The following is a 205423-nucleotide window of genomic DNA, read 5'->3' as shown; positions in this document are numbered from 1 at the left end:
GAGCTGGATTCGAACCAGCGAAGGCTGAGCCGTCAGATTTACAGTCTGATCCCTTTGGCCGCTCGGGAACCCCTCCAATGCAACGGCGCTGATAATAGCAAAATGTGCCTTTAAGTAAAGAAAAAAGCTAAAGAAAATTTAAATAAAGCCGATAAATATTCATTACTCATTCTAATCGGCTAAAGTCTATGCAAATCGATGATTTGTTAATCACAGAGCGGCAATTAAGTACTCGGTTAAACCAAAGTGTACATGCAGACCGCCGTGGTGAATTTTCATTGCTGCTGGCAATGCTTTCACAAGATGCTTTAGATTTTAGTCAATTTCATTTACCCAAAACTGATACTGAAGATACAACCGCAGATGAAGCGCAGTTAAGAGATCAATTAGGGGCAGGACCAAAGCAACCATTAGCGCCCAGTGAATTTAATATGCTAATAGGCCAACTTAATGCACATCGCTTGAGCTTGGTAGGTGAAAATAAAGGTATGGCCGATATAAAACTAAACCAGTGTTTAAACCCCGAGCCTTTTTCGATTAGAGATGACGTAAATCACATACCCCTGACCATTATAGATAATTGTGAACTTGCTGTGCGCAGGCGAATACAAAAAAACGAAATTGAAATAGATAATCCGAAGATGGATGTAGCAGGCTTTTATAATGTATTAACAGACGTAAATCAGCGAGAACCATTACATTTGACGATGGCATAATTTACGTTGCCATAAATAATTTCCAACCATTATCGCCATCATTGATAAGATTTTATGGTGACACCAAAGCCCAATTGACTAAAATTTGATTTAATGTAAAAAAAGCATCCAAAAATTAAATGCAATTGCTATAATGGCTACAAATGGTATGACATGAATGCCGTTATCATTAAACCAAGGTAATTAGGAACGTAATGAAGAAAACATTCACGCTAAATCACGAGAAAATCAAATACCCTCGTATGGTTGATGCTGCGAAGCATGAAGTGAAAAAATATTTGAAAAGAGAGCGCAACAAAACTCTACCAGAAGATGCAGATTATTGGGCGTTTGACTGTAAGTTCGGTAAAACGGCCGAAGATGCTCAAGTGGTTCATGTGGCTGAAATCAGCAACTGCATTAGCGATATTGAAAAGCAAGAATTAACGTCTTTCTACTTAGAAATATTAGCGAGACCTGCACAGCGCCAACAGTTAGACCTTGATAACGACGAGTAATAATTAGTTTTGTGCATATCAAACTATTTAAATGGGCCCATTGGCCCATTTTTTATGCCTATAGATTACATTCAACCTTTATGCTTTTAAACCAATGCAAAACATTACATATCGTTTTAAGACGTTAACTTTTTTATTGTTAGTAATACTACTTTTAACACCAGTATAAGCCACTCAATGAATGGAATTAGTATTAAACCTTACGAGTTATAAAGGGAGTTATATTTATAAATATTGCTAAGGCTTTACATTAAATGGTTGTGTTTGAATAGCTATTAAGTGAGGTGCCCAGTGCACTTCACTTAAAAGAGGATTTTTATGCGCTATGGCATTTTTTATATTTTTTGTTACTACCACATGGGCAATCATCATTTCTGCCCACTTTGATATCAGCTACTGGAAATATAATACCATCGAGGTATCGCCACTGGTCTTGCTCTTTAATAAATTGAGACCGCTCGTGTAATTCACAGTAAAGATTTTGATAAAAGTAGTTTGCCTTGAACTCAACAACTCCTCTATCTCCATCATTGTTTGTATCAATAACAGATAAGCTTATAAATCGACAACTAGTTGCAAACTCTTTAATTTCTTTGACAGGGTTTTCTGCTTGTTTCTCACTCGCATAAGTTTGGTATATATATTTAGCATTTTTTTGTGCGTAAGCTGTAAATCGAGAGCGCATTAACTGCTCGGGTGTGTCTGCTTGTTTATCACCTAATAATAGTGGTTCACAGCAGTTTTTGTAATTCTGTTGACTACCACACAGGCAAGCGTTGTTATCTAATGAGTTCATAAAATTAATAAAAAAATTTAAAACGTTAGTTTAACAAGCTTGCTTTAAAGAAGGTACATCAATAACGTTAGAATTTTTAGTAAAACAATACAACTTCGTTGTTGTCTTATTTAAATCAAGAGATAAATCAGCTAACAGTTGGTTGTTCAACATGTCTGTCCACGTAATTACTGCTGCAAAATTACCGTTATAAAGTGCGCTGCGTAATACATACTCTAAATTCACTAGATGTTTTTGTCTAATAACCAATAGTTTACTTGTATCTATTGAGCATGAATCAAGTAAAGCCTTGCTAGGAACATGATCCGGTGCGATTAGCAAAGTCCATGCACTTAAGCTGTTGTATTGGTGTAACACCTTTAAAAGCTCAAATGTCGCAGAAATCTCATCTTCAATTTGAATAACATTTACACAATCAGATAGTTCGTCTTGCTGGTAGCTCTTTACTGTTCTTACGGTTATAGGCTGTAACATGATATCTCGCTCACTGGGTTTATATACAGTACATGTATACAGTAGTTTATACAGTGTTATGGCGCAAGTGTTTTTTTGCTATTTTTTTATACAAATTCAGAGTTTATTTTAAAAAATAGTAGAGATAATATTTATCTTATTGATATTTATTGTTTTTTATTTTATCGAAATGCCCGTGTGTGAGTGTTTTTCGTACAGGGTGAAAGGTTTTGTTCATGGGTTTTTAAATATAAAGTATAGAACAGTACTGTATACAGTATCTTGAGGGGCTCAGTTTTGGAGGCTCTGGCTAAGGTGCGGAGGGAATTAAATGGGCATACTGTAACTGATGAATTTGTTCATACAGACTTGCGGCATAACATTGGGCATCTTTAAAACGTTTTGTTTCTATATATTTTCTTAAATCGGCAAGCGCAATCGTAGCAGGCTCATGACCTTGGCTGCTCGACAAACTTAGCCATGCAACTCCATGAAATACGCTTTGTGGAACGCCTTGGCCTTTTACAAAAAATAAGCCTAAATAAAATTGCCCACGATGATCACCAGACATTGCCGATAAACGCATCCATTTTGCAGCGAGGGCAGGCTGGCTATTTTTTAAATAATAGAGTGCCTTATTAAGCGTAGTTTGTTGAGAGCTATCACTTTCAGGAGGCGAACTAGTATCACTTGGTTGTGTCACAAAAGACAAAATGTTGTCTAATTGCTGTTCTAAATCCTGACCGGTTGGTGTTGTTTTTATCATATGCTGTCATTCGGTATAGTTAATTACTTCAATAGTTTAGTATATCGCAAGGTAAAATGTCCTGAAAAATATACTTTTTATGATAAAATCTTGCTACTTTTTATTGTTGTAAGTTCATTATGCTCGAAGCTTTATTTAAAATTAACGAAAATGGGTCCACGGTTCGCCGAGAATGCGTTGCGGGGATGACTACTTTTATCACTATGGTTTACATTGTATTTGTGAATCCGGCCATGTTAGCAGAAGCAGGAATGGATCAAGGGGCTGCTTTTGTTGCTACTTGTATAGCTGCTGCAATCGGTTGTTTTATTATGGGGTTGTGGGCCAATTATCCATTAGCGTTAGCGCCTGGTATGGGGTTAAACGCCTTTTTTACTTACGGCGTTGTATTAGGTATGGGATACACGTGGCAAGCTGCGTTGGGCGCAGTATTTATGTCGGGCTGTATCTTTTTATTGTTAAGTTTATTTAAGGTTAGAGAATGGATAATAAATGCCATTCCTTTAGTGTTAAAGCGGGCTATTGCGACAGGTATTGGTGCGTTTTTGGCCTTAATTGCCCTTAAAAATGCTGGGATTATTGTGGCAAGTCCTGCTACATTTGTGCAGTTGGGAGACATAACATCTCCGGGACCGCTACTGGCTATATTCAGTTTTTTTATTATTGCGGCATTGTTATATCGTGATTTTAAAAGTGGGGTTTTGATCAGCATATTATTGGTCACTGCTATCTCACTTGGTTTAGGTTTAGTTGAATACCAAGGAATTATCGCAGCCCCTCCTTCAATCCTACCTACTTTTATGCAATTGGATTTTGCTGCAGCTTTAGAACTTTCAATGCTTAGCGTTATTTTTGCATTTTTGTTTGTCGATTTATTTGATACGTCGGGCACGCTTGTTGCTGTAACTCAAAAGGCTGGTCTTGCAGATGAAAAAGGAAACATGCCACGTTTAGGGCGTGCCCTCAGTGCTGATAGCTCAGCCACTATTGCAGGTGCAATGTTAGGTACTTCAACGACTACATCTTATATAGAGTCAGTTGCGGGTGTATCTGTTGGCGGGCGTACAGGCTTAACTGCAGTTGTAGTTGGCTGCTGCTTTTTACTTATGATGTTTTTTGCGCCGTTAGCTAATATGGTACCGGCTTATGCAACAGCGGGCGCAATTTTGTATGTTGCTGTGCTGATGCTACAAAACCTTAAGTTTGTAGATTGGGACGATATGACAGACGCAATTCCCGTCGCCGTTGTACTGTTGATGACTCCGCTTACGTTTTCAATTGCCCATGGTATTGCACTTGGTTTTGTTTCATACACGGCGGTTAAGCTACTTTGTGGTAAACGCAGCGACATAACAATCAGCGTGTGGATATTAACCGCCTTATTTATCGTTAAATTCGCGTTTTTATCGTAAGTATTAAATTTCTGTTTTGATAGATAACTATCAGTGATGTTTAGTTATGTATTTCTGTTGAAGTGTTCAACTTTCGGTTATAAAAGTTAATATAAAATGATAAAAGCCCATACAATGTATGGGCTTTTTATATTATTCAGTGGAAAGCAGCTGTTACCATTTCTTTTTTGGGGCAAACAGCACATCTAAATCGTCTTGTTCTTGCTCGTTTTTCTTTTTTAGAGCGCTTGCGTTAGACGCTTTTAGCTCAACGCTAATTTCCTCAAGGTAACGTTCTACTTCTTGACGTTTGGCATTTACATATTCGTCTGAATAAGGCACTGCACTAAGCGTTGCATAGGCTTTTTCAAAATATTGTCTAGCAGAGCCAACCATACTAGCAGAACGTGCCGAAATACCTCGTTTAATTTGGCTTTCAATATTTATTTTGAGTTGTAGCTTTTCAAGCTGTTTGTCTTCACCAGTAAAAACCTGGCTATTAATACGCCCTTTGCTGTGTTCAGAGCGTAGTATTACACGTAGTTTTTTTATGCCCTGAATTAACGCAACCAGTTGTTTATCGTTGCTTGGTAACGCCATTGAGTCGCTGTTAGTTCCTTGAACAGGATTAGAAAGGTGCTGTTTCATTTCCTCTAAACGGCTTTTTAATGCTTTTGAAGTTGGAGAATGAGTAACCATTGTTTTTAGTGCTTCAGCAATTCGGCTTTGTAATACTCTAATAACGTTTTCAGATAACGGAATATTAGCCTGATTCATCAATGCTTCTTCAGTTTCTTCTATGATCGCCTTTTGTTTAGTGAGTTCTTTTCGGCGCTCATTTTCTTGTTTTTCTTTGTGTTGCTGAACAGCACTTACCCAAAGTGCAATCACAACCAAAGCAACTATAAGGACAATTATAATAGACACGATCATGGTGTAATTCTCGGATTCATAACCTAATTTTTTAATCTTACATTAAATATAAGCTATCGGGGTAGTTTTGCGCGAATTAACTTTAAATTAGGTAAATTAACTGTTGTTAAATATGCGGACTATGAGATTAATTCGTCTAATCATGGCTACCTCAAGTATATTTATTATGCTAGCCTTGAGCACCACTTCGATAAATGCACGCTATATGCTTAATCAACGCTTCCAGTAAAACTGATTTAGCTTTATAGAATTTGCCTTTATTTATAATAAATTACAACGTTAAAAATGCAGCCATGAAATTACAACAACTCAGATACATCGTAGAAGTACAAAATCACAAATTAAATGTTTCAGCCACCGCTGAGAGTTTATTTACCTCACAGCCTGGTATTTCTAAACAAGTGCGTATGTTAGAAGATGAGTTAGGTGTTCAAATTTTTGGGCGAAGTGGCAAGCATTTAACGCATGTAACCAGTGCTGGTGAAGATATTATAAATATCTCGCGTGAGATACTTTCAAAGGTAGAGGGTATAAAAGCCGTCGCAAACGAACACACATTACCAGATCAAGGTAAACTCAATATAGCAACAACGCATACACAGGCACGTTATGCTTTACCAAGTGTTATTCAAGGGTTTATGAAAAAATACCCTGCAGTATCACTTCATATGCATCAAGGCACACCGCAACAAATATCTGATGCTGCGGCAAGGGGCGATGCCGATTTTGCCATTGCAACTGAAGCGCTTCATTTATATTCAGATTTAGTTATGCTGCCTTGTTATCATTGGAACCGAAGTATTGTTGTTGCTAAAGATCATCCTTTAGCTAAAAAAGCTAATAGTTTAACGGTAGCAGATATTGCCGAATACCCGCTAATTACGTATGTATTTGGTTTTACGGGGCGTTCTGAATTAGACAAAGCATTTAGCGCCCATGGGTTAGAACCGCATATTGTATTCACCGCGACTGATGCGGATGTAATTAAAACCTATGTACGTTTGGGGCTCGGCGTTGGGGTAGTGGCTTCAATGGCAATTGATGAAATTACTGATACTGATTTAGTGTGTATTGATGCAAGTCATTTATTTGAAGCAAGCACCACTAAAATTGGTTTTAGAAAGGGCAGCTTTTTACGTACTTATATGTATGACTTTATCGAACGCTTTGCACCGCACTTAACTAAAGAACGCGTTGAGCGTGCAAGTTTATTGCGCAATCAAGATGATGTAGATAAGTTATTTGAAGATATAGAGCTACCTGTAAAGTAGCGCTGAGTCTGAAAACAAAAAAACCGGCTATTTTTAAATAGCCGGTTTTTTTGTTTAGGGGTGGCCTAACACTCAATAATGTTAACGGCTAAACCCCCTCGTGCAGTTTCTTTGTATTTTGTTTTCATATCATTACCTGTTTCAAGCATGGTTTTTATTACTTTATCAAGTGATACCTTTTGCTCGCCACTACCACGAATGGCCAATCGAGACGCATTGATAGCTTTTATCGCTCCCATCGCATTGCGTTCAATACAAGGAACTTGCACTAAGCCGCCGACGGGGTCACATGTCAAACCCAGATTATGCTCCATGCCTATTTCTGCTGCGTTTTCAACTTGTACAACATTACCGCCCACAATTTCAGTCAATGCTCCGGCGGCCATTGAACAAGCAACCCCCACTTCACCTTGGCAACCCACTTCGGCGCCAGAAATAGACGCATTCTTTTTATATAAAATACCAATTGCAGCGGCTGTTAGTAAGTAACGCGTGGCAATGTCACGATCTACTTCTTTTACAAATGTGTGATAATACATAAGCACAGCGGGTAGGATGCCAGCAGCACCATTAGTGGGGGCTGTTACCACTCGTCCACCGGCGGCATTTTCTTCATTAACGGCAAGTGCAAATAAGTCGACCCAATCCATTGCTCTGAGTGGATCGTTGCTCACTTCGATATTCAGTTTTAAGTATAGGCTGGGGGCACGTCGTTTTACTTTTAAACCGCCAGGTAAAATTCCTTCAGTACGCATTCCGCGCTCAATACATGCTTTCATTACTTGCCAAATATGAAATAACTCATCTTTTATAGCGCCTTCGGTTCGAAGTGTGCGTTCGTTTTTCATCATTAAGCTTGACACACTTAGGCCAGAATCTTTACACATTTCAAGTAGTTCTTTTGCGCTACTAAAAGGGTAGGGTGCTGGGTTTTCTTCTCTAATATCGAGCGCTGCTTGTTTTTCGTTTTCAAATTCTTCGTCGGTAACAATAAACCCGCCACCGATAGAGTAGTAGACTTTGCTGTAAAGCTTTTCACCATTATTTGAAGCAATAATCTCCATTGCATTAGAATGCTTTGGGAGCGTTTTACGACGATGAAACACAATAGCACCTTGCTTAGGAAAGTTGGCTTTGTGTGTTTGGTTTAAATAAATAACTTGTTCTTGTTCGATAGTTAATAAAATATCATCGACTAAATCGGCATCGATTGTTTCTGGGTCATAGCCTGCTAAGCCAAGTACAACCGCTTTGCCAGAACCATGGCCTATACCTGTTTGCCCTAATGATCCATATAGCTCTACTTTTATATCGGTAACACTTTTTAATAGCTGTTTTTCATGGAGTTCATTAACAAATAAGCGTGATGCGCGCATTGGGCCGACGGTGTGTGATGACGAAGGGCCAATACCAATGCTAAACATATCAAATGCACTGATCATAGTGTGTGTCTCTTATTAATTTACTCAGCCCGAGGCTGCTCTTTGAACGGTCGAGCATAATAACGCGGAATTGTTAGCATGTAACTATTATTAACGAAGATTTAAACTGGTAAGGCGAGTTGTTTTGTAAAGTTTTTTATAATGCTAGCGGTTGCTCCCCATAGTAACCCGTGGGGGGTAACAAATCCTTGCAGGATAATTTCTTTACCAAAACGTTGAAATGGCAAAGGTTGCCAGTTAGCTTCATTACTTAACTCACCTACAGAAAGTAAAAAGCTGGCTTGCACTTCATTATGATCATTAATCCACTGCGTATTTTTATTCAAAACACATACGTAGGGACGAATACTAAACCCAGTCAAAGTAGCGTACTCTGGTAAATTGCCAAGGATATTGACATCTTTTTGCGCAATGTTTAATTCTTCTTTCAATTCACGTAGTGCTGTTGTGCGAAGAGTTTTGTCATTCGCTTCAAACTTACCACCGGGTAAGCAAATCTCACCTGGGTGATGATGTAGATAGGTAGGGCGCTTACACAGTAAAATATGTGCATGCCCGGCTACATCAATAATAGGCAGCATAACAGCACTTGCACGTTTATTTCGAGCATCTTTTATTTGATTTGGCGCAGCTGTTGGGCTTAATTGAAAACGTGTTTTAATGAAGTCGCTATTCAAGATCACCTACTCTCTAATAAAGGTAGAATTTTATTTACTTTATCGTATGTCTCTTGGTATTCCAATTCGACTTTAGAATCAGCCACGATTCCGCCGCCTGCCCAACAGTATATATGCTGCTCATAACAAACTAAGGTACGAATAGTAATACTGGTATCCATATTACCGCAGGCACTTAAGTAACCAATAGAGCCACAGTAAACACTGCGTTGGTGGGGTTCTAGCTCCTCTATAATTTCCATAGCGCGTATTTTGGGTGCCCCTGTAATGGATCCCCCAGGAAAAGCGGCTTCGAGTTGATCAACGGCTGTTTTATTCATATCAAGTTCGGCGGTTACTGTACTTACTAAATGATGAACGGCCGGAAAACTTTCAATTGCAAATAAAGAAGGCACTTTTACACTGCCAGGTTTGGCAACTTTACCTAAGTCGTTACGAAGTAAATCTACAATCATCACGTTTTCTGCGCGGTCTTTGGGTGAGTTTGCAAGTTTTAACGCTTGTGCATTATCTTCGTGAGCGTCTGCTTTACGTGCAAGTGTCCCTTTTATTGGTTTAGTTTCTACAATATTGTCTTGAATTGATATAAAACGTTCAGGCGAAATAGACAAAATAGCGCCTGCAGGATGATTAATAAAGCTTGAAAAAGGCGCTTTATTAGCCTCGCGCAATTTAACATACGCTGACCAAGGGTTACCGCTATATTGGGCTTTAAAGCGCTGCGCTAAATTAATTTGATAGCAATCACCGCTTTTTAAATAGTTTTCAATTACTGCAAACTTTTTGGTGTATTGGGCTTGGCTCATATTAGAAAGCCAATCAGACGTTAACTCAAACTTTGCATCATTAGGAGTCGATGCTAGATAGTGTTCGTAAAGCGAAAGTCTCTCAACATCAGGTTGTGAAACATAAAACCAAGTATTTTGCTGTCTATCAAAAATAAGGGCATCTAAATAAAGGCCAACAGCCATTTGCGGTAAGTTTATATCTTGCTCTGCTATGGTTGGCATTTTTTCAATTGTACGACCCAAGTCGTAGCCAAAATAACCTAGCCAGCCGCCGTTAAACGGCAAATCAAAAGGAGCTTTTGTGTCACTCAGTGTGCGCAAATGGATATTCATTATTTCAAAGCAGGTTAGCTCACTTGGTTCACCATTGAAGAACGTTTTGTTGTCGCTCACTTCAAGCAATTGTGCTGGTTCTATAGCAATTATGTCATAGCGACTATTTACATGGTCGCTATCAGCTGAATCGAGGAGTATGGCATGAGGCAGGTGAGAAAAATGCGAAAATACATCAATACAGTTTTGTGTTATTGATAATTTTACACAATTATTTTTATTGTTTAGCATTTACTACCCCTATAAGAACTGGCTCCAAACGGGCTGGGAGGGTATCATAAGTCAAATTTTTTTGGCAGCGTTTAGTATAAAATCAACGTTGTAATTAAAACAGTACAAACCGCCGTCACCGGTTTGGTATAGATTACGCTTAAGCGTAAAGCTAACTTAAGGAACCATTATGAGTACAATCCGTCAGCAAGACTTTATTGATAGCATTGAAGATGCATTGCAATATATTTCGTTCTACCACCCACTTGATTTTGTTCAAGCCTTAGAAAAAGCTTATAACAAAGAACAAAGCAAAGCTGCCAAAGATGCCATCGCCCAAATTTTAATCAACTCGCGCATGTCGGCTGAAGGCAAGCGTCCGCTTTGTCAAGATACAGGTATTATTACGTGTTTTGTAAAAGTGGGTATGGATGTTAAGTGGGATAAAACAGACTTAACAGTTCAACAAATGGTTGATGAAGGTACTCGTCGTGCGTATTTGAATCCAGATAACCCGCTTCGTGCTTCTATTGTTGCAGATCCTGCTGGTACTCGTAAAAACACAAAAGATAATACACCTTCAGTTGTTCACATCGACTTGGTTGCTGGTGGCGAAGTAGAGGTCATGGTTGCAGCAAAAGGCGGCGGCTCTGAAAACAAAAGTAAAATGGTTATGCTAAATCCATCAGACGATGTAGCAGCATGGGTTGAAAAAACATTGCCTACAATGGGTGCCGGTTGGTGCCCGCCAGGCATGCTGGGTATAGGTATTGGTGGCACAGCAGAAAAAGCAGCCGTAATGGCTAAAGAGTCATTGATGGATCCTGTTGATATACACGAGCTTATGGAGCGTGGAGCAGAAACGACAGAAGAAAAGCTGCGCCTAGAAATATTCGAACGTGCAAATAAACTGGGTATTGGTGCACAAGGTTTAGGTGGTTTAACAACGGTTGTTGACATAAAAATTAAAACCGCGCCAACGCATGCTGCATCAAAACCTGTGGTTATGATCCCTAACTGTGCTGCAACGCGTCATGTGCACTTTACTTTAGATGGGTCGGGTCCTGCTGACTTAAAAGCGCCAAAGCTTGAAGATTGGCCTGAAGTCACGTTTGAAGTAGGCGAGGGCACACGTCGTGTTAATTTAGATACGCTGACGAAAGATGATGTTCAAGAGTGGAAAATGGGCGAAACCGTTTTGCTGTCAGGTACTATTTTAACGGGCCGAGATGCAGCACACAAACGCTTGCAAGATATGATCAATTCAGGTGAAGGTTTACCTGAAGGTGTAGATTTTGATAATAAATTTATTTACTACGTAGGCCCAGTTGATGCTGTGGGTGACGAAGCAGTAGGCCCTGCTGGCCCAACTACAGCAACACGTATGGATAAATTTACCGATATGATGCTAGAAAAAACCGGCATTGTTGGCATGATTGGTAAAGCAGAGCGCGGTCCTGCAACGGTAGAATCAATCAAGGAGCATAAATCAGTTTACCTTATGGCAGTAGGTGGTGCAGCGTACTTAGTATCTAAAGCGATTAAAAAAGCGCGTGTAGTTGCGTTTGAAGATTTAGGAATGGAAGCTATTTACGAGTTTGAAGTAGAAGATATGCCTGTCACGGTTGCTGTAGATAGCGACGGTGCAAATGCGCATACGCAAGGTCCAGCAATTTGGAAAGCTAAAATTGCTGAACTGGATAGCAAGTTAAAGTAGTTGTTATCATAGATTTCAAAGCGAGCCATGTGCTCGCTTTTTTATTTTAAATCAACCGGTAATGACTAAAAACAGATCTTACCAGTTGTGTGTTAACTGTTTAGCTAAATTAAAAACAATGTATAACAATAGTTTACGTGTTAATAACGGGTGTATTAAAAACTTTACGAATAAATTCATGGTGACGCGAACGTAAACGTAAAGGGAAGGGTGTGATGCTTTTTTAGTTTTAACATGTGGTTTTATAATTTATTTTGAATTTTTTAGTTGTTAATTTGTTATATTTTAACTATTTAATTCAAGCGCTTGGTGTTTGTTAGCTTTATCATCTTGATATGTGGCGAACACCATCTTGAAGTGATAAAGTCTCGACAATTTCCAGCGCGTACACCCTCTCACGGGTTAATTTTTCGGAGTATTTTTAGTGGCTGTGTTTAATCAAGTTGAATTTGATAATCATGAACAAGTAGTTTTTTGTTCGGACAAAGAGTCAGGTTTAAAAGCAATTATTGCTGTGCATAGTACCAAGTTGGGCCCTGCCGTTGGTGGATGTAGAATGTGGGATTACGCTGAAGATGAAGACGCAGTTTATGATGTTTTGCGCTTATCAAAAGGCATGACATACAAAAATGCAGTGGCGCGACTTCCTTTTGGTGGGGGCAAATCTGTAATTATTGGTAACGCCAAAGAAATTAAATCAGAACAACTTTTTCGTGCTTTTGGTCGCCAATTAGAGCGTTTAAATGGTAGTTATTACTCAGCAGAAGACGTCAATATTACGTGTGCCGACGTTGCTTTAATGAACAAAGAAACAAATTACGTACTTGGTCTTGAAGGCAAAAGCGGAAATCCATCTCCCTTTACTGCATACGGCACTTTTTTGGGTATTAAAGCTGCGCTACAGCATCAACGCGGTCACCAAGATTTCTCGGGTATAAAAGTAGCAGTACAAGGTTTAGGGGCTGTTGCTTACGGCTTGTGTAAGCACTTAGCCAATGCAGGTGCGCAGTTGTTTGTAACCGATATAAATCAGGTTGCAATTGATCGTGTTGTTAACGATTTTGGCGCAACAGCTGTTGGTATTGATGACATTTATGACTTAGACGTAGACGTTTATGCGCCCTGTGCATTAGGCGCAACTATAAACGATGACACTATACCGCGTATTAAAGCAACCATTATTGCTGGTTGTGCCAACAATCAGTTAGCCCAATCTCGTCATGGTGAAATTATACGTGAAAAAGGCATTTTGTATGCGCCAGATTACGTTATAAACGCAGGTGGTATTATTAATGTTTATTACGAAACTGCGCCAGAAGGTTATACTGTTGAGGCTTCTAATAAACACGTTGAGGGTATTTTTAATACACTAACAGAAATTTTTGCACGCAGCGAAAAAGAGCAAAAGTCGACACACTTAATAGCAGATGAACTCGCTCAAGAAATTATAGAAAAAGGACTTTAAATTTAATCCTGCAAAAAAAGAGGGACGCAACTGCGTCCTTCTTTTTGTTATTAATGCTATTTTTATGAAACAACGGTACACTTTATTTTTAATTAAGTGTGGTACGTATAATGACGTTAACTTCGAATATGCAGCCTATAGACCTTGATAGCTGGCCTCGTAAACAACACTTTGAGTTATTCAAAAACTTCACCCAGCCTTACTTTAATGTGTGTGTTCAACTAGATGCAAAAACACTCTTTAGCTATTGTAAAGCGCAGCGCATTTCATTTTTTCAGGCTTATGTTTATTGCACATTAAAAGCATGCCATGCGTACGAACCGATAATGTTGCGCATTATTAAACAAACACCCTGGTTACTTACGAGCACTCGCGCAAGTGTTGTAGAGCTTGATGAGGAAGAGTGTTTTATATTTAGTTACTTTGACTACATGGACTCTTTTAAAGAGTTTTCAGCCCATAGCGAAAAAGTAAGCAAACAAGCTAAGTCAAACCCGCTATTTAGCGACGCATTTGCAAACACAGAAGGGCAGGCTGATTTAATTCATATATCTGTTTTACCTTGGCTAAATTTTAGCGCTTTTTCACATGCATTTAGCGAAGGGCAAAGTTTAGGGATCCCTAAGTTTGTATTTGGCCAGTACAATAAACACAGTGGCACGATGCCACTTGCTATTGATGTGCATCATTCTCTAATGGACGGCCTGCACGTCGCTCGCTTTATTAAAATATTACAAACTGAAATTGATAGTTTTAAGTGTCTTTAGGGTTGGTAATATAAGCGCTAAGAATCGTTAAATTTATTATGTCTGTTGAAAACCCATAGCATTGGACCTATTTATAGAAACATAAGCAGGCTTAAGGTGTTGCCATGATAAATGGATTGTTAATTAGCGTTTTGGTGTTGTTTGTGGTGATATTTTGGCAATGGCCTTCTATTCAAGCCTACCTTTGGCGCAATAAGTATCAACGTATGGGTTTAAGCTCTCAGCAAAAAGATATTTTACTGCGCTGTATGCCTATCTACCGAAAAATGACCGATGCTGACAGAGCCAAACTTGAGCGACATATTGTTTGGTTTTTAAATGAAAAACGTTTTGTTGGCTGCGATGGATTAAAACTCACACCTGCGATGAAACTTATTGTAGCTGCTGATGCCTGTGTGCTCGTGCTCAATAAGCCGTGGCCACTTTATACCAATGTAAAAGAAATATTATTGTACCCAAGTGCTTACTACGCACCACAAACCACGCGTGATAGTGCCGGTTTAGTTAGCTATCATAATACGGTGAGGCAAGGTGAATCTTGGCCAGGAGGTACGCTAGTATTAAGCTGGCATGATGTACTTGAAGGAAGCCGTTTACCCAGTGATGGGCACAACTTAGTGTTTCATGAATTCGCTCATCAGTTAGATCAGGAAACAGGTAAAACAACCGGTACGCCACTTTTAAAAAGCTCGGCTGATTATAAAGAGTGGGGCAGAGTATTTAGTCGTGCCTTTACGCAGTTAAAAAGTCATGTAGCGTATAGCATGCCTCATGTTATTCATAGCTATGGCGCCACAAACGAGGCCGAATTTTTTGCTGTGATCACCGAAACTTTTATCGAAAAACCCGCAGAGTTGCGACGCTACGATCCAGAAATTTATAGACTGCTGGTTAACTACTACCAATTTGATCCTATTTCTTGGCATTAAACGTAATAAACTGCGCTTTATCAAATAACGCTGGTAACTTTTGGTTGTTTTTGTTGCAATCGGTTAAAACACACAGCAACAATAATAAGTGAGAAAGTTATGAAGAAATTGCTGCATACGGCGTTGGCTTTGTCAGTGTCATTAGCCCTTGGGCAAGTACATGCTGAATCGACCGATAAAAAAGATGAAAAAAAATGGCAAGTAGATTCTCCTAAAGGGCAATTTGTTGACGCTAAAATTAGCGTAGAGCAAGGCACATGGATGAATATTGATATCAGCCCAGATGGAAAAACCATTGTGTTTGATTTACTTGGTGATATATACACAATGCCAATGAGTGGCGGTACTGCTAAACAATTAACTTCAGATATAGCATGGCAAATGCAGCCTCGCTTTAGTCCCGACGGTAAACACATTGCGTTTACTTCAGATCAAGGTGGCGGCGACAATATTTGGGTTATGGATTTAAACGGTGAAAACCAAAGTGCAGTAACTAACGAAACGTTTAGACTATTAAACAGCCCAGCATGGAGCCCCGATGGTGATTTTTTAGTTGCCCGTAAACACTTTACGGCAAGTCGTTCTCTCGGTGCTGGTGAAGTATGGCTATACCATAAAGCGGGTGGTAAAGGCATTCAACTCACTAAGCGCGAGAACGATCAAAAAGACTTAGGTGAGCCAATGTTTTCACCTGATGGGCGTTATGTGTATTTTTCTCATGATGCTACACCGGGTAAAACATTTCACTATTCAAAAGATTCTGTAGCGGGTATTTATAAAATTAAACGCTATGACCGAGAAGCAGGTGAAATAGAAACAATTATTGACGGTATGGGCGGCGCAATTAGACCAACCCCGTCACCTGACGGAAAAACGCTTGCTTATATTAAGCGGGACGACTTTCAAACTAGTTTGTATCTTTATGATTTAACTACAGGTGAGCATACTCAGCTTTACAATAAGCTCGAGCGCGATATGCAAGAAACATGGGCAATTCACGGTGTTTATCCAACCATTGCCTGGACACCCGATAATAAAGAATTGGTATTTTGGGCAGGCGGTAAAATTCAATCCATTGACGTGACAAACAAATCAGTCAGCCCAATTGCATTTAAAGTAGAAACCACTAAAAAAATTCAACCAGCACTTCGTTTTACTCAAAATTTAGACACTGATGAATTTGACGTAAAAATGCTGCGTAATGTACAAGTAAGCCCCGACGGTGAGACCGCTATTTTCGAAGCGTTAGGTTATATTTATAAACGCGATTTAGAATCTGGAAAAATTAAGCGCTTAACAAAACAAACGGATCATTTCGAATTATTTCCGCAGTATTCTCGCGATGGTAAAAAAATAGTTTACACCACGTGGAACGATGAAAAGCAAGGCCAAGTTCGTGTTGTATCTTCTCGCAGTGGTCGAGGCGACACGATTACACAAGAGCCTGGCAAGTATCTAGAGCCAACGTTTAGCCCTAATGGTAATAAGGTTGTTTATCGCAAAGCCAGCGGTGGCAGTATTTTAAATCCTAAATGGTCATTAAACCCGGGTGTTTACAGTGTTAGCGCAAAAGGGGGCAAAAGTGAATTAATTTCAAAAAGTGGATACCAACCACAATTTGGAGCTAATAATGAGCGTGTTTATTTAATGAGCCCATGGCCAAAGCCTTCGTTAAGTGTTGTTGAGTTAGAAAGTAAAAAAGTATCAAAACTTTATGAATCTGAGCATGCCACTGAATTTAGAGTGTCGCCAGATGGGCAATACCTCGCTTTTGCTGAGCGATTTAAAGTGTATGTAACCCCATTAGTTGAAAGCGGAAAAGCTATAAATATTGGGCCTAAAGACAGTAAATTCCCGATAGAGCAGTTATCTGTTCGTGCTGGTGAAAGTATTAGCTGGAGTACCGATAGCAGCAAACTTTATTGGTCATTAGGCCCTGAGCTTTACCATGCGAGTTTAAATGGTGTGTTTGCGATTAACAGTAAAAGCGATGCTGATTTTAAAGTAAAGAGTGGCGAAAACATCGGTTTTAGTAAAAAAATGAATAAGCCAAAAGGCATGTTCGCTTTAACTGGCGGTAAAATTATTACTATGGATGGTGACAAAGTCATTGAAAATGGTGTAATAATTACTGATGGCAAGCATATAAAAGCCGTAGGCTCAGCCTCTGAGATAAACATACCTAAAGATGCTGAAGTAGTTGATGTTACTGGCAAAACTATTATGCCGGGTATTGTTGATGCCCATGCTCATGGTTCTCAAGGTAGCAGTGAGATAATTCCTCAGCAAAACTGGAAGAACTTTGCAGGTTTAGCCTTAGGTGTTACCACTATTCACGACCCTTCAAACGACACCACTGAAATATTTACTGCCAGTGAAATGCAAAAAGCAGGGATGATTGTTGGTCCGCGTATTTTTTCTACGGGTACTATTTTGTATGGGGCGAATATGCCGGGTTATACCTCGCATATTGATTCTTTAGAAGATGCTAAATTTCACTTAGAACGTTTAAAGAAAGTAGGTGCGTTTAGTGTTAAATCATACAATCAACCCCGTCGTGAGCAGCGACAACAAGTAGTTGAAGCAGGCCGTGAACTTGAAATGATGGTCGTGCCAGAAGGCGGCTCGTTATTACAGCACAATTTGAGTATGGTTGTTGATGGACACACAGGTATTGAACATTCAATTCCTGTAGAAAACATATACGATGATATTAAACAACTATGGTCGCAAAGTGATGTGGGCTATACACCAACGCTTGTTGTTGCCTATGGTGGCATATGGGGTGAAAACTATTGGTATGATAAAACTGACGTGTGGAACCATCCACGTTTAAGTAAATTTGTACCTAAAAATCAGCTGTTACCGCGTTCTATGCGTCGTGTTAAAGCACCCGATCACCACTACAATCATTTTAACAACGCACGTGTGTCGGCTGAGCTACAAGACTTAGGTGTATTAGTTAACTTGGGTGCTCACGGCCAACGTGAAGGGTTAGGTGCACACTGGGAGATGTGGATGTTTGCCCAAGGCGGTATGACGCCTCTTGAGGCCATACGCGCATCAACACTCGATCCAGCTAAATATTTAGGCCTGAATAAAGACATAGGTTCACTTGAAGTAGGTAAACTGGCTGACTTAATGGTAATTGATGGCGATCCGTTAATTGATATTCGCAGCTCTGATAAAGTCGAGTATACAATGATTAATGGCCGTTTATTTAATGCAGAAACGATGAATGAAGTCGGTAAAAAAGCACGCCAACCGCTTTATTTTGAAAAGTAACAACTCAAATTAACTTTGTTGAAAAGCGGCTTTAATGCCGCTTTTTTATTTTATGTATTATACCAATCTGTAATAATATTTTATCATTTTGCGGTGCTAAACGTGTCGCTACCTGCGTGAAAATTCTCATTTAAAGCAAGTGAATAGCAAATTTCGCCTTGCTATTAACACGTTTTTCCAGCCTCAAAATAGTTCATTTAATTAAGCGAATTGGTATTGCAAAGAGCAGGCATAAAAAAACCGCTTAACGCGGTTTCTTTTAAAATCATTAATGTTGATTAAACAACACCGCGCGGTAGGCGACAGTCATGATCTTTACGCGCTAGGATTACAATCCACAATTCTTCAGCGGTGTAACCTTCTTCACTTTGTGTAACAACAGTGAACGGCGCTTTTTTCTGAGCAGTAACAGGCGCAGCTTTTTTGGTTTTAGTTTTTTTAGCGGGCGCTTTGTCAGCAGCTGCCGGTGTGGCTTTACCACTGCTTAATTCTTTAGTTAGCTCAGCTACGTCAGCTAGGCGCAAGTTTTTTCCGCCATCGATGCTGTACCAGCCTGGTTTAGTTGTAATTTCAGGTTTTTTACCATTGGCAGCTTCATACGCTGCTTCAAAGGCAGATAGTACTTCTGTTTTGTCTAGTTTGCTCATCAGAGACCCTATACGTTGTGAACACAGATAAAGAGAAGGTATTTATACCTATTTTGAATCAGTTTTTCAATTTTTTGCGATTTTCCTTCCATTTTTAAGCAATAAACGCCAAAATTTGCACAAAATTCAGTGCAAAGTAAGGTTACACATATGCAACGTCAAGAATTTAACCAGTTATTAAATGATATTTTAAAGCCTCATAGTATTAAAGATTTTTGCCCAAATGGGCTACAAGTCGAGGGTAAAAATGAAATTAAAAAAATTGTTACCGGAGTGACAGCAAGCCAAGCTTTAATTGACGCTGCAATTGATGAACAAGCAGACGCTGTTTTGGTTCATCATGGTTATTTTTGGAAAGGTGAGTCTCAGCCTATTACCGGAATGAAAAAGCGAAGAATAGGCGCTTTATTGGCTAACGACATTAATTTATTTGCGTATCATCTTCCTTTAGATATTCACCCAGAGATTGGTAATAACGCGCAACTTGCAAAATTATTAGATATTGAAATACAAACAGGCCTTGAACCTGTGGCTAACAGTGTTGCAATGAAAGGATACCTTAAAACACCACTCAACGGAGATGAATTTGCAGCTAAAATAGCTAAGGTGCTTAACCGAGCACCACTGACTAGCTTAGTTCGCACAAGTAAAATACACACCATTGCGCTGTGTACTGGTGGTGGCCAAGGTTATATTGATTTAGCTGCTGAGCAAGGTATTGATGCATATTTAACAGGTGAAGCGTCAGAGCAAACTATTCATAGTTCACGAGAACAAAATATTGATTTTTTTGCAGCAGGGCATCATGCAACTGAGCGCTACGGTATCAAAGCACTGGGAGAGCTGCTTGCCAAGGAGTACGGTTTTGAAGTGAGTTTTATTGATATTGATAACCCTGTGTAAACTAAAACAAGAATGGTTCAATAGTTTGCTAGTGCTGTTCTAGCAAACTCTATCTATTTTTTTAAAACTGGTGTGAGTAGAGCCTCGACGCTGTTTCGGCTTTACACATACGTTATTTGAACATCGGCCAATTAAATGGCTCTGTTATAAGTTAAGCTGTTTTACTCCTAATAACGATCTTTTAAATTACCCAATTCGTTATATATCACTGGTTTTATAAAAAATGACTTTATAAGGATAATAATGGAAGGGGTTTTGGCTCTACTCGAGCAGTACGGCTTATTTGTTTATCTGTTACTCTTTGGCTATTGTGCATTGAAAAGTGGCTGGCTGCCTTTATTTGCAGGCTACGCTGCTCACACAGGTGCGCTTGATATTAATTTAGTTATTGTAGCTACTTTTATGGGCGGCTACGTGGGTGATGAAATACGGTTTGCCCTAGCAAGAGCCTACGGTACTTCATGGCTAGAAAAACCAAACAAAATAGGTCAGCTATTTAAAACAGCAAGCGCGCTCGCAAATCGTTATGGCCTGGCTTACATATTTTTATACCGATACCCCAAAGGTTTGCGCACAATAGGGGCACTCCCGATAGGGTTAACCAACATATCTTGGCGCCTATTTAGCACCTTAAATGCCTGTTCAGCTTTTTTATGGGTCACTATTTTAGTCGGTGGAGGGTATACTTTTGGAGCAGCTTTTGAGTCTTTAGGTGTAGAGAACTTAACTGCGCTGAGTATATTACTGCTAGGCGTGTTTTTAGTCGTATTTTATCGGCTTTGGACTAAACACTCATTAGTAAGCACTGCAAAAGTGAAATAACGTTAGTGTTTGAAAATAAATCTAGCTAAGACGTTACTCACATAATTACTGTATTGATATTTGAGTTTGCTTCTCTCAAACGGCAAGCATTAAGCGCAAGCCAGTCAAACTTTCGCGTTAAAAGCTGCCCGATAGCACGGTATTTAAAGTGCTTCAGGGTCTAACCATCGACGTACTGCTATCCACGCAGTTCCTATCATTTCATGGCAGTATTGCGTTACAGCTAGTAATGCTTGAGCATTTGGAACAAACTGTTTATGAAGAGGAAACGCGGCAAAATTGTGAAAGTCAGTTGCTGCAGGAATGCTTGTTACACCTTGTACTGAAAACAAGTTTTGGGCTCTGGGCATATGCAATACCGAAGTTACTAACGCTACTTTAAAATCAACTAATTTTGGCGCAAGCAGCGCAGCTTCTTGTGCTGTGTCCATGGCATATGGATTTTGTATAAGCCTATTTTTATCGATGCCTAAGTCAATGGCAGTTTGATACATTAAACTGCTGTTAGTAATATTCTCATAACCGCCGCCAGAAACAATAAGCTGCGATTTTGGGTAGTGTTTGGCCAATTTGACCCCTTCAACCAGACGGGTAAGTGCGCAATTACCTAATTGATTATTGGCACTTAATGCAGGATTGGGATTTATATCGCAGCCCAGCACAACAATCTTGTCTAATTCTGGATGTTTTGATGGGTGAAAAGAAAGAGTTGCTGGCTCGTTGTTTTTTAAAATCAGGTTAGCAACAAACGGTGTACTTATTGCCAACAATGTTGAAAGACCTAAACATGCAATTACTAGAGAAAATTTGCGGCCTTTGAATGCTGAAAACAAAGCGAGAAGTGTAAAAAGACCAAGCAAAGGGAGTGGCATAAGCAAGCTACCAACTAACTTTTTTAAAGCGAACATAATGAGCAACATAAAAGCAATAATTAAAGTAATGTTACTCACTAATGAATGATTTATCGACCGTTATTTAGTTTGCATGTATTTAAAAAGTGACGATATACGGGGTTGTCTTTCATGTCTTTTTTCATTGCTAAGTACATTGGGCGAGTTAAACCAAGTGCACCCAGTGGAATCGATTTTATCAGTCCTTGGCTTTCGTATGGTGTAACCAACCAATCAGGTAATGCTGCTACTCCCATTCCAGCGCTCACTAGCTGAAAAATTAATAAGCCTTGATCAACATTTTTAAGTGTGCCGTCAAAGCGGGCGTTTTGAATAAAGTGCTTAAATATATCTTGGCGCTCACGCGGAATAGGGTATGAAATAATGGTTTCGCTTTTTAAATCAAGTGCGGTTACATACGCTTTTTTAGCTAAATCGTGATCAGGTGCAACAATTAACTTTAACTTAAAGTCGAATAAATGAGCATACTCTAGCTTATCGGGTTCACGGATGTCTGATGTTAGCACTAAGTCTAATTCATCGTTCAGTAAATCTGGAATAGCGTCGTAACTAAAACCACGTTCATAATCAATTTTTATATCTGGCCAAAAGTTATTAAAATCTTTGATTGTTGGAAGTAGCCAGTGAAAACACGCATGGCATTCAACGCTTAGTCGTAATTGTGAAATTGGCTGATTTAAACTTTCTTTTAAACGGCACTTTGTGGCTTCAATTTTAGGTAATATCTCATGGGCTAATTCAAGCAATAACATTCCTTGTGGGGTAAACCGAACAGGTTGTGTTTTACGTTCGAACAGTTGACAGTCTAGCTTGTTTTCCAAATCTTTAATTTGATGCGACAGCGCAGACTGAGTTAAAAATAATTCTCTCGCGGTATTAACTAAAGACCCTGTTTCTTTGAGAGTTGCAATAGTTTTTAAATGTTTTATGCCAATCATCTTTAAAAATTCTCATGAAAAAATTGAGCGGTACTTATTGTTATTTAATACTACGCCTATATAAAAAACGTTTCAACGTCTAGACGTCCAAAGGCTGCTAATAATTATACTTTCTTTAATTAAAAATTTTACTTTTAGCGTAAACTGCTAGATTAAAGCTGGTTTTTTATTGTTTGTATTAATTTACTTCATGATGAAAAGTTAATGTGTCTGTTTTAAAAAATTTTTAGCTGCTTTAGGTCTGTTAATCTTTCAAGGTTGAATTTGCAGCAGCCTGTATGGTACTTGGCAAGGCAGAGCCTATGTAGTGTGGTTGTTTTCCATAAATTAGCGTTAACGTAGTATTAATGCCAAACAGGTTCAGCCTAAAGCGCTCTGCCTAAAGTTTATTTACGCTTTTTTGCTTAGATGGCTGAAGGAAAGGGGGCGTGAACAGGACGCGAAAGCTTTGCTTAGCTTTTACTTATCCTTAAATAAATGTAAGCCAATAAAATAACGCAGGGGCAAGTTATCGAGCCCGCTAGGTTTCAAACCCCAAAGGTCCTCTAGCTTGAACAAGCTTTAATACATAAAGACCTACATCACCTAGCTGCTAGGCTTAATATCTATCGGTGATATTATGTATTGAGGCTAAAGTGGTTTATTAATTAGTAATATAGCTTCATGTGCGGTAACTGGCTTTGATTTTAAGTAACCTTGTCCGTATTCACAGTGCGTAGCTTGTAAAGTTTCTAACTGTCCAATAGTCTCAATGCCTTCAGCAACAACTTCAAGTTTTAACGACTTAGCGAGTGACAAAATAGCCTCAACCAGAGGGTTTGTTGAATCTTGTACGTGGTCAATAAAGCTTTTATCTATCTTCAGAATATGAATTGGCAGCTGATGTAAGTAGCCTAGTGCAGAGTAACCTGTTCCAAAATCATCAAGACACAGTTTTACTTTAAGCGGCGAGAGCCCTTCAATGATTTGTGTGGCAAGCTCTAAGTTTTCTATTAATCCAGACTCTGTTATTTCTAAGCACAAAGACCCTAATGGCAACTGGTATTTGTTATAAATAGCATGGATTTGAGCTACAAAATCTAGGCTTGCAAAATGACGCGATGATACATTCACAGTGACTTTTAAAAAACGGTGTCCTTGTTGATGCCATTTTGAAATATGCTGTGCGGCTAAATCGAGTAGATGTAAATCGAGGTTAATTATTTGGCCTGTTTTTTCTGCGATAGGAATAAAGTCATTGGGAGAAACAAATCCTTTTTTAGGATGGTGCCAACGAACAAGTGCCTCAAAGCCAATAACGTGGCTTTCTAAAATAGTAAAAATGGGCTGAAAATAGAGCTCAAATTCATTTTGTTCAATACCAAGTTGTAAATCATTTTCGATGTCGGCGTGGGTTTTGAGTTTTTTTCTCATTGTATTGTTGAAAAATTTAACTTGCCCACGCCCTGTTGATTTAGCCTCGTACATAGCAGCATCTGCTTGTTGCAATAAGAGGTAGGCTTTATCGTCAACGTTATCGGTATAGGCAATCCCTATACTGGTTGAGGCTTGCAATAAATGGCCATCAACATTTATTGGTTGAGAGAGCGCTTCTTGTATACGGTTGAGCGCTTCTTTGACTTGATTACGATGAGTTATGTTTTCCATTAAAATAGCAAACTCGTCGCCACCCAAACGTGAGAAAGTATCAGTGTTGCGAACGGTGCCTTTTATCAATTCACAAATTTTAATTAAAAAATGGTCGCCAACTTCGTGGCCGAGCGCGTCATTAATGCTTTTAAATCGATCAAAGTCTAAATAAAGTAGGGCATGAACAGTGCCTTTTTTTACACGCGTTAAGCGTAAAATTGCATGCTTAATTCTTTCTATCAGTAAAGAGCGATTAGCAAGCCCTGTTAATCCATCATGTAAAGCTTTGTGTTCAAGCTCCTGCCTAGCCAACTGTCTATCAATTGCCATGCTTATTTGCCTACTCACGTAGGTAAGCAGTGAACTATCGTGTTCATTATAATGATGTGCTTCATGGTAACTTTGCACAACAATTACCCCACTCATACGTTCATTGGCTTTAAATGGTACGCCTAACCAGGATTCAGCCTGGCGACCAATTAATTTGAAATTACCTTGCTCGATATGATCAATGTAGTCTTGTTTTGTTAACAACATGGCTTGATCTGTTTGCAATAGAAAGTAAGACGCGGTGTCTTTAAGCTGCTCTTTGGAGATTTTTTGATGTGTGTTTGTTTGTATTCCGGCTTCAACAATGTAAACAATATCGAGAATGTCGATTTGCTTATCGTATAGCCCAATAAAAAAGTTATCGGCTCGTAATAAGCTATTAATAATAGTGTGTAAAGATTCAAAAAATGTATCTAAGTCACTGGCTTTATAGGTTAAGTTAGCTATTTGAAGAAGACTGTTTTCAAGCTTTTGTGCATCGTTCAATTGTTCTACAGTCGATTGAAGGCTGTTGACCATGTTGACTTGGTTTATTTTAGCGCTTAAAAGATGTGCCACTGTTGTTAATATTTCGAGGTGCGCATTAGTAAAATAGTTCATAGCCGGGTGTTCACAATCAATAACACCTAGAATACGGTCTTTATGTACTAGAGGCACGCAAAGCTCTGATTGAGCAGGGCGTTCGTCTGCAATATAGCGGCTATCTTTTGTGACATCGCCCAGAATTATTGCCTTTTTTGTGGTTGCTACAAACCCTGATATACCTTCATTAAAATTGATTACTTTACGTTGGGCTTTGTATTTGTATCTTTGGCGATCGACTCCCATAGACGCAACAAGGCTTAGCTTAGACGCAGAGTCATCAGCGAGGTAAATAACACAATCAACAAATCCAAGACGATTCACGACTTGAGTCGTTACATATTCAAATAGCTCATCTAATGTGTCGAGTTGTAATAGGCTTGATGAAAACTGATTTATGATACTGAGTTGATCTGTTTTTAATTCAAGCGCTTTAGAGGTATCGATATCGTTCGACATAGGTAAATTATTTATTCTTTTTATACACACATAACTACGTTAACCTAATATTAACGCTTCTACAAAATAAAACGATAAACGTTTTAACAAAGCTGTAAATAATATGGGGCAAATCAGTCATTGATTATTTTTAATAAAATCTTTACTCGAAAAGATCATATGCCTATGATCACATAAATTCAGCTGTGGAATGAAGTAATGACCAGTAATAATACAACCCCTGTAACAACGTTAACAATTACCCGACCTGACGATTGGCATGTGCATTTACGCGATGGTGATCAGCTTAAAGATACGGTGCGAGATATTAGCCGCTATATGGGGCGTGCTATTATAATGCCAAATTTGGTTCCTCCAGCAACCTGTACTGATACTGCTTTAGCGTACAGAGACCGTATAATGGCAGCTAAGCCACAAGGGAACTTCGAACCATTGATGGTTTTATATCTTACAGATAAAACAACACCTGAAGAAATAATTAAAGCTAAGGCATCAGGCAAAGTCTTTGCTGCTAAACTTTATCCTGCTGGCGCGACAACCAATTCTGATTCTGGCGTAACTTCTGTCAAAAATATATATTCAGTGCTTAGTGCTATGCAAGATGTTGGTATGCTTTTACTTGTTCACGGTGAAGTAACTGATTCATCAATTGATATTTTTGACAGAGAGAAAGTATTTTTAGAAACCATTTTAGGGGATGTAGTTAACGACTTTCCAGAGCTTAAAATTGTACTGGAGCACATAACAACGAAAGATGCGGTTGATTTTGTGAATAATGCGCCGAGTAATGTAGCGGCAACGATTACTGCACACCATTTATTGTACAACCGTAATCACATGTTAGCAGGGGGAATCCGTCCTCATTATTACTGTTTGCCAATATTAAAACGTAACATTCATCAACAGGCACTTATGGCTGCAGCTATTAGTGGCAGTAAAAAGTTCTTTTTAGGTACTGACTCAGCGCCTCATTATAAAGACAAGAAAGAAGCTGCGTGCGGTTGTGCGGGAGCTTACACGGCTCATGCTGCTATTGAGCTTTACGCAGAAGCTTTTGAAGAAGCAGGTGCTTTAGATAAGCTTGAGGGTTTTGCAAGCCACTTCGGCCCAGACTTTTATGGTTTAGCGCGCAATAGCGATACAATTACATTGCAAAAGTCGCCTTGGACTGTGCCTGCAAGTTATACGCTTGGTGATTCTGAAGTAGTACCGATAAAAGCTGAATCTGTAATTGATTGGGCTGTTTTAAAGTAAAATTATGCACTTGAAATAAGAGCCGCTTTCTACAGCGGCTTTTTTGTATGTAAATATTTAGGCTCAAGGCTTGTATAAAAAGCTGCAAATTGGCTTGTTACTTAATAATTATTTCTTGTTTGTTTTAGTATGAACAGTAATTAGCCTGTAAAGGGTTAGCAATTGCTGTATTTTTATTAGGGTTTTGTAATAAATATTACAATAATATTTTATTTTTATTTATTTTAATCAAAGTCTTATCTGTTTTTACTCACAGGGTAAGTTTTTTTAGAAATTATTTTCAATTAATAGAGCGAAAAAAAATAGAATGTGTTAATCTTACCTTGCTTTGAGTTTTTATGAATTGAATTTACGGATATTGTGCTGCGTTTAAGGTTACCAGTTAGGTTATTACTTGTTCCTGTACTATACCTCTATTTTTATGAGCATTGACTCAAGGAGGCTATTGCCACAATAACGTGGCAGAATTTTTAATTATTGACTTACAGGAAAATTTAGTATGTCGGTTTCTGGTAAAGTAAAGTTTTTCAACGAAGCTAAAGGCTTTGGTTTCATTGAACAAGAAAACGGTCCTGACGTGTTTGTACACTTCAGCGCAATCTCTGGTTCTGGTTTTCGCACTCTTAGCGAAGGTCAAGCAGTGACATTCAGCATCAAACAAGGTCAAAAAGGCCCTGAAGCTGAGAACGTTGAAGCAGCATAATTTTAATTATGTGAACTCATGTTCATCTTGGTGAAGCAGGTCTCTGTTTCACCATCATCCCTTAAAACGCTCTCATACTAAAAAAGCTCAATACCTCCAATCATTAATAGCGCTCATTTCTTATATCTAAACTCCAAAAGACCATTATATGTCTTAATTTTGTTAGAAACCTGATTTCAATTTAAATATGCTAAACAGTATTTATGCATTATTAATTTTGTGCTTCCTATAAAGCTCTAATATTTTCGTAACTCTTCTAGGTTAACTTGTAAGTTTTAAAGTATTAATATTTACAAAACTCAGCTTCAAACTAGATTATATGGTTAATCGTCAAAACTTTGAGTTTGGATAGTGAGCTAATAAGTAATATACAGTCAACATAGATAAAGACTCGGTTTAAGCTTCATGAAAATAATTAACTAAAGAAAGTCTGTTTTAATTTTGATTTAGCCGAAGCCATTAATGAGATTTTATTTCGTCCATCAGTTTAGAACGCTGCTTATAGTTTTTGAGTGCGAAAAAACCTTCACAATTTCGATATTGAATTCCCTCTATTAGCTTTACAACTTTCAATATGTGTAACGTTTGATTTTTGTGCGTTAAACCGTTCTTTTTCTGAGTTAAAGTGCTAAAAAATGATAAAAAAACGTCAAATAGAGCCTCTAAAAGAGTTTTTTTTTAAATGTTTTTATTTTTTTTTTACATATATCTAGTTTGAACTAAATGTTGCATTTATGTTGTTTGTTTAGAGGTCTATCCAGTCAAACATCAACCTTATTGGGGTTTGCTAGGAGTGTTGATAATACAGTTGGTTGCAATAATGTTAACATTTTATTGGTGCTACTTTAATGTGGTCCATCGGTAGGTGATTTATTTGCTAATTACCTCCAACATCAAGTTGACAGCGCTTATTGCATTTAGCATTATTGAAAGGTTGATATCTATTAAAAGATATCAGGGTTGTTCTCTTCGGAGGATAATTAAATTATAAAAGTAACATTACTTAATTGGTTGGGAACTATGTCTGTTAAAATCAGAAAGAGTCTTGTAGCAACTGCGTTGGTTGGCGCTTTTGCATTTGCAAGCAGCAATGTGATTGCAGATCCTTTGAATGACGTGCAAAAAGCAGGTCAAACAATTCAAAAGGCTGCTGTTAAGTCTCAAACTAAAATTGACAATGTATACGGTCAAACTCAAGAGCTAATCGCTGAGTACCGTAGCATCGTTGATGAGACTGAACTTATGAAAGTGTACAACGATCACGTAGCACGTTTGGTCGCTGACCAAAATGCATCGATTGAATCGTTCGATCGTCAAATCGCGACTATCGATAACACTAAACAAAACGTTGTGCCTTTGATGTATCGCATGATCGATACGCTTGAGCAATTCATCAAAGCGGACGTTCCATTCAATCTTGAAACGCGCCTAGGCCGTGTTGAAAGACTTCGTGACATTATGGCATCAGCTTCTGTTACTACGTCTGAAAAATTCCGTCAGGTTCTTGAAGCTTACACAGTTGAAACAGCATACAGCTCTGCAGTAACTGCTTCTCAAGGTACGCTGGAAATTGATGGCAAAAACATCAACGTAGATATCGGTCGTTTAGGTCGTATTACTTATGTTGCTCAGTCTTTTGACTTGAAACATGCTTGGGTATGGGATAACAACACTAAACAGTGGAAAGAATTAGGTGAAGAATACCTAAAACCTGTTAAAGAAGTGATCCGCATGGCACGTAAGCAAGCGACACTAGAACTTGTTAAACTACCAATCTTTGGCGCGGAGTAATCAATAATGAAGAAACTATTTAAAGGTTTTGCTGTTGCAGCAGTACTATCTGTTTCTGCAGGTACCGCGCTTAACGCACACGCAAACACTGACGCTTTAGACAAAATTCTTGAGCAAGTTAAGCAAGAGCGTATCTCTGAAGGTAAAATCAACAAGCAACGTGAGCAAGAGTTCTTATCAGAGCGTGCTGACAAGCAATCTTTACTTAATAAAGCGAAAAGCCAACTAGCTGCTGAAAAAGCACGTGGTGACTCTTTAGCTAAGCAATATGCACAAAACGAAAATACTTTAGCGGAAAAAGAGCAAGCTCTACAAAACGCGCAAGGTACGTTAGGTGAGATGTTTGGTGTTGTACGTCGTGCAGCGCAAGACGCAATTGGTTCAATTGAAGCATCTTTAGTAAGTGCTGAAAAACCAGGCCGTGCTGAAGTACTTCGTTCACTAGCAGCCGCTAAAGAACTTCCAACAGTTCGTGAGTTAGAAGAGCTTTGGATTTCACTTCAAACAGAAATGACAGAGTCAGCAAAAGTTTCTACTTTTGAATCTGAAGTTGCTGGTCTTGACGGAAACACTGCGGTTAAGAAAATCACTCGTATTGGTAACTTTAACTTAGTTGCTGACGAAGGTTACTTAATCTATTCACCAGAAACAAAGTCTATCCAGCCTTTAGGTAAACAACCTGATAGCTACATTCTAGATGGCATTTCTAACCTAGAAGCAACGTCTTCTGATAGCTACGCGGGCGTTTACATTGACCCTACACGCGGTGCTATCTTGCGTATTAATACGCAGAAGAAAACGTTAATGGAATACTACGAGCAAGGTGCTGAAGTTGGTTACATCATCACTGTATTACTTGCTGTAGGCCTATTAATCTTCTTAGTTCGTTTCATTGACTTAGCGCTTACTACTTCTAAGATCAAATCACAACTTAAGAACTTGTCTACACCGAATACAAACAATCCTCTGGGTCGTATTCTTAAAGTGTATCATGACAACAAGTCTCAAGATGTTGAAAACCTTGAACTTAAACTTGATGAAGCGATTCTACGTGAAACTCCACGTGTTGAAGCTGGTATCAACATCATCAAGATCCTTGCTGCTATCGCACCATTACTAGGTCTACTAGGTACAGTAATCGGTATGATTTTAACGTTCCAAACAATCACATTGTTCGGTACGGGCGATCCGAAGATCATGGCTGGTAACATCTCTCTAGCACTTGTAACTACAGCGCTAGGTCTAATTGCAGCACTACCACTTATCCTACTGCACTCTATTGTTGCAGGTCGTAGTAAGTCGGTATTACATATCCTTGATGAGCAAAGCGCTGGTATCATCGCTACTCACGCGGAGAAGGAGAAAGCCTAATGCTAGTCCTGATGGAGATATGGGAATCTATCAGGGATTTTGTTGGCACAGGCGGCCAGGTTTTATACGTGGTCGCGATAGCACTCTTTCTGATGTGGGTTTTAATGATTGAGCGCTATTGGTTCTTACTTGCAGAGTTTCCTCGTTTAACGAAGGATATTGTTGCAAAGTGGGATGCCCGCCAAGACACTACGTCTTGGTACGCACACAGAATCCGTGAAGCATGGATTTCTGAAGCGTCTGAAAAATTAGATCAGCGTATGTTGTTGATTAAAACATTAGTAGCTGTTTGTCCTTTAATAGGCTTACTTGGAACTGTAACGGGTATGATCGCGGTTTTTGAAACCATGGCAACTCAAGGTACTGGTAATGCACGTTTAATGGCATCAGGTATTTCAATGGCAACAATCCCAACAATGGCTGGAATGGTTGCGGCACTATCTGGAGTTTTCTTTAGCTCACGCCTTGAGGCAAGAGCGAGAATGGTGAAAGCCAAACTTGTAGATAGCATGCCTCATCACTAGAGAGAGAATTAAATATGGCACGTAAACAACGTTTTCGTGAAGAAGAAGAAGCAGCGGTAGATATGACACCAATGCTTGACATCGTATTTATCATGCTTATTTTCTTTATCGTAACTACATCGTTCGTTAAAGAGGCTGGTATCGAGGTCAATAAACCTAAAGCTGCCCAAGCTACGAAGCAAAAAAATGCTAACATTTTTATTGCTATACGTAGTGATGGCGCAATCTGGATTGATAAGCAGCAAGTTGACGTTGAACGTGTTTCAGCGAAGATTGAAAGCTTATTAGCAGAACAACCTACTGACGTTGTAATTTTGCAAGCTGATAAAGAAGCAAAACATGGCACAGTGGTTAAAGTTATGGACCAGATTAAAGCGACGGGCGATAACCTAAGAATTTCAATAGCTGGAGATCAGTAATGATTCGTTTTCTGTTTTCACTGATTGCAGGTGGGGCAGTTACTTTCGGCTTGTTCTACTTCATGGCTTACCTCATCTCTGGTGGGGCTGACCGTAATACGGAACAAAAAGAGCAGATCATAGTCGAAATAATGACGAATCCGCCTGAATCTAAGGTGCAGGAGAGGAAGCGTGTACCGCCTCCGCCTCCGCCACCGCCAAAGCAGCCGCCTAAACCGCAGCCGCCACAGCCGGATACTAATCCTAACCCAGGTGCAATGTCATTTAACATGCCAAGCATCGACGTAGGAAGTTCTGCTGGTGGACTAAGTGGTCCGGGTGCATTTGGACGAGATGGTGATGCGACACCTATCGTTCGTATTGAACCAAAATATCCAACGCAAGCAGCGCGTGATGGTAAAGAAGGTTGGGTACAACTTTCGTTCACAATTGATGAGTTAGGCGGGGTTATTGATGTTGATGTAATCGACGCAGAGCCTAAACGTATCTTTGACCGTGAAGCTAAACGTGCACTTCGTAAGTGGAAATACCGTCCGAAAATCATTGACGGTAAGCCACAAAAACAAGTTGGTTTACAAGTTCAACTAGACTTTAAACTTAACCAAGGCTAAGGAGGCGAGTAATGAGAAATTTATCTAAAGTAACTGCTCTTGCAATTCTTATGTCTGTGTCAGGTGCAACTTTAAGTTCATCTGTATTAGCGGCGCCAGATTACGCGAAAATTGAAGAGCGTAAGAAAGCAAAAACTAAGATCATGGGCGAGCGTACTGGTAAAAAAGTAATTAAAGCGTTTGACTTGTATAACGAAGAAAAAGTTGACGAAGCGATTGTATTGCTGAGAGAGATTGACCCTTCAGATGAGTTTGATAAAGCGACTGTAAATCGTTACTTAGGTAGCATGTACGCGCAGAAAGAAAACTACGCTGATGCAATCAAATACAGCAAGCTAGCAGTAGCGCCTGATATTTTGAACTTTGCAGACCACGAACAAACACTTAAGTTATTAGGTGATTTGTACGCGGGTACTGAAAAATACAAAGAAGCAAAAAAAGCATACACAGCATGGATGGACTTCACAGGTGAGGAAGATCCAACTGTATATACTCGTATTGCGCAAGCTAACTTTCAGTTAGAGCAATTCAGTGATGTTTTTGAGCCTGCTAACAAAGCAATAGCGCTTCAAAAAGAGCCTAACAAAGGCCCTTACCAGCTTAAACTTGGTGCATACTTTGAAACTAAAGATTATGCAAATATGGTTAAAGTGGGTGAAGAAATTGTTAAAGTTTGGCCTGATGATAAAAAAGCTTGGGTTGGTTTAGGTAAATACTACCTACAAACCGAAGAATATCAAAAAGGCCTTGCAACAATGGAAGTGGCTTTCAAAAACGGTTACTTTGAAAACGAAGTTGAATATAAAGTACTTGCTAACTTTTATTCTTTAAATGAAATTCCTTACAAAGCGGCTGTAACGCTTGAAAAGGCAATTAAAGAAGAAAAAGTTAAACGTACTAAGCAAAATGTCAACGCGGTTGCAAGTAACTATCATCGCTCTAAAGATATAGAGAAAGCTGCTAAGTATTATGAAGAAGCTGCTAAATTTGATGACGACGCTGAGCTTTACCGCAAAGCAGGTTCATTACTTTTACAATCTGAGAAGTTTAGTGCTGCCGTTGTTCGCTTGAACAAGGCGTTAGAGCTTGGCTCTGACAAAAAAGGGACTATATATTCAGATTTAGCTGAAGCGTATTACTACCAAGGCAAGTATAAGCAAGCTTATGCTGCTATTGTTAAAGCTATGGATGACCCACGCACACGTAAGTTTGCAAAAGGTTGGTCTACCTACATTAAAGATAAAGCCGCTCGCAACGGTGTTAAAATTTAATTTTAGCTAACATTAGCAACTTTTAAAAAGCCCCTCTGGGGCTTTTTTTATTAGGATTACTATGTATAAAACGTTTTTTTTATCATTATTATTGTGTGCGTTTCTGATTGGCTGTACTGATAAGAGTGATAGTTTTAGTTCTTTTGATGAGGCACGAAGCGCCTTAAAGTCTTTAAATACTGCGTTGGTATTAGAAGAGGGAACAAATAATAAAAAATTTACAGATGAAAATATCGTTTATTCGAACGAATATCTTGATAACCGTCATGCTATTTATCAGCAATTGATGACGATGAAGTTAACACCTAATCAAATTACTCAAGTTAATTATTTGGTTATTGCAGAGCGGTTTCCTGAGCGGTTTTTTCCTTGGCCAGCCCAAGTAAATGTTTTAAATAATATGAGCTTATTTAAACACTCCACTAGCACTGTTGAGCAGACTATAAAGTGGCTTAAATTTACCCAAGCTAAGTTAGAAATTGCTAAGCAAAGTAATTTAAAACTAAATAAGTTAGAGTATGCTTTACTACAGGAATATGTAGCGCAAGCTATTGAAAACAAGGCTACACAAGGGGCAATTAAAAGCCACATCAGGGCCTTTTCTAACTATTTGGCCAACTATAAGCCTCGAGGAAGTGTTGGTTTAAGAGGGCTTTCTAATGGTTCAGAGTGGTATCAGAGTAAACTCAATTATTATGGTAGTGCAGTTAATTCACCTCTAGAGTGGGTTGTTATTATTAACGAAAAACTTAAAGTTCTGGAAAGTGCAGTTATTAATGCCAAATTTGCACAAAATCATATTAAATCGTTTGTAGTGCAGTATTTATCTGAAGAGCCATTGATTAATGGACTTGACTGGCAAGCACATTACTTAGATTTGCCCGCTATGGCTAGCAAAGCAAAATTGTCTAATAAGGATAAGTTGCTCATGCTTGCAATGATGGAAACAGATATAGGTATTCATTACCACGCATGGACGATTGCTCAGGCTAAAGTTAATTTATCAAAGCGTCTTAAAGTGCCAGAACAGACCGCGCAATACTTAGTTGAAGATATTATTCTTTATCCAGGTCAATCGTTTAGTTTTTGTGGACAGGTTTGTCATTAATCTAGGATTTTTTATCTGCCGAGACTTTTGGTAAGGCAAAGCCTTGGGTGAAGATACCTATCATTTAATAGGTAATTACGCAGCGTATATTTTAAACATGGGTTGCTTCTTTTTTTTAGCCCGTCCTAGGGCAGCTTATTATTAGTTGCCTTAAGTACAATTCGTTAACTGGCATGAGTAGGGTACAGAGGTTTTACTTTGCCTATAGGCCAATAAATTTCGTACCCCGTTTAAACAAATTTTAACCTCAAAAGCTCAGCAGGCACCAACTAAAGAGGGTTATAGCTTATGACTTTCAATAATTAGTTCGATGTCCTTTTAATGTCGCACGTTGTACAACGTTGTGTTGCTGGGTCTTCTTGAAGCAACGCCGTTGCGATTTTTTCTTCACAATCACAACAGTAGCCATACTGACCTATATCAATTTGACTCACTGCGGCCTCTAGCATAGTCATACGGTTAATTAAGTTAGCATACTCAGGACCGAGCTTCTTTGCAGCAAGGTCTAACCATTCATTATTTGCTGTATGTTTTAATGTTGTGATCAAGCCTTGATGGGCCGGATGGGGCGATTTAGAAAGCATAACAAGTATGTTTGATTTAACTTGTGTTAGTTCATCATATAAGCGCTTTTGGTGGTTCATTATCAGTATAACCCTTTTACATTAACTGCTCGTTATACTGATATTATCTAATTGCTTTTAATTAACTGTCATGATTTGAATCAAGTTGTGGTGCTTTTGCATATTTTTTTAAAACTGCAGATACGTCTTCTTTGGTTTTTAACCTACGAATTTCATCAAACAATGTTATTGCCTGCGGGTATTGACGCTTTAAATAACCTAGCCATTGTTTAGTTCTAGATGCAAAATATTTTTCATCTTTAGCTGGATCATGATGAATAGCTGAGTGTATTAAGTGATAGAGAACATGCTCCCATTCTAAACCCGTATAGTGCTCATTGTTGACATACGCTTTTATTTTTTTTGCTAAATCAGGGTGAGATAGTGCGCCCCTGCCAAGCATTAAGTCACTGCAACCGCTTCTTTTTTGGCATAGCATTGCGTCTTCAACTTGCCATATTTCACCATTTGCAACAACAGCAATATTTTTTCCTTTTATTATAGGCGGTATCTTTTCCCAATATGCTGGCGGGTTGTATCCATCGCGTTTTGTTCTGGCATGAATCGCAACGCTATTAGCACCAGCACTTACAACCGCATCAATAATTTCTTGGCTGTTACTGTCGTCATCAAATCCTAAACGTATCTTTGCACTCACTTCATGTTTTGAATCTACCGCATCTCTAACTGCTTTAATTATGGTATACATATGCTCGGGATCTTTAAGCAAAACGGCACCACCGCGGCTGCGATTAACTGTTTTCGCAGGACATCCAAAATTAAGGTCAACACCATGAGAACCCAAATCAATCGCCCTGACTGCGTTTTCAGCTAATGGATTCGCCTCTTGGCCAAGCAATTGTATACGCACTGGGGTGCCTGCTCGGGTATAGCCATTATTATTTAGTTCTGGGCAGTATCGATAAAATACTTTTTCAGGTAAGCGTGCTTGAACCACTCTTACAAATTCGGTCACGCATAAATCAAACCCACCGAGGTCAGTTAACAATTGGCGCATTTTAAAATCTACAACACCTTCCATAGGTGCTAAAACAAGTTTCATAAAGCGATTATATTTTAAAAATAAGGTGCTTAGTTTACCTGTAAATTGCATATTGATAAATCTGTAATTGTTACTCATAGTTAAAGCGAGAACGCATGATGCAAATTTTTTCGATTAAATAAAATAAAAATGAAAGTTTTTATTTCATCACAGGTCTACTTAAACATACACGCAATTTAAAACGATATTTACATTGCGATGATTTACACACATTGAGTATAGAGAGCAAATATAATGAATACAGTAAAAAATAATACAATCGCATTAACATTAGGTGCAGTAGTCGTGGGTTCTGCGAGTTTTGTATCTGCCGATGTACAAGCAAACCCGTTTGAATTTCAGCAACTTGTTTCTGGTTACCAATTAGATGCTGCCGAAGGAAAGTGCGGTGAAGGCAAATGTGGCGGTGACGCAAAAGGTAAAAAAGAAGGTAAGTGCGGCGAAGGTAAATGTGGCGGCGACGCAAAAGGTAAAAAAGAAGGCAAGTGCGGCGAAGGCAAATGTGGCGGCGACGCAAAAGGTAAAAAAGAAGGCAAGTGCGGCGAAGGTAAATGTGGTGGCGACGCAAAAGGTAAAAAAGAGGGCAAGTGTGGCGAAGGTAAATGTGGTGGCCGTTAATTTCTTAATTTAATTAAGTTATGCTAAAGGGCCAATGGCCCTTTTTTGTTAATAGTAGAGGCACTTATGACACAAATGCATAGTACTGAATTTGGAATGGTCGGCTTAGGTTTGCGCCGCGAAATGCTAGATGAGTTATTAGAATACGTTCCAAAGCAAATTGATTTTCTGGAAGTTGCACCTGAAAACTGGCTAAAACTGGGCGGCCGATTTAAAAAGCAGTTTAAAACATTAACCGATGCTAATAATTTTGTGTGTCATGGCTTGTCTTTGTCAATTGGTTCGCCAGAGCCGCTTGATATTGAGTTTATTAAATCGTTAAAAGTTTTTTTTGATCAGCACAATATTAAAATGTTTAGTGAGCATTTGAGTTATTGTTCTGGACAAGGCCATATGTATGACCTAATGCCTATTCCTTTTACCGAAGAGGCAATTGCGCACGTTGTGCCCCGAATTAAGCAAGTACAAGACATGCTTGAACGACCTATTGCGATGGAAAATGTATCTTATTACGGTGCGCCAGGCCAAGAGTTAACTGAACTTGAATTTACTAATGAAATTTTAGAGCAAGCAGATTGCAAATTGTTGCTTGATGTAAATAATATATATGTTAACTCGATAAATCATGGTTATGACGCAAATACTTTTTTAGCCGGCTTACCTACAAAGCGAATAGCTTACGGGCATGTCGCGGGGCATTATAATGAGGCTGATGACTTAATTGTCGATACCCATGGTGCTGATGTGATTGATCCCGTATGGGAGCTGCTCGATAAAGCGTATAGCGTTCATGGTGTATTTGCGACTCTCCTCGAGCGTGACTTTAATATTCCTTCAATGCATGTATTAACTAAAGAGCTTGATATTATTTATCAATTACAACAAAAGCATTTGAATTATGGGCGTTCAAAAAAACATGCTTAAAGCGAATTTTAATTAAGCAGTGGGTACTCAGCTATGAGCTTTACAGATGTACAAAATGAATTTATGGCGCACATACGTGAGCCAAAAAAAAATAAAAAGCCAACTGATATTGAAGATAGACGTATGGCTATATATCGCGACCTGTTCTTTAATAATATTGAAGGATTCATTTCTTCTGGATATCCGGTCTTAAAAACTCTCTACAGTGACAAACAGTGGAAAAAGCTGGTCAGGCAGTTTTTCAGTGAATATGATTGTCAATCACCCTATTTTTTAGATATTGCAGGGGAGTTTATTCATTACTTATCCGGTAATTATAAAATGAAAAACTATGATCCTGCTTTTATGTTAGAGCTTGCGCATTATGAATGGATAGAGCTTGACGTCTCAATAGCAAACGAAGACCCTAACGAGAAAAAACTACAACAAACAGCTTTAACTAAAAGTCCATTATTTTTATCAAGCTTAGCGAGAAATTTGAGTTACCAATTTCCAGTGCAAACTATTAGCGCTCAAGTCTGGCCAAAAGCGCCATCGGTTGTACCTAACTATTTTGTTGTTTATAGAGATGAAGAAGACGATGTACAATTTTTAGCAACCAATGCAATGACGGCTTTATTACTCTCTATCATTGAAAGCGTTGAAGGCATTACATTTGATAACCTGTGTCAACAGGTCATTAATCAGGCACCTCAGTTTAACGAAGAGCAAATAACACAAGGGGCACTTGTGACAATCAATGCGCTGATTGAACGTGGTGTAATCGTGACAAAAAATCAAGATTAAGGCCTTTATTGATGTTTTTACATCGTCTATCATGGCAGCCTTATTTATCGTGCTTAATAAAAGGTTGTACCATGTCAGATGATAAAGACTTTAAAGATCCGTTTAACGCTACTTACTTTATTGCTTTTCTAGCGGTATTTGCAGGTATTGGTTGTTTAAATGCAATTTTAGGTTGGATCACTAGCTTAACCTAAAACGTATTTATAGCTTAAGGCTGTTGTCAACATCAGCCTTAATGCTTTGCCTCTCTATCCTCTATAACCCTTCAATTTTTTGTTAAAGTCACAGCAAACTCGCAATTAAAGTTCACTTAAGGTTATAATCACCTGCTTTGTAATATCAACCATTGAGCAGCAAAACTTATGACTCAAGTAACACCAGCAATTATTAAAAACAGCATTACCACAATTGCTGATTATCCAAAAGCGGGCATTATGTTTCGCGATGTAACTACATTAATGGCAAATCCTGAAGCGTTTAAAGCCACTATTGATGCGTTCATAACCGAATATAAAGACCAAGGTTTTACAAAAATTATTGGCACAGAATCTCGTGGCTTTATTTTTGGAGCGCCTTTATCTTATGCTTTAGGTATTCCTTTTATTCCTGTGCGTAAGCCTGGCAAATTACCGCGTGAAGTTATTCGCCAAGATTACTTGTTAGAATACGGTGAAGACACGCTAGAACTTCATGTTGATGCAATTGTACCCGGTGACAAAGTGCTTCTTGTTGATGATCTTTTAGCAACAGGCGGAACAATTGAAGCGACCGCTAAACTAGTTAATAAACTAGGTGGTGAAGCGACTGATGCTGCATTTGTTGTATCACTGCCTGAATTAGGTGGCGAACAACGCATTGAGAAAATGGGTATCAAAATCTTAAAGTTGGTTGAATTCGAAGGCGAATAATCGATGAGTTATCAGGTTCTAGCGAGAAAATGGCGTCCACAAACCTTTCATGAATTGGTTGGGCAGTCTCATGTTAAACAAGCGCTTGTAAACGCGCTGACACAAAATAGACTGCATCACGCGTATTTATTCACTGGAACCCGAGGTGTTGGTAAAACAACTATTGCGCGTATTTTTGCAAAAAGCTTAAATTGCGACGAAGGTATTTCGGCATCTCCTTGTGGACAATGTAGCAGCTGTACAGATATTGAAGCAGGGCGCTACATTGACTTACTAGAAATTGATGCTGCCTCTCGTACTAAAGTAGAAGATACGCGTGAAATACTTGATAATGTTCAATACGCACCTACGCGTGGGCGTTATAAAGTATACCTAATAGATGAAGTTCACATGCTTTCAAAGCATAGTTTTAATGCGCTTTTAAAAACGCTCGAAGAACCGCCAGAGCATGTGAAGTTTTTACTTGCAACAACCGATCCCCAAAAGTTACCCGTCACTATTTTATCGCGATGTCTACAGTTTAATTTAAACGCTTTGTCGCAAAGTGAAATTAAAACACAGCTCCAACACGTATTAACGCAAGAGCAACTCAGCTTTGATAACGATGCACTTAGCATTATTGCAAAAGCTGCTGATGGCAGTATGCGCGATGCACTTAGCTTAACCGATCAAGCTATAGCACAAACGAATGGTGATATTAATAACCAAGCGGTTCAAGCAATGCTTGGTTTAATGGATACACACTACAGCCAAAGTTTATTAGCGGCATTGCTGAGCCAAGATGGCGCAGCGCTCATGAGCGAAATAGCCAATGTGGCGAGCAAAAATCCAAATTATATAGCGTTACTTGATGATTTAATTTCATTAACGCATTTAATTCAGCTTACCCAATTAGTGCCTCAAGCCGCTGGGCTTGATGAAACCAATGCTGATTACATAAAACACGTCGCAGAGCACACCAGTGCAAAGCAAGTTCAGGTTTATTACCAGTTACTGTTAAATGGTAAAAAAGATTTACAATGGGCCCCTGAGCCACGTTTAGGTTTTGAAATGATCTTACTGAGGTTGCTTGCATTTCAACCTGCAGGAAACGACACTCAGCAGAGCGTGATAAATACGCCTCAATCATCGGTAAGTGATACTGAAAGCCGAGCTAATGCACTGCGTGATATTTTAAGTAAAAAAAAACCTGAAAACAGCAATAACCCTGCTGAACACAGTGACACAAGTAATATTCAGCAATCAGCCGAAAAATCGCTTGTAACTATCGATCAGCAAGCGGAAGTGACACCGAGTGTCATCGACAGGCCTGTTGATTCTGAGCAAGTAGAGCATGTACAGGTTAAAACTGAAGAGGCTCAAACTGAAGCGAGCCAAAACACGCCTAAAGAGCAATTAAGCGACGATCAAGCACAGCGTAACAGCGAAAATGAAGCTTACATGCAGCACAGTGATGTGGAGCAAACATTATCTGCACAATTTGATGACGTAATGAGCAGCGCGCTAGACCAAGGCTTTAATCCTCACATTCACAGTGATCAGCAGGTAAACGAATCACCTCAAAGCGCATCGCAACAGGTTGAATCGCAAAGCGAACAATCATCTACCGATTCATCTTCACTGCATGATAAAGAGTCTCAGGCACAATCAGCCATTGCGCGAATCTTACGTGACAGAAATATATCAGGTTCAGGGCGGTTATCGGGACATAACATAGCCCAGCCGCCAGTTCCCAAAAAACCAGAAATTGACACTAGGGAGCAAAGTAATAGGCCGGTTAGTTCGCCAATTGCACAGCAAAGCGAAGCCACTAATAAAGATAGACAAAGCCATTTTGATAATACAGAACAACAAATCCCTGCGCCTCCAACGGGATCTGCTAACCCACCGCCGTGGGATAACTACAATATAGGCGAGCATGAAAAAAAGCCTGAGCTCCCTGTTAGCGGGAGCCAAATACAACGCCCAAGTGTAGTCGCTGCAAACGCACAGAAAGTTGATTTTAAAGCTAAGCATCAAACAATCACTGAAAATTTAGCGCCTGAATTATTGGAACAAATTAATCCTCAAAGTGTGCCAACTCCAGCTCCGCAAGAGGAAAGTATTCCAGTCCCCGACGATTTTCAAAGTCCTATAAGTGAAATAAAGTTTGCTCATCAGCAAGATGAGTGGGCTTATTTAATAAAACGCATGGGGCTGGGCGGACGAATGCGCCAATTTGCGCTGCATTCAATTTTTACAAAGCAGGGAAGTAATTTACATATAGATGTTGATGAGTCGCAAAAACATCTCGATACTCCCATGCTTCGTCAAAAACTTGATGCCGCACTATCGAGTATTTACGATCACAATGTATCGCTGAGTATAAACTTTGCTCAAGGAGTTATCGATTCGCCTTACTTAATTCAGCAAAAAATAGATGCAGGGCGTCATCAGCAAGCAATTGATGTGATCACTAGCGACGAAAATATAGTACAATTTCAACAACTATTTAGTGCCGAAATTGACGAAAACAGTATTCAGGCATTGTAATTCTATACAATCGCCCTTATCTTCATGACAATTAAAGATTAAAAGAAAGAGAGAAAATTATGTTTAAAGGTGGAATGGGTAACATGATGAAGCAAGCGCAGCAAATGCAAGAGCGCATGCAAAAAGCCCAAGACGAAATTGCAACAATGGAAGTTGTTGGTGAAGCGGGTGCAGGCTTAGTTAAAGTAACCATGCTTGGTAACCACAATGTTCGTCGCGTTGAGCTTGATGAAAGCCTAATGGAAGACGACAAAGACATGATTGAAGACTTACTTGCAGCAGCGTGTAATGATGCTGTGCGCCGTGTGGCTGAAGAAACACAAGAGCGTATGAGCAAAGTAACTGGCGGTATGCAATTACCACCAGGTATGAAAATGCCGTTCTAAATAATAATGCAACTTTCAGATAGTTTAAACCAGCTTATTGAAGCATTACGTTGCCAGCCAGGTATTGGCCCTAAGTCTGCACAACGCATTGCATTTCACTTGCTTGAACGTGATCGTAAAGGCGGTGCGCAATTGGGTAACGCATTAACAAAAGCGATGACAGCCATAGGTCATTGCCAGTCTTGCCGTACCTTTTGTGAGCAACCACAATGTGATATTTGTCTAAGCACAAAACGCCAAGACAGTGGTATTTTGTGTGTCGTCGAGTCGCCTACTGATGTGCTTGCCATTGAGCAAACCGGTCAGTACTTAGGTTTATATTTTGTGCTTATGGGGCATTTATCACCGATTGATGGCATTGGTCCTAAAGAAATAGGCTTGGATGTTTTAGAGCAAAAACTTTCTCAAGGTGGTATTAACGAGGTAATATTAGCAACTAACCCAAGTGTTGAAGGCGAGACTACAGCCCACTACATTGCTCAGCTTTGCCACAAAAATAATGTGGGTGCCTCGCGAATAGCGCACGGTATTCCGGTTGGAGGCGAACTTGATTTAGTTGATGGTAGAACCCTAATGCATGCATTTAGTGGTCGCCGCGTGGTTACACAAGAATAGTTCATTAAAGCGACTGTTTGAAAAGATATGTAAAAGCCTACGTAATTAATTTATGTAGGCTTTTTTGTTTTTAAGGTAAGCTAGCTAAAAATAGTATGCAGTTAATTTGACGGCTAAGTAATCAAAGCCCTTTTTGAGATAGGTTTATTTAGAGTTAAAACGTAAGGATCACAATGAAAACGCATTCAACAAATCAAAGCGGTTTACTCAATAGTAAACGGTTTTTACCTCTGTTTATTACTCAGTTTTTCTCTGCCGTTAACGACAATGTATATAAACAATCGGTCCTTATTTTATTAGTTTTTCAAGCCGCCACGCTTGCCGATGGCGCGCTCTATTCTAACATTGCTGCCGGGCTATTTATTTTACCGTTTTTTTTATTTTCGGGTATGGCAGGGCAGCTTGCTGAAAAAACAGAGAAATCAAAATTAATCAGATGTGTAAAACTGTGCGAAATACCGATTATGGTTGTGGGTGCACTATCAATTTATACCCAGTCCATATGGCTTATGCTCACAACCATATTTTTTATGGGGTTTCAAAGTACGTTCTTTGGCCCCTTAAAATACTCTATTTTACCTCAGCACGTTGGACCAGAGGAGTTAACAAAAGCGAATGGCTTAGTTGAATCGGGCACCTTTGTTGCTATTTTACTAGGGACAATTTTTGGCACTTATTACATTACGCAAAACGTAGGCCCTGCAATTATTAGTATTGCTGTACTTGTGCTCGCTGTAATGGGGTATTTAAGTAGCCGCTTTATTCCTATGAGTGCAGCCAATGAACCTAATTTAGCGTTTACTTACAATATATATGCTTCTACAAAAAATGTGTTTTCAGCCCTTAATTCACAAACAGAGTCTGTGGGTAAATCAGTATTAGGAATAAGCTGGTTTTGGCTAATTGGCGCCATAGTGTTAACCACATTGCCAAACTATGTTAAGCACGTTATGGGTGGGAATGAATTGGTGGTTACGAGTGCGCTGGTAGTGTTTTCGTTAAGTATCGCTGTAGGTTCTTTATTATGTGAAAAGCTGTCGCGTTCGCGAATAGAATTAGGCATTGTGCCTTTCGGCGCCATTTTAATTACTCTATTTTTATACTTACTTAGCCAAGAGCCCGACATTATAAGTTATGGCATGCAAAGCGATGAATTATTAACTTTAAAACAAGTAATAAATACCGGCGATATGCAGTGGCACTTTGTTTGGATGGCAGGCATTGGAATAGCATCAGGCTTTTACACTGTTCCCTTATATGCATTGATACAGCAAAGAACAGAAGAAGCCTGTCGGTCTCGGGTTATTGCAGCTAATAATGTACTTAACGCGTTGTTTATGGTGTGTAGTGCGATTTTAAGTATTGTGACATTGTCTATTTTACAGTGGAGTATTTCGGAGCTACTGCTTTTACTTGCGGGGTTAAATTTACTGATCTCAGTGTATATTTATACCAAAGTACCTGAGTTTTTCTTGCGCTTTATTATCTATATTTTAGCTATTTGTATGTATCGCGTGAAAACCAGAGGCGAAATAAACATTCCAGAGCAAGGTGCAGCGGTTATTGTTGCAAACCATGTCAGCTTTGTTGATTGGATGTTTATTTTAGCCGCATCACCAAGGCCAATTCGTTTTATGGTTTTTGCGCCCATTTATTATTCTCCTGCGTTGCATTGGTTATTTAAAATGGCCAAAGCAATTCCCATTGACAGTGAAAAAGCAAACCCTGAAGCCTTTAAGAAAGCGTTTGACGATGTTGCAGAGGCACTTGAACGCGGCGAGCTTGTGGGTATTTTTCCTGAGGGTAAACTAACCGATGATGGTGGCATTGATATGTTTAGAAGAGGCATAGAGCGAATAATTGAGCGAACACCTGTTGCTGTTGTGCCTGTGCATTTAGGTGGGTTATGGGGCAGTATGTTTAGCCGTAAAACTAAGTGGCAATTACCCCGCTTGAAGTGGTCGTTAGTATCGGTGTCAGTTGGCGAGCCTGTTTCAGCAAATAAAGTAAAAGCTGATAACCTGCGCGAACGTGTACTTGATTTAAAACAACTTCATTCTAAAAATAACGATTAATAGGCATGAATAGTAGCCAAACAAACCCTATTATCGACAATTTTATAGCGCCAAAATGTATAGATACGTTTAGTATTTTGTATGAAGATGACGATATTTTAGTTATTAATAAGCCCAGTGGGTTACTGAGTTTATCAGGGAAAAATCCAGTAAACTGGGATTCAGTACATTATCGCTTAGTAAATGGACAAAAAGGGTTAACGCCGCCCTTTTTAAACGCTAAATTAGTTCATCGATTAGATCTAGGCACATCGGGAATAATGCTTGTAAGTCTTAACGATTTGGCGTCAAAGCGCTTAAATAAACAGTTTCAACTACGTAATGTAGAAAAGCATTATGTGGCAATGCTAGAGGGATGTATTAGCGCTGATGAAGGGCAAATTGATGCCCCTATAGCTAAAGATAAACAACTATTTCCGCGTGTAAAAATCTGCAAGCTAGAGGGGAAGCCTGCTGTTACCGAGTTTAAGGTTATAGAGCGCCTTACTAACCCTGTTAGAACTTATGTACGCTTTTCTCCTTTGACTGGGCGTACTCATCAGCTACGCATACATAGTCATTTTATAGGCCACCCTATTTTAGGGTGCGACCTGTATAAGAATGCACAAAGTGAAAAGCTATCAAAACGTCTACAGTTGCATGCAAGCGATCTGTTTTTTGAACATCCCACTACAAATCAAGCAATTCACATCCATTGCCCAAGCCCATTTTAGTGTGAATTAACATTACATTTTTATTTTTTAATTTTTTCCCTTGAAGTTCTATTAGCTCCCCCCATATTAAGTGCATAACGCAGACACTTTGCTAATTGGAGATATATAAATGAATGCAGCACAAAAAGAAACATTAGGCTTTCAAACAGAAGTAAAACAACTATTAAACTTAATGATTCATTCTCTTTATTCAAATAAAGAGATCTTTTTACGTGAGCTTGTATCAAACGCATCAGATGCAGCCGACAAGTTACGTTTTTTAGCGCTTTCAAATGGTGATCTTTACCAAGGCGATGCAGACCTACGCGTTCGTATTAGTGCAGATAAAGAGGCCAATACCGTCACTATTTCAGATAACGGCATCGGTATGACCCGTGAAGAAGTTATCAACTCTTTAGGTACTATTGCAAAATCGGGCACCGCTGAGTTTTTCAAAAACTTAACGGGCGATCAAAGTAAAGATTCACAACTTATTGGTCAGTTTGGTGTTGGTTTTTATTCTGCATTTATTGTTGCTGATTTAGTGACTGTTCGCACACGCAAAGCTGGCGAAACAACTGCTTATGAGTGGGAGTCACAAGGTGAAGGCGAGTACACGCTGCAAGAAATTGAAAAAGAAGGCCGTGGTACCGAAATTATTTTACACCTTCGTGATGACGAAAAAGAATTTGCTGACGAATTCCGCCTACGTGGTATTGTGACTAAATACTCGGATCATATTTCTACGCCTGTACAAATGTACAAAGCAGAAGTACCAGAATCTGAAGGCGAAGATGGCGAAAAAATTCCAGCAGTACCGGGTGAGTGGGAAAGCATTAACCGCGCAACCGCATTATGGACACGTGATAAGTCTGAGCTTTCTGATGAAGAATACAAAGAGTTTTATAAGCATGTAAGCCATGATTGGGAAGATCCACTTAGCTGGGCACATAATAAAGTTGAAGGTAAAACAGAGTACACCAGCCTTTTATATATCCCTAAAAAAGCACCTTTCGACTTATGGAACCGTGAACGCCAAAGTGGTTTAAAACTTTACGTACAACGTGTATTCGTAATGGATGATGCTGAGCAGTTTATGCCAAGCTACTTACGTTTTGTAAAAGGATTATTAGACTCAAACGATTTACCATTGAACGTATCGCGTGAAATTTTACAAGATAACAAAGTAACGCAAGCGATTCGTAAAGGGTGTACCTCGCGTATTATTAAAATGCTTGAGCGTATGGCGAAAAACAAAGCTGACGATTACCAAGTATTTTGGAATGAGTTTGGCCAGGTAATGAAGGAAGGTCCAGCGGAAGACGCAGCAAATAAAGAAGCGATTTGTAAGCTACTTCGTTTTTCTTCAACTCATACTGATTCGCAAACGCAAGATGTGTCGCTTGAACAATATGTTGAGCGTATGAACGAAGGCCAAGAAAAAATATACTACGTGGTAGCTGATACCTTTACAGCCGCTAAAAATTCGCCGCATTTAGAGATTTTCCGCAAAAAAGGCATCGAAGTATTATTGCTAAGTGACCGTGTTGACGAGTGGATGATGAGCCACCTAACTGAGTTTGCAGATAAGCAACTACAGTCAATCACACGTGGTGACTTAGACTTGGGTAAGCTTGATGATGAAGAGACTAAGAAAGCCCAAGAAGAGTCTGAAAAAGAGATGGCAGGCTTAGTAGAGCGCATTAAAACAGCGTTAGGTGAAGATGTTAAAGACGTGCGCTTTACGCATCGTTTAACCGATTCTCCAGCCTGTGTTGTAAGTGATGACAACGACATGAGCTCGCAAATGCAAAAGTTAATGGAGTCTGTTGGCCAAGCAGCACCAGAGGCTAAACCTGTGTTTGAATTAAACCCAGAGCACCAACTTGTTAAGCATTTAAATGACGAGCAGGATGAAGATAAATTTGCACAATGGTCACATGTATTATTAGACCAGGCATTACTTGCAGAGCGCGGAACATTAAAAGACCCAACAGGATTTGTTACACGCCTAAATAAATTAATGTTAGAGCTAAGCAAATAAAAGTATAAATTGTGTACATATTTAAAAAGGAAGCCTAGGCTTCCTTTTTTTATACGCTACAAAGTAGGCAATTAGTATAAGTTGCTTGAGTATCAGCGGCGCTTATGGAAGAATTCAGGCTTTAAAATAAACTCTCATACTAGGGGACAATGATATGCGCATTATTCTTTTGGGCGCGCCGGGTGCAGGTAAAGGCACTCAAGCTCAGTTTTTAATGGACAAGTACGGTATTCCACAAATTTCGACTGGCGATATGCTACGTGCTGCTATTAAAGAAGGCACTCCACTTGGCTTAGAAGCAAAAAAAGTAATGGACGCAGGTCAGCTAATTTCTGACGATATCATTATTGGTTTAGTGAAAGAGCGTATTACTAAAGCTGATTGCGAAAAAGGTTTTTTACTAGATGGTTTCCCACGTACTATTCCACAAGCAGATGCAATGAAAGAAAATGGCGTAGTGGTCGATCACGTTATTGAATTTGATGTAGCTGATGAAATTATTGTAGAACGTATGGGCGGACGTCGTGTTCACCCTGGTTCAGGTCGTGTTTACCATGTTGTTTACAACCCACCAAAGGTGGAAGGTAAAGATGATGAGACGGGCGAAGAATTAATTGTTCGCGCCGACGACACTGAAGAAACAGTGCGTAAACGTCTAGGTATTTACCACGAGCAAACGATGCCATTGGTTGATTACTACCAAGCAGAAGCTGCATCGGGTAACACCCAGTACCACAAACTAGACGGTACACAAGCCGTTGAAGCAGTAAGCCAACAATTAGGTGAGCTGTTAGGCTAAGCCTAATAACAAAAAAACCGCCAGTTGGCGGTTTTTTATTTAGACACTTATAAAGTTTTAAGTTTTTCTATTACGCTGTCGTATTCGGGCTCGGTAGATAGGTTATTCACCAATTGCTTATAAACCACTTTATGGCTCTTATCGAGTATAAAAATAGAGCGCGTTAGAAGCCCCATATCTTTTATAATCACACCATATTTTTGGCCAAAATCACGCCATACCGAATCAGATAATGTGATAACTTTATCTATGTTCTCTGCTTTACAAAATCGTTTTTGGGCAAACGGTAAATCAGCACTGATAGTCAATATTTCAATACTTGGAAATTGCAGCGCCACTTTTTCGTTAAAATGCTTTGTTTGTAAACTGCACACGCCGGTATCTAAACTTGGTACTACACTAATTAGTAAAGCTTGCCCTTTATAATCGTTAAGTGTTACTGGCGTAAAATTACCATCAACTACTTTAAAGTCAGGAGCGTTATCCCCTATAACTACGCCTTTGCCCATTAAAGTAATTGGTTTACCTTGGACCGATACTTTACCTGCATCGAGGATATTTTCTGGGTAATCGGCTGCAAAAGCAACGGAGCAAAATGCACTCAGCACAAACACGAGCGAACGAAACATAAGGTATTTCCTTTTAAATTAACGCAATGGGTGACAGTGTATTATACTGCGTATAAGTAACCAAGAGATTATACGTTCTTGCTCAGTAAGAATTAATTATGAGATTTTAAATTGTAAACGGCTGAAACTTTGATTAACATATAGTTACAAAAAATATCTTAAATAATAAAAATAAAAAGCCACTATCATTTTTTGATGTTAATACTTGGTTTAAAAATAGAGAGATAGTATGCCAACATCAGTATTAGTATGTGATGATTCCAAATTAGCGAGGCGTCAATTAGCTCGCTCATTGCCGGAAGATTGGGACATAAAAGTTGAGTTTGCAATTAACGGTGTTGATTGTATAAAGCAAATAAAAGCTGTTGAACCAGAAATTCTATTCCTTGATCTTAATATGCCTGAAATGGACGGGTATGAAGTGTTAATGGCAATGAAAGAGTTAGGGTTAAATGTGCTCACCGTTGTTGTGTCTGGAGACATACAACCTAACGCTCATCAGCGTGTACTAGACTTGGGCGCTATCGATTTTATTCAAAAACCTTGCTCACCAGAAAAGCTTGCCGAAATAATAGAGCATCATGGAATTAAAGATAAGGCCATGCGTGAGCGCTTATCTCACTCATTAGGCGAGCAAGTTGACCCTGATGTTAGAGATATTTACCAAGAACTTACAAACGTTGCTATGGGGCAAGCAGGCGACTTGCTTGCAAGATTACTCAATGTGTTTGTTGAATTACCCATTCCAAATGTCAATATTTTAGAGGTGAGCGAACTTGATATGGCGCTTCGCTCCATTGATAATAACGCCTCTACATCTGGTGTGTGCCAAGGCTTTATTGGCGGTGGTGTATCGGGAGAGGCGCTTTTATTATTAAATGATTCCAGTTTTAAAGAAATTGCGTCTTTGATGAACTACGACGGTGTGCTTAACGATAACGTAGAGCTTGAGTTACTGATGGACATTAGTAACATTTTAATTGGTGCTATTTTAACTGGGCTTTCAAAACAACTCGACATGTCGTTTAGTCAAGGCCACCCAATTGTTTTAGGCCAACACAGAGATGTTTCTGAACTTGTAAAAGCAAACAAGTCTCGCTGGCAGCGAACACTTGCAATTGAGATTAGCTACGGCATTGAAAATCACGATATAAACTGTGATTTAATGTTGTTATTCACCGAAGACTCACTCAAAACTTTGAAATACAAAGTTGCTTACCTATTAGAAGATTAAGTTATGGCTGCTGATTTAGATATGAATGAGATCCATTGGTTAATGGATATGTTTAATACCGTTGATGTGGGTTTGGTCGTTCTTGATAGAGATTACAAAGTATGTGTGTGGAATGGCTTTATGGAAAACCATTCAGGCCTGTTGCCAAGTGCGGTAAAGCATAAAGATTTATTTGATTTGTTTCCTGCAATAGATGAGAAGTGGTTCAGAAGTAAGTCTGAATCTGTATTCGTTTTAAAAAATCGCTCATTTACTATTTGGGAGCAACAGCCTTACATATTTAGATTTAAAAATTACAGGCCTATTACCGGCAAAGCCGAATATATGTATCAAAATGCCACATTTATACCATTGACTAATATTCGTGCTGAAGTGAGTCACTTGTGTATTATTTTGTACGACGTAACCGATATTGCTGTAAATAAAAAAGAATTAGAAGATTTAAACGCACGTTTAGAACAAGTAAGCCAAACAGATAGCCTTACTCAATTGTATAACCGTGGTCATTGGGAATCGACGCTTAAACAGGAGTTTTTGCGGATTAAGCGCAATGGTGGTTCTAGCGCTTTACTGATGTTTGATATAGACAGGTTTAAAGTCGTTAATGATGAATATGGCCATACCTGTGGTGACGAAGCATTGCGCCACTTGTCAAAGTTATTAAAAACAACATTGCGAGAAACAGATATTGCAGGAAGGTACGGTGGTGAGGAGTTTGTTGTAACCTTACTTGATACTGACGAGAAGGGGGCCGAGATTTTCGCTGAACGCTTAAGGGTATTAATTGAGCAAAGTCCTGTTTTATACAAACAACTTGAAGTGAAAGTGACCGTGAGTATTGGTTTTGCTTGTTTTAGTAATGAGTTCAAGGACCATGAGCGCTGGATAGAAGCTGCAGATAAAGCCATGTATCAATCTAAAAAGAATGGGCGAAATAAAGTCACCGCCTATGCTGATATGAAAAATGACGCTTAAGCGTCATTTTTTATTAATTATTTTTAGTCTGCCGCCTTGATTTTAATTACTCGGTTGTATGGCGAGAGTCGTCTTTAGGGCATTGCCCAACTGTTGTTACTTGTTCATTATTGTCGAGTTGTTCAAGTTTTACTTTAAATCCCCATAATCTATAAAGATGCTTAAGTACTTCCTCATGTGTATTTGCTAAAGGTATATTATTGTGCGGCACATACCTAAGCGTTAACGAGCGATCTCCTCTGATATCAACATCGTACACTTGAATGTTAGGTTCGTGATTACTTAAATTATATTGAGCTGAAAGCGCTTCTCTTACAGCTTTGTAGCCACTGTCGTTATGAATTGCACCTATTTCTAAATGCGGAGCGCTTGCGTTATCAATAAGTGTAAATAGCTTAAAGTCGCGAATTAATTTAGGGGATAAAAACTGGCTTATAAAGCTTTCATCCTTAAAGTTTTGCATAGCAAAATGCAGGGTATCAAGCCAATTACTTCCAGCGTATTCAGGAAACCACCTTTTATCCTCCTCAGTAGGTTGTTCGCATAGTCGCCTTATATCAACCATCATATTAAAACCCAAGGCATACGGGTTTATCCCCGAGTAATACTGACTATTGTAAGGTGGTTGGTAAACAACATTTGTGTGGCTTTGTAAAAATTCCAGCATAAATGAATCAGTAAGTTTACCTTCATCATATAGGTGATTTAAAATGGTGTAATGCCAAAAGGTGGCCCAGCCTTCATTCATTACTTGTGTTTGTTTTTGGGGGTAAAAGTATTGTGATATTTTACGAACTATACGAATAACTTCACGTTGCCAAGGCTCTAAAAGAGGGGCATTTTTTTCTATAAAGTACAAAATATTTTCTTGTGGCTCTTTGGGAAAGTGGCGTTCTTTCTTTTTAGCTTCTTGATGGTTTTCGGGGATTGTTCGCCATAATTCGTTCACTTGAGATTGCAAATAAGCCTCGCGTTCCTCTTGGCGCTTTTGCTCTTCAAATAACGAAATTTGTTGCGGGCGCTTATAACGATCAACACCATAGTTCATAAGTGCATGGCATGAGTCTAGTAAGGTTTCTACTGCCGTCACACCGTATTTCTCTTCGCAGCGGCTGATGTAATTTTTAGAGAATACAAGGTAATCAATGATAGAGCTGGCATCGGTCCATGTTTTAAATAAATAATTACCTTTAAAAAAAGAGTTGTGGCCATAACATGCATGCGCCATAACCAGTGCTTGCATAGGTAACGTATTTTCTTCCATTAAATATGCAATACAGGGGTCTGAATTAATCACTATTTCATACGCCAAGCCCATTTGCCCGCGTTTATAGTTTTGCTCTGTTTGGATGAATTTTTTCCCGTAAGACCAATGATTGTAGCCAATAGGCATCCCAACGCTTGAGTATGCATCCATCATTTGTTCGGCGGTGATCACTTCTATCTGATTAGGGTAAGTGTCTAACCGGTATTGATCTGCAACGCGGGCTATTTCTGTTTGATACTCAGTTAACAAATCAAAAGTCCAATCAGGGCCGTCACTCATTCGTTTAGTATTCATATTAATACCTCGCTTAGTTATGCAGCGCCTTCTTGTTGCCGACCTTTTTTAAATAGCTCCCTAAATATAGGGTAAATGTCTTCAACACTTTGAATGTGCTGTATGGCAAAGTTGGAGTGTGTTTGCGTAATATTTAGATATTCTCGCCATAGACTTTGATGAGCACGCGTTGTGATTTCAATGTAGGCAAAATAGCGAACAGCGCCTAAAAGGCTATTACGTAATATTTGCCCGCAATGCGGAGTATCGTCAGCCCAGTTATCACCGTCAGATGCTTGTGCTGCATATATATTCCATTCGTCTGCGTTGTATCGCTCTTTAATTATGTTATCCATTAATTTAAGTGCGCTGGATACGATAGTTCCGCCAGTTTCTTGAGAGTAAAAAAACGTTTGTTCATCTACTTCAGTGGCTTGCGTATGATGACGAATATAAACCACCTCAATGTCTTTATAGCTGCGAGTTAAAAATTGATACAACAAAATGTAAAACCGTTTTGCCATGTCTTTCGTGGCTTGGTCCATAGAACCCGACACATCCATAATACAAAACATAACTGCTTTACTGGTGGGATGAGGGCGCTTCTCGTAATTTCTAAATCGCAAGTCGTAGTTATCAATAAATGGCACAGCTTTAATTTGCTGTTTAAGTAGGCTTATTTCTTTTTGTAAAAGTGCAACAGCTGCTTTATCGCTATGTTGTTCATGTATTAATATTTTTAACTGGGCTTCTAACTCGGCTAAGCGGCGCTTTTTACCTGCGCTCATAGCAACACGTCTAGCAAGTGAACCCTGTAGCGAACGTACAATATCAATATTACTTGGCATGCCTTCACTGCAAAAACCGGCACGGTGGGTTTTCATTTGTACAAGTTTATCAAGTTGATTTTCTTGAAGGTTGGGTAGTTCTAAGTTTTCAAAAAGTAGATCGAGGTATTCATCTTTTGAAATAGAGAATACAAATTCGTCTTGACCTTCACCAGAGTCGCTTGCCTCTCCTTGACCTGAACCATCACCCTGACCGCCTTTGGGGCGCTCTATTTTATCACCAGTTGCAAATTGATCGTTACCCGGGTGAACTTGTTTTTTATTACCGCCTTTACCTTGGTGAAAGCTTGGCTCACTAATATCACGTTGCGGAATAGAAATACTTTCACCCGATGTAGAGTCGGTAACACTGCGATTATTTATTGCATCGGACACTGCTTCTTTTATCTGTTTTTTATAACGCCTGATAAAGCGCTGACGATTCACGGTACTTTTATTTTTACCGTTTAAACGCCTGTCTATAAAATGCGCCATATTTACCTCCTAAAACCACAACTATGAAGGTTATTGCGATTTTCTAACACGTAGATACCACTCAGATAACAACCTGACTTGCTTTTGCGTATAGCCTTTCTCGACCATCCGATTAACAAAGTCTTCGTGCTTTTGCTGATCTTCAGCGGAGGTCTTAGTGTTAAACGAAATCACAGGCAATAGATCTTCTGTGTTCGAAAACATTTTTTTCTCAATCACAGTGCGTAATTTTTCATAGCTCGTCCAGAGCGGGTTTTTACCATTGTTGTGAGCCCGTGCGCGAAGTACAAAATTGACTATTTCGTTACGAAAATCTTTAGGATTAGAAATGCCAGCTGGTTTTTCAATTTTTTCAAGCTCAGCATTAAGCGCAGCTCGGTCAAATAATTGGCCTGTATCGGGGTCACGATACTCTTGGTCTTGAATCCAAAAGTCGGCATAAATAACATAGCGATCAAATATATTTTGCCCGTATTCTGAGTACGATTCTAAATACGCGGTTTGTAGCTCTTTACCAATAAATTCAACATACTGAGGAATTAAATAGCCTTTTAAAAAGCTCAGGTAACGTTCTTCAACATCGCTACTAAATTGTTCACGTTCTATTTGTTGCTCAAGTACATAAAATAAATGAACGGGGTTTGCGGCCACTTCAGTGTTATCAAAATTAAATACTCGAGATAAAATTTTAAATGCAAAGCGAGTAGAAAGACCTGTCATGCCTTCATCCACCCCAGCGTAGTCGCGATACTCTTGATACGACTTTGCCTTTGGATCTGTGTCTTTGAGTGTTTCACCATCGTACACTCGCATTTTTGAATAAATGCTTGAGTTTTCTGGCTCTTTTAACCGCGAGAGAGTTGTAAATTGTGCTAAAGCTTTAAGGGTACCCGGCGCGCAAGGGGCGCTATGAAGTTCACTATGCTGAAGAAGTTTGTCGTAAATTTTAATTTCTTCAGTGACACGCAAACAATAAGGTACCTTGACTATGTACACACGGTCTAAAAAGGCTTCATTATTTTTGTTATTTTTAAAAGTTTGCCATTCGGATTCGTTTGAATGCGCGAGGATCATGCCATTAAAGGGGAGAGCGCTAATACCTTCAGTCCCATTGTAATTACCTTCTTGTGTGGCAGTTAGTAGTGGATGGAGCACTTTGATAGGGGCTTTAAACATTTCTACAAATTCCATCAAGCCTTGATTTGCCATACAAAGTGAACCTGAATACGCATAAGCATCGGGGTCATTTTGAGCAAAATGTTCAAGCTGACGTATATCTACTTTGCCGACTAATGCGGATATGTCTTGGTTGTTTTCATCGCCTGGTTCTGTTTTAGCAATACCTATTTGATTAAGAATTGAGGGGTAGCGTTTTACCACTTTAAATTTACTTATATCGCCGTTAAACTCTTTGAGCCGTTTACCTGCCCATGGTGACATAATTGTTTTTAAATAACGCGGCTTAATTCCGTATTCTTGCTCTAGTACATTTGCGTCTTCAATGGGATCAAATAGAGATAGTGGATGATCGTTTACCGGCGAGCCTTTAATTGAATAGATTGGTACTTGTTGCATGAGGTACTTTAGTTTTTCAGCAATAGATGATTTACCACCACCTACAGGACCTAACAGGTAAAGAACCTGTTTACACTCTTCGAGCCCTTGGGCTGCATGTTTTAAATAAGAAACAATTTGTTCAATGGCATCCTCCATACCATAAAAATCGGTAAAGGCAGGGTAGCGTGCAACTACTCTATTAGAAAATAACCGACTGAGGCGTGCATCCGTTGCGGTATCGACCATGTCAGGTTCACCAATGGCCATTAAAAGGCGTTCTGGTGCACTGGCGTAGGCAGACTTATCGGTTTTACATATTTCAAGAAACTCGGCGATACTGTACTCTTCTTCTTGTGCCGCTTCGTAACGTGCTTGGTAATGCTCAAAAATCGTCATAATAACCTCCGAAACCCGCTGTAAAAGGTGCTTACATTTTAAAGTCTAGTCGCGAAAGTGTATGTTTGTGTAATAAAAATAAAAATTTAAGTGAAAAAAGATCATGTTGGAGAAGGTTATTATGTCAAATTACAGAGTGTAAAAGTACAAATAACAGGCACAAAAAAAGACGCTGAAGCGTAATGCCGATCAGTTAAGAAATATTTTAATGATCGGTTGACCGATCTTTTATAGATGTAAGAATCCGATGAGCATTTGCCATCGGATTTTTTTATGAATATTAAAACAGCTTTAGACACCGCATTTAATGCCAGTACCCAATTTCATTCGTTTGAAATGCTCTCGTCATTTCTACAGCCATCTATTATTGATGAGGCTTTTGTTGAAGCGGGAGTCGCCACCGTCAGAAAGCGTCGCTTACCTCTTGAATCTGTGATGTGGTGTGTCATGGGGATGAGTCTTTTTAGGCAAGAGTCAGTGTGGAATATTGCGACTAAGATGGATATTGCACTACCAGGTAAAACACCGCTTGTTGCACCCAGTGCGATGGTTCAGGCGCGACAGCGCCTAGGAACCGAAGCTGTCGAACAATCCTTTAAGAAGATGGCTAAGCATTGGTATCAAAAAAATAAATTCGAAACATGGAATGGACTAAATTTGCTCGGTGTCGATGGGGTTGTGTGGAGAACGGCTGATACCGCTCAAAACCGTGAAAAGTATGGCTCTGGTAGTACTCAGTATGGCGATACGGCATTTCCTCAAATCCGCATGGTGTGCCAAATGGAGCTGACAAGCCACCAACTCATTAATAGTGCGTTTGATAAGTACAAATCGAATGAAATGGTGCTAGCAGAGCAGCTAATTAATGATACGCCGAATCATTCACTGACCCTGTTTGACCGTGGTTTTTATTCCTTAGGCTTGCTGCATCAATGGCAAAAAGCGGGAGAGGAAAGACACTGGATGAGACCGGCAAGAAAAGGACTCCAATTTGATGTAATAAAAAGTTATAGCCGTGCAGATAAACAGGTAAGGCTGAGAGCCACTCCACAAGCGAGAAAGAAGTTCCCCGAGCTGCCGGACGAGATTGAGGCGCGACTAATTACGAAAAAAGTTAAAGGGAAAGGGTGCCGAATTCTTACATCGCTTACCGATGTAATGCGTTACCCCAGTGACGAAATTGTAGACTTATACAGCCATCGCTGGGAAATTGAGTTAGGGTATCGTGAAATGAAACAAACACTACTGAACAGTGAATACACGCTTAGAAGCAAACGCCCAGACATGGTTGAGCAAGAATTATGGGGGTTACTGCTTGCTTACAACTTGATAAGAGTGGCTATGACCGAAGCGGCTACACGTAAAGGTATCTGGCCAAATCAGCTAAGCTTCAGCGGGTGCTCAAGCGCGGTTGTGGCCTTCTTACTTACAACGGGACTTACAAGCTCAGGAAAACTCCCTGTGCTGTATGAAAATCTCATCAATCAGCTAACTTATTACGAGCTTACGACGAGGCGGGAAGACAGGTTCTACCCTCGGAGGGTCAAACCCAAACCAAGCAAATACCCCACAAAAAAGAAAAATACCAGTCAGCTTAACTGACTGGCATTACGCTGAAGCGCCTTTTTTAAATTAGTGATAAGTACTAATTAAGCGAAGTTTGCGTTTGCAAATTCCCAGTTAACTAGTGACCAGAAACCTTTAAGGTAATCTGGACGCACGTTACGGTAATCAATGTAGTATGCGTGTTCCCATAAATCCACTGTAAGAACAGGTGTAACGCCTTCGTCAGTTAATGGTGTCGCAGCGTTAGATGTATTAACGATGTCTAATGAACCATCAGCAAGCTTTACTAACCAAGTCCAGCTTGAACCGAAGTTGTTTACTGCTTTGTCGTTTAATGCATCTTTAAACGCATCAAAAGAACCCCATTTAGCGTTAATTGCATCTGCAACTGCGCCAGTAGGCTCGCCGCCGCCATTTGGAGATAAGCTGTTCCAGTAAAACGTGTGGTTCCAGATTTGCGCTGCGTTGTTAAATACACCGCCTTCTGATGAACATACGATTTCTTCTAGAGATTTGTTTTCAAACTCTGTACCAGGGATCAAACCATTAAGCTTTACAACGTAAGTGTTATGGTGCTTACCGTGGTGAAACTCTAATGTTTCTTTTGAAATATGTGGCTCAAGTGCGTCGATTGCATATGGTAGTGACGGTAGTTCAAATGCCATTTTTTATCTCCATCTTTTTTAGTTGATAGTCCATTTGGTAATACGTAATGCCTGTTGAAACAGACCACTTACCTATACCAAGCGGGAATATAGTGTTACTATAATTGTTGAGTATTTTACTCAAGTTTAAGCAAACAGCAATGCTATTGCGAAAGACTATTTCAATTGTGGCTTTATTTGCCCATTTTAAGTTATATATTTATGGTCACGATGAGTTATTTTCAAGACCTAAGTATATTTAGCTATCGTTACTTTGAGGTTGTAGATGGAAACCATTGATAAAATTAAACAGCAAATTTCAGAAAACCCAATTATCCTTTTCATGAAAGGGTCACCTAAGTTACCAAATTGTGGTTTTTCTTCACAAGCTTCACAAGCACTTATGTCGTGTGGCGAACCGTTTGCATACGTTGATATTTTACTAAACCCAGATATTCGTGCTGAACTTCCTGCGTACGCAAATTGGCCTACATTTCCACAACTTTGGGTTGAAGGTGAGCTAATTGGTGGGTGTGACATCATCATCGAAATGTTTCAACGTGGTGAATTACAACCGTTAATCACAGAAACAGCGGCTAAGTACAAAGAAGCTGACGCTGAGTAATCTTACTTTGCGAGTGCTATTTTTATAGTGCTGTGATGATAAAAGCCACGTTAAGTGGCTTTGTTGTTTTTAGCTGTTTTTAACAACATCAATTATGTGCATGGCAAGGTAATTTGCACGTTTAGGCCACCACCTAATTTATTATGTAAGCTTATTTGTCCCTTATGTGCTTCAGCAATCTCTCTGCATAACGCTAACCCTAAACCACTTCCTGTACTTTTTGTTGAATAAAAAGGTACGAGTGCATTAGCCATGACCTGCTCACTCATCCCTTTTCCGCCATCGCTTATATCTACTATGCAAGCATTATTAAAAAACGCTACAGATATATTTACTTTAGACGGATCCGAGCCTGACTCGTGTGCATTTTTGAGTAAGTTGATAAGCAATTGCTCAAGTTGTGCCTGATCTGCATGTAATATGCTCTGAGTGGTGTTTACTGTGTAGCTAAACTGCCATTGCCTATTAAGATCTCTTAATGTGTTTTGCCAATTTATTGCTGATTTTTGTGGTGTAGGTAGCTTTGCAAATTTGCCATAGCCTTGAACAAATTCAGTTAAGTGGCTTATTCTCTCATCGATTGTTGAAAACACTCTTGCAAGACGCGGCTCATCTACGCGGCTAGCTAAAAGCTGAGCGCTATGCAGCATCGATGACATAGGGCCAAGTGAATTATTAAGCTCGTGGCTTATTATTCGAATAACTTTTTTCCATACTGCTACTTCCTGGCGGCTGAGCTCACGGGTAAGTTGTTTAAATATGTATAAGTGATGTTTTTGGTTATTAAGTAAAAACTCGCCAGTAGATAAATGCCAAGTTTGAGAATCGTGATTGTCTACTTCAATATTAAATAAACCATCTACGCCTTGCTCAATAGCATTAGCAAGCTGAATAGGCGCATCAGACAATAATTGTTGAAGCTGCGTGCCTTCCAATTGTGTTGTGCTATTAAATAACGTACGGCTGATTAAGTTACTAAATACAACAATACTGTTATCGTTAACGAGTAAAAGGGCTTGTGGAGAGCTTTGTAATACCTTGTCTAGCATTAACTCTCGTTGATAAATCCACTGTTTTTCTTGGCGAAGTTGTTTTGCAGTTTGATTATAAAGCTGACATAGCTTTCCTAACTCATCGTTGTTTTTATAAGCTAATAAACTTGAAAGCTCACCATCCTTAAAATTAAGCAAGCCAGTTTCTAACGATTGCAACCCTAACTTAATGGGCTTTGTTAAGGCTCTAGCAAGTAATAAACTTGTAAGCATAGCTGCTATGACTAACAACACAGAGTAATAAAGCGGGGGTTGTGCAATTATTGTAATGCTCATAACAGGTAAAACGCTGCATATAATGCATATGCCTACCACTTTGTGAGTTAATGATAAGCGACTAATAAAATTAAACATTAGTAATCAATACCCATTTTTTGTAAGCGCCTATATAGTGCTTGGCGGCTTAAACCAAACTCTCGTGCTACTTTGGCAATAACACCCTGATTAGCGCGTATTGATTGTTCAATTTCGAGTTTTGAAGGCTCTTTTTTTTCGTCATTAATTTTTATTGGCAGTGATGGTGTTAGGCCAAAGTCTTCAGCGCTAAGCAAGCCATCAGGCTTTATAACACCCACACGTTTACAGGCGTTTTCAAGTTCTCTCACATTACCTGGCCATTGATATTGATTAAGCGCCTGCTCTGCATCAATGCTTAGCTCTCTATGTGGTAAAAAATGATTGATGAGTGGGGCAATATCATCAATACGTTCACAAAGCGCAGGTACGTTTAACTCAATAACATTAAGACGATAGTACAAATCTTCTCTAAAACGACCTTCGGTTATTGCGTGCAATAAATTTTCGTTGGTGGCAGATATAACACGAACCGTAACTTTGCGCGTTTGTGTAGAGCCTAATCGTTCAAATTCACCTGTTTGTAATACTCTCAACAACTTCATTTGCCCAGAAAGTGGCAAGTTGCCAATTTCATCTAAAAATAATGTTCCACCATCGGCCGCTTCAAAGCGACCTATACGTTGCTTGGTTATACCTGTGTAGGCACCGGCTTCTGCGCCAAATAATTCAGCCTCTAAAAGTTCTTGGGGTAGGGCGCCAGCATTTACTTTAATGAAAGGCTGATTTATTAGTGAAGAGTTTTTTTGAATTATAGTCGCAATGCATTCTTTTCCGCTGCCATTAGGGCCTGTTATGAGTGCAGAGATATCAGATTTAGCCACTTGTAATGCCATTGTGACTAATCGCTCCATTGCGGTACTTTTAAAAATAAGGCCTGCTAAGTTAGCCGTATTATATTTATCATCCCGCTCTTTCTGTAGGCGGTTGTGCGTGGCCACAAGTTGCTTAGTGCGCCCCAGCTCTATTAAATTATTAATGCATGTAAGAAGCTTGTGGTCATCCCATGGCTTTGGAAGGTAATCGGCAGCGCCTGCTTTAACAAGTTCAATAGCCGTTGAAAGTTCAGTCCAGGCGGTTATTAATATAATAGGGAGGTGTGGGTTTTCTTCACGCAACGCATAAAACAAAGTTTTACCTTCTTCGCCGGAGGTAGTATCGCTGGTAAAATTCATATCTTGAATAACGAGAGCAATGCGTTGGTATTGCACAATTTGAATGGCTTCAAAGGGCGTTGATGCGGTAACTACATTAAAGTCATGTATCTCTAGTAGTAATGATAATGCCTCTAAAACGGCCGGATTATCATCAACAATAAGTATTTTTTCCATGTGAATTTAATCGCTGTTTATTATTATTTAAATATTGAAAATGCTACACCGTGTTTGGTCAGTGTAGCATAGGTTGGGAGCTGTACTATATGGTTCGGGTTGCGATACTGGGCGAAATATTTGCAGCGCGTTTAGCTGGGCCTAATACAGCCAAAAGACTCATTATAAAAACCATAATGGCAGTAGCTGCAACATAGCCTAAGGGTAACGCAGCAATTGAAAAGTGTTGCATTAGCAATTGCCCAAGTACGAGGGCAGCAATTACGCCTAAAACTAATCCAGCAATGCAAATCAAGGCATTTTCAACTAAAAAGTAATTGATAATAGCAGATTTACGAGCGCCTAAAGCACGACGGGTTCCAATTTGCTTGGTGCGCTTACTTATGTTGAACAAGGTTAAGCCAAATATTCCTAAAGCGGTGACAAGTAAAAGGATAGTTATAAGCACAACTAACATACGCATCATTAATGTGTCTTCAGCCATATATTGCGCTTTATCTTGGTCTAGCCCACGAATTCGGATAATTACACGTTTGTTATAATTTTTAAGCATTTCGTCTTCAATCTGTTTGGCTATTTCTGCACGGTCATTAGAAGCAGTACGAACTAAAAAGTTGCCAGATATATTGGGGTTAATGTAAGGAATTAATGCGATATTATTTGGGCGGCTGTCTTTTAACCAAGGCCCTTTTGCATGCTTAATTACACCAACAACTTTCAGTGGAATATCACCAAGGAAAATTGTTTTTCCTAGGCCATTTTCACCAGGAAAAAGCTCATTTAGTAATGCTTGGGTCACAATAGTTACATTAGCGCGTTGATCATTATCGTTGGTTACGACAATGTCGTCTTGGGTAAAATTTCGTCCTGCAACCAGCTCAACACCAAGTGTGTTAATTGCATGATCATCAGTAAAAAAGTAAGCCGTCCTTGCTGAAAGTCCAGGTTCTGGCGCTGAGTTAACACTGAAGTCAGAAGAGCTACCACTACCTGATAACGGTATATTATTAATATACACGGCGTCTTTAACACCGGGTATAGCTCTAAGCATGGTTTCATCCAATTCAAATTGCTGGTGGCTTTGAACATCTTTACCAAAATGCATGACATGAAAAGCAAGTATTTCGTCTTCTGGGTAGCCAGTTTCTTGGTTAAGGTAGGTTACTCTGTCTTGAATAATAAAGGCTGCGTTACTAACAATTGCAGTGGTAATCGCTATTTGGATGAGTAGCAAAAGTGCACCCACTTTAGATCGACACAGCGCATGAAAAATAGGTTTAATTTCTAATATCATTGCGTTCGTCCTTATTGGCTTTTTAGATAAATTGCAGGGTTGGTTTTACATACCAGCCAAGCAGGGTAAAGCCCGGCAATTACACAGGTACTGATAGCAATAACAGGGGCGCTCAGTAACATACTTAAATCCATCGTCGCTAAGCTTTCGTAATAACGGTAGCTCTGACGAACACCTAATAAACCTAACTGAGCAAATACAATCCCCAGTAGCCCGCCCAAAAGCCCTAACATAGCGACTTCAACAATATGTTGCATAAAAATCTGACGTTTATTAGCACCAAGTGCACGACGCACACCAACCTCCGGCGCTCGACGTAAAAATTTGGCAAGTAGTAAGCCAAGAATATTAGCCAAACACACAGCTAAAAACATAAAACTGAGTGCCACTAAAATTTTGTTATCTTCACTAACCACATTATTGTAAGCCATCCATTGGTTAACATCTCGAATGCTGAAGGCGAGCTCTTTGCGATCAAATCGACCAAGCTTTTGCTGATCTTGCATATAAGCTAATAAATAATTTTCGTAATCATTTTTTTGTTGCTCGGTAGTTAACTCAACCCAGAATTGAATCCAGACCATTTCTGACTGTAACTTGGCAGTAAAGCTTCGAACATCTTCATGCTTCCAACCATTAGTATTGCCCCAATTACCCAGTTGTTTTGCTTCAAGAAGGCCAAATGGCATAAAAAGTTGTTCGGGATCGTTAAATGCGCCATTATTTAAATCGTAATATTTAATGGTTAGTGGCCAGTTTTTTGTAACACCAATTACTTCGTAACTTGCATCGTCAAGATAGATAATCTGACCTACTGAATTTTTACCAGCAAATAACTTATCGTTTAACTCCTCGCTAATTACAACAACGGGCGCTGCATCGTCTTCTTGCTGCTGTGACCACTTGTTACCATAAATAAATTCGAGGTCAAACATATTAAAAAACTCAGGAGTAGTAAGTCTTGCACTTTGGCTAAACGGTTTTACTTTGTCTGAATCTATGTATACAGAAAAACCACTTCGTACCATTTTTAAACGTTGAGCACCTAATTGAGACTGATAAAGATTTGCAGCATCTTGATACGTCAGTTGAAGAGGGAGGTTATCGGACGTCCACCATGTACTCCCATCATCCATTATTTGTAATTGCACACTGAAAAGCTGGCTGCTTTTATGTGGAATTGGATCGGCCGACATCATGTGGTAAACGCTCAAACTAGTCATGGTGATGCCAATACCAATTGCTATAGCAAGTACCATTAAAGAGCTTACAAGTGGTGTGCGCTTAAAGCTACGCCAACTTAGGTCAATATAATGAACAAGCATGAATTATACTCCTTGTGCTACATTTATTGGCTGTGCACCTTGGTACAAAGTAAAGTCGGCTAGTTGTCCATCAACTACTTGAATGTTGCGCGGTGCACGGCGGGCTAATTCGCTATCATGTGTCACCATTATAATAGTGGCGCCATCGCGATTTATTTGCTCAAGTAACTCCATAACTTGGCGAGCCATCAGGCTGTCTAAGTTACCGGTGGGCTCATCGGCAAGTAAAAAACGAGGTTTTCCGGCAAGTGCGCGGGCTATTGCCACTCGTTGTTGCTGGCCGCCCGATAATTGCTGGGGTAGGTGTTTAGCGCGAGAGGCTAAGCCTACTTGTTCTAAACATTGCTCTATTGTGCGTTTACGTTCTTTTGCTTTAATACCTCTATAGCGAAGAGGTACCTCAATATTTTCATATAAATTTAAATCTGGTATTAAATTAAAACCCTGAAAAATAAAACCAATTTTTTGATTTCGACAATCAGCACGTTGGTTGTCGTTTAAACTGCCAACATTGACACCATCCAAAATATAGTCACCTTCACTAAATGGTTCTAACATCCCTGCAATATTTAAAAAGGTTGTTTTCCCAGAGCCGCTCGGGCCTGTGACAGCTATAAATTCACCTTCATTTACATTTAAGTTAAAGTCCCTCAATGCGTGAGTTTGAACCATTTCAGTTTGGTATACTTTACTTATATTTTTCATTTGTAACATGATTTTTTCCTTAACTTGGCGCTGGTTGGGAGCGTTTTTAATTTAGTAAAAGCGTATCTGCTTGATTAAATTGGTTGTAGCTAGAAATTATTATTTCGTCATTTTCATTTAAGCCGGTTAAAACCTCTACAGCATTAATGCTGGTGGCACCTACGGTTATAGGTACACGCCTTGCAACGTTGTCGTCTATTTTATAAGCAACAATGCCACCTTGTTGCATAAAGGCTCCTCGCTGCACTTGCAGCACATTTTGGCGATTGTCGAGCAAAATGCGAGCAGTCAAACGTTGATTTTGACGAATATTATTGCTGTTGCCTGCAAAACGAACCCGTGTGGTTACTTCACGATTATTAACTTCAGGCGATATAGCTGATAGCACGCCCATTATTGTTTCGTTTCCTAATTTAAGCTCTACGTCCATCCCTAACCCTAGTTCGTTTGCATAACTTTCTGGCACCTGTAATTGCGCTTCAAAATGACTTAAATCAACCAGTGTCATTAAAGGCTGACTTTGTGTAACCGCTGCTTTTTGTTGCACAAGCAAATTACCAACAATACCTGTAACTGTTGCTCTAATTGACAGCTCACTTACTTTTCTATGTAAATCATCAACAATAAGCTGCTGGCGTTCTACATCACTTTTAGCGGCTTGCAATTCAAATGCGAGTGTATCTTTAGCAAGCGCTACTTCTTGTTGTGCGTGTTTATAAGTAAGTTGTGCTCGTGATAAGTCATCTATTGCTTTTTCAAGGTCTATTTGACTAATTAAATGCTTTTTAATTGATAGCTTTGCGCGGCGATTTTCTCTTTGTGCTGCGTTTAATTCTACACTGGCCATATCGAGTGTTTTTGTAAGAGTTAAAGTATCTCTTCTTGATTGTAAGTGTTGCCTCTTAAGTTCACCTTCTAATCGTTGCAGAACAGATTGTTGTTGTTTTAATTCATTAGTAAGTTCAGGGCTATGAAGTAAAGCGAGCTCGTCGCCTTTGGTAACGGTATCGCCGGCTTTAACGTGCAAGCTAACAAAGCCTCGCTCTGGGCTGTAAATACTTGGCGCGTTGGCGGCAACGATTTTTCCACTTGCGGCTACGTCACGGACAAGCGTTTTAATTTCTACTTTTGCTATTTGCACCCTTTCTCTACTAAATGAGCTGGTTGCATCAGAGCCTGACATAACGCCATAAACAGCAGAAATAATAAGTAATAACGCAGCGATAATTAAAAGAAGACGTTTTTTATAGTTTGCAGGTTTATTAACTTGTATGTCTTGAGCACTGGTGTCTTTAATCATTATTGAACCTTAGCTAAATGAATTTATATTTTTTTCAAACATGACATAAAGTGATGCTGCAAAAATAGCGGCCATAGGCGAGAGTAAAAACAAGCTTAAAGTGAACATAATTCTTCCAAATAATAATGACTAAATTACACTATACGATTAGCATGCCAAAAGTTAAGTTATTGATATTAAATAGCTTGATAATTTATTTTTTAAAATGATACGTCCGCGGACACTTTATGTGTCCGCTGCGGACACCTTAAAAGCAATATATAAAGAGTAAGTAATTTGTTACGGGTACTTGGTAACCAATAACGTAGGCGCTTCAGTGAAATCAAAAATGTAAGCGTGTTTAAAGGTAAGCTTCTCAGGCGATTAAATAGAAGGATGAGATTCAAGTCTTGCCTGATAAAGTTTTCTTCTGTTTGCGAATAATTAATCAAGGTATTTAGTCATTAAATGATAATTATTAAGCTGAATGAGTAATAAAGAACATAATTCTGCCTTTATTTACCCCTTTTATAATACGTTAATGAAAGGGGATAATATTATTTGCATAATCCGAGCACTTTATTAAAACCCTTTACTTGAATATTTATTCACTAATGCTGAGGTTTACGTTTACGTAAACTGTGTTTTTATTTATGGCTATTTTTACAAAATGTTAAACTTGACACCAGTGTCATGAAAAAATAACGGTGAAAACACCGCTAAATGTTAATAAAAATGATAAAAAAGAAATCTTGCTATGAAGTGAGAAATATTCAAGAATGTGAATATGTATTCAAATTACTGTTGACTCTATTTAATATAGAGGCTAGTTTTGACCGGCTGTTAGCAAATCGTCGAGCAGTTCATTAACGCTAACAGTGCAGCAAGGGGAGGGGTCTATGTTATACGACTCGAAATTAGAGAAAGAAAATTGTGGCTTTGGCTTAATTGCCCAAGTTAATGGTCAGGCTAGTCACCGGCTTATTCGTACTGCTATTACAGGGTTGGATCGTATGCAACACCGCGGCGGTATATCTGCTGATGGTAAAACAGGCGATGGCTGTGGTTTACTTTTGCAAAAGCCAGATAGTTTTTTCCGTGCTATTGCAAGTGAGCATAATTGGCACCTTGGTAAAAACTATGCAGTTGGCATGATCTTTTTAAATTCAGATCCTGTTTTAGCACAAACTGCAAAGCAAGTTCTTAGCGAAGAATTAGAAAAAGAAACGCTAAATATTCTAGGTTGGCGCGAAGTGCCTACCGATCCATCAATGCTAGGTCCAATTGCGGTGCAACAGCTACCTGGTTTTGAACAAATTTTTGTAAGCGCGCCCGAAGGTTGGCGTTCAAAAGACTTAGAGCGTCGCTTATACGTAGCGCGCCGTCGTGCTGAAAAACGTTTAGCAGACGATGAATCATTTTATATTGCAAGTTTATCCGGGTTAGTGACTATCTATAAAGGCCTTATGATGCCTGCTGATTTGCCTAATTTTTATTTAGACTTAGCTGACATCCGTATGACCAGCGCAATCTGTGTTTTTCATCAGCGCTTTTCAACAAACACACAGCCTCGTTGGCCACTAGCTCAACCTTTTCGCTATTTAGCGCATAATGGTGAAATTAACACCATCGAAGGTAATCGTCAGTGGGCTCGTGCTCGTTCGTACAAATTTTCGTCGCCACTTATTCCAGATTTACAAAGCGCGGCGCCATTTGTTAATGAAACTGGCTCAGATTCGTCAAGCCTCGATAACATGTTAGAGCTATTTTTAGCGGGTGGCATGGATTTATTCCGTGCAATGCGCATGCTTGTGCCACCGGCATGGCAAAAAAACCGTGCCATGGACGACGATTTACGTGCTTTTTATGATTTTAACTCCATGCATATGGAACCCTGGGATGGCCCAGCGGGTATTGTTATGTCAGATGGTCGTTTTGCAGCCTGTAACTTAGACCGAAATGGTCTGCGTCCTGCGCGTTATGTAATCACACAAGATGGTTTTATTACCCTGGCTTCTGAAGTAGGTATTTGGGATTACACAGCCGATGAAGTGGTTGAAAAAGGCCGGGTTGGTCCAGGTGAATTACTCGTCATAGATACCAAGTTGGGTAAAATTTGGCATTCAGATGAAATAGATCAAGATTTAAAGTCTCGCCATCCTTATAAGTCGTGGCTTGAAGAAAATGTTAAGCGTTTAACCCCTTTTGAAGAGTTAAAAGAGCAAGATGCAGGCAACCGTTCATTTGACGACGAAACGTTAGCTAAATATCAAAAAATGTTTGGTTACACCAACGAAGAGTTGGATAGCGTTATTCGTGTAATGGGTGAAAACGGGCAAGAAGCAACCGGTTCTATGGGTGATGACACGCCTTTTGCAGTATTGAGCGAAGGGCATCGTTCACTTTATGATTATTTTCGTCAAAAATTTGCACAAGTCACTAATCCGCCAATTGATCCCCTGCGCGAAAATCATGTGATGTCTTTGGCTACGTGTATTGGTAGCGAGCAAAATGTGTTTAACGAAACAACAGGCCACGCTAAGCGCTTACAGTTTGATACTCCAATTTTGATGTATGCAGACATGCAGCAGCTACTTAACGCAGATGAAGCGCACTACAGCTATTGTAAAATTGATATTACTTACACTGTTGAGGAAGGCTTAGAAAACGCAGTTAAACGCATTTGCGATAAAGCAAAAGAAAAAGCAGCTGCCGGCTCAATCATGCTTATTTTAACTGACCGTAATTTTGATGATGTAAACCTACCTATCCCTGCTGCTATGGCCGTAGGTGCTGTACAAAAGTGTTTAGTTGATAACAACTTACGTTGTGAATCAAACATCATAATTGAAACAGGAAGTGTAAGAGACCCGCATCAGTTCGCTGTGCTGCTTGGTTTTGGGGCAACCGCTATTTACCCATACCTAGCGTATGAGTCGTTAGTTGCGATGAGCGACAGCAAAGTCATTGATAAATCTTATTGCGAGGTAACCCTTGCTTATCGTAAAGCGGTAAACAAAGGTTTATACAAAATAATGTCTAAAATGGGTATTAGTACAGTCGCTTCTTACCGTTGCTCAATGTTATTTGAGGCAGTGGGTTTATCTGATGCGGTTGTTGATATGTGTTTTAAAGGTGTGGCTAGCCGCATCAAAGGTGCATGTTTTACAGACTTTGATGACGACCAACAAAGCCTACATAAGCTAGCACTAAGCAAGCGTAAGTTACTTAGTCACGGCGGTTTATTTAAATATGTACATGGTGGTGAATACCATGCCTATAACCCAGATGTAATTCAAACGCTGCAAGTAGCAGTTCGCTCTGGTGAATATAAAGATTACAACGAGTATGCAAAGCTTGTTAACAATCGCCCGATTTCAACTTTGCGCGACATGCTGGCACTTAAATTACCAGAAAATGGGATTAGCATTGATGATGTAGAGCCTGCAGAAGCACTTTACAAACGCTTTGATTCAGCTGCAATGAGTATTGGTGCGTTATCGCCTGAGGCTCATGAAGCGCTAGCAATTGCAATGAATCGCTTAGGTGGCTGTTCAAATTCAGGTGAAGGTGGTGAAGATAAACTTCGTTACGGAACAGAGAAAAATTCACGTATTAAGCAAGTGGCTTCAGGTCGATTTGGTGTTACACCGCATTATTTACGTAGCGCAGATGTAATACAAATAAAAGTCGCGCAAGGTGCAAAACCTGGTGAAGGTGGACAACTTCCAGGTGAAAAAGTAACACCTTACATTGCTAAACTTCGCTATTCGGTACCTGGCGTGACGTTAATATCACCGCCACCACATCACGATATTTACTCAATTGAAGATTTAGCTCAGCTAATTTTTGATTTAAAACAAGTTAATCCAAAAGCACTTGTATCAGTAAAACTCGTTTCGGAACCTGGTGTTGGCACTATCGCAACGGGTGTAGCTAAAGCGTATGCCGATTTAATTACTATATCGGGCTATGACGGTGGCACAGGCGCAAGCCCGCTTACATCTGTAAAATATGCAGGCAGCCCATGGGAATTAGGCCTAGCTGAAACCCAGCAAGCTCTTGTTGAAAATGGTCTTCGCCATCGCATTCGTTTACAAACTGATGGTGGTTTAAAAACAGGTTTAGATATTATTAAAGCCGCTATTTTGGGTGCTGAAAGCTTTGGTTTTGGTACAGGGCCTATGGTGGCGTTAGGGTGTAAATACTTACGTATTTGTCATTTAAATAACTGCGCGACCGGTGTAGCAACGCAAGACGAAACACTTCGTCAAAAGCATTACCACGGCTTACCTGAAATGGCGATGAACTACTTTAAGTTTATTGCACAAGAAGCGCGTGAAATTATGGCAAGCTTAGGGGTTGCAAACTTAACTGATTTAATTGGTCGTCTTGATTTACTTGAAGCAATTGAAGGCAAGACAGCTAAACAGAAAAAGATAGATTTATCTGCTGTTATTGCACAGCCAAATAATCCAACAGGCGAAACACTGTTTTGTAGCGCACCCAATAGTTCACACTATCTAGGTGAGCTGAACGAGAGCCTATTAGGAAAGGCGCAAGAAGCGATAGATGCTTCAAGTGGGATTTCATTAGTAAGCCGAATTTGTAATACAGACAGATCAGTTGGCGCAATGTTATCAGGCTATATTGCTGATAAACACGGTAACCAAGGTATGGCCGCCGATCCTGTTGCCATTGAGCTACATGGCACGGCGGGTCAATCGTTTGGTGTTTGGAATGCAGGTGGCCTTGAAATGACCCTCGTTGGTGACGCTAATGACTACGTTGGTAAAGGCATGGCTGGTGGTAAGCTGGTAGTACGTCCACCTGTGGGCTCATCATTTGAAAGTCATAAAGCAACGATCATTGGTAACACGTGTCTATACGGTGCAACGGGTGGTAAATTGTTTGCTGCAGGGTGCGCAGGCGAGCGCTTCGCAGTACGCAACTCAGGCGTTCAAGCCGTGGTTGAAGGCGTTGGAGATAACGGCTGTGAATACATGACCGGTGGTGTAGTGTGTGTGCTTGGTAATGTTGGCGTTAACTTTGGGGCAGGGATGACGGGTGGTTTTGCATATGTGTTAGATGAGCGTAACGACTTTGAAAAACGCATAAACCCAGAGCTTGTCGAAGTTGTGACATTAGAAGCATTAACGTCACACCAAGAGCATTTACGTGGCTTAATCGCTGAGCATTTAGAGCTAACTGGCTCATGCAGAGCGGAAAGCATCTTAGCTAATTTTGAGCTCTACTTACCTATGTTTAAATTAGTAAAACCTAAATCAAGTGACGTAAAAAGTTTACTCGGGCACCGCGCTCGCAGTAGTGCCGAATTACGTGTTCAGGCGCAATAAGGGGGCAGTATGAGCGAAAATGTATATCAATTTATAGACGTGCAGCGTGTAGACCCACGCAAAAAACCAATTTCGTCACGTAAAAAATCATTTGTAGAAATTTACGAACCCTTTTCAGAAAATCAGGTTAACTCTCAAGCGGATCGTTGCTTGGATTGTGGTAACCCATACTGTGAATGGAAATGTCCGGTACATAACTACATTCCACAGTGGCTAAAATTAATACGCACAGGGCGTATATTAGAAGCCGCAGAGCTTTCTCATCGAACAAATAGCTTACCTGAAGTGTGTGGGCGAGTTTGTCCGCAAGACCGCTTGTGTGAAGGCTCATGTACGCTTGATGAAGAGTTTGGTGCCGTAACGATAGGTAATATTGAAAAATATATTACCGATACGGCGTTTAAAATGGGTTGGAAGCCAGACATGTCTTACGTGACATGGACGGATAAAAAAGTGGCTATTATTGGTGCAGGCCCAGCGGGTTTAGGTTGTGCAGATATTTTAGTTCGAAATGGTGTTAAACCTGTCGTGTTCGATCGTCACCCAGAAATTGGTGGACTACTCACATTTGGTATTCCATCTTTCAAACTTGAAAAAGAAGTAATGCAAAAACGCCGTGAGATTTTCACTGAAATGGGCGTAGAGTTTAAGCTGAATGTTGAAGTAGGTGTTGATATCACTATGGATGATATTTTAGCTGACTATGATGCAGTATTTTTGGGCGTGGGTACGTATCAAAGCATGCGCGCAGGGCTTGAAAATGAAGATGCATCGGGTGTTCACGATGCGTTGCCGTTTTTAATCGGTAATACTAATCGTGTTATGGGCTACGATGAAACGAATCAAGCCTATATTGATATGGCAAACCAGAAGGTAGTTGTATTAGGTGGTGGCGATACTGCCATGGACTGTGTGAGAACCTCTATACGACAGGGTGCCGCAAAGGTAACGTGTGCGTACCGCCGTGATGAAGAAAATATGCCGGGCTCTAAGCGTGAAGTTAAAAATGCCAAAGAGGAAGGGGTTATATTTACATATAATGTCCAACCTAAAGGTATTGTTCTAGACGATAATGGCCATGTTGCAGGCGTAAAAATGGTTAAAACTAAACTGGGTGAGCCTGATGGGAATGGTCGTAGCCGCGCAGAAGAGGTAGCCGGTTCAGAGCATATAATTGACGCAACGCAAGTGATCATGGCGTTTGGTTTTAAGCCACACAAAATGGACTGGTTAGAAAAGTATGATGTAGAAATAAATCACTGGGGCGGTATTAATGCACCAGAGCAAGGCGAATTCACACATCAAACAACTAACCCTAAAATATTTGCCGGAGGCGATATAGTGCGTGGTTCGGATTTAGTAGTAACGGCTATTTTTGAAGGACGCAATGCAGCTGAAGGCATTATGGATTATTTAAAAGTTTAACTTAATTAGCCCAGTAATCCATCATCCAAAAGCAAGCCATGTGGCTTGCTTTTTTGTGCCTTTAACTAATTAATATCAATCCGCAATAATACTTAATCATTTTGCGGGGCTAAAGGTGTTGCTAATTGCGTTAAAAAATCTTATTTACGACTGCATGGATGCAGAAGGTAGAGCTATGCAGGAACAAGCGCTGAGAACAGATAAATAGCGAATTTATTGTCGAGTATCAACACTTTTCCCTAGCCTCTAAATAGATCACTTAATTAAGCAAATTGGTATAAGTATCACTTATTTTTAACTTTAACTATTTTAGTTATCGATAATAATTTGGTTGTGTGAACAAAATATACTAATGCGTAGTTTTAAAATTCATAAAGTTATAATTCGCTTAAAAGGTACCAGTATTAATTTTTCATGAGTAATACTTTAATCTTGATTTAACTGCTGAAAAAGGAGAGTATTGAATGTTACTAAGAAAAATTAGTAGCAGCCTTGCTGAAAATTAATTCAATAATAAAAGAAAAATCGCGCTTACTATGCATGAATATTCAAACAAACCAGAAAGAAAACTGATAGTTAGGTTTTTTTCATCAATAGGCTTTATTGCTACTTTTGTGATGGCTTGCATAGCCTATTCCAACAGCGATTATTTCTTATTTTTTACCTTACTGTGTTCCTCATTTATTTATGCGTGGGCATTGAGTATTTATAAATCGGTAGAAAAATCAGCCAGTGCAATACTTTATAACTTATATGCATTGATGATTTACCTGGTTTTAACTGGAGGCGCGCAGGGAACTGGCCCTATTTGGATTTTTATCGTTTCGCCAGTTACGTTTTCAATTAGAGGTTTAAGACGCGGTATTTTTGATATTTTATTATTTTTACTCGCTGTAGTTTTGGCCTTTTATTGCGCTCATACTTTCAGCTTTTATGACTACCAACCGAGTCAGTTCCCTTATCGAATTTTGTTCTCATTTATTATTGTTGCAATGTTGAGTGGTTTTTATGAAAACTCAAGGGAAAAATATAATCAAAAAATATTAGCACTAAGTAAAAAAAATGAATTGTTAGCGACGATTGATCCTCTAACGGGTTTACCTAACCGGCGCTACACCATGAATAAGTTAAAAGAATTTAAATTAGCTCTCACCAAAGAGCAAACACCGTTTGTACTTATTTTGTGCGATGTAGACAACTTTAAAAAAGTTAACGATGAATACGGGCATAGCTTTGGTGATGAAGCCCTTATTCACCTAGCAAATATTTTAAACCAACATATTCCAAATAATGCCGTAGCATCTCGCTGGGGCGGGGAAGAATTTTTGATTGCCATTCCGCATGTATTTAATGCAAAGGGTGAAGAAATCGCAAATAAAATTCATGCTGCGTTAAAACAATTTCCGGTTGATACATCTTCTCAGAGCTTGAGCTTGACGATAAGTATGGGGGTTGTTCAATCCCGTGAAAGTGATTCTATAGATATCGATATCAAGCGCGCAGATGAATTGCTTTATAAAGCAAAAGAGCAAGGTAAAAACAGAACTTGCTCCGAGTAGCTTTATTGCTATTCCATTGAGAATGAATCAAGCGTTGGCTTTACCTTAGCAATTCGCCTTTTTAAACTCATATAACAAAATACATTACACAGTATTTGAGCCAGCAAAACACATGTACAACTAACAATGAAATTATTTAAGTTATCATTTTGGTTACTAGTTAAATTGTAAATGCTTAAAGTTATTTGAGTAAGCAAGGTAATATTTAAAAAAACCATCAAGTGTTGTTTAAATTGTGTGTGTTTATAGCGGCTAAATAGGGTTAGCACTATACTAATTAAAACTAGCAGCCAGCTTATAATCATAAAAGTTAAAGCAGAATCACTTAACATAAAACGCCTTATTTAAAATTGAAATCATGTTATGCAGTTAATTAGCTTTAATTTAAACATGCGCTTTTATTAACTCTTTTGCGTTCGCTTTTGCTGTTTTACTTATATTGTCACCGCCAAGTAATCTTGCTATTTCGTCGACCCTACCGTCTTTTGTTAGTGCCAACATGTTGGTAAATGTTTCACCTTTAGCAATTTCTTTTGCTACAAAAAATTGCTGATGTGCACTACTTGCAACCTGCGGTAAATGGGTTACACAAATCACCTGAGTAGACTTACCAAGTTGCCTTAATAGTTTGCCAACTGCAGAGGCAGTAGGCCCAGAAATGCCTACGTCTACCTCATCAAATATTAATGTTGGTGTTGTTACTTTTTGGGCAATAATCACCTGAATAGCTAGGCTAATACGTGAAAGCTCACCACCAGATGCTACCTTAGCTAGAGGTTGAAGGGGCTGTCCAGGGTTGGTCGACACTAAAAACGAAACACTATCATGGCCCAAAATGTTGGGTGCTCGTTCTGGCTCTTCAATAAGTGAAATCTCAAATACACCATTTTCCATGGATAGATTTGCCATGCTTTCACTTATTAAGGTGTTTAAGGTGTTAGCATACCCTCTGCGACTAATACTTAGCGCTTCACTTGCTTGCTTGTAGTTAAGTAATGCATCGTTTATTTCAGAGTCAAGTTGCTCCAACCGCGAACTATTATTACTAATAGACTCTAGCTCTTGTGAAATTGACTGATGAAATTCAACTAATGCCTGCGGTTTTATATGGTGCTTGCGGGCTAAATCCATTGCGCCACTTAACCTGTTTTCTATTTCAGTTAAACGCGCAGGGTCTAAATCAACCTGTTCTGTATAGTTACGGATTTCTCTGCTAGCTTCTTCAACCTGAACAGCCGCTTCTTCTAACATTGTAGCGACACTGGCTAAGTTTTCATCATATTGCGCTAAATCTGCAAATTGCTGTGCACTGTGCTGTAATACAGAACACGCACTTTGCTCTTCGCCTTCATACAGGTATTGGAGCTCTTTTTGACATGACTCTAAAATTGTTTGGCTGTTACTTAACTTGTAATGCTCAGCCTCAACTTGTTCAAACTCACCTGCTTGTAAGTTAAAGTCGTCAAGCTCTGCCACTTGGTATTCTAGCAGTTGCTTTTGTGCTGCTTGTTGCTGTTGTTGCTGTTCTAAATGTTTAAATTCTTTTTGAAGGCTAGCAAATTGTTTATAACTTTCACTAACTTTGGTAACCAGCGCCTGGTGGCCAGCATATGCATCAAGAAGATGTAATTGATGTTCTGCTTTTAAAAGGTGTTGATGGGCGTGTTGTCCATGTATAGAGATTAAGTACTGACCAAGTTCTTTAAGCTGAGATGCAGTCACTGAGCTTCCGTTAATATAACTTTTGCTCCTGCCGTTCTTGCATACAACACGTCTGAGTAAGCAATCGTTATCAGTACTAGTGAGAAAGTGTTGTTCCAAAAATGCTTGAGCTAGCGGGAGTGCGCTTATATCAAATTGAGCGCATACCTCGGCTTTGTCTGCAGAAGGTCTTACCGCAGAGGCCTCAGCACGCTCTCCAAGACATAATGAAAGTGCATCAATAGCAATAGACTTACCAGCGCCTGTTTCACCGGTAATGGCAGTCATGCCATTTTGCCACTCAGTGCTTAAGTTACTAACTATCGCAAAATTTTTAATTTCTAAACCAACTAACATACTGTTTATCCATCCAGTCAATTAACTGGTAATTTATACAGTGTTTAGCTTTTTTGCAAATTAATTTTTGATTATTTAGGCCATATTAGCATGTTGATTGAGCTGGTTGTTCGAGTCTTGACTTTCTGGGGTGTATTCATTTTCTGTATTATCAAGGGGTTGTGGTGTGTCATTCGTTTTTATTAATTCGATAAGGTTTGGTAATGCCTCTGAGTAAAACGTTTTGTTATACGAAATACCTTGCTGCGGAAGTTCAGACACAAAGTACTGGATGTTTTCCTCCAAACTTTGGCCATTGCCAATTTGGTTAGCTTTGGTTAATTCGTTAGATAGTGTATTGATTAATAGGTCAGATACATCTTCAAGGGTTTGTAAATTCTCGTCCGTGTGTTTTTGAACGACAAAAAAGTTAGACACTATTGCTTGAATTCGCGGTGCGTATTTAGGACGAAGAATTTTCACCTCTACTAATTCATTTAATTTTGACTTTAGGCGTCCGCCAACTTGCGACACTCGTTCATTAAATTGTTTTTTTTGAGCTTCGATTGCTTTGCGTCGATTGCTTTCTATTTTTAAGTAGGTTGCTAAAAGGGTAATTAACAGTAGCAAAGCAAAAAATACGACATATGTCATTGCTATTTGTTCCTAAAAATTGGTGTATTGTTGTTATAAGCTGCATTTTGCGCTAAAGATAAACCTTTAGCAATAAAATTAGTATAAACGGCTGCCCCAATTTAATTTTGTACGTAAAACGTTGTAGTAAGAGTAGTTTTTTGGATGAATTAACCGCAATTTTTTATCCGCTTTTTTTATTACCACTTCGTCACCGGGTAAAACGGCGAGCACAACGTGGCTGTCGCAACTGACTTGCAAACTGTCTGTATTGTCTAAGCTAAGTTTTAGCCTTACTTCGTTATCGGCGTCGACAACTAAAGGTCGACTTGATAGCGTGTGTGGAAACATAGGTACTAAAGATATTGCATTTAATTCAGGCGTTAATATTGGACCGCCACCAGAAAGCGAGTAAGCAGTTGAGCCCGTTGGTGTAGATACAATTAACCCATCAGAGCGCTGAGAGAATACAAAGTCGCTATTAATAAATGCCTCAAACTCAATCATGTGGGCCACTTTATCGGCATGCAATACAGCTTCGTTTACCGCTAAATTTGCACTTTTCAATTCATTGTGGCGATAGACTTCTACTTCCAATAAAAAGCGGTTTTCTTCTATAAACTGGCCACTCAGAACATGTTCGAGGCTAGCTTCAAAGCCTTCAGGATCTAAGTCGGTTAAAAAGCCGAGGTTTCCTCGGTTAACGCCAATTACAGCAATGTTGAAACGAGCAAGTACACGCGCTGCTCCCAACATATTACCATCACCACCCACAACGATTGCAAGGTCAGCGTGTTCGCCCAAATCGACTAGTTTGACAAGGTTTTCTTTGGGCACATCGACTAATTGCCCACCAGTTCGCTTTTCAACAATAACTTCAAAACCAAGTGCCAGTAAAAATGTATGCAAGCGCTGCAGCGTTGCAGCAGCTTTCGGATGATTTGGTTTGCCAATAAGGCCAATAGTTTTGAAAGGAGAATCCATAGTCTGCACACAATAAGTTTTAATAATTGTAGAGTAACTCAAAAGCAAAGTGTTTGAAAATACAGATTTTCACTAAATGAGTTTGATTCAATTTAGTTTAATTTTTTTTGTTTTATATTGCTTAACAAAAGCACGTATGACTTGAAATAACATTAAATGCCCCGATATTAGTTTCATGCAACAAGATGTAGATAACATGAAACTAAACCCGCGCGATCAGCAAATATTCTCAGCTGTAATGAACATGTACTGTAATGGTGAGGGGTTGCCCGTTCCATCAACAAAAATTGCTAAGCTAAAAAGCATGGCTGTGTGTTCAGCAACCGTTCGTAATGCAATGGCCCGTCTTGAAAAAGTGGGTTTATTGTATTCACCTCATACTTCTGCAGGACGTGTCCCTACAGATGAAGGGTTTAATTATTGGTTTGATGAGTTTTTTCCGTTATCAGATATTGCTAACTACTGGCAGCCAGAACAAGCCCAGCTAGTTGAATTAGCACATGGCTTGAGTCAAAAATACCAAGTGTGTTGTTGTGTTGGTTTACCGCAAGTGAGCTCACAGCATGTATTTAGAGTCGAGGTACTTGATTTTGATTCTACTGATTGGCTTATTTTACTGATCGATCGAGCAGGGCAAAGTCATAATATTTGTATTGATAAGCCACATGATGCCTCAGATACGGTTCGGTACCAATTTGCAACATGGTTAAATACAGTGTTTAGCCAACAAACATTGATGGAAGGCTTGTACAGAATGCAAGCAATGGCAAACACCGCGCCTAAAAACTGTCACGACTCGCTCACTCAGTGGACACGACAGCTAAGTCAAAAATTAGGCTCAGACAACAGTATCGTTGTAGGTGAAAACTACCTCTATAAAAAAATAAATTGTGAAAAGAGTTTAAATATTGGGGTGTCGTTTTTGAACTTTGTTGAAGACGCGCTGGCATTTAAAAATGGTGTATCGGTGATCAGCGGTAAGAAGCTTCCGTTTAGTGAGTGTAATGATTTAATAACCATCAGCGTCCCGTACTTTCAAAATCAAGAATACCAAAGCCGCTTTTGTATCATTTGCCCAAAATCAGCGCAAATAGAACAAATAATCCAAGAATTTAAATTAATTGAGACATCAAACTCTTGAATCTTTTTATTCAATCCCCATAATTACCGCAGTTGAAAAGAATTGGAGCACGTATTTTATGTCTGAGCAGACACAAAACCCAGAGCAAGAAGTAGAACTAAACGAAGAAGTAGCTCAAATGGAAGCTGACGTTGAAGCAGCGGTAGAAGCTGCAGAGCAACACGAAGCAGATCAAGAGCAAAGCCCTGAAGCTGAAATTGCGATGCTTTACGCAGAGCTAGAAGCTGCTAAGCAAACTATTGCAGATCAAAAAGACGGTGTTATACGTGCCGCTGCCGACGTTGATAACATTCGACGTCGTGCTGCACAAGATGTAGAAAAAGCACACAAATTTGCATTAGAAAAGTTTGCAAACGAATTACTACCTGTAATTGATAACCTTGAGCGCGCTATTGAGTTTTCTGATAAAGAAAACGAAACGTTAAAGCCGCTGCTTGAAGGTATTGATATGACGGTTAAAAGCTTTAACGATGCTGTTGCTAAATTTGGCGTTGAAATTGTTAACCCACAAGGCGAGCAATTTAACCCAGAGTTCCATCAAGCAATGTCAATTCAGCCAAGCAACGATGTAACACCTAATACTGTATTGGCAGTAATGCAAAAAGGCTACACATTAAATGGACGTTTATTACGCCCAGCTATGGTAATGGTTTCAAAAGCAGGTGATGCTTAATTTAGCTCTTTATAAAATTTAAAAAATGCCTCAAATTGAGGCATTTTTTTTGTCTTTTTTATAATGAATTATCTGCACTAATATAGTCAGTAGCACGGCGCTAAACATGAGGCTAGAAAATGGCACCGAGCTTTGAGCATGCATAACAGCAAGAATAGGACCCACCAAGGCACCGCTGCCAAACCTAAGCGTACCAATCACGGCAGTCGCTGTGCCGGTGTTTTTTTCAAATTTCATGAGTATTAACGAATCGGCATTACTGGCAGTTACGCCTAAACTCATCATTAATGGTGCGATTGCAGCGACTATATAGTAAAGCGATAAATGCAAAATACTAAAAGTTAAAAGGCATAGCCCTGATATAAAACCGCACACCAAGCCAATATATAACATTTTGCGTGAACCGATACGGGGCACAATGCGTGTATTTAAAAAGTTACCAAACATCAATGCCATTACGTTAAAGGCAAATAGTACCCCAAACACTTGCTCCGACACTTTGTATAAGTCTAAATAAATAAAAGGCACTGAGGTTAAAAAGCAAAAAAAGCCAAACGAGACAAACATTGAGCTTAAAATATCTGCGCGTGCATCGGTATTACTCAAAACAGTTTTATAACTGTCAAAAAACAGTGCTAAGCCTTTCTTTTCGCTGGTATGAATAGGTATATCAATTAAATATATTTGCACAAACACAAGGATTATAAAGCTATAAGCCGCTAATACTAAAAATATGGTAGACCAAACCGAAAATCCTAAAATAAATGAGCCCACAGATGGTGCTATTAATGGTGCAACCATCATGATCATCGATACATACGACATACCTTTTGCCGTGTTTTGCTGATAAATATGCCTTATTATCCCTGGCACAACCACCGTAGCTGCAGCGCCAGTAAAGGCTTGTACTGCTCTTAGTGCCCAAAAAGTATGGATCTCTGTTGTAAATGCTAACGCGGTAGAGGTTAACCCAAATAACGTTAAACCAATTTTAGCCAGTTTTCGACGGCCAATTTGATCCGCTATTGGGCCAAAAAACAACATGCCTAACGAGTAACCTGCTAAATAAATGCTGAGCGATATTTGTACGTTTGGCATACTTGTTTGTAAATTATTCGCAATGACCAACATTGCGGGTAAGTACATATCAATTGCAAGGGGCGTAATAGCAACAATACTGGCTAATAAAGGCAATAAAATACGGGTATTAAAAGACGTAGACGAGGCGCCCATACATAAACTCAAGGTAACTAAAACAAGGGCTATAGTGTAGCAGGGCATTGTATATGTATAAACTTAGTTTAGCTGGTAGGTTACTTACTTCATCGCAAAGCACTTCACTTAAACCAATGATTTTAAACTGGCACTGTGTTTGCTATCCTAATTGCAGTATAAATGACTTAAGGTAATACAATGAAAAAATTGGTATTGGCACTAATAGCAACGGCTGTTTTAGCTGGGTGTAAAACATCGCCAACAGGGCGTACTCAAATAGCGCTTTATTCAGATCAGCAAATGAGTGAAATGGGTACGGCGAGTTTTGCTGACATGAAAAAAAATCAGCCAATTAATAAAGATCCAAAAACCAATACATATGTAAATTGTATTGCTAATAAAGTAATTGCCGTTCTACCTAATGAGTATGCGTCTCAAAACTGGGAAGTGGTCGTGTTTGAAGATGACTCAGCAAATGCCTTTGCTTTGCCTGGCGGTTATATTGGTGTCCACACTGGGTTGCTTAAAATAGCGACTAATCAAGATCAAGTAGCTACCGTTTTAGGGCATGAAGTAGGGCACGTAATTGCAGAACACTCTAATGAACGTGTGTCACAAAGTTCATTGTTAAGCACGGGAATGCAATTGGGGAGTGTTGCGCTAGAAATGGGTAACGTGCAATACCGCAATGAAATTATGCAAGGGCTGGGCTTGGGCGCTCAATATGGTGTGGTTTTACCGTTTAGCCGCTCACATGAATCAGAGGCCGACACCATAGGTTTAGAACTTATGGCGCAAGCAGGGTTTAATCCTAAAGAGTCTGTAACGCTTTGGCAAAATATGAGCCAAGCGGGAAGTGGTGCAACGCCGGAATTTTTGTCTACTCACCCAGCACCAACGAGCCGTATTGCAAATTTGCAGTCGCAAATGACAAAAGCATTAAGTAAGCAAAATAGTGCAAACTCTCAAGGGAAAAGGCCACAGTGTACACTTTAGTTAAGTTAATAACTGTATGAAGTAGTGGATTATAGTGTTGATGCGCTAATAAAATAAAACCCCTGAAAGTATGTTACTTTCAGGGGTTTTATTTTATCGGTTATATGCAGTTATTCAGCGGCGAGTGCTTCTTTAAATACAGTTTTAAAGCGCTCAAAATCTTCTATCTGCGGCAAGTGCCCTAAATTATCAAGCTCATATAATTTAGCATTAGGAATAAGCGATGCGGCGTTCTTGCCTAACTCATCGTAACGGCCAAGCTCATAGGTCACACCGTCTTTCTTCCAATTACGGCCAGGTCCTGTTCTATCGCGGGTGCCAATAATCAACTTAACTGGCATAGTAAGGTCTTTAAATTCTGTAATTACCGGTTGGGTGAAAATCATATCGTACGTTTTAGCGTTAACCCACGCTATTTGCTCTTTATCGGGTCCTTGTATTTGCCCTGTAATAAAGTGTGTTAATGCTGAATATGTGGCGTTCCACTTACCATTATAATAATTTTTTTGCTGATATTTTTTTACACCTTCGGGTGTTTTGTTAAGCTCATTTTTATAGAAAAAGTTGGTATCTTTATATTCAACATAGTGCAAGTAGTTTTCAAGCCCTATTGGATTAAGCAAAATCAGCTTGGTTGTTGTGTTGGGATACATTAATGCAAAGCGACTTGCCAACATACCGCCCATAGAGTGCCCAAGAACTATCGAACTTTGTATGTTTAGTGAGCTCATTAATGCTTGCGTATGGTGTGCAAGTGCTGCAAAAGAGTACTGATAATCAGTGGGTTTAGATGATTTACCAAAGCCAATTTGATCAGGGATTAACACGCCAAAGCCTAGTGATTGTAAGTACTGCGCTGTAGTCGTCCAATAATCGGCATTAAAGTTTTTACCGTGCATAAGCGTTACTATAGGCATATTTTCTTTGGCAGGCTTTAGGTAAATATACGCCATTTTAAGAGACTGCTTTTGTGATTCAATATTAAAGTAATTAACCTCAAAGTCATACTGATAACTGCTTAAAAGTGCATCGTAAGAAAGAGACTCTGTATTTACTTCATTACTTGCAAACGTATTATTCGTTAATGCTAATAAGGCTGCAAAACCCATAACTTTAATTGGCGACATTTTGTTACTGCGTTAAAGGACAAGCGCTAGGTTTAAAAGAAGTACGACATTAGCTAAGTATTGAAAGGAGTACAATTAAATAGTTTTATAGTATAGAAAAAGGAGCGCTTAATAGAGCTCCTTTTTATGCAATTTTAACGCAGTGTGATTGCTTAAAATGTCCACTCTACATGAATTTGCGGAACGGTTTCTGTCACTTCAGTACCTAGCTTGTTGTGCCAGTATTGAAGCTCCATGCCTAGTAATAGTGTGTTTTCTTGCATTTTAAGGGCATGACCCATGTCCCACACTAAAATAGGTTGCGCGAGTATCCATGCTTCTACATCGTTACCAAATTCATCTTCTCGTTCAGCAATATACTCGGCGTGGCCTTTAAAGCTAAATTTTTGTGAGCCAACGGTAAAAGGGTACTCAAAAGCTACATCAAACATCCAGCTATTTGTTTCTATGGGGGCACCGCCTTTAGCGACACCTTCACTGTCGTCAATGTAAGCTGTTACAATTGTTTGAAAAAAGTTAAACCCAGGTACATCCCAGCTTAACTTAACGCCCGGTAAATATTTCATTACTTTAGCATCGCCAGCTACGTTAATTCCGCCGGTAAGGCCAACATCTAATAACGCACCAGTGCCAATTTTTTTACCGCTGATCGCCGATAAGCTGACGGTTGAATACCACTCGCCGTAAAAATCACTGTCTTGATAGCCGTCAGTTGTATTGTCTTTACTGTAATCGATAAAAAAGAAGTTATCGCCGTAATCGTAACCTGATGCATGCTGAACAGAGTAAACAGTCGTATCAGACTTTTGCTCAGTAAAAGGGTTTTTTTGCTCACCATTGTTAATGTGTAATGCTGTGCTGCTCCAATTAGCGGCAAAAGCAGAAGACGATAACGCAATAGATGTAAGGGAAACAAAGGGAAGTAATTTATTTAATTTCATAATCTGTATTTAACTATAATTTTAGTGACACGCGAAGGCGCGCATTATAGCAAACGTGATTAATATGTAGAGTAATATGTTGCAGCTTGTTTTTAAGCTGCAACAGGGGGAGGCTTTTAAGCTTTATTACGACGTAAACAAATTATTGCAATAGCGGTAAATGCTAAAATGAAACAGTAATAAGACGATGTAGAGACTTCCCATGGGCTAATTTTAAACGTAGCGCCAAGTAATAGTGCTTGTGCTCCGTAAGGTAATGACCCTTGAGTTACACAGGCAAAAATATCAAGTAGGCTTGCAGAGCGTTTGCCACTAATTTGGCCATCGTCAGCTAACTTTTTAGCAATAGGTCCCGCTACAATAATTGAAACGGTATTATTGGCAATACAAACGTTACTTGTCATCACAAGGGCTGCAATACCAAGTTGGTCAGCTACTTTGCGGTGCCATTTTGCAATAACTTTGGTAATGGCTTGAATTTTTTGGGCAATAAAATCAAGTCCACCATTGATGCGAATAAACTCAGAAAGACCACCAATAAACATAGAGAGTAAAAATATCTCCTGCATGTCGGTAAAGCCTTGATAAATGTCTTTTACAAAGCTCGAGCCTTCGTAGCTACCGGTAAAGCCCATTAATGCAGCAAATATAATGCCGCTAAATAACACAACAAATACATTTAATCCTGCCACAGCTAAAACCAAAATAAAGGCATAAGGGAGTACTAACCAAATGTCGTAATCTTGTGTCTCAACCACTTGTGCTGCTGGAGTAAGGTAAAATAATAAACCTATAGTAAGAACCGCAGCGGGTACCGCTATTTTGAGGTTTTCTTTAAATTTATCTTTCATTTCACAACCTTGAGTACGCGTAGCTGCAATTGTGGTGTCTGAAATAATTGACAAGTTATCGCCAAACATAGCACCAGATACAATAGTACCGGCCATAAGCGCAGGGTCTATACCTGTTTTAATCGATACCGCATAAGCAATTGGGCCAATTGCACCAATAGTACCCATTGATGTGCCCATGGCAGTCGATACAACTGCGGCTATTAAAAATAAGCCAGGGAGTAGTAAAGCGGGCGGTATTAGTGATAAACCGGCATTAACGACTGCGTCAACACCACCTGTTGCACTTGCTACCGCGGAAAATGCACCAGCAAGCAGGTAAATTAAACACATAGTAATAATGTTGTTATGCCCAGCCCCTTTTATAAAGGTTTCGACACACTGATTGACAGAGCCTTTATTAAGTATAAAGGCAAGCATAATGGCGGGTAATATTGCCACCGGTGCTGGAAGTTGATAAAAAGCATAATCAACCCCTTGAGATTGCAGGTATAAACCTGAACCTAAAAATAGGGCTACAAACGTTAATAGGGGTAGTAAAGAAAGTATTGCTTTATTTTTATTAAATGATGGCTGCATCATAATCCTCGAAACCAATTAATTACCACAGCCAAAAATTCCTCTTTTAGCTGAATTTAGCAAGTCTAACTAGGTTGTTAAAAGCTAACAAATAGTAGAGCAATGCAGCGCCCGCAAGCCAAAGACCAAATCGACGCGAAAGAGAAGTTTAAATGTATAGATGGCTAAAGTAAACTGGTATTGTTATTATTCTTTTATTAAATGCTTGACTGACTATTACATGACTTTTAGATAAAATCTACTAAGTAAGTTACTTTCAGTGATTGATGTTAATTCAGCAATATATACACTCAACATATATAAAACGATCGGTTTACGGTTTAAACAAAAATAGATTAAGGCATAGTGATGATTCGAATAGGTGTTTTTGGTGCTAACGGCAGAATGGGTTTAGCTTTATTGGAAGCCGCAACTATAAAAGAGCAAACACAACTAACAGGTGCCTATGTTCGCAGTGGGTCATCGCTAATTGGAGTTAATGTAAACCAAGTAAATAGTGCTGCCGATAAAAACGTCTGTTTTAGCGACGAAAACACACTCGAAAGTGTTGATGTTTTAATTGATTTTACCCTGCCAGAGGGTATGCGTAACCACTTAAAGCATGCAGTTGAACAATCCCTTCCATTAGTTATTGGAACTACAGGCTTAACGACCGATGACATGGCATTATTAGAAAATGCTGCTAAACATATACCTATTGTGTTTGCCCGTAACTACAGTGTTGGCGTAAATGTGTTATTGAATTTAGTTAAAACGGCAGCCACAAAGTTTGGTGACGATTTAGATATTGAAATATTTGAAGCGCATCACCGTCATAAAATCGATGCGCCATCGGGCACCGCACTGGCAATTGGTGAGTCAATTGCAGATGCAAAAGGGTGGAACCACGAAGAGGTTGCTGTGTATGATCGAAGCCAAGTTGAAACTGAAAAATCTCAAAACGAAATTGGTTATTCAGTCCTAAGAGGAGGCGACATAGTAGGTGAACATACCGCATACTTTGCCACAATGGGGGAAAGGCTTGAATTAACGCACAAAGCAAGTTCAAGAATGACCTTTGCACTAGGTGCTGTAAGAGCTGCGGGCTGGTTGCAAAATAAACCACCAGGACTTTATGACATGCAAGATGTGCTCGATTTAAAGTAGTTTAGTATCTATTTTGGGTGTTTGGGTCTAATTTTAGCTAAAAGCACTTATTTATTATGATTTACCAAATAATGTTAGACCTAAAACACAACATCATGTAGTATACAGCCAATTTGCCAAAAATTACTAAATGCGTGTTTCCAATTATACCCAAGTGGCTAGTAAAATCAGGGGTTCAGTGGGAATGATAAGAGTTTTAGGCAAGAAAAAATGTTGAAGATTTAGTGGTTATATCGGCCTCATTTAAGACTGCGTAAAACAATTTAATCTCATACAAAATCTGGTTTTTACGATCCCTCTGGGTATTGGCGGGGTGTTAGGCAATTTGCTTACTCCCGTTTTTTACTGTTAGGAGGTTTAACTTGACTAAATCCGCTCTGTTAGTCCTAGAAGACGGCACAGTGTTTCGCGGTACTGCAATCGGCGCTGACGGCATGTCAGTCGGTGAAGTGGTATTCAATACGTCTATGACTGGTTATCAAGAAATTTTGACTGACCCTTCGTACGCGGAACAAATCGTAACTTTGACGTACCCACATATCGGTAATACGGGTACCAACAGCGAAGACGAAGAAGCGAATCAAATTTGGGCTAAAGGCCTAGTGATCCGTGATTTGCCACTGCTAGCAAGTAACTTTCGTAACGAGCAATCGTTAGACGATTACTTGAAAGAACGTAATATCTTAGGTATTGCGGACATCGACACCCGAAAGCTAACACGCATTTTGCGCGATAAAGGCGCTCAAAATGGCTGTATTATTGCAGGTGACGAACTAGACGAACAAAAAGCGCTTCAAGCTGCGCAAGCCTTCCCAGGCTTAAAAGGCATGGATTTAGCAAAAGTTGTCTCAACCAAGGAAAATTTTGAGTGGCGCGAATCAAGCTGGGCATTAGGCGAGGGATTTAAAACCTTAGATACCGCCGATGAAAAGTTTCATGTTGTAGCCTACGACTTCGGTGTTAAGCGTAATATATTACGTATGCTTGTTGACCGTGGTTGTAAACTTACCGTAGTACCTGCACAAACCAGTGCTGCTGATGTACTTGCATTAAACCCCGATGGTATTTTCTTATCTAATGGCCCTGGCGATCCTGAGCCGTGTACCTATGCTATTGATGCTATCAAATCATTTTTAGAAACCGACACGCCTATTTTTGGTATTTGTTTGGGTCATCAATTATTAGCGCTTGCGTCGGGTGCTAAAACAGAAAAAATGAAATTTGGCCACCATGGTGGTAACCACCCAGTTAAAGATCTTGACCGCGATGTTGTGATGATTACCGCACAAAATCATGGTTTTGCTGCTCAAGAATCAAGCTTGCCAAGCACGCTTCGTGCAACACACAAGTCATTGTTTGACGGCACGCTGCAAGGTATTCATCGTACAGATAAGCCCGCATTTAGTTTTCAGGGTCACCCTGAGGCAAGTCCAGGTCCGCACGATGCAGCCCCATTATTTGATCACTTCATCGATTTGATGCAAGCGCGTAAACACTAATTTAACTGGAGTAATAATGCCAAAACGTACCGATATAAAAAGCATTCTTATCTTAGGCGCAGGCCCAATTGTTATTGGTCAAGCTTGTGAATTTGACTACTCTGGTGCACAAGCGTGTAAAGCACTCAGAGAAGAAGGCTATAGAGTTATACTCGTTAACTCAAACCCAGCAACGATTATGACCGACCCAGAAATGGCGGATGCAACATACATCGAACCAATTCATTGGGAAGTAGTAGAAAAAATCATCGAAAAAGAAAAGCCAGATGCAGTACTCCCTACAATGGGTGGTCAAACAGCATTAAACTGTGCACTTGATTTAGACAAGCACGGTGTATTGGCCAAGCATGGCGTTGAGCTAATTGGTGCAACGGCTGATGCAATAGACAAAGCCGAAAACCGTGAACGCTTTGACACTGCAATGAAAAACATTGGTCTTGAATGTCCTCGTGCTGAAATTGCTCATTCAATGGAAGAAGCTAAAGATACAATGACCCGTATCGGCTTACCGTGTATCATTCGTCCTTCTTTCACCATGGGTGGCACCGGTGGCGGTGTTGCTTACAACATGGAAGAGTTTGAAGAAATATGTGAGCGCGGTTTAGACTTATCGCCTACTAACGAATTACTAATTGATGAATCACTGATTGGTTGGAAAGAGTACGAAACAGAAGTTGTTCGTGATAAAAAAGACAACTGTATCATTGTGTGTACTATTGAAAACTTTGACCCTATGGGTGTGCATACAGGCGACTCAATCACAGTTGCGCCAGCACAAACATTAACCGACAAAGAATACCAAATTATGCGTAATGCCTCTATGGCAGTACTGCGTGAAATTGGTGTTGAAACCGGTGGTTCTAACGTACAGTTTGGTATAAATCCAAAAGACGGCCGTATGGTCATCATTGAAATGAACCCACGTGTATCACGCTCATCTGCACTAGCCTCTAAAGCAACGGGTTTCCCAATTGCTAAAATTGCAGCAAAACTGGCTGTAGGTTACACGCTTGACGAACTTCAAAATGATATTACGGGTGGAAAAACGCCAGCGTCTTTTGAACCGTCAATCGATTACGTTGTTACCAAAATACCTCGTTTTAACTTTGAAAAATTTGCCGGTGCTAACGACCGTTTAACCACGCAAATGAAATCAGTGGGCGAAGTAATGGCGATTGGTCGTAACCAACAAGAGTCATTACATAAAGCATTACGTGGCCTTGAAGTAGGCGCAACAGGTTTTAACCCAATAGTTGCCCTTGACGACCCGAAAGCGAAAGAAAAAATCATCCGTGAATTACGTGAGCCAGGTGCTGAGCGTATTTGGTACATTGCCGATGCAATGCGCCACGGTATGAGCGTTGAAGATGTTTATGAGCTAACTAAAGTTAACCGCTGGTTCTTAGTTCAAATTGAAGACATTTTAAAAGACGAAGCAAAAATCGCTGAAGGCGGAATGGCTGGTCTTAATGCAGATTTTTTACGCAAGCTTAAACGTAAAGGGTTTGCTGATCCACGCATTGCTGAAATTGCAGGTGTATCTGAAGCCGAAATTCGTAAAAAACGTCATCAACTAAACATTGTGCCAGTGTACAAGCGTGTAGATACGTGTGCAGCAGAATTTAGCTCAGACACCGCTTACATGTATTCATCGTACGATGAAGAATGTGAAGCAAACCCAACAGACAAAGACAAAATCATGGTTATTGGTGGCGGTCCTAACCGTATCGGCCAAGGTATTGAATTTGATTACTGTTGTGTACATGCAGCGCTTGCACTTCGTGACGACGGTTACGAGACAATCATGGTTAACTGTAACCCTGAAACGGTTTCTACCGATTACGATACGTCTGATCGACTTTACTTTGAACCAATTACCCTTGAAGACGTACTTGAAATTGTACGTGTTGAAAAACCAAAGGGTGTTATTGTTCAGTACGGTGGGCAAACACCACTTAAATTAGCGCGTGAGCTTGAGGCGAATGGTGTGCCAGTGATTGGTACTTCGCCAGATGCAATTGATCGTGCAGAAGACCGTGAGCGTTTTCAGCAACTTGTTGAGCGTTTAGATTTACTGCAGCCAGAAAACGCAACGGTTACATCGACTGAAGAAGCTATTTTAAAATCAGCTGAAATTGGTTTCCCGCTGGTTGTTCGCCCATCATACGTATTAGGTGGCCGTGCAATGGAAATTGTATACGATGAAGACGATTTACGTCGTTACATGACTGAAGCGGTTCAAGCCTCAAACGAGGCGCCTGTTCTGTTAGACCATTTCCTAGATAACGCTATAGAAGTTGACGTTGATGCAATTTGTGACGGCGAGCAAGTAATCATTGGCGGTATTATGGAACACATTGAGCAAGCCGGTGTCCACTCTGGTGACTCTGCCTGTTCATTACCAGCGCATTCTTTATCTCAAGAAGTGCAAGACGTTATGCGCAAGCAAGTAACCGATATGGCACTTGAACTAGGTGTTGTGGGCTTGATGAATACACAGTTTGCAGTAAAAGATGGCAAAGTGTATTTAATTGAAGTTAACCCTCGTGCTGCACGTACGGTGCCATTTGTATCTAAAGCCACCGGCGTTGCGCTTGCAAAAGTAGCTGCACGTTGTATGGCGGGTCAATCTTTAGCAAGCCAAGGCATTACTAAAGAAATTATCCCACCTTATTACAGCGTTAAAGAAGTGGTTTTACCATTTGCTAAGTTCCAAGGTGTAGACCCTATACGTGGCCCAGAAATGCGCTCAACAGGTGAAGTAATGGGTGTTGGTGATACTTTCGCCGAAGCATTCGCAAAAGCACAATTAGGTGCAAGCAATACTTTACCACGCGGTGGTCGCGCGTTATTATCTGTTCGTAATAGCGATAAGCCACGTATTGTTGAATTAGCTAAAATCATGACTGAGTTAGGTTTTGAATTAGATGCAACAGGTGGTACAGCCAAAGCGCTTGAAGAAGCGGGTATTAACGTTCGTCGCGTAAACAAAGTTTACGAAGGTCGTCCACATATTCTTGATTACATTAAGAATAAAGAATACAGCTATATCGTTAATACCACCGAAGGTCGCCAAGCGATCGAAGATTCGAAGGTGTTACGTCGTGGTGCATTGCAAAATAAAACCAACTATACGACTACCTTGAACGCGGCATTCGCTAACTGTACTGCTAATAAAGCAGATGACCGCAGTAAAGTGGCGTCAGTTCAAGAGCTACACCTGCGATTGAACTAAGGAAATGTACCAAGGCCTAATTAGGCCTTGGTGTTAAGTGAGAAAATATGCAAACAATTCCGATGACAGTTCGTGGCGCAGATTTACTGCGTAAAGAGCTTAACGAATTAAAAACTGTTACCCGTCCTAAAATCATTGCTGATATCGCTGATGCGCGTGAACACGGTGACTTAAAAGAAAACGCTGAGTACCACGCTGCGCGTGAGCAACAGGGTTTTTGTGAAGGTCGCATTCAAGAAATTGAAGCTAAACTTTCAAATGTTCAAATAATCGACGTAACTAAAATGCCTAACACAGGTAAGGTTATTTTTGGTACCACAGTAACTATTGTAAATGTAGAAACTGATGCCGAAGTTAAATACCAAATAGTGGGCGATGATGAGGCAGATATTAAAAATAACTTAATTTCTGTTAACTCACCTATAGCTCGTGGTTTGATTGGTAAACAAATGGATGATGCAGTCACCATTAAAACACCAAAGGGCGACGTTGAATACGAAATCATTGAAGTTGAGTACCTTTAATATATCCTCACTTTAGCGTTACATAAAAACCGATGTTAATACGTCGGTTTTTTTATGCCTTTAATAATCTCGACTTTGTCTACTTTATTGGGTACGTTAGGTTGACTACATCCTAATAATTGAGAGTACTGATGTCCTTAATTAATTTTCCTGAGCCACTTAAGCCTAATGATAATATTGCAATTTGTGCGTTTTCGTCAGGAGTTGATAAACACTTTCAAACACGATTAGATACGGTGCTAAATGGTTTAAAAGCGCAAGGGTATAAAGTCATCGAAGGTGACAGTGTAAGGCAAAATATCAGCGCTAAAGAGCGAGCTTTAGAGCTAATGCAATTTCTTATTGACGATAATATTGCTGCAATAATGCCACCCTGGGGTGGAGAGCTCGCCCTAGACGTTTTGCAATATATTGACTTTAACATAGTGAAAACGGCTAAACCCAAGTGGTTAGTGGGGTTCTCTGATGTTAGTACATTAGCGTGTGTGCTCACTTCTCGTTGTGGTTGGGCAACTCTTCATACTGCTAACTTAATGCAGCTACATCCACATGAAACTGAGTACAATTGTATAAATATTTTTCACACTTTAGGGCTCACTAAGGGCGAGCAATTTGAACAAGTCCCTTCAACATCATACCAAAATAAATTAATTGATTATGCAAGCGAACCGAATGCGTTGTTCGAACTTACTGAGCCTTCGCAATGGCAATGTTTAAATTACAAAGATGCACGTAAATTAGAAATAACGGGCCGACTTTTTGGTGGTTGTTTAGATACGCTCAGCTTACTGCTTGGCTCTCCATACCTTGATTTACATCGTTTTAAACAAGAGTATGCACCCGAAGGCCTTGTGCTCTTCCTTGAAAATGCAGAGTTAAGCCCAACAGCCGTAGCACGTAGTCTCATTGCATTAAAACTAAATGGCGTACTCACTGATGTAAACGGTATTATACTTGGCCGCAGTGCCGTTATTAATAGCCCACACAAGCAGATTGATTATTACCAAGCAATTCAATTAGCACTTGGTAAATGTATATTCCCAGTTCTGTTTGATGCCGATATAGGGCATATAGCACCTAACCTTAACTTAATTAATGGGGCACGCTGTACAATTAATGCAGAGATAAATGAAGGCAAAGTGATTGAGGCATCGCTAAGCACTAAGCTGTGTTAATTATAACGTCGCTCTTATGGATGGCTAATTATATAAAAAGTAATGGATAAATTAAGCTCTATAATTTACCTTAATTAATCATTAGTTTTTATACGTATTGTGTATTTGAAAAGGAATCGTTAAGTTGAAAATTAAGGACGCTCATTATAAAAACGGCTTTGCTTTTATTGCCGTTGTTATGTTTATCGCATTTTTTATAATTTGGTATGTAAACAAAGAAGTTGAAGCTGCTTTTTTGCTTTTATTTTTTGCATGCTTATCGTTTAGGTATCGATTTACCGATGAATATAAAGCTAAACATTCCCCACATAATCTTATCAAGAGAAGCGCCGACACAATAAAAATCTCAAAGCCAAAGTGGAGTCACTTTAAGTTTTTATCAGGTCAAGAGTCGATCGAAGTTAAGCGAATTTCTATTGTTAATCTAAGTGATAATTGGTTATCAATAATTATTGACGGAAACGGTAAAGGTTACGATTTTCAGCTTTTAGGCTCAAAAGAAGAAATAGATCAACAATTCAACTCACTGCTAAATTCAGATGAAAAAGAGAACATTGATTTCAACTATGTCTAATTTATTGAGCGATGTGTACAGCCGAGCGGGCGAAGCAATACCCGAGCGATGCTTTCGCCTTTACTCGCATTAATGCAGTCGCAAAGGGTTAACTACCCTAGAGCAATCTAAATGGCGCCGCATGTTTGGCTATTATGCTGCATTATTACTTATTTATGATAATTAACAACATAGATCCTGCCTTAGTTAAACCCCAGATAAATTGCTCTAACTTAAATCGCTAAAAATCTATGCGCACTAGTTTTAGTGGGCTTGGGTAACGTTTATTTGATGACGATTGCCCAGAAAAATGAGAATCTAATTAAAGTCGCTTTCAAAAATAAGTTAATAAGCCCTGCTGCACCTAAATAACAACAGGATAACAATGAAAATAGATAATATTAGAGTGTTTGTTCCGTGTAAAAACTATCAACAATCGTGTGCATTTTATCAGGCGCTAGGCTTTAATGTTGAGCCGGCGTCAGCTGATTTAAGTATTGCAACATCAGGTGAATGCAGTTTGTTTTTACAACGTTACTACAACCAAGAATTTGCTGAAAATTTAATGCTGCAAGTGTGCGTATTAAACATAAGCCAAGCTTTTAACACTATTAGTAAATTAACTCACTTTGACATTCGCTTTGAAGGGATAAAACAAGAGCCGTGGGGTAAAGTGATTTATTTATGGGGACCTTCGGGCGAGCTTTTGCACATAACTGAATTTAATTAAAAAGGAATAATAATGAAAAAAAATACATTTTTTGTCATGTTGATGGTTTTTTTACTGACCTCATGTAGTGCGCTTGTTAGTAATCACTCAAATAAAAATACGCGTTCTAGCAGTTTGGTTGACTTTCTATATCCAAACAAGGATAGCCGTGCTGCGTATAAACCAGAAATTCCGGTGTTGAAATTACCCGTTACAGTGGGTATTTCATTTGTGCCGTCGAAAGAGTGGCGAGCAAACGGTATTGAAAGTCAAAATGAGGTAGCGTTGCTCGAAAAAGTAAAAAAGTCGTTTTTACAATATGATTACATTGACCGCATAGAAGTGATTCCAAGTACATACCTCAAAGGTGGGGAAGGGTTTTCAGCACTTGAACAAGTAGGCCGACTATACGATGTAGATGTAATGGCATTGGTTTCTTACGATCAAGTAACACAAACCTATGAAAATAACGCCGCATTATTGTATTGGACCATTGTAGGTATGTATGTGATCCCAGGTAATGAAAATACTATTCAAACCTTTGTCGACACAGCTGTTTTTGATATAAAAAGTAAAAAAATGCTTTTTAGAGCACCCGGTATCAGCAAGCTTGAAAAAAGAACTACCGCTATTGGTATTGACGAAACGCTCAATGAAAAGTCACTTGAGGGGTTTAATTTAGCGGTTATAGATATGAGCCTAAATTTAGATGCAGAATTAGCCCGCTTTAAAACACGGGTAAAAGAAGAAAAAATTGCAAAAATAGAAAATAAAGATGGCTCGAGCAGCGCAGGGGCGTTTAGTGTGTTTTTTATGTTTTTAACATCGCTACTTGTTTTAAAGCGCAGGAACATAAACAGCTAAATATCTACGCAACTAAGTCGTTAAATACTTAAATTTAAAACGCCGCATTATTCAATTTTTGCGGCGCTTTTTATGGTATTTAGCTTAATTTTTCATTAAAAAACGCTAAGGTACGCTGCCAAGCAAGTTCTGCTTTTTGCTCATCATAGCGCCCAGTAGAGTCGTTATGAAAACCATGATTAGCACCTTCGTACATGTGCATAGTGTACTCAACATTGTTAGCTTTTAGGCTTTTTTCATAATCAGGCCATGTAGCGTTAACACGTTTATCAAGCTCACCTAGTTGAATCATTAAAGGCGCTTTTATATTTTTGTGCAGTGACTCACTGGCAGCAGTGCCATAAAAAGGCACGCCAGCGCTGAGTAAATCACTGTCAACGGCTGCTAGGTAATTAACAATATAACCTCCAAAACAAAAGCCTACGGCGCCTAATTTACCGTTGCTGCTAGGGTGCGCTTTTAAAAACTGAGCGGCGGCGACAAAGTCGTTTTGAATTTTAGCTCTGTCCATGGTTCGTTGCATTGCACGGCCTTCATCGTCATTGCCCGGGTAACCACCAAGCGGGAAGAGTGCATCGGGTGCAAAGGCAATAAACCCTTTTTTGGCTAAGCGCCTTGCTACATCTTTTATGTAAGGGTTTAAACCACGGTTTTCGTGAATAACTAAAACAACAGGAAGCTTACCCTCAATTTTGCTGGGAACGGCTAAGTAACCTTTGCCTTTACCATACCCATTTGGCGAATCAAATTCTTCGTAGGTGGCTTTAATATCGTCATCGTTAAACGAGACTTGCTCTGCAAGTGCGTATTTAGGTAAAAGTGCGCTGGTGAGCACACTCATTGAAATCCCAAGTGCTGCAAGGCCACCAAGTTTTTTCATAAATGTGCGACGATCCATTAAACCGTGGGCATATTCGTCGTACCAATCAAACGCTTCTTGAGGAATGTGTTCAGAGTGGGGTAAATTCATGGTTTCCCTTAATTGTTATGATTTTTGAATATTAAAATACATTAACGTATCTGGAACAAAAAACGTGCAATAATTTTATATATAATTACTTTTAGCACTATTTATTTGCTATTAGCAGAGAGAGCATGATCAATTCCCATCATAAAATCTAATCCTACAAAGGCGAACGCCACAACAATTGCACCCAATAGCATTAAATTACGATTGTTTTTTCTGTATCCAACAATAGTTAGTACTGCAAATATGATAAATAAAATAAGTTGAAGTGTAGCCATGGTTAATCCCTTAAAAAAAGCAAACTGTGAGATAAAATACCAGTTAAAATGGAGAGTTAGCAAATAATTAAAGGTTATTTTTAAACTATAAATAAAAAGCTCGGCATTGTGCCGAGCTTTTTTGGTTGGGGGTTTACTTAATTAGCTATTGGTTGTTGTTGGTTGGCCATCGACAATAGGGTGTTTACCACGCCACTTACGAATCATTCGTTTTGTGTCCTCAAGCGCGACATACTGACACGGTATAAGAATAAGCGTAATCACGGTGGCAAATAGCACACCAAAGGCAAGCGATACTGCCATAGGTATTACAATTTGTGCCTGCAAACTCGTTTCCATAATAATCGGTAACACGCCAATAAAGGTGGTTACTGAAGTAAGCAATATAGCTCTAAAACGACGCGCACCCGCTTGCATAACAGCTTCTTTTATAGGTACGCCTTCAGCACGCGCCTTATTTACAAAATCAACCATAACAAGGGAGTCGTTTACTACAATACCGGCTACGGCAATGATGCCAAACATTGAAAGGCCGCTCATGGTCATTCCTAGTACCATGTGTCCGAACATTGCCCCGACCACACCAAATGGGATGACCGACATAATAATCAACGGTTGTGAGTATGAGCGAAGCGGAATGGCTAATAATGCAAATATAATCATTAGTGAAATTGCAAAGTCGCGCAACTGTTCATCAGCGCTTTCCATTTCCTCTTGCACTCGACCAGCTACATTACTGGTAACACCTGGGTAATTTTGTAAAAGGGTTGGTAAATACTCGTCAGTGATTTCTTTTACAATGGCAAAAGGTTCAACTTTATCAGTATTAATGGCTGCCCATACATTGACTGTTCTGTTTGCGTTTTCACGACGAATTCTGTTTACACCATCTACAATGCTGATTTGTGCCACTTCACTTAACGGCACCTCAACACCTGTTGGCGTGATGATGCGAGTGCTGTGTATGTTACTGATAGAGTTACGTTCGTTTTCAGGGTAGCGGATCATCACTCTGATCTCTTCCCCTTCACGTAAAATACGCTGTGCCTCTAATCCGTAGTAACTAAAGCTAACTTGCGATGCCACATCTGCAAGGGTTAATCCCATGCTGTATGCAAGTGGTTTTAAATCAAGTTGTACTTCGTCGGTAGCGCTTTGTAGTGAGTCGTTAACATCGCCTACACCTTCCATGCTTTGTAATTTAGTTTTTAATAACGCGGCAACTTCTTTTAGTTTGTCGGTATCTTTGCCTTGCAGTCTAAAACTTACGTCGCCGTCATCTCGTCCGCCGCCAAATAAGTTGTCTTCAATAGTTAGCGTTTTAACGCCCGGCAGTGGTGGCATTTTTTCACGCCATAATGAGCTAAGAGTGAAGGTATCAATAGGGCGTTTATCAGGTTCAATAAGAACAGCCATTAATTGTGCCGTTGTACGGCCACGAAGGCTTATCGAAAGGTCACGAATCATTTTTTGACCGTATTGTGCTTCAAGTTCTTCATCTACACTAAGAAGTACGGCTTCAATTTTTTTAGCAGTTTCAAGTGTTGCTTGCTCTGACGATTCAAGATTCATTTCTACAACCACACGCGGAAAGTCATGTTGTATTTTAGGGTTTGGTACAAATTTAACTAAACCGCCTGCAAACATGCCTGCGCTCATAATTAAAATACATATAAACCCAACAATGACGGTATAGCGGTAATGAATACAGTGCCCTATAAACGGCGTGTAGTAGTTTTGAACAAACGATTTAAGGCCTTTATCAACAACCATACGCACTTTGTGCAATGGGTTTTTAGGGTTAGGTTTACGTGGGTTCATTGCGGCAATATGAGCCGGTAATATTAGTTTTGATTCAATTAACGAAAAAATCAAACACAAAATAATAACGACACCAATCGCTTTAGAAAACGCAGCACCAGGGCCTGATGCCATAGCTTGAGGTAAAAAAGCAGCAATGGTGGTGAGTACGCCAAATGTAGCGGGCATTGCAACACGTTTAACACCGCGGATTACGTTATCGAGAGAGTGGCCATGTTTTTCTATTTCAGCACTGGCCGATTCACCCACGACAATTGCGTCGTCCACCACAATACCGAGTACAATAATAAAGGCAAACAGCGACACCATGTTGATGGTGATGTCTAAAAAGCCTATCGGCATGAACAAAAAGGCACCCAAAAAAGACACCGGTAACCCCATCATTACCCAAAATGCTAATCTAAGCGGTAAAAACAATGCCAATACCAGCATAACTAAAACACCACCCCATACCATGTTATCGATCATCATATCGAGACGACCTTGCAGGTAGTAGGTTAAATCAACCATAGGGGAAAGTTTTACGCCTTGTGGTAATTTAGATTCTTTTTCGGCCATGTATTTTTTAAGTACCTTGGCAACGTCGGTAATGTCTTGATCTTTAGATGCTGCAATATCAAACATTAACGAGTTTTTACCATTGTACTTTGAATATAATAAGCCTTCTTCAAAACCATCGTTAATAGTGGCTACATCGCCTAAATATATTTGTGCGCCATCAGCAAGGGTAATTAAAGGTAACTGTTCAAATTCATTGCCTTTGTATGCTTGTTTTTCAACACGCATAGAAATATACCCGTTGTCTGAACGAATTTGCCCTGCCGACATATTAGTTGAGAAGTTTCTTACAGCGTTTGATACATCTCTAAAAGTAAGTCCGTATTCACGCAGTTTGTCTGGGCTAATCTCAATGCCTATCTCATAATTTAAGCCGCTAAAAAAGCTGACTAAATTCACGCCTGGTAAAGCAAGTAGTTCATCTTCTATATCTCGGCCGAGTTCTTTTAGTTGTGCATAGGTCATATCTCCATATAGCGCAATGAACATTACTTCTTGTTGAAACTTATCACGCTGAATTATTGGCCTTTCCATACCCGCAGGAAACGAGTTAATAGAATCTACTTGGGCTTTTATTTCGTCTAAGGCTTCTTGAAGGTCGTATTTTTCTTCAATTTCAATCCATGCCTGTGCATAACCACGATTAGAGTAAGTTATAAAGCGTTTAATACCCTCTAACCCCTCTAGGTTTTCTTCAATTTTTATTGTAATGCCTTCTTCAACCTCTTGCGGTGCGGCGCCAGGGTAAACGGCTTGAACACTTACCCAGTTACTTTCAAATTGCGGAAATGCTTGCTTACGAATTGTTAAGGCTGTTAATAAACCGCCAACCAGAATAAAAATCATGATTAAATTTGCTGCAACAGGGTTGCGAGCAAACCAGGCAATTAAGCCCTTTTCAGAGGTACTCATAAGGTGTCCTCTTTAAGCGCAAGCTGTGTTACTTCGCCTTGTTCGTCATTTTCATCTGTTTTAACAGCCATTCCTTCGCTTGGGTATTCTAGTGCTGAGGTAATCAACTGTTCGCCAAGTTGTAATCCTTGGTCGGCTATTACCATGCCATCTTGTTCACGTACAATATTCAGTGTTTTAAAGCTTAAGGTATTGTTCGCGTTTAATATGGCAATTTGTTTATCTTTAACAAGGTGATGCGGGACAATAATTGCGTTATCAAGGGGGCGCCCTTCAATGGTTGCATTAATGTATGAACCAAAACGCAGTGGTTTAGTATTATCTGCGTATGGTGTGGGCAGTTGCGCAACTAAATAACTCATACGGCTTACTTGATCTATAACGCCTTCGCTACGCACAACTTCGGCTTTCCATGACGTTTGCTTGCCAGCAAATTCTGCATTAAGGGTCACGGTGGCACCAATGCCGCCATTGGCCAGGTATTGCATTTCGCTATCGGCTACAGGTAAACGCACTTCTGCAATCGATGTTGCACTTAATGCGCCAAAGCTACTGCCCGGGTTTACTACAGAGCCTAAGCTTATTGTACGTGCATTAATAATGGCGTCGTACGGGGCTTTTATATAAGTGCGTTCTAGGTTGCGCTTTGCACGTTTAACACTGGCTTGTGCAGAGCGGTAACGCGCTAGCTTTTCGGCTAATTGTGGTTTACGTAAATAAAGCTCTGAAGCAATAGAGTCACTTGAGTCTGATTTAATACGTTCCCATTCAGCTTTTGCTACATGTGCTTGGGCGCGTTCTATTTCAAGGGCTGAGCTTGCTTGAGCAAGGCCTGCTTGCGCTTCAATAAGGTCTGCTTCGTAATCATTTGGATCAATTCGTGCTAATATGTCGCCTTGTTTTACAAATACACCTTCAACAAATTCATCTGCTACGGAAATAACTTGGCCACTGACTTGTGCAATTAGCTCGGTACGGTCTTTAGGTTTTACAACCCCGTACGATTTTACGTCGAGTGTTATTGCGTCAATGTTGACTGTTTGTGCAGCAACCAGTGGGCGAGTATCTTGCTCTGGTTTTTCTTCAGGCGGCGTTTTCATATTTGAAAAGCCAATTGCCAGTGCAATCCCGGCAGCTAAAACTGCGATTGGAAGAACAATTTGTTTTTTAGTAGCCACAAGGCATTCCTTCATAAAAGTGGTGATAGGGCAATAATACGCAATAAAGTGTTTACAAGGCGTTTGAAGATGTAACAAAGCATTACATATGTGTATTACAAAAAAATATTTGGCTCTAAAAATGAGTCTGTATTGTTAAATATGTGGTTAATTTAAATAGAGGGTGTTATGAAAACAGAGCCAATGGCGTGTCGATTAGGCTGCGGAGCATGTTGTATTGCGCCAAGTATTAGCTCGCCAATACCGGGTATGCCAAATGGCAAAAAGGCCGGAGAACGTTGTATTCAGCTAGATGAGAACAATTTATGTAAGTTATTTGGCGATGACTCTAGACCAAAAGTATGCAGTGATTTTACTGCCACAGTGGATGTGTGTGGGTCAACTAATGCAGAGGCTCTAGCGCTTATTACAGAGCTTGAACAATTAACCTAGCTGGTGTGTTCAATACACACATAGTTACATTTATCTAAAAATATATTGCGCGATTCCGTGATTGCTAGAAGCAAAAAAGTGAAATAATTCACAAAGAGGGTAAGAGGCGCTGCGCTTTTAGAGGGAAGATTAATTTAAAGCATTGGCTGATTTACGTTTATCTCATTTACTCCTCATTCATTCCTCTTTGTGCAATATTTTTTGCCTAAAAGTTGTTTTTATAAACCAACACAGCGTTTACAAACTAAGGTAAACATTAAGTTTGTAAACGCTGAATTTAATGTCTACCAACTATACGTTGCACATAAGGTATATTGCTCACCGCGCCCAGGTGTGCCGGGTATTTCTTCAAACGACTCATCCCATAAGTTATCTGCCGCTAAGGTGATAAATAAATTACTCAACTGTGGCGGCGTTATTTTAAGCGTTAGCTGGGTAAATAACGCGTTGTCATTGTCGTTTCTAAGTGCATTTTTGTGTTGTGTACGCCATTCGTTATCTATTCTAAATTCTAAAATATCAGTTGGGTTGTACACGGCGCCAAGTGTTAAACGGTGATCAGGAAAGTTTAACGCGTAAAAGCTGGCATCGATATCGGCTGCGCCGTAGTTTTCTGATTTATGTAAATACGTGTAGCTTGCTATAAGTTTTGCTGTATCAAAGTGCTTAGTCGCTAAAAATTCAACCCCTGCTGTATCAATATCAACTGGGTTTGCAAAGCGCGCTGAAGTTGAATCAAAATTAAAGGTCCAATCGGTTAAGTTATTATCTTTTCGATAAAAAATAGCCGAGTTTAACTGCCAGCTTTGTTCTTCAAGTAATAAACCTAGCTCCAAGTTTGATGTGGTTTCGCGCTCAAGGTTGTAGTTACTTCTAAATAACCCGCCTGAATCACTGCCGCCAATGGCTGTGTAGCCTGCAACTTGACTCGCCTGCGCGTATGATAAGTAAAGAGTTTGCGCTGTGCCGTCACTATTTGGGGTGTTTAAGGTTATGTCACCAATAGCTGATACTTCAGCATCATCACGATTTGTATCGTCATAGGCTGCGCCTAAACGAAATGTAAGTTGTTTATTATCCTCAAGCGCCATTTTGTATTCAGGCAATACGCTTGATTTATAATACTTACGAGAGGTAAAGTTGTTTTCAAGTGTTGTTGATTCAATCGAGCCATAAAATAAATCGGTTTGGCTATGCTCGCTTACTAATTGCGCGCGTGCTGAGGCGCGCGTGCTGAGGCGCGCGTGCTGAGGCGCGCGAAAAGTCACGATCGCCATTATCAATAGTGCCATCACTTTGCGAATGAGAATACTCACCTTCAGAGCCCTGGGTATAGTTAGCTAAGCTATCAAGTTGTGTGTTTTTAGCAGCATATATACCTCTGGACTAAAGCTTAATATATTTTTATGAATATCGAGTTATTTATTCAACTCAAACAAAATATTTTTTTCAATATAGTGTTATTGATAAGCAATAAAGAAATCGCAAATGAAGTTGCAAATGATAATTATTGTTGATAACATTTTAGTTGTTTATTGCTTTAAAGTCATAGGGCTTTAACTTTCATAATAAAGGAACTATTGAAATGAAAAATGTATTGTATTGTATTGATTCTATGTATTAATTCTAATTTTAGTGTGTCTGCTAAAAGTGCAGGAGACGTAAAGCTATTAGTCAATCCGGAAAAAACAATTGGGCTGATTCTATATGAACTTAGTGATGATGCACAAGAATGGCATATAGCCGTTGAGCAAAGGGAGTTTGCTATCAGTTTGATTTCGTTAGATGTTAGTTATATTAAAAGAGGGCTTCGATTTATATTAAGTTCTACAGGTAATTACTCAGTGACTTATAAAGGTACTGTTTTGCATGATGAAGCATGTAACTTTATTCGAGCTGACCCTGTTGAAGCGTACGGTTATTTTTTATTTGAAGCATGTTAGTAAAGGTTTAGTAATGAAAATCAATAAATTGAAATTTTTCTTTACTCTAGTCTTGCTAGTGGTGGTGATAGGGCTACTTGTTATTTTTGAAAATACAACTCTCAATAAAGCAACACATGTAAAACTATCGATATCTCCAACACCGACAGAAAAATATGTGCCTACTGACCCCTTATTTCATGATTCAGCCGAGGACAGTTTACAACAGGATGAGCCATTAATTTTAGATCAGTTATCAGAGGTTGAGCAATTAATTGAGGGGCTTGATGGTTTAACATCAAATGAGATAGTTGTAAAACTATTAGGGACCGATGCGTATATAGAGCACTCTACAGAAATTTTATTGATGTTAATAAAAAATGGCACTCTAGGGGTTAACGAATCTCTTAAAGGAAATGAAAACAGATCGGCTTATTATACACCTTTGTTTGTGGCGTTATCATCACTAGACGAAGTAAGACCTGAACAATTTAATGAGTTTATGGATCTTGGCGCTGTAATTGATACCAGTAATGCTTGGCTTAGTAAGTTGGGAAGTATAAGAGATAAAGATAATATACAAAGGTGGGTAAATGAATCAGGAATAGGCTCAGAGCATTATAAAAAATTAGTAGAACTGGGGCTAACTTTTGGTTCACCACAATTGGTGAGTTATATAAAAGAAAGCGACCCAGGCGGTTTAACGTATGCTTTTCCTGCTGAATTAGTCGCTAATAGGGCAACTGTCGTAAATAAGTATGTTGCTGAAGAATTCGATGTAAAAGAATACCAGAAAAATAATCAATATGTTTCTGAATACAAAATCGTACTTGGAGCAATTGGCTATGGTAATAAAATGTTAAATATAACGCGGGCTCTTAAACTGCAATCTGGGCTCACACAGGCTGAAATACAAGAGCTGGATAAATCAATTGCAGGAATACAAGCAAAAATAAATCGTTTGCAAGCATTAAAGAAAACCTTTCACTAATTTGAGATAATGGTCTTCTCCCTTTGATTATGTTTTACCACTTTAATCATGGCATATAGCTGCCGCATCGGGAGTAAGCTAATCTTAGATTATACAGCCAAGCCCAGAGTGTTCTGGGCTTGTTACGTTTAATAAAATGAGTGTTTTAATCCCTTTTCGGTTAGATGTGCTACCAACTATACGTTGCGCTTAACGTATATTGCTCACCGCGTCCTGGTGTGCCGGGTATTTCTTCAAACGATTCATCCCATACATTGTCTGCAGCTAACGTAATAAATAAATTATTGATTACGGTTGGCGTAATTTTTAGCGACAATTGCGTAAATAACGCAGTGTCTTTACCATTGCGTAGTGCGTTTTCGTGCTGTTTACGCCACTCGTTATCAACCCTCATTTCTATTAGGTCGTTTGGTGTCCAAATTGCACCTAAGGTCACACGGTGATCTGGAAAGTTTAAGGCGTAAAAGCTGGCGTCGATATCTGCATCACCATAGTTTTCTGACTTATTTAAGTAGGTGTAGCTTGCAATGAGCTCGGTTGTATCAAAGTACTTGGTCGCAAAAAACTCAACGCCGGTGGCGTCTATGTCAACCGGATTAGCAAAGCGGGCAGAGCTATAGTCAAAACTAAAAGTCCAATCGGTTAGGTTGTTATCTTCACGGTAGAAAACCGCTGAATTAAGTTGCCAGGTTTGTTCTTGCATTAAATAACCAAGCTCTATGTTTTTAGTCGTTTCGCGCTCAAGGTTGTAATTACTTCTAAATAACCCGCCTTGCTCACTGCCGCCAATGGCGGTGTAGCCTGCAACTTGGCTTGCTTGTGCGTAGGATACGTAAAGTGTTTGTTCAGAGCCGTCACTGTTTTGAGTATTTAGTGAAATATCGCCAATGAGCGATAACTCAGAGTCATCTCGGTTTGTGTCGTCAAAAGCCGCACCGAGACGAAGAGTTAATAACTGATTTTGTTTAAGGTCGATTTTATACTCAGGTAATACGCTCAGTTTGTAATAAGTGCGAGAAGTGAAATTATTTTCAAGGGTTGTCGACTCTATTTCGTCTTCAATGTACTGCGCTGAATAATTTACTGCAAACGCGGTGTTTTGTGCATGGCTTCCTGATATTGCAATCGATTTCACTTTAGTTTCATGAAAGGCTTCAAAGGCGCTTGGATTCTCACGAGAAAATATATAATGGTCGTTGTGTTTTCTGTAATAGGCCGACACCTCAAAATGGCTATTGTCTGCGTAATTTTGCTGGTGGTTAAGCATGAGTAAGCGGGTTTCTAGTTCTTCTGTTTCGTTTACGCCAAATGGTGTATACATGTTTGGCCAGCCAAAAAACTTGTCTTGTGAGCCATACATTAAATCGGTTTGCGAATCCGCACCTATTAACTGTATGCGCGCAGAGGCGCGGTTAAAATCGTGATCGCCGTTTTCTATTGAACCGTCACTTTGTGAATGAGAATATTCGCCCTCAAAGCCCAGTTGCCAATTTTTAGCATCATCAATTTCTGTGCTTATTCCTGCGTAAATACTGTGTAAGTTAAAGTTGTTTGTACCTGTACCAACAGATACATTGCCGCCAGTTGTGATAGGTTTAAAACCAAACGAAATCGATCCCACTGAGCTGTTCATACCGTTTAAGGCATTGTCGGCTCCGGTTAAAATGTAGGGACCCGTTAGCATTTGCGGTGCAATAGGAAGCTCCGCAACGTAATGACCTGTTTGAGGATCTAGTAGGGTAGTACTGCCGACTCTAAACCCAGTGTTTTCGAAAATACCGCCACGAATTGTTACATCAGCTTGCGCTTCTGCCATATTGCGTGACTGTAAATCAACGCGTGGGTCGTATTCTAAATTAGATACGGGAGAGTCAAAGGTGCCAACAGGTAATTTATTTGCCGTGGCCGATGCCTCAACAATTATTTGTTCTATTTCTGTTTCACTGTTGGTTGAAGCTTGCGCATAAGTAAAAGGTGTAACGCTGCACAGCAGTGCAGAAAATATAAAATGCTCAGTGCGATTCATGGTGTATCTCATAATGTGTTAGGGCACTTATAAAAACTATATAAAGCGGGTGGGCTAGCTTAATTTAGTCAGTGCGATTTTGTGCGCAATTGTACAGTAATTATAAAAATCTGCATTTGATAATCATTTTGTATAATTAACGCGTTACAATACACATGTATTTTTAATTAACTTTATTGAGTTAGATAAACAATGACGGTTCAGCAACACAATACACTTTATTTTGCCGGCGGCTGCTTATGGGGCGTGCAAGAGTTTATGAAGCATTTACCGGGCATTATAACAACCCAAGCAGGGCGTGCTAATGGCGCAAGTAATAGCACACAAGGGGCATACGATGGCTATACTGAGTGTGTAAAAGTAATGTTTGACTCAAGTGTTTCACTCAATCAACTGTTTGACTATTTTTTTGAAATTATTGACCCTTACAGTTTTAATAAGCAAGGGGTAGACGAAGGCCCTAAATACCGTACAGGCATTTACAGCAAAAACCAAAATCATCTAGATGCGGCAATTAATTATATAAATAAGCGCAGCGATGCCGAAAAAATTGTAGTAGAGGTAGAGCAGTTAACTAATTACGTTCCAAGCGATCCAGAGCATCAAGACCGCTTAACTAACCACCCCGATGATTATTGCCATATACCATTAAATTTATTGTATAAGTATAAATTGTAAATTTAACGCGGTGTTTTTGTAGATGTGCAGCTTGCTAACGTGACGAGCGCTGCTCGTAATTTAAGGTGGAATATAGCGCTATAAATATAAGTAATTAGAAGCTATCGCTTCTCGCGCAAGCAAGCTTAGCAACTACAGGTAAAGTTTAATCTGATATTTTGTAGACATGCAGCTTGCTGACGTGACGAGCGCTGCTCGTAATTACTTTAGTTTGTAAGCCCAAAAATTAACACCCACAAAAAAGCTCACATACTGTGAGCTTTTTAAAAACTAACTTTAAAATTACTGCTGCTTTTGCGGCGGGAAGTTGCTTAAAATATTTGCGACTGTTTTTTTAATTGACGCTTCGCGTTGCTCTGGCGATTGTTTTTTCTTTAAACGGCCTTCTTTAGCACCGCGCCAAATTAACTGATTAGATGCGCTGTCTACAATATCGATAACCAATGTGCCCACTTCGTATTCACGCGCTGTTGTATCACGTTGAAAACCAGTACCCCAGTAACCCCAACGGTTACTGTAGCCCGTGTTAAACGTATCTACTTCTAATTCTTTATCTACCGACGCATGGTAGTTAACTAGTACGTCAGCTTGAGCTGGGTCTACTAATGTCATACCAAGCGTGTTTGTAAGCTCATTATTTACCGCAGTACGTACACGTTTTTCCATTAAGCCATTAATTTGATAATTTGTAGTGTCTTTAGTTAAGCTCGCGTTTTCTACCCACGCAAATGTTTTAAAATTACTAAAGTTAGCAGATCTATCGTAATCCCAATCAGGGGTATGTGTACAGGCAGTAAGTAGTGCTAGTGCTGCAACAATAAGTATATTTTTCATTACGTTTGCTCCAATAAAATGCGTTACCTTAAAATAACACACATCATTGAAATGTGTATTATTAAAAGGCCCTAAAAATTAGTTTAGTTTGATGAATATGAATGACTAATTAATGTTAATTCGTCATTCAAAAAAGTTAATGTTCTACTTCTATCCAATCTTTTTCATCTACCCAGTTTTGTGCGCCATCTTTTACTGAACGAATCGGCACAATGTAGTCACAACTTATTTGTGGCTTAACCGAGGCAAATATAGGCACAAAGCCAAAGCTTAATGCGGTTTCTATAATTGCTTTTTGGTTTTGCGGGTCGATATCGGCCGCTTCATCTATGTAAATGGGTATACGGTAAAGATTTTGTTCTTGATCGCTTAATAAGTAACGAATAAACAACATGCCACATAATAACTTAATGGTTATACGTGTTCCGTTTGAACCAGCTGAGTCTATTTTTTCAAAGTGTTCGGTTTCACCTGCGCGGTTTACCACTTCAAAACGAATGTCGAACAAATCAGTTAAGGTTAGGCCTGCTTTGTCTGAGGCAAGTTTTATTAAATGATCTTTTGCTTCGTTTACTGCGCTTTCGCTGTAAGGTTCTTGGCTTAGTAAATCAAGGGTGTCGCCTTGCTCAAACTGATGCGACGTGCTGATAATGGTATCAATACTATCAACCAGCATTTTGCGCGGTATTACGTTAATTTTAAACGCTTGCAGGTTTGAAATGCGGTGCTGGCTTATACCTTTATTAAAGCTATTCATTTCGCGGCGAAGGCGGTCTAAATCTTCTCGCAAGCCTTTAATGGTTGCGGCTACTTCGGTCAGTGCTACGCGGCCTTGACGCTCAACGGCATCGCGTTCGTTATCAAGGTTGTGAAATGCGCTAATGAGTTTTTGGTATTTAGTAAATTCGTCGTTTTCGTTATCGAACTTAGTAATGCCCGCGTTATATACATGCAGATAGGTATTACGCACGTTTATGTCAAAATTGCGCAGCTCTTGGCAGTCTTTATTAAAGTGATGTACTAAATCGCTTAAGTTATCAAAGTCGACTGTTATATCAATCATGTACGGGGTTACTTTACCGCTGTATAAATCGAGTGTGTGATCAATTCGCTCGCTTTTAACTTGGCGTAGGCGCTCGGTTTGGCGATTAATTTGCTCTTGCTTTGATTTAATTAACGAGCGTCTGTCTGCAATTGAGCCACTATTTTTTTGTATGTCTTGCAGGTAGTCGTCAACTTGTTCGCGCTCTGCTAATAATTGCTCTTTTAGCATGGCTTGCGCTTCAACCGACTGCTGCATTACCTCAAATTGCTCTAAGCGTTTTAGGGCGCTCTCTGCGCTCATTAGCTCATCGTAGAGTGCGTCTTTTTCTTTTTGTTTATCGGCAACATTAGCAGCCACTTCGCGCTGTTGTTTAAACTCTTTTAATGCGTGTTCAAGTGCACTTAACTGCGCTGTTAATTGTTCTTTGTTTTCGCCGCTTTGCATGTGTACTGGCGAGAGTTTTTTAAGTTTAATACTTGCACCTGGAAGCGTTAGCACACCGCCTTTAACGTTTTCACTTAATAACGATAAAAACTCCCCAAAGGCGTCTTCATCGTCAATGGTTATATCGCCATTACTGGTGGTTGCAAACGAGAGTAGGTCGGGATTTAAAATGCGCGATATTTCTTCTACTTCTTTAAGTGATAGGTCTTCGCGCATACGGGTAAACAAATTAAACTCAAGGTTTTTAAGCTGCAGTTTTAAACTTTTGATTTGTTTTTGCGTTTCGCTAATGCGGTAATCAAGGGTGTGCAGGCTTTGGCCTTGAGCGCTGGTTATAGAGTGCGAAAGCGACTCGTAATCGTGCTTAAGCTGGCTAAGACTAGTTTTAATTGTGGCTTTATTTACCAGTTCAAACTCGCTTTTAAGGGCGCTGTAATCTAAAAACCATTGTTCAATTTGAGTTTGTTTGCGTTCTATATCGCGCGATTGCTGTACGTATAGGCTTTGCTTTTGTTCAAACTCGTGTTTTTCGTGTTCTATGTCTTCAAGTGCAATACTGAGTTCATTTAATTGATCTTCTTGATAGGTATCAAAGTCAATTAGGGCTTGGTCAATTTTAGGTGCGTAGGCTGCTAACTTACCTTTAAGTACGGTCTGATTTTCAAGCATTGATTCAAGTGCGCTTATTGGCTCTTGCATTGATTCAAGGGCTTTTAATTCACGTTTAGCGCGGTTTACTTTATCAAACGAGCGACGCCATACTTCGTAAAAATCGACCTTAGAGTTAGACATATGGCGTTCAAACACACGCAGCATAAAGCGTTTAACATCGCTTGCGCCTAATTTGTGTAAGTTAAGAATACGCCTAAAAATTTCTTTATAAATAGCTGAGTCTTGCACATTATTAAGCGGGATCATTTTTAAGTTAATGTCGCCATCAAACGGGGTTGCGCCGCCGGTAAGTAGGGCGTTTAGCTCTTGTGCTTTTAGCTCAATAGGGTTGTAATTAAGCGACTTTAAATGATTAAACAGCTTGGTAAACTTAATTATAGTATTACCTTGTGTGTACTGTTCTAAATCAAGTTTGCCCTGATAACAAAAGTACTGGTGTGCGTAACCGGCTATTTTACCAAGTCCTGCTACACCAATAACAACCGAGCCATGAGGGAGGTTAGCTTCTAGTAAAATGTACGACTGATCTGATGAAAAATAAAACTTACGGGTTTCATCTAAATCATGTCCGTCCCATTCTGTAAGGCGTAAATCGTTGATAAGCGGAAATTGCAGGGCGTTAATAACCGAGCTTTTACCGGTATTGTTTGGCGCACAAATAGAGCTGCTTTTATCAAGCGGAATCACACACTTTGCATAGCCTGCGGTATTAAGTAGGGCGAGTTTACTCAGTCCGTATAAGTTTTTCATTCCTCGTCCTCCGTAATGTAGGTTTCTTCGTTTACTTCCATTAATGCATCAATGTAGCGGTGAATTGGCGCTTGTAGCATAAAGCCGCCTTCTACTTCGCGGGCGAGGCCTAAACGTACCATGCGCAGGTAAACGTCTTTACGTAAATCTGAGCCCGAAAATATCTCCAGCTGATCAAACAAGTGCTTGTTAATTTGCACTAGTGTTTGCATCAGTTCTAAATCGTTTACTTCATCAAACAGGGCGCGCATTGGGTCTTTACCCGTGTTGGCGTAGTGTTCAATTAAAATGTAAATAGTAAGCGCAACAGCACGGGATATTTTCCCCATGTTTGGTGTACTTTCGTCGCTGGCAAAATAGTAAAAGCCACGGCTATCGTGTTTTAGGTCATGACCTAATGCGGTAAATAGTGCGCTGTAAGATTCAATGTGTTGGTCAAGTTCTTGCCACATTACGTTGTCTTGTTCACAAATGTGGTAACCCGCAGTTAATTTTTTATTAATGGCTTGCAGGTGTGTTAGTTCGTCTAGGTTTATATGTGTCATGGTAATTACTTATCTGCCTTAGTATTAGGCTGAACGGCTAAATCTGGTGCCTGAGAATTAAATGGATAAAGTGAAAAGTGCTGTCCGGCAATTTTAACACGCGCTTTTTCATCGCTTTGGCTAATGTTAATGTCGCTATCGCTGATTAGTTTTTGATATAAAAATAGCATTTCGTCGGCGTCTAGCTCGGGATAGCTTTCATCTAAAAATTGCAGCAATGGCTGAGGCTTTTTACGTTTTTTGTTAAAGCGTTTTGCAAAGCTTGTTTTTACATCATTGTACTCAGGTATATTAGGCGTTATAAAAGCCGGCACGTCTTGTTGCTCTGGGAGCTGGTATTCTTCGTGTTCAAATTCCACCAAGCTTGCCATATAGGCAACTATATGGCGCTGCTGGCCAAGCGAATAGCGCTGAGAGTCGCTTACAAAGTTTGGCTGTACAGCACTTAGCATATTGTCTACGCCATTTTTACGTACAAGGCCGAGCACTTTTGCTGCCTGGCGAGTAACTAAGTTATTACGGCGCAGCTCTTCGCGCAGTGGCATGAGCATATCGGCGCTTTTACGTAAGCTTTCACGCCCTATTAAGTGCATTTCGAGTATGCGAGTTCGTAATTGCTCTAGCATGCGTTTGTCGGTATATGCTTTACCTGAGCGCTCAATGTATTCTATTTGCTTACTAATTTGTTGCTCTATTATTGTAAAGCAGGCATGAAAATCGCCCCTAATATCGACCATTTCAAGCATTGGCTCTATGTATTCGTCAAAGGCCTCTATTACTGCCTTATAGCGTTTTTGCAGTGATTGCACGCCATGGTCAGATTTAGCGTGTTCGACTATATTTAATATGGCGTTTTCGTTGTGTGAAAAAAGCTTCATTATTTTACGTACCCGATCATCCATAATGCGGCTATAGCGGCGTAAATCGTCAAAGTCTTCAACGTTTCCTGCGTTATCTAATTTATTACCTAAGCGGGCTAAATCATCAACTAATACGCTAATTTCTTGCGCTAAACCTAAGTGCTCTTCTTGGAGTAAAAAAGTAGCAAAATCAGCAATGGCACGGTTAATTTCAAGCTGCGACGATTTAGCGAGTGGAATTAAAATATCTTGATTGAGCAAGCGATTGGTTTCTTTGTATATGCGCTCGTTTGACCACGTGGACTGTTTTTGTTTTATGGCATTTTGCACGTCTTTTAGGCTAAAGTCGGCCATTTTAAAACGTTTAAATAATAACTCTAAAACCCCCCAATGTTCGCTAAGGGTATTTAGTCGCTTTTTAGCTGGGATCATAAGGCGTTACAACATCCTAGTAATTTATTATTGAGAATTTAGAAGCGTCTCATTATTACGTATTCTAATTAATCTAGCCTGTATATAGTATTCGTTTTTAAGACTATTTAATAATAGTTTTTGCATAGCCGCAGTGCTAACATTCGCGCCGAAAATAGGCACGTTGAGAGGGACTTTACGTGTGTTCTTTAAAACAATATCAAAGGTTATTTAATACCCATGGTTTCCACGATTATTCTAACCCTGATAGCGATCGGATTCTTATTGATCGTTATAGAAGATATCATCCATGTAAATAAAGCTAAAACCACGCTTTTTTTTGGCACGCTTTGCTGGATCCTCCTGTTTATTTTCCCCCTGCATGGGCAAAGCCCAGAGCAAGTGCAAGAACTCCTTAACGAAAATATTTTAGAGATAGCATCGCTGTGGTTGTTTTTAATGGCCGCCATGACCTTTGTTGCTTATTTAAACTCAAAAGGGTTTATCGAAAATATTGTGCACAGAGTGATGCCAACAAGTATTAGCGAACGCAAGCTGATGTTTTTGGTTGGGGTATTTGCGTTTTTGTTTTCGTCGGTTTCAGACAACGTAACAGCCACGTTAATATCGCTCGCTGTAGTTATGTCGTTAAAACTGCCGCCTAAAAAACTCATAAAATATGCCACGCTCATTGTATTTGGTGTTAACTCCGGCGGTGTATCGTTAATTACCGGTGACGTTACCACCTTAATGATATTTTTAGATGGAAAAGTAACCATTGCTAATTTATTACTGCTTATTGCACCTGCATTTATCAGTGTTATGTTGTTAGCTGCAATGTTAAGTATTGGCATGAAAGGGGAAGTGATCTTTTCTAAGTCAGGGAAAAAACGCATAGAAAAAACCGATATCACTATCGCAGTTATTTTTGTATCTACAGTTATCAGCATACTCGCGTTGAGTGTGATTTACAGTGTACCGCCTTTATTAACTTTCTTATGTGGTTTATCAATTATGTTTTTAGTGGCGCAATTTTTAATGCGCAAAAAAGACATAAACAAAAATATTATCGACTACGTACGCGACATAGAATACGACACCTTACTATTTTTCGTCGGGGTTTTATTATTGGTAGGCGCATTAAAAGAGATAGGCATGCTAAGTAAGTTTACCGATCTATATACGGTTATGGCTCCACAGTACGCTAACTACTTAATGGGTATTTTATCGGCTGGGGTAGATAACGTGCCACTTACCGCTGCTTTACTAAAAGCCAATATAGTAATGAGTCAGCAAGATTGGTTATCGTTTACTTATGCAACCGGTGTTGGCGGGTCAATGCTTATTATTGGATCGGCTGCGGGTATTATTGCCATGAGTAAAGTAAAAGAGCTAACATTTATGAGTTACTTACGTTTATCGCTGTATTTGTTAGTAAGTTATACCGTTGGCTACGCGGGCGCGTATTACATGGGCGGATTTGTTTAAGTTTTGCTTAACTAACCATTAAAACGCTTGACAGCTAGACGGCTAAACGTTAACTTTCAACCCCCGCTTAACAGTGGGGTTTTGTTTTATTAGCCATTGGCTAATACAACATTCAGAAGAGGTGCGATACTTAGGTATTTAATGGTAGGTGACGAACGCCCATAACCATTAAAGAGGGAAGTACTCGCCGAGAAAACCAACGTTACGTCGATGTTGTTTTTCGGTTTATGGGGCTGAATCCTCAAAACTGTCACCAATCTAGGTGGAGAGCTTCTGGCAGTGGATTTACCTTCATGCATTCACTTGCCAAGTTCTTCTTGTTTTATCGCGGTTTGGATACCGCAAAAGGAGACTAAATGACTACCCAATCAGTGCCGCAAACAGTATCGGGCGTTAAATCAGATTATATCGTTGCCAAGTTTGGTGGAACCAGTGTGGCTAATTTTGATGCGATGAATCGTTGTAGCGAAATTATTGTTGCCGACAAAAGTGTTCGTATTGTTGCTGTGAGCGCCAGTGCCGGCGTAACTAACTACTTAGTTGCACTGTGTAAAAGTGATATTACTAGCGAACAACGCCAAGAAAATATTGACGGTGTACTTGCTATTCAACAAGCCATTTTAGATGAATTATCACTTGATGCCGATTTAGCCTTAGGCTTTAACGAAACATTAAAAGCATTTCAAGCACTCGCTCAGCAACAACTGACTACTGCACAACAACACGATGAACTGTTGAGCTTTGGTGAGCGTTTATCGTCGTATTTATTTGCGCAAGTGCTGCGTTTAAAAGGCTTGAATGCCGATCGGTTTGATGTACGCCAAGTCCTTAAAACAGACAGCCAGTTTGGAAAAGCAACACCCAATGTAAGCGCAACAGCACAAGCTGCAAAAGAATATTTAATTCCTCTATTAGATGAACAAGTTATTGTAACGCAAGGTTTTGTTGGTAGTGACGAATTTGACCAAACAACAACCCTTGGCCGTGGTGGGTCTGACTACAGTGCCGCTTTACTTGCAGAGGCAATAAACGCTAAAAGTGTACATATTTGGACGGATGTAGTGGGGATTTTTAGCACCGACCCGCGTTTATGTGTAAAGGCGTCGCCTATTGCCCGTTTGAGCTTTGATGAAGCCGCTGAAATGGCTACCTTTGGAGCTAAGGTATTGCACCCAGCGACTATTTTGCCAGCCAGTCGTAGTCATATTAATGTATTTGTTGGTTCAAGCCGCGAACCTGAACGCGGTGGCACGTGGATAGAGCGTGAAAAATCGCAGCAACCAGGTATACGCGCTGTAACGCAACGTAAAAACCAAATTTTGCTTACCCTTAAAAGCCCTGAAATGTTACTGGCTAGCGGCTTTTTAGCCCGTGTATTTACTATTTTAAGCGAGTTTAATATATCGGTTGATTTAGTAACCACCTCTGAAATCAGTGTGGCAATAACGCTTGATAACGCGCCTAACGCATCACGCCCAGAGCTAGACCAAGCGTGTTTAGATAAGCTTGCTGAATTTTGCCATGTATCGGTTGAGAACAACTTAACGCTGGTGGCGCTTATTGGTTCAGAAATTCAACTTCGCCAACACGAAATGAACTTAATGCAGGTATTAAGCGACTTTAATATTCGATTAATTTGTCACGGTGCAAGTAAGCACAACTTATGCTTTTTAGTTGAGCAAAGTGAATCTGACAACGTGGTTCAGGCAATCCATAGCCGGTTATTAGAGGCTTAAATAGTAAGCGACTGTTTGGTTAATAAAAAGCATTGCCAGTCGGTGCTTTTTTTATGCACTAAGGTTAAATCAAAAGTTTCTGTTTGCGTGCTAACAACTTGGCTGCTTGAAGCAAGGTTTGCTAACGCAAGTTCGGTAAACACATTGGGACTAAGTAATTTTGCAATAGGGCGGCTAGTTGCTTTAGCTAATGATTCTTTCAATGTCCATATTCTAAAAAAGGTGTTGGCCTGGCTTTGCGTATTAGGTTGCGATGTAATTAACGTCACTTCGTCTGAGTGGTAAAAATGTTTGGCTAGTTTTTCAAATGGGCGCGTTAGGCTTATTTTTTCAAGGTCGAAGCCAAAAGTGTTATTTTTTGAATTTAAAGCAACCCCAACAAAACCATGAGAATGCGATATGCACGTATTAATAACGCAATTGTTAATATGTAACTCTAACTTAGCCGAAGTGTGGTTAAAGTTTGTAGTAATTGTGTTTAGCGCCACATTTGCAAATTCAGGGAAGGCGGTTTTCACAAGCATTTTTAAAAGTAAGCGGCTTGCTAAATATTCTTGTTTAGCTGTTGGGTTTTTACGGCGATTAATAACGCTTAATTCAAACTCGCTAAGTAAACGAGGTAAGTCGTAATCAGCTACATTAAGTGTATTGGCGTTAAATAACAAAACGGTATTTGCGCTTTGGGGTAAATTGGCAAAATTAGTTGGCGTGATAGTTAATGCGTTATTAAAAAAATGTGCGGTCATATAGGCCCATAAATAAGAAAGTCGTTGTTATTGTGAGCAATTAACGCGACTAATAAAGCCTGAATACAATTTTATTACTCAGCCGGCATTAAATATGGTTTAATTCACAACAATCAAAATAATAACAGATTTGTAGATGTATGGCACAAATGCGTGATGGGTTTCAAAGCCGACTTGGTTTTGTTTTAGCCGCTGCTGGCGCGGCAGTGGGTTTGGGTAATATTTGGGGTTTTCCTACACAAGCTGCTAACCATGGCGGTGGTGCGTTTTTACTCGTCTATTTTTTGGTCATCTTTTTATTGGCACTTCCGGCGCTTTATACTGAGCTTTATTTAGGTCATAACGCACAAGCAAACCCGGTAAAAGCACTGGGTGACGCGTGGCAAGATAGTAATCGTAAAATAGGTGCAGCTGCGGGCTATATTGGCCTTGCGGGTGCCGTAGTGATGCTGAGCTTTTATTCAATTGTGGCAGGCTGGATGCTGTCGTACGCAATTGAGCCTGTGACAACCTTTGTTGGTTTACACAGTGTAAGCGAGTTTTTGCACAGTGACTCAGTCGCGCGTAATTTTGTGTTTACACCATTAATGCTTATTTTAACGGCCTGCATTATTTTAAAAGGGGTTAAATCGGGTATTGAAACGTGGTCGCGCCGACTCATGCCAATGCTATTAGTGATACTTGTGGCGCTTATTGCTTACATAGCCACTTTGGATGGTGCAAGCGAAGGTTTTGCAGCCTATTTAATGCCTAATTTTAGCCAAATACTCGATCCAAATTTAATTATAGCGGCTATGGGGCAAGCATTTTTTTCGCTCTCTTTGGGTGTGGGTTGTATGATGATTTACGGCTCGTATTTACAACCTGATGCTAATTTACCAAAGCTCACTGCAAGTGTTGCATTACTTGACACGAGCGTTGCGTTTTTAGCTGGCTTACTCATTATTCCGGCTATTTATGTTGCACAACATAACGGCGTTGAGGTATTTAGTGGCGGTAAATTAATTGGTGAAGGACAGCTTATATTTGCCATTTTACCAGAGCTATTTAATACCATGGGAGAAATAGGGTTACTGGTTGGTTTATTGTTTTTTGTATTAATGTCGATAGCCTCAGTGACGTCTACTATTTCATCAACTGAAATTCCAGTTGCATTTTTAGTGGAAAACCACAACGTTAACCGCACTAAAGCTACGTGGTTAGTGAGCTTAGTGGTATTAATATGTGCAAGTGCAATTATATTAAACTTCGATTGGTTATTTGGTTTAGTTATTATGCTGTTTACGCAATATCAGCTCCCGCTGATGGGGTTGTTTTACTTCATAACGGTTGGTTGGATGTTCAAACGGGGTAATAAGTTACACCAAGCTAGCACGGGCGCGCATTTTTGGTTTGCCCAGTATATCCGCTTTGTTTGCCCAATATTAATGACCTTGGTATTTGCAAACGTCGCCTTTGGTTAATGACTTAATGCAGTGAAACTAAAAAGCCTCCGTCGGGGGCTTTTTGCATTTTAAAATGCTGGTCGTGATGCTTAAAATATTGATACAACTTATTCACGCCAAGCTGCTTTTTTGTAATGTTGAATATTCGATGGAGATAGGTACCCACATCCACTGTTTCGGAGAGTCCAGTTTTTGCGTGTTGTGTGTTTTCAACGGCTTCTTTTACAAGTGCTAAATGGTAAGTATCAGCAGAGGCAATACTTTTACTTTTTACTTTAGGTATTGTATTTTTTTTACCTAAAATATAAAAGTCATCAAAATAGTGTTTAGCACTGGCTGTATTATTACCAAACCCGATTACCTTTTTACCATTTCGTCTTAAAAAGTGTACTAAAGCCGCAAAGTCAGAATCAGAAGAGGCTATTGCAAAAGTGTCAATCGGGGAGACATACAAAGACTCCATAACTCCAACAGTTAACGCAATATCGGCCGCATTACTTTTAGCTTTTACGAGTTTTTCTTGGTACACCATTTCTATTGCATGGCGCGAACAAATATTTACCCAAGGTTTTAGTTGTACTGCTCCAAAGTTGCCGTACGCTTTTTTAACCTCAATATGTTCAAATTTAGCCATTATTTGATCTATAAATTTATGGCTTATATTTTCTGCATCTATGAATAACGCTGTTTTTTCCATTTAAGCACCTGCTAAAAGCCATCAAATTTAATTAATAGATACCATCGCGCAGCATATTTTGGCAAGTGTAAATGGCTATAAATGTTAAATAACCTGAGTTCAGGTTAATTATTAAAAACTGCGTTGCTTAGCGGTTTATTTAGTTCTACCTCAAGGGCATTGGTAATAGTAGTGTTTGCTATTTCGGTGAGTGCTTCTTGAGTAAAAAAGCCCTGATGCCCGGTGATCAACACATTTTTAAAACCGACTAAACGGGAAAATATATCGTCTTGGTTAATTTCGTCGCTGTGGTTTTTGAAAAACAGTTCGGATTCTTGTTCGTAAACATCAAGCCCTAAGTAGCCAAGCTTTTGTGTTTTAAGTGCTTGTATGCACGCTTTACTGTTTAATAATGCACCGCGTGAAGTGTTGATAAGCATAACGCCAGGCTTCATTTTATCAAAAGCACGCTCATCGATTAAGTGATGTGTTTGCTCGTTGAGTGGGCAATGCAGTGAAATAATATCGCTTTGGGTTAGTAACGTGTTTAGGTCGGTAATGGTGTAGTTACCCGGCATTGCATTTGGGTCACAGACCAACACCTTTGCGCCAAACCCATTGAGTATATTACAAAGTGCTAAGCCAATTTTTCCGCACCCAATAATACCTACTGTTTTGTTGTGTAAGTTAAAACCAAGTAACCCGTTTAAATCAAAGTTGTCTTCGCGCACGCGGTTGTAGGCTTTGTGTGTTTTTCGACTCAGTGTAAGCATAAGCGCAATACAGTGTTCAGCAACGGCCTCGGGGCTATATGCAGGTACACGTAATACATTGATGTTATGTGCTTTGGCCGCACCTAAATCAACATTATTAAAACCAGCACAGCGCAGTAATATGGTATTTATACCTTGTGCTGCTAATAGTTTTATAACCTCAGCGTTAACTGTGTCGTTTACAAACACACATACTGCAGTGAAGTTGTTTGCTAAAACCGCAGTTTGCTCGTTAAGCGATTGATCAAAATAGGTCATTGCTAAGCTACTATGAGGTGCAATACTGTGTTCAAAAAAAGGTTTTTCATACTTTTGCGCGCTAAAAAAAGCAATGTTCATGATGAGGCTCCAGCAATTTGGTGCGTTTAAAATAGTGAATCTGCTTAAATTAAACTACGTTACTGCCATGTGCTCAAGTAGCGATTGCTTTTTTATTATTTAATTTAACTGCTTGCAGCAGGTTTGTTTCAATAACGTGTTTGAGTGTGTCGGGCTTTGTACGCGGTGCATAACGAGCAACTAGTTGCCCTTGTGAGTTAATTAAAAATTTTGTGAAATTCCATTTAACTGCCCGGTTTTGTGAAATACCGCGTGTATGGCATTTTAAATAGCCAAATAAAGGGTGGGCGTCTGGGCCATTGACCATGACTTTGCCAAATACTTCAAACGATACGCCAAACTGCATTTGGTAAAAATCTTTTATAGCTAAATTATCAAGCGGTTCGTTCTGTCCAAACTGATTACATGGGAATGCAAGTACCGTAAAGCCACGGTGCTTGTACTCTTGGTAAAGCTTTTCGAGGGCATTTAATTGCATTGAAAAACTACATTTACTGGCCGTATTGACAATGAGTACGGTTTTGCCTTTTAACTGGCTTAAAGAAAAATTATCACTGTTATAAAGTGGTGCATTAAATTGATAAATACTATCCATAGGTTACCTACTTAATTTCCAATTGGTGGAAATTTTACAAAGACTTTCATTCGCTTTTTTGTTGGTCGGTTGACATAATCGGGACCTAGTTTCTAAGTTAGCAGTTAAATAGGTCATTTTTATGTCAATGAAAGTCGCATTTATAGGTTTAGGCGTAATGGGTTACCCCATGGCGGGGCATTTAGCCAATAATGGTCATAGCGTATGTGTATTTAATCGTACACAATCCAAGGCGCAAAGTTGGACTGAACAATACAAAGGAAGCTTTGCACACACCCCACGCGAAGCGGCTCAAGGCGCTGATATTGTATTTATGTGTGTTGGTAACGATGATGATTTACGTTCTGTGGTTTATGGCGACGACGGTGTTTTAGCGGGTATGTTACCGCACACTATATTGGTTGATCACACAACAACCTCTGCGGAAGTAGCCCGTGAAGTGGCTGCAAAAGCGGCGCTGCAAAATATCGACTTTATTGATGCCCCCGTATCTGGCGGCCAAGCTGGCGCTGAAAATGGCATTTTAACGGTCATGGCTGGTGGTAATGAAGCCGTATTTGCAAAAGTACAGCCTGTAATGGCGGCGTTTAGCCGTTTTAGCCAATTGTTAGGCGGTGTAGGCTCGGGCCAGCTTTGTAAAATGGTTAATCAAATTTGTATTGCAGGTGTTGTACAGGGTTTAGCTGAAGGCTTACATTTTGCCAAGCAAGCGGGGCTTGATGGCGAAAAAGTTATAGAAACCATTTCTAAAGGGGCTGCCGGTTCGTGGCAAATGGAAAACCGTTACAAAACAATGTGGGCAGGCGAATACGAGTTTGGTTTTGCGGTAGATTGGATGCGCAAAGATTTAGGGATAGCGCTTGATGAAGCTAAAAACAACGGCGCAACATTGCCAATGACGGCAACGGTCGACCAATATTACGCCGACGTACAAGCACTTGGCGGCGGCCGATACGACACTTCAAGCTTACTTGCTCGTATAGAAGCGCTGCATAAAAAATAACTCTGTAGACGCGAAGCTTGCTTGCGTGACGGGCAAAGCCCGTAAAGTGATTTATTCACAAAGAGGATAAGAGGCGCTTCGCTATAGAGGCAGTAATAGTTCTAAAAAGATTGTTGTTGGTCTTTTTGTTTTCTCATTTACTCCTCATTCACTTCTCTTTGTGGATTATGTTTTATTTTAGCAATTAAAAGCTGCGCTTTTCACGTGGGCAAGCTTTTCGTCTAACGCGCTGATATAGATGTGGTTTTATTTGTTGACGCGAAGCTTGCTTGCGTGACGGATAAAGCTCGTAAAGTGATGAATTCACAAAGAGGAAAAGAGGCGCTGCGCTTTTAGAGTTATTGATTAGCCTAAAGCTATTTTGGCTTATGTTTTCTTATTTACTCCTCATTATCTTCTCTTTGTGGATTGTGTTTTATTTGAGCAATTAAAAGCTGCGCTTTTCACGTGAGCAAGCTCTACGTCTACCACCAAGGTGTAGATATGTGTTTTACTTGTAGACGCGAAGCTTGCTTGCGTGATGGGCGAAGCCCGTAAAGTGATTTATTCACAAAGAGGAAAAGAGGCGCTTCGCTATCGAGGCAGTAATAGTTCTAAAAAGATTGTTGTTGTCTTTTTGTTTTCTCATTTACTCCTCATTCACTTCTCTTTGTGAAATATATTTTTCTTTTTTTTCCGTGGTACAGATATTTACAAACAAAAAACGCGACACTTTATTGCTAAAGAGTCGCGTTTTTATATGCACTATACAAATAAACTTAAAACAAATTACATGCTCTGCGCGTAGTTATAAAGCGCCTTTAAAATGGTTAGGTTCTTTTCGCTGTCGTCGTGTTCATGGGCCAAGTTTTCAAGGGTGATCATAAAATCTTGTGCGCTAATTGAGGGTTGATCTTCTCCGTGCATTAACTTGTTTTGGCAATACTGGCGCCATTGATCAAGCTCTTGCTGATTTAGTGTTTCCGGCCAATTTCGTGCGCGGTATCTAAACAGTAATGTATTGAACTTTTTATCTTCAAAATCTAAATTTAAGCCTGCTAGTTCATCTGGCCTAGCATCGCGAATAATCGCAAATTTAGCTTTGTCGGCATGGCTTGTAAAGCCATCGTAAAGTAAGTAATCAACGTTAGTAGTTGCGCTGTAATCGCCTTGTTCGTTAAACACTTCAGTTACTTTATCGCGAAGCTCGGTATTGGCTTTTAAAACAGCTAAATTAGCAAGGCACTGCTCGCGGTCAATTCCTAAACGGGCTGCGTTTTCAGGCAATAACGTTTTAGCAGGCGCTAAAATAGGGCACTTGTTTAAATGCACCAGCTTTAAACCAACAGGTAAATCGCCCTCGGCTAAATCAACGCGTTTGGTGTATAGTCGTTTACGTAATTCTTCTACGTTTAAATCAAGCAACACTTGCGGGCTTTGGGTTAAATCAAAACAAATAACGGCGTTTTTATTTACCGGATGAAAGCTCATAGGTGCCACCCACGTTGTACAGCCTTGCGTTGCAGGAATACGTGATGAGGTATGCACCAGCGGCGTCATGTTAAATACATCAACTAAATCGCCAAGCGCTTTTTTATTTCGTAGCCCAAAAAAGAAGTTATAAAGCTTTGGCTGTTTTTCTTTTATTAGCTTAGCCAGTGCGATAGTGGCTGTAACATCGCTTAGCGCATCGTGCGCAGCTGCGTGTTCAATACCGTTGGCTACCGTTAAATGTTCTAACTTAAAGCTTGGGCTACCGTCTTCTTTTAGCGGCCATTCAATGCCCTCAGGGCGTAGCGCATAGCAAGCACGTACTAAATCAATAATATCCCAGCGGCTATTATTGTTTTTATATTCACGCTCGTACGGGTCGTAAAAGTTACGGTAAAAGCTGTAACGGCTTACTTCGTCATCAAACCGAATACTGTTATAACCAGCCACACAGGTGTTTGGCACACTAAATTCGGCATGAATCTTTGCTATAAACTCAGCTTCAACCAAGCCTTTTTTCATCGCCACTTGTGGCGTAATCCCCGTAATTAAACATGCCTCAGGGTGGGGTAAGTAATCCGCTTGCGGCTTACAATATTCAATAAGCGGCTCGCCAATTATATTTAAATCAAGATCGGTACGAATACCCGCAAATTGGCTCGGCTTATCTTTTTGAGGGCTTGCCCCCCAAGTCTCATAATCGTGCCAGTAAATAGTTGCTTGATTTTGCTCTTGATATGCCATGGTAAAACCCTGAGTAGTTAACTTTAAAATGCACAAATATGCGCCAAGTTACTAAATTTATGAATTATTTAGATTATGGCATATGGGCGAGAGAGTTTATAGTTTTGGAAGAGAAATGATGTGTTAGTTAGGTTTATTTAAAGAGTGAAATTGACGTTCGATAATTAATCGAAAGATCTAAAGCCACCTCAATATGAAATATACTTAAAGTTAATTTTATATAACAAGGGCAAGGGGATTTGAAGCTCCTCTACCTAAGAAAGAGCATTACGACTTTAAAAACACTTGGACAGTACCGCCTAAAAATCCAAACCCAATAAAGCAGTACGCAGGCCAATAACAACCAAGATGAAAAGCATATTAGGTACACTCGCAATAGCCTATGGTCAAAGCAGGTATTTAATACCAGGTAGTAATCCGCATAAACTAATGACCACCCACAGCATTAACCGCTATTGCTGTAGAATGTTGAATCACCTGTCTGAAAAAGGCAAAACGCCCAAGTTCCTACCACATGATGCCCGCCGAACAATAGCAACTTTGCTTAGTGAAAATGGTGTACCACCGCACGTAACCAAAAAATGCTAGGCCACAAAATGCGAGAAGTAATGGCCGTATATAACAAACATGATTGAATAAAGAACAGGTAGAAGGGTATAAGCTTTATTGCCAGTTAATAGATAAAGCTATTAGGATAGAATTAAAAATTCCCAAATAATAAAATATATGTTAAGAATAATTAATTAAACTACACTCTGTAGGTAATTTTATGAAGAATATAAAGGCTTTAGTAAAAAAATTAGAAGAGTTAGGATTGAGTGAGGAGCGAAAGTCAGATCTAATTTCTAAATATATACATGCAGATAAAAAGTTAGAATTTAGAATGAATCAGTACTTTAAAATAAACAACCCTCCTAAAGCCAAAGTTCAAAAAGTGAGTCCAAATCGCCAGGAGTTAATTAATCAGCCTAAATCGATAAAGCATGTCGCTGCAGTTTACAAGCCAGCTCCTATTGAAAAAAGTAGAGAATGTTTTGGTGGTTATGCTAGAAACTTTGATAACAGAGGAAGGCCAAGCGTTGATCCTAGTCATAATATTGACAAAGATTTAGATAATGAATTCTTAAATAATTAATTATAATAAATACGATAACTTAATACTATCAATCTGATGGATTTTGAGTATTCGAACATTTCGCCTGGAATGTTTGTATTTTTTTTACATTTTGAATATGCATTTTTCTTTGGCTATTAGGGCAAAGAGCTACTGTATTGGCTATGGTGTCTTTACCACCTTTAGCAAGCCAAATAATATGATGAGTTTCTAGATATGGTTCACCCGATATGTTTTTAAAATGTGCCGGTTGATTATATAGCTGACACAAACCTTTCACCAATCTTTTTGCATGCTCAGCAATCCAAGAAATACGTTCGTGTTGCTGGATAATCACCGTTTGTAATTGTTATTAAAAGCCCGCAAATGTGGGCTTTCTTAGAAATTAGCGAACATTTAAGCACAAACTAATATTTCCAATGTTTATTCTGGAAGGTGGATTAATTCTATTTCAGAAAAATACATTCGTTGAATATCCAAGTAAATTTTATTTATTTCATTCTTGAACTTTTCAAAGTCGTTAATAATATCCTTCATTTGGTAAGTAGCTAAGAAAATTGAAATGTCTTTAATTTCTTTTCTATGGAATCTAATTACACTAGCCGTAACAAGCATTTTTTCTTTTGCTTGATCTGATTCCAAGTAAAGGGCTTTATAATCTTCTTTATGTTGTTTGAGTTCATTCTGCTTGTTTTCTAAATCTATTTGATACAACTCTGGAGTTGGATATTTATACTTCGTTTTCCTTAAATCCTCAATTTCACTTTTAATATCGAATTCAATTTTTACTGGTTCAACCATATTAGTTTTTAATAGAAAGCACTGATAGAAAGCTTTTGTAAACTCAGCATGGTTTTCTAAGTCTTTTTGTTTTAACCATTGGTTTTTAGTTTTAAAGGCAATAAGAAGAATACCTATTGTACAAAGAGCGACAATCCAATCCGTTAATGGTTGATCTTTAAAACTAACTTGAGGAGCCATCATTCCTGTTATAAGACCAGCAATGTATACAAGAGAAATAACCTTAAAGTAAAACCAGTTACTGCGGTTAATGAAAAAGTCTTTTATTTTATTCATATTTAACACCACGCAATCTAGCTTTAATCCTTAGTACCTTAAAATAGCTGTACATAACAGTTCCTTGTTTATAAAGACTTTCCCGTAAATATAACTTTTCCTACCAACGTGCAATTACCATTAATTGGAATTAGCTTTTCAGGCCAGTTGGGGTTTGTGGCTTTTAGGAATTTATGGCCACCTTCGATGATGAGCAACTTAAATGTAGCTTGGTTGTCGTTTGGGGTTTATTAAGTACGAACCGAAAAAATATTTTGCTTCAAGGTCTACAAAACCCATATCAGCCTCATCAAACTTCGGCTTCATGCTCATTCCTTTTAAACTCACAGCTCTAATTTTCTTTGTACCTAATATTACTAGGAACTATACATAAAAATGCTTAATATTGTAAGAATATTTCAATGACATTTCCTATTTATAACAATGAAATTATTAATAAAAGTTATTATTTATTACTCATTTTTTGTATCTACTAGTGCTTTAGCTGGGCTAGCTAAGGTTCAAATAAATGGCTTTGATGTAGAGTACGAATTAGTAGGTGAAGGTAAATATACTATTTTACTTGAAGCGGGCGGCTCTGCTGGTTTAAGTGATTGGGATCCTGTGTTTGAGTCACTTACCAAGCACGCGAAAGTTATACGGTATTCTCGTATTGGTAATGGTGGCTCTGCGCAAATAAAGAAAAACTACAGCTCTGAAGAATATGCAGCTGAGGCTGTGTTATTACTTAAAGCACTGAAAATAAAAGAGCCTGTTGTGTATGTTGCGCACTCTTATGGGGCTTATATCGCGCGTGTATTTGCTGCAACATACCCTAAAAATATCAAAGCATTGATGTTAATTGAGCCTGCATCAGAGCATGATGTAGATATTATGCGCGCGATTGATTTACCACGCGCTGAAAAAGAAATTGCAGTAATAAAGCTTGATGACATGAAAAATGGCATGTCGAATCAGTATTTAGATTTTTGGACAAAACGCCCGCTACCTGATTACCCTCAAATTGCTGATATACCCGTGACTGTTATCGCCTCAGTTAAAAAGTATAAAAACCCATCTATATTATTTTTTACTGACAAAGCGCGTGAAATGTGGGGTGACTTACACTCAAAATGGGCTAATGCATTTCCTCAAGGTGAAATAGTAATAACAAATAAAAGCTATCACTACCCGCAAAAAGATGAGCCAGAAATGGTTGTAACCCAAATAGTTAAGTTACTTGAACGCACTCAATAAGTTTAAATTTTTGGTTGTTTTGATAGATGTCAATCTGCGAAATTAATGGTCGGCATTCGACTAAAGTCTATAGGTTAATTATCTTCACTTATTGGTTTTGTTTTTATCGTTTGTCGGTTTGATGGTAATTCTCTAAAGTTAAGTTGTCAGCAACAAGCACGACTTAACCAAACAGGACTACGACCATGAAAACTTTTATCAAAACTATCGCTCTTAGCTCTTTACTTACTTGTTCAGCTGCTGCAATGGCTGATCAAAGTGATTACAAATTAATGGTTATTGAAACTGCAACAGCGCCACAGCCACTTGAGCAATCATTTAATAGCTGTGCACTTAATGTTAAGTCTAAAAATTATGCACAAGCTGAAGAAGTTTGTACTAAAGCAATTGCGCTTTTAAAGTATGCAGACGCACCACGTTTTAAAGTACGCCAGCTTACATCATTCGCATTAAGTAACCGTGGTGTAGCGCGTTTAAAATCAAATAACGAAACAGCTGCTTTAGCCGATTTGTACGAAGCTAACCAAATGTCTAACAGCACTATGGTATCGCACAACTTAAATCGCGCTAAAGAAGAGCTTTCTTTATAAGCTGCTTTAGCAAGCGGCAAGTTTAAAAAAAGCCCCAGCTAGGTTTAACCTGCTGGGGCTTTTTTGTATTGGTATCATTATAGTTTTTGTTGTTTTAATCCTATTTTTATAACCACAGCGTTATTTTTAGTCATAGTTTATAAAATGTAATTTATTAAATAATCGAGATATTTTTTTAAGGTTATTAGACTAAAGTCTATAGGTTAATTTTATTCACTTATTGAGTTTGTTTTTATCGTTTGTGAGGTTTGAGCTTTTACTCTAAAGTTCAGTTGTCGGCAACAAGCACGACTCACTTAATTAGGAAAGGCAAACCATGAAACGTACACTTTTAAAAACCATCGCTCTTGGCTCATTATTAACTTGCTCTGCAGCTGTAATGGCTGATTCAAGTGACTACAAATTAATGGTTATTGAAACTGCAACTGCGCCGCAGCCACTTGAGCAATCATTTAATAGCTGCGCACTTAATGTTAAGTCAAAAAACTACGCACAGGCTGAAGCAATTTGTACTAAAGCTATCGCACTTTTAAAAGATGCTGATGCACCTCGATTTAAAGTACGCCAGTTGACTTCATTCGCGTTAAGCAACCGCGGTATAGCGCGTTTAAAAGCTAACAACGAAACAGCTGGTCTTGCTGATTTATACGAAGCTAAATCAATGTCTAATAGCACAATGGTGTCGCATAATTTAACACGTGCTAAAGAAGAGCTTTCTTTATAATAAGTATTACCATAGTGAAAAAGCCGATGTTAGAGTAATCTTGCATCGGCTTTTTTGTGTTCTTTGCTTTTTAAAATGCTCATCATCTATTCATAATTGCGGATTAATAATACATTTAATTGTTTAACTCAAAAATAAGCCCTATTTTGAAACCCATAAAAATATTACTGCTCACCTTAGTCATTATTATATTAACCCTAGTACTCGCCGTGTTTGCTTTGCCTGAAAAAATAGCTAATCCCGTATTAGGAGCAACACACAACGATTGGAATCATGCTACTTTTTGGTATGAGCTATGGGGTAAGTCGGGGGTTCATAAAGGTATTGATATATTTGGTAAGAAAAATACGCATGTTGTTGCACCCGTTAACGGGCTTGTTGTGTTTAGTGGCGAGCTCAAAAGAGGCGGTAAGGTGGTTGTTATACTTGGGCCTAAATGGCGAATTCATTATTTAGCACATTTAAATAGCTACACTGTAAGTAAAGGTGACATTGTCAAGCTAAATGAAAATATTGGCTTACTGGGTAGCACAGGAAATGCAGTCGGTAAGCCACCTCATGTTCATTATTCAATTGTGTCTTTATTTCCACTGCCTTGGCTTGCAACAAATGAAAGCCAAGGTTGGAAAAGAATGTTTTATATCAACCCACATACAAAACTGGTTAACCGTTAATGGTCAGTGGCAAGTCACCGCGCTAAATGTTAGCTATTGAATAGCGACGGCAAGCTGGTGGTAAAGGCCAATACCTACTATTACATTGAACGGAAAAGTAACACCCAGCGAGCTAAGCATGGCAAGGCCTATATCTGCTTTGGGAATAGCGGCTTTTATTGCAGCAGGGGCTGCAATGTATGAGGCACTGGCTACTAAGCTACCCAATATAACCACTGACCCAAGTTCTAATCCTAATAAAGTACCTACACCTACACCTAGTGTGCCCAAACATAACGGTGTAATGATAGCAAAAGTGGCTAATTTCCAATGTTGCCATGGGAAAGGGCGAAGTGTTTGTGCAGCTACTAATCCCATTTCTAGTAAAAATAAGGCAAGGACTACTTTAAAACTGCTTGTTAATAAGCTGGTAACTTGGCTGCCTTGTGATGTGCCGTACATCATGCCAATAATTACACCACCGACCAATAAAATAACACTTTTGTTAGTAAGGGTTTCGTGCCAGAGCGCTTTTAATGAGAGTGAACTTGTTTGGCCAGGGTCTTTATCAAGCTTGCGGTAAAGTAATAAGCCAACAATGATAGCGGGAAGTTCCAGCATGACTAAATAGAGTGTTACTTCAGCGCCTACGGCTAAATTTGCAGATTCGGCATACGCTAACGCAACCGCAAAAGTACCGGCACTTACCGAGCCATAATGCGCTGCAATACTGGCGCTATTGGCCACCGATAATTTAATAACGTATTTTAAAATGGGATATAACAGTAGCGGAATAAGTGCGCCTAAAAGCATAACTGTGCCCATTTCTGGTAGTAGCTGCCAACTTAAATTACCATGAAGTACCATGCCGCCTTTTAAACCAATAGTTAGCATGAGTAATAAGCTTAGCGTTTCGTACGTTGCTTTAGGAATGGTTAAATCAGAGCGTAATATTCCTGCTACTAATCCTAAAATAAAAAACATAACAACTATATCAGGCACACCTTTTTCCTTTTAAATATGAAATTAAGTAGCGCTATTGTATTTAAAACTTTGTATAGTAAATAATAAAATAAATACCAGTTAGGTATAGGTAATTATCTATAGGTGGGCGTTGTGGATTTACGACATATTTCATTTAGGTTGCTCGAAGTATTTATGAGCGTAGTAAAAACAGGTTCAATTAGTGAAACCGCGAGGCGCTTGCACTTAACTCAGCCCACTGTTTCGCTGCAAATAAAGCGCTTACAAGAAACCATAGGCGAGCCATTAATACATATGCAGCAACAAAAACTGCATGTAACAGAGGCTGGGTTAGCGCTTTTTAAAACCTGCCAGCAAGTATTTGGGCATTTTGAAGACTACCAAGACTTCTTAACAGAGCTCAATGGCGGAGAGCGCGGCAGGTGTAAAATAGCCATGGTCAACACCGCGCAGTACATTTTGCCCAAATTGTTGGGGCCTTATAGTAATTTGCACCCGCATGTAGAGCTTCCTCTTGAGATAGGCAACCGTGCAGAAGTGCTTGATCGATTTGAGCGAGGTGAAGACGATATTTATGTTTTCAGCCATCCTCCATCGCTTGAACATGCGCAAGCTGCACGTTTTTTACATAATCCGCTTGAGTTTATTGTGCCGGTTAATCATCCTCTTGCCAGTGAAAAGTCATTAAAGCTTAGAGATTTAATGCAATACCGATTTTTATTACGCGAAAATGGCTCGGCAACACGCATGTTATTTGAAAGCGAGCTACAAAGTCGTGGTTTAGTACTCAGCGATTCTGTACAAATGGCCAGTAATGAAGCAATTAGAGTTGCGGTATCGTCGGGCATGGGAATCGCTGTTTTATCTCGTCACGTGCTTGCAAAAGACGATGCAAACTTTAAGGTATTAACTGTTACCGACACTCATTTGGCAAGCCATTGGTATTTTGTTATGCGAACCGACAGGCATATATCGCATGCGGCGCGAAACTTTTTAAAATTTGCACAGCAGCATTTAGAGCAATATCTTGGCTCACAATGGGTGAGAAACGAGTTAGATAAATTACGGATTTAAAATGAGCGCAATAACACAAAAACAAATCAACATTATTGAAAAGGGGCCATGGTTTGCTAGCCGGTGTGAGCACTTAAAACAGTTTTTGTTAGCTAATGGCAAATGCATAAGCCTTAATGCGCATGAGTCATTATTTTTACGTGGTGACCCTCACAACGGAATATACGTTGTTTTAAGTGGCATTATGCGAATAAGTGGCGTAAATAGTAATGGAAAAGAGGCCGTATTGAGTTTCATTGATGCGTCACTATGGTTTGGTGAAGTAACATTATTTGATAAAGGCTTAAGAACCCATGACGTTTACGCGCAAACTAATGCAGAGCTATATTTCGTTCCACAACGCTCACTGGAGCAGTTATTAGGTAAACACCCTGAGTATTGGCAGGAGTTTGGTTTACTATTGGCACAAAAATTACGCCTTATGTTTTCTTCAATGGAAGATCATGCATTGCACAGTGCAGAGCAAAAGGTATGTAACAGATTATTAATGCTGGGTGAGCAAACCAATTTTTCAGCGCCATTGGCATTGTCTCAACAACAATTAGCGGATATGACCTATTTAACACGGCAAACCATAAATCAAATACTACAAAAGCTGGTTAAAATAAATGCCATAAGTTTGGGGTATCAGTGCATTACTGTGTTGGATATACGTAAACTACAGGCGCTTGCTAGTTAACTTGAGCGATGAACAATAAGCCTATATAAGCCGTTTTTTTAGCGCTGACTGCGTTGAATTAAAAATTACTAGCCAGATAAAAACACATTCAAAATGGTTTAACCAGAGTGTTGGTTGCTTAGCTTTACCTTACCTAAATACCAAATAGGTCGCTGAAAATTCAACCATAAAAGATCAATAAACCCTAGCTTTAGACTAGTTTATTTGTGCTCTTTGTTGGAACTAAAATTGCTACAAGTAATACTTTGCGGCAATAGATTTAAGCTAGTGATGATAATTCCCTTTATAAATCAACATGGTAGCTATGTGAGTGACACTAATACGGCATTAAAAAGTAACCGTGCGGCAATTGATGTCCCTATTCAACAGACCACCAAAGAAGAGAAATCGTTAAATGGGCCAAAGGTTACTAATAACTTTTTACAAAATGCCCAAGAGGCATTGGTATACCAGCGTTTAGGTATCGATAAAGACAAAATAGCCGAGATAAAAGCATTAATAGAAGCGTTATCTGAGCAGTTACAAAAGCAAGGCGCTGACAGCGATTCAATTAATAAAAAAATGAATGAACTTCAAAAAATGCTTGAACAGGAGTATCAAAAAGGGCGCGAAAGAATGGATAGTCAACCAGAGTGGAAAAAGGGACGTATTATTTCAGCGTTGGTTTAGTTTTGTAAGTGTCGGGTAGGTGACATTGTTACTACGCTTTTATTTGTTATGTTCAGTTTTTAGTTAAAACTTTATAGAGGAATACACAATGCAAACACTTCAACAACAATTGGGCAAGTATGGTTTATACCACCGCTCTAAACGCAATGTTTTAACTCATTTTTTTGGTATTCCGCTTATTGTATTTGCGGTGCTGTGCTTATTAGCGCGTATTCAGTTACCCCTGGGCAGCTTACTTATTGATGGTGCACAGCTTTTTGTTTTTGCAAGCGTGGTGTATTACTTAATGTTAAGTGTGTCGCTTGGCTTAATAATGGGCGTTTTGTTTACTTTATTACTTTTAGCGGCGCAGCCAATCGCGGCTATGGCTTTTTGGCCTTGGTTAAGCATTGGCGTGGGGGTATTTGTTTTTGGTTGGGTGCTGCAGTTTATTGGGCATTATTATGAAGGTAAAAAGCCTGCGTTTGTTGATGATTTAATAGGTTTAATTATTGGCCCATTGTACGTAACCGTTGAATTATTATTTTTAATGGGATTTTACAAACAGCTTGAAAACGAAGTGAATGCGATAGCTGGACCAACAAAAGCGTAATAAAGTAAAGAGGTGCAAATGGATTTTAATAATAAAACAGTGTGGATCACCGGCGCATCGTCAGGTATTGGTAAAGAGCTTGCCGTTCAATTTGCAAAGTTAGGCGCACGCGTTATTTTATCTGCCCGCAATGTTGAAAAGCTCACTGAGATAAAAGCAACACTTGAAGCTGATGGACATTTAATTATACCGCTTGATTTAGCAAACCCAGAGCAAGTGCTTAGCTCGGTGAATTCACAAATTGATGACATACCCGCCATAGATATTTTAATAAATAATGGCGGGGTATCTCAGCGGAGTTTATTTTTAGAAAACGACTTTAATGTATACCGCCAGCTGATGGAGGTTAATTATTTTGGTTTAATAGCACTGACAAAAGCAATATTACCCTCAATGGTTGCCAGAAAAAGCGGTTCAATAGTGGCTATTAGTAGTGTGGCAGGAAAAGTTGGCTCAAAGTTTAGAACGGGTTATTCAGGCTCAAAATATGCAGTTGTAGGATTTATGGATTGCCTGCGGGCGGAAGTGGCTGAACACAATATTCATTGCTTAACTATTTGCCCAGGTTCGATAAAAACAGCGATTGCACATAACTCGTTAAACGAGCATGGCGTCGCACAAAATAAACCTGAAGAATCAATTGAAAACGGCATGGCAGTATCTGATGCTGCTGCAAAAATGATAAAAGCAATTGCCAACAAAAAAGACGAAGTTATTGTAGGGCAAGGGTTAAGTGGTTGGGCGCCAACAATAAAACGGTTTTTCCCTACTTTATTTAATCGGTTAACGGCTAAAACTAACTACAGATAAAAGTACTGTTTACTATTAATTGAGCCAATAACAGGTGGTAGTTTTGTTAATATTGAAAAGGTAGACTGTATTAAAATTAAATAAATAAGGAAAGGATACTCGTGAAATTTGCATGGCTTAGCCTTTTTTTTGGTGTATTAATTTGGTCTGGCATTAACCCTAAAGATCAATTTACTTGGCTGCTTGAAGTTATCCCCGCAGTGATTGGATTAGCACTTATAGCAAGCACGTACAAATACTTTAAATTAACCTCTTTATTGTACTTTTTTATTTTAGTGCATTGTATTGTGCTGATGGTGGGTGGTCATTATACCTACGCAGAAGTACCTTTATTTGATAATTTATTTGGCAGCGAGCGAAATAACTATGACAAAGTAGGGCACTTTTTTCAAGGGTTTGTGCCTGCTTTGCTAGCGCGCGAAATACTGCTACGAAAGCAGGTTGTGAATGGCCGAGGTTGGTTAACTTTATTTGTTATATCTGTCAGTTTGGCGTTTAGTGCGTTTTACGAATTAATAGAATGGTGGGTGGCAGTACTGACCGGTGAAAACGCTGAGGCTTTTTTAGAGACGCAAGGGTATGTGTGGGATACACAGTCTGATATGGCATTAGCGTTATTTGGCGCTATTTGTTCGTTACTGTTGCTTTCAAAACTGCACGATACACAGTTAAAGTATGTAAAAAACTATTAAATACTTCACTGGATAGTTAAAAATGACTCAACAACCTCACAACTACTCAATTAGTACAGACAAGTCTAAGCTGAACTTTAACGTTATTTATAACTTTATTGCTAATAGCTACTGGGCAAAAGGCATACCTAAAAGTGTGATGCAAAAAGCGATTGATAACTCAATGTGCTTTGGCGTTTACAGCGCTCATAACGAGCAAGTTGGTTTTGCACGGGTAGTTACCGACAACGCTACTTTTGCCTACTTGGCAGATGTATTTATTATCCCGCACCTACAAGGGCGTGGCCTCAGCAAGTTACTTATTAAAACAATAGTAGAACACCCTGAGCTACAAGGCCTCAGGCGCTTTTTATTAGCCACTTCTGATGCGCATGGCTTATATGCGCAATATGGGTTTAAACCAGTTGAAAACCCCGCACTGCTAATGCAAATTAATCCTGCAAATGTGTATGATGAAGATAATAGTGAGGCTAATTAAGCGGGGGGAAGAGCAATGTTTATTTTAACCTCCTTATAGGCCCCAAACTCTTAAGGCTGCTGTATGAATTTCATTTAAAAGTAATACGCCTGCAATACTACCAAAGAGCACCCACTTTTTAGATTTTTCAACTTCCTTGGAGCGTCTGTAAGTAACGTAGCCAATAAAGGTTACTAGTACAATAACGGCTATTAATGATAATTGATTCTCTTGGTTAAACCAAAAGTTCCCCTCAATTATATGATGAGAGAAAAATGAAATAAACCAAAGCGTGAACAAAACAGTAAGACCAATTACATAATTAATAATCTTAAATGTATTAATTGAAGTACCACAAACAGGACAAACATAATTTTGTTGCCTAGCGTTGGGCGTTTTAATCCTTGCGGTAATTGTTGAATTACATTTTTTACAAACTAACAGAGACATAAACTCGATTCTATTTAGGGCTTATAACAAGACTGTAGAATAACTCCAACAGCTAAACTAAATTTAAAAAAGTTGCTGTAATTAACTCTAAGTTTTTTTAACGCATTAGGTAATGCTATTTGGAACCCATAAAACAGGCTGATTTTCTTAAAAATGAGTAATTCTAGAGCTTCAACGCCCGCATAAGCAGCTATTAATAATGGGCTAAAATTATTGAGCGCTGCGACAATAGCCCATTGTTAATTGTCCGAGCGAGTTTACGAGCCTTGGTGCTCTTGCTAAGGCTACTTTGCCAAATATTCTAATATCTCTTGGTTTGGATTTTTAGATAGAGTAGCAAAACTTAAGGAATTAATACTTCCATACTTTTTGGCTGCATCGTGGCTTAATTTGGTATCTTTGCTTGCCCCAAGATCCAACAATTTTTTAACTGCAATAGGATCAGAGTACAAAATTGCAGCATGTAAAGCTGTAAAACCGATACTATCTCTTTGCTCAATGTCAGCCCCACAATTAACCATTGTGCTCAGAACATAATGAAATTTTGTATTTAAAATCTCGCGGCCTGCTACAACTGCACCTAATAGTGAATTAGGCTCAGCATCATTTTCTGGAATGTCAGGACAAGACTCTAACCATAACTCACTTAATGAGCCTTTTATTGTGTCTTTCTGGCCAATGTAATGAAGGTGATATCCGAATTCTTGATTAAGGAATGAGTAAATGAGAACACCCAAAACACTTACAGGGAACAAGACAATAATGATGAGTTTTTTCACTGCACTTTCCTTGTTTAACAGCTTATTTATGCGAAATTCGACAAGGCAGATTTGTACGCATTTTTAGCCCCAGGGCTTAAATAAATGTCCATACCTTGGAACAGTTCAAATAGCTCAGCACCATATTTAAGTTTGAACTCTTCACTGCTAGAAACAAGCTCTAGCTCGTTAGCTACGGTTAACTCGCAAAACAATTTCACCATTGCATTGTCTAGTGTGAATGTTGAACCAGTAAACCTGTCTTTAAATTGGATTTCTAGCACTTTGCCAAATTGAGGGAATACATAGTCTCGGTCGCATGAGCAATACAAATAAACCAATGCTTCTTCATCATTACCAATAATCCGCGCTATTTCTTGGCGCTGGCTTAACGACACCATATTTTCATCGAAACCCGCTGTTCCATATGCGGCATGGAAGAGGCCTGCGATTTTAAGTAATTCGCTACTACCCCAGTTAATTAGAACTTTCTCAGTACCTTTTAGGTGTGCTTCCAATGAGCCATTGAGGTGGTGAAAATCACCCGCACCAAGCTCTTGCAGCATTCCAAATTTATCCATAAATATCAATTTCCTTTAGGCCGCATAACGAGACTGTAGAATAACTCCAACAGCCAATTTCAATTAAAAAACGAGCTCCTGTAATTAACTCTAAGCGCTTTTAAAGCATTAGGTAATGCATTTGGAACCCATAAAACACGCCGATTTTCTTTAAAAAGAGTAATTCTACATCCTCAACACCCGCTTAAGCGGCGAAAATTGCTTTTCATTTTTGTCCGCTTGATGCGTTTCTTATATGCAACATTTGCCACGGAACTTGATTGTCTTTTCTGTGAAATAAAGAGCCGTCATGGTACTGAATCCAACCGAGGTCATAGTAAAAATCAGTATCATCATAACGCCCAAGTACAAACCATTGGTCCATTCTTAAAATCACTCCCTGAGTATGCTTCACTACTTTAATCAACTCTATTTCAGTTTCCACAGGTAACGCAGTTACATGCTCATAAATAGGGCATTGGTCAAAGCCATTATTTTGTATTAGTTCGCTTCCCAAATCGCTATTACGCTCATTAAAGCATAAAAATAGGTCTTTTGTTGTCGTTGCTTGGCCCAAAAACTGCGGAACGTATGACTTCTTGGTCACATCAATTGTGGTCGTGCAAGCAGTTAAAAATAAAATGGTAAATAACAGAAGATGTTTCATTGCACATAACAACTTTATCAAAGGACACTTTCCTCTTTTTATGAGGAATGTATGTCCTCTTATTTATATTTAATATTAATAACAAATCCTGTAACACATTGCGAGTATTAAACTTTAAGTCGGATATAGTTGACCATAGCACTTTTAACAACAGGCAGAAAAGGGGAAAGTGTCCTCACTTTCTGACTTAGGAGAAAAAACGCCTTCGCTTTAGTAAATGCAGTCATTAAAAATTTAAAATGAAAACTAAAGGCCTTTTAAAATTATTTTACTGCCACTAAAAGGACGGCAGCGATAATATAAGTAACCGTTTTAAATACAATTATTCGTGTAAGGCAATTATAAAGGTAGATTTTTTGCTGGTGGAAGCTGTAAAAAGGAGGCTATGAATTATTTACTAAACGCGTCTACTTGCTTGTGAAGCGGGCAAACACGTTTAGTACGAATTTATTTTGATTTTTTAGCCTCAAGCGCTTCTATTTCATTCCAGATTTTTTCGGCTTCTTCGCTTAGCATGGCGTAGCTTTTTATGTCGCCTTTACGCTGAGCTTGCATGCCTTGCTCTAATTTGGCGTCGTACTCTTTACGTAATTTTTTTGTTGGGTCTGATTTGAATATCGAAAACATGGGACTCGCTTAATTTTATAAAAGTGATTGCATTACCATACGCTACAAAGCGATAAAAAGTTCTTTTAGCAGTAAGGCGTTTACCTTATTAAATTAAAACAAGGTAAACGAATTATTTGCTATGCTGCGGTTACTAAACGGCTTTATAGCTCAGGCTCTAGGCGTTTAATACCTTGGCCATCTAGGCCTAAATAAATATAACCATCAGCACCTTGGGCTAAACTTCTTACGCGGCCAATGCCTTCTAATATTTTTTCTTGGCTTTTTAACGTGTTTTTTTCAAGCGTAAGTGCGCTTAAAAACGAAAACTTCATCGACGATAAAAGCACTTTACCTTTTAATTTAGGGTACTTGTCGCTGGTGACAAATAGCATGTCTGATGGCGCAATAGATGGTGTCCATTGTGATGTTGGCGATTGCATGCCTTCCTTTGTTTGCAGGTCTGTAAATGACGTGCCGCTATAATTTACGCCATAGCTAACTACCGGCCATCCGTAGTTTAATCCTGGTTTTATTAAATTAAGCTCGTCACCGCCTCGGGGGCCATGTTCGTGAGCCCAAAGTACATTATTTTTTGTATCAAACCACATGCCTTGCGGGTTTCGATGTCCGTAAGACCATACGGCATGTTTAGCATCGGCTTGTTTAACAAAGGGGTTATCAGTTGGAATACGGCCATCTTGATGAAGGCGATAAATTTTACCTCCATCGCGAGTAAGATCTTGCGGGTTGATGTCGCGAGAACCACGATCTCCTATCGAAAAATAAACATAGCCTTGTTTATCAAACACAATACGGCTGCCGTAGTGTTGGCCTTTTGTACTATTATGCTCACCTTTGTATAAAAAATGTGGCTCTAATAGCTTAGTATGGTCATCACTTAATTTTGCGCGCATTAATGCAGTGTTACTACCACTGCCTTTGCCTTCAGCGCTTGAGTAAGTAAGGTAAAGCCATTGGTTGTTTTTATCATCGGTATGCAGTGCTAAATCAAGTAAACCGCCTTGGCCGTTAGCATCTATATCGGGCAATCCTTTTACTTGAGTAAGCGTTGAGGTGTTTTTACGTAATAAAAATAGTTTTCCACTTCGCTCGGTAATTAATAAATCACCGTTTGGTAATGCCTCTATTGCCCAAGGAATAGTCACACCCTCAGCAACGCTTATTGTTTTTACATTTAGTGGCAAACTCGACAGCGCTTTAAAATCTACTGCATTGACTGGCATAGCAGGAAGCGCTAATAAAGCAGCCGTTAGCGCGGCGCTTTTAACAGAATATGTATATTTTTTTGATTTTATGTTGACCATGATATTTCCAAAATTAATCAAATTAGAGTTCCGTTAGCACGAGCAGTAAAAATTTGCTAAGTGTTGCGACAAGTGAAAAATGCCATTACTTTTATCTAGTTACCTATGTTAGCCGCGAACTTTTAAAATGAGTAAGCTCAATTAGTAAAGTCTATTTTTACTTTTAAAGTAAGTTTACAAATACGTTTATTAATTTTGATTAGTTTGTTTTTCATTCGAATTTTTTTAACTAAATTGTGGAATAAATACTCTAATAGGGTTGAAAACTTAAATTTTCAGCGTACACTTGTGCGCTGAAGTTTGAGCTTACACTTGTATGCTCAAATAATTAAGGTTCTGATTTGTGCTAACCCTCCAGTTTGTACAAACCATTGAGCAATAGACCAATATAGAGATTTTATTAGAATGTTGACGCAGGCATTAAATCAATTTTCAACGTGGTTTTTACACCATCAAACGTTTGCAGGCTACATAGAGCCAATAATGCAAGTGTTCAAACCTGCTTGGCGTGCAGGGCAATTTAGAGCACAACTGATTAGTTCAGAATCATTGAATGGTGAATTTTTGAGTTTGCAGCTAAAACCAAGCAGGCAATGGCCTGCGCATACCGCAGGGCAACACATTAGCTTAACCATTGAAATGAATGGACGATTATTAACGCGCGTTTTTACAGTTGCTTCAGGTGTTAAATATTTCAACGAAACGGGATTTATACGTTTGTTAATTAAAACAAGCAAACAAGGACGATTTACCGGGCTATTAAACAACAAAGCTAAAGCGGGTACATGGTGCAATATATCGGCTGCATCGGGTGAGTTTGTATTTAAAAATACACATACTCCCGCCACATTGATAGCTGGTGGGTCTGGTATAACGCCGATGCTAGCAATGCTTGACGATTACTTAGCGCAAACAACCAAAGCAGTAAATTTGGTGTATTACGCAAAATTAGGCGAGCACCAATGTGTTGATGAGTTGCGCGAATTGGCCACACAATTTAGTCATTTTTCATTTTTATTGTTAACACGTGAGCAGTCGAGCGACATTACCAGCAATATTAAACAGTGGGACAATCCCGATATATATTGCTGTGGGCCACTAGGTTTTATGCAAACAGTGCAAGAGTTTGCTAAAAAACATGATCTTAATTACTACCAAGAAGCGTTTGGCTTAGCGTTACCCCAAGTAAACAATGAAGATCAGTTTACTGTAAAAGTGAACAGCCAAGCTCACATTGTTGAAGGCAATGATGTACTTCTTAGCCAGTTTGAAGCTAAAAAATTACCGGTAAAACGTGGCTGCGGAATTGGTATTTGCCATCAGTGCCAATGTATTAAAAAATCAGGAATTGTACGTAATTTAAAAACAGGTGAAATGTCAGACAACGGCGAGCAATTAATCCAGCTTTGTATAAGCCAACCTGTGAGTGACTTGGAGTTACAATTATGAAAAATATAAACTTTGACCAGCTTGCAAGCGATTTAGATACCATAAAAATGAATACGCTTGCCAAAGTAGGGCAAAAAGATGCTGACTACATTCGCTCTGTCGTTCGAAAGCAAAGGCTATGTGAGTGGAGCGGGCGAATATTATTAATGCTTGGATTTATTCAGCCTTTACTATGGGTTGCAGGTGTTTTGTTACTGGCCTTGGCTAAAATACTCGATAATATGGAAATTGGCCATAATGTTATGCATGGGCAATACGACTGGATGAACGACAAACAGCTTAATTCTCAGCAATATGAATGGGATATAGCCTGCGATGGTCAAAGTTGGCATCGGGTTCACAATTTTGAGCACCATACATACACTAACATTATTGGCAAAGACCGTGATTTTGGTTATGGACTGCTGCGCTTAAGTGATGATTTCAAATGGCGCTTTAAAAATGTGTGGCAGTTTTTTACTTATATAAATTTAAGTGTGATGTTTCAGTGGGGCGTGTCGTACCATGAACTAGCAGCAGAGCGCGTTTTTATGGGTAAAAAGAAAGAAAACCGTGAAGGACAGGTGTCGCATACCACATTAAAACAGCGCTTTTTTAGCAAAGGCGCTAGGCAGTTAATTAAAGATTATGCGATATTTCCGTTATTAGCAGGGCCTTTATTTTTGTGGGTGATAGCGGGTAATTTATTAGCAAATTTACTGCGTAATTTATGGACATCGACAATTATATTTTGCGGCCACTTTACTGAAGACACCGAAACGTTTAAAGAGCAAGACTGTATAAATGAAACACAAGGCCAGTGGTATTATCGTCAAGTATTGGGCTCGTCTAATATTAAAGGAGCAAATTGGTTTCATATTTTAACAGGGCATTTGAGTTGCCAAATTGAGCACCATTTATTTCCAGATATGCCGTCGTCACGTTATCAAGAAGTGGCACCTCAGGTACAAGCGGTTATGCAAAAACACGGCATTGATTACCATACTGGCGGATTTTTTAAACAATATGGCTCGGTGTTAAAGCGAATTATTAGATACTCGTTTAAATAGCGATAGGGCTGCGTAAAGCGCTTTAAAAATTTAAAACATAAACCGGCCTGTGTTAGCGCACATGCCGGTTTTTTGCTGTTATGATTAATTAACATACAGTGAGTGTTGTTTTTTCTTATTGTTAATTAAAAATCCGTTACTTTAGCTATGGTTAAATGATGCATGATTGTCATACAATGGAGAAAAATAGACCACACAAGAGAGATTAAAATGGCCGCATTTGGTACTGTGTTTATGCCGCAGATGATTCAAGCTCGTTTTTCAGATAATCAATGGAGCGAAACCTCGGTTGTTCCATGCGATAAGCTTGAGTTTCATGCTGGTGCACACGTTCTTCATTATTCAAGCACCTGTTTTGAGGGCTTAAAAGCATTTCGTCATGACGATGGGTCTGTTTATATTTTTAGAATGGATGCAAACATAGCCCGTATGCAGCAAAGTTCTGCACTTTTAAGCTTACCAAGTTTTGATGGCGATATGCTTAAAACGATGATTATTGATATTGTGCGCCAATATGCAGATGAAACTCCATTACCGCCTGGGTCTATGTATATTCGTCCAACACATATTGGCACAGAAGCGGCAATTGGTAAGGCGGCAGCACCTTCAATGAGCTCGTTGTTATACACTTTACTTTCGCCCGTTGGTGATTATTTTGCCGGTGGTGCAACGGCACTACGTGTTTTACTTGAAGAAGATGGTATGCGCTGTGCACCTCATATGGGCATGGTTAAAAGTGGCGGTAACTACGCCAGTGCGCTTGGTCCAATTAGCGCAGCTCGCAAGCAGTATCAATCAGACCAAATATTATTTTGCCCAGGTGGGGACGTACAAGAAACCGGTGCTGCCAACTTTATTTTGATTGATGGCAACGAAATTATAACCAAAGCGCTCGACTCCACTTTTTTACACGGCGTAACGCGTAATAGCATTTTAACGATTGCTAAAGATTTAGGCATGACGGTTAGCGAACGTAATTTTACAGTCACTGAGCTTTTAGAGCGTGCTGCAAAGCCAGGTACAGAGGCTGCGCTTTCTGGTACTGCCGCGGTATTAACGGCTGTGGGTACTTTTATTCATAACGATAAAGAATACAAAGTGGGCACAGGGGAGCCTGGGCCAACAACCGCGCGCCTGCGCCAAGCATTGAACGACATTCAATGGGGTAAATCAGAAGATACACATGGTTGGTTAACTAAAGTGGTTTAGCGTTTAATACTCTATTAAGCGAATTGATATAAAGTAACCACAAAGCCACCTAATTAAGGTGGCTTTTTGGTGCTGGTAACGTTATTAAAATTTTATTTTTCCGGTTAATATATCTTTAAACATAACCCAGTCTCCCCACAAACTATAAAATGGGTGTTTAAACGTGGCTGGGCGGTTTTTTTCAAAAAAGAAATGTCCCACCCATGCAAAGCCATAACCAATTACGGGTAATAGCCACAATAACGCATATTTTTGACTTAATAATGCGCTAATAATGACCAAAAGTACCAATAGGCTACCTACAAAATGCAAACGGCGGCAGGTTACGTTGCGATGCTCTTTTAAGTAATAAGGGTAAAAAGCTTTAAAACTGTTGAAACTAGGCTCATTTTTTTCCATAAATCACGCTTTATTTTTATTGTATGTTTTTACTATTAAAGCGTAAGTTTACACTTGTTTACAGCGATAAATGGCACTTAACGCATCTTAATAGACATAAGCTTAAAAAACTCATAAGTTATTACTACTACTTAATAAATAAAAAGAATACACATTATGTTATTTAAACGTACCCTTGCCTGTGCTGTATTGTTAGCACTGAGTGGCTGTTCAGAGCCCACCCATACGTCGGATCAAAAAGAAGTAAAATTATCTATGAATAAAGCTAACTCAGTGGTGTATCCCGAGACCAAAACAGGGGATGTAGTTGATACCTATTTTGGAGAAAACGTTGCCGATCCTTACCGTTGGTTAGAAGATGATATGAGTGCAGAGACTGCTGATTGGGTCAACGCTCAAAATACGGCTACTTTTTCATACTTAGAACAAATTCCTTACAGAAATAAGCTCAAGGAACGCCTTGAAAAACTGATGAATTACGAAAAGATAGGTGCGCCATTTGAAGAGGGCGGTTACACCTACTTTTACAAAAACGACGGCTTGCAAAATCAGTTTGTTTTATACCGTAGCAAAGGTGATGATGCCCCTGAGGTATTTTTAGATCCTAATAAATTTAGTGACGATGGCACAACGTCTATGTCGGGTTTGTCGTTTTCTGAAGATGGCAGTTTATTAGCGTATCAAGTATCTGAAGGTGGTAGTGATTGGCGTAAAATTATCGTTATTAATACAACGACTAAAGAGCAAGTAGAGCAAGCTTTAGTTGATGTGAAATTTAGTGGTATTGATTGGCTAGGTAATGAAGGATTTTACTACTCTAGCTACGACAAGCCAAAAGGCAGTGAGCTGTCGGCTAAAACAGATCAACATAAAGTGTATTACCATGCTTTAGGTACATCACAGAATGACGACCGCGTTGTATTTGGTGACAGCGAGGCGCAAAAGCATCGTTACGTTGGCGCCGATGTGACACATGATGGCAAATACTTGCTAATTTCGGCCAGTGTTTCAACGTCTGGAAACAAGCTGTTTATAAAAGACTTAAGTAAAGAAAACAGTGATTTTATTACTGTTGTAGGTAACGCAGACTCAGATACTTCTGTGATTGATAACGACGGCGATACGCTCTACTTAGTTACAAATTTAAACGCACCAAACAAAAAAGTGGTTACGGTTAATGCAAATAATCCGGTGCCTGAAAATTGGGTCGATTTTATTCCAGAGACCGATAACGTACTTAACCTAAGCAAAGGCGGGAATACCTTTTTTGCTAATTACATGGTGGATGCAATTTCGCAGGTTAAGCAATACAACAAGCAAGGTGATTTAATCCGTGAAATTAGTTTACCAGGCGTAGGGAGTGCACGTGGTTTTCGCGGTAAAAAAGATCAAACAACGCTTTATTACTCGTTTACTAACTATAAAACCCCAGGGACTACTTTTTCGTTTGATGTAAGCACTGGCGAGTCAAAGGTCTATCGTGAATCGGCAATCGATTTCAATAGTAATGATTACACCTCTGAGCAAGTTTTCTATACCTCAAAAGATGGTACTAAAGTGCCGATGATCATCACTTATAAAACGGGTATAAAACTAGACGGTTCAAACCCGACTATTTTATACGGTTACGGTGGTTTTAATGTAAGTTTGACGCCAAGTTTTAGTCCCGTTAACGCGCTGTGGCTGGAGCAAGGTGGAGTGTATGCCGTTGCAAATATTCGCGGTGGTGGTGAATATGGAAAAGATTGGCACAATGCCGGTACAAAAATGCAAAAGCAAAATGTGTTTGATGACTTTATTGCAGCAGCAGAGTACTTACAAGATAAAAAGTACACGTCTAAAAAACGTTTAGCACTGCGCGGTGGTTCAAACGGTGGTTTATTAGTCGGTGCGGTTATGACACAGCGCCCTGATTTATTTCAAGTTGCATTACCGGCCGTAGGCGTACTTGATATGCTTCGTTACCATACATTTACAGCGGGCGCTGGTTGGGCATACGATTACGGTACTAGTGAGCAAAATAAAGAAATGTTTGAATATATTAAAGCTTACTCGCCACTTCACAATGTTAAAGCAGGCGTTGAATATCCAGCCACTATGGTAACAACCGGTGATCATGATGATCGTGTGGTGCCATCACACTCATTTAAATTTGCCGCTGAATTACAAGCTAAGCAGGCCGGTGACAACCCTACGCTGATCCGCATTGAAACTAATGCAGGCCATGGTGCAGGTACACCAACCAGTAAGGTTATAGATTTATACGCAGATATGTTTGGTTTTACGTTATATAACATGGGCGTTAAAGAGTTATAAAACGCGCATACGTTTAAAAATAAATAAGCCGAGTAAATTTACTCGGCTTATTTGTTTATGTTGGGCTCCTCAACAGACCTAATGCTTGACTACTGCACTGGCAAAAATAATCGCTGATAGGTTTTATATGCGTATTCATCACTCATGCCACTTAAGTAGTCACAAATAATGCGCATACCTTGGTTGTGCTTTTGCGCTTCAATATACTGTGCTTGCGTGGTTTCGGGTAATAAACGAAGCGGATCGCTTGCAAACGCTGTAAACAATTCAATGAGTAAGTTTTGCCCTTTAAACTCAATTTGTTGCATTTCAGGGTCGCGAATTAAGCGTTGAAATACAAAGTGCTTGAGTATTTGTAGCACGTTTTCATACTCTGGGTGCAGCTTGGCAGTGTATTTTAAAATAGGGCATTCAAATGCCTCGTGTTGTATGTCCAAATGAATATGAATGATGAAGGTGTTCACCAGCTCACCTATGGCGTCTTTTCGTTCAAAATCATTTTTTGAGAAAAGTCGAGATGTTAACGTTTCAAGTAAGCTATTTAGCCAGTCAAAATTAAGCGCTTGCAAGTGAGGTAATGCATGTGTTTGCCAGTCATCTAATGTTAAAACATGAGTTGCAATGGCGTCTTCTAAATCGTGCACGGCGTAAGCTATGTCGTCGGCATGTTCCATTATGGCGCTGTCGAGTGATTTATATAGCGTTTTGGCACGGTGTTTATCTATTGTTGCGTGGGTGTTTAATAGTGTTTTGTCGTTTTGGCTTAATGGTTCAACAATCCAGTTAAATATGTGTGCGTCGTCTTGGTATAACCCTTTTGCTGGGCGCCAATCATCGGCTTTAATAAACGCACGTGTGTTATGAGTATCAGGTATGGTGTGCCACAACTCGTTTATAAACGCTGGGTATTTAATAAACCCCAGTAATGTTCGGCGTGTAAGGTTCATACCATACCCATTACTGTAAGGCTCTAGCTTGGCAACAATGCGTAAGGTTTGTGCATTTCCCTCAAAGCCACCATGGTTTCGCATCATATAATTGAGGGCAATTTCACCCCCATGGCCAAAGGGTGGGTGGCCAATATCGTGAGCTAGGCAAAGTGTTTCGAGTAAACCGGTTGATGGGAAATGGCTAAAATCACTGTGCTGTGCTTTTAAATGCCTTAAAATACCTGTGCCAATTTGTGACACCTCTAACGAGTGGGTAAGGCGGGTACGATAAAAATCGTTTAGGCCAATCCCCATAATTTGTGTTTTAGCTTGTAAGCGCCTAAACGCAGCGGCATGAATGATTCTTGAGCGGTCAACCTGCCAAGGTGAACGGTTGTCGTTAGGTCTGTGTTTATATTGCTCTATTATTCTACTTTGCCAAACTTTGTCCATACTGCTAAACCACTATTTAACCTGTTTAGTGCTTAGTATACCCATGCACTTATAAATTGCGAATGAACATATTTTTGTAATTCGCGTTTATATAGTGGCTTAGGTATAATGAAGGTTCGTATGTGTGTGTAGTTACCATACATAAATAGTTGTTTGAATGAGACAATACATGCTTAAGATTATCTCTCAGTTTTTGTTAGCCATCCTTTTTATATGGGCGCTTGCGTACCCGTTTGTACAAAGCGATGAAACCGATAGCGTAGATCAAATCACCAGTGAACAAGCTAAAAAAGTGAAGAAAAAAGAAAAGCCGTTACACAATGTCACGTTGCCTAAATTTTCTGAATTTACCGATGTAAAAGAGAAAAAACGCGCATTTTTTGATTTTATTCGCCCTCATGTTGAGGCTGAAAATAAAAAAATATTACAACAACGTGCCAAGCTAGAAATAGCCCGTATGATGCTTGAAAACAACCTATCGCTTGAAGAGAAACAAAACAAAGATATTGTAAAAATCCTTAAACAATATGGCTTACCTGAAACGGTTAACACACTTGTACTAACTCAGGCTTTGCGACGTGTTGATATTATTCCTAAAGAAATGGCATTAATGCAAGCTGCAAATGAGTCAGCTTGGGGGACCTCTCGCTTTGCGCGAATTGGTCTGAATTTTTTTGGTCAGTGGTGTTACTCAAAAGGTTGCGGCATGGTGCCAAAGCGTCGTAACACTGGCGCAGCACACGAAGTCGCTGCATTTCAATCGGTGCGTGCTGCGGTAAGCTCTTATTTCAGAAATATAAATACTCACGGCGCTTACAAAGAGTTACGAGGCATACGTGAAAACCTGCGCCGTGAAAAAAAACCAGTATTAGCAACCAAGTTAACCCATGGTTTAATGTCTTACTCTGAGCGAGGTGAGGCATATATAGAAGAATTAAATACGATGATCAGACAAAACAGAGCTTACTTTGATGAATAAATACATGACAGGTTGTTTTTACGCGAGTTTACTTTTTTTGTTGGGCTTTAGTGCATTTAGCGCCAATGCCAGAGAGTTTGTAATGTCGTACGATGGTTTTTATGACCGTTTAAAAGTAGTTAATAAAGGGGATTTTCAATATGCTCGCGTTAACTTTTATATAAGCGATATTGAAACTAACGAGGCATGTGCAATAAAAAACGGAACCATTTTAACAGAAAATAACGAGTACCCACTTAACTTTACGGACAGTGCGCAGCTGTTGCTACCTTTTGATAAACAACTTGATTCAGATAAAGCCGTTATTGTTATAGAGCCACAAAACCCTGAACATGATTGTCAGTTAAAGCTTCAAATAGAAGCTAACGAGTTTAACGATTTAGCCTTTTCAAAACATGCGCTTTATACCATTAATGATGAGTTGGATGAATTGCTAACTGATTTGTCTGGTTTTTTTGTTAGTAAATTAATGTGGTTTTTATTACCTGAACAAAAGGGCGTGGCTGTTACCTTTAAAAATCCACTAAACATTAATGATGAAAACGTGACGTGTGAGGGATCGATTTGTTACTTTGATGTTGACGATAATTGGGAAGAGGATGAGCAGTCATTCGGTGATATTAGTAATGTACTAAAAGTAACCCCATGGATTGCAAAGTAACAGTAAACAATGCAATGAAATATTAAAAAAGCGGCATTAGCCGCTTTTTTAAATTTTAAGAGGAGCAGAGGAGTCGCGCTGCATTAGCGTAGGCTCAAAAAAACGGTTTATTTCGATATTTTTGGTTTGGTATACATCTTTTAGAACAAGCTTTGCAGCCATTTCACCCATTTTAGCAACCGGGTTATCAATTGTTGTTAGTGTAGGGTAGAGGTAGTTTGCAAATATTACATTATCAAAACCAACAATTGATAAATCGTTAGGCAAATGGTAGCCGTGTTCACGTGCATACTTCATCGCACCCGACGCCATTTCGTCGTTGGCACATACTAAGGCGGTAAAACTTAGGTTTTTATTCATCAGATGCTCAAGCGCTGAGCTTCCACCGGTTTCGTTAAAGTCACCTTCAAAAAAGAGCGATGGGTCAAAAGTGATATTGGCTTCTTCAAGGGCTTGTTTATGGCCTGCCAAACGATTTGCAGCATCAGCTTTAAACTGAGGGCCTGCAATATAAGCAATTTCGGTATGGCCTTGTTCTAGTACTGATTTAGTTGCTAAATATCCGCCTAGCTTGTTATCTAGGCTAATGCAGTTGTTTTTGAGTTCTTGCACGTAGCGGCTCATTAAATAAACCGGTGTTGTGCCTTTACTGAGCGATATTAAGTAGTCGTCAGTCACTGCTTCAACATGCAAAATTATGGCGTCGCAGCGTCTGCTAATTAAAAAGTCGATGCCTTCTTTTTCTTTGTCTTCTTCACTGTGGCCGGTTGTGATAATAACGTGTTTACCGGCAGCTCTTAGCTCAGACTCAATCCCCGCCATCATTTGAGCGAAGAAAGGACCGTGTAATTCAGATACTAAAATACCCACACTATTAGTGCAATTTGATGCCAAGGATTGGGCTATTGAGTTAGGTTTGTAACCCAATGTTTGCATTGCATCGAGTACTTTTTTAGTTGTTTTATCGCTTACTTTTGTATTTTTGTTCATTACCCGAGAAACGGTAGCTAACGATACACCTGCAAGCTCTGATACTTGATAAATTGTTGCCATGTTACTTATTGACTCGCTTTCACCCTTAACTTATTCAGCTAAATCATACCTTAGTGTTGTTCACTGTAGTTAGCTTTGATTGAATATTTTCGACAACCTGATTGGTTAACGTGTATTTTCTCATTGTATAAGCTACAAAGAGTGACCCAAGGGCTGGTAGCACAGTAAACGACAGTAAAATTCCTTGCTGAGTACTTATTGTTTGTGTGACATCAGCCTGATAACTGTAAAACGATAGTAACCAACCAGCAATAGCCCCACCAACAGCTACACCCATCTTAATAAAAAATATAACACCCGAGTAGACGAGGCCTGTAATTCGTAAACCCGTTACCTTGTGGCCATAATCAATGGTGTCAGCCATTTTTGCCCAAAGGAGTGGGGTTGCCATGTCTAAAAAGAACTTCCATAAAATAAAAGCAGCAAACGCCAAAACGAGTTGATCGCTACTAATAAAGTAACTAAATCCACAAATAGCTGCAGCGATAAGTTGTAAACTTATGTAGGCCTTTATTTTGCAAAAACGCGCCGCTAATGGCTGTGCAACAGCGCAACCTACCATACTGGCAACCACACCTAGGGTCATGAATAGGGTAATTAAATCTTCTCTGCCTAGGTAGTATTTTACGTAATAAACCGCCAAAGTTAGCCTAAGCACTTGACCGGTTAGTAAGAAAAATGCAGCGATGCACAAGGTACGCCATTGATCGTTTTTTATGAGCGCTTGAATGCTTTTAGCAAAAGGAATGTTTTGTTCCTTGGGTTGCTGAATACGTTCTTTGGTACCTAAAAAGCAAAGTAAAAATAGCACAAGGCCTAAAACACTCATGGCGGTCATGGTTAACTGATAACCTTTAGCGCTGTCGCCCTGGCCAAAGTATTCAACCATTGGCATGGTGCACCCAGCGACAATTACACCCCCGAGCATACCAAATACAAAACGGTACGATTGAATAGTGACACGCTCTTTTGCGTCTGCGGTTAACACCCCGCCTAGTGCACAATACGGGATGTTGATAGCCGTGTAAGCGACCATCAAAAGTGTGTAGGTACTGAAGGCGTATATTATTTTGTCAGTGCCTTCTAAGTCTGGTGTAGTAAACGCTAAGATACTAATAATGGCAAAAGGTAACGCAAGCCATAATAGGTAAGGGCGAAAATGCCCCCAGCGAGTATGTGTTTTGTCAGCTAGGTTGCCCATTAAGGGATCGGTTACCGCGTCAAAAATGCGAACAGCTAAAAACATAGTGCCTACAACAGCGGGGGATAAGCCCACCACGTCAGTGTAGTAAAGCATTAGGAACATCATAACCGTTTGGAAAATAATGTTGCTAGCGGTGTCGCCTAATCCGTAGGCTATTTTTTCTTTTACACTAACCATGGTTGCTTTATCTCGCTTTATGTTTTTTTAATTGCGTTAATAAATACGTTTTATTATCTATTTGAGATTAATGCTTTGTAGGCTAGGCCACTATTTTTTATAGTACGTTGCTGTGTGCTGTAATCTACGTAAACAATGCCAAATCTTTTTAAGTAGCCTTCCGCCCATTCAAAATTATCCATTAGACTCCAGGCAAAATAGCCGTCAATTCTTACACCTTGTTCTGTAGCATTGTGAACAGCGTTTAAGTGACTGTTGTAGTAGTCTAATCGATCTACATCATTGATTTCACCATTATTATAACTGTCGGGCATCGCTGCGCCATTTTCAGTAATAAAAATAGGCGGTAGGGTATAGGTATTGTTAAGTGTGACCAATAACTCCGTAAACGACTTAGGGTAAATTTCCCAGCCCATATCGGTTAGCGGGCCAGTAGGCTCAATTGGCTCATATATTTCAGTAGGGTGCGCTTTATAAAATTGACGGGTATAAAAGTTAATACCTAAATAATCAATTGATTGCGAAATAATTGCCATGTCACCATCGTGAATATCTGGCAGATGTTCACAAGGTAATTGTTCAATAATTTCTGGGTATGTACCATCCATGATGGGTTTCATGTACCACTGGTTTAAATAGTCATCTGCAAACGCTGTTGCAGCAATGTCATCAGCGTCTTCAGAGATGCTATAACAGGGAGTAAAATTAAGCACGATACCGTTTAAAGTCGTCGGTGAGTTTTGCTTTAGCACGGTCATGGCAAGCCCATGTGCTAGTAACAAATGGTGAGCGGCTTTGCGCCCGTATTGTTTACCCACTTTACCTGGCGCATGAATGCCAATTTCGTAACCTAAGAAAGCACTGCAAAAGGGCTCGTTTAAGGTAGCGTATGAATGGACTCGGTCACCGAATGCAAAGGTAATTAAATCAACATAGTGAGCAAACGCATAAGCTGTTTCTCGATTTAACCAACCCCCTTCGTCTTCAAGGTGCTGAGGTAAATCCCAGTGGTATAACGTGACAAACGCTTTGATATTGCGCTTTTTTAGTTCATCTAATATGTCAGTGTAAAACTTTACGCCTTCAGGGTTAAGCTCACCACTTTTTGTAATAACACGAGGCCAAGAAATAGAAAGTCTGTAAGCATCGACTCCTAATGATTGGATTAAATCAATGTCTTGTTTCCAATTATTGTAATGATCACATGCAACATGCCCATTTGAGTTATCAGCAATTTTACCTGGAGTATCACAAAAGGTATCCCAGATACATGGCAGGCGGTGTTTTGACCCCCCTTCTATTTGGAAAGACGCTGTTGCTACCCCGTAAATAAACTCTTTTGTTAATAGAGGTGAACAAGTTGGTAAAGATATTTTAGTCATTAGTTACAAACCTTTTAAAACCTTAATTGCACTTTTCGCGCCGATATTTAGTGCCCCGTAGCTGACTCTGGACTTGATAAAAAAATAAAAATTGTTGAATTATGTTACATGTTCGTATTTAATTAACTGTGAAAGCGCTTACATTTTTAAGATTAATGTTAATTAACCTTCAGGTCAACTCTTTAATAGCATGGCTTAGCCGCCAATTTATTAATAATCCATAGAAGGTTAACGATAATAATAAATTGCGGAGAGCACATGGCTAGTTCAGCACCACTGACATCACACACACAATCGCAAAACACAGGCGGTAATAATTATGGGTTTGCACTCACATCGTTAACAACACTATTTTTTATGTGGGGTTTTATTACCTGCCTAAATGATATTTTAATCCCGCACTTAAAAGCGGTATTCGATTTAACATATGTGCAGGCTATGCTTGTACAGTTTTGTTTTTTTGGCGCTTACTTTTTAGTATCTATTCCCAGCGGTCACATAGTTAAAAAGCTAGGTTACAAGCAGGGTATTGTTGTTGGATTACTTATCGCTGCAGTAGGTTGTGTATTATTCTACCCTGCGGCTCAAATGCACAATTATCTTGTATTTTTATTAGCGCTATTTGTGCTAGCAAGCGGAATTACGTTATTGCAAGTATCTGCCAATCCGTATGTAAGCTTGTTGGGACCTGAAAAAACAGCGTCTTCTCGTCTAACATTAACGCAAGCATTTAATGCGCTTGGTACTACTGTTGCGCCATCATTTGGGGCATTACTTATACTAGGCTCTGCCTCAGATGCTTTTTTAACACCTGCGCAAAATGCAGAGTCGGTTCAACTTCCTTACTTAATCCTTGCTGCAATGTTAATTGCGTTAGCGGGTATTTTTGCATGGCTCAAACTACCAGACATCATGAGCGAGCAAAAAGAAGCGGCTGAAAACTCAGATACTATTGAAGGAAGTGCTTGGCAATATCGCCACCTTGTATTGGGTGCGGTAGGCATATTTATGTATGTTGGCGCAGAGGTTGCTATTGGCAGCTTTCTGGTGAGTTTTTTAGCACAAGAGAATATAGCTGGATTAAAAGAGCATGTAGCAGCGCATTACATCACTTATTATTTTGGTGGTGCCATGGTGGGACGTTTCATTGGTGCCGCCGTTATGCAAAAACTACCTGCAGGCAAAGTGCTTGGCTTTAACGGCACAATGGCTATTATTTTAGTGATTATTGCTATGAGCACATCGGGACAATTAGCCATGTGGTCAATTTTATTAGTTGGTTTATTTAATTCAATTATGTTTCCTACTATTTTTAGCTTAGCGCTAAATGGCTTAGGTAAACACACTGCTCAAGGGTCTGGTATTTTATGTTTAGCAATTGTAGGTGGTGCTATTGTTCCGCTAGTACAAGGTGCATTTGCAGATTACATGGGTGTTCAACTTTCGTATTTTTTACCGGTTTTATGTTACATATTCATCGTATTTTATGGCTTAAGCGGTAGTAAACCCGTTCAAGCTAAGGAGACTTTATAATGAACACACGTTTTACGCTTAATAAAATTGCATTAGCAACACTTATTGCATCAGTAACAACTATAACGACATGTTCTAATGATAATGGTACAGAGGTTAATACCAATAAAGAGCAGACAAGTGCAGAGCAAATATGGCCAAAGCTTAATATAGCTGTAAAAAAAGAGGCTGAGATTGAATCGCAAATAGCCAGCTATCTAAAATCAATGACGCTAGAGCAAAAAGTTGCGCAAATGATTCAGCCTGAAATACGTGATATTACCGTAGAAGACATGCGTAAATATGGTTTTGGCTCTTACCTAAACGGTGGGGGGGCTTTTCCAAATGGTGATAAACATGCTACACCACAAGATTGGGTAGCGCTTGCTGAAAAAATGTATCAGGCGTCTGTTGATGACTCTTTAGATGGCAGCAAAATTCCGACGATGTGGGGCACCGATGCAGTGCACGGTCATAATAACGTGATTGGTGCTACGTTATTTCCCCATAATATTGGCCTCGGAGCGGCGAATAACCCAGAACTTATTGAAAAAATAGCCTCAGTAACTGCGGTAGAAGTAATGGCTACCGGTATTGATTGGGTATTTGCGCCAACAGTTGCAGTTGTTCGAGATGATCGTTGGGGCAGAACCTATGAAGGGTATTCTGAAGATCCCGCTATAGTGCGTGAATACTCAGCAGCTATTGTAAATGGCTTGCAAGGTAAAGCCGATGAAGACTTTTTAAGTGATAAACGTGTCATTAGTACTGTTAAACACTTTTTAGGTGATGGCGGCACTGTTGATGGTGACGATCAAGGTAACAACATCGACAGTGAACAATCGTTATTTGACATACACGCCCAAGGTTACGTAGGTGGTTTATCGGCTGGTAGTCAGTCAGTCATGGCGTCATTTAACAGTTGGAACGGCGTTAAAAATCACGGTAATAAATATTTACTAACCGATGTATTAAAAACACGTATGGGATTTGACGGTTTTGTAGTTGGTGATTGGAATGGTCACGGACAAATCAAAGGCTGTAGTAACGAAAGCTGCCCACAAGCTATTAATGCCGGACTAGATATATTTATGGTGCCAACTGGCGCTTGGAAACCACTATACGAAAATACCATTGCCCAAGTTAACTCTGGTGAGATTAGCATGGCACGTATTGACGACGCTGTAGCACGTGTACTGCGCGTTAAGCTGCGTGCGGGCTTATTTGACAAACCAAGCCCAGCTAACCGCTTATATTCAGGAAAAACAGAATTAATTGGCGCACAACAACACCGTGAAGTAGCACGACAAGCAGTTCGTGAGTCACTGGTATTGCTTAAAAATAAAAATGACTTATTGCCGCTTGCGCCAAATCAACATGTACTGATCACCGGCGACGGTGCGGATAATATCGGTAAACAGTCTGGTGGGTGGAGTATTACTTGGCAGGGGACTAACAATAAAAATGCTGATTTTCCGGGAGCTACATCAATTTATAAAGGCTTAGAAGCGCAAGTTACGGCAGCTGGTGGTAAAGTAACTCTCAGTGATGATGGCGCGTTTGAGCAGCGCCCAGATGTAGCCATTGTTGTATTTGGTGAAGAGCCTTACGCGGAAGGCCATGGTGACAGAGATAACCTTGAATTTGAGCGCGGCAATAAAAAATCGTTAGCGTTGCTCAAATCATTAAAAGCACAAGGAATAAAAGTTGTTTCTGTGTTTATATCTGGTCGCCCAATGTGGGTAAATAGTGAACTTAATGCATCTGATGCGTTTGTAGCCGCATGGTTACCTGGTACTGAAGGTGGCGGTGTTGCTGATGTACTACTAAAAGGAGCCGACGGCAGTATTAAACACAATTTTAAAGGCAAGCTGTCTTTTTCATGGCCTAAAACGGCAGTTCAAACAACTGTAAATAAGGGAGACGATGATTACTCGCCATTACTACCTTATGGCTTTGGTTTAACCTATGGTGATAAAAATGTACTTGCCGATAATTTAGATGAAAACTCGCAATTAGATAATTCATCACTAACGAGTATGGATATTTTAGTGGGAGCACCGGTAGCACCATGGCGTTTATTGCTCAAATCAGGTGATGAACTGTTAGATGTGTCGAGCAGCACCCATGAATTTGGCGCTATAAAATATCGAACAGAAGATAAGGTTGTGCAAGAAGATGCTCGCCAGTTTAACTTTAACGGAAGCGAAAAAGCGAGTGCTGAAATAGTAACGAGTTTTGCTGAAGATACCATTACTTATGTTGAAGCAAATGGTGTTATTAGTTTTGATATAAAGCTTAATCAACCGCTTGGCAATGAACTTTCACTTGCGATGTGTTCGGGTGAATGTGGTGAGAGTATTAACCTCTCTAACGTGGTAGATACTAGTTTACTAAGCAAATGGCAGTCAGTATCGATTGACCTTAAATGCTTTGCTGATAAAGGCGTAAACTTTGCAAGCTTAACAAGTCCATTTAGTTTGCACAGTTCCGGTGAAGCGTCAGTATCGGTATCAGATATTCAATTTGTACCAAACAAAGCAGATGAAGCAACGCTTAAATGTGAATAAGAGTGTGCCAAATTAATTAGAAATAAATTGTTGTGTGTAGTAAAGCCCTTCATCGAAGGGCTTTTTTATGATTCAAATACACCAATAAATATACTTTTATTGGTAATTAACCTTGTAAAAGTAGGCTTTTTTCATCGTAGGTAACTACTTTGTCGCGGCCTGTTTCTTTAGCTAGGTACAGTCTTTTATCGGCGGTGGCTAATAATTCTTTTATAGTCAGCTCATCGTTTATGGCGCTACTTACGCCTGCACTCACCGATAAATTTATATCGTGTCCCTCGTAATAAAATGGATAACAGCTTATGCTTTCGCGTAGTTCTTCAGCATTATTTCTGGCATCACTTAATGAGCAGTCTGGTAACAGTATGGCAAACTCTTCGCCACCGATTCGGGCTGATATTTCTTCATTCAAAAATTGTGATTTCACATGCTGCGCTATCCACTTTATGGCCTGATCGCCAGCTTCGTGCCCATAGGTGTCGTTAACGCGTTTGAAAAAATCAATATCGAGCAAAATAAGTGACACGCTTTTGTTTTGGTAAAGTGGCAAACTTAACGCGTTTTTTCCTTTTGTAAAAAAACCACGGCGGTTAAATAGCTGACTTAACACGTCGGTATTAGCAATGCTGGCAAGCGTATGTTCTGTATTAGATGCTAATAAATAAGGGAGTAACAATGCACTGCAAGTGGCCAAAATTAAATGACTACTTAAAATGAGCTCTAAAGGTTCTAAGTAGGTTGTAGCGCTTACGCTCAAAATAGGTAAGGCAAGCAGTGCTGTTTGAACAAACATAAGTAAACTATGGATTAAAAAGCAGGTAATTAAGGCTTTTTTTTGCAAGGTTGCAACAAAGTCCATAGTACTAATGGTGTAAGCAGAAAATAAATATAAGCCGGCAATAATAAAGCTAGTTAACATTTGAGCTGCAGAGTATGGGTAAACCGACAATAAAACCACCGCAGTAAATAACAGAAGGTAGTAAATTGGGCGTAAGTTTAATGATTTGCTGTATTTGTATTTATGCAGTCCAAGAATAATTAAAAATGGGCTGAGTATTATAAAAATATTCGCTAAATAGCCAGTAATAAAGGGAAAGTTAATTACTAGTTTCAAACAAGCCAATAATTCAGCAAATGAAAATGCGATGCACGCAAAACCAAAAATTAAAAAAGAAGATTGTTTTTTATAACTGTGGACTGATAAAAAAAATAACCCTATTAGTAAGTTAAGTACAAAAGAGAGACCAATAACGGTGGGCAGGTGTAGCATTGTTTTTCTCTTTTTAATTGGGTAAGTATACTAAAGTAGGCTTAAGTATTAGGTATTAAGTTTAAAAGGTCAACATGGGTAAATAGTAGTAGTTACCCATGTTGTTATTGGACTGAGTATACGTTGAGGATAATTAACACCAGCTAAACCAAATTATCTAAGGCCGATTTAACGGTTTCATAATGAAAACGATAGTTATGCTTTTGCGCTTTAGTGGGTAGGACAAATTGCCCCGTAGTAAGTAAATCAGACATTTCGCCCATTAATACCTTTAAAACAAATGCAGGCATGGGCATAAAAGCGGGGCGAGATAACGCATTACCCAAGCGTTTACTAAATTCTGCATTGCTAACTGGGTTTGGTGCAACGGCATTAATTGGGCCCGAAATTTCAGGGTGTTTCATTATGTATAAAATAAGTTGTGTCATGTCGTCTATATGAATCCACGACATGCCTTGCTCGCCATCACCTATTGGTCCACCTAAGCACAATTTAAATGCAGGGAGCATTTTACTCAACGCACCGCCTTTTTTAGCTAACACAATGCCGGTTCGTAATAGGCACACTCGTGTTTTTTCAGACTGTGTTTTTAATGCTACGTTTTCCCAATCTTTACACAGTTGATGGCTAAATTCGTCGTGGGGATCAGTAAAGGTTTCATCAATACGCTTATTGCTTTGTCTGCCGTAATAGCCAATAGCGCTGCCTGATATGAACGTATGAGGTGGAGTGGTACTTGTTGCAATAGCATGGCTAATTTGCTGCGTTATATTAATGCGGCTATCGCGTATGATTTGTTTTTGTTTATCGCTCCAACGTTTATTAACTATGGGCTCACCTGCTAAATTAATAACAACATCTACGGTATTAAAATCAACATCGCTTATGTTAGTGACAGCCTTAACTTTATGACCCAATAAAACATATGCTTTTGTGGTATTGCGGCTTAGTAAAGTAACCGTGTTGTGGTGCTCTAAAAAAGGGCATAAATGCTGGCCAATTAGCCCAGTGGCACCTGTAACAAAAATATGCATGTTGAATCCTTAAATTATAATTGTAGCAAGTGTTTTAAATTATGCTCACTAGCACTTAGCTTTCGAACTTTATACGAACGACTAAGGGTTATGATCACTTCGTAATTATTTCATTTCATTAGGTTTTGCCTTACACTGTGTGAATATAAATAATAAAAGGATTAATAAATTGGCTGGTTTGACAGGTGTAAATAAAAGCTTAATTGTTTTTGCTGCTTTAGTGGTGGTATTAGCAGGAATAAAAGCTGCAAGCGTAATTATTATTCCGTTTATATTAGCTGCATTCATTGCCATTATATGTAATCCACTGATTAAATTTTTTGCACGTTACAAAATCCCAAAAGGCATAGCAGTGATGCTTGTAGTACTCATTATTGTTGGTCTGGGAGTCAGTTTAGGTGGCTTAGTTGGTCAATCAATTAACGATTTTTCTCAGCAGCTACCTGAATATAAAGCGCAACTTAAAGAAGAGTTTATCTGGCTGGTCGACCTAGCCTCGCAATACAATATTTTAATTAATAAAGAACAACTTATTTCGATGTTCGATCCAGGTAAAATGGTTGATGTTGCAACGAACATGCTGACAGGACTTGGTGGAGTAATGGCAAACATGTTTTTGATAATCTTAACGGTTATTTTTATGCTGTTTGAAGGCCCACTTCTTAGTAACAAAATACATATGGCTCTTGAAGATCCCGACAGTAAAATGAAGCAAATTGACCGCTTTTTAGAATCTATCAATTCTTACTTGGCTATAAAAACACTCGTTAGTTTAGCTACCGGTATTATTGTATCTATTTATTTGTGGGTGCTTAATGTTGACTACTTTATATTGTGGGGCGTTTTAGCATTTATGTTTAATTACATTCCGAATATTGGGTCAATTATTGCTGCTGTGCCTGCAGTTTTACTTGCTTTAATAACTCAAGGACCTCTAATTGCAGGTATGGTAGCGGCGGGCTATTTAACAATAAACACGGTGATGGGTAACATTGTAGAGCCCAAATTTTTAGGTAAAGGACTTGGCCTATCAACCCTTGTTGTATTTTTATCTTTAATATTTTGGGGGTGGCTACTTGGTACTGTGGGTATGCTTTTGTCTGTCCCATTAACCATGATTGTTAAAATAGGTCTTGAAACCAGCATAGAGGGCAAGTGGGTCGCCACATTATTGGGCAGTGGTGAAGATAACGCGATACGTTAACTTCTGTCATTTATTACCACTATGCCCCATTTAAAATTCTATATAGCACTTAATGCGTCATCAACAGCGTTAAGTGCTCCCTCTAAATAACCGGCTTCTTTGTTTGCAAATTCACTTCCGACTAAATGAATATTTAACTCATTTAGCTCAGGTGTTAATTCACTACAATTAAACTCTGGGTGTTGCGAAGGTTGTGTTTTATCGTCGTTATTGGCAACAAATTCATCCTCAGCCCAATCTTTTATAAAACATTGTGTAGGGCTTTTAGCCGCCTCGCCGTAAAAATAGGTTAGTTGGCTAATACAGGCTTCTACTAATTGTGTTTTGGTAACTTTACTGCGAGTTGAATAAGGTATGCCGATAAAGCCAAATAAAGCAGCATGCTTGTTGTTATCTGCACTTGCGTCATGGATTTCAACCATAGGTCCTACTCGGCTAAAACATTGCCCAGATAGATTGCGTTCTCGCCAAAAAGCGTGATCAAAAGTGGCCACAAATTTAGCCTGTCCCGCCATCCAAGTAGGCGTTGTATTCAAACGATTAATGAGCCTTTGACTTGCCCAGAGCTCGGGCGTTAAATGTTGAGTGATCATGCGTGGAGGCAGGGCAGTGATCACAGTTTTTGCGTTGTAGTGCACTGTTTGGCCATTATTATTTATTTTTAAATGCCAGCCTTTATGTGTTTTTGTGAGTTCAGTGACTGAGTGATTTAACAACACCGATTTTGCGGGTAATTGTTTGTAAAGTTTATTTATCAGCGTGGTCATGCCGTGTTTCAGCCTAAACAGTTGCATATCGCCAGCGCCTGGAATTTGTTGAGCAGTTTGATTTGGTGCTTGGTATAGCACGTCGCCTTGGTTGTACTGTTCATACAGTGTTAAATTGAGTGATTTAGCTAATGACTGAATTTTAGGTTGGTGAGGGAAAATCCAGGTAGGGCCAAGGTCAAAGCCCGTATTGCTAGCGCTCAATGAGCCTTCGGAATAAATCCGGCCACCCAACTGGGCTTTGGCTTCAACTAATAAAAACGCAATATTACGTTGATGCAATTTAGTGGCGGCGTAAAGCCCTGCAAGCCCGCCTCCAATAATTAGTATAGGTTTAGTCATAAGCTACTCATTAATTGGATCAATCTACTGGTAGGTAGTTTGTTTTGTAGCTTAAATAATGTCAAGCGTGTAATTATAACTTCATTGTTAATTAAATTTGCGTTAAAGAGGTTGCTTTAATGATTCAGTAAATTGGTTAACTAACTGAATTTCACAGTGTTTGTAGCTTATAGCGGCTGCTTTTGCGTTAGGAAGTTGTAATATGTATCGCCATTGGCAGGCGCTTTCAATGTACTTTTCGTTGTTTTTTATACTACGCATAAATAGTTGGAGTACCTGCGTATTGCCTGTGGCTTCTTCAGATTGTACTAGTTCATATTTACGCTTTTGTACCCATGTTCCTTGTTCTTGTTTGGCTTTATCTAATTGGGTATCAAGACATTGGATGTAGCGCTTCGACTCATTCATCGTTGGCTTGTCGGGTAATTGGCAAGCATCGTTAGCATTCACATTGACGCTTATTAAAAGTATCAAAAGAGCAAATAAAGTTGTAGGGGTACTATTTTTTGTCATTGTAATTAAACTCTAATATAAATTGTGCTCCGCCTAATTTATCAGCTTCGGTTATGGTCAAAGTACCATGGTACGAAGTGACTAAATCTGACACGATGGCCATTCCAACGCCATGCCCATTTTGATAAGTATCCAGGCGTGTGCCGCGTTTAAGTAATGATTCACGCTTATCCTCTGGAACACCTGGGCCATCATCACTTATACCTATACATAACGTTTTACTTTGCACTACTTGGACGGTCACTTGCGAACGACAGGCTTTACAAGCATTGTCTATTAAATTGCCTAACAGCTCCATTAAATCAGTTTGGTCACCTAAAAAGTAGTCTTTATCAGAGACTATACAATCAAAAATAATGTCTTTGTCGCGATACACTTTAGCCATTGCACTGAGTATTGAGTCAATAACAGGTTTTATGGGTGTTTGTTTCTTCCATGTGTCAGACGCGCCAGTGGCGGCTCGTTTTAATTGATGTTCGATCATCACATTTATACGGTCTAACTGTTCTTGGGCGTCTGCATCATTTGCAAGCGGGCTTGATTTAAGCACGGCAAGCGGCGTTTTAAGAGCATGCGCTAAATCGCTGAGCGATGCTCTGTAGCGTTCTTTTTGTCGTTGCTGGGATTCAAGTAACAGGTTTAAATCGGCTTTTATAGTTTGTAATTCTATTGGGTAAAGCCCTTTGATTTCTTGAATATCGCCAGACTCAATGGCTTTTATTTCTTTATCTAAGCGCTGAAGTGGGCGTGCACTCCAAATAAAACCAACCGCCATTAAAGCTGTAATGGCTATCCCCATTACAAACATCCACTCAACTAAGGTTTGTTTAAAACCGTCCATTAAACGAAGTAGAGCGTCGTTGCGTTTTACTAAAATAAAGCGAGCTTGCTCAGACTGGTCAATATTATTTAAAATAACCGTTAAGCTTAGCTGCCAATAAACAGTATTTTTATATTCAACACGCCTAAAATCGGCGGCACCCGCTTTTGTTTCTATTTGCTGGGGGACAAAGTCTACATTAACCGCTGACTCTGAATGCCAAATTGACTCATCATCTCGGTAAATCATCGCGTAAGTATCAGAGTTTAATCTGTTAAGCTCGGGCGCTAATATGGTGCTTGGCATAATTATGCCATGCTCAGTGAAGTCTACTTCAGAAATGAGAGAGTAGAGTTGTGCTTCTAGCGTTTTTTCTGTGGCCTCGACGAGAGATGCGTAATACGCTTTACCAATTGAGTAAAATAAAATTGGTAGTGCCACCAATAAAACAAAGACAAGGATAAATCCTTGCCTTATTTTTAGTGATACTTGCGGTCCTACCACTGGCTTTTAAGCCTGTAACCACGGCCACGCAACGTTTCAACTGGGTTTAATACACCCTCTGGATCTAACTTTTTACGCAGACGTAATACAAATACTTCAATTACGTTTGAGTCAAGATCGAAGTCTTGATCGTAAATATGTTCGGTAAGTTCAGACTTAGAAATCACTTTTTGTGGGTTAACCATAAGGTATTCAAGTACTTTGTACTCGTATGCCGTTAAGCTTAGCTCTTTGTCGTCTACCCATACTTGTTGCGAACGCGTATGAATTTTTATAGGGCCTGCTGTCATTTCTGGATTGGCTTTACCGGCACTGCGACGAATAAGTGCATTACAACGCGCAATTAATTCCTCAACATGAAAAGGCTTTGTTAGATAGTCGTCTGCACCGGCGTCTAGGCCTTCAACTTTATCTTGCCAACGGTCGCGTGCTGTTAAAATTAAAATTGGAATTGTTACACCTTGCGCACGGGCTTTATTAATTAACTCGATACCGTCTATTTTGGGTAAGCCTAAATCAACAACAGCCATATCTAAAGGGTATTCAGTGATGTGGAATAAACCCGCTTCACCATCGTGGCATAAGTCTACGCTGTAACGCTCTTTTTCTAGTGCATTACGTAAGTTGTCTGCTAAATGTAGATCGTCTTCAATAACTAAGATTCGCATTTTTAATCCTTTTTCACTTCGCCGGTTTTTTTATTTATATGTAAATCAACGACGTGGCCGTCAGATTTGAGTATTCGCACGGTATAAAACTCTGGTTTTTCAGTTATTTTTAGCGTTTTACCGCCTATGGTTTCTTTTGCAAGTATTACTGCTTTCTTTTTATCCACCGGTTGGTCAACCTTTTTAGTGGGCGTAGCCGAAGCTTGACTGCTGGCAGCAAAGCTAACACAAGCAATAAAAATGAGGCTTAATAGTACGCGCATAACAGAAACTCCTAGACCAGATAACCCTAGTTTAATTAACTAAGTTACTAAAATTCAAGTAAAAACGTTAAATCCGTAATTACATTGGTAATTTTAATTAAAAACGTGTGAACAAATCCTGAATTACAGGTTAGCTCGTAACAGCACGCTGTTATTTATGCTGGAAACACTTTTTTAAATGGTTTAACAATTGTATTGACGTATACGCCCCCTGAAACATAAGGATCATCAGTTGCCCATTCGCGTGCAGCTTCTAATGAATCAAATTCTGCAATAATAACTGAGCCTGTAAAACCAGCATCCTGAGGGTCTTCATTATCAATAGCGGGGAAAGGGCCTGCAGTAAGTAGTCGGTTTTGTGCATCAAGCTCTTTTAGACGTTCTAAGTGCGCTGGGCGAGCTGCTTTTCTTAATTCAAGACTGTTTTCAACGTCAGTTGAATAAATCATGTACAACATAATGGATTCTCGTAAAAGTTGTTAAATTTTATTATGTAAATACTACCACAGCGTCGAAAATTGGCGAATCAAAAGCGTATACACTTAGGTTTACAGTTGGATTTTATTTTTAACGTTATTTGCTTGAAAACCGCTGTGTAACACTGGTAGAGTCGCTCAGATACTCAAAATAATAAAAAGGTTTTATACATGAGCGATAATAGAGAGCGATTTAGCTCCCGTCTCGGATTTATACTGGCAGCTGCTGGTTCAGCTGTTGGTATTGGTAATTTAGTGGGTTTTCCAGTTTCTGCGACTAAAAATGGTGGCGGCGCATTTTTATTAATTTATGCTCTATTTGTCGTTTTTATTTGTTTACCGGTTATGATGGCTGAAATGGCCATGGGCCGTAACGCTCAAAAAGATCCACTTGGCTCATACACTTTACTAGCAAATAACGATAAAAAATGGAAGTTTGCAGGCTTTTTAGCCGTATTAACACCCTTTATGATTGCCGTTTTTTATATGGTAATTACAGTTTGGATTTTTGGATACCTAATACAAGCAGGTATGGGTAACTTAGATGCATTAGCTGACCCAAGCCACTTTGGCACGTTTATAAATAGCTATACCGTATTCGCTTATATGGCAGTAGTGGTTGTTATTGTTAACCTTATTTTACTAGGCGGCGTTAAACAAGGCATAGAGAAAGCAGCCAAAGTATTAATGCCTGCACTTTTAGTCATGTTACTTGCGTTGGTTGCATACGTTTTAACGCTTGATAACGCATTGGCAGGTGTTGAGTATTACGTTATTCCTGATTTTTCAAAAATGAGTGCAAGCGTACTCAATGGCGCATTGAGCCAAGCGTTTTTCTCTTTATCGTTGGGTATGGGTATTTTAATGACTTATGCGTCTTATATCTCGAAGAAAGACGATATTGTAAGCAGTGCAAAAATGGTGGCAATAACAGACTCATTGGTTGCGTTTGTTGCAGGCCTTATGGTTTTACCCGCTATATTTAGTTTTGACCCAAACACAAATCCAGAATCTTTATCAGACTCGTCGGTATCAATGATTTTTGTTTTCCTACCTAAAATATTATTAGCATTACAAAATGATATTGGTTATGTAGGGGCATCGGCTGTAGCGTTTGCATTCTTTTTGTTAGTATTTTTTGCAGCAATCACTTCATTGGTTTCTATTGTAGAGGTGCCTACTGCATCATTAAGTGATCGTAAAGGTATCAGCCGTAAGAAAGCATTGGGTATTTTAACCCTCAGCACAGGCGTGTTAACAATTATATGCACAATGTCGTTTGGTATGGTTGATAGTTTAACGTCGTTTACCAGCTATGGCGGTGCCAGTAAGAGCTTTTTTGATATTGTAATTGATGTATTTTACGACACTATATTACCTTTAAATGGCTTAATGGTGTGTTTGTTTGTAATGTACCGCTGGAAAAAGGCGCGTTTAACTCAGGAACTTAGCCTAGGCTCACCTAGCTACGAAGGTAGCATGATGGAAAAGTACGTTAATTTTTCTCTTTCAACGTTTATCCCGTTTATTTTAGCCGTGATATTTATAAACACGGTTGCGACTAAATTCTTTGGTTTAAAGTTATTTGGCTTTTAAAATGTAAAGTACAAAAATTAGCCGCGCTCGTCGCGGCTTTTTTTTGCCTAGCATTTAGCTTAAAGCACCTGAGTCTAGATAACTCCCAACACCCAGAGTAAACATCCATATTCCCCATAGGCTATGCTCAATAACACACACAAACGTTGAGCGGCTTTGTGCATAAGTATACGAAAATAACAATCCACCTAAAAAAGCCAAGCCTACTGCAATCAAGTTAGCATAAACAATATGTGCTAATGCAAACACGGTGGCACTGACAATTATACGCAAACCTTTGTTAGGCATAATGTGTTTATAACGATGAAAAAAGTAGGTTCTAAATATTAGCTCTTGAGGAATAACCGATAATACAGGGTATAGCAGTAATAAAAGTAGCCAATCATTAAAAGAGTTACGAGGCAGGGAAAACCAGTTTTCTTGATGGATGATCCCGTAAAACATACCTGAGAAAAGGGCGCCTAAAAAAAAGAAGCTAAACAGACGCTTTTTTACAGCAGAGAACTGTCCAAGGCTGGTAAGCCTAAAACGCTTAAAGTGAGGATCGCTTAATAAAAGCATACCGCACACGCTCATTAAAATAATAAGGGCAGGGAAAAGCCAATTGGCTAAATAATGACGTAAGCTAAAGCCTAGTATTGGTAGTAGGATAAATATAAGGGTAAATTCAAGCCAACGGTATTGATTAGCGTTCAAGGTCGTCTCAGGTTGTTTTTTTTACAAACTAACAAGCTAAGACGACACTTTTATGACGAGAACTATTTTACGGCTTCGTCATCATCGGGAAGGTATTTATAAAGCGTAATAATTGTGGCAAAAATACTAACGAAAGTAATGGCCATTAAGCCAAATACCTTAAAATTCACCCAAAAATCGAGTGAAAAGTTATACGCTATATAAATATTTAGCGCAGCAATACCGGCGGTAATAGCGACCCACATTAAGTTTAATTTATCCCACAATGGTTCGGGTACAGTTATTTTTTGATTCGTGTCGTTGGCGTTTTCTAAAATGGCACTTAGGGCTTTTTTCACTAAGTTTTTATTTAAAATATAACGACTTACAAGCAGCATAATGCTAAAACCAGCGTATATAATCGTGGCTTTCCATTTTACAAATTGCTCATCGTGAAAAACCAGCGTTAAGGTGCCAAATACGGCAGCAATAGAAAAAAATATCCACTGGCGGGTCGGCACTTTCCCATGCTTGTAATAGCTAAATATGACTTGAATAAGAGACGTTGCAATTAATAAAGCCGTTGCCCAGTAAATATCTACAAGCTTAAACACTGCAAAAAACAGTATGAGTGGAATGTATTCAATTAGTGCGTGCATATACTACCTAAATTATACAAAAATAAATTAAAGCGTTTTTACCACATAACACTTGGTAACTACAAGGTTGACTTAAAGCCCTGTAAGCCTTAGCCTGCGTGGCTTTATTTATTCATCATTATATTCCCACGCTAAACGCATTCATTGTTTACGTGTATTTAGGAGCCTTAAATGAACAAAACTCAACTTATCGTCGAAATGGCAAAACACAGTGAACTCACTAAAAAAGATACAAAAGCTGCTCTTTCAAGCATCCAAAAAGTGATTACTAAATCGCTCTCTGAAGGCGATCAGGTACAAATTAATGGATTTGGTACCTTTGCACTTAGCTATTATCCGGCGCGAACGGGTCGCAATCCGCAAACAGGTGAAACAATTGAAATCGAAGGGGCTAACAAGGCCGTTTTTAAACCAGCAAAAGCACTCAAAGATCGCCTTTAATACATCACGTTTACCTATCTTTTATTTTGCCATTTACACAAAGCTCCATTTAAAACGCCATGTAGATTATTCATAAATTATAAATAATTTACATGGCTCTCTATCATAAATTAATATTTTTAATAAGTTTCAGTAAGTTAAAGCTGGCATCCGATGTGCTTACTATACAGTGAGCTAAACACTTAATTATTTAATAAGGAGAGCCAAATGAATAAATTACAATCGCGCACGCCACTTGAAGGTAAAAAAATTGCAATTCTAGCCACTGATGGCTTTGAACAAAGTGAGCTGCTTTCTCCGCGTGATGCATTATTGAATGCTGGAGCCAAAATAGAGATAGTCTCTATTAAAGAGGGTCAAATTACTGGGTGGAATGAAGATAAATGGGGCGAAAAAGTCTCAGTAGATAAACTCGTAACAAATACTAACTCTGCTGATTACGATGCGTTAATGTTACCCGGTGGGTTATTTAACCCCGATAGCCTTCGCCAAGATAAACATGCAAAAGCCTTCATAGATGGTTTTTTTTGTGCAGAAAAAAACAAACCGGTTGCCGCAATTTGTCATGCTCCCTGGTTATTGGCAGAAATAAATAAGTTACGTGACCGTACGGTAACCTCATTTCCAAGTATTAAAAGCGACTTAATGAATGCAGGTGCCAATTGGGTAGATGAAGAAGTGTGCGTAGATAGAGGGTTGGTTACCAGCCGCAGCCCCGAAGATTTAGATGCTTTTAATGCTAAATTTATTGAAGAAGTTCTCGAAGGTAAACACCAAGCTCATTAAGCTTTCTAAGTATGAGTTTAAAATAAAAAAAGGGCATTTTTAATGCCCTTTTTTAATGCGTAAATTTAAACTTATTATAATGCGGTTGCGGCTTTCATTTCGCTGACAAATGCTTTTAACTGCGCAGTCATTGCGTTTAAATCATTAAGGTTTGCTTCAATAATTTTTACTACCGCTGAACCAGAAATAGCGCCAGCTGCACCTGCATTTAATGCTGATTTAACATCTTCTGGCGTTGAAATACCAAAGCCTAGTAGTGCAGGAGCTGCATGATACTCTTTTAATTTATTTACAATATTACCTGCAGGCATTTGTGCTTTAGTATCTGTACCAGTTACACCTGCACGTGAAAGTAAATAGGTATAGCCGCGGCCATATGAAGCACATTGGCGAAGCGTGTCGTCGTTTGCATTAGGCGTGGCAATAAATATTGGGTCTACGCCATTGTCCATTGCAGCCTTTCTAAACATTTTAGACTCATGCAAAGGGACATCAGCGACTAAAATAGAGTCTACCCCTACGGCTTTTGCATCTTTGTAAAACGCTTCTAAGCCACGCTTAAACACTAGGTTAGAATAAAGTAACAGGCCTATTGGTATATCGGCGTTGTATTCACGAATTTCTTTAATAATGTCAAAGCAGTCTTGGGTGTTAATATTCACATCAAGCGCACGAATATTAGCGGCTTGAATAACCGGGCCATCAGCTATTGGATCTGAAAAAGGGATACCTAGTTCTAGTCCATCAGCGCCACCATCAATTAAGCTTTTAATGATGGCAATACTCTGCTCTTTACCTGGGTCGCCAATAGTGACGAAAGGAACAAACGCCCCTTGTTTTTTTTCATTCAATGCAGAAAACATAGCGCCATAACGGTCCGTCTTAATTTGGCTCATAGCTGGCCTCCTTCAGATAATACTTTGTGTACGTGTGCTAAATCTTTATCGCCACGACCACTTAAATTAATAACAATAACACTGTCTTGCGTCTGCTCTTCTGCATATTTGAGCGCATAAGCTAATGCATGGCTTGATTCAAGAGCAGGAATAATACCTTCGTTTTTAGCTAATGACTGAAATGCATCAAGTGCTTCGGTATCACTAATTCCTACATATTGTGCACGGCCAGTTTCATGTAAAAATGCATGTTGTGGGCCTACCGCTGGGTAATCAAGACCGGCTGATACAGAGTATGACTCTTCAATTTGGCCATCATCATTTTGCATAATGTAGGTGTATGTACCGTGCAGTATACCTTTAGTGCCTTTACAAATAGTGGCGCCGTGTTCATGAGTGTCTAGGCCTTTACCCGCAGGTTCAACACCAATAAGCTTTACACTTGGCTCGTCGATAAAGTCGGTAAACATACCAATAGCGTTAGAGCCACCACCAACGCAGGCAATAACAGCGTCTGGTAAGCGACCTTCAGCGTCAAGCACTTGTTGCTTGGCTTCTTCACCAATTACTTTTTGGTATTCGCGAACAATAGTTGGGAATGGGTGAGGGCCTGCAGCAGTTCCTAATAGGTAATGCGCTTCTTGGTAGTTAGCTGACCAGTCACGTAATGCCTCGTTAACGGCATCTTTTAATGTGCCAGAACCCGCTGTAACAGGAATGACTTCTGCGCCCATTAATTTCATTCTAAATACATTAGGTTGTTGACGTTCAACGTCTTTTGCACCCATGTAAATACGGCATTTTAAACCTAGCAGTGCACACGCTAAAGCGGTAGCAACACCATGTTGACCTGCGCCGGTTTCAGCAATGACTTCTTTTTTACCCATGCGTTTTGTTAGTAATGCTTGGCCGAGTACTTGGTTTGTTTTATGAGCACCGCCATGAAGTAAATCTTCACGCTTTAAGTAAAGTTTAACCTTTGGATTTTTAACTAAATTACGCGTTAAAGTAAGAGGAGTAGGGCGACCTGCATACTCATTTAATAATTTACTAAGTTCTGCCTGGAACTCAGGATCTTTTTGCGCTTTGTTAAATTCGTTTTCTAACTGCTTAAGCGCAGGGACAAGCAACTCGGGTACAAACATACCGCCAAACTCGCCAAAATAAGCTGGATTTTGCATTTTAACCTCAATAATTTCTGATACTTGTAAAAGCATGATGTAATTTGTTTGGGCACTTTTTACCTGGAGCGTCTTCAACTCCAGAATTTAAATCAAGGCCTAAAGCGCCTTGAAAAAGCGCATCTTTTATATTGTCTGGATTTAAGCCACCAGCAAGCATAAATGGCGTTGTTGCATCGCGAAGTACTGACCAATCAAATACCTTACCTGTGCCACCAGCTTGTGTATCGCTGTGAGTGTCATACAAGTGTCGGTCAACGCCATTGACTGGAGTTGGTAGCGCATCTTTAATTGCTTGTGCTTTCCAAATTTCACAGTTGTTTGGTAACTGTGTACGCAATGATTTAATGTAATCGTCACTTTCTTTGCCATGTAATTGAACTGCCGCTAACTTTAACACACTTGCAACGTGAGCAACCTTCTCTGTTGGTTCATCAACAAAAACACCTACAAATTTTAGTGGTGCCGATTGCGTTATGGCTTGGGCGCAATCTAAATCAACACAGCGTGGAGATTTAGGGTGAAAAATTAAACCGCCATATATGGCGCCAGCATTATACGCTGCTTGCGCATCCTGACTGCGAGTAAGCCCACACACTTTATTTTCACCAAAAATAACACGGCGACATGCTTGCTCTAAATCAGCTTCGGCCATCAGCGAGCTGCCAATTAAAAAGCCATCGCACAGCGGAGCTAAGCGTTTAACGTCTTGATGGGTATAGATACCTGACTCAGAGATAACGACTTTATCTTCAGGTATTAATTTACGCAGTCTCTCGGTAGTTGCTAAATCGGTACTTAAATCACGTAAATCACGATTATTAATACCAATAATTTTAGCATTTAGGGCAAGTGCTCGGTGTACTTCTTCTTCATTACTTACTTCTGTAAGCACGGCCATATTGAGTGAATCAGCCACTGTGTGAAGTGCAGTATATTCTTCATCATTAAGTACTGAAAGCATAAGTAAAATTGCATCGCCACCATAAATGCGGGCCATGTAAACTTGATACTCATCTATGAAAAAGTCTTTACAAATAAGAGGCTGTTCAACTTGGCTGCGTACAAACTCAAGGTAATCAAAGCTACCTTGAAAGTATTTAGTGTCGGTGAGCACGCTCATGCAACTTGCATATTTTTTGTATGCTGCAGTGATTTCGGTTAAATCAAAAGGTTCTCTTATTAAACCTTTTGAAGGGGATGCTTTTTTACACTCTAAAATAAATTGAATCCCCGGTGCTGCCAATGCGCTATAAAAATCGCGACTGGTAGGCACAGCCTGATTTTTGAAGCTTTCAAGCGGACGTGTGGCTTTTCGTTCGATTAATTCTAGTTTTTTATCAGCAACAATTTTGTCTAATACATTAGCCATGACTTACCTCAATAATTGCATTTAACGTGTCCATGGCTTTGCCTGAACTTAAAAGTGAGTGTACTGCCTGAGCGCCTTCTTTAAGCGAATCGGCTTTTCCTGTTAGGTATAAAAGTGCAGCAACATTGACCACAATAGCGGCATTATGAGCGTCAGTGCCTTTGCCTTGTAAAATAGCAACACTTGCATCAGCGTTATATTGTGGGCCTTCACCTGCTAGTTGTTCAAGTGAATAGTTTGCAAGGTCAAAGTTGCTTGGGTTGAGCGTGTACTGGGTTATGTCACCGTTGTTTAATTCAACAACATGCGTTGACCCGTGAAGAGCAATTTCGTCAGTGCCTGAACCATGCACGACCATTGCGCGTTTAGTGCCTAATGTTTTAAGCGTTTGTGCCATAGGCATACATAGCGACTCGTCGTAAACACCTAGTAATTGCACATCAGGTGCCGCTGGGTTAGCAAGAGGGCCTAAAATATTAAAAATTGTTCGTGTTTTGAGTGCAGTACGTACGCCCATCGCATGACGAACACCGCTGTGATAATGAGGCGCAAACAAAAACGTAAAATGTGTTTGCTCAAGGCATTTTGCTGCTTGTTCTGGGCTCATATCTATATTAATACCGAGCGCTTTGAGTAAGTCGGCAGAGCCTGAGTTACTCGACACACTGCGGTTGCCGTGTTTTACCACGTTGATACCTGCTGCAGCTGCAACAATAGCGGCGGTGGTACTGATATTAATTGTGTTTGACCCATCGCCACCGGTGCCGCAGCTATCTGCAAGTTGTGTACAGGTGGTATTAAACGCGACTGCGTTTTCACGCATGGATGCTGCAGCTCCGGCTATTTCATCACTAACTTCACCTTTCATTTTAAGACTGATTAGTAATGCTGTTAGCTCGATATCGCTCATATTACCTTGCATAATTTCATCAAATAGTGCTTTTGATTGGCTGTAGTTGAGTGATTGCTTTGTAATTAACTGCTCAATAGCGCTTTGAACATTAAGGGAAGTGGGTAATTGTGTACTCATAATGTCCTCTTTATTTATTAGTTGTTAAGTAGGCAACACTTTGTTGCAGCAACAAGGCACCATTAGGCGTTAGTATTGATTCAGGGTGAAACTGGTAACCCAACGCACTGTCACCATGGTGATAAATAGCCATTGGAATGTCTTGATATTGTGCTATTACGTCTATGCTATCGGGCACCTTCGTGGCCATTAATGAGTGGTAACGTGCTACCGGCATTGTTTCGCCCATATTTTCAAAAACAGGATGTGCGTTTAATTCAATGATTGACGACTTACCATGTACGGTTTCACCTGCGTGACCGATTACTCCGCCATAACTTTGTGTTAAAGCTTGTTGCCCTAAGCAAATACCAAGCATTGGAAAATGGCCTTTACACAGCTGAATAAGATCCATCAAGCAGCCTGCATCGCTGGGTGTGCCTGGACCTGGTGAAAGCACAAGTAAAACTTGGCCTTGCTCTTGGCTCATTTTATTAAAGATAATGTCGGCACTTATGTTATTTCTGTATACAACAAGTTCACCGCCTAACATGGTTAGTTCGTCTACTAGGTTGTAACTAAACGAGTCAAAGTTATCTAAAAAGTAAATTTTGATTGGCTGTGATGCACTCATGTTATACCGCCTCGTAAGTTGATTTTATGGCGGTAATGACCGCTTGCGCTTTGGCACGTGTTTCGTTAGCTTCAGATTGCGGGTCTGAATCAAATACAACCCCAGCCCCAGCTTGAACATAGGCCATGCTGTTTTTAACAAAAGCAGAGCGAATAACAATACAGCTGTCCATTGCGCCATCACCGGTTAAATAACCCACTGCGCCTCCGTAACTGCCACGTCGTTTTCCCTCTGTTTGGCGAACAAGTTCTGCGGCACGTACTTTGGGTGCGCCTACCAATGTACCCATGTTCATACATGCTTGGTAAGCATGCAGTGCATCTAGTTCTGGTTTTAATGTGCCAACAACACGTGAAACCAAATGCATAACCTGCGAATAACGGTCTACTTTTAAGAGCTCTTTTGCATGACGAGTACCTGCAACACTAATGCGCGCTACATCGTTACGGGCTAAGTCAACAAGCATTAGGTGTTCTGCTCGTTCTTTTTGATCATTTCTAAGTTCAAGCTCAATACGACTATCCAAGTCAGGATTTATTTGCCCATTAGCAAACTTACCACGAGGGCGAGTCCCTGCAATTGGATATACTTCTACCTGTTGGTTATTAACATTATATTTAAGTGCCGATTCGGGCGATGCACCAAATAAAGCAAACTCTTCGTCGCGCATGTAAAACATGTAAGGGCTTGGGTTTTGCTGTTTTAATTGGCTGTACGCATGTAAAGCGTTAGGGCAAGGCAGAGAAAAAGTTCGAGAGGGAACAACCTGAAAAATATCACCGTCAACAATGTTCTTTTTTAGTTTTACAACTTGTTCGCAGTAAGTCTCGTCACTTATGTCTACTTTAACGTCGCATTCCCCTTTGTTTAATGGGGCGCTGTACTGGGCTGCGTTATCGCAAAGACTGTTTAATCGCTCCAGTTGTTTACCTACTTCAAAACAGTTTGCGTGAACGTCTGGGCCGTTAAACACATTACCAATCAGTTCTGTGGTTTGTTTTTGATGATCAATTACAACGAGTGTTTCAGCTAAATAAAATACATAGTCAGGGCAGCTGTTTTCGCCATCGGGCACATCACTTAACTGTTCAAAGTTTGCAACCATGTCGTAGGCAAATACACCGCCTAAAAATAAAGAGAATGGATTGTTAGTGGTGCTTTTGATTGAGTTTATACAGGTTCGTAGGGCACTAAATGCGTTATCCGCTACTAATTTACTGGCTTCATCAATGTCGTTATGTGTACTTAAGTAATTTAGGGTTAGGCTTGTATCGTTTAGCTCAGCTTTACAGTTTTTAACATTAGCTTGTAAGTAACTTAACAGCTGCTGCCCATTGTTTGAATGGGCTGTAATTATGACTGTTTTGCCTTGGCAAACGATGCGTAATGCACAATCGACTAAAATTAAACTTTTTACACTGTCTTTAGAATCAATTTCAGCTGATTCAAGTAGCAGTGAGTTGGGTTTATCAAGCGCTGCGTATAATGCAAGTGGACTACTAATGTAATCGCGTGTTTGCGTAATACTGGTTACTTCACCCGGTGTAGTTGTTATATGACTAAAAATCAAACCTCATTCCCTCAAAAAATTAAACCCCGCAATGCTGTGCAATGCGGGGTTTGAATAACGTATCTAAATTACAAACAGATCATTACCGTCCCGCTATACCAGGCGCCACCACCAATGATGTGTAAGAGTAAGACCGTTATTCATGTTTTTCTGCCTCAAATTTATTATGTATTTATTAAAATTTAGTTATAAAAAAACCCGCATATTTGCGGGTTTTGAAATTTTGTCAGACACGACAATTCATCACCCGATAATTACGAGTGCCACCACCAGATTGTGTTTAGGTTTGAATTGTTCATAGTATTTAATTCTTGATGTGTCTTAAAGTGGCTACAGTAAAACGTATCTTGTGCTTTTGTGTCAAGTGTTTATTAAAAACAATTTAGTGAAAAAACTTGTTATACTTGCATAAACACCTTCAAACCTTAATTTTAAGCAGTTTTCTTTTGATAAAATATGATTTACATAGTCACACCACACATTCAGACGGGCATTTAACGGTTGAAGAATTATTAAACCGTGCAGTAGATAAAAACATTGATGTGTTTGCTATTACCGATCATGACACTGTGGCAGCTATTAAGCCGGCTCAATCATTTATTAAGTCAGAGAATCTTCCGCTGTCATTAATTACAGGCACAGAAATATCGACGAAATGGGAAAGTTTTGAAATTCATATTGTAGGCTTAAACATAAATGTCGATAACGAAGAGCTCGATACCTTATTATCAGCACAGCAACAAAAGCGCGAAGAGCGGGCAACACAAATAGGCTTTCGTTTAGAGAAAAATGGCTTTGAAGGCATTTATGACCAAGCTAAAGAGCTTGCTGTGAATGGACAAATTACACGCGCTCATTTTGCACGTGCATTAATGCAGCGTGGAGTAGCTAAAAATTTCCCTGGGGTATTTAAAAAGTATTTAGGGCGAGGTAAAACAGGATACGTACCAAGTTGTTGGTGCGATATGCAAACTGCTATTAACGCAATACATGCAGCAGGGGGCGTTGCAGTGCTTGCCCACCCAAGTAGCTATCGAATGTCTAATAAGTGGTTGCGTAAACTGTTAATTGAATTTAAAAACGCAGGTGGCGATGCAATGGAGGTAGCACAACCTCAGCAAGCACCCAGCGAGCGCCAGTTTTTGGGCGAACTTAGCCGAGAGTACGAACTATTATGTTCGCAAGGCTCTGATTTTCATTTTCCAACAAGCTATTTAGAGCTTGGTAAAAATTTATACTTACCTAAAGATTGCCAAGGTGTTTGGCAAGCTTGGGAAGGACCAGAAGGGGCATTAACATGAGTCAATTATTTCATATTCACCCAGATAACCCACAAGCAAGACTAATAACTCAGGCTGTTGATATCATAAAGCAAGGGGGCGTTGTTGTTTATCCTACAGATTCGGGCTATGCGATTGGCTGTAATATTGGTAATAAGCAAGCCAAAGAGCGTATAGAGCGTATTCGTGGAATTGATAAGAACGACAATTTTACGCTTGTATGCCGTGATTTATCAGAGTTATCAACTTATGCTCGTGTTGATAATCAATTATTTAGGTTAATTAAAAATAATACGCCGGGCCCTTACACCTTTATTTTCAAAGGCACAAAGGAAGTTCCTAAGCGTTTATTAAACGATAAGAAAAAAACGATTGGTATACGTGTTATTGAGCACCCAATAGCATGTGCTCTTTTAGCTGAGTTAGGCGAGCCACTCATGTCGTGTTCGCTTATTTTACCAGGGCAAGAATTTACAGAATCGGATCCTGACGAAATTTTAGATAGGCTTGATAAACACGTCGATCTTATTATTCACGGTGGATACCTACCAGAGCAAGCAACAACGGTAATTGATTTGTCTGAAGACGATGTAAAAATACTGCGTGTTGGCTGTGGTGATGTGAGCCCGTTTGAGTAAATAAACGTGACATCAACAACTAAATACCCACCAGTAATTGACGAGCCAGTGCAGCAAAATCTGCCACTGGCTTTTTTGCATGGCAAAGCCGTTGTTGATAAACCTGAAGACTTATATATTCCACCTGACGCACTCGAAGTTATTTTAGAAACCTTTGAGGGGCCACTTGATTTACTTCTTTATTTAATAAAAAAACATAAGCTTGATGTACTTGAGCTCTCAATATTCAGTATTACAGAGCAATATGTTAGCTATGTTGAAATGATGAGCGAGTTTCAATTAGAGCTCGCCGGTGAATATTTAGTCATGGCGGCATTATTAGCACAAATAAAATCACGCCTGCTACTTCCTGTCCATGAAGAGCTCGAAGAAGAGGAAGATCCGCGTGCCGAACTTATTAAACGCTTACAAGAATACGAGCAATTTAAAAAAGCAGCTGAAAACCTAGATGACATTCCTCGTGTTGGGCGTGATATTTTTGTTGCCCGTGCCGTCATGCCTATTAACGACGATACAAACCAAAACCTACCCGAAATAGAGCTTAAAGATTTAATGCTTGCCCTGAGTGAAGTTATGGCAAGAGCTAAAACCTTTGAACATCATCAAATAACAGCAGAAGTTTTGTCAACCCGTGAGCGCATGAGCCAAATATTACACCAACTCTCCAAGGCAAATAGCGCAATAGTATTTAATGAACTTTTTAAAGTATCAGAAGGTCGCAGCGGTGTTGTTGTAAGCTTTATAGCTATGCTTGAGCTAATAAAAGAAGGACTAATTACTTGTCTGCAAGTTAACGCAGAAAGTTTAATCTACGTCAGTCTTAGTGATTAGTCGCTGCTAATAAACACTTTAATTACCCTTTAATTTCCTCAGTTTAATTTACGCCAATTACTTTTGTGCATATATGCACAGAAGCTGTTTGTTTACGCTATTTTACTAAATGACAATCTTCTATATCTTGTACGTATTAAAACACAGGATATTAATTATGGTTAAAAATACGCCGCTATCTTATGGATTCGTTGCCATTACTTTGCACTGGTTAATGGCGCTTACTGTTATAGGCTTATTTGGCTTGGGTTTATACATGGTCGAACTTACCTATTATGACAGCTGGTATAAAGGCTCCCTAGATTTACATAAAAGTATAGGTATTACGCTTGCAGCCGTTTTGGTTTTTAGGATTTTATGGCGCGTTTTATCTGTTAATCCAAAACCTTTAGGAACAAATTCGAAAATAAACCAACTGGCACACACGACTCATGTAGTTATGTACATATTATTGGCTGTTATTGTGGTAGCGGGGTACTTAATTTCAACAGCAGACGGACGACCGATTGAAGTATTTATGCTGTTTAATGTATCCGCTCTTGATTTTGTTTTTGATGATCAAGCTGATATTGCAGGAAAAGTTCATTACTACGGTGCATGTATATTAATTGGGTTTGTTATTTTACATGCGCTGGGTGCGTTAAAGCACCATTTTATAGATAAAGATAAAACGTTAACAAGAATGATTACCCCATTGAAGGAAGATTAATATGAAAAAATTACTAATAAATACGGCCGTATCTGCGGCTCTCGTTTTATCAGCATCGGCTGTAAATGCTGCTGAATATATTATTGATACAAAAGGGGCACACGCTTTTGTGAACTTTAAAATAAAGCATTTAGGATACAGCTGGTTACATGGGCGTTTTAATACGTTTGACGGCGAATTTAATTACGATGCAGAAAAACCTAATGCGTCACAAATAATGGTAAATATAGATACAACGAGCCTTGATTCTAATCATGCAGAACGTGATAAACACTTACGTGGTAAAGATTTTTTAAATGTTGATAAATACCCAACTGCTACGTTTAAAAGTACTAACATCACGTTTAATGATGCTAATTCAGGCAAAGTAACCGGTGATTTTACATTGCATGGTGTAACAAAAAGTATCACCTTTGAAATAGACAAAATCGGTGAAGGCCAAGACCCATGGGGTGGTTACCGTGTAGGCTTTGAAGGCGAAACAAGCCTTAAATTAAGTGACTATGGTATTAATTATAATTTAGGGCCTGCGTCAACTCATGTTGATATAGGGTTATTTATTGAAGGTATTCGTAAATAAGCTGGGCTGTCACTAAATAATTAACCTTTAAAGCGCCGCATTAAGTGGCGCTTTTTGGTTTAATTCATTCTTGTTTTTAGCAATGGCTTTAAATGCTCGGGCAACCACTTTGATAGTGCATGAATGTATTCATCTGTTTGTTTTATTACCTTAAGATGTTTATTTAGCAAAGCAATATTTTTAATACCTTGTTCGGTTTTAGTGCAACCAATATAGCCATAACTTAACGCAGGTGCTTCAGTTAACGGCCTCTGGGTTAAGTTATTTTGAAAGTTCATTGATTTAGCTAAATAAAAATGTTCACTTGGGTAGCCAAGTAAAATATCAATGCGTTTTAAATTAAGCATATAGGTAAGACTAGCTAAGCTATCTCGGGTAGGACGAATAACAATATCAACATCGGGCGTTGAATTGATTATACGATCAATAGCTTCCCCATAAGAGCGACTTAAAGAAACGCCTAATGTTAGCTTTTTCTCTTGCAGTAAATCATACAAAGAGACCTCAGTGTTGTTTTTAAGCGATAGCGCACTCGCTAGTTTCTTATGAAGTGCAACAGAGGGAGACAAACCCACTGTAGAACTCTCTTGAGTAAACACCATTTGCTGCTTTCTGTTTTCGTTTTTGTAAAGAGAGAGCACACACGCGTCATTAGTTTTATCTGAGAGTGTTTGAATTAACTTGCTAGCAGGCACTACAACACGGTTAAATTCAACATGTGGTAGTTGGTCTTCGAGTAATTTAATGATTGTTTCGTCGCGGCCTTGGCCCTGATATTTACCATTTAAAATATAGTAGGGCGCAAAATCGTTGGTTAACCAGTTAATTGTTTGAGCATGGCACAATGAAGTTAGAAAAAAATAAGGTAAAAGAGTTAAAAATACACGTAACATTACAGCAACCAACGAATGTAATTGAGTTAGTGTTTTAACACCTAAGTATTAAAAAGTAAAATGCCAGCAACAAGGCTGGCATTATATTCTCAATAATCACGCGTTAATCCACGATGAAAACTGTGTTTAGCTGGCTTTTAACCATTTCACAAACTGACGTGCATCACTTGCTTTTTGAAATAATGCATTTTTTAAACCTTGCGTATCACTAAAGATAACACGATGTTTGTTTACTGAAATTGATTGCACAGGATGTGCAATTTGGATCATAGATCCGTTATATTTATAAGACATAATAAAACTCACTTTATTCTTGTAATTTATTCTGCGCTATTTTTATAGCAAACTGCAGTCAATAAATTAACGATGTTGTGTTTAGCTTCATTACAGTGTTGACGATCTTTATGACACTTTTACGATGATAGTAAAATTCATCTCGGTATTATTTAAGGGGTACTCGCCGTACAATAACTTAGCTTTCAAATATACGTTGTGCGGGGCTTACTGGATCAGGGTAAATAGGTTAACCGCGGTGGTTTCTTAAACCAGAGAGGGAATTTAACCTAAATAATAATTACGCGCAAGTTATTTGTATAAATATATAAAACATAGATTTTATCAACTGGTTAAATACGTTGATTTACGACTAAAAGGAATAGTATGCATTACATAATAGTCAGTGATATTTACGGAAAAACGCCCGCTTTACAGGACTTTTGTAAAGCATTAAACACGAAGTTTACCCTTGTTGAACCCTATGGTGGGAAAGAGCAAGCTATTGAAAGTGAAGAAAATAACTATAAAAATTTTATAAAGGAGTGTGGTCATAACGCGTATACAACAATGTTGCATAAAAAATTTGATAGACTCACATCACCTACAGTTTGTATCGCCTTTAGTGCGGGGGCTAGCGCTGCGTGGCGAGCTCAGTTATTAACAGGCAATCCACATCTTAAAAAAGTGGTTGGCTTTTATCCATCGCAAATACGAAACTACTTAAATTTAAAAGCCAATGTGCCATGTGAATTTATTTTTCCTTACCATGAAACACACTTTGATGTTACAGCTGTTATTAATGAGCTTAATGAAAAGCAAAACGTAATTTGCCAACCAACAGGTTATTGCCATGGATTTATGAACAAGCGTTCTTTAAATTATAACGAGCAAGCTTACCAACACTTTTACAACTATTTAAAGTCTAATGAGTTTTCATAATTCTGGGTGAGGTGTGTTTTAATTTAAAAAGTAAAACATTTTAAAGTGTATTAATTAATTTTTTTGTTATGTTTGGAAAGTCAGAACGGTTTTTATATTCTGCGTATAAAGAAGCAAAAATACTACTCCGTGAGAGTTTATCAAGATCTTTGATAAACGTTTTAGCACTTGAACGTGCTGTTCTACAGCATAGTTGATAGGCTTTTATTATCTCAGCTAGGGTTTGACCTTGCTGTTGAAGTGCTAAATCGGCTTCAACAAAAAACGCAGCGCCTGTCCAATACACACGTTGTTGAGCACCTTGGTTCCACATATCAGCAGAGAGTTCACTTAAGGGCTGCGATTTGGTTTTACTTTGTAGTCTAGCTCTATCAAAACCAGCATTTAATCGTTGAACAAATTGCGCTTGGGTTGCTACACCGCTGTCACGCATAATTACGTTTTGCATGTAACTGGCAAACCCTTCACTTAACCAAAATGCAGAATAGGGAAAAAGCGGCAAATATAAATGCGATAGCTCGTGATATAGGGTCCAGTCTTTAGTAAATGCATTTAGACTAGCATACCTGTCTATGTGTAGTTCAAGTCCATCGGGGTTGCTTCGCTTTACCGTTGCCCATGGTACAGGCTCAAATGCAAAATATTGAGGCTTTAAATAAATAGGCAAGGTAGTTTGCTTTAAAGGCCCAAGCGTATTTTCAGTTTTTTTTACACTCTGATCAATCCAAGTAGAGACAACTTGTTGGCCATTTTTAGATAGCGAGTTAAGCTGGTGTATATCAACCTCAAGGGCATAGGTGTTTAAAGAGCTTATAAATAACAACGTCCACATTAACTTCATTAAAATACCTCATTATATTTAAAAACTAATACGAACCGTACACGCTATAAGACCAACGTTTCGTCTACATTAGCACACCGTATTTGTTATTTTTTAAACTGATACCAACTATAAAAAGGCAATTAAAGACACATCCCAATTAACATGGTTTAATCGACCATATACATTGATTTATAGGCTTTAGTAATGCCATACCAACATATAAACATGCCCAAGCAAGGGCAACATATAACGGTAGATGAGCAAGGGCAGTGGGTTATTCCTTCAGAGCCTGTTATTGCCTATATTAATGGAGATGGTGTAGGGCAAGATGTCATGCCTGTTATGAGAAATATTGTAGATTGTGCTATTACACACTGTTACCAAAACAAACGAAAAATACATTGGATGCAAGTGTTTAACGGTGAGCAGGCTGCCAAGCTTTACGATGGTGATTGGTTTCCACAAGAAACAATACAAGCGGTAAGAGCATGTAAAATAGCAATAAAAGGTCCGTTAACAACCCCCTTAGGCGGAGGGTTTAGGTCTTTAAATGTTGCCTTGCGCCAAGAAATGGATTTATTTGTAAACATGCGTACCATCAAAGGAATGAGTGCTTTGCCTTCTCCATTAAAAAATCCCTTTTCAACTAATATTACCGTGCTTCGTGACAGTAGCGAAGATGTATATTCTGGCATTGAGTGGCAAGCTGGCAGCATTGAAAGTGAAAAAATGCTCGACTTTTTATGTGAAGAAATGGGGGTTACACGTCTTAGATTTTCACAAGACTGCGGGATAGGTATAAAAAATATATCCAAAGAGGGCTCTGAACGATTAACACGTTTTGCTCTTAATTTTGCCCTTAATAACAATCGAGACTCTTTAACTTTTGTTCATAAAGGCAATGTACTTAAGTTTACAGATGGTGCATTTAAACGCTGGGGCTTTGCGCTAGCCAAAAAAGAATTTAATGCTATTGAGCACGAAAATGGCCGATGGCTAAAAATTGTTCGTGATAGTCAAGCACCCTTAATAATTAAAGAAGTCATTGCCGATAACATGCTACAACAATGTTTAATGAACCCTGAGCAGTTTGATGTAGTGGCAACAACAAATCAAAATGGGGACTTTTTAGCCGATATGCTCAGTGCTCAAGTGGGTGGTGTGGGTATTATGCCAGCGGCAAATATGAATAATGATGTGGCTTTTTTTGAGCCTACTCATGGCACATTTGAACGCATTGCAGGGCAAAATAAAGCGAATCCAAGTAGTAGTATTTTGAGTGCAGTACTTATGCTTAAATTTATGAAGTGGGATGAAGCGGCGTTAACTATTGAAAATGCATTAGAAAAAACGTTAGCAAGCGGGCATGTTACTTTTGATCTAGCCCAGCAGGGCAGTGATACTTCAACAATTCATAACTCGACAACCTTAAGCTGCACAGACTTTGCAAATAAGGTTATCGAGCACTTTTAAACACATTCATTATTAAGCTGCTGACGCAGTATTAACAGTGTGCACGCATGGGCGATTAGTTAACTGTGCGGCACGGTGGTAAATGTTGTGTGCATTGGGTTCATCGCATTGTGTACCACTAAGCGTATCCATTAAAGCAACAACAATGATTGCAGGAACCTGGCAACAATACTCATCAAGTACCGCTTCAGTTGTTTGCGCATCTACATGACAATGCGGATGATTTTGCAGTTGGTACGCGTTTAGCAATGTTTGTACTTCAAGTACATCGTTTGGTTGGTGTTTAGTTTTACGACATGTACATCCAAACTCATCAACTAATGTCGCCAGTGTTTGGTATACATCTGTTGTTTGTAATGTTGCCTTAGAGCATAACTGCTCTTCAATGAACTGATGTAAGTTAGCATCAATAAATAATCCGTCTTGGCGTGTGAAAGAAGCTGTTGTCATAATAATTACTCTTAGTTTGTTGGCTTAACTTCACTCTAGCGCTAAGTGTATTATTAATGAAATTGTTGTTTTCAATAACTGACATTGATTCAATCAATATTAAGCTCGTTATACCTATTTTTCGCCTTAAATTTAAGGGCTTCTTCCTTTATTTAATTTGGTGCAAAAAATAAATAAATGCACAAAAGTGGTACGAATGTTAACTGAGGGACTATAAAGTTTTTAAGTAAGCTATTGAATTAAATTTAAATAAAAAATTTGGTATTAGCTTTGCTACATGGTGAACAGTAAGGTTACTCCCCTTGCTAAGACTTATACGACTCCAAAGCAAAACATCGAGACACTCACTATATTAAAGAGAGAGTCTCGATGTTTTATTTATTGCTAAATTAGTTTTTAAACGTTGTATTTTTAATTTACCCTAATATTCCGTCATTTTCAGTTTTAGCGCATAGATTTACAGAGTGTTGCATGAGCTGTAGCTACCCGTAATTAGGTAAGTAGAGAACAATTTCACACAAATGTGGCTTCACGGGTTGAAATTTATTTACTGGCTCATTTGATTTCTAGTATGTATACAGTGTTATTATCTATCTGCTACTGTTTTAGCAAACTCAAGTAGTTCACGGCGCAACCATTGATGTGCTGGCGCATGATGAAGCAGTGGGCTCCATATCATTTTTACCTCAATAGGTACTATTTGAAACGGAGGCGGACTTATTACCAAGTTAGTATGTGTTGTTAATAACTTAGCTTGCCTACGCGGTAATGTAGCTATCAGTTGTTCTGATTGGCAAAGTAAGCTGGCAATCATATAGTGGCGGGTAAATACCCTAATTTTACGTGTTTGCTCTAATTGCCAGAGCGCTTCATCTACCCAACCTAATTTTTGTTTACCTGACTTGTTAGTTACAGCAGCTTCGGGCCCCCAGCCAGCACGATTTACCCAAATATGCTCTTTTTGAAGGTAATCATCGAGTGTGGCGTTTTGTAAAAAAGTATTCTTGGGATGTGTTAAACAGCAGTAGTTATCGCGCCATACAGTAGCTTGGTGAAACGACCGGGGTAATCCATTAAAGCGGTTAATAGCAAGATCTATAGTGCCTTTTTCCATATCTTGCAGGTTGACATCGCTTGGGCTTAAAACGTCAAAATTAATACCCGGATTTTTATTTAATTGAGCGGTAATAAATGGCGCTATTAACGTTGATTCTAAATAGTCGTTTGCCATTATTCTAAAGGTTATTTCAGCCGTTGCGGGGTTGAATTGCTCACTTGGTTGAGTGATTGCCTCAGCCATTTTTAATAGGGCTTCTATTTCAGGTTTTAGTAAAAGTGCTTTAGCTGTTGGAGTCATCGAGCCGGCGGCGCGAACAAGGAGCGGATCTTCAAATAAATCACGCAATCGTTTTAGTGCATTACTCATGGCAGGTTGTGTTAACGCTAATTTATTGGCGGCTTTAGACACACTTTTTTCATCTATTAACACGTTTAAATAGACGAGAAGGTTGAGATCGACGTTACGTATATTCATTAGATCAATCTTATTTATTTGCTGTATTAATTATCTAAATTAAAGCCTGCTTGCTAAGGTGTAAACCATTAATAAAAAATAACCGCCATAACGGGTAAAAATATAAGTGTTATCAGCATGCCAAATACATTAATCGATGATTCAAATAATGCTCTTCAAAAGGTGATTGCAACAAAGCTAGCTCGTGCTGTATTTGCAGGGTTTGATGCTATGTTTGCTGAGTTTTTAAATATTACACTTGGCGCACAAAGTCGGTTTGAGCAACGCCAGTTCCATGATGTACAACGTGCAATGCGTGATCGGCTACAAGTTTACGAGCGCCAGGTAAAAAACGTGAGCGAAGCGGTTAAAGTGATTGCTTATCAAGAACTAGACTGCCCGCAAACATGGCAGTTAGCTAAAAATATTTACGGAGATATGGTCGAGTGCCATGAGAATAAACCCATTGCACATACATTTTTTAATTCTACATTCGGTGCTATTTGGGACGATAAAAAAATTCGTACAGTGCATTTATTTGTATTAAAAGCCAAATACCGCAGTGAGCCTCGTTCATTTGAAAGTTTAGTGAGTAGAATCTCGCTTAAAAATGGGTTTGATACTGCAATTTCACAGCTTATTACTAAGCAAATGTTTAGAGTTCCATTTAGCCAATTAAATGCAGATTTAGAGCGTTTGCAGCAAACTCTAATGCAAGGTGCTAGGCATCAATGTAAGCAGGTATATGAACTTATAAATTTAAACGACGGGTTTATTGAATACGCAAACTCGTTATTTTTTAGAAACAAAGCGTGTTATTTAATTGGCCGTTGTATAGCGAAAAATGGCGATAACATGCCGTTTGCTATTGCCATTTTAAACACCGAAAAAGGCCTAAAAATAGATGCGGTAATGATGGGGGCCGATCAACTAAGTTTATTATTTGGCTTTGCCCGTACTTATTTTATGGTAGATACCGACCAACCTGCGCGTTATGTTGATTACCTCAGTGTACTTATGCCACATAAAAAGCGGTTTGAATTATTTAATGCGATTGGCTTTATTAAGCACGCCAAAACTGAGTTTTACCGATATAAGGTGGATACCACCAAAAATAGCCCCACAAGTTTTAAATATGTCAATGCACCCGGTACGCCTGGCATGGTTATGCTGGTATTTACCATTGAAGGCTCAGATTACGTCTATAAAGTAATAAAAGATAAATTCAGTGCACCCAAAACCGCAACTAAGGCACAAGTAAAAGAAAAGTATAACTTTGTTAAACAAGCCGACCGGGTAGGGCGATTGGTAGACACCCACGAATTTAGGTATTTGGCGTTTGATTTAAGCCGTTTTAGCAAAGAACTATTAACGCAGATGAAAACACACATCGGCAGCAGTTTAGTTATATCGGGCAAGGCACTTATTTTAAAGCATGTGTATGTTGAACGAAAAATGACCCCTCTTAATTTATATATTAACCACTGCGATGAAATGGCATTAGAGCAAGTGATGCTCGATTATGGAAAAGCGATTAAAGATTTAGCCGGGGCGAATATATTTCCAGGTGACATGCTGATGAAAAACTTCGGTGTTACGCGTTGGGGACGCGTTGTGTTTTACGACTTTGATGAGATTTGCCCATTAACTCAGTGTAATTTTAGAGATGTCCCTCAATCACAAAATGCACTAGAAGAGCTTAGCAGTCATTCTTATTTTGATATTGATGAAAACGATATATTTCCAAGCCAATTTAAGGTTTTTTTTAGCGCAAATACCCATGCGTTTGAGTACTTTAACACCCACCACAGTGATTTATTCACAACTGCTTTTTGGCAACAGTGTCAACAGCAAATACAAAACGGCTTTTTACCTGATGTTTACCCGTATAAGCAAAGTTGGCGGTTTAAACCGGAATAATTACCCCCATATTTATAGTATGACTTAGTTAAAGCACAGGAGTGGTAATGAAATATATTTCCCATGAAGGTGGAGACCTTGCCTTTAGTGGTACCCGTAAACCGCAGCTAAAAAATCATGAAGTACTTGTTAAAGTGGCTGCAATTGGTGTGAATCGTGCTGACTGTATGCAACGCCAAGGTAAATACCCAGCCCCAAAAGGTGATAGCCCAATTTTAGGGTTAGAGTGCGCAGGCACTGTTGTTGAGGTTGGTAGCAAAGTGGATAAAATATGGTTAAATAAACGCATTTTTACACTGTGTGCAGGTGGTGCTTATAGCGAATATGTTGCCGTAGATGCCAAACAACTAATGGAGCTACCTGAAGACCTTACTATGGTTGAAGGCGCAGCCATAAGCGAAGTGTATTTAACTGCGTTTGGTGCATTATTTGAGCTTGGCAAATTACAATACGGGCAAACGGTATTAATCCATGCCGGGGCCAGTGGAGTAGGTGGTGCCGCAATTCAAATGGCAAAAAGTGCAGGGGCCACGGTTGTTATAACTGCAGGTTCAGATGAAAAATGCCAGCACGCCAAGGCACTAGGAGCCGATTATACAATTAACTACAAAACCACTGACTTTGTAGATTACATGCAAAGCCATAATTTAACCGCGAATGTAATTGTTGATCCTGTAGCAGGGCGTTATTTAAATAAAAATGCTTCAATTGCAGCCATGGACTGTCAAATAATTATGCTTGCCTTTTTAGACGGACGTTTTGCTGAGGTTGATTTTGCAGCGCTTTTGCGCAAAAGGATTTCGTTTCATGCATCAACCCTTCGTAACCGCAGTATTGAGTTTAAACGCCAACTAAGAGATGACCTAGTTGCACGCTTTTACAACGATATAGCATCTAAAAACTATAACTTTAACGTATACAGAACTCTGCCCTGGACACAGGCTGCAGAGGCGCATGCAATATTAGAGCGCAACGAAAATGCGGGAAAAGTCGTATTGCTTGTAGAATAACGCTTTATTTTACACGTTATGCCCATATAATTTAATCATGCACACGTTATTATAAAACCAAGGTTAAAAATGAATCCAATAATTGCAATTTTAAAAGAACACAATGTAAGCGATGAGAAAGTGAAAGCGTTATTTGAGGCGTTTACACAAAACCCAATGATGGCTATGGCACTTGTACAAGAGCTAGGTATTCCACCTGAAAAACTTCAGCAATTGATGGCCGTTGTTATGACCCAGCCCCATTTAATTAAAGAAGCGACTGAAGAATTAGGTTTAGACTTTGAAAAAGTAAAAGAAGCAAAAGATAAGCTCAATCAACAATAATTGTGTGATATTTTTAGTTAAAGAAGCACCAGCACCTGCTGATGCTTCTTTTTTTATTTAAACTTTAGTGCTTATTCTTTTGGAAGAAGTACCGTGTCAATGACATGAATGACGCCATTACTTGCTTTAACATCTGGCATAACAACGTGTGCGTTGTTTATCATCACGCCCATGTCTGTTTTGACCATTACTGACTGGCCCTGCAGTGTTTTAGCACTGTCTAGTTTAACCACATCTTTTGCCATCACTTTACCAGCGACGACATGGTAGGTTAGCACTGCGGTTAGTTTGTCTTTGTTATCAGGCTTTAGTAGCATTTCAACGGTGCCGTCAGGTAATTTTGAAAAAGCGGCATCGGTTGGAGCAAAAATAGTGAATGGTCCTTTGCCTTTGAGGGTATCAACTAATCCGGCTGCTTTGACTGCTGCAACAAGCGTTGTGAAAGAGCCATTTTCAACTGCTACATCAACCACGTCTTTCTTCATGCCATGATGATTGGCCTGCGCGGTCAATGAAAAACCCATGCTTGCGACGGTGATTAAAACTGCGGTGGTTATCTTCTTAAACATGTTAGCTTCCTTTACGTTAATATTTTATAAATTCCTAAGATGCTACGCTGTTGTAAATTTAATCGATCAAAAAGCATTTATTGGTCAAACATTTTTTGTTACATCCTTTTTTGAACTGCTAAAGCGGTGTTAGGTCATAACGTTATTCGATCAGTTAAAGGGAGTAGTTATGAAGGTGCTTTATAAATTTTGGAAAAATAATCGTTCACTCATTGTATTTATTGCCTTAATGAGTGTATTTAGAAGCGCTGTAGCCGATTGGTACGAAGTACCTACGAGCTCGATGAAACCTACAATTGCGCAAGGAGATAGAATTTTAACCGACAAAATGGCATACGACTTACGAGTGCCTTTTACACATATTTCTCTTCTTAAATTGAACGAACCACAAACCGGGGACATTGTTGTATTCGACTCACAAGCAGCAGGTAACCGATTAATTAAACGTGTGATTGGTGTACCCGGTGATACCGTTTCTTTGGTAAATAACGAATTAATTATTAATGGCAAAAAACTTAATTACGAACATGCACAAAATAATATCGATTCGGTTGATAAAATAGAGATGTTAAACGCTAAGGAGCACATTATTAGGGTGGCAAATGTACCATCCCAATTAGCTGACTTTAAAATGATCACCATTCCAGATGATTACTATTTGGCAATGGGGGATAACCGTGACAATAGCGCAGATTCGCGCGTAATTGGTTTAATCCCTCGTGGTGAATTACTCGGGAAAGCAAATAAGGTTATTGTGTCGCTTGATTACGATAATTATTATTTACCAAGGAAAGATCGTGTACTGCTCTCATTAAACTAAATTCATTTTGACTTTGTTTTAGCACAGTATTAAGTGTCTGCTTTAATTTAAGTTTAAACCATACCGCTTAATTACGGCTGAATCAAAGCCCTTTACCCAGTGGGGATGCTAGCTAAATAGTCATGAACTAATTGTATAAGAGCGTGCTTATCGTCTTGGTTTTTAATTACTTTTGAAAAGTCACTACTGATGGCTACGGCGCAAGCACCTGCATTAAACCACTGATTAAGGTTATCTAAATTTATACCACCAACAGGCATTAAATTGGCGCTATCAAATGGCCCTTTTAATGCCTTAAAATAGCCAATTCCCATACTGCCTGCTGGAAATACCTTAATAATATCCGCGTTATATTCAATCGCGTTAGCAATATCTGTGGGCGTTAAAGCTCCCATTAAAACGGGCAAATTATGTTGGTGGGCAAGTAACACTATATGCTTATTGGTATTTGGGGTGACTATAAACTGTGCGCCGGCATTAATTGCTTTTTTGGCAAGTTCAATATTTGTAATAGTGCCTGCACCTACCAAAATATGTTGGTGACGCGCACGCGCACTCTTTATTTCTTGCTCAAACCCCGGTGTATTTGAGGTTATTTCAAGCACCTTTATGCCCGCTTCAACTAGGGAGTCTAAAAGTGGGGCCACATCGGCTTGCTGTTTTAAGCGGATAATAGCGACTATTTTTTGCTCTAGAATTTTGCTGCAAATTGCCGTTTGTTGTTGAGTGACCGTACTGGGCATTGTGTTACTTTTTTACTATTAATTGACAGATGGTACAAAAAATCGATAAGAGTCGCAAACGGAGTATCAATAATACAAAAAAACCGCTGTAAATCAGCGGTTTTTTTATTCATAAGTGTAAGTTTACATTACACGCATACCTGGCTCTGAGCCGTCGTCAGGGTTAAGAATATAGATTTCTTTGCCGCCGGGTCCTGCTGCTAATACCATGCCTTCAGACATACCAAAGCGCATTTTACGAGGCTTAAGGTTTGCTACCATAACAGTTAGTTTACCTTCGATATCTTCAGGTGCGTAAGCTGATTTAATACCAGCAAACACTTGGCGCGTTTCGCCGCCTAAATCAAGTGTTAGCTTAAGTAGTTTATCTGCGCCTTCAACGTGCTCTGCCTTTGCAATTTTAGCTACGCGTAAGTCTACTTTTGCAAAGTCATCAAATTCAATCTCTTCGCTTATAGGCTCTTTTGCAAGTGGACTATTTGGATCAATTGTAGTTTGTGGCGCTAGGCTTTCTTTTGATTCTTCAACCATTTTGTTTACTTTGTCCATTTCTACGCGTTGCATTAACGGTTTAAATTTATTAATAGAGTGGTTTACTAGTGGTGTTTGCACTGCATTCCAAGCTAAGTCATCGTTTAAAAACGCTTCTACGTTTTCGGCCATGGCTGGTAGTACTGGCTTTAAGTAGGTAATTAAAACACGGAACAAGTTAAGACCAAGCGAACATACATCATGCGCTTCTTGTTGCTTAGTTTCGTCTTTAATGAGTACCCAAGGTGCTGCGCCATCAATAAATTGGTTCGCTTTGTCAGCCAAAGCCATGATTTCACGAATAGCACGGCTGTATTCACGGTTTTCATAATGAGCAGTAATGCTTGGAGCCGCTGCTTGAAACTCTTCAAGTAACTCTGGCTGCATAATAGTGCTACTTAGCTTGCCATCAAACTTTTTAGTAATAAAGCCAGCACAGCGACTCGCTATGTTTACTACTTTACCAACTAGGTCTGAATTTACACGTTGTGCAAAATCTTCTAGGTTTAAATCAAGATCAATAATGCCGCTGTTTAATTTAGCTGCGTAGTAATAACGAAGATACTCTGGGTTTAGGTTATCTAGATAAGTACGTGCTTTAATAAACGTACCCTTAGACTTAGACATTTTTTCGCCATTGACAGTAACAAAACCGTGTGCAAATACGTTGGTCGGCTTTCTAAAGTTAGCGCCTTCTAGCATTGCTGGCCAAAATAAACTGTGGAAATAAATAATATCTTTGCCAATAAAGTGGTAAAGCTCAGCGTCTGAGCCTTCAGCCCAAAATGCGTCAAAATCAATACCTTTTTTATCACACAGGTTTTTAAAACTGGCCATGTATCCAATGGGCGCGTCTAGCCATACGTAGAAGTATTTACCCGGTGCGTTTGGAATTTCGAAACCAAAATAAGGTGCGTCGCGGCTAATATCCCATTGTTGTAAACCGTCAGTAAACCATTCATCTAGTTTGTTAGCCATCTCTTGTTGAATAGTACCTGAGTGCAACCACTCTTTAAGCATGCCTTCGAATGCTGGTAGGTCAAAAAAGTAATGCTCTGAATCTTTTAAAATAGGCTCAGCACCCGACATAACTGAACGCGGGTTAATGAGCTCTGTTGGGCTGTAAGTTGCGCCACACGAATCACAGCTGTCGCCATTTTGGTTTTCAGACTTACACGTGGGGCAAGTGCCTGTTACAAAACGGTCGGGTAAAAATATCCCTTTTTCTGGATCAAATAGTTGTGAAATAGTGTGCTTTTTAATATGGCCCGCCTCATTTAAACGGTTATAAATTAGCTCACTAAACTCTTTATTTTCTTGGCTGTGCGTGCTGTGGTAATTATCAAACTTAATGTTGAAGTCGGCAAAGTCGCGCTGGCGTTCAATGCTCACATTTTTTACCATTTCTTCAGGTGTGATCCCTTGCTTTTGCGCATTTAGCATTATTGGTGTGCCGTGGGCATCGTCTGCGCAAACGTAATAGGTTTCATGCCCTTGTAGTTTTTGAAAACGTGACCAAATATCAGTTTGAATATATTCCAATAAATGACCTAAGTGTGTTGGGCCATTTGCATAAGGTAATGCGCTGGTAATCAGGATCTTTCGCTGTGCCATAATCATTCCGAATTGAGGATAAGCTACCGTTTTTACTATTCAAACGGCTGTTATCATTAATTTATCTATAAGTAGGTGGCTGTGCGCGCACACTGCTCATGGATTTTTATTAATTGACTGGTGTTAATGACCTGAATGTTACATAATTCCGAGGCACTTTTCATCAAAGAAACGCTATTTAATTGCTATGTTTGGACTGTCAAAACTTTTCTCTTCTAAATCGGTGCAAAAACAACCGATTATTGCCGCTTTAGCGGCTTATCGTAGTGCGGCTTTTGCCGTAGGAATTGACGAAAAATTTATTGACTCAATTTCTGAAAACGACGATAAATCACTACAAATCACTCTTAGCTTGCCTTTTGCCGCGCAATCAGAAATGCCCCTTGTTGAACTACATATGAGTGATGCACTCAATATTGCAGTATCGATAAAGTCAAAGGTCGATATTAAAGAGCCTGCAAAGTTTAAAGGGATTAAACATATTGTACTTATTGCCTCAGGTAAAGGTGGGGTAGGTAAATCGACTACAGCTGTTAATTTAGCGGGTGCATTAAAAGCTGAGGGAGCAAAAGTAGGTATTTTAGATGCTGATATTTATGGTCCTTCTATACCTATGTTATTGGGTCTTGTTGGTGCTGAGCCAAAAACAAAAGATAACAAACAATTACAACCGTTTGATGCCAATGGCATTAAAGCCCAATCTATTGGTTTTTTAGTGCCAAGCGATGATGCAACAGTATGGCGAGGTCCAATGGCATCCGGTGCACTCAGCCAATTACTGAACGAAACTGACTGGGGAGAGCTTGATTATTTAATTGTAGATATGCCTCCTGGTACAGGTGATATACAACTTACTATGAGCCAAAAAGTGCCTGCCAGTGGGACTGTAATTGTGACTACACCCCAAGATTTAGCGCTAGCAGATGCGCAAAAGGGTATTGCTATGTTTAATAAAGTGAACGTACCCGTACTTGGTTTAATAGAAAACATGAGCCATTACATTTGTAGCCATTGCGGTGAGGCAAACCATGTATTTGGCAAAGAAGGCGCACAAAAATTGGCGCATAAGCATGGCGTTCCCGTTTTAAGCCACATTCCCCTAGCTATAGATATAAGAGAGTACTCTGAGCAGGGAAAACTTATTGCTAACGATAACAATGCGGCAATAAGCAAAACATACAGCGCAGCAGCTAGGCTAATAGCCAGCACGCTATATTATCAACAGCATCACAATAGTATTGAAATTGTGATTTCGGAAGATTAAAAAGCATGAGACTTTCAGACACACATATAAAAGAACACTTACAAGATGGCCGTATTGTAATAGAGCCTGCTCCAAGCAGTGAGATGATATCGGGTGTGACAGCTGATTTGCGCCTTGGTAATAAGTTTAGAACGTTTAATGCCCACAATGCGGCTTATGTAGATTTGAGTGGCCCAAAGGATCAGTTAAATAAGGCCATGGAATCAATTATGAGTGAAGAGATTGAGCTTGCTGATGGAGAAGCCTTTTTTTTACACCCGGGCGAACTTGCATTGGCCATTACTCATGAAAAAGTAACCTTACCTGCTGACATCGTAGGTTGGTTAGATGGGCGTTCATCGCTTGCTCGTTTGGGTTTAATGGTGCATGTAACCGCACACAGAATCGACCCAGGCTGGAGTGGTAATATTGTATTAGAGTTTTACAACTCAGGAAAGCTCCCTTTAGCATTGCGCCCAATGATGAAAATTGGTGCCATGAGTTTCGAAATGCTCTCAGGGCCTTGTGAAAACCCTTACAATATTCGTAAAGATGCTAAATACAAAGATCAAAGTAGTGCAGTAGCGAGTCGCATAAGCGACGATAACAGCTAAATTTAATCGTGTGTATTATGAAGCGCATAACCTAATAGTTCAAAATAATGGTTAAGCGCCTTACCCGCTTTGGCGATGTGATGCGTTGGTGGGTATATTAAATTACTTGTTTGTAAGCCGCCCACTAAAAAACTATTTTTTATGTGGGGGGTTGCAGATATACAGGCTTCAAAACATCGAGCGGCAATTTCTTCAGGCATACTCATATAATTCATATTATGTGCCTGGTCGTGTTTAATACATGCTTGCACAAACTCATTGGCATTTTCGCCATTTTCATCTAAAAATACTTCTTTATAAAAACTGTTCAGCGCGTCATTAAGTGGGTGCGATAAATTTGGCGTGTTAGAAAGCCAAAGTTTTGATGCAAAGCCATAGCGTGGCTTTGCTTTAAATAAATGCTCACTAATGTGATGATCAAACGCGTGAAACCACTCATGGGCCAATGCTCCGCCGCCGGCATTTTTTGCAAGCGCCAGTGTTTGACTGCCAGCATTATAATGAGCTTGAACTCCTTTTTGGCCACCGTGGCCAAATGCAAAGTTTAACTTGCCGCGTAGGCCAATGGCTTTAGGTGGTAGGTGCAGTATTTGCGCAAGGTCGGCTAGGCCATCATAAATTAAATTAGCACTAATAAAATGCTCTTCTTTAGTGACCCATTTACCAACCACCATTGATCTGAACCCAAATGTGGTTCTTATATCGCTAAAATCAACTTGGTCATCAAAGCGATAATCAGGGCCTTGGCGAGTAAATCCTCGTTTTAATCTATTTGGGTAATGTCTCATCTGTTTTATGAAAAACTAAATTTAAGTTAAGTAACGTGCTTTTACGTGCTCGGGCATATGTTGGGTCTGTTTATTTATTAATTCTTCTAGTAGTGCAAATAAAGGCTCTGGGTTTAATTGCTCAATGAGGGTTAAGCTATGTGCAACGGCTTCAAGCGTTGAAAGGCTGTCGGCACGAGGCGCTTTACGAATAGTGTAACGATTTTTAGGTACTTGTTTAAAACTGATGGTTTTAAACTGGCTAAGTATGGGAGTGAGCTGCAAAATTTTATAAGCTTTATTCCATGTACCATCGATAACAATCAAATGGGTAATATAGTTGTTAGTTGTGAAGCTTGGCTCATCTAAGTAGGTGGCGTCATCGTTAGGGTAAAGCAGACCTGTTGATTCTTTTGGCAGGTTATTTAAAGCCTTAAAGTCATGGCTGTTTTCACCTTTTATTATTAAGCAATTAGTTAAACTTAACTTAAGTAGTTTTGCGGTGTTTTTGGCTGTTTTTTCTTCGCTAGGGTGTTGCAGAATAACAACTTTAACTTTATTAGGTATGATTTTGACAGCGCTGCATACGCAGGTGTTGAGAGCAAAATTACAATGATTACAAAGAGTGCGTGCCATTTTAAAAACTTTCATAACGTTATTAACCCATTAATTATACATTTGTACGGGCAATTAAGTTGGTTTTTTTTGTTTATCAATATAAAGTAGTTATTACAATCAGAATACTTATGGATAGTTTGAGGACTTAAATTATGGCAGACATTACCATAGACACATCAGCATTAGAAAACATGAAATCGTTACTCGGAGAGCAGTTTGCTGATACGCTCGACTTTTGCTGTGCAGAGTTTGAGCGTTTAGGTTCAGAAGTTGTGGCAACAATTGGCAAAGATAAAGAAGCCGCGATTCGTCATTCTCATAGTTTAAAATCAAATGCAGCACAGTTTGGAGCCTCGAGTCTTGCTGAGGTTTCGCGCACTATTGAGCTAAGTTTAGTTGATGACGATTTAGACAAAGCAATGGACGCATGTGCAAGCTTAATGCCGCAGGTAGAGGGTTCTCAATCTGAATTTAAACAGTGGCTAGATGCTCAATAACAAACGTGAATTAATTTCAGTTTTAAGCTGTTAAATTTGCTGGTGTTTTATATTTACTCGGTTAGTCTAACAGGTTACCGGGGGCTTTTATCATTAAGATAAATTAGACCTTGCTAATATCAAATTAACTTACAAAGGTCATCAGGCGCCAGCGAGTAGAGGTAAAATGTCAGATATAAAAAAGAGTCATAAATTAGAAGGCGTGTGTTATGACATTCGTGGTCCTGTTTTAGCTCAAGCTAAGAAAATGGAAGACGATGGTCAAAAAGTCTTAAAATTAAACATTGGTAATCCTGCTGCTTTTGGCTTTGATATGCCCGAAGATATGCATCGCGATATCATCCGTAACTTGTATTCAGCCCAAGGTTACTGTGACTCTAAAGGACTTTACTCAGCCCGAGTGGCTATCTATCAGCATTATCAACAACGTGGATTGAACAATTTAGATGTAGACAACATTTACATTGGTAATGGAGTGAGTGAGCTAATCCAAATGATCACCCAAGCCTTACTTAATAACGATGATGAAGTGCTCATCCCTGCGCCTGATTATCCGTTGTGGACTGCGTCTGTTAAGTTAGCGGGTGGCAACCCTGTTCATTATTTGTGTGATGAAGAGCAAGATTGGTTTCCTGATATAGATGACATAAAAAGTAAAATCACCTCTAAAACTAAAGCCTTGGTGTTAATTAACCCTAACAATCCGACCGGTGCGGTATACAGTGATGACCTGCTTAAGCAATTAATAGATGTTGCTCGAGAGCATAAATTACTCCTGTTAAGTGACGAAATTTACGAAAAGATTTTATACGATGGCATTACCCACACTTCAATTGCTTCATTGTGTGATGATGTGCCTATGATTACTTTTAATGGTTTAGCTAAAACTTATCGTGCTGCTGGGCTAAGAATGGGCTGGATGGTTTTAAGTGGCAAAACTTCAGCCATGGACGATTTAAGTAAAGGGCTAGATATACTTTCGTCAATGCGTTTATGTGCCAACGTGCCTGCTCAATATGCTATTCAGCAGGCATTGGGTGGTGTGCAATCAATTGATAACTTAATTAACCCGGGCGGGCGTTTGTACGAACAACGTGACATTGCATGGCGTGGTTTAAATGCAATTGAAGGCATTAGCTGCAAAAAGCCAAAAGGGGCTTTATATGCTTTTGCTAAAGTAGATACTGCCCATTTTAAAGTGAAAAACGATGAGCAAATGATGTTTGATTTGCTAAAAGCCGAAAAAATATTGTTAGTGCATGGGCGGGCGTTTAATTGGCCAGAGCCTGACCATTTTAGGCTGGTTTTTTTACCCAATAAAGATGACTTAACTGACGCAATGCAAAAAATGCAACGTTTCTTTAAAGATTATCGCCAGTTATAAAAACTTTATAAAAAAACGAGCCTGTTGGCTCGTTTTTGTTTTTAAAGGCGAGTTATTAATATGCTTTATCTACTCTTACAGTATTATCGCCTAAATAAACTAACCTCACGTTATCACCTCTGTGAAATCGCATACCTTGGTCTAGGTCTTGAACCACCATAAATTGATCGCCATTTTCTACCTGAATGAGTAATTCAACTAACTGAGTTTGTATATAATAGCTACCTTGCTGACTATTGTTAGCAACGCTTCCACCAATAACGGAACCTAAAATTGTGGCTACAGCACGACCGCTGCCACCACCAAACTGATTACCAATAACACCACCAACAAGGGCGCCGCCAAACGTTTTCCAGCCATTCTTTTTGTCTTGTATGAGTTCTTGCTCGGTGATATTTCGTACTGATTTGATGTCACCAAATAGAACTTTTTGAACTGCCACGGCTTTATTTCGCTCGTATTTAGCAAAAGAGGGCGCACTTAATGTAAGTAAAACGCACATAATTACAGCAATTGCTTTCATAACTTACTCCTGTCGGCTTACCACCCAAACGTTGATTTTTCTTTAGTTTTACGAATCTCAGTTTCGTCTGCCCACTCGATTAGGCCGCTTTTCATATCCATTAGGCGCATTGTAAATTTATAATATACATCTGATTTATCAGCATTTGTTTTTACTATGCTTGATAGGTTGCCATACAACATGTACTGCGCACCAATTTGTTGTCCAAAAGCGACCGCTGTTGCAGGATTAACTAATGCATCTTCATTTTGAAAGGTAAGCTGTTCACGAACAGCTTCTACGCGTGTCATGTCAACAAAACGGAATTTACCGCTGCGTAGCATTTGTGTTGAAATAGAATCAGTGATTGATTCTGTATCAATATGTTCACTGGTTTTGTTTTTTATGCGCTCAACAAATACAACCGGACGGTTGTTTTGGGTCATGCTTCCTACCACTGGCGAACTGAGTAGTGAGTCGGTCATTTGGCTGGCAACTTTTTGTAAATCAGTAGAACCAAAATTAATATCCGTTGTTTCAACTGCTTGAGCGTCACCATAACTGACTACAGCTTTGTTTGCACAGCCGCTTAAGATCAATGCGCTGAGCCCGACTAATGCGTAGGTGGATGCTGTTTTAAATGCGGTGTTCATAGTACTTTCCTTTAATCTTAATCTTAATCTTTAAATTCTTGAGACTGAGTTGATACTTTTCTGACTGCTAGTGAAAATGTCACTGCATCAGAGCTTGGCGCTAGGCCAGGTAATTGTGTTTTAGCAAAACCAAATAAAGTTAATGGTTGCCAGGGTGAATGATTTCCTTTAATTACAAATCCGTCTTTATCAAACCATTTAAATTGATACTGTAAATATTGTGATTTTTTATATTGGCTCGAGAGGGTAACCACCACATCAGTTAACTGATTTGTTTGACGCGTTTTAACGTCGGTAATGGCAAGTTTTTCACCTAAGTCAGGGTTATCCACTCTAAGTTGATCATTAAAATTTCCTTTAGTTTGTTCAACCGATATACCTGATGTTACAGGCTGTGTTGCACAAGCACTTAGCAGTAATACGGCACACATTGGCACTATGTATTTCATGGTAACTCCTAGAGTTGAACTACATGGTAGTTAAAATAGTTGTTAATAGAGGTTAGGTAAATTAAGGTTAACCCTTGCTTACTAACGGTAAAATTAATTGGCGGTTGATTGCCAATATTTAATGAATGTTCACCTGCTGTGAGACTTTTACGTGCCACAGCAATTTGATTTGGTAATGTAAGCCAACTTCGGGTGTCGGCTTGCTCTGACGCTAAATTGTATATATTAGCTAATATATTTCCTACATCACCAGCACTACGCGCAAGCTCAGCGCGGACTTTTTCTTTCGTTATAAGCCGTAATACTTGGCGTGTAATTTTGCCTGGTATTTCTTGTTCAAGCGTTTTGGCAGCAAGGGCTTCTAAATATACTAACGGTGATAATGCGACGTTTTGCCCAGCAATACTCACATTTTGTATCGAGCTAATGTAAGCACTATCTTTATATACCGGCATTGCAAGACTATAAAAACGAACATCACCTCGACTTGTATCAATCGGTAGTCTTAATTTAAATTCGGTTTGTTTAGGTACCAAACCTTGCTCAAGTAATACAACTACTTCACCATGGGAAGACTTTAAAGTGGTGGGTTCGCCAAAGCGTTGTTTAAATTCGTCAAACTCTTGCTGAAACCCTTGTTTTTTAGCTAGGCGAATTACATCCTGCTGTAAGTATTTATTATTTGGTTGTATCGCTAACGCTTTTTTGTAGTCTATATAGGCGTCGTCAAATTGTTTTGCACTTTGATAAAGTAAAGCGGATAAGTAAAATGTGTAGGCGTTTTGAAAGCCATTTTTTACGTCTCTTGTTACATTATCCATGCTTGGGTAGTGCTGCTGTGCTTCGTTTTCTTCTGAATCAATTTCTGACTGATTACTGATAAGCTCATCTGCCTGCACTTTATTTGCACGGCGTACTTCTACTAATGCGCCTTCAATATCATTTTTATAAACGTAGTTAAGCGCTTTATAGCTATGAAGCATACTCATTTCATACGCTGGTGGAACATAGGTAATTGCCGAGTCATTCGTAAATAACGCATTACTTTGTTCAAGCCCGGCACTTAGCTGAATTTTTGCTGCCTGACGTTTAGTTTGCATTTGGGCATATACATTTTCGAATTTGCTTTGAGCGTCGTCAGCTGAATCAGCAAGGTCGTTGATACGCGCTTGTTCAAGTTGGTTAAGCAAATAACTACTGTGCATAGAGGTATTGTTAGCAATTAAGGTTTTAGCTTGCTCTAAGTTATTATTTTCAATTGCATTTCGCACAGGCGTCATTTGTGTGGCGTAATCATTAAATAGGTCATTAAAACCCATCGAGTTACAGCCACTCAAAATAAAACAAACGCTAAAAATTATACTTCTGCGCACACAGCACTCCTTTTAATCTACCAATGTAGGTTAACACACTCTTTTTGAGCAAGAGTGTGAAACATTGTAAAAAAACGTAGAGCTATTTAATCCTCAAAGTAAATAAGCATTTTTTATATGAATAAGGCGTGAATTTAGTGATGTGTGAAAGATACAGCGAAAAGTTAAGGTCTTAATGAGTTGAAAATTTTTGCACACTTTGCCTTATGCTGTATAAATAACTTACTGTTATAGCAGTTTAAGTTATTTAACTACTCACCTTTAAAAAAGATTAATTATTAACCTGATTTAGGTTAAAAAGGATTATTTTGAAAGCAGCTGTTTATACATTGATTGCTTTAATAGCATTTGCCGCCAATTCATTATTTTGCCGAATGGCATTAGCTGAAGGGGATATAGATCCCTACAACTTTACCATCATTCGTTTGTTAAGCGGTGCAGCGTGTTTAGGTATCATCATGAGTGTCACCACTTATAACCAAAAACGTAAAGGGTTATTTAATGATGCAATTTTGAGTGATACTGGCAGTTGGCGAAGTAGCATTAGTTTACTGGTTTATGCTGTATGTTTTTCGGTGGCCTACGTTGAGCTAGATACCGGCACAGGGGCACTTATTTTATTTTCAGCGGTACAACTTACTATGATTGGTTGGGGTATCTACAACAAAGAGCAATTGAGCGGTGTGCAGTGGGCTGCTTTTTTTGTAGCTGTAGCAGGTTTTGTATATTTAATGTTGCCCTCAGCCGCAGTGCCTTCTCTGATAGGAGCAGGATTAATGGCTTTAAGTGGTGTAGCTTGGGGCATATATAGTATTCGTGGTAAGGTCTGTGTTTCACCACTTCGTACTACAGGATTTAACTTTGTAAGAAGTTTGGTAGCGCTCCCCATTTTATTGCTTGTTAGTATGAGTTATTTTAATTTGCTGACAATACAAGGTGTTATACTTGCTTGCGCCTCTGGCGCAATAGCATCTGGCATTGGTTATAGTATTTGGTACGTTGCAATGCCATTACTTAAAAGCACTCAAGCTGCGGTTGTACAATTGTGTGTGCCCATAATTGCAGCGGTTGCTGGCGTTATCTTTTTGCAAGAGCAATTAACACTTGAATTTATTAGTGCAAGTTTACTTATTTTAACTGCGGTACTGGTATTTATTTTAAATAAAAAGAAGGAGTAGCTCCTTCTTTTTATGGTGGACTTACGTTAGTCACAAAGCGCTTATAAAGTGCAGGTAAGTGCGCTAATAAGGCATTTTTACCAAGTAGATCACTGTTTTTAATACATGCATGTAAAGCACTTTCAGTTAGTTGGGTCACTAGTAATTGCGATTGCTTAATGTGACTAATATGCCAAAGTTCAGGCGCTACTCCGTTTAAGTCTTCGCGATAAGGCCGATAAAATCCAAATTCTTGGAGGTGTGAGCTTAGCCAATCACTTAACGGTGCAAAGGGGCCACTTTGTTCATATTCATGAGGTGATAATTGCAGTTGATAATCATGAGTAACGGCACTTTTATCATATACATCAAAGTCAGTACCTAAATGATGCCTACTTGCGCCAGGCAGTGCTGAATAACGCATAATGGCGATACATTTTTCAATATCGCTTAATTGCGTTAAATCAACAACGTCTTGTTGCGAATTATAAACAGGTTTTTGTCCTGAAAATTTGTTATTCCAGATTAGCGCCTGGCGTTCAAAATCTCTGAAACTTGATGCAATAGTTAAATCAAACCCGGCTTGTTTAGCTGCGTTTTGTAACGCGAAAAAATCTTCAATAATAGCGCTATGTAAACGATGGCTTTGGATGTTAGTTAGATGTGCATCACTTTGGCCTGTGATACACGCTATTGTGGGTAATTGTAAATCAGTCATTAGGTTAACAATTGCTCAAGGATTTGCTCGTAAATGTCGGTGAGTTTAATTAAGTCATCTGTACTTACGCATTCATCAACTTTGTGAATGGTGGCATTACGAGGCCCAAGCTCTATAACTTTAGCACCCGTTTGTGCAATAAAGCGCCCATCAGATGTACCTCCCGTCGTTTCTAGATTGGTTGGTAACCCTGTTACAGACTTAATTGCGTTAACCGTTGCATCGACTAGAGGGCCGTGTTCAGTGATGAATGGAAGGCCATTCACAATCCAGCTTAACTCGTAGTTTAATTTGTGTTTTTGTACTATGTCTATTACACGCTGTTGTAATTGTTGATGTGTGACTTCGGTGCTAAATCTAAAATTAAATTGCACGTCTAGCTCACCAGGGATCACATTACCTGCGCCGGTGCCTCCATTAATATTTGATATTTGAAAGCTGGTTGCCGGAAAAAACTCATTTCCATTGTCCCACTGGGTTTGGCTAAGTTCGGTTAATGCTTCAGTGGCCAAGTGAATCGGATTTTGAGCTAAATGAGGGTAGGCAACGTGTCCTTGAATACCTTTAACTTTTAAAAACCCGGTAAGCGAGCCGCGTCGGCCATTTTTAACTACATCACCTAATACATCCCGAGATGAGGGTTCGCCAACCAAACACATATCAATCTTTTCACCGCGAGCTTCAAGTGTATCAATAACTCGGGTGGTCCCATTTATAAATGGACCTTCTTCATCAGAGGTGATCAAAAAAGAAATTGATCCTTTGTGGTTGGGGTGCTTAGTTACAAAGCGCTCAGTAGCAATAAGCATGGCAGCCAGGGAGCCTTTCATGTCGGCAGCTCCCCGACCATGCAATAAACCATTTTCGACCAATCCAGAAAATGGTGGGTGCTGCCAGTTTTTTGCGGGTCCAGTAGGCACTACATCTGTGTGCCCAGCAAAACAAAAGTGCGGTGACTGGTCGCCTTTGCGAGCCCAAGTATTTAATGTATCAGTAAAAAATAGTGACTCTATATTAAAGCCTATCGCTTCAAGCCGTTCATTCATCATTTGTTGACAGCCAGCATCCTCTGGAGTGACAGATTCACGCTGTATCAAAGCTTGTGCAAGTGCAATTACTTCATTCATTATTTAAAAATCTCATCGTATTGCGCGGCTTTAAAGCCTAAATGAAAGTCAGTGCCATTCACTAATACTGGTCGCTTTATCATGGCGGGCTGTTCAACTAATAATTCAATGGCATTTTGCTTAGTTAAATTTTGCTTTTGTTCGTCACTGAGTGCTCTGTATGTAGTTCCACGTTTATTAACTAGTTGTTCCCAATCTAATTTATCAGCAAATTCCGCGACCATTTGTGTATTAACCCCTTCTTTACGGTAATCGTGAAAGGTAAACTCAATATTATTATCTGTAAGGTATTTTTTAGCTTTTTTAATTGTGTCGCAGTTACTAATTCCGTAAAGAGTGATCATAAGTTACTTCTTTTTAATGATAGTTAATAGAGTGTCTTCGCCTGCCTTTACTTGCAGGTGTGAATGATGAAATGTACCTAGGTTGTGACCATTAAGTAAAATTAAACTTCCCAGCAGGGGGGAGTCTAATTCTCT

General features: G+C 39.3%; 192 protein-coding genes, 1 pseudogene and 1 riboswitch (1 of these 194 running past the window's edge). Of the genes and pseudogenes, 98 read left to right on the top strand and 95 right to left on the bottom strand.

Going from position 1 to position 205423, the window contains the following annotated elements:
- The first annotated feature begins 188 nt into the window (after positions 1–188).
- Both KZZ04_RS04085 and KZZ04_RS04080 read left to right on the top strand, forming a co-directional pair.
- On the top strand, positions 189–716 hold the full coding sequence (locus KZZ04_RS04085) for a VC2046/SO_2500 family protein (protein ID WP_219421901.1): 528 nt from the start codon (positions 189–191) through the stop codon (positions 714–716).
- A 194-nt stretch (positions 717–910) separates the two neighbouring features.
- Positions 911–1213 carry a DUF6172 family protein gene (locus KZZ04_RS04080; RefSeq protein WP_058404273.1) on the top strand — a complete coding sequence of 101 codons (303 nt, stop codon included), beginning with the start codon at positions 911–913 and terminating at the stop codon, positions 1211–1213.
- A 316-nt stretch (positions 1214–1529) separates the two neighbouring features.
- On the opposite strand, the gene KZZ04_RS04075 is transcribed toward KZZ04_RS04080, so the two are convergent.
- From KZZ04_RS04075 to KZZ04_RS04065, 3 genes are all read right to left on the bottom strand, one after another.
- A complete protein-coding gene (locus KZZ04_RS04075; RefSeq protein WP_219421899.1) occupies positions 1530–2009 on the bottom strand; it encodes a YchJ family protein in 480 nt (159 codons plus the stop codon).
- Positions 2010–2039: 30 nt separating this feature from the next.
- Positions 2040–2483 carry a SulA-like leucine-rich domain-containing protein gene (locus KZZ04_RS04070; RefSeq protein ID WP_058404275.1) on the bottom strand — a complete coding sequence of 148 codons (444 nt, stop codon included), beginning with the start codon at positions 2481–2483 and terminating at the stop codon, positions 2040–2042.
- 289 nt (positions 2484–2772) lie between these two features.
- Positions 2773–3228, bottom strand: coding sequence for a tetratricopeptide repeat protein (locus KZZ04_RS04065; RefSeq protein WP_219421897.1), 456 nt, complete (start codon positions 3226–3228; stop codon positions 2773–2775).
- 119 nt (positions 3229–3347) lie between these two features.
- Between KZZ04_RS04065 and KZZ04_RS04060 the strand changes: the two genes are divergently transcribed.
- Complete coding sequence (locus KZZ04_RS04060) at positions 3348–4640, top strand: NCS2 family permease (protein WP_219421895.1); 1293 nt, start codon at positions 3348–3350, stop codon at positions 4638–4640.
- 153 nt (positions 4641–4793) lie between these two features.
- Here KZZ04_RS04060 and KZZ04_RS04055 read toward each other — a convergent pair whose 3' ends face one another.
- Entirely contained in the window at positions 4794–5552 is a 759-nt protein-coding gene (locus tag KZZ04_RS04055; protein ID WP_058404277.1) for a hypothetical protein, read from the bottom strand.
- A gap of 293 nt (positions 5553–5845) precedes the next feature.
- Here KZZ04_RS04055 and cysB point away from each other — a divergent pair, with 293 nt between their 5' ends.
- Positions 5846–6823: an HTH-type transcriptional regulator CysB gene (gene cysB / locus KZZ04_RS04050; RefSeq protein ID WP_006792362.1), complete on the top strand. Its 978-nt coding sequence runs from the start codon at positions 5846–5848 to the stop codon at positions 6821–6823.
- A 65-nt stretch (positions 6824–6888) separates the two neighbouring features.
- On the opposite strand, the gene KZZ04_RS04045 is transcribed toward cysB, so the two are convergent.
- The 3 genes from KZZ04_RS04045 to pabB form a co-directional block, all read right to left on the bottom strand.
- Positions 6889–8265 carry an L-serine ammonia-lyase gene (locus KZZ04_RS04045; RefSeq protein WP_058404278.1) on the bottom strand — a complete coding sequence of 459 codons (1377 nt, stop codon included), beginning with the start codon at positions 8263–8265 and terminating at the stop codon, positions 6889–6891.
- Between the two features lie 101 nt (positions 8266–8366).
- Positions 8367–8942 carry a CoA pyrophosphatase gene (locus KZZ04_RS04040; protein WP_138530873.1) on the bottom strand — a complete coding sequence of 192 codons (576 nt, stop codon included), beginning with the start codon at positions 8940–8942 and terminating at the stop codon, positions 8367–8369.
- A 2-nt stretch (positions 8943–8944) separates the two neighbouring features.
- Positions 8945–10294, bottom strand: coding sequence for an aminodeoxychorismate synthase component I (gene pabB, locus KZZ04_RS04035; RefSeq protein WP_219421893.1), 1350 nt, complete (start codon positions 10292–10294; stop codon positions 8945–8947).
- A gap of 169 nt (positions 10295–10463) precedes the next feature.
- Between pabB and KZZ04_RS04030 the strand changes: the two genes are divergently transcribed.
- The 5 genes from KZZ04_RS04030 to KZZ04_RS04010 all read left to right on the top strand — a co-directional run bounded on the left by KZZ04_RS04030 (position 10464) and on the right by KZZ04_RS04010 (position 18436).
- On the top strand, positions 10464–11990 hold the full coding sequence (locus tag KZZ04_RS04030) for a fumarate hydratase (RefSeq protein WP_219421892.1): 1527 nt from the start codon (positions 10464–10466) through the stop codon (positions 11988–11990).
- Positions 11991–12414: 424 nt separating this feature from the next.
- Positions 12415–13455 (top strand): Glu/Leu/Phe/Val dehydrogenase, encoded by a 1041-nt coding sequence (locus KZZ04_RS04025; RefSeq protein WP_058404282.1) that lies wholly within the window; start codon positions 12415–12417, stop codon positions 13453–13455.
- 128 nt (positions 13456–13583) lie between these two features.
- Positions 13584–14222 (top strand): CatA-like O-acetyltransferase, encoded by a 639-nt coding sequence (locus KZZ04_RS04020; protein WP_138530875.1) that lies wholly within the window; start codon positions 13584–13586, stop codon positions 14220–14222.
- Between the two features lie 104 nt (positions 14223–14326).
- A complete protein-coding gene (locus KZZ04_RS04015) occupies positions 14327–15151 on the top strand; it encodes a M90 family metallopeptidase (RefSeq protein WP_138530860.1) in 825 nt (274 codons plus the stop codon).
- A 99-nt stretch (positions 15152–15250) separates the two neighbouring features.
- Entirely contained in the window at positions 15251–18436 is a 3186-nt protein-coding gene (locus KZZ04_RS04010) for an amidohydrolase family protein (protein ID WP_138530862.1), read from the top strand.
- A gap of 278 nt (positions 18437–18714) precedes the next feature.
- On the opposite strand, the gene KZZ04_RS04005 is transcribed toward KZZ04_RS04010, so the two are convergent.
- Positions 18715–19083 carry a hypothetical protein gene (locus tag KZZ04_RS04005; protein ID WP_058404286.1) on the bottom strand — a complete coding sequence of 123 codons (369 nt, stop codon included), beginning with the start codon at positions 19081–19083 and terminating at the stop codon, positions 18715–18717.
- Between the two features lie 150 nt (positions 19084–19233).
- Here KZZ04_RS04005 and KZZ04_RS04000 point away from each other — a divergent pair, with 150 nt between their 5' ends.
- Together KZZ04_RS04000 and KZZ04_RS03995 are read left to right on the top strand one after the other, a co-directional pair.
- A complete protein-coding gene (locus tag KZZ04_RS04000) occupies positions 19234–19986 on the top strand; it encodes a Nif3-like dinuclear metal center hexameric protein (protein ID WP_138530866.1) in 753 nt (250 codons plus the stop codon).
- A 243-nt stretch (positions 19987–20229) separates the two neighbouring features.
- Entirely contained in the window at positions 20230–20808 is a 579-nt protein-coding gene (locus KZZ04_RS03995) for a DedA family protein (protein ID WP_219421890.1), read from the top strand.
- Positions 20809–20951: 143 nt separating this feature from the next.
- Here the strand turns inward: KZZ04_RS03995 and KZZ04_RS03990 are convergent, their stop codons facing one another.
- The 3 genes from KZZ04_RS03990 to KZZ04_RS03980 form a co-directional block, all read right to left on the bottom strand.
- Positions 20952–21716, bottom strand: a complete 765-nt coding sequence (locus tag KZZ04_RS03990; RefSeq protein WP_257903534.1) for a YdcF family protein — start codon at positions 21714–21716, stop codon at positions 20952–20954.
- A 53-nt stretch (positions 21717–21769) separates the two neighbouring features.
- Positions 21770–22657 carry a LysR substrate-binding domain-containing protein gene (locus KZZ04_RS03985; protein WP_058404289.1) on the bottom strand — a complete coding sequence of 296 codons (888 nt, stop codon included), beginning with the start codon at positions 22655–22657 and terminating at the stop codon, positions 21770–21772.
- Between the two features lie 630 nt (positions 22658–23287).
- The gene (locus KZZ04_RS03980; RefSeq protein WP_219421889.1) at positions 23288–25657 is read right to left on the bottom strand and encodes an EAL domain-containing protein; all 2370 of its coding nucleotides are present in this window, start codon (positions 25655–25657) and stop codon (positions 23288–23290) included.
- Positions 25658–25855: 198 nt separating this feature from the next.
- On the opposite strand from KZZ04_RS03980, the gene pyrC reads away from it, so the two are divergent.
- The 9 genes from pyrC (at position 25856) to KZZ04_RS03935 (ending at position 34709) form a co-directional block, all read left to right on the top strand.
- A complete protein-coding gene (gene pyrC / locus KZZ04_RS03975; protein ID WP_058404291.1) occupies positions 25856–26911 on the top strand; it encodes a dihydroorotase in 1056 nt (351 codons plus the stop codon).
- Between the two features lie 499 nt (positions 26912–27410).
- Positions 27411–27614: a cold-shock protein gene (locus KZZ04_RS03970; RefSeq protein WP_006792379.1), complete on the top strand. Its 204-nt coding sequence runs from the start codon at positions 27411–27413 to the stop codon at positions 27612–27614.
- A gap of 1020 nt (positions 27615–28634) precedes the next feature.
- Entirely contained in the window at positions 28635–29405 is a 771-nt protein-coding gene (locus tag KZZ04_RS03965; RefSeq protein ID WP_058404292.1) for a DUF3450 domain-containing protein, read from the top strand.
- Positions 29406–29411: 6 nt separating this feature from the next.
- Positions 29412–30776 (top strand): MotA/TolQ/ExbB proton channel family protein, encoded by a 1365-nt coding sequence (locus KZZ04_RS03960; RefSeq protein ID WP_006792382.1) that lies wholly within the window; start codon positions 29412–29414, stop codon positions 30774–30776.
- Complete coding sequence (locus KZZ04_RS03955) at positions 30776–31300, top strand: MotA/TolQ/ExbB proton channel family protein (RefSeq protein ID WP_004588135.1); 525 nt, start codon at positions 30776–30778, stop codon at positions 31298–31300. Before KZZ04_RS03960 ends, KZZ04_RS03955 begins: the two co-directional genes overlap by 1 nt.
- Before the next feature lie 14 nt (positions 31301–31314).
- Positions 31315–31719, top strand: coding sequence for a biopolymer transporter ExbD (locus KZZ04_RS03950; protein WP_006792384.1), 405 nt, complete (start codon positions 31315–31317; stop codon positions 31717–31719).
- Entirely contained in the window at positions 31719–32330 is a 612-nt protein-coding gene (locus KZZ04_RS03945) for an energy transducer TonB (protein ID WP_010557583.1), read from the top strand. Before KZZ04_RS03950 ends, KZZ04_RS03945 begins: the two co-directional genes overlap by 1 nt.
- 11 nt (positions 32331–32341) lie before the next feature.
- Entirely contained in the window at positions 32342–33601 is a 1260-nt protein-coding gene (locus tag KZZ04_RS03940; protein ID WP_006792386.1) for a tetratricopeptide repeat protein, read from the top strand.
- A 61-nt stretch (positions 33602–33662) separates the two neighbouring features.
- Positions 33663–34709 (top strand): hypothetical protein, encoded by a 1047-nt coding sequence (locus KZZ04_RS03935; protein ID WP_058404293.1) that lies wholly within the window; start codon positions 33663–33665, stop codon positions 34707–34709.
- Positions 34710–35011: 302 nt separating this feature from the next.
- On the opposite strand, the gene KZZ04_RS03930 is transcribed toward KZZ04_RS03935, so the two are convergent.
- Both KZZ04_RS03930 and KZZ04_RS03925 read right to left on the bottom strand, forming a co-directional pair.
- Positions 35012–35353 (bottom strand): TraR/DksA C4-type zinc finger protein, encoded by a 342-nt coding sequence (locus KZZ04_RS03930; RefSeq protein ID WP_219421888.1) that lies wholly within the window; start codon positions 35351–35353, stop codon positions 35012–35014.
- Between the two features lie 61 nt (positions 35354–35414).
- Complete coding sequence (locus KZZ04_RS03925; protein ID WP_219421886.1) at positions 35415–36395, bottom strand: tRNA-dihydrouridine synthase; 981 nt, start codon at positions 36393–36395, stop codon at positions 35415–35417.
- Between the two features lie 234 nt (positions 36396–36629).
- Here KZZ04_RS03925 and KZZ04_RS03920 point away from each other — a divergent pair, with 234 nt between their 5' ends.
- The 12 genes from KZZ04_RS03920 to adk all read left to right on the top strand — a co-directional run bounded on the left by KZZ04_RS03920 (position 36630) and on the right by adk (position 48774).
- On the top strand, positions 36630–37013 hold the full coding sequence (locus KZZ04_RS03920) for a hypothetical protein (protein ID WP_219421884.1): 384 nt from the start codon (positions 36630–36632) through the stop codon (positions 37011–37013).
- Between the two features lie 96 nt (positions 37014–37109).
- Positions 37110–37937 (top strand): DUF692 domain-containing protein, encoded by an 828-nt coding sequence (locus KZZ04_RS03915; RefSeq protein WP_219421909.1) that lies wholly within the window; start codon positions 37110–37112, stop codon positions 37935–37937.
- A 33-nt stretch (positions 37938–37970) separates the two neighbouring features.
- Positions 37971–38723 carry a DUF2063 domain-containing protein gene (locus tag KZZ04_RS03910; protein WP_219421882.1) on the top strand — a complete coding sequence of 251 codons (753 nt, stop codon included), beginning with the start codon at positions 37971–37973 and terminating at the stop codon, positions 38721–38723.
- 71 nt (positions 38724–38794) lie between these two features.
- Positions 38795–38917 carry a hypothetical protein gene (locus tag KZZ04_RS21165; protein ID WP_008132255.1) on the top strand — a complete coding sequence of 41 codons (123 nt, stop codon included), beginning with the start codon at positions 38795–38797 and terminating at the stop codon, positions 38915–38917.
- Between the two features lie 168 nt (positions 38918–39085).
- Entirely contained in the window at positions 39086–39631 is a 546-nt protein-coding gene (apt, locus tag KZZ04_RS03905; RefSeq protein ID WP_058404298.1) for an adenine phosphoribosyltransferase, read from the top strand.
- Positions 39632–39634: 3 nt separating this feature from the next.
- A complete protein-coding gene (gene dnaX, locus KZZ04_RS03900) occupies positions 39635–42163 on the top strand; it encodes a DNA polymerase III subunit gamma/tau (RefSeq protein WP_058404299.1) in 2529 nt (842 codons plus the stop codon).
- A gap of 59 nt (positions 42164–42222) precedes the next feature.
- Positions 42223–42549 (top strand): YbaB/EbfC family nucleoid-associated protein, encoded by a 327-nt coding sequence (locus KZZ04_RS03895; RefSeq protein ID WP_006792396.1) that lies wholly within the window; start codon positions 42223–42225, stop codon positions 42547–42549.
- A 6-nt stretch (positions 42550–42555) separates the two neighbouring features.
- Positions 42556–43164, top strand: a complete 609-nt coding sequence (gene recR / locus KZZ04_RS03890) for a recombination mediator RecR (protein WP_058404300.1) — start codon at positions 42556–42558, stop codon at positions 43162–43164.
- A 173-nt stretch (positions 43165–43337) separates the two neighbouring features.
- Positions 43338–45239, top strand: a complete 1902-nt coding sequence (locus tag KZZ04_RS03885; RefSeq protein ID WP_219421881.1) for an MFS transporter — start codon at positions 43338–43340, stop codon at positions 45237–45239.
- Between the two features lie 5 nt (positions 45240–45244).
- Complete coding sequence (locus KZZ04_RS03880; protein ID WP_058404302.1) at positions 45245–45952, top strand: RluA family pseudouridine synthase; 708 nt, start codon at positions 45245–45247, stop codon at positions 45950–45952.
- Positions 45953–46061: 109 nt separating this feature from the next.
- Positions 46062–47975, top strand: coding sequence for a molecular chaperone HtpG (htpG, locus tag KZZ04_RS03875; protein ID WP_219421880.1), 1914 nt, complete (start codon positions 46062–46064; stop codon positions 47973–47975).
- 154 nt (positions 47976–48129) lie between these two features.
- The gene (gene adk / locus KZZ04_RS03870) at positions 48130–48774 is read left to right on the top strand and encodes an adenylate kinase (protein WP_219421878.1); all 645 of its coding nucleotides are present in this window, start codon (positions 48130–48132) and stop codon (positions 48772–48774) included.
- 47 nt (positions 48775–48821) lie between these two features.
- On the opposite strand, the gene tpx is transcribed toward adk, so the two are convergent.
- On the bottom strand, positions 48822–49403 hold the full coding sequence (gene tpx / locus KZZ04_RS03865; protein WP_219421877.1) for a thiol peroxidase: 582 nt from the start codon (positions 49401–49403) through the stop codon (positions 48822–48824).
- 229 nt (positions 49404–49632) lie between these two features.
- Here tpx and KZZ04_RS03860 point away from each other — a divergent pair, with 229 nt between their 5' ends.
- Positions 49633–50637 carry a response regulator gene (locus tag KZZ04_RS03860; protein ID WP_058551725.1) on the top strand — a complete coding sequence of 335 codons (1005 nt, stop codon included), beginning with the start codon at positions 49633–49635 and terminating at the stop codon, positions 50635–50637.
- Positions 50638–50640: 3 nt separating this feature from the next.
- A complete protein-coding gene (locus tag KZZ04_RS03855) occupies positions 50641–51612 on the top strand; it encodes a diguanylate cyclase (RefSeq protein WP_058404307.1) in 972 nt (323 codons plus the stop codon).
- Between the two features lie 46 nt (positions 51613–51658).
- Here the strand turns inward: KZZ04_RS03855 and KZZ04_RS03850 are convergent, their stop codons facing one another.
- From KZZ04_RS03850 to KZZ04_RS03840, 3 genes are read right to left on the bottom strand one after another with little or no spacing between them, the layout of a single operon-like run.
- Complete coding sequence (locus KZZ04_RS03850; RefSeq protein ID WP_219421876.1) at positions 51659–53173, bottom strand: SpoVR family protein; 1515 nt, start codon at positions 53171–53173, stop codon at positions 51659–51661.
- A gap of 17 nt (positions 53174–53190) precedes the next feature.
- Positions 53191–54474, bottom strand: a complete 1284-nt coding sequence (locus KZZ04_RS03845; protein ID WP_219421875.1) for a YeaH/YhbH family protein — start codon at positions 54472–54474, stop codon at positions 53191–53193.
- A 30-nt stretch (positions 54475–54504) separates the two neighbouring features.
- Entirely contained in the window at positions 54505–56427 is a 1923-nt protein-coding gene (locus KZZ04_RS03840) for a PrkA family serine protein kinase (protein WP_219421873.1), read from the bottom strand.
- Between the two features lie 273 nt (positions 56428–56700).
- Between KZZ04_RS03840 and KZZ04_RS03835 the strand changes: the two genes are divergently transcribed.
- Positions 56701–58029 carry an IS4 family transposase gene (locus tag KZZ04_RS03835; RefSeq protein ID WP_219421872.1) on the top strand — a complete coding sequence of 443 codons (1329 nt, stop codon included), beginning with the start codon at positions 56701–56703 and terminating at the stop codon, positions 58027–58029.
- Positions 58030–58076: 47 nt separating this feature from the next.
- Here KZZ04_RS03835 and KZZ04_RS03830 read toward each other — a convergent pair whose 3' ends face one another.
- Positions 58077–58658, bottom strand: coding sequence for a superoxide dismutase (locus KZZ04_RS03830; RefSeq protein ID WP_058404311.1), 582 nt, complete (start codon positions 58656–58658; stop codon positions 58077–58079).
- Between the two features lie 265 nt (positions 58659–58923).
- On the opposite strand from KZZ04_RS03830, the gene KZZ04_RS03825 reads away from it, so the two are divergent.
- On the top strand, positions 58924–59262 hold the full coding sequence (locus tag KZZ04_RS03825) for a Grx4 family monothiol glutaredoxin (protein WP_006792409.1): 339 nt from the start codon (positions 58924–58926) through the stop codon (positions 59260–59262).
- A 92-nt stretch (positions 59263–59354) separates the two neighbouring features.
- On the opposite strand, the gene KZZ04_RS03820 is transcribed toward KZZ04_RS03825, so the two are convergent.
- The 6 genes from KZZ04_RS03820 to KZZ04_RS03795 all read right to left on the bottom strand — a co-directional run bounded on the left by KZZ04_RS03820 (position 59355) and on the right by KZZ04_RS03795 (position 66623).
- Positions 59355–60668: a PAS domain-containing sensor histidine kinase gene (locus KZZ04_RS03820; RefSeq protein ID WP_219421869.1), complete on the bottom strand. Its 1314-nt coding sequence runs from the start codon at positions 60666–60668 to the stop codon at positions 59355–59357.
- Positions 60668–61999: a sigma-54 dependent transcriptional regulator gene (locus KZZ04_RS03815; RefSeq protein WP_058404313.1), complete on the bottom strand. Its 1332-nt coding sequence runs from the start codon at positions 61997–61999 to the stop codon at positions 60668–60670. The genes KZZ04_RS03820 and KZZ04_RS03815 overlap by 1 nt, the downstream gene beginning before the upstream one ends.
- 85 nt (positions 62000–62084) lie before the next feature.
- Positions 62085–63293 carry an ABC transporter permease gene (locus KZZ04_RS03810; protein ID WP_082653605.1) on the bottom strand — a complete coding sequence of 403 codons (1209 nt, stop codon included), beginning with the start codon at positions 63291–63293 and terminating at the stop codon, positions 62085–62087.
- An 11-nt stretch (positions 63294–63304) separates the two neighbouring features.
- The gene (locus tag KZZ04_RS03805) at positions 63305–64618 is read right to left on the bottom strand and encodes an ABC transporter permease (RefSeq protein WP_058404314.1); all 1314 of its coding nucleotides are present in this window, start codon (positions 64616–64618) and stop codon (positions 63305–63307) included.
- Between the two features lie 3 nt (positions 64619–64621).
- On the bottom strand, positions 64622–65332 hold the full coding sequence (locus KZZ04_RS03800; protein ID WP_138527919.1) for an ABC transporter ATP-binding protein: 711 nt from the start codon (positions 65330–65332) through the stop codon (positions 64622–64624).
- A 37-nt stretch (positions 65333–65369) separates the two neighbouring features.
- Positions 65370–66623, bottom strand: a complete 1254-nt coding sequence (locus tag KZZ04_RS03795) for an efflux RND transporter periplasmic adaptor subunit (RefSeq protein ID WP_058404315.1) — start codon at positions 66621–66623, stop codon at positions 65370–65372.
- A gap of 878 nt (positions 66624–67501) precedes the next feature.
- Between KZZ04_RS03795 and gltB the strand changes: the two genes are divergently transcribed.
- From gltB to KZZ04_RS03780, 3 genes are all read left to right on the top strand, one after another.
- Entirely contained in the window at positions 67502–71959 is a 4458-nt protein-coding gene (gene gltB, locus KZZ04_RS03790) for a glutamate synthase large subunit (RefSeq protein ID WP_219421868.1), read from the top strand.
- 9 nt (positions 71960–71968) lie between these two features.
- The gene (locus KZZ04_RS03785; RefSeq protein WP_219421867.1) at positions 71969–73384 is read left to right on the top strand and encodes an FAD-dependent oxidoreductase; all 1416 of its coding nucleotides are present in this window, start codon (positions 71969–71971) and stop codon (positions 73382–73384) included.
- A 536-nt stretch (positions 73385–73920) separates the two neighbouring features.
- Positions 73921–74943, top strand: coding sequence for a GGDEF domain-containing protein (locus tag KZZ04_RS03780; RefSeq protein ID WP_368735882.1), 1023 nt, complete (start codon positions 73921–73923; stop codon positions 74941–74943).
- Positions 74944–75327: 384 nt separating this feature from the next.
- On the opposite strand, the gene recN is transcribed toward KZZ04_RS03780, so the two are convergent.
- From recN to nadK, 3 genes are all read right to left on the bottom strand, one after another.
- Positions 75328–77001, bottom strand: coding sequence for a DNA repair protein RecN (gene recN, locus KZZ04_RS03775; protein WP_219421865.1), 1674 nt, complete (start codon positions 76999–77001; stop codon positions 75328–75330).
- Between the two features lie 75 nt (positions 77002–77076).
- Positions 77077–77634: a hypothetical protein gene (locus tag KZZ04_RS03770; protein WP_219421864.1), complete on the bottom strand. Its 558-nt coding sequence runs from the start codon at positions 77632–77634 to the stop codon at positions 77077–77079.
- Between the two features lie 78 nt (positions 77635–77712).
- Positions 77713–78597, bottom strand: a complete 885-nt coding sequence (gene nadK, locus KZZ04_RS03765) for an NAD(+) kinase (RefSeq protein WP_058404321.1) — start codon at positions 78595–78597, stop codon at positions 77713–77715.
- Positions 78598–78772: 175 nt separating this feature from the next.
- Between nadK and KZZ04_RS03760 the strand changes: the two genes are divergently transcribed.
- Together KZZ04_RS03760 and grpE are read left to right on the top strand one after the other, a co-directional pair.
- Positions 78773–79738, top strand: coding sequence for an HrcA family transcriptional regulator (locus KZZ04_RS03760; protein WP_058404322.1), 966 nt, complete (start codon positions 78773–78775; stop codon positions 79736–79738).
- 58 nt (positions 79739–79796) lie between these two features.
- The gene (gene grpE, locus KZZ04_RS03755; RefSeq protein ID WP_219421863.1) at positions 79797–80411 is read left to right on the top strand and encodes a nucleotide exchange factor GrpE; all 615 of its coding nucleotides are present in this window, start codon (positions 79797–79799) and stop codon (positions 80409–80411) included.
- A gap of 30 nt (positions 80412–80441) precedes the next feature.
- On the opposite strand, the gene KZZ04_RS03750 is transcribed toward grpE, so the two are convergent.
- Complete coding sequence (locus KZZ04_RS03750; RefSeq protein ID WP_219421861.1) at positions 80442–81644, bottom strand: multidrug effflux MFS transporter; 1203 nt, start codon at positions 81642–81644, stop codon at positions 80442–80444.
- Between the two features lie 180 nt (positions 81645–81824).
- Here KZZ04_RS03750 and KZZ04_RS03745 point away from each other — a divergent pair, with 180 nt between their 5' ends.
- A complete protein-coding gene (locus KZZ04_RS03745; RefSeq protein ID WP_058404325.1) occupies positions 81825–82622 on the top strand; it encodes a M48 family metallopeptidase in 798 nt (265 codons plus the stop codon).
- Positions 82623–82732: 110 nt separating this feature from the next.
- Here KZZ04_RS03745 and KZZ04_RS03740 read toward each other — a convergent pair whose 3' ends face one another.
- The 3 genes from KZZ04_RS03740 to KZZ04_RS03730 all read right to left on the bottom strand — a co-directional run bounded on the left by KZZ04_RS03740 (position 82733) and on the right by KZZ04_RS03730 (position 86120).
- Positions 82733–83749: an alpha/beta fold hydrolase gene (locus KZZ04_RS03740; RefSeq protein ID WP_138527915.1), complete on the bottom strand. Its 1017-nt coding sequence runs from the start codon at positions 83747–83749 to the stop codon at positions 82733–82735.
- Positions 83750–83901: 152 nt separating this feature from the next.
- Positions 83902–84690: a nucleoside-binding protein gene (locus KZZ04_RS03735; protein WP_138527913.1), complete on the bottom strand. Its 789-nt coding sequence runs from the start codon at positions 84688–84690 to the stop codon at positions 83902–83904.
- Positions 84691–84806: 116 nt separating this feature from the next.
- Complete coding sequence (locus KZZ04_RS03730; RefSeq protein WP_058404327.1) at positions 84807–86120, bottom strand: Na+/H+ antiporter NhaC family protein; 1314 nt, start codon at positions 86118–86120, stop codon at positions 84807–84809.
- 348 nt (positions 86121–86468) lie between these two features.
- Here KZZ04_RS03730 and dapB point away from each other — a divergent pair, with 348 nt between their 5' ends.
- The 8 genes from dapB (at position 86469) to rhlP (ending at position 95825) form a co-directional block, all read left to right on the top strand.
- Positions 86469–87266 (top strand): 4-hydroxy-tetrahydrodipicolinate reductase, encoded by a 798-nt coding sequence (gene dapB / locus KZZ04_RS03725; RefSeq protein WP_058404328.1) that lies wholly within the window; start codon positions 86469–86471, stop codon positions 87264–87266.
- A gap of 362 nt (positions 87267–87628) precedes the next feature.
- Complete coding sequence (gene carA, locus KZZ04_RS03720; protein ID WP_219421859.1) at positions 87629–88765, top strand: glutamine-hydrolyzing carbamoyl-phosphate synthase small subunit; 1137 nt, start codon at positions 87629–87631, stop codon at positions 88763–88765.
- A gap of 16 nt (positions 88766–88781) precedes the next feature.
- Positions 88782–92000 carry a carbamoyl-phosphate synthase large subunit gene (gene carB / locus KZZ04_RS03715; RefSeq protein ID WP_219421858.1) on the top strand — a complete coding sequence of 1073 codons (3219 nt, stop codon included), beginning with the start codon at positions 88782–88784 and terminating at the stop codon, positions 91998–92000.
- Positions 92001–92047: 47 nt separating this feature from the next.
- Complete coding sequence (gene greA, locus KZZ04_RS03710; RefSeq protein WP_006792433.1) at positions 92048–92524, top strand: transcription elongation factor GreA; 477 nt, start codon at positions 92048–92050, stop codon at positions 92522–92524.
- A 131-nt stretch (positions 92525–92655) separates the two neighbouring features.
- Positions 92656–93699, top strand: coding sequence for a S66 peptidase family protein (locus KZZ04_RS03705; RefSeq protein ID WP_219421857.1), 1044 nt, complete (start codon positions 92656–92658; stop codon positions 93697–93699).
- A 124-nt stretch (positions 93700–93823) separates the two neighbouring features.
- Positions 93824–94273, top strand: coding sequence for a hypothetical protein (locus KZZ04_RS03700; protein ID WP_219421856.1), 450 nt, complete (start codon positions 93824–93826; stop codon positions 94271–94273).
- Positions 94274–94637: 364 nt separating this feature from the next.
- A complete protein-coding gene (locus KZZ04_RS03695) occupies positions 94638–94982 on the top strand; it encodes a lactoylglutathione lyase (RefSeq protein ID WP_219421855.1) in 345 nt (114 codons plus the stop codon).
- A 12-nt stretch (positions 94983–94994) separates the two neighbouring features.
- Entirely contained in the window at positions 94995–95825 is an 831-nt protein-coding gene (gene rhlP / locus KZZ04_RS03690) for a rhombotarget lipoprotein (RefSeq protein WP_219421853.1), read from the top strand.
- Between the two features lie 79 nt (positions 95826–95904).
- Here the strand turns inward: rhlP and KZZ04_RS03685 are convergent, their stop codons facing one another.
- The 4 genes from KZZ04_RS03685 to KZZ04_RS03670 form a co-directional block, all read right to left on the bottom strand.
- Positions 95905–96795, bottom strand: a complete 891-nt coding sequence (locus KZZ04_RS03685; protein ID WP_219421851.1) for a dienelactone hydrolase family protein — start codon at positions 96793–96795, stop codon at positions 95905–95907.
- A gap of 101 nt (positions 96796–96896) precedes the next feature.
- The gene (locus KZZ04_RS03680; protein ID WP_201023497.1) at positions 96897–97070 is read right to left on the bottom strand and encodes a hypothetical protein; all 174 of its coding nucleotides are present in this window, start codon (positions 97068–97070) and stop codon (positions 96897–96899) included.
- A gap of 141 nt (positions 97071–97211) precedes the next feature.
- On the bottom strand, positions 97212–100361 hold the full coding sequence (locus KZZ04_RS03675; protein WP_058404335.1) for an efflux RND transporter permease subunit: 3150 nt from the start codon (positions 100359–100361) through the stop codon (positions 97212–97214).
- The gene (locus tag KZZ04_RS03670) at positions 100358–101539 is read right to left on the bottom strand and encodes an efflux RND transporter periplasmic adaptor subunit (protein WP_138527899.1); all 1182 of its coding nucleotides are present in this window, start codon (positions 101537–101539) and stop codon (positions 100358–100360) included. The genes KZZ04_RS03675 and KZZ04_RS03670 overlap by 4 nt, the downstream gene beginning before the upstream one ends.
- 168 nt (positions 101540–101707) lie before the next feature.
- Here KZZ04_RS03670 and KZZ04_RS03665 point away from each other — a divergent pair, with 168 nt between their 5' ends.
- On the top strand, positions 101708–101971 hold the full coding sequence (locus KZZ04_RS03665; RefSeq protein ID WP_219421849.1) for a YkgJ family cysteine cluster protein: 264 nt from the start codon (positions 101708–101710) through the stop codon (positions 101969–101971).
- 284 nt (positions 101972–102255) lie between these two features.
- On the opposite strand, the pseudogene KZZ04_RS03660 reads toward KZZ04_RS03665, so the two are convergent.
- Positions 102256–103354, bottom strand: a pseudogene (locus KZZ04_RS03660) (TonB-dependent receptor); the annotation flags it as partial.
- A gap of 254 nt (positions 103355–103608) precedes the next feature.
- Between KZZ04_RS03660 and KZZ04_RS03655 the strand changes: the two are divergent.
- Positions 103609–103914 (top strand): hypothetical protein, encoded by a 306-nt coding sequence (locus tag KZZ04_RS03655; protein ID WP_128081084.1) that lies wholly within the window; start codon positions 103609–103611, stop codon positions 103912–103914.
- A gap of 13 nt (positions 103915–103927) precedes the next feature.
- Positions 103928–104884: a hypothetical protein gene (locus KZZ04_RS03650; RefSeq protein WP_219421847.1), complete on the top strand. Its 957-nt coding sequence runs from the start codon at positions 103928–103930 to the stop codon at positions 104882–104884.
- Positions 104885–105053: 169 nt separating this feature from the next.
- On the opposite strand, the gene KZZ04_RS03645 is transcribed toward KZZ04_RS03650, so the two are convergent.
- A complete protein-coding gene (locus KZZ04_RS03645; RefSeq protein ID WP_219421846.1) occupies positions 105054–106910 on the bottom strand; it encodes a TonB-dependent siderophore receptor in 1857 nt (618 codons plus the stop codon).
- A gap of 192 nt (positions 106911–107102) precedes the next feature.
- Here KZZ04_RS03645 and KZZ04_RS03640 point away from each other — a divergent pair, with 192 nt between their 5' ends.
- A complete protein-coding gene (locus KZZ04_RS03640) occupies positions 107103–107588 on the top strand; it encodes a peptide-methionine (S)-S-oxide reductase (protein ID WP_219421845.1) in 486 nt (161 codons plus the stop codon).
- A gap of 282 nt (positions 107589–107870) precedes the next feature.
- Here KZZ04_RS03640 and KZZ04_RS03635 read toward each other — a convergent pair whose 3' ends face one another.
- The 4 genes from KZZ04_RS03635 to KZZ04_RS03620 form a co-directional block, all read right to left on the bottom strand.
- Positions 107871–108422 (bottom strand): DUF4136 domain-containing protein, encoded by a 552-nt coding sequence (locus KZZ04_RS03635; protein WP_219421843.1) that lies wholly within the window; start codon positions 108420–108422, stop codon positions 107871–107873.
- A 136-nt stretch (positions 108423–108558) separates the two neighbouring features.
- Positions 108559–111333 carry an ATPase gene (locus KZZ04_RS03630; protein ID WP_219421842.1) on the bottom strand — a complete coding sequence of 925 codons (2775 nt, stop codon included), beginning with the start codon at positions 111331–111333 and terminating at the stop codon, positions 108559–108561.
- Positions 111330–111878: a hypothetical protein gene (locus KZZ04_RS03625; RefSeq protein ID WP_058404343.1), complete on the bottom strand. Its 549-nt coding sequence runs from the start codon at positions 111876–111878 to the stop codon at positions 111330–111332. The genes KZZ04_RS03630 and KZZ04_RS03625 overlap by 4 nt, the downstream gene beginning before the upstream one ends.
- A 5-nt stretch (positions 111879–111883) precedes the next feature.
- Complete coding sequence (locus KZZ04_RS03620; protein ID WP_219421840.1) at positions 111884–113170, bottom strand: hypothetical protein; 1287 nt, start codon at positions 113168–113170, stop codon at positions 111884–111886.
- Between the two features lie 219 nt (positions 113171–113389).
- Between KZZ04_RS03620 and nhaD the strand changes: the two genes are divergently transcribed.
- Both nhaD and lysC read left to right on the top strand, forming a co-directional pair.
- The gene (gene nhaD, locus KZZ04_RS03615) at positions 113390–114637 is read left to right on the top strand and encodes a sodium:proton antiporter NhaD (RefSeq protein ID WP_219421838.1); all 1248 of its coding nucleotides are present in this window, start codon (positions 113390–113392) and stop codon (positions 114635–114637) included.
- A gap of 108 nt (positions 114638–114745) precedes the next feature.
- Positions 114746–114918, top strand: a riboswitch (Lysine riboswitch).
- Between the two features lie 75 nt (positions 114919–114993).
- On the top strand, positions 114994–116373 hold the full coding sequence (gene lysC, locus KZZ04_RS03610) for a lysine-sensitive aspartokinase 3 (protein ID WP_219421836.1): 1380 nt from the start codon (positions 114994–114996) through the stop codon (positions 116371–116373).
- Here the strand turns inward: lysC and KZZ04_RS03605 are convergent.
- The gene (locus KZZ04_RS03605; protein ID WP_219421835.1) at positions 116370–117119 is read right to left on the bottom strand and encodes a 4'-phosphopantetheinyl transferase superfamily protein; all 750 of its coding nucleotides are present in this window, start codon (positions 117117–117119) and stop codon (positions 116370–116372) included. The two genes, lysC and KZZ04_RS03605, sit on opposite strands and share 4 nt — an antisense overlap.
- 140 nt (positions 117120–117259) lie before the next feature.
- On the opposite strand from KZZ04_RS03605, the gene KZZ04_RS03600 reads away from it, so the two are divergent.
- Positions 117260–118582, top strand: a complete 1323-nt coding sequence (locus tag KZZ04_RS03600) for a sodium-dependent transporter (protein WP_219421834.1) — start codon at positions 117260–117262, stop codon at positions 118580–118582.
- Between the two features lie 4 nt (positions 118583–118586).
- Here the strand turns inward: KZZ04_RS03600 and KZZ04_RS03595 are convergent, their stop codons facing one another.
- From KZZ04_RS03595 to KZZ04_RS03585, 3 genes are all read right to left on the bottom strand, one after another.
- Positions 118587–119261, bottom strand: coding sequence for an NYN domain-containing protein (locus KZZ04_RS03595; RefSeq protein ID WP_058404349.1), 675 nt, complete (start codon positions 119259–119261; stop codon positions 118587–118589).
- Positions 119262–119365: 104 nt separating this feature from the next.
- Positions 119366–120352 carry a 2-hydroxyacid dehydrogenase gene (locus KZZ04_RS03590; RefSeq protein WP_219421833.1) on the bottom strand — a complete coding sequence of 329 codons (987 nt, stop codon included), beginning with the start codon at positions 120350–120352 and terminating at the stop codon, positions 119366–119368.
- Positions 120353–120425: 73 nt separating this feature from the next.
- Positions 120426–120947, bottom strand: a complete 522-nt coding sequence (locus tag KZZ04_RS03585; protein WP_219421832.1) for a glutathione peroxidase — start codon at positions 120945–120947, stop codon at positions 120426–120428.
- Between the two features lie 121 nt (positions 120948–121068).
- On the opposite strand from KZZ04_RS03585, the gene KZZ04_RS03580 reads away from it, so the two are divergent.
- Entirely contained in the window at positions 121069–121950 is an 882-nt protein-coding gene (locus KZZ04_RS03580) for an NAD(P)-dependent oxidoreductase (RefSeq protein WP_219421831.1), read from the top strand.
- A 768-nt stretch (positions 121951–122718) separates the two neighbouring features.
- Here KZZ04_RS03580 and sbcB read toward each other — a convergent pair.
- The gene (gene sbcB, locus KZZ04_RS03575; protein ID WP_219421830.1) at positions 122719–124164 is read right to left on the bottom strand and encodes an exodeoxyribonuclease I; all 1446 of its coding nucleotides are present in this window, start codon (positions 124162–124164) and stop codon (positions 122719–122721) included.
- Between the two features lie 769 nt (positions 124165–124933).
- Here sbcB and KZZ04_RS03570 point away from each other — a divergent pair.
- Entirely contained in the window at positions 124934–125299 is a 366-nt protein-coding gene (locus tag KZZ04_RS03570; protein WP_219421829.1) for a hypothetical protein, read from the top strand.
- Between the two features lie 28 nt (positions 125300–125327).
- Here the strand turns inward: KZZ04_RS03570 and KZZ04_RS03565 are convergent, their stop codons facing one another.
- The 3 genes from KZZ04_RS03565 to KZZ04_RS21160 form a co-directional block, all read right to left on the bottom strand.
- Positions 125328–125615, bottom strand: a complete 288-nt coding sequence (locus tag KZZ04_RS03565; protein ID WP_219421827.1) for an HNH endonuclease — start codon at positions 125613–125615, stop codon at positions 125328–125330.
- A gap of 86 nt (positions 125616–125701) precedes the next feature.
- Positions 125702–126355 carry a hypothetical protein gene (locus KZZ04_RS03560; RefSeq protein ID WP_219421825.1) on the bottom strand — a complete coding sequence of 218 codons (654 nt, stop codon included), beginning with the start codon at positions 126353–126355 and terminating at the stop codon, positions 125702–125704.
- A gap of 68 nt (positions 126356–126423) precedes the next feature.
- Entirely contained in the window at positions 126424–126552 is a 129-nt protein-coding gene (locus KZZ04_RS21160) for a S24 family peptidase (RefSeq protein ID WP_257903531.1), read from the bottom strand.
- A gap of 226 nt (positions 126553–126778) precedes the next feature.
- On the opposite strand from KZZ04_RS21160, the gene KZZ04_RS03550 reads away from it, so the two are divergent.
- From KZZ04_RS03550 to KZZ04_RS03535, 4 genes are all read left to right on the top strand, one after another.
- Positions 126779–127591 (top strand): alpha/beta fold hydrolase, encoded by an 813-nt coding sequence (locus KZZ04_RS03550; protein WP_219421823.1) that lies wholly within the window; start codon positions 126779–126781, stop codon positions 127589–127591.
- A 185-nt stretch (positions 127592–127776) separates the two neighbouring features.
- Positions 127777–128181 (top strand): hypothetical protein, encoded by a 405-nt coding sequence (locus KZZ04_RS03545; protein WP_219421822.1) that lies wholly within the window; start codon positions 127777–127779, stop codon positions 128179–128181.
- Positions 128182–128497: 316 nt separating this feature from the next.
- On the top strand, positions 128498–128905 hold the full coding sequence (locus tag KZZ04_RS03540; RefSeq protein WP_219421820.1) for a hypothetical protein: 408 nt from the start codon (positions 128498–128500) through the stop codon (positions 128903–128905).
- Between the two features lie 146 nt (positions 128906–129051).
- Positions 129052–129579: a M23 family metallopeptidase gene (locus KZZ04_RS03535; RefSeq protein ID WP_219421818.1), complete on the top strand. Its 528-nt coding sequence runs from the start codon at positions 129052–129054 to the stop codon at positions 129577–129579.
- A gap of 33 nt (positions 129580–129612) precedes the next feature.
- On the opposite strand, the gene KZZ04_RS03530 is transcribed toward KZZ04_RS03535, so the two are convergent.
- Positions 129613–130560, bottom strand: a complete 948-nt coding sequence (locus KZZ04_RS03530) for a sodium-dependent bicarbonate transport family permease (RefSeq protein ID WP_219421817.1) — start codon at positions 130558–130560, stop codon at positions 129613–129615.
- 114 nt (positions 130561–130674) lie between these two features.
- On the opposite strand from KZZ04_RS03530, the gene KZZ04_RS03525 reads away from it, so the two are divergent.
- The 7 genes from KZZ04_RS03525 to KZZ04_RS03495 all read left to right on the top strand — a co-directional run bounded on the left by KZZ04_RS03525 (position 130675) and on the right by KZZ04_RS03495 (position 135536).
- The gene (locus KZZ04_RS03525) at positions 130675–131616 is read left to right on the top strand and encodes a LysR family transcriptional regulator (protein ID WP_219421816.1); all 942 of its coding nucleotides are present in this window, start codon (positions 130675–130677) and stop codon (positions 131614–131616) included.
- Between the two features lie 10 nt (positions 131617–131626).
- Positions 131627–132295: a Crp/Fnr family transcriptional regulator gene (locus tag KZZ04_RS03520; protein WP_219421905.1), complete on the top strand. Its 669-nt coding sequence runs from the start codon at positions 131627–131629 to the stop codon at positions 132293–132295.
- Between the two features lie 267 nt (positions 132296–132562).
- The gene (locus KZZ04_RS03515; protein WP_219421815.1) at positions 132563–132964 is read left to right on the top strand and encodes a hypothetical protein; all 402 of its coding nucleotides are present in this window, start codon (positions 132563–132565) and stop codon (positions 132962–132964) included.
- Positions 132965–133052: 88 nt separating this feature from the next.
- Positions 133053–133556 carry a DUF962 domain-containing protein gene (locus tag KZZ04_RS03510; protein WP_058404361.1) on the top strand — a complete coding sequence of 168 codons (504 nt, stop codon included), beginning with the start codon at positions 133053–133055 and terminating at the stop codon, positions 133554–133556.
- Between the two features lie 18 nt (positions 133557–133574).
- Positions 133575–134366, top strand: a complete 792-nt coding sequence (locus tag KZZ04_RS03505) for an SDR family oxidoreductase (RefSeq protein ID WP_219421814.1) — start codon at positions 133575–133577, stop codon at positions 134364–134366.
- Between the two features lie 101 nt (positions 134367–134467).
- A complete protein-coding gene (locus KZZ04_RS03500; RefSeq protein WP_219421813.1) occupies positions 134468–135058 on the top strand; it encodes a DUF2238 domain-containing protein in 591 nt (196 codons plus the stop codon).
- 22 nt (positions 135059–135080) lie between these two features.
- Positions 135081–135536, top strand: a complete 456-nt coding sequence (locus KZZ04_RS03495; RefSeq protein WP_219421812.1) for a GNAT family N-acetyltransferase — start codon at positions 135081–135083, stop codon at positions 135534–135536.
- A gap of 33 nt (positions 135537–135569) precedes the next feature.
- On the opposite strand, the gene KZZ04_RS03490 is transcribed toward KZZ04_RS03495, so the two are convergent.
- The 6 genes from KZZ04_RS03490 to KZZ04_RS03465 all read right to left on the bottom strand — a co-directional run bounded on the left by KZZ04_RS03490 (position 135570) and on the right by KZZ04_RS03465 (position 139884).
- Positions 135570–135965 (bottom strand): hypothetical protein, encoded by a 396-nt coding sequence (locus KZZ04_RS03490; protein ID WP_219421811.1) that lies wholly within the window; start codon positions 135963–135965, stop codon positions 135570–135572.
- A gap of 284 nt (positions 135966–136249) precedes the next feature.
- Positions 136250–136744, bottom strand: coding sequence for a hypothetical protein (locus KZZ04_RS03485; protein WP_219421810.1), 495 nt, complete (start codon positions 136742–136744; stop codon positions 136250–136252).
- A gap of 26 nt (positions 136745–136770) precedes the next feature.
- On the bottom strand, positions 136771–137304 hold the full coding sequence (locus KZZ04_RS03480) for a DUF6817 domain-containing protein (RefSeq protein WP_219421809.1): 534 nt from the start codon (positions 137302–137304) through the stop codon (positions 136771–136773).
- A 205-nt stretch (positions 137305–137509) separates the two neighbouring features.
- Entirely contained in the window at positions 137510–137950 is a 441-nt protein-coding gene (locus KZZ04_RS03475) for a hypothetical protein (RefSeq protein ID WP_219421808.1), read from the bottom strand.
- A 447-nt stretch (positions 137951–138397) separates the two neighbouring features.
- Positions 138398–138577, bottom strand: a complete 180-nt coding sequence (locus tag KZZ04_RS03470; protein WP_219421807.1) for a DUF6435 family protein — start codon at positions 138575–138577, stop codon at positions 138398–138400.
- Between the two features lie 143 nt (positions 138578–138720).
- Positions 138721–139884 (bottom strand): PQQ-dependent sugar dehydrogenase, encoded by a 1164-nt coding sequence (locus KZZ04_RS03465; protein ID WP_219421806.1) that lies wholly within the window; start codon positions 139882–139884, stop codon positions 138721–138723.
- A gap of 405 nt (positions 139885–140289) precedes the next feature.
- Between KZZ04_RS03465 and KZZ04_RS03460 the strand changes: the two genes are divergently transcribed.
- The 3 genes from KZZ04_RS03460 (at position 140290) to KZZ04_RS03450 (ending at position 143591) form a co-directional block, all read left to right on the top strand.
- Positions 140290–141333, top strand: coding sequence for a ferredoxin reductase (locus KZZ04_RS03460; RefSeq protein WP_219421805.1), 1044 nt, complete (start codon positions 140290–140292; stop codon positions 141331–141333).
- Positions 141330–142382, top strand: coding sequence for an acyl-CoA desaturase (locus tag KZZ04_RS03455; protein WP_219421804.1), 1053 nt, complete (start codon positions 141330–141332; stop codon positions 142380–142382). Before KZZ04_RS03460 ends, KZZ04_RS03455 begins: the two co-directional genes overlap by 4 nt.
- 162 nt (positions 142383–142544) lie before the next feature.
- Positions 142545–143591 carry a branched-chain amino acid aminotransferase gene (locus KZZ04_RS03450; RefSeq protein ID WP_219421803.1) on the top strand — a complete coding sequence of 349 codons (1047 nt, stop codon included), beginning with the start codon at positions 142545–142547 and terminating at the stop codon, positions 143589–143591.
- Positions 143592–143675: 84 nt separating this feature from the next.
- On the opposite strand, the gene KZZ04_RS03445 is transcribed toward KZZ04_RS03450, so the two are convergent.
- Positions 143676–143990, bottom strand: coding sequence for a DUF962 domain-containing protein (locus tag KZZ04_RS03445; RefSeq protein ID WP_219421802.1), 315 nt, complete (start codon positions 143988–143990; stop codon positions 143676–143678).
- Between the two features lie 156 nt (positions 143991–144146).
- Here KZZ04_RS03445 and KZZ04_RS03440 point away from each other — a divergent pair, with 156 nt between their 5' ends.
- Entirely contained in the window at positions 144147–146306 is a 2160-nt protein-coding gene (locus KZZ04_RS03440; protein ID WP_219421801.1) for a prolyl oligopeptidase family protein, read from the top strand.
- An 89-nt stretch (positions 146307–146395) separates the two neighbouring features.
- Here KZZ04_RS03440 and KZZ04_RS03435 read toward each other — a convergent pair whose 3' ends face one another.
- Positions 146396–147688, bottom strand: coding sequence for an anti-phage deoxyguanosine triphosphatase (locus tag KZZ04_RS03435; protein WP_219421800.1), 1293 nt, complete (start codon positions 147686–147688; stop codon positions 146396–146398).
- 169 nt (positions 147689–147857) lie between these two features.
- On the opposite strand from KZZ04_RS03435, the gene KZZ04_RS03430 reads away from it, so the two are divergent.
- Positions 147858–148667, top strand: coding sequence for a glucosaminidase domain-containing protein (locus KZZ04_RS03430; RefSeq protein ID WP_219421799.1), 810 nt, complete (start codon positions 147858–147860; stop codon positions 148665–148667).
- Positions 148660–149328 carry a DUF2987 domain-containing protein gene (locus tag KZZ04_RS03425; RefSeq protein ID WP_219421904.1) on the top strand — a complete coding sequence of 223 codons (669 nt, stop codon included), beginning with the start codon at positions 148660–148662 and terminating at the stop codon, positions 149326–149328. The genes KZZ04_RS03430 and KZZ04_RS03425 overlap by 8 nt, the downstream gene beginning before the upstream one ends.
- Before the next feature lie 48 nt (positions 149329–149376).
- Here the strand turns inward: KZZ04_RS03425 and KZZ04_RS03420 are convergent, their stop codons facing one another.
- Genes KZZ04_RS03420 through KZZ04_RS03410 form a run of 3 tightly spaced genes read right to left on the bottom strand, consistent with a single transcriptional unit; the run spans position 149377 to position 153144 of the window.
- On the bottom strand, positions 149377–150381 hold the full coding sequence (locus KZZ04_RS03420; protein ID WP_058404378.1) for a LacI family DNA-binding transcriptional regulator: 1005 nt from the start codon (positions 150379–150381) through the stop codon (positions 149377–149379).
- Between the two features lie 43 nt (positions 150382–150424).
- Complete coding sequence (locus tag KZZ04_RS03415) at positions 150425–151762, bottom strand: glycoside-pentoside-hexuronide (GPH):cation symporter (RefSeq protein ID WP_219421798.1); 1338 nt, start codon at positions 151760–151762, stop codon at positions 150425–150427.
- A 53-nt stretch (positions 151763–151815) separates the two neighbouring features.
- Positions 151816–153144 carry a GH1 family beta-glucosidase gene (locus KZZ04_RS03410; RefSeq protein ID WP_219421797.1) on the bottom strand — a complete coding sequence of 443 codons (1329 nt, stop codon included), beginning with the start codon at positions 153142–153144 and terminating at the stop codon, positions 151816–151818.
- A gap of 258 nt (positions 153145–153402) precedes the next feature.
- Between KZZ04_RS03410 and KZZ04_RS03405 the strand changes: the two genes are divergently transcribed.
- On the top strand, positions 153403–154677 hold the full coding sequence (locus KZZ04_RS03405; protein ID WP_219421796.1) for a sugar MFS transporter: 1275 nt from the start codon (positions 153403–153405) through the stop codon (positions 154675–154677).
- Positions 154677–157226: an exo 1,3/1,4-beta-D-glucan glucohydrolase gene (locus KZZ04_RS03400; RefSeq protein WP_219421795.1), complete on the top strand. Its 2550-nt coding sequence runs from the start codon at positions 154677–154679 to the stop codon at positions 157224–157226. The genes KZZ04_RS03405 and KZZ04_RS03400 overlap by 1 nt, the downstream gene beginning before the upstream one ends.
- A gap of 106 nt (positions 157227–157332) precedes the next feature.
- Here the strand turns inward: KZZ04_RS03400 and KZZ04_RS03395 are convergent, their stop codons facing one another.
- Together KZZ04_RS03395 and KZZ04_RS03390 are read right to left on the bottom strand one after the other, a co-directional pair.
- On the bottom strand, positions 157333–158496 hold the full coding sequence (locus KZZ04_RS03395) for a GGDEF domain-containing protein (RefSeq protein ID WP_219421794.1): 1164 nt from the start codon (positions 158494–158496) through the stop codon (positions 157333–157335).
- Positions 158497–158639: 143 nt separating this feature from the next.
- Positions 158640–159530 (bottom strand): TIGR01777 family oxidoreductase, encoded by an 891-nt coding sequence (locus tag KZZ04_RS03390; RefSeq protein WP_219421793.1) that lies wholly within the window; start codon positions 159528–159530, stop codon positions 158640–158642.
- 169 nt (positions 159531–159699) lie between these two features.
- Here KZZ04_RS03390 and KZZ04_RS03385 point away from each other — a divergent pair, with 169 nt between their 5' ends.
- The gene (locus KZZ04_RS03385; RefSeq protein WP_058404385.1) at positions 159700–160734 is read left to right on the top strand and encodes an AI-2E family transporter; all 1035 of its coding nucleotides are present in this window, start codon (positions 159700–159702) and stop codon (positions 160732–160734) included.
- Positions 160735–160772: 38 nt separating this feature from the next.
- Here KZZ04_RS03385 and KZZ04_RS03380 read toward each other — a convergent pair whose 3' ends face one another.
- The 6 genes from KZZ04_RS03380 to KZZ04_RS03355 form a co-directional block, all read right to left on the bottom strand.
- On the bottom strand, positions 160773–161843 hold the full coding sequence (locus tag KZZ04_RS03380) for an FAD-dependent oxidoreductase (RefSeq protein WP_219421792.1): 1071 nt from the start codon (positions 161841–161843) through the stop codon (positions 160773–160775).
- Between the two features lie 102 nt (positions 161844–161945).
- Entirely contained in the window at positions 161946–162356 is a 411-nt protein-coding gene (locus KZZ04_RS03375; RefSeq protein WP_219421791.1) for a hypothetical protein, read from the bottom strand.
- Entirely contained in the window at positions 162343–163680 is a 1338-nt protein-coding gene (locus KZZ04_RS03370; RefSeq protein WP_219421790.1) for an ATP-binding protein, read from the bottom strand. Before KZZ04_RS03370 ends, KZZ04_RS03375 begins: the two co-directional genes overlap by 14 nt.
- Positions 163674–164348, bottom strand: a complete 675-nt coding sequence (locus KZZ04_RS03365) for a response regulator transcription factor (RefSeq protein WP_058551804.1) — start codon at positions 164346–164348, stop codon at positions 163674–163676. Before KZZ04_RS03365 ends, KZZ04_RS03370 begins: the two co-directional genes overlap by 7 nt.
- Before the next feature lie 2 nt (positions 164349–164350).
- Positions 164351–164611: a hypothetical protein gene (locus KZZ04_RS03360; protein WP_219421789.1), complete on the bottom strand. Its 261-nt coding sequence runs from the start codon at positions 164609–164611 to the stop codon at positions 164351–164353.
- Between the two features lie 155 nt (positions 164612–164766).
- On the bottom strand, positions 164767–165069 hold the full coding sequence (locus tag KZZ04_RS03355; RefSeq protein ID WP_058404391.1) for a YciI family protein: 303 nt from the start codon (positions 165067–165069) through the stop codon (positions 164767–164769).
- 189 nt (positions 165070–165258) lie between these two features.
- Between KZZ04_RS03355 and KZZ04_RS03350 the strand changes: the two genes are divergently transcribed.
- A complete protein-coding gene (locus KZZ04_RS03350; protein WP_058551806.1) occupies positions 165259–166683 on the top strand; it encodes a sodium-dependent transporter in 1425 nt (474 codons plus the stop codon).
- A gap of 54 nt (positions 166684–166737) precedes the next feature.
- Here the strand turns inward: KZZ04_RS03350 and KZZ04_RS03345 are convergent, their stop codons facing one another.
- A complete protein-coding gene (locus tag KZZ04_RS03345; protein ID WP_058404393.1) occupies positions 166738–167379 on the bottom strand; it encodes a CPBP family intramembrane glutamic endopeptidase in 642 nt (213 codons plus the stop codon).
- A 62-nt stretch (positions 167380–167441) separates the two neighbouring features.
- Complete coding sequence (gene ispZ / locus KZZ04_RS03340; protein WP_219421788.1) at positions 167442–168017, bottom strand: septation protein IspZ; 576 nt, start codon at positions 168015–168017, stop codon at positions 167442–167444.
- 171 nt (positions 168018–168188) lie between these two features.
- On the opposite strand from ispZ, the gene KZZ04_RS03335 reads away from it, so the two are divergent.
- Complete coding sequence (locus KZZ04_RS03335) at positions 168189–168458, top strand: HU family DNA-binding protein (RefSeq protein WP_058404394.1); 270 nt, start codon at positions 168189–168191, stop codon at positions 168456–168458.
- A gap of 207 nt (positions 168459–168665) precedes the next feature.
- Positions 168666–169244 carry a type 1 glutamine amidotransferase domain-containing protein gene (locus KZZ04_RS03330; protein ID WP_219421787.1) on the top strand — a complete coding sequence of 193 codons (579 nt, stop codon included), beginning with the start codon at positions 168666–168668 and terminating at the stop codon, positions 169242–169244.
- Positions 169245–169318: 74 nt separating this feature from the next.
- Here the strand turns inward: KZZ04_RS03330 and trpA are convergent, their stop codons facing one another.
- Genes trpA through KZZ04_RS03300 form a run of 6 tightly spaced genes read right to left on the bottom strand, consistent with a single transcriptional unit; the run spans position 169319 to position 175906 of the window.
- Entirely contained in the window at positions 169319–170140 is an 822-nt protein-coding gene (gene trpA / locus KZZ04_RS03325; RefSeq protein ID WP_058551809.1) for a tryptophan synthase subunit alpha, read from the bottom strand.
- Positions 170137–171321 (bottom strand): tryptophan synthase subunit beta, encoded by a 1185-nt coding sequence (trpB, locus tag KZZ04_RS03320; RefSeq protein ID WP_058404476.1) that lies wholly within the window; start codon positions 171319–171321, stop codon positions 170137–170139. Before trpB ends, trpA begins: the two co-directional genes overlap by 4 nt.
- A 7-nt stretch (positions 171322–171328) precedes the next feature.
- Complete coding sequence (gene trpCF / locus KZZ04_RS03315) at positions 171329–172693, bottom strand: bifunctional indole-3-glycerol-phosphate synthase TrpC/phosphoribosylanthranilate isomerase TrpF (RefSeq protein WP_219421786.1); 1365 nt, start codon at positions 172691–172693, stop codon at positions 171329–171331.
- Positions 172686–173723 (bottom strand): anthranilate phosphoribosyltransferase, encoded by a 1038-nt coding sequence (trpD, locus tag KZZ04_RS03310; protein WP_219421785.1) that lies wholly within the window; start codon positions 173721–173723, stop codon positions 172686–172688. Before trpD ends, trpCF begins: the two co-directional genes overlap by 8 nt.
- A gap of 10 nt (positions 173724–173733) precedes the next feature.
- Entirely contained in the window at positions 173734–174336 is a 603-nt protein-coding gene (locus KZZ04_RS03305; protein ID WP_138530010.1) for an aminodeoxychorismate/anthranilate synthase component II, read from the bottom strand.
- Position 174337: 1 nt separating this feature from the next.
- Complete coding sequence (locus KZZ04_RS03300; protein WP_219421784.1) at positions 174338–175906, bottom strand: anthranilate synthase component 1; 1569 nt, start codon at positions 175904–175906, stop codon at positions 174338–174340.
- Between the two features lie 446 nt (positions 175907–176352).
- On the opposite strand from KZZ04_RS03300, the gene KZZ04_RS03295 reads away from it, so the two are divergent.
- The 5 genes from KZZ04_RS03295 to KZZ04_RS03275 all read left to right on the top strand — a co-directional run bounded on the left by KZZ04_RS03295 (position 176353) and on the right by KZZ04_RS03275 (position 179944).
- Positions 176353–177207, top strand: coding sequence for a PHP domain-containing protein (locus KZZ04_RS03295; protein WP_219421783.1), 855 nt, complete (start codon positions 176353–176355; stop codon positions 177205–177207).
- A complete protein-coding gene (locus KZZ04_RS03290; protein WP_006792208.1) occupies positions 177204–177824 on the top strand; it encodes an L-threonylcarbamoyladenylate synthase in 621 nt (206 codons plus the stop codon). The genes KZZ04_RS03295 and KZZ04_RS03290 overlap by 4 nt, the downstream gene beginning before the upstream one ends.
- A gap of 6 nt (positions 177825–177830) precedes the next feature.
- Entirely contained in the window at positions 177831–178655 is an 825-nt protein-coding gene (locus KZZ04_RS03285; RefSeq protein ID WP_219421782.1) for a ScpA family protein, read from the top strand.
- 157 nt (positions 178656–178812) lie between these two features.
- Entirely contained in the window at positions 178813–179364 is a 552-nt protein-coding gene (locus KZZ04_RS03280; RefSeq protein ID WP_219421781.1) for a cytochrome b, read from the top strand.
- Position 179365: 1 nt separating this feature from the next.
- Complete coding sequence (locus KZZ04_RS03275) at positions 179366–179944, top strand: YceI family protein (protein ID WP_219421780.1); 579 nt, start codon at positions 179366–179368, stop codon at positions 179942–179944.
- A 59-nt stretch (positions 179945–180003) separates the two neighbouring features.
- Here KZZ04_RS03275 and KZZ04_RS03270 read toward each other — a convergent pair whose 3' ends face one another.
- Together KZZ04_RS03270 and KZZ04_RS03265 are read right to left on the bottom strand one after the other, a co-directional pair.
- Positions 180004–180837, bottom strand: coding sequence for a TIGR02285 family protein (locus KZZ04_RS03270; RefSeq protein ID WP_219421779.1), 834 nt, complete (start codon positions 180835–180837; stop codon positions 180004–180006).
- 126 nt (positions 180838–180963) lie between these two features.
- Positions 180964–181107, bottom strand: a complete 144-nt coding sequence (locus KZZ04_RS03265) for a hypothetical protein (RefSeq protein WP_008113633.1) — start codon at positions 181105–181107, stop codon at positions 180964–180966.
- 390 nt (positions 181108–181497) lie between these two features.
- Here KZZ04_RS03265 and KZZ04_RS03260 point away from each other — a divergent pair, with 390 nt between their 5' ends.
- On the top strand, positions 181498–182052 hold the full coding sequence (locus KZZ04_RS03260; protein ID WP_058404405.1) for a dienelactone hydrolase family protein: 555 nt from the start codon (positions 181498–181500) through the stop codon (positions 182050–182052).
- A 40-nt stretch (positions 182053–182092) separates the two neighbouring features.
- Here the strand turns inward: KZZ04_RS03260 and KZZ04_RS03255 are convergent, their stop codons facing one another.
- Entirely contained in the window at positions 182093–182893 is an 801-nt protein-coding gene (locus KZZ04_RS03255; RefSeq protein ID WP_219421778.1) for a hypothetical protein, read from the bottom strand.
- A gap of 186 nt (positions 182894–183079) precedes the next feature.
- Here KZZ04_RS03255 and icd point away from each other — a divergent pair, with 186 nt between their 5' ends.
- A complete protein-coding gene (gene icd / locus KZZ04_RS03250; RefSeq protein WP_219421777.1) occupies positions 183080–184348 on the top strand; it encodes an NADP-dependent isocitrate dehydrogenase in 1269 nt (422 codons plus the stop codon).
- 12 nt (positions 184349–184360) lie between these two features.
- Here icd and KZZ04_RS03245 read toward each other — a convergent pair whose 3' ends face one another.
- Positions 184361–184798, bottom strand: a complete 438-nt coding sequence (locus KZZ04_RS03245) for a hypothetical protein (RefSeq protein ID WP_058404408.1) — start codon at positions 184796–184798, stop codon at positions 184361–184363.
- A 586-nt stretch (positions 184799–185384) separates the two neighbouring features.
- The gene (locus tag KZZ04_RS03240) at positions 185385–186332 is read right to left on the bottom strand and encodes a LysR family transcriptional regulator (protein WP_058404409.1); all 948 of its coding nucleotides are present in this window, start codon (positions 186330–186332) and stop codon (positions 185385–185387) included.
- A gap of 117 nt (positions 186333–186449) precedes the next feature.
- On the opposite strand from KZZ04_RS03240, the gene aceK reads away from it, so the two are divergent.
- From aceK to KZZ04_RS03225, 3 genes are all read left to right on the top strand, one after another.
- Entirely contained in the window at positions 186450–188231 is a 1782-nt protein-coding gene (aceK, locus tag KZZ04_RS03235; protein ID WP_219421776.1) for a bifunctional isocitrate dehydrogenase kinase/phosphatase, read from the top strand.
- Between the two features lie 47 nt (positions 188232–188278).
- Positions 188279–189241 carry a zinc-binding dehydrogenase gene (locus KZZ04_RS03230; protein WP_138530032.1) on the top strand — a complete coding sequence of 321 codons (963 nt, stop codon included), beginning with the start codon at positions 188279–188281 and terminating at the stop codon, positions 189239–189241.
- 69 nt (positions 189242–189310) lie between these two features.
- Positions 189311–189565 carry a DUF2999 family protein gene (locus KZZ04_RS03225; RefSeq protein WP_058404412.1) on the top strand — a complete coding sequence of 85 codons (255 nt, stop codon included), beginning with the start codon at positions 189311–189313 and terminating at the stop codon, positions 189563–189565.
- Between the two features lie 71 nt (positions 189566–189636).
- Here the strand turns inward: KZZ04_RS03225 and KZZ04_RS03220 are convergent, their stop codons facing one another.
- The gene (locus KZZ04_RS03220; protein WP_219421775.1) at positions 189637–190134 is read right to left on the bottom strand and encodes a fasciclin domain-containing protein; all 498 of its coding nucleotides are present in this window, start codon (positions 190132–190134) and stop codon (positions 189637–189639) included.
- Positions 190135–190303: 169 nt separating this feature from the next.
- Here KZZ04_RS03220 and lepB point away from each other — a divergent pair, with 169 nt between their 5' ends.
- Positions 190304–190954 carry a signal peptidase I gene (gene lepB / locus KZZ04_RS03215; RefSeq protein ID WP_219421774.1) on the top strand — a complete coding sequence of 217 codons (651 nt, stop codon included), beginning with the start codon at positions 190304–190306 and terminating at the stop codon, positions 190952–190954.
- 92 nt (positions 190955–191046) lie between these two features.
- Here lepB and KZZ04_RS03210 read toward each other — a convergent pair whose 3' ends face one another.
- Positions 191047–191697, bottom strand: coding sequence for a bifunctional 4-hydroxy-2-oxoglutarate aldolase/2-dehydro-3-deoxy-phosphogluconate aldolase (locus KZZ04_RS03210; RefSeq protein WP_219421773.1), 651 nt, complete (start codon positions 191695–191697; stop codon positions 191047–191049).
- Between the two features lie 123 nt (positions 191698–191820).
- Positions 191821–193842, bottom strand: coding sequence for a methionine--tRNA ligase (metG, locus tag KZZ04_RS03205; protein ID WP_138530040.1), 2022 nt, complete (start codon positions 193840–193842; stop codon positions 191821–191823).
- Positions 193843–194029: 187 nt separating this feature from the next.
- Here metG and apbC point away from each other — a divergent pair, with 187 nt between their 5' ends.
- A complete protein-coding gene (gene apbC, locus KZZ04_RS03200; protein WP_219421772.1) occupies positions 194030–195106 on the top strand; it encodes an iron-sulfur cluster carrier protein ApbC in 1077 nt (358 codons plus the stop codon).
- A 5-nt stretch (positions 195107–195111) separates the two neighbouring features.
- Entirely contained in the window at positions 195112–195699 is a 588-nt protein-coding gene (gene dcd, locus KZZ04_RS03195) for a dCTP deaminase (RefSeq protein ID WP_058404418.1), read from the top strand.
- 2 nt (positions 195700–195701) lie between these two features.
- On the opposite strand, the gene KZZ04_RS03190 is transcribed toward dcd, so the two are convergent.
- Both KZZ04_RS03190 and KZZ04_RS03185 read right to left on the bottom strand, forming a co-directional pair.
- The gene (locus KZZ04_RS03190; RefSeq protein WP_219421771.1) at positions 195702–196487 is read right to left on the bottom strand and encodes a CLCA_X family protein; all 786 of its coding nucleotides are present in this window, start codon (positions 196485–196487) and stop codon (positions 195702–195704) included.
- Between the two features lie 21 nt (positions 196488–196508).
- The gene (locus KZZ04_RS03185) at positions 196509–197102 is read right to left on the bottom strand and encodes a tRNA-uridine aminocarboxypropyltransferase (RefSeq protein ID WP_219421770.1); all 594 of its coding nucleotides are present in this window, start codon (positions 197100–197102) and stop codon (positions 196509–196511) included.
- A 134-nt stretch (positions 197103–197236) separates the two neighbouring features.
- Between KZZ04_RS03185 and KZZ04_RS03180 the strand changes: the two genes are divergently transcribed.
- The gene (locus KZZ04_RS03180; RefSeq protein WP_058404420.1) at positions 197237–197581 is read left to right on the top strand and encodes an Hpt domain-containing protein; all 345 of its coding nucleotides are present in this window, start codon (positions 197237–197239) and stop codon (positions 197579–197581) included.
- 166 nt (positions 197582–197747) lie between these two features.
- A complete protein-coding gene (locus KZZ04_RS03175) occupies positions 197748–198965 on the top strand; it encodes a pyridoxal phosphate-dependent aminotransferase (RefSeq protein WP_058404421.1) in 1218 nt (405 codons plus the stop codon).
- A gap of 55 nt (positions 198966–199020) precedes the next feature.
- Here KZZ04_RS03175 and KZZ04_RS03170 read toward each other — a convergent pair whose 3' ends face one another.
- From KZZ04_RS03170 to KZZ04_RS03155, 4 genes are read right to left on the bottom strand one after another with little or no spacing between them, the layout of a single operon-like run.
- Positions 199021–199488 carry a glycine zipper 2TM domain-containing protein gene (locus KZZ04_RS03170; RefSeq protein ID WP_219421769.1) on the bottom strand — a complete coding sequence of 156 codons (468 nt, stop codon included), beginning with the start codon at positions 199486–199488 and terminating at the stop codon, positions 199021–199023.
- 17 nt (positions 199489–199505) lie between these two features.
- Positions 199506–200120, bottom strand: a complete 615-nt coding sequence (lpoB, locus tag KZZ04_RS03165) for a penicillin-binding protein activator LpoB (RefSeq protein ID WP_219421768.1) — start codon at positions 200118–200120, stop codon at positions 199506–199508.
- Between the two features lie 23 nt (positions 200121–200143).
- Positions 200144–200569, bottom strand: a complete 426-nt coding sequence (locus tag KZZ04_RS03160) for a YcfL family protein (protein WP_058551836.1) — start codon at positions 200567–200569, stop codon at positions 200144–200146.
- An 8-nt stretch (positions 200570–200577) separates the two neighbouring features.
- Positions 200578–201942 carry an adenine DNA methylase gene (locus tag KZZ04_RS03155; RefSeq protein WP_219421767.1) on the bottom strand — a complete coding sequence of 455 codons (1365 nt, stop codon included), beginning with the start codon at positions 201940–201942 and terminating at the stop codon, positions 200578–200580.
- 308 nt (positions 201943–202250) lie between these two features.
- Between KZZ04_RS03155 and KZZ04_RS03150 the strand changes: the two genes are divergently transcribed.
- Complete coding sequence (locus KZZ04_RS03150; protein ID WP_219421766.1) at positions 202251–203120, top strand: DMT family transporter; 870 nt, start codon at positions 202251–202253, stop codon at positions 203118–203120.
- 10 nt (positions 203121–203130) lie between these two features.
- On the opposite strand, the gene KZZ04_RS03145 is transcribed toward KZZ04_RS03150, so the two are convergent.
- The 4 genes in view from KZZ04_RS03145 to KZZ04_RS03130 are tightly spaced (at most 3 nt apart) and all read right to left on the bottom strand, a layout consistent with a single transcriptional unit that may run on beyond the window.
- The gene (locus KZZ04_RS03145; protein ID WP_138530052.1) at positions 203131–203817 is read right to left on the bottom strand and encodes a M15 family metallopeptidase; all 687 of its coding nucleotides are present in this window, start codon (positions 203815–203817) and stop codon (positions 203131–203133) included.
- Positions 203817–204947, bottom strand: a complete 1131-nt coding sequence (gene dapE / locus KZZ04_RS03140) for a succinyl-diaminopimelate desuccinylase (RefSeq protein WP_138530054.1) — start codon at positions 204945–204947, stop codon at positions 203817–203819. Before dapE ends, KZZ04_RS03145 begins: the two co-directional genes overlap by 1 nt.
- A complete protein-coding gene (locus KZZ04_RS03135) occupies positions 204944–205288 on the bottom strand; it encodes an ArsC family reductase (RefSeq protein WP_058404428.1) in 345 nt (114 codons plus the stop codon). Before KZZ04_RS03135 ends, dapE begins: the two co-directional genes overlap by 4 nt.
- A 3-nt stretch (positions 205289–205291) precedes the next feature.
- Positions 205292–205423, bottom strand: the 3' portion of a protein-coding gene (locus KZZ04_RS03130) for a PTS glucose transporter subunit IIA (RefSeq protein WP_138530058.1). Its footprint extends 366 nt past the window's final position; only the last 132 of its 498 coding nucleotides appear in the window; its start codon lies beyond the right edge, outside the window — the gene reads right to left on this strand; its stop codon occupies positions 205292–205294.

It is taken from the genome of Pseudoalteromonas sp. CR1, from assembly GCF_019392235.1.
GTDB lineage: Bacteria > Pseudomonadota > Gammaproteobacteria > Enterobacterales > Alteromonadaceae > Pseudoalteromonas.
This window is presented reverse-complemented; position numbering and strand designations above follow the sequence as displayed.

Coding starts and splice junctions, on each gene's coding strand:
- KZZ04_RS03390 (WP_219421793.1), bottom strand. CDS start 159,530: ATGCATATTTTTGTTACAGGTGCCACTGGGCTAATTGGCCAGCATTTA.
- ispZ (WP_219421788.1), bottom strand. CDS start 168,017: ATGCACGCACTAATTGAATACATTCCACTCATACTGTTTTTTGCAGTG.
- KZZ04_RS03270 (WP_219421779.1), bottom strand. CDS start 180,837: ATGTTACGTGTATTTTTAACTCTTTTACCTTATTTTTTTCTAACTTCA.
- KZZ04_RS04070 (WP_058404275.1), bottom strand. CDS start 2,483: ATGTTACAGCCTATAACCGTAAGAACAGTAAAGAGCTACCAGCAAGAC.
- KZZ04_RS03985 (WP_058404289.1), bottom strand. CDS start 22,657: ATGATTGGCATAAAACATTTAAAAACTATTGCAACTCTCAAAGAAACA.
- lysC (WP_219421836.1), top strand. CDS start 114,994: ATGACTACCCAATCAGTGCCGCAAACAGTATCGGGCGTTAAATCAGAT.
- KZZ04_RS03585 (WP_219421832.1), bottom strand. CDS start 120,947: ATGGATAGTATTTATCAATTTAATGCACCACTTTATAACAGTGATAAT.
- KZZ04_RS03415 (WP_219421798.1), bottom strand. CDS start 151,762: ATGGTTAGTGTAAAAGAAAAAATAGCCTACGGATTAGGCGACACCGCT.
- KZZ04_RS03995 (WP_219421890.1), top strand. CDS start 20,230: ATGGAAGGGGTTTTGGCTCTACTCGAGCAGTACGGCTTATTTGTTTAT.
- KZZ04_RS03570 (WP_219421829.1), top strand. CDS start 124,934: ATGAAGAATATAAAGGCTTTAGTAAAAAAATTAGAAGAGTTAGGATTG.
- KZZ04_RS03445 (WP_219421802.1), bottom strand. CDS start 143,990: ATGGAAAAAAATGAGCCTAGTTTCAACAGTTTTAAAGCTTTTTACCCT.
- KZZ04_RS03735 (WP_138527913.1), bottom strand. CDS start 84,690: ATGAAATTAAATAAATTACTTCCCTTTGTTTCCCTTACATCTATTGCG.
- nhaD (WP_219421838.1), top strand. CDS start 113,390: ATGGTTTCCACGATTATTCTAACCCTGATAGCGATCGGATTCTTATTG.
- KZZ04_RS03145 (WP_138530052.1), bottom strand. CDS start 203,817: ATGACTGATTTACAATTACCCACAATAGCGTGTATCACAGGCCAAAGT.
- KZZ04_RS03820 (WP_219421869.1), bottom strand. CDS start 60,668: ATGTTTAATTTTATTAGTCGCTTATCATTAACTCACAAAGTGGTAGGC.
- recR (WP_058404300.1), top strand. CDS start 42,556: ATGCAACTTTCAGATAGTTTAAACCAGCTTATTGAAGCATTACGTTGC.
- KZZ04_RS03950 (WP_006792384.1), top strand. CDS start 31,315: ATGGCACGTAAACAACGTTTTCGTGAAGAAGAAGAAGCAGCGGTAGAT.
- KZZ04_RS04060 (WP_219421895.1), top strand. CDS start 3,348: ATGCTCGAAGCTTTATTTAAAATTAACGAAAATGGGTCCACGGTTCGC.
- KZZ04_RS03135 (WP_058404428.1), bottom strand. CDS start 205,288: ATGATCACTCTTTACGGAATTAGTAACTGCGACACAATTAAAAAAGCT.
- KZZ04_RS03170 (WP_219421769.1), bottom strand. CDS start 199,488: ATGAAAGCAATTGCTGTAATTATGTGCGTTTTACTTACATTAAGTGCG.
- KZZ04_RS03460 (WP_219421805.1), top strand. CDS start 140,290: ATGTTGACGCAGGCATTAAATCAATTTTCAACGTGGTTTTTACACCAT.
- aceK (WP_219421776.1), top strand. CDS start 186,450: ATGCCAAATACATTAATCGATGATTCAAATAATGCTCTTCAAAAGGTG.
- KZZ04_RS03450 (WP_219421803.1), top strand. CDS start 142,545: ATGATTGTCATACAATGGAGAAAAATAGACCACACAAGAGAGATTAAA.
- adk (WP_219421878.1), top strand. CDS start 48,130: ATGCGCATTATTCTTTTGGGCGCGCCGGGTGCAGGTAAAGGCACTCAA.
- KZZ04_RS03185 (WP_219421770.1), bottom strand. CDS start 197,102: ATGGCACGCACTCTTTGTAATCATTGTAATTTTGCTCTCAACACCTGC.
- KZZ04_RS03745 (WP_058404325.1), top strand. CDS start 81,825: ATGAAAAAATTGGTATTGGCACTAATAGCAACGGCTGTTTTAGCTGGG.
- KZZ04_RS03275 (WP_219421780.1), top strand. CDS start 179,366: ATGAAAAAATTACTAATAAATACGGCCGTATCTGCGGCTCTCGTTTTA.
- pyrC (WP_058404291.1), top strand. CDS start 25,856: ATGACCAGTAATAATACAACCCCTGTAACAACGTTAACAATTACCCGA.
- KZZ04_RS03605 (WP_219421835.1), bottom strand. CDS start 117,119: ATGACCGCACATTTTTTTAATAACGCATTAACTATCACGCCAACTAAT.
- KZZ04_RS03860 (WP_058551725.1), top strand. CDS start 49,633: ATGCCAACATCAGTATTAGTATGTGATGATTCCAAATTAGCGAGGCGT.
- KZZ04_RS03355 (WP_058404391.1), bottom strand. CDS start 165,069: ATGTTGTACATGATTTATTCAACTGACGTTGAAAACAGTCTTGAATTA.
- KZZ04_RS03225 (WP_058404412.1), top strand. CDS start 189,311: ATGAATCCAATAATTGCAATTTTAAAAGAACACAATGTAAGCGATGAG.
- KZZ04_RS03255 (WP_219421778.1), bottom strand. CDS start 182,893: ATGAAGTTAATGTGGACGTTGTTATTTATAAGCTCTTTAAACACCTAT.
- KZZ04_RS03380 (WP_219421792.1), bottom strand. CDS start 161,843: ATGACTAAACCTATACTAATTATTGGAGGCGGGCTTGCAGGGCTTTAC.
- KZZ04_RS03375 (WP_219421791.1), bottom strand. CDS start 162,356: ATGACAAAAAATAGTACCCCTACAACTTTATTTGCTCTTTTGATACTT.
- trpA (WP_058551809.1), bottom strand. CDS start 170,140: ATGAGCCAAATTAAGACGGACCGTTATGGCGCTATGTTTTCTGCATTG.
- KZZ04_RS03290 (WP_006792208.1), top strand. CDS start 177,204: ATGAGTCAATTATTTCATATTCACCCAGATAACCCACAAGCAAGACTA.
- KZZ04_RS03910 (WP_219421882.1), top strand. CDS start 37,971: ATGAGCTTTACAGATGTACAAAATGAATTTATGGCGCACATACGTGAG.
- KZZ04_RS03490 (WP_219421811.1), bottom strand. CDS start 135,965: ATGTCTCTGTTAGTTTGTAAAAAATGTAATTCAACAATTACCGCAAGG.
- KZZ04_RS03835 (WP_219421872.1), top strand. CDS start 56,701: ATGAATATTAAAACAGCTTTAGACACCGCATTTAATGCCAGTACCCAA.
- KZZ04_RS03190 (WP_219421771.1), bottom strand. CDS start 196,487: ATGAGACATTACCCAAATAGATTAAAACGAGGATTTACTCGCCAAGGC.
- KZZ04_RS03620 (WP_219421840.1), bottom strand. CDS start 113,170: ATGATCCCAGCTAAAAAGCGACTAAATACCCTTAGCGAACATTGGGGG.
- KZZ04_RS04065 (WP_219421897.1), bottom strand. CDS start 3,228: ATGATAAAAACAACACCAACCGGTCAGGATTTAGAACAGCAATTAGAC.
- KZZ04_RS03625 (WP_058404343.1), bottom strand. CDS start 111,878: ATGACACATATAAACCTAGACGAACTAACACACCTGCAAGCCATTAAT.
- KZZ04_RS03760 (WP_058404322.1), top strand. CDS start 78,773: ATGCAACAAGATGTAGATAACATGAAACTAAACCCGCGCGATCAGCAA.
- dcd (WP_058404418.1), top strand. CDS start 195,112: ATGAGACTTTCAGACACACATATAAAAGAACACTTACAAGATGGCCGT.
- KZZ04_RS03240 (WP_058404409.1), bottom strand. CDS start 186,332: ATGAATATACGTAACGTCGATCTCAACCTTCTCGTCTATTTAAACGTG.
- KZZ04_RS03470 (WP_219421807.1), bottom strand. CDS start 138,577: ATGTTTTCGATATTCAAATCAGACCCAACAAAAAAATTACGTAAAGAG.
- KZZ04_RS03785 (WP_219421867.1), top strand. CDS start 71,969: ATGAGCGAAAATGTATATCAATTTATAGACGTGCAGCGTGTAGACCCA.
- carB (WP_219421858.1), top strand. CDS start 88,782: ATGCCAAAACGTACCGATATAAAAAGCATTCTTATCTTAGGCGCAGGC.
- KZZ04_RS03540 (WP_219421820.1), top strand. CDS start 128,498: ATGAAACGTACACTTTTAAAAACCATCGCTCTTGGCTCATTATTAACT.
- KZZ04_RS03305 (WP_138530010.1), bottom strand. CDS start 174,336: ATGAGTGCATCACAGCCAATCAAAATTTACTTTTTAGATAACTTTGAC.
- KZZ04_RS03915 (WP_219421909.1), top strand. CDS start 37,110: ATGGTCGGCTTAGGTTTGCGCCGCGAAATGCTAGATGAGTTATTAGAA.
- KZZ04_RS03855 (WP_058404307.1), top strand. CDS start 50,641: ATGGCTGCTGATTTAGATATGAATGAGATCCATTGGTTAATGGATATG.
- KZZ04_RS03550 (WP_219421823.1), top strand. CDS start 126,779: ATGAAATTATTAATAAAAGTTATTATTTATTACTCATTTTTTGTATCT.
- greA (WP_006792433.1), top strand. CDS start 92,048: ATGCAAACAATTCCGATGACAGTTCGTGGCGCAGATTTACTGCGTAAA.
- recN (WP_219421865.1), bottom strand. CDS start 77,001: ATGTTAGTTGGTTTAGAAATTAAAAATTTTGCGATAGTTAGTAACTTA.
- KZZ04_RS03965 (WP_058404292.1), top strand. CDS start 28,635: ATGTCTGTTAAAATCAGAAAGAGTCTTGTAGCAACTGCGTTGGTTGGC.
- KZZ04_RS03830 (WP_058404311.1), bottom strand. CDS start 58,658: ATGGCATTTGAACTACCGTCACTACCATATGCAATCGACGCACTTGAG.
- KZZ04_RS04085 (WP_219421901.1), top strand. CDS start 189: ATGCAAATCGATGATTTGTTAATCACAGAGCGGCAATTAAGTACTCGG.
- KZZ04_RS03405 (WP_219421796.1), top strand. CDS start 153,403: ATGGCTAGTTCAGCACCACTGACATCACACACACAATCGCAAAACACA.
- KZZ04_RS04000 (WP_138530866.1), top strand. CDS start 19,234: ATGCAACGTCAAGAATTTAACCAGTTATTAAATGATATTTTAAAGCCT.
- KZZ04_RS03845 (WP_219421875.1), bottom strand. CDS start 54,474: ATGGCGCATTTTATAGACAGGCGTTTAAACGGTAAAAATAAAAGTACC.
- KZZ04_RS04055 (WP_058404277.1), bottom strand. CDS start 5,552: ATGATCGTGTCTATTATAATTGTCCTTATAGTTGCTTTGGTTGTGATT.
- KZZ04_RS03590 (WP_219421833.1), bottom strand. CDS start 120,352: ATGAACATTGCTTTTTTTAGCGCGCAAAAGTATGAAAAACCTTTTTTT.
- KZZ04_RS03895 (WP_006792396.1), top strand. CDS start 42,223: ATGTTTAAAGGTGGAATGGGTAACATGATGAAGCAAGCGCAGCAAATG.
- KZZ04_RS03705 (WP_219421857.1), top strand. CDS start 92,656: ATGTCCTTAATTAATTTTCCTGAGCCACTTAAGCCTAATGATAATATT.
- KZZ04_RS03175 (WP_058404421.1), top strand. CDS start 197,748: ATGTCAGATATAAAAAAGAGTCATAAATTAGAAGGCGTGTGTTATGAC.
- KZZ04_RS03245 (WP_058404408.1), bottom strand. CDS start 184,798: ATGACAACAGCTTCTTTCACACGCCAAGACGGATTATTTATTGATGCT.
- KZZ04_RS03230 (WP_138530032.1), top strand. CDS start 188,279: ATGAAATATATTTCCCATGAAGGTGGAGACCTTGCCTTTAGTGGTACC.
- KZZ04_RS03400 (WP_219421795.1), top strand. CDS start 154,677: ATGAACACACGTTTTACGCTTAATAAAATTGCATTAGCAACACTTATT.
- KZZ04_RS03730 (WP_058404327.1), bottom strand. CDS start 86,120: ATGCAGCCATCATTTAATAAAAATAAAGCAATACTTTCTTTACTACCC.
- KZZ04_RS03365 (WP_058551804.1), bottom strand. CDS start 164,348: ATGCGAATCTTAGTTATTGAAGACGATCTACATTTAGCAGACAACTTA.
- KZZ04_RS03435 (WP_219421800.1), bottom strand. CDS start 147,688: ATGGACAAAGTTTGGCAAAGTAGAATAATAGAGCAATATAAACACAGA.
- KZZ04_RS03350 (WP_058551806.1), top strand. CDS start 165,259: ATGAGCGATAATAGAGAGCGATTTAGCTCCCGTCTCGGATTTATACTG.
- KZZ04_RS03800 (WP_138527919.1), bottom strand. CDS start 65,332: ATGTTACAAATGAAAAATATAAGTAAAGTATACCAAACTGAAATGGTT.
- KZZ04_RS03960 (WP_006792382.1), top strand. CDS start 29,412: ATGAAGAAACTATTTAAAGGTTTTGCTGTTGCAGCAGTACTATCTGTT.
- KZZ04_RS04030 (WP_219421892.1), top strand. CDS start 10,464: ATGAGTACAATCCGTCAGCAAGACTTTATTGATAGCATTGAAGATGCA.
- rhlP (WP_219421853.1), top strand. CDS start 94,995: ATGAAAAAAAATACATTTTTTGTCATGTTGATGGTTTTTTTACTGACC.
- KZZ04_RS03260 (WP_058404405.1), top strand. CDS start 181,498: ATGCATTACATAATAGTCAGTGATATTTACGGAAAAACGCCCGCTTTA.
- KZZ04_RS03335 (WP_058404394.1), top strand. CDS start 168,189: ATGAACAAAACTCAACTTATCGTCGAAATGGCAAAACACAGTGAACTC.
- dapB (WP_058404328.1), top strand. CDS start 86,469: ATGATTCGAATAGGTGTTTTTGGTGCTAACGGCAGAATGGGTTTAGCT.
- KZZ04_RS03580 (WP_219421831.1), top strand. CDS start 121,069: ATGTCAATGAAAGTCGCATTTATAGGTTTAGGCGTAATGGGTTACCCC.
- trpD (WP_219421785.1), bottom strand. CDS start 173,723: ATGAGTACACAATTACCCACTTCCCTTAATGTTCAAAGCGCTATTGAG.
- KZZ04_RS03940 (WP_006792386.1), top strand. CDS start 32,342: ATGAGAAATTTATCTAAAGTAACTGCTCTTGCAATTCTTATGTCTGTG.
- apt (WP_058404298.1), top strand. CDS start 39,086: ATGACTCAAGTAACACCAGCAATTATTAAAAACAGCATTACCACAATT.
- KZZ04_RS03425 (WP_219421904.1), top strand. CDS start 148,660: ATGAATAAATACATGACAGGTTGTTTTTACGCGAGTTTACTTTTTTTG.
- KZZ04_RS03750 (WP_219421861.1), bottom strand. CDS start 81,644: ATGGGCGCCTCGTCTACGTCTTTTAATACCCGTATTTTATTGCCTTTA.
- KZZ04_RS03825 (WP_006792409.1), top strand. CDS start 58,924: ATGGAAACCATTGATAAAATTAAACAGCAAATTTCAGAAAACCCAATT.
- KZZ04_RS03180 (WP_058404420.1), top strand. CDS start 197,237: ATGGCAGACATTACCATAGACACATCAGCATTAGAAAACATGAAATCG.
- KZZ04_RS21165 (WP_008132255.1), top strand. CDS start 38,795: ATGTCAGATGATAAAGACTTTAAAGATCCGTTTAACGCTACTTACTTT.
- KZZ04_RS03925 (WP_219421886.1), bottom strand. CDS start 36,395: ATGAAACTTGTTTTAGCACCTATGGAAGGTGTTGTAGATTTTAAAATG.
- KZZ04_RS03480 (WP_219421809.1), bottom strand. CDS start 137,304: ATGGATAAATTTGGAATGCTGCAAGAGCTTGGTGCGGGTGATTTTCAC.
- KZZ04_RS03955 (WP_004588135.1), top strand. CDS start 30,776: ATGCTAGTCCTGATGGAGATATGGGAATCTATCAGGGATTTTGTTGGC.
- KZZ04_RS03815 (WP_058404313.1), bottom strand. CDS start 61,999: ATGGAAAAAATACTTATTGTTGATGATAATCCGGCCGTTTTAGAGGCA.
- KZZ04_RS03635 (WP_219421843.1), bottom strand. CDS start 108,422: ATGAAAAATATACTTATTGTTGCAGCACTAGCACTACTTACTGCCTGT.
- KZZ04_RS03920 (WP_219421884.1), top strand. CDS start 36,630: ATGAATACAGTAAAAAATAATACAATCGCATTAACATTAGGTGCAGTA.
- pabB (WP_219421893.1), bottom strand. CDS start 10,294: ATGCTAAACAATAAAAATAATTGTGTAAAATTATCAATAACACAAAAC.
- KZZ04_RS03545 (WP_219421822.1), top strand. CDS start 127,777: ATGAAAACTTTTATCAAAACTATCGCTCTTAGCTCTTTACTTACTTGT.
- lepB (WP_219421774.1), top strand. CDS start 190,304: ATGAAGGTGCTTTATAAATTTTGGAAAAATAATCGTTCACTCATTGTA.
- KZZ04_RS03505 (WP_219421814.1), top strand. CDS start 133,575: ATGGATTTTAATAATAAAACAGTGTGGATCACCGGCGCATCGTCAGGT.
- KZZ04_RS03495 (WP_219421812.1), top strand. CDS start 135,081: ATGACTCAACAACCTCACAACTACTCAATTAGTACAGACAAGTCTAAG.
- KZZ04_RS03330 (WP_219421787.1), top strand. CDS start 168,666: ATGAATAAATTACAATCGCGCACGCCACTTGAAGGTAAAAAAATTGCA.
- KZZ04_RS03600 (WP_219421834.1), top strand. CDS start 117,260: ATGGCACAAATGCGTGATGGGTTTCAAAGCCGACTTGGTTTTGTTTTA.
- KZZ04_RS03685 (WP_219421851.1), bottom strand. CDS start 96,795: ATGAATTTACCCCACTCTGAACACATTCCTCAAGAAGCGTTTGATTGG.
- KZZ04_RS03650 (WP_219421847.1), top strand. CDS start 103,928: ATGAAAATCAATAAATTGAAATTTTTCTTTACTCTAGTCTTGCTAGTG.
- KZZ04_RS03945 (WP_010557583.1), top strand. CDS start 31,719: ATGATTCGTTTTCTGTTTTCACTGATTGCAGGTGGGGCAGTTACTTTC.
- KZZ04_RS03935 (WP_058404293.1), top strand. CDS start 33,663: ATGTATAAAACGTTTTTTTTATCATTATTATTGTGTGCGTTTCTGATT.
- KZZ04_RS04005 (WP_058404286.1), bottom strand. CDS start 19,083: ATGAGCAAACTAGACAAAACAGAAGTACTATCTGCCTTTGAAGCAGCG.
- KZZ04_RS03980 (WP_219421889.1), bottom strand. CDS start 25,657: ATGTCGAACGATATCGATACCTCTAAAGCGCTTGAATTAAAAACAGAT.
- nadK (WP_058404321.1), bottom strand. CDS start 78,597: ATGGATTCTCCTTTCAAAACTATTGGCCTTATTGGCAAACCAAATCAT.
- KZZ04_RS03220 (WP_219421775.1), bottom strand. CDS start 190,134: ATGTTTAAGAAGATAACCACCGCAGTTTTAATCACCGTCGCAAGCATG.
- KZZ04_RS03360 (WP_219421789.1), bottom strand. CDS start 164,611: ATGCGCGTACTATTAAGCCTCATTTTTATTGCTTGTGTTAGCTTTGCT.
- KZZ04_RS03885 (WP_219421881.1), top strand. CDS start 43,338: ATGAAAACGCATTCAACAAATCAAAGCGGTTTACTCAATAGTAAACGG.
- KZZ04_RS03210 (WP_219421773.1), bottom strand. CDS start 191,697: ATGCCCAGTACGGTCACTCAACAACAAACGGCAATTTGCAGCAAAATT.
- trpCF (WP_219421786.1), bottom strand. CDS start 172,693: ATGGCTAATGTATTAGACAAAATTGTTGCTGATAAAAAACTAGAATTA.
- KZZ04_RS03510 (WP_058404361.1), top strand. CDS start 133,053: ATGCAAACACTTCAACAACAATTGGGCAAGTATGGTTTATACCACCGC.
- cysB (WP_006792362.1), top strand. CDS start 5,846: ATGAAATTACAACAACTCAGATACATCGTAGAAGTACAAAATCACAAA.
- KZZ04_RS03455 (WP_219421804.1), top strand. CDS start 141,330: ATGAAAAATATAAACTTTGACCAGCTTGCAAGCGATTTAGATACCATA.
- KZZ04_RS03740 (WP_138527915.1), bottom strand. CDS start 83,749: ATGTCGCCAATTAAAGTTATGGGTTTTGCAGCCTTATTAGCATTAACG.
- tpx (WP_219421877.1), bottom strand. CDS start 49,403: ATGTTTCGTTCGCTCGTGTTTGTGCTGAGTGCATTTTGCTCCGTTGCT.
- KZZ04_RS03840 (WP_219421873.1), bottom strand. CDS start 56,427: ATGACGATTTTTGAGCATTACCAAGCACGTTACGAAGCGGCACAAGAA.
- KZZ04_RS03695 (WP_219421855.1), top strand. CDS start 94,638: ATGAAAATAGATAATATTAGAGTGTTTGTTCCGTGTAAAAACTATCAA.
- KZZ04_RS03640 (WP_219421845.1), top strand. CDS start 107,103: ATGACGGTTCAGCAACACAATACACTTTATTTTGCCGGCGGCTGCTTA.
- KZZ04_RS03395 (WP_219421794.1), bottom strand. CDS start 158,496: ATGCTACACCTGCCCACCGTTATTGGTCTCTCTTTTGTACTTAACTTA.
- KZZ04_RS04010 (WP_138530862.1), top strand. CDS start 15,251: ATGAAGAAATTGCTGCATACGGCGTTGGCTTTGTCAGTGTCATTAGCC.
- htpG (WP_219421880.1), top strand. CDS start 46,062: ATGAATGCAGCACAAAAAGAAACATTAGGCTTTCAAACAGAAGTAAAA.
- KZZ04_RS04015 (WP_138530860.1), top strand. CDS start 14,327: ATGATAAATGGATTGTTAATTAGCGTTTTGGTGTTGTTTGTGGTGATA.
- KZZ04_RS03440 (WP_219421801.1), top strand. CDS start 144,147: ATGTTATTTAAACGTACCCTTGCCTGTGCTGTATTGTTAGCACTGAGT.
- KZZ04_RS03970 (WP_006792379.1), top strand. CDS start 27,411: ATGTCGGTTTCTGGTAAAGTAAAGTTTTTCAACGAAGCTAAAGGCTTT.
- KZZ04_RS03850 (WP_219421876.1), bottom strand. CDS start 53,173: ATGAATACTAAACGAATGAGTGACGGCCCTGATTGGACTTTTGATTTG.
- trpB (WP_058404476.1), bottom strand. CDS start 171,321: ATGCAAAATCCAGCTTATTTTGGCGAGTTTGGCGGTATGTTTGTACCC.
- KZZ04_RS03410 (WP_219421797.1), bottom strand. CDS start 153,144: ATGACTAAAATATCTTTACCAACTTGTTCACCTCTATTAACAAAAGAG.
- icd (WP_219421777.1), top strand. CDS start 183,080: ATGCCATACCAACATATAAACATGCCCAAGCAAGGGCAACATATAACG.
- KZZ04_RS03795 (WP_058404315.1), bottom strand. CDS start 66,623: ATGATTAAAGACACCAGTGCTCAAGACATACAAGTTAATAAACCTGCA.
- KZZ04_RS03560 (WP_219421825.1), bottom strand. CDS start 126,355: ATGAATAAAATAAAAGACTTTTTCATTAACCGCAGTAACTGGTTTTAC.
- KZZ04_RS03265 (WP_008113633.1), bottom strand. CDS start 181,107: ATGATCCAAATTGCACATCCTGTGCAATCAATTTCAGTAAACAAACAT.
- lpoB (WP_219421768.1), bottom strand. CDS start 200,120: ATGAACACCGCATTTAAAACAGCATCCACCTACGCATTAGTCGGGCTC.
- KZZ04_RS03420 (WP_058404378.1), bottom strand. CDS start 150,381: ATGGCAACAATTTATCAAGTATCAGAGCTTGCAGGTGTATCGTTAGCT.
- KZZ04_RS03160 (WP_058551836.1), bottom strand. CDS start 200,569: ATGAAATACATAGTGCCAATGTGTGCCGTATTACTGCTAAGTGCTTGT.
- dnaX (WP_058404299.1), top strand. CDS start 39,635: ATGAGTTATCAGGTTCTAGCGAGAAAATGGCGTCCACAAACCTTTCAT.
- sbcB (WP_219421830.1), bottom strand. CDS start 124,164: ATGGCATATCAAGAGCAAAATCAAGCAACTATTTACTGGCACGATTAT.
- KZZ04_RS03595 (WP_058404349.1), bottom strand. CDS start 119,261: ATGGAAAAAACAGCGTTATTCATAGATGCAGAAAATATAAGCCATAAA.
- KZZ04_RS03770 (WP_219421864.1), bottom strand. CDS start 77,634: ATGACATATGTCGTATTTTTTGCTTTGCTACTGTTAATTACCCTTTTA.
- KZZ04_RS03680 (WP_201023497.1), bottom strand. CDS start 97,070: ATGGCTACACTTCAACTTATTTTATTTATCATATTTGCAGTACTAACT.
- KZZ04_RS03630 (WP_219421842.1), bottom strand. CDS start 111,333: ATGAAAAACTTATACGGACTGAGTAAACTCGCCCTACTTAATACCGCA.
- KZZ04_RS04045 (WP_058404278.1), bottom strand. CDS start 8,265: ATGATCAGTGCATTTGATATGTTTAGCATTGGTATTGGCCCTTCGTCA.
- KZZ04_RS04075 (WP_219421899.1), bottom strand. CDS start 2,009: ATGAACTCATTAGATAACAACGCTTGCCTGTGTGGTAGTCAACAGAAT.
- KZZ04_RS03880 (WP_058404302.1), top strand. CDS start 45,245: ATGAATAGTAGCCAAACAAACCCTATTATCGACAATTTTATAGCGCCA.
- KZZ04_RS03675 (WP_058404335.1), bottom strand. CDS start 100,361: ATGAGTACCTCTGAAAAGGGCTTAATTGCCTGGTTTGCTCGCAACCCT.
- KZZ04_RS03430 (WP_219421799.1), top strand. CDS start 147,858: ATGCTTAAGATTATCTCTCAGTTTTTGTTAGCCATCCTTTTTATATGG.
- KZZ04_RS03930 (WP_219421888.1), bottom strand. CDS start 35,353: ATGAACCACCAAAAGCGCTTATATGATGAACTAACACAAGTTAAATCA.
- KZZ04_RS03805 (WP_058404314.1), bottom strand. CDS start 64,618: ATGCTTGTTCATTATATTGACCTAAGTTGGCGTAGCTTTAAGCGCACA.
- KZZ04_RS03475 (WP_219421808.1), bottom strand. CDS start 137,950: ATGAAACATCTTCTGTTATTTACCATTTTATTTTTAACTGCTTGCACG.
- metG (WP_138530040.1), bottom strand. CDS start 193,842: ATGGCACAGCGAAAGATCCTGATTACCAGCGCATTACCTTATGCAAAT.
- KZZ04_RS03645 (WP_219421846.1), bottom strand. CDS start 106,910: ATGAATCGCACTGAGCATTTTATATTTTCTGCACTGCTGTGCAGCGTT.
- KZZ04_RS03280 (WP_219421781.1), top strand. CDS start 178,813: ATGGTTAAAAATACGCCGCTATCTTATGGATTCGTTGCCATTACTTTG.
- KZZ04_RS03780 (WP_368735882.1), top strand. CDS start 73,921: ATGCATGAATATTCAAACAAACCAGAAAGAAAACTGATAGTTAGGTTT.
- KZZ04_RS04080 (WP_058404273.1), top strand. CDS start 911: ATGAAGAAAACATTCACGCTAAATCACGAGAAAATCAAATACCCTCGT.
- gltB (WP_219421868.1), top strand. CDS start 67,502: ATGTTATACGACTCGAAATTAGAGAAAGAAAATTGTGGCTTTGGCTTA.
- grpE (WP_219421863.1), top strand. CDS start 79,797: ATGTCTGAGCAGACACAAAACCCAGAGCAAGAAGTAGAACTAAACGAA.
- KZZ04_RS03990 (WP_257903534.1), bottom strand. CDS start 21,716: ATGTTCGCTTTAAAAAAGTTAGTTGGTAGCTTGCTTATGCCACTCCCT.
- KZZ04_RS03810 (WP_082653605.1), bottom strand. CDS start 63,293: ATGATATTAGAAATTAAACCTATTTTTCATGCGCTGTGTCGATCTAAA.
- apbC (WP_219421772.1), top strand. CDS start 194,030: ATGTTTGGACTGTCAAAACTTTTCTCTTCTAAATCGGTGCAAAAACAA.
- KZZ04_RS03465 (WP_219421806.1), bottom strand. CDS start 139,884: ATGGTCAACATAAAATCAAAAAAATATACATATTCTGTTAAAAGCGCC.
- KZZ04_RS04020 (WP_138530875.1), top strand. CDS start 13,584: ATGCAGCCTATAGACCTTGATAGCTGGCCTCGTAAACAACACTTTGAG.
- KZZ04_RS03665 (WP_219421849.1), top strand. CDS start 101,708: ATGAAAACAGAGCCAATGGCGTGTCGATTAGGCTGCGGAGCATGTTGT.